The 228931-nt window shown below is 63.0% G+C and carries 207 protein-coding genes, 1 tRNA gene and 2 other RNA genes (2 of these 210 cut by a window edge); 122 read left to right on the top strand and 88 right to left on the bottom strand.

The window, feature by feature from the left end:
• Together groL and groES are read right to left on the bottom strand one after the other, a co-directional pair.
• On the bottom strand, positions 1-732 hold the beginning of the coding sequence (gene groL / locus G405_RS0103590; RefSeq protein ID WP_022700133.1) for a chaperonin GroEL. It extends 909 nt beyond the left edge of the window; only the first 732 of its 1641 coding nucleotides appear in the window; it begins with the start codon at positions 730-732; its stop codon lies off the left edge, out of view.
• Positions 733-786: 54 nt separating this feature from the next.
• The gene (groES, locus tag G405_RS0103585) at positions 787-1074 is read right to left on the bottom strand and encodes a co-chaperone GroES (protein WP_022700132.1); all 288 of its coding nucleotides are present in this window, start codon (positions 1072-1074) and stop codon (positions 787-789) included.
• A 292-nt stretch (positions 1075-1366) separates the two neighbouring features.
• Between groES and G405_RS0103580 the strand changes: the two genes are divergently transcribed.
• From G405_RS0103580 to G405_RS0103570, 3 genes are all read left to right on the top strand, one after another.
• Positions 1367-2020 carry an OmpA family protein gene (locus tag G405_RS0103580; protein WP_022700131.1) on the top strand — a complete coding sequence of 218 codons (654 nt, stop codon included), beginning with the start codon at positions 1367-1369 and terminating at the stop codon, positions 2018-2020.
• 197 nt (positions 2021-2217) lie between these two features.
• Positions 2218-3480 (top strand): EAL domain-containing protein, encoded by a 1263-nt coding sequence (locus tag G405_RS0103575; protein ID WP_022700130.1) that lies wholly within the window; start codon positions 2218-2220, stop codon positions 3478-3480.
• Positions 3481-3533: 53 nt separating this feature from the next.
• Positions 3534-4382, top strand: a complete 849-nt coding sequence (locus tag G405_RS0103570; protein WP_022700129.1) for a TIGR01459 family HAD-type hydrolase — start codon at positions 3534-3536, stop codon at positions 4380-4382.
• On the opposite strand, the gene G405_RS0103565 is transcribed toward G405_RS0103570, so the two are convergent.
• Positions 4383-5105 (bottom strand): SIMPL domain-containing protein, encoded by a 723-nt coding sequence (locus tag G405_RS0103565; RefSeq protein ID WP_022700128.1) that lies wholly within the window; start codon positions 5103-5105, stop codon positions 4383-4385. It lies immediately after the preceding gene.
• Positions 5106-5284: 179 nt separating this feature from the next.
• On the opposite strand from G405_RS0103565, the gene G405_RS0103555 reads away from it, so the two are divergent.
• From G405_RS0103555 to G405_RS14885, 7 genes are all read left to right on the top strand, one after another.
• Positions 5285-5361: transfer RNA gene (locus G405_RS0103555), tRNA-Ile, on the top strand.
• Positions 5362-5549: 188 nt separating this feature from the next.
• Entirely contained in the window at positions 5550-6119 is a 570-nt protein-coding gene (locus G405_RS14895) for an RNA polymerase sigma factor (protein ID WP_022700127.1), read from the top strand.
• A 2-nt stretch (positions 6120-6121) separates the two neighbouring features.
• The gene (locus G405_RS16345) at positions 6122-7186 is read left to right on the top strand and encodes a FecR family protein (RefSeq protein WP_169447490.1); all 1065 of its coding nucleotides are present in this window, start codon (positions 6122-6124) and stop codon (positions 7184-7186) included.
• A 123-nt stretch (positions 7187-7309) separates the two neighbouring features.
• Positions 7310-10051 (top strand): TonB-dependent receptor, encoded by a 2742-nt coding sequence (locus G405_RS0103540; protein WP_084683398.1) that lies wholly within the window; start codon positions 7310-7312, stop codon positions 10049-10051.
• 4 nt (positions 10052-10055) lie between these two features.
• On the top strand, positions 10056-11513 hold the full coding sequence (locus G405_RS0103535) for an FG-GAP repeat domain-containing protein (RefSeq protein ID WP_233345981.1): 1458 nt from the start codon (positions 10056-10058) through the stop codon (positions 11511-11513).
• A 16-nt stretch (positions 11514-11529) separates the two neighbouring features.
• Positions 11530-11964, top strand: a complete 435-nt coding sequence (locus tag G405_RS0103530; RefSeq protein WP_169447489.1) for a protein-disulfide reductase DsbD domain-containing protein — start codon at positions 11530-11532, stop codon at positions 11962-11964.
• 55 nt (positions 11965-12019) lie between these two features.
• Positions 12020-14101 carry a protein-disulfide reductase DsbD family protein gene (locus tag G405_RS14885; protein ID WP_022700122.1) on the top strand — a complete coding sequence of 694 codons (2082 nt, stop codon included), beginning with the start codon at positions 12020-12022 and terminating at the stop codon, positions 14099-14101.
• A gap of 190 nt (positions 14102-14291) precedes the next feature.
• On the opposite strand, the gene G405_RS0103520 is transcribed toward G405_RS14885, so the two are convergent.
• Positions 14292-19295: an autotransporter domain-containing protein gene (locus tag G405_RS0103520; protein WP_022700121.1), complete on the bottom strand. Its 5004-nt coding sequence runs from the start codon at positions 19293-19295 to the stop codon at positions 14292-14294.
• A gap of 299 nt (positions 19296-19594) precedes the next feature.
• On the opposite strand from G405_RS0103520, the gene G405_RS14880 reads away from it, so the two are divergent.
• Positions 19595-20641 (top strand): sensor histidine kinase, encoded by a 1047-nt coding sequence (locus G405_RS14880; protein WP_022700120.1) that lies wholly within the window; start codon positions 19595-19597, stop codon positions 20639-20641.
• Positions 20619-21395, top strand: coding sequence for a LytR/AlgR family response regulator transcription factor (locus G405_RS0103510; protein WP_022700119.1), 777 nt, complete (start codon positions 20619-20621; stop codon positions 21393-21395). The genes G405_RS14880 and G405_RS0103510 overlap by 23 nt, the downstream gene beginning before the upstream one ends.
• Positions 21396-21462: 67 nt before the next feature.
• On the opposite strand, the gene G405_RS0103505 is transcribed toward G405_RS0103510, so the two are convergent.
• Both G405_RS0103505 and G405_RS14875 read right to left on the bottom strand, forming a co-directional pair.
• Positions 21463-27450 (bottom strand): DUF7933 domain-containing protein, encoded by a 5988-nt coding sequence (locus G405_RS0103505; RefSeq protein ID WP_022700118.1) that lies wholly within the window; start codon positions 27448-27450, stop codon positions 21463-21465.
• Between the two features lie 787 nt (positions 27451-28237).
• Entirely contained in the window at positions 28238-28732 is a 495-nt protein-coding gene (locus G405_RS14875; protein WP_022700116.1) for a MarR family winged helix-turn-helix transcriptional regulator, read from the bottom strand.
• A 100-nt stretch (positions 28733-28832) separates the two neighbouring features.
• Between G405_RS14875 and G405_RS0103490 the strand changes: the two genes are divergently transcribed.
• Positions 28833-29681: a CPBP family intramembrane glutamic endopeptidase gene (locus G405_RS0103490; RefSeq protein ID WP_022700115.1), complete on the top strand. Its 849-nt coding sequence runs from the start codon at positions 28833-28835 to the stop codon at positions 29679-29681.
• An 83-nt stretch (positions 29682-29764) separates the two neighbouring features.
• On the opposite strand, the gene G405_RS0103485 is transcribed toward G405_RS0103490, so the two are convergent.
• The 4 genes from G405_RS0103485 to G405_RS0103470 form a co-directional block, all read right to left on the bottom strand.
• Complete coding sequence (locus G405_RS0103485) at positions 29765-30472, bottom strand: SDR family NAD(P)-dependent oxidoreductase (protein ID WP_022700114.1); 708 nt, start codon at positions 30470-30472, stop codon at positions 29765-29767.
• Positions 30473-30613: 141 nt separating this feature from the next.
• A complete protein-coding gene (locus G405_RS14870; RefSeq protein ID WP_022700113.1) occupies positions 30614-31546 on the bottom strand; it encodes a glutamate cyclase domain-containing protein in 933 nt (310 codons plus the stop codon).
• An 8-nt stretch (positions 31547-31554) separates the two neighbouring features.
• Complete coding sequence (locus tag G405_RS16895) at positions 31555-32046, bottom strand: hypothetical protein (RefSeq protein ID WP_022700112.1); 492 nt, start codon at positions 32044-32046, stop codon at positions 31555-31557.
• Positions 32047-32055: 9 nt separating this feature from the next.
• Positions 32056-32514: a YHS domain-containing (seleno)protein gene (locus G405_RS0103470; RefSeq protein WP_022700111.1), complete on the bottom strand. Its 459-nt coding sequence runs from the start codon at positions 32512-32514 to the stop codon at positions 32056-32058.
• Between the two features lie 200 nt (positions 32515-32714).
• Between G405_RS0103470 and G405_RS0103465 the strand changes: the two genes are divergently transcribed.
• On the top strand, positions 32715-33215 hold the full coding sequence (locus G405_RS0103465) for a GAF domain-containing protein (RefSeq protein WP_022700110.1): 501 nt from the start codon (positions 32715-32717) through the stop codon (positions 33213-33215).
• On the opposite strand, the gene G405_RS0103460 is transcribed toward G405_RS0103465, so the two are convergent.
• A complete protein-coding gene (locus tag G405_RS0103460; RefSeq protein WP_156861338.1) occupies positions 33212-33646 on the bottom strand; it encodes a hypothetical protein in 435 nt (144 codons plus the stop codon). The two genes, G405_RS0103465 and G405_RS0103460, sit on opposite strands and share 4 nt — an antisense overlap.
• Positions 33647-33682: 36 nt before the next feature.
• Positions 33683-34921, bottom strand: a complete 1239-nt coding sequence (locus tag G405_RS0103455) for a hypothetical protein (protein WP_022700108.1) — start codon at positions 34919-34921, stop codon at positions 33683-33685.
• Between the two features lie 174 nt (positions 34922-35095).
• On the opposite strand from G405_RS0103455, the gene G405_RS0103450 reads away from it, so the two are divergent.
• Positions 35096-35689: a DsbA family protein gene (locus G405_RS0103450; RefSeq protein ID WP_022700107.1), complete on the top strand. Its 594-nt coding sequence runs from the start codon at positions 35096-35098 to the stop codon at positions 35687-35689.
• 706 nt (positions 35690-36395) lie between these two features.
• Here the strand turns inward: G405_RS0103450 and G405_RS0103445 are convergent.
• Positions 36396-38651: a S9 family peptidase gene (locus G405_RS0103445; RefSeq protein WP_022700106.1), complete on the bottom strand. Its 2256-nt coding sequence runs from the start codon at positions 38649-38651 to the stop codon at positions 36396-36398.
• 146 nt (positions 38652-38797) lie between these two features.
• Here G405_RS0103445 and G405_RS0103440 point away from each other — a divergent pair, with 146 nt between their 5' ends.
• Together G405_RS0103440 and ettA are read left to right on the top strand one after the other, a co-directional pair.
• Positions 38798-39157 (top strand): hypothetical protein, encoded by a 360-nt coding sequence (locus tag G405_RS0103440; protein ID WP_022700105.1) that lies wholly within the window; start codon positions 38798-38800, stop codon positions 39155-39157.
• A gap of 93 nt (positions 39158-39250) precedes the next feature.
• Complete coding sequence (gene ettA / locus G405_RS0103435; protein WP_022700104.1) at positions 39251-40915, top strand: energy-dependent translational throttle protein EttA; 1665 nt, start codon at positions 39251-39253, stop codon at positions 40913-40915.
• A gap of 69 nt (positions 40916-40984) precedes the next feature.
• Here the strand turns inward: ettA and G405_RS0103430 are convergent, their stop codons facing one another.
• The 3 genes from G405_RS0103430 to G405_RS0103420 form a co-directional block, all read right to left on the bottom strand.
• Complete coding sequence (locus G405_RS0103430; RefSeq protein ID WP_022700103.1) at positions 40985-41659, bottom strand: CatA-like O-acetyltransferase; 675 nt, start codon at positions 41657-41659, stop codon at positions 40985-40987.
• A 143-nt stretch (positions 41660-41802) separates the two neighbouring features.
• Complete coding sequence (locus G405_RS0103425; RefSeq protein WP_022700102.1) at positions 41803-42417, bottom strand: MlaC/ttg2D family ABC transporter substrate-binding protein; 615 nt, start codon at positions 42415-42417, stop codon at positions 41803-41805.
• Positions 42418-42449: 32 nt separating this feature from the next.
• A complete protein-coding gene (locus G405_RS0103420) occupies positions 42450-43190 on the bottom strand; it encodes an MlaA family lipoprotein (protein ID WP_028284501.1) in 741 nt (246 codons plus the stop codon).
• 193 nt (positions 43191-43383) lie between these two features.
• Here G405_RS0103420 and metF point away from each other — a divergent pair, with 193 nt between their 5' ends.
• The 3 genes from metF to metH are packed head-to-tail and all read left to right on the top strand — an operon-like array spanning position 43384 to position 48050.
• A complete protein-coding gene (metF, locus tag G405_RS0103415) occupies positions 43384-44277 on the top strand; it encodes a methylenetetrahydrofolate reductase [NAD(P)H] (protein ID WP_051143328.1) in 894 nt (297 codons plus the stop codon).
• Between the two features lie 14 nt (positions 44278-44291).
• The gene (locus G405_RS16890; RefSeq protein WP_022700100.1) at positions 44292-45353 is read left to right on the top strand and encodes a homocysteine S-methyltransferase family protein; all 1062 of its coding nucleotides are present in this window, start codon (positions 44292-44294) and stop codon (positions 45351-45353) included.
• A gap of 9 nt (positions 45354-45362) precedes the next feature.
• Positions 45363-48050, top strand: coding sequence for a methionine synthase (gene metH / locus G405_RS0103405; RefSeq protein ID WP_022700099.1), 2688 nt, complete (start codon positions 45363-45365; stop codon positions 48048-48050).
• A gap of 22 nt (positions 48051-48072) precedes the next feature.
• Here metH and G405_RS0103400 read toward each other — a convergent pair whose 3' ends face one another.
• The gene (locus G405_RS0103400; protein ID WP_022700098.1) at positions 48073-49044 is read right to left on the bottom strand and encodes a glutathione S-transferase family protein; all 972 of its coding nucleotides are present in this window, start codon (positions 49042-49044) and stop codon (positions 48073-48075) included.
• A gap of 65 nt (positions 49045-49109) precedes the next feature.
• Entirely contained in the window at positions 49110-49946 is an 837-nt protein-coding gene (locus G405_RS0103395; RefSeq protein ID WP_022700097.1) for a pirin family protein, read from the bottom strand.
• A 188-nt stretch (positions 49947-50134) separates the two neighbouring features.
• Here G405_RS0103395 and rimK point away from each other — a divergent pair, with 188 nt between their 5' ends.
• Positions 50135-51556, top strand: coding sequence for a 30S ribosomal protein S6--L-glutamate ligase (gene rimK / locus G405_RS0103390; protein ID WP_022700096.1), 1422 nt, complete (start codon positions 50135-50137; stop codon positions 51554-51556).
• Positions 51557-51609: 53 nt separating this feature from the next.
• On the opposite strand, the gene G405_RS0103385 is transcribed toward rimK, so the two are convergent.
• The 3 genes from G405_RS0103385 to G405_RS0103375 form a co-directional block, all read right to left on the bottom strand.
• Complete coding sequence (locus G405_RS0103385; protein WP_022700095.1) at positions 51610-52149, bottom strand: fasciclin domain-containing protein; 540 nt, start codon at positions 52147-52149, stop codon at positions 51610-51612.
• Between the two features lie 174 nt (positions 52150-52323).
• Positions 52324-52728 carry a BLUF domain-containing protein gene (locus G405_RS14860; protein WP_040704915.1) on the bottom strand — a complete coding sequence of 135 codons (405 nt, stop codon included), beginning with the start codon at positions 52726-52728 and terminating at the stop codon, positions 52324-52326.
• Between the two features lie 141 nt (positions 52729-52869).
• On the bottom strand, positions 52870-56469 hold the full coding sequence (locus G405_RS0103375; protein ID WP_022700093.1) for a hydantoinase B/oxoprolinase family protein: 3600 nt from the start codon (positions 56467-56469) through the stop codon (positions 52870-52872).
• Positions 56470-56680: 211 nt separating this feature from the next.
• On the opposite strand from G405_RS0103375, the gene G405_RS0103370 reads away from it, so the two are divergent.
• The 25 genes from G405_RS0103370 (at position 56681) to ligA (ending at position 83690) form a co-directional block, all read left to right on the top strand.
• A complete protein-coding gene (locus tag G405_RS0103370; RefSeq protein ID WP_022700092.1) occupies positions 56681-57385 on the top strand; it encodes a molecular chaperone DjiA in 705 nt (234 codons plus the stop codon).
• Between the two features lie 97 nt (positions 57386-57482).
• Positions 57483-57773, top strand: coding sequence for a hypothetical protein (locus G405_RS0103365; RefSeq protein WP_022700091.1), 291 nt, complete (start codon positions 57483-57485; stop codon positions 57771-57773).
• A 108-nt stretch (positions 57774-57881) separates the two neighbouring features.
• Positions 57882-58793, top strand: a complete 912-nt coding sequence (locus tag G405_RS0103360; protein ID WP_022700090.1) for a DMT family transporter — start codon at positions 57882-57884, stop codon at positions 58791-58793.
• A gap of 12 nt (positions 58794-58805) precedes the next feature.
• Positions 58806-59543, top strand: a complete 738-nt coding sequence (locus G405_RS0103355; RefSeq protein WP_022700089.1) for an N-acetylmuramoyl-L-alanine amidase — start codon at positions 58806-58808, stop codon at positions 59541-59543.
• A gap of 68 nt (positions 59544-59611) precedes the next feature.
• Positions 59612-59986, top strand: a complete 375-nt coding sequence (locus tag G405_RS16340; RefSeq protein ID WP_022700088.1) for a DUF2141 domain-containing protein — start codon at positions 59612-59614, stop codon at positions 59984-59986.
• A 76-nt stretch (positions 59987-60062) separates the two neighbouring features.
• Positions 60063-60467, top strand: an RNA gene (gene rnpB / locus G405_RS16660) — RNase P RNA component class A.
• Between the two features lie 210 nt (positions 60468-60677).
• Positions 60678-61151, top strand: coding sequence for a division/cell wall cluster transcriptional repressor MraZ (locus tag G405_RS0103345; protein ID WP_022700087.1), 474 nt, complete (start codon positions 60678-60680; stop codon positions 61149-61151).
• Entirely contained in the window at positions 61148-62152 is a 1005-nt protein-coding gene (gene rsmH, locus G405_RS0103340) for a 16S rRNA (cytosine(1402)-N(4))-methyltransferase RsmH (RefSeq protein WP_022700086.1), read from the top strand. Before G405_RS0103345 ends, rsmH begins: the two co-directional genes overlap by 4 nt.
• Complete coding sequence (gene ftsL, locus G405_RS16335; protein ID WP_022700085.1) at positions 62149-62511, top strand: cell division protein FtsL; 363 nt, start codon at positions 62149-62151, stop codon at positions 62509-62511. Before rsmH ends, ftsL begins: the two co-directional genes overlap by 4 nt.
• The gene (locus tag G405_RS0103330; protein WP_022700084.1) at positions 62511-64346 is read left to right on the top strand and encodes a peptidoglycan D,D-transpeptidase FtsI family protein; all 1836 of its coding nucleotides are present in this window, start codon (positions 62511-62513) and stop codon (positions 64344-64346) included. The genes ftsL and G405_RS0103330 overlap by 1 nt, the downstream gene beginning before the upstream one ends.
• Positions 64343-65800: a UDP-N-acetylmuramoyl-L-alanyl-D-glutamate--2,6-diaminopimelate ligase gene (locus tag G405_RS0103325; RefSeq protein WP_022700083.1), complete on the top strand. Its 1458-nt coding sequence runs from the start codon at positions 64343-64345 to the stop codon at positions 65798-65800. The genes G405_RS0103330 and G405_RS0103325 overlap by 4 nt, the downstream gene beginning before the upstream one ends.
• Entirely contained in the window at positions 65797-67206 is a 1410-nt protein-coding gene (locus G405_RS0103320) for a UDP-N-acetylmuramoyl-tripeptide--D-alanyl-D-alanine ligase (RefSeq protein ID WP_022700082.1), read from the top strand. Before G405_RS0103325 ends, G405_RS0103320 begins: the two co-directional genes overlap by 4 nt.
• Before the next feature lie 15 nt (positions 67207-67221).
• Positions 67222-68322, top strand: a complete 1101-nt coding sequence (gene mraY, locus G405_RS0103315; protein ID WP_022700081.1) for a phospho-N-acetylmuramoyl-pentapeptide-transferase — start codon at positions 67222-67224, stop codon at positions 68320-68322.
• A gap of 40 nt (positions 68323-68362) precedes the next feature.
• Complete coding sequence (locus G405_RS0103310; RefSeq protein ID WP_022700080.1) at positions 68363-69496, top strand: FtsW/RodA/SpoVE family cell cycle protein; 1134 nt, start codon at positions 68363-68365, stop codon at positions 69494-69496.
• Entirely contained in the window at positions 69493-70590 is a 1098-nt protein-coding gene (gene murG, locus G405_RS0103305) for an undecaprenyldiphospho-muramoylpentapeptide beta-N-acetylglucosaminyltransferase (protein WP_028284497.1), read from the top strand. Before G405_RS0103310 ends, murG begins: the two co-directional genes overlap by 4 nt.
• Entirely contained in the window at positions 70590-71999 is a 1410-nt protein-coding gene (murC, locus tag G405_RS0103300) for a UDP-N-acetylmuramate--L-alanine ligase (protein ID WP_022700078.1), read from the top strand. Before murG ends, murC begins: the two co-directional genes overlap by 1 nt.
• Complete coding sequence (gene murB / locus G405_RS0103295; RefSeq protein ID WP_022700077.1) at positions 71996-72919, top strand: UDP-N-acetylmuramate dehydrogenase; 924 nt, start codon at positions 71996-71998, stop codon at positions 72917-72919. The genes murC and murB overlap by 4 nt, the downstream gene beginning before the upstream one ends.
• Positions 72916-73830: a D-alanine--D-alanine ligase gene (locus G405_RS0103290; RefSeq protein ID WP_022700076.1), complete on the top strand. Its 915-nt coding sequence runs from the start codon at positions 72916-72918 to the stop codon at positions 73828-73830. The genes murB and G405_RS0103290 overlap by 4 nt, the downstream gene beginning before the upstream one ends.
• A complete protein-coding gene (locus G405_RS16330) occupies positions 73818-74723 on the top strand; it encodes a cell division protein FtsQ/DivIB (RefSeq protein ID WP_022700075.1) in 906 nt (301 codons plus the stop codon). Before G405_RS0103290 ends, G405_RS16330 begins: the two co-directional genes overlap by 13 nt.
• Positions 74724-74734: 11 nt before the next feature.
• Positions 74735-76054: a cell division protein FtsA gene (gene ftsA / locus G405_RS0103280; protein WP_022700074.1), complete on the top strand. Its 1320-nt coding sequence runs from the start codon at positions 74735-74737 to the stop codon at positions 76052-76054.
• 141 nt (positions 76055-76195) lie between these two features.
• On the top strand, positions 76196-77785 hold the full coding sequence (ftsZ, locus tag G405_RS0103275; RefSeq protein WP_022700073.1) for a cell division protein FtsZ: 1590 nt from the start codon (positions 76196-76198) through the stop codon (positions 77783-77785).
• A gap of 213 nt (positions 77786-77998) precedes the next feature.
• The gene (gene lpxC / locus G405_RS0103270) at positions 77999-78898 is read left to right on the top strand and encodes a UDP-3-O-acyl-N-acetylglucosamine deacetylase (RefSeq protein WP_040705177.1); all 900 of its coding nucleotides are present in this window, start codon (positions 77999-78001) and stop codon (positions 78896-78898) included.
• Between the two features lie 150 nt (positions 78899-79048).
• On the top strand, positions 79049-79882 hold the full coding sequence (locus G405_RS0103265) for an outer membrane protein assembly factor BamD (RefSeq protein WP_022700071.1): 834 nt from the start codon (positions 79049-79051) through the stop codon (positions 79880-79882).
• A 23-nt stretch (positions 79883-79905) separates the two neighbouring features.
• Positions 79906-81606, top strand: coding sequence for a DNA repair protein RecN (recN, locus tag G405_RS0103260; RefSeq protein ID WP_022700070.1), 1701 nt, complete (start codon positions 79906-79908; stop codon positions 81604-81606).
• Positions 81603-83690, top strand: coding sequence for an NAD-dependent DNA ligase LigA (gene ligA / locus G405_RS0103255; protein WP_022700069.1), 2088 nt, complete (start codon positions 81603-81605; stop codon positions 83688-83690). The genes recN and ligA overlap by 4 nt, the downstream gene beginning before the upstream one ends.
• Positions 83691-83822: 132 nt before the next feature.
• On the opposite strand, the gene G405_RS0103250 is transcribed toward ligA, so the two are convergent.
• Positions 83823-84725, bottom strand: a complete 903-nt coding sequence (locus tag G405_RS0103250; protein WP_022700068.1) for an alpha/beta hydrolase — start codon at positions 84723-84725, stop codon at positions 83823-83825.
• A gap of 145 nt (positions 84726-84870) precedes the next feature.
• On the opposite strand from G405_RS0103250, the gene G405_RS0103245 reads away from it, so the two are divergent.
• Complete coding sequence (locus tag G405_RS0103245; RefSeq protein ID WP_022700067.1) at positions 84871-85164, top strand: GIY-YIG nuclease family protein; 294 nt, start codon at positions 84871-84873, stop codon at positions 85162-85164.
• Positions 85165-85307: 143 nt separating this feature from the next.
• Here G405_RS0103245 and G405_RS0103240 read toward each other — a convergent pair whose 3' ends face one another.
• From G405_RS0103240 to G405_RS0103225, 4 genes are all read right to left on the bottom strand, one after another.
• Positions 85308-87608, bottom strand: a complete 2301-nt coding sequence (locus tag G405_RS0103240; RefSeq protein WP_022700066.1) for an ATP-dependent helicase — start codon at positions 87606-87608, stop codon at positions 85308-85310.
• Positions 87609-87711: 103 nt separating this feature from the next.
• A complete protein-coding gene (locus tag G405_RS0103235; RefSeq protein ID WP_022700065.1) occupies positions 87712-89364 on the bottom strand; it encodes a chloride channel protein in 1653 nt (550 codons plus the stop codon).
• A gap of 42 nt (positions 89365-89406) precedes the next feature.
• Positions 89407-89625: a ribbon-helix-helix domain-containing protein gene (locus tag G405_RS0103230; protein WP_022700064.1), complete on the bottom strand. Its 219-nt coding sequence runs from the start codon at positions 89623-89625 to the stop codon at positions 89407-89409.
• A gap of 5 nt (positions 89626-89630) precedes the next feature.
• On the bottom strand, positions 89631-90731 hold the full coding sequence (locus G405_RS0103225; RefSeq protein ID WP_022700063.1) for an NADH:flavin oxidoreductase: 1101 nt from the start codon (positions 90729-90731) through the stop codon (positions 89631-89633).
• A gap of 303 nt (positions 90732-91034) precedes the next feature.
• Between G405_RS0103225 and G405_RS0103220 the strand changes: the two genes are divergently transcribed.
• Positions 91035-93149, top strand: coding sequence for a TonB-dependent receptor (locus tag G405_RS0103220; RefSeq protein ID WP_022700062.1), 2115 nt, complete (start codon positions 91035-91037; stop codon positions 93147-93149).
• Between the two features lie 137 nt (positions 93150-93286).
• On the top strand, positions 93287-93838 hold the full coding sequence (locus tag G405_RS0103215) for a CBS domain-containing protein (protein ID WP_022700061.1): 552 nt from the start codon (positions 93287-93289) through the stop codon (positions 93836-93838).
• Between the two features lie 196 nt (positions 93839-94034).
• Here G405_RS0103215 and G405_RS0103210 read toward each other — a convergent pair whose 3' ends face one another.
• Complete coding sequence (locus G405_RS0103210; RefSeq protein ID WP_022700060.1) at positions 94035-94235, bottom strand: DUF4169 family protein; 201 nt, start codon at positions 94233-94235, stop codon at positions 94035-94037.
• A 48-nt stretch (positions 94236-94283) separates the two neighbouring features.
• On the bottom strand, positions 94284-95675 hold the full coding sequence (fumC, locus tag G405_RS0103205) for a class II fumarate hydratase (protein ID WP_022700059.1): 1392 nt from the start codon (positions 95673-95675) through the stop codon (positions 94284-94286).
• A gap of 321 nt (positions 95676-95996) precedes the next feature.
• Between fumC and G405_RS0103200 the strand changes: the two genes are divergently transcribed.
• Positions 95997-96356, top strand: a complete 360-nt coding sequence (locus G405_RS0103200) for a RusA family crossover junction endodeoxyribonuclease (RefSeq protein WP_022700058.1) — start codon at positions 95997-95999, stop codon at positions 96354-96356.
• A gap of 54 nt (positions 96357-96410) precedes the next feature.
• Here G405_RS0103200 and G405_RS0103195 read toward each other — a convergent pair whose 3' ends face one another.
• The 6 genes from G405_RS0103195 to G405_RS0103170 all read right to left on the bottom strand — a co-directional run bounded on the left by G405_RS0103195 (position 96411) and on the right by G405_RS0103170 (position 102687).
• The gene (locus G405_RS0103195) at positions 96411-97622 is read right to left on the bottom strand and encodes an alginate export family protein (protein WP_156861336.1); all 1212 of its coding nucleotides are present in this window, start codon (positions 97620-97622) and stop codon (positions 96411-96413) included.
• 178 nt (positions 97623-97800) lie between these two features.
• Complete coding sequence (locus G405_RS0103190) at positions 97801-98454, bottom strand: hypothetical protein (RefSeq protein WP_022700056.1); 654 nt, start codon at positions 98452-98454, stop codon at positions 97801-97803.
• 185 nt (positions 98455-98639) lie between these two features.
• On the bottom strand, positions 98640-100313 hold the full coding sequence (locus G405_RS0103185; protein ID WP_022700055.1) for a methyl-accepting chemotaxis protein: 1674 nt from the start codon (positions 100311-100313) through the stop codon (positions 98640-98642).
• A gap of 121 nt (positions 100314-100434) precedes the next feature.
• On the bottom strand, positions 100435-101646 hold the full coding sequence (locus G405_RS0103180; protein WP_022700054.1) for an MFS transporter: 1212 nt from the start codon (positions 101644-101646) through the stop codon (positions 100435-100437).
• Positions 101639-102082 (bottom strand): PaaI family thioesterase, encoded by a 444-nt coding sequence (locus G405_RS0103175; protein WP_022700053.1) that lies wholly within the window; start codon positions 102080-102082, stop codon positions 101639-101641. Before G405_RS0103175 ends, G405_RS0103180 begins: the two co-directional genes overlap by 8 nt.
• On the bottom strand, positions 102079-102687 hold the full coding sequence (locus G405_RS0103170; protein ID WP_233345980.1) for an SspB family protein: 609 nt from the start codon (positions 102685-102687) through the stop codon (positions 102079-102081). Before G405_RS0103170 ends, G405_RS0103175 begins: the two co-directional genes overlap by 4 nt.
• Before the next feature lie 362 nt (positions 102688-103049).
• On the opposite strand from G405_RS0103170, the gene G405_RS14840 reads away from it, so the two are divergent.
• Positions 103050-104558: an ATP-binding protein gene (locus tag G405_RS14840; RefSeq protein ID WP_169447487.1), complete on the top strand. Its 1509-nt coding sequence runs from the start codon at positions 103050-103052 to the stop codon at positions 104556-104558.
• Here G405_RS14840 and G405_RS14835 read toward each other — a convergent pair.
• From G405_RS14835 to G405_RS16325, 3 genes are all read right to left on the bottom strand, one after another.
• Positions 104555-105985 carry a methyl-accepting chemotaxis protein gene (locus tag G405_RS14835; protein ID WP_022700050.1) on the bottom strand — a complete coding sequence of 477 codons (1431 nt, stop codon included), beginning with the start codon at positions 105983-105985 and terminating at the stop codon, positions 104555-104557. The two genes, G405_RS14840 and G405_RS14835, sit on opposite strands and share 4 nt — an antisense overlap.
• 139 nt (positions 105986-106124) lie before the next feature.
• Positions 106125-106482, bottom strand: a transfer-messenger RNA (tmRNA) gene (gene ssrA / locus G405_RS16740).
• Between the two features lie 24 nt (positions 106483-106506).
• Complete coding sequence (locus G405_RS16325; protein WP_022700049.1) at positions 106507-107241, bottom strand: DUF6624 domain-containing protein; 735 nt, start codon at positions 107239-107241, stop codon at positions 106507-106509.
• Positions 107242-107352: 111 nt separating this feature from the next.
• On the opposite strand from G405_RS16325, the gene G405_RS14825 reads away from it, so the two are divergent.
• Entirely contained in the window at positions 107353-107685 is a 333-nt protein-coding gene (locus G405_RS14825) for a PadR family transcriptional regulator (protein WP_022700048.1), read from the top strand.
• Positions 107682-108269 carry a DUF1700 domain-containing protein gene (locus G405_RS0103145; protein WP_022700047.1) on the top strand — a complete coding sequence of 196 codons (588 nt, stop codon included), beginning with the start codon at positions 107682-107684 and terminating at the stop codon, positions 108267-108269. The genes G405_RS14825 and G405_RS0103145 overlap by 4 nt, the downstream gene beginning before the upstream one ends.
• Here G405_RS0103145 and G405_RS0103140 read toward each other — a convergent pair.
• Entirely contained in the window at positions 108253-108630 is a 378-nt protein-coding gene (locus G405_RS0103140; protein ID WP_022700046.1) for a VOC family protein, read from the bottom strand. The two genes, G405_RS0103145 and G405_RS0103140, sit on opposite strands and share 17 nt — an antisense overlap.
• 92 nt (positions 108631-108722) lie before the next feature.
• Positions 108723-110978 (bottom strand): heavy metal translocating P-type ATPase, encoded by a 2256-nt coding sequence (locus G405_RS0103135; protein ID WP_022700045.1) that lies wholly within the window; start codon positions 110976-110978, stop codon positions 108723-108725.
• A gap of 188 nt (positions 110979-111166) precedes the next feature.
• On the opposite strand from G405_RS0103135, the gene G405_RS0103130 reads away from it, so the two are divergent.
• The 15 genes from G405_RS0103130 (at position 111167) to G405_RS0103060 (ending at position 126840) form a co-directional block, all read left to right on the top strand.
• Entirely contained in the window at positions 111167-111979 is an 813-nt protein-coding gene (locus G405_RS0103130; RefSeq protein ID WP_040705162.1) for a thymidylate synthase, read from the top strand.
• Positions 111980-111981: 2 nt separating this feature from the next.
• Positions 111982-112674 (top strand): TIGR02391 family protein, encoded by a 693-nt coding sequence (locus tag G405_RS0103125; RefSeq protein WP_084683392.1) that lies wholly within the window; start codon positions 111982-111984, stop codon positions 112672-112674.
• Positions 112671-113192, top strand: a complete 522-nt coding sequence (locus tag G405_RS0103120) for a dihydrofolate reductase (RefSeq protein ID WP_022700042.1) — start codon at positions 112671-112673, stop codon at positions 113190-113192. Before G405_RS0103125 ends, G405_RS0103120 begins: the two co-directional genes overlap by 4 nt.
• Before the next feature lie 102 nt (positions 113193-113294).
• Positions 113295-114461, top strand: a complete 1167-nt coding sequence (gene hflK, locus G405_RS0103115; RefSeq protein ID WP_022700041.1) for an FtsH protease activity modulator HflK — start codon at positions 113295-113297, stop codon at positions 114459-114461.
• Positions 114462-114464: 3 nt separating this feature from the next.
• A complete protein-coding gene (gene hflC / locus G405_RS0103110; protein WP_022700040.1) occupies positions 114465-115346 on the top strand; it encodes a protease modulator HflC in 882 nt (293 codons plus the stop codon).
• A gap of 160 nt (positions 115347-115506) precedes the next feature.
• A complete protein-coding gene (locus G405_RS0103105) occupies positions 115507-116913 on the top strand; it encodes a Do family serine endopeptidase (protein WP_233345979.1) in 1407 nt (468 codons plus the stop codon).
• Positions 116914-116922: 9 nt separating this feature from the next.
• Positions 116923-117867, top strand: a complete 945-nt coding sequence (miaA, locus tag G405_RS0103100; RefSeq protein ID WP_022700038.1) for a tRNA (adenosine(37)-N6)-dimethylallyltransferase MiaA — start codon at positions 116923-116925, stop codon at positions 117865-117867.
• A complete protein-coding gene (ilvC, locus tag G405_RS0103095; RefSeq protein ID WP_028284491.1) occupies positions 117867-118856 on the top strand; it encodes a ketol-acid reductoisomerase in 990 nt (329 codons plus the stop codon). The genes miaA and ilvC overlap by 1 nt, the downstream gene beginning before the upstream one ends.
• Before the next feature lie 127 nt (positions 118857-118983).
• Positions 118984-119775, top strand: a complete 792-nt coding sequence (locus G405_RS0103090) for a TVP38/TMEM64 family protein (protein ID WP_051143364.1) — start codon at positions 118984-118986, stop codon at positions 119773-119775.
• 56 nt (positions 119776-119831) lie between these two features.
• On the top strand, positions 119832-120872 hold the full coding sequence (locus tag G405_RS0103085) for a rod shape-determining protein (protein WP_009801441.1): 1041 nt from the start codon (positions 119832-119834) through the stop codon (positions 120870-120872).
• 77 nt (positions 120873-120949) lie between these two features.
• On the top strand, positions 120950-121795 hold the full coding sequence (gene mreC, locus G405_RS0103080) for a rod shape-determining protein MreC (RefSeq protein ID WP_022700035.1): 846 nt from the start codon (positions 120950-120952) through the stop codon (positions 121793-121795).
• Positions 121795-122304, top strand: a complete 510-nt coding sequence (locus tag G405_RS0103075; RefSeq protein ID WP_022700034.1) for a rod shape-determining protein MreD — start codon at positions 121795-121797, stop codon at positions 122302-122304. Before mreC ends, G405_RS0103075 begins: the two co-directional genes overlap by 1 nt.
• A gap of 27 nt (positions 122305-122331) precedes the next feature.
• A complete protein-coding gene (gene mrdA, locus G405_RS0103070; protein WP_022700033.1) occupies positions 122332-124209 on the top strand; it encodes a penicillin-binding protein 2 in 1878 nt (625 codons plus the stop codon).
• A gap of 3 nt (positions 124210-124212) precedes the next feature.
• Positions 124213-125358 (top strand): rod shape-determining protein RodA, encoded by a 1146-nt coding sequence (gene rodA / locus G405_RS0103065; protein ID WP_022700032.1) that lies wholly within the window; start codon positions 124213-124215, stop codon positions 125356-125358.
• 126 nt (positions 125359-125484) lie between these two features.
• Positions 125485-126840 (top strand): sodium-dependent transporter, encoded by a 1356-nt coding sequence (locus tag G405_RS0103060; RefSeq protein ID WP_022700031.1) that lies wholly within the window; start codon positions 125485-125487, stop codon positions 126838-126840.
• Positions 126841-126920: 80 nt separating this feature from the next.
• Here G405_RS0103060 and pip read toward each other — a convergent pair whose 3' ends face one another.
• Positions 126921-127895 carry a prolyl aminopeptidase gene (gene pip, locus G405_RS0103055; RefSeq protein ID WP_022700030.1) on the bottom strand — a complete coding sequence of 325 codons (975 nt, stop codon included), beginning with the start codon at positions 127893-127895 and terminating at the stop codon, positions 126921-126923.
• A 125-nt stretch (positions 127896-128020) separates the two neighbouring features.
• Here pip and G405_RS0103050 point away from each other — a divergent pair, with 125 nt between their 5' ends.
• Positions 128021-128659, top strand: coding sequence for a hypothetical protein (locus G405_RS0103050; protein WP_156861334.1), 639 nt, complete (start codon positions 128021-128023; stop codon positions 128657-128659).
• On the top strand, positions 128659-129291 hold the full coding sequence (locus G405_RS0103045) for a class I SAM-dependent methyltransferase (protein WP_022700028.1): 633 nt from the start codon (positions 128659-128661) through the stop codon (positions 129289-129291). The genes G405_RS0103050 and G405_RS0103045 overlap by 1 nt, the downstream gene beginning before the upstream one ends.
• Here the strand turns inward: G405_RS0103045 and G405_RS0103040 are convergent.
• Genes G405_RS0103040 through G405_RS0103030 form a run of 3 tightly spaced genes read right to left on the bottom strand, consistent with a single transcriptional unit; the run spans position 129260 to position 132380 of the window.
• Entirely contained in the window at positions 129260-130363 is a 1104-nt protein-coding gene (locus G405_RS0103040) for a hypothetical protein (RefSeq protein WP_022700027.1), read from the bottom strand. The two genes, G405_RS0103045 and G405_RS0103040, sit on opposite strands and share 32 nt — an antisense overlap.
• Positions 130360-131082: a class I SAM-dependent methyltransferase gene (locus G405_RS0103035; RefSeq protein ID WP_022700026.1), complete on the bottom strand. Its 723-nt coding sequence runs from the start codon at positions 131080-131082 to the stop codon at positions 130360-130362. Before G405_RS0103035 ends, G405_RS0103040 begins: the two co-directional genes overlap by 4 nt.
• Positions 131079-132380: a glycosyltransferase family 4 protein gene (locus G405_RS0103030; RefSeq protein ID WP_022700025.1), complete on the bottom strand. Its 1302-nt coding sequence runs from the start codon at positions 132378-132380 to the stop codon at positions 131079-131081. Before G405_RS0103030 ends, G405_RS0103035 begins: the two co-directional genes overlap by 4 nt.
• Positions 132381-132488: 108 nt before the next feature.
• Here G405_RS0103030 and G405_RS0103025 point away from each other — a divergent pair, with 108 nt between their 5' ends.
• The 5 genes from G405_RS0103025 to G405_RS0103005 are packed head-to-tail and all read left to right on the top strand — an operon-like array spanning position 132489 to position 137242.
• Complete coding sequence (locus tag G405_RS0103025) at positions 132489-133667, top strand: MFS transporter (protein ID WP_022700024.1); 1179 nt, start codon at positions 132489-132491, stop codon at positions 133665-133667.
• A gap of 49 nt (positions 133668-133716) precedes the next feature.
• Complete coding sequence (locus G405_RS0103020) at positions 133717-134871, top strand: ABC transporter permease (protein WP_022700023.1); 1155 nt, start codon at positions 133717-133719, stop codon at positions 134869-134871.
• Positions 134868-135644 (top strand): ABC transporter ATP-binding protein, encoded by a 777-nt coding sequence (locus G405_RS0103015; protein WP_022700022.1) that lies wholly within the window; start codon positions 134868-134870, stop codon positions 135642-135644. The genes G405_RS0103020 and G405_RS0103015 overlap by 4 nt, the downstream gene beginning before the upstream one ends.
• Before the next feature lie 9 nt (positions 135645-135653).
• A complete protein-coding gene (locus tag G405_RS0103010; RefSeq protein ID WP_022700021.1) occupies positions 135654-136610 on the top strand; it encodes an MlaD family protein in 957 nt (318 codons plus the stop codon).
• Positions 136607-137242 (top strand): ABC-type transport auxiliary lipoprotein family protein, encoded by a 636-nt coding sequence (locus G405_RS0103005; RefSeq protein ID WP_022700020.1) that lies wholly within the window; start codon positions 136607-136609, stop codon positions 137240-137242. The genes G405_RS0103010 and G405_RS0103005 overlap by 4 nt, the downstream gene beginning before the upstream one ends.
• A 72-nt stretch (positions 137243-137314) precedes the next feature.
• Here the strand turns inward: G405_RS0103005 and G405_RS0103000 are convergent, their stop codons facing one another.
• Both G405_RS0103000 and G405_RS0102995 read right to left on the bottom strand, forming a co-directional pair.
• Positions 137315-139441 carry a hypothetical protein gene (locus G405_RS0103000; RefSeq protein WP_022700019.1) on the bottom strand — a complete coding sequence of 709 codons (2127 nt, stop codon included), beginning with the start codon at positions 139439-139441 and terminating at the stop codon, positions 137315-137317.
• A gap of 127 nt (positions 139442-139568) precedes the next feature.
• Positions 139569-139889 (bottom strand): hypothetical protein, encoded by a 321-nt coding sequence (locus G405_RS0102995; protein WP_022700018.1) that lies wholly within the window; start codon positions 139887-139889, stop codon positions 139569-139571.
• A gap of 208 nt (positions 139890-140097) precedes the next feature.
• Between G405_RS0102995 and G405_RS0102990 the strand changes: the two genes are divergently transcribed.
• Together G405_RS0102990 and G405_RS14820 are read left to right on the top strand one after the other, a co-directional pair.
• Positions 140098-141309, top strand: coding sequence for a DUF418 domain-containing protein (locus G405_RS0102990; protein WP_022700017.1), 1212 nt, complete (start codon positions 140098-140100; stop codon positions 141307-141309).
• Positions 141309-141704 carry a gamma-glutamylcyclotransferase family protein gene (locus G405_RS14820; RefSeq protein WP_022700016.1) on the top strand — a complete coding sequence of 132 codons (396 nt, stop codon included), beginning with the start codon at positions 141309-141311 and terminating at the stop codon, positions 141702-141704. The genes G405_RS0102990 and G405_RS14820 overlap by 1 nt, the downstream gene beginning before the upstream one ends.
• Here the strand turns inward: G405_RS14820 and maiA are convergent.
• Positions 141701-142345, bottom strand: coding sequence for a maleylacetoacetate isomerase (maiA, locus tag G405_RS0102980; protein WP_022700015.1), 645 nt, complete (start codon positions 142343-142345; stop codon positions 141701-141703). The two genes, G405_RS14820 and maiA, sit on opposite strands and share 4 nt — an antisense overlap.
• 152 nt (positions 142346-142497) lie before the next feature.
• On the opposite strand from maiA, the gene hppD reads away from it, so the two are divergent.
• Both hppD and G405_RS0102970 read left to right on the top strand, forming a co-directional pair.
• A complete protein-coding gene (gene hppD, locus G405_RS0102975; RefSeq protein ID WP_022700014.1) occupies positions 142498-143565 on the top strand; it encodes a 4-hydroxyphenylpyruvate dioxygenase in 1068 nt (355 codons plus the stop codon).
• Positions 143566-143567: 2 nt separating this feature from the next.
• Positions 143568-144062, top strand: a complete 495-nt coding sequence (locus tag G405_RS0102970; RefSeq protein WP_022700013.1) for a MarR family winged helix-turn-helix transcriptional regulator — start codon at positions 143568-143570, stop codon at positions 144060-144062.
• On the opposite strand, the gene G405_RS0102965 is transcribed toward G405_RS0102970, so the two are convergent.
• The gene (locus G405_RS0102965) at positions 144059-144511 is read right to left on the bottom strand and encodes a MaoC family dehydratase (RefSeq protein WP_022700012.1); all 453 of its coding nucleotides are present in this window, start codon (positions 144509-144511) and stop codon (positions 144059-144061) included. The two genes, G405_RS0102970 and G405_RS0102965, sit on opposite strands and share 4 nt — an antisense overlap.
• A gap of 31 nt (positions 144512-144542) precedes the next feature.
• Positions 144543-144803, bottom strand: a complete 261-nt coding sequence (locus G405_RS0102960) for a CBU_0592 family membrane protein (protein ID WP_028284487.1) — start codon at positions 144801-144803, stop codon at positions 144543-144545.
• A gap of 155 nt (positions 144804-144958) precedes the next feature.
• On the opposite strand from G405_RS0102960, the gene G405_RS0102955 reads away from it, so the two are divergent.
• On the top strand, positions 144959-145273 hold the full coding sequence (locus G405_RS0102955; protein ID WP_022700010.1) for an Hpt domain-containing protein: 315 nt from the start codon (positions 144959-144961) through the stop codon (positions 145271-145273).
• Here the strand turns inward: G405_RS0102955 and G405_RS0102950 are convergent.
• Positions 145270-145614, bottom strand: a complete 345-nt coding sequence (locus G405_RS0102950; RefSeq protein WP_022700009.1) for a chorismate mutase — start codon at positions 145612-145614, stop codon at positions 145270-145272. The two genes, G405_RS0102955 and G405_RS0102950, sit on opposite strands and share 4 nt — an antisense overlap.
• 102 nt (positions 145615-145716) lie before the next feature.
• Here G405_RS0102950 and G405_RS0102945 point away from each other — a divergent pair, with 102 nt between their 5' ends.
• Positions 145717-146340, top strand: a complete 624-nt coding sequence (locus G405_RS0102945; protein WP_022700008.1) for a glutathione S-transferase family protein — start codon at positions 145717-145719, stop codon at positions 146338-146340.
• Between the two features lie 70 nt (positions 146341-146410).
• Here the strand turns inward: G405_RS0102945 and G405_RS0102940 are convergent, their stop codons facing one another.
• From G405_RS0102940 to G405_RS14815, 5 genes are all read right to left on the bottom strand, one after another.
• Positions 146411-147598: a vWA domain-containing protein gene (locus G405_RS0102940; RefSeq protein ID WP_022700007.1), complete on the bottom strand. Its 1188-nt coding sequence runs from the start codon at positions 147596-147598 to the stop codon at positions 146411-146413.
• 11 nt (positions 147599-147609) lie between these two features.
• Positions 147610-148452 carry an AAA family ATPase gene (locus tag G405_RS0102935; RefSeq protein WP_022700006.1) on the bottom strand — a complete coding sequence of 281 codons (843 nt, stop codon included), beginning with the start codon at positions 148450-148452 and terminating at the stop codon, positions 147610-147612.
• A 79-nt stretch (positions 148453-148531) separates the two neighbouring features.
• Positions 148532-149257 (bottom strand): pseudaminic acid cytidylyltransferase, encoded by a 726-nt coding sequence (gene pseF / locus G405_RS0102930; protein ID WP_022700005.1) that lies wholly within the window; start codon positions 149255-149257, stop codon positions 148532-148534.
• Positions 149258-149259: 2 nt separating this feature from the next.
• Positions 149260-150483: a DUF4915 domain-containing protein gene (locus G405_RS0102925; protein ID WP_022700004.1), complete on the bottom strand. Its 1224-nt coding sequence runs from the start codon at positions 150481-150483 to the stop codon at positions 149260-149262.
• Positions 150480-151712 carry an N-acetyl sugar amidotransferase gene (locus G405_RS14815; protein ID WP_022700003.1) on the bottom strand — a complete coding sequence of 411 codons (1233 nt, stop codon included), beginning with the start codon at positions 151710-151712 and terminating at the stop codon, positions 150480-150482. Before G405_RS14815 ends, G405_RS0102925 begins: the two co-directional genes overlap by 4 nt.
• Positions 151713-151833: 121 nt before the next feature.
• On the opposite strand from G405_RS14815, the gene G405_RS14810 reads away from it, so the two are divergent.
• Positions 151834-152562 (top strand): WbqC family protein, encoded by a 729-nt coding sequence (locus G405_RS14810; protein WP_169447486.1) that lies wholly within the window; start codon positions 151834-151836, stop codon positions 152560-152562.
• A gap of 220 nt (positions 152563-152782) precedes the next feature.
• Here G405_RS14810 and hisF read toward each other — a convergent pair whose 3' ends face one another.
• Genes hisF through pseI form a run of 5 tightly spaced genes read right to left on the bottom strand, consistent with a single transcriptional unit; the run spans position 152783 to position 157343 of the window.
• The gene (gene hisF, locus G405_RS0102910; RefSeq protein WP_022700001.1) at positions 152783-153568 is read right to left on the bottom strand and encodes an imidazole glycerol phosphate synthase subunit HisF; all 786 of its coding nucleotides are present in this window, start codon (positions 153566-153568) and stop codon (positions 152783-152785) included.
• Entirely contained in the window at positions 153562-154194 is a 633-nt protein-coding gene (gene hisH / locus G405_RS0102905) for an imidazole glycerol phosphate synthase subunit HisH (protein WP_022700000.1), read from the bottom strand. Before hisH ends, hisF begins: the two co-directional genes overlap by 7 nt.
• A 13-nt stretch (positions 154195-154207) precedes the next feature.
• Entirely contained in the window at positions 154208-155206 is a 999-nt protein-coding gene (locus G405_RS0102900; RefSeq protein WP_022699999.1) for a hypothetical protein, read from the bottom strand.
• A complete protein-coding gene (locus G405_RS0102895) occupies positions 155203-156285 on the bottom strand; it encodes a DegT/DnrJ/EryC1/StrS family aminotransferase (protein ID WP_022699998.1) in 1083 nt (360 codons plus the stop codon). Before G405_RS0102895 ends, G405_RS0102900 begins: the two co-directional genes overlap by 4 nt.
• The gene (pseI, locus tag G405_RS0102890) at positions 156282-157343 is read right to left on the bottom strand and encodes a pseudaminic acid synthase (protein ID WP_022699997.1); all 1062 of its coding nucleotides are present in this window, start codon (positions 157341-157343) and stop codon (positions 156282-156284) included. Before pseI ends, G405_RS0102895 begins: the two co-directional genes overlap by 4 nt.
• A 90-nt stretch (positions 157344-157433) precedes the next feature.
• Here pseI and G405_RS0102885 point away from each other — a divergent pair, with 90 nt between their 5' ends.
• Positions 157434-158081 carry a class I SAM-dependent methyltransferase gene (locus G405_RS0102885; RefSeq protein ID WP_022699996.1) on the top strand — a complete coding sequence of 216 codons (648 nt, stop codon included), beginning with the start codon at positions 157434-157436 and terminating at the stop codon, positions 158079-158081.
• Between the two features lie 3 nt (positions 158082-158084).
• Here G405_RS0102885 and G405_RS14805 read toward each other — a convergent pair whose 3' ends face one another.
• Positions 158085-159884 (bottom strand): tetratricopeptide repeat protein, encoded by a 1800-nt coding sequence (locus tag G405_RS14805; protein WP_022699995.1) that lies wholly within the window; start codon positions 159882-159884, stop codon positions 158085-158087.
• A gap of 167 nt (positions 159885-160051) precedes the next feature.
• Between G405_RS14805 and flbT the strand changes: the two genes are divergently transcribed.
• The 9 genes from flbT (at position 160052) to pseC (ending at position 167765) form a co-directional block, all read left to right on the top strand.
• Positions 160052-160453, top strand: coding sequence for a flagellar biosynthesis repressor FlbT (gene flbT, locus G405_RS0102875; RefSeq protein WP_022699994.1), 402 nt, complete (start codon positions 160052-160054; stop codon positions 160451-160453).
• 15 nt (positions 160454-160468) lie between these two features.
• Positions 160469-160819 carry a flagellar biosynthesis regulator FlaF gene (gene flaF / locus G405_RS0102870; protein ID WP_022699993.1) on the top strand — a complete coding sequence of 117 codons (351 nt, stop codon included), beginning with the start codon at positions 160469-160471 and terminating at the stop codon, positions 160817-160819.
• Between the two features lie 227 nt (positions 160820-161046).
• Complete coding sequence (locus G405_RS0102865; protein ID WP_022699992.1) at positions 161047-161874, top strand: flagellin; 828 nt, start codon at positions 161047-161049, stop codon at positions 161872-161874.
• Positions 161875-162223: 349 nt separating this feature from the next.
• Positions 162224-163048, top strand: a complete 825-nt coding sequence (locus G405_RS0102860) for a flagellin (protein WP_022699991.1) — start codon at positions 162224-162226, stop codon at positions 163046-163048.
• Between the two features lie 110 nt (positions 163049-163158).
• Entirely contained in the window at positions 163159-163983 is an 825-nt protein-coding gene (locus G405_RS0102855; RefSeq protein WP_022699990.1) for a flagellin, read from the top strand.
• A gap of 109 nt (positions 163984-164092) precedes the next feature.
• Positions 164093-164920 (top strand): flagellin, encoded by an 828-nt coding sequence (locus tag G405_RS0102850; RefSeq protein ID WP_022699989.1) that lies wholly within the window; start codon positions 164093-164095, stop codon positions 164918-164920.
• A gap of 129 nt (positions 164921-165049) precedes the next feature.
• On the top strand, positions 165050-165433 hold the full coding sequence (locus G405_RS0102845; protein WP_022699988.1) for a flagellar protein FlaG: 384 nt from the start codon (positions 165050-165052) through the stop codon (positions 165431-165433).
• Positions 165434-165636: 203 nt separating this feature from the next.
• A complete protein-coding gene (locus G405_RS0102840; RefSeq protein ID WP_022699987.1) occupies positions 165637-166470 on the top strand; it encodes a flagellin in 834 nt (277 codons plus the stop codon).
• Between the two features lie 119 nt (positions 166471-166589).
• Positions 166590-167765: a UDP-4-amino-4,6-dideoxy-N-acetyl-beta-L-altrosamine transaminase gene (pseC, locus tag G405_RS0102835; RefSeq protein ID WP_022699986.1), complete on the top strand. Its 1176-nt coding sequence runs from the start codon at positions 166590-166592 to the stop codon at positions 167763-167765.
• Here pseC and G405_RS0102830 read toward each other — a convergent pair.
• Together G405_RS0102830 and pseB are read right to left on the bottom strand one after the other, a co-directional pair.
• Positions 167762-168391 (bottom strand): pseudaminic acid biosynthesis-associated methylase, encoded by a 630-nt coding sequence (locus G405_RS0102830; RefSeq protein ID WP_022699985.1) that lies wholly within the window; start codon positions 168389-168391, stop codon positions 167762-167764. The two genes, pseC and G405_RS0102830, sit on opposite strands and share 4 nt — an antisense overlap.
• A gap of 3 nt (positions 168392-168394) precedes the next feature.
• Positions 168395-169486: a UDP-N-acetylglucosamine 4,6-dehydratase (inverting) gene (gene pseB, locus G405_RS0102825; protein ID WP_022699984.1), complete on the bottom strand. Its 1092-nt coding sequence runs from the start codon at positions 169484-169486 to the stop codon at positions 168395-168397.
• A 134-nt stretch (positions 169487-169620) separates the two neighbouring features.
• On the opposite strand from pseB, the gene G405_RS0102820 reads away from it, so the two are divergent.
• Entirely contained in the window at positions 169621-170406 is a 786-nt protein-coding gene (locus G405_RS0102820) for a glycosyltransferase family protein (protein WP_028284486.1), read from the top strand.
• A gap of 112 nt (positions 170407-170518) precedes the next feature.
• The gene (locus G405_RS0102815; RefSeq protein WP_022699982.1) at positions 170519-173284 is read left to right on the top strand and encodes a PQQ-binding-like beta-propeller repeat protein; all 2766 of its coding nucleotides are present in this window, start codon (positions 170519-170521) and stop codon (positions 173282-173284) included.
• A 78-nt stretch (positions 173285-173362) separates the two neighbouring features.
• Here the strand turns inward: G405_RS0102815 and G405_RS0102810 are convergent, their stop codons facing one another.
• From G405_RS0102810 to G405_RS0102800, 3 genes are read right to left on the bottom strand one after another with little or no spacing between them, the layout of a single operon-like run.
• Positions 173363-173800: a hypothetical protein gene (locus tag G405_RS0102810; protein WP_022699981.1), complete on the bottom strand. Its 438-nt coding sequence runs from the start codon at positions 173798-173800 to the stop codon at positions 173363-173365.
• Positions 173800-174126 carry a rod-binding protein gene (locus G405_RS0102805; protein WP_022699980.1) on the bottom strand — a complete coding sequence of 109 codons (327 nt, stop codon included), beginning with the start codon at positions 174124-174126 and terminating at the stop codon, positions 173800-173802. Before G405_RS0102805 ends, G405_RS0102810 begins: the two co-directional genes overlap by 1 nt.
• The gene (locus G405_RS0102800; RefSeq protein ID WP_022699979.1) at positions 174126-175229 is read right to left on the bottom strand and encodes a flagellar basal body P-ring protein FlgI; all 1104 of its coding nucleotides are present in this window, start codon (positions 175227-175229) and stop codon (positions 174126-174128) included. The genes G405_RS0102805 and G405_RS0102800 overlap by 1 nt, the downstream gene beginning before the upstream one ends.
• A 232-nt stretch (positions 175230-175461) precedes the next feature.
• Between G405_RS0102800 and G405_RS0102795 the strand changes: the two genes are divergently transcribed.
• Positions 175462-175881 (top strand): flagellar assembly protein FliX, encoded by a 420-nt coding sequence (locus tag G405_RS0102795; protein WP_022699978.1) that lies wholly within the window; start codon positions 175462-175464, stop codon positions 175879-175881.
• Positions 175882-176043: 162 nt separating this feature from the next.
• Entirely contained in the window at positions 176044-176466 is a 423-nt protein-coding gene (dksA, locus tag G405_RS0102790) for an RNA polymerase-binding protein DksA (protein ID WP_022699977.1), read from the top strand.
• Between the two features lie 17 nt (positions 176467-176483).
• Here dksA and G405_RS0102785 read toward each other — a convergent pair whose 3' ends face one another.
• The 6 genes from G405_RS0102785 to flgF form a co-directional block, all read right to left on the bottom strand.
• A complete protein-coding gene (locus G405_RS0102785) occupies positions 176484-176882 on the bottom strand; it encodes a hypothetical protein (protein WP_022699976.1) in 399 nt (132 codons plus the stop codon).
• A gap of 101 nt (positions 176883-176983) precedes the next feature.
• Positions 176984-177364 (bottom strand): hypothetical protein, encoded by a 381-nt coding sequence (locus G405_RS0102780; protein ID WP_022699975.1) that lies wholly within the window; start codon positions 177362-177364, stop codon positions 176984-176986.
• Between the two features lie 9 nt (positions 177365-177373).
• Positions 177374-178174, bottom strand: a complete 801-nt coding sequence (gene flgH / locus G405_RS0102775) for a flagellar basal body L-ring protein FlgH (protein ID WP_022699974.1) — start codon at positions 178172-178174, stop codon at positions 177374-177376.
• 3 nt (positions 178175-178177) lie between these two features.
• Entirely contained in the window at positions 178178-179125 is a 948-nt protein-coding gene (gene flgA / locus G405_RS0102770) for a flagellar basal body P-ring formation chaperone FlgA (RefSeq protein ID WP_022699973.1), read from the bottom strand.
• A 14-nt stretch (positions 179126-179139) separates the two neighbouring features.
• Entirely contained in the window at positions 179140-179925 is a 786-nt protein-coding gene (flgG, locus tag G405_RS0102765; protein ID WP_022699972.1) for a flagellar basal-body rod protein FlgG, read from the bottom strand.
• A gap of 27 nt (positions 179926-179952) precedes the next feature.
• Positions 179953-180687, bottom strand: coding sequence for a flagellar basal-body rod protein FlgF (flgF, locus tag G405_RS0102760; RefSeq protein ID WP_022699971.1), 735 nt, complete (start codon positions 180685-180687; stop codon positions 179953-179955).
• 263 nt (positions 180688-180950) lie between these two features.
• On the opposite strand from flgF, the gene G405_RS0102755 reads away from it, so the two are divergent.
• The 5 genes from G405_RS0102755 to G405_RS0102735 all read left to right on the top strand — a co-directional run bounded on the left by G405_RS0102755 (position 180951) and on the right by G405_RS0102735 (position 187144).
• Positions 180951-181529 (top strand): flagellar basal body-associated FliL family protein, encoded by a 579-nt coding sequence (locus tag G405_RS0102755; protein ID WP_022699970.1) that lies wholly within the window; start codon positions 180951-180953, stop codon positions 181527-181529.
• 135 nt (positions 181530-181664) lie between these two features.
• Entirely contained in the window at positions 181665-182699 is a 1035-nt protein-coding gene (gene fliM / locus G405_RS0102750; protein WP_375550199.1) for a flagellar motor switch protein FliM, read from the top strand.
• On the top strand, positions 182696-183094 hold the full coding sequence (locus tag G405_RS0102745; protein ID WP_022699968.1) for a DUF6468 domain-containing protein: 399 nt from the start codon (positions 182696-182698) through the stop codon (positions 183092-183094). The genes fliM and G405_RS0102745 overlap by 4 nt, the downstream gene beginning before the upstream one ends.
• A 2-nt stretch (positions 183095-183096) precedes the next feature.
• Positions 183097-183810 carry a MotE family protein gene (locus G405_RS0102740; protein WP_022699967.1) on the top strand — a complete coding sequence of 238 codons (714 nt, stop codon included), beginning with the start codon at positions 183097-183099 and terminating at the stop codon, positions 183808-183810.
• Positions 183791-187144 carry a tetratricopeptide repeat protein gene (locus G405_RS0102735; RefSeq protein ID WP_022699966.1) on the top strand — a complete coding sequence of 1118 codons (3354 nt, stop codon included), beginning with the start codon at positions 183791-183793 and terminating at the stop codon, positions 187142-187144. The genes G405_RS0102740 and G405_RS0102735 overlap by 20 nt, the downstream gene beginning before the upstream one ends.
• Here G405_RS0102735 and fliP read toward each other — a convergent pair whose 3' ends face one another.
• Both fliP and G405_RS14795 read right to left on the bottom strand, forming a co-directional pair.
• The gene (gene fliP / locus G405_RS14800; protein ID WP_022699965.1) at positions 187145-187921 is read right to left on the bottom strand and encodes a flagellar type III secretion system pore protein FliP; all 777 of its coding nucleotides are present in this window, start codon (positions 187919-187921) and stop codon (positions 187145-187147) included.
• Positions 187918-188292 (bottom strand): flagellar biosynthetic protein FliO, encoded by a 375-nt coding sequence (locus G405_RS14795; protein ID WP_022699964.1) that lies wholly within the window; start codon positions 188290-188292, stop codon positions 187918-187920. Before G405_RS14795 ends, fliP begins: the two co-directional genes overlap by 4 nt.
• Before the next feature lie 149 nt (positions 188293-188441).
• Between G405_RS14795 and flgB the strand changes: the two genes are divergently transcribed.
• From flgB to fliE, 3 genes are read left to right on the top strand one after another with little or no spacing between them, the layout of a single operon-like run.
• On the top strand, positions 188442-188858 hold the full coding sequence (gene flgB, locus G405_RS0102720; RefSeq protein WP_028284484.1) for a flagellar basal body rod protein FlgB: 417 nt from the start codon (positions 188442-188444) through the stop codon (positions 188856-188858).
• Positions 188859-188888: 30 nt separating this feature from the next.
• Positions 188889-189305, top strand: a complete 417-nt coding sequence (gene flgC / locus G405_RS0102715; RefSeq protein WP_022699962.1) for a flagellar basal body rod protein FlgC — start codon at positions 188889-188891, stop codon at positions 189303-189305.
• A gap of 37 nt (positions 189306-189342) precedes the next feature.
• Positions 189343-189660 carry a flagellar hook-basal body complex protein FliE gene (gene fliE, locus G405_RS0102710; RefSeq protein ID WP_022699961.1) on the top strand — a complete coding sequence of 106 codons (318 nt, stop codon included), beginning with the start codon at positions 189343-189345 and terminating at the stop codon, positions 189658-189660.
• A 77-nt stretch (positions 189661-189737) separates the two neighbouring features.
• On the opposite strand, the gene G405_RS0102705 is transcribed toward fliE, so the two are convergent.
• Together G405_RS0102705 and G405_RS0102700 are read right to left on the bottom strand one after the other, a co-directional pair.
• Complete coding sequence (locus G405_RS0102705) at positions 189738-192833, bottom strand: TonB-dependent receptor plug domain-containing protein (RefSeq protein WP_022699960.1); 3096 nt, start codon at positions 192831-192833, stop codon at positions 189738-189740.
• Positions 192834-193054: 221 nt separating this feature from the next.
• On the bottom strand, positions 193055-194926 hold the full coding sequence (locus tag G405_RS0102700; protein ID WP_022699959.1) for a DUF885 domain-containing protein: 1872 nt from the start codon (positions 194924-194926) through the stop codon (positions 193055-193057).
• Between the two features lie 206 nt (positions 194927-195132).
• Here G405_RS0102700 and fliQ point away from each other — a divergent pair, with 206 nt between their 5' ends.
• The 8 genes from fliQ (at position 195133) to G405_RS0102660 (ending at position 206339) form a co-directional block, all read left to right on the top strand.
• Positions 195133-195396 (top strand): flagellar biosynthesis protein FliQ, encoded by a 264-nt coding sequence (fliQ, locus tag G405_RS0102695; RefSeq protein WP_022699958.1) that lies wholly within the window; start codon positions 195133-195135, stop codon positions 195394-195396.
• A gap of 5 nt (positions 195397-195401) precedes the next feature.
• Positions 195402-196160 (top strand): flagellar biosynthetic protein FliR, encoded by a 759-nt coding sequence (gene fliR / locus G405_RS0102690; RefSeq protein WP_022699957.1) that lies wholly within the window; start codon positions 195402-195404, stop codon positions 196158-196160.
• 10 nt (positions 196161-196170) lie between these two features.
• Positions 196171-197247 carry a flagellar biosynthesis protein FlhB gene (gene flhB / locus G405_RS0102685; RefSeq protein ID WP_022699956.1) on the top strand — a complete coding sequence of 359 codons (1077 nt, stop codon included), beginning with the start codon at positions 196171-196173 and terminating at the stop codon, positions 197245-197247.
• Between the two features lie 135 nt (positions 197248-197382).
• Positions 197383-199980 carry a hybrid sensor histidine kinase/response regulator gene (locus tag G405_RS0102680; protein WP_022699955.1) on the top strand — a complete coding sequence of 866 codons (2598 nt, stop codon included), beginning with the start codon at positions 197383-197385 and terminating at the stop codon, positions 199978-199980.
• 145 nt (positions 199981-200125) lie between these two features.
• Complete coding sequence (recA, locus tag G405_RS0102675; RefSeq protein WP_022699954.1) at positions 200126-201208, top strand: recombinase RecA; 1083 nt, start codon at positions 200126-200128, stop codon at positions 201206-201208.
• A 173-nt stretch (positions 201209-201381) separates the two neighbouring features.
• Positions 201382-204036 (top strand): alanine--tRNA ligase, encoded by a 2655-nt coding sequence (alaS, locus tag G405_RS0102670; RefSeq protein ID WP_022699953.1) that lies wholly within the window; start codon positions 201382-201384, stop codon positions 204034-204036.
• The gene (locus G405_RS0102665; RefSeq protein ID WP_022699952.1) at positions 204036-204494 is read left to right on the top strand and encodes a YybH family protein; all 459 of its coding nucleotides are present in this window, start codon (positions 204036-204038) and stop codon (positions 204492-204494) included. The genes alaS and G405_RS0102665 overlap by 1 nt, the downstream gene beginning before the upstream one ends.
• 111 nt (positions 204495-204605) lie before the next feature.
• Positions 204606-206339 (top strand): cation:proton antiporter domain-containing protein, encoded by a 1734-nt coding sequence (locus G405_RS0102660; protein WP_022699951.1) that lies wholly within the window; start codon positions 204606-204608, stop codon positions 206337-206339.
• A gap of 70 nt (positions 206340-206409) precedes the next feature.
• Here G405_RS0102660 and G405_RS0102655 read toward each other — a convergent pair whose 3' ends face one another.
• Positions 206410-207633 carry an NADP-dependent isocitrate dehydrogenase gene (locus tag G405_RS0102655; RefSeq protein WP_022699950.1) on the bottom strand — a complete coding sequence of 408 codons (1224 nt, stop codon included), beginning with the start codon at positions 207631-207633 and terminating at the stop codon, positions 206410-206412.
• 129 nt (positions 207634-207762) lie between these two features.
• Here G405_RS0102655 and G405_RS0102650 point away from each other — a divergent pair, with 129 nt between their 5' ends.
• From G405_RS0102650 to rpsD, 5 genes are all read left to right on the top strand, one after another.
• Entirely contained in the window at positions 207763-208527 is a 765-nt protein-coding gene (locus G405_RS0102650; protein WP_233345978.1) for an RNA methyltransferase, read from the top strand.
• Between the two features lie 194 nt (positions 208528-208721).
• Complete coding sequence (locus tag G405_RS16320; RefSeq protein ID WP_022699948.1) at positions 208722-210767, top strand: methyl-accepting chemotaxis protein; 2046 nt, start codon at positions 208722-208724, stop codon at positions 210765-210767.
• Positions 210768-210912: 145 nt separating this feature from the next.
• The gene (locus G405_RS0102640) at positions 210913-211593 is read left to right on the top strand and encodes a hypothetical protein (RefSeq protein WP_022699947.1); all 681 of its coding nucleotides are present in this window, start codon (positions 210913-210915) and stop codon (positions 211591-211593) included.
• A 14-nt stretch (positions 211594-211607) separates the two neighbouring features.
• Complete coding sequence (locus tag G405_RS0102635; RefSeq protein WP_022699946.1) at positions 211608-213113, top strand: hypothetical protein; 1506 nt, start codon at positions 211608-211610, stop codon at positions 213111-213113.
• Between the two features lie 153 nt (positions 213114-213266).
• Positions 213267-213884 carry a 30S ribosomal protein S4 gene (gene rpsD / locus G405_RS0102630; RefSeq protein WP_022699945.1) on the top strand — a complete coding sequence of 206 codons (618 nt, stop codon included), beginning with the start codon at positions 213267-213269 and terminating at the stop codon, positions 213882-213884.
• A gap of 126 nt (positions 213885-214010) precedes the next feature.
• Here the strand turns inward: rpsD and grxD are convergent, their stop codons facing one another.
• Entirely contained in the window at positions 214011-214343 is a 333-nt protein-coding gene (grxD, locus tag G405_RS0102625; protein WP_022699944.1) for a Grx4 family monothiol glutaredoxin, read from the bottom strand.
• 76 nt (positions 214344-214419) lie between these two features.
• Positions 214420-214653, bottom strand: a complete 234-nt coding sequence (locus G405_RS0102620) for a BolA family protein (RefSeq protein WP_022699943.1) — start codon at positions 214651-214653, stop codon at positions 214420-214422.
• A gap of 95 nt (positions 214654-214748) precedes the next feature.
• Between G405_RS0102620 and G405_RS0102615 the strand changes: the two genes are divergently transcribed.
• Positions 214749-215699, top strand: a complete 951-nt coding sequence (locus G405_RS0102615) for a M20/M25/M40 family metallo-hydrolase (RefSeq protein ID WP_022699942.1) — start codon at positions 214749-214751, stop codon at positions 215697-215699.
• Between the two features lie 159 nt (positions 215700-215858).
• Positions 215859-216329: a hypothetical protein gene (locus G405_RS0102610; RefSeq protein ID WP_156861332.1), complete on the top strand. Its 471-nt coding sequence runs from the start codon at positions 215859-215861 to the stop codon at positions 216327-216329.
• Positions 216330-216401: 72 nt separating this feature from the next.
• On the opposite strand, the gene purL is transcribed toward G405_RS0102610, so the two are convergent.
• Genes purL through purC form a run of 4 tightly spaced genes read right to left on the bottom strand, consistent with a single transcriptional unit; the run spans position 216402 to position 220336 of the window.
• Positions 216402-218645, bottom strand: a complete 2244-nt coding sequence (gene purL, locus G405_RS0102605; protein ID WP_022699940.1) for a phosphoribosylformylglycinamidine synthase subunit PurL — start codon at positions 218643-218645, stop codon at positions 216402-216404.
• Complete coding sequence (gene purQ, locus G405_RS0102600) at positions 218642-219307, bottom strand: phosphoribosylformylglycinamidine synthase subunit PurQ (protein ID WP_022699939.1); 666 nt, start codon at positions 219305-219307, stop codon at positions 218642-218644. The genes purL and purQ overlap by 4 nt, the downstream gene beginning before the upstream one ends.
• A 28-nt stretch (positions 219308-219335) precedes the next feature.
• Positions 219336-219578 carry a phosphoribosylformylglycinamidine synthase subunit PurS gene (gene purS, locus G405_RS0102595; protein WP_022699938.1) on the bottom strand — a complete coding sequence of 81 codons (243 nt, stop codon included), beginning with the start codon at positions 219576-219578 and terminating at the stop codon, positions 219336-219338.
• Positions 219575-220336: a phosphoribosylaminoimidazolesuccinocarboxamide synthase gene (gene purC, locus G405_RS0102590; protein ID WP_022699937.1), complete on the bottom strand. Its 762-nt coding sequence runs from the start codon at positions 220334-220336 to the stop codon at positions 219575-219577. The genes purS and purC overlap by 4 nt, the downstream gene beginning before the upstream one ends.
• Before the next feature lie 290 nt (positions 220337-220626).
• Here purC and G405_RS0102580 point away from each other — a divergent pair, with 290 nt between their 5' ends.
• The gene (locus G405_RS0102580) at positions 220627-220947 is read left to right on the top strand and encodes a DUF1476 domain-containing protein (RefSeq protein WP_022699935.1); all 321 of its coding nucleotides are present in this window, start codon (positions 220627-220629) and stop codon (positions 220945-220947) included.
• A 68-nt stretch (positions 220948-221015) separates the two neighbouring features.
• On the opposite strand, the gene G405_RS14785 is transcribed toward G405_RS0102580, so the two are convergent.
• From G405_RS14785 to G405_RS0102560, 4 genes are all read right to left on the bottom strand, one after another.
• The gene (locus tag G405_RS14785; protein ID WP_022699934.1) at positions 221016-221441 is read right to left on the bottom strand and encodes a thioredoxin domain-containing protein; all 426 of its coding nucleotides are present in this window, start codon (positions 221439-221441) and stop codon (positions 221016-221018) included.
• Positions 221442-221519: 78 nt separating this feature from the next.
• Complete coding sequence (gene purB, locus G405_RS0102570; protein ID WP_022699933.1) at positions 221520-222824, bottom strand: adenylosuccinate lyase; 1305 nt, start codon at positions 222822-222824, stop codon at positions 221520-221522.
• Positions 222825-222893: 69 nt separating this feature from the next.
• Positions 222894-224180: a spinster family MFS transporter gene (locus tag G405_RS0102565; protein WP_022699932.1), complete on the bottom strand. Its 1287-nt coding sequence runs from the start codon at positions 224178-224180 to the stop codon at positions 222894-222896.
• A 110-nt stretch (positions 224181-224290) separates the two neighbouring features.
• Positions 224291-225535, bottom strand: a complete 1245-nt coding sequence (locus tag G405_RS0102560; RefSeq protein ID WP_022699931.1) for a threonine synthase — start codon at positions 225533-225535, stop codon at positions 224291-224293.
• Positions 225536-225571: 36 nt separating this feature from the next.
• On the opposite strand from G405_RS0102560, the gene G405_RS0102555 reads away from it, so the two are divergent.
• Complete coding sequence (locus G405_RS0102555) at positions 225572-225961, top strand: VOC family protein (RefSeq protein ID WP_022699930.1); 390 nt, start codon at positions 225572-225574, stop codon at positions 225959-225961.
• A gap of 6 nt (positions 225962-225967) precedes the next feature.
• Here G405_RS0102555 and G405_RS14780 read toward each other — a convergent pair whose 3' ends face one another.
• Both G405_RS14780 and radC read right to left on the bottom strand, forming a co-directional pair.
• Positions 225968-227728: an amidohydrolase gene (locus G405_RS14780; protein WP_022699929.1), complete on the bottom strand. Its 1761-nt coding sequence runs from the start codon at positions 227726-227728 to the stop codon at positions 225968-225970.
• 48 nt (positions 227729-227776) lie between these two features.
• Positions 227777-228475 (bottom strand): RadC family protein, encoded by a 699-nt coding sequence (gene radC, locus G405_RS0102545; protein WP_022699928.1) that lies wholly within the window; start codon positions 228473-228475, stop codon positions 227777-227779.
• 197 nt (positions 228476-228672) lie between these two features.
• Here radC and gor point away from each other — a divergent pair, with 197 nt between their 5' ends.
• A protein-coding gene (gene gor / locus G405_RS0102540; RefSeq protein ID WP_022699927.1) for a glutathione-disulfide reductase crosses the window boundary here: on the top strand, positions 228673-228931 show its 5' portion. 1145 nt of this gene lie beyond the right edge of the window; 259 of the gene's 1404 nt are visible here — the first part of the coding sequence; its start codon is at positions 228673-228675; its stop codon lies beyond the right edge, outside the window.

Genomic DNA, 228931 nt, shown 5'->3' with positions numbered 1-228931 from the left:
GTTGGACTGAACCACGGCTTCCAGAACCGGCAGCATGGCCTGCAGGGAAGACAGTTTCTTCTCGAACAGCAGGATGTACGGGTCTTCGAGATCCGCGATCATTTTCTCGGAGTCGGTGATGAAGTACGGCGACAGGTAGCCGCGGTCGAACTGCATGCCTTCCACGACGTCGAGTTCGGTCGCCAGAGACTTGGCTTCCTCGACGGTGATCACGCCCTCATTGCCGACTTTCTCCATGGCGTTGGCGATCATGTCGCCAATTTCTTTTTCGCCGTTTGCGGAGATGGTGCCGACCTGAGCGACTTCAGAGGAGCCCTTGATCGGGGTCGAGGAGGATTTCAGGTGCTCGATGACCAGCGAAACGGCTTTGTCGATGCCGCGCTTGAGGTCCATCGGGTTCATGCCGGCGGCGACCGACTTCATGCCTTCACGCACGATCGATTGCGCCAGAACGGTGGCGGTGGTGGTGCCGTCGCCCGCTTCGTCATTGGTGCGCGAAGCGACTTCGCGAACCATCTGGGCGCCCATGTTCTCGAACTTGTCTTCCAGTTCGATTTCCTTCGCCACGGACACGCCGTCCTTGGTAGTGCGCGGCGCGCCGAAGGATTTTTCGATCACCACATTGCGGCCTTTCGGGCCCAGGGTGACTTTCACGGCGTCGGCGAGGGTATCCACGCCTTTGAGCATTTTTTCGCGGGCGGAAGCGCCGAACTTAACGTCTTTGGCAGCCATTGTTCGTCCCTATCAATCTTGAGTGTGTGGTTCGGAAAAGCGGTGAGGCGGCGATTAGCCGACCACGCCCAGAATGTCGGACTCTTTCATGATCAGCAGATCCTGACCTTCCAGAGTGATCTCGGTGCCGGACCATTTGCCGAACAGCACGCGGTCGCCGACCTTGACGTCCATGGCGATCAGCGCGCCCTTGTCGTCACGGGCGCCGGGGCCCACAGCTACGACTTCAGCTTCTTGCGGCTTTTCCTTGGCGGTGTCGGGGATGATGATGCCGCCAGCGGTCTTGGATTCTTCCTCGACGCGTTTGACGACGACGCGGTCCTGCAGAGGACGAAATTTCATTGCCGGTACTCCGTTTTTGAGCGTCAGCTCACTGAAGATCTGGTTTAGCTCTCGCCGCCTCGAGAGCGTTAGCACTCTCAGAGGGCGGCTGCTAACAGAGGCGGAGGTAAGAGGCGCGCGTGACCCCGTCAAGTGCGCCGAGCGACATTTTTCGCCGTGGATTTCAGCGCTGTCTCCGGCCGGTTCAGCCTGCATTCATGCGCGCGTCGCGCACATAGGCTAGGATGGGGCTATCTAGACGGGGAACTTCTAGGTTAGTTCTACGTTTTAGGGGACGTTTACGGGAGAGAGTATGATGTTTCGTTCTTTGATCGCAGCCGTTATGGCGCTGGGCCTCGCGGCCGCCTGCACCACCACTGACCAGTATGGCAATGTCACGCAGAACCGGACGGGCACCGGCATTCTGGCCGGCGCGGCGGCTGGCGCGCTGCTGGGTACGCTGGCGGGCGGTGATGACCGCCGCAATGCGCTGATCGGCGCGGGCGTCGGCGCCCTCGCAGGCGGCGGCATCGGCAATTACATGGATCGCCAGGAAAACGCCTTCCGCGAGCGTCTGCGCGGTTCGGGCGTGACCGTGCGCCGTGTGGGCAACGACCTGTACCTGGTGATGCCGGGCGATGTGACCTTCGCCACCAACTCCGCCCAGATCAGCGGTCGTTTCGGCCCTGTGCTCAATGATGTGGCGGACGTGCTGATGACCTATCCGGCGACCTATGTGGACGTGATCGGTCATGCCGACAGCGTCGGCGACGCCGGCTACAATCAGGCGCTGTCCGAGCGCCGCGCCAGCTCTGTGGCGTCGGAACTGATCGCACGCGGCGTCATGCGCGACCGTCTGTATGTGGCCGGCATGGGCGAAAGCCAGCCGATCGCATCCAACGATACTGACTCTGGCCGCGCTGCGAACCGCCGCGTGGAAATCAAGATCGCCCCGCACACCTCGTAACCGGCGAGGCGGGACACCGCGATTAACGACAAGGCGCGTCCGCATGTGCGGGCGCGCCTTTGTTTTTTCCGTTTGTCCACGCCTCACAGCGTTAACGTTCTGACAAGTCCGGTTAACGCACTTTATGATCGCCGAAATGAGTGTGATTCGTTGGACTTGGTTCGTTTGGGGCCAAACAGCGACATTCAGGAGCGAGAATGCCGCGCGCAAGCGACATATTGGTGATCCTAACCTATGCGATGGTCGCCATCGTCGCGGCTCTGGCGTTTGATCGTTTTGGTCTGATGTCCGCTGAGCTCGCCTGGATGATGGGCGCGCTGGTTTTCCTGATCGGCGGTCAGGTGCACGCCTCAGTCGCGCGCGCTGAAGAACGCAAGCTCTTTGAAGACGAGATTCATCTGCTCAAAGCCGCCAACATGTCCATGCTGGATGAGTTGAGCAGCGCTCAGGACCGGATCGAGGCGCTGGCGGAGACCGCGGTCGCCACAAAACCCAGGACAGCGGAAGCCAGCGCACCGGGCACACAGGAGACGGCGCTGGAACTGAGCCAGCCGATCCAGGCCGCGGGCGATCCGCAGAACGCCGATGAACGTCTGGTCGCTGAAATCCTGGCGCGCCTGGAAGGCGGCGGCCGCGCCGCGCCTGTCGCCGCCCAGACGCCGAACGCCGTGGATCTGGTGCGCCGCGCGCTCGATGACAATCGTGTTGATCTGTACCTTCAGCCCGTAGTCGGCCTGCCGCAGCGCCGCACCTACTTCTATGAAGGCTATACGCGTATCCGCGATGAAAACGGACAGGTTCTGGGGCCGGGCGAGTTCCTCGCCGCCGCAGAGGAAGCCGGCCTGATCACCGATGTGGACAATCTGTTGCTGCTGCGCTGCGTGCAGATCGTGCGCCGTCTGACCAAGTCTGATCGCCGGGTCGGCGTGTTCTGCAATGTCTCCATCCGTTCGCTGGCCGATGAAGACTTCTTCCCGGCCTTCCTCGATTTCCTGCGCCGCAATTCCGATCTCGCCGGCGCGTTGATCTTTGAATTGCCGCGCGCCCAGTTTGAGAATCGCTCCGCCACCGCCGCGCGCAACATGGCGCGGCTGGCCGATTTCGGGTTCCGCTTCTCGATCGACCAGGTGTCGGACCTCAATATCGACCTTGCAGAACTGCAGCGCGCGGGCGTGCGCTTCATCAAGGTGGCGGGCGACCGTCTGATCGCCGCCGCCCATGGCGCAGAGCCCATTGCGGGCCGCGAGCCGGGCGCCTTGCGCCCTGAAGACGTGGCAGGCCTGTTCGCACGCTATGGCGTCGATCTGGTGGCCGAGAAGATCGAGTCCGAAGGCACGGTGGTCGAAGTGCTCGATCTCGACGTCGCCTACGCCCAGGGCCATCTGTTCGGCGCCCCGCGTCCTGTGCGCGATGAAGTGCTCAACGAAGCGGATAACAAGCTGCGTCGCGCCGCGGGTTAGGCTGAGCGCCTTCGCACATTGACGCCGTGGCATGGCTGGCCTAGCTCAGCGCCATGACTGATTTTCCCCGCCTGTCGGACCTCGCCCGAGACTATGACGCGATCCTGTGTGACGTCTGGGGCGTCATCCGGGACGGCTCGGACCTTTTGCCCGAAGCGCTCGACGCCTTGCGCCGCTATCGCGCCCAGGGCGGCACGGTGGTGCTGGTGTCAAACTCGCCGCGTCGCGCCTCTTCGCTTGAGACCTTCCTCAAGCAGATGGGATCCGGCGAGGATGTCTGGGACGGCGCGGTCAGTTCCGGCGAGGCGACCCATGCCTTGCTGGAAACCCGCGCGCCGGGGCCCGCCTTCAAGCTGGGGCCGAACTGGGATGACGCGCTGTATGAAGGGACGGGGCTGGAGTTCGCCAAGCTCGAAGACGCCGCTTTCATCTCCTGCACGGGCCTGTTTGACTGGGAAAACGAGACCCCGGACGACTACACGGACCTTCTGACCGAAGCCAAGCTGCGCCGCCTCGATCTGATCTGCGCCAATCCCGATATCGTCGTTCAGTTCGGCGACGGCCTGCGCTATTGCGCGGGCGCGCTGGCGCAAAAATACCAGGAGATGGGCGGCACGGCCGTCATGGCCGGAAAGCCCCATCCGCCGATTTACGATCTGGCCTATCGCGAGATCGAACGCCTGCGCGGCGAGCGTCTGGACAAGGCGCGGGTGCTGGCCGTGGGCGACGGCCCGCACACCGATATTCAGGGCGCGCAGTCGGAAGGCGTGGATGCGCTGTTCATCGCCGACGGCATTCTTGGGCAGGCCTTTGATCAAGGCTTTGACGCGAACAAAGCGGCCGCCCTCCTCGCGGAGGACGGCCTTGCTTCGCGCTATTGTGCGCCCAAGCTGGTCTGGTGATCAGCCTTCGATTTCCCAGGCGCCGTTGACGGTGATCGAGACGACCAGTTCGCCGCCGGAAACCGGGGTAGCTGAATCTTCCATCGCCATGGCGCGAGAGAACATCACAGGTTGGGGCGCATAGCCGCCGCTTTCAGAGAAGTTCAGCAGACGCTCGACGGTGAACCCGCCGGCCTCGGCATAGAGGTCACGGGTCTCGTAAAGCTCGGCCACGGCGCGTCGACGCGCTTCGGTCTCGGCGGCGTCCGCTTCAGAGCTGGAAAACGTCACGCCGTTGAGTGAATTTGCGCCCGCCTCGAACAAGGCGTCGATGGCCGGGCCGACGCTATCCATGCCGCGCACCAAAGCGGTGACGGTGTTGCGCGCGCTGTAGCCGGTGATCTCACGCGTGCCGCCATCGCGGCTGGACGGCTGGGAATAGACCGGGCTGACATTGAGCTGGCTGGTCTGAATGTCGCGCGCTTCGACGCCGGCCTCTTCGAGGGCGCTGAACACGCGCTGCATGCGTTGGCTGTTGGCGCGCAGGGCTTCGGCCGCCGTGCGCGCTTCGGTGACGACGCCGGCGGAGACCTGCGCCTGGTCCGGGGTGATGCGCACTTCGCCGGTGGCGGACAGGCTCAGCTGCGCGGTCTGTTCTTGCGCAGGCGCGGTTTGGGCGACCGCCGCAGCGGGCAGGGCGGTGGTGGTCATCAAGGCGGCGGCGAGAAAAACGGTGCGGATCATAAGAGCTCTCCCAGTCTGTTGTGGGTCCAGTATACGGTCTTTGAAGCCGGTCTCATGTCGGAAACGCGACTCTTTGATGGCCGTTCCCTGAACGCCTGTTCAGCTGCGTCTCGCCGCCATCGCCACTTTGCCAAATTCGCAGCCCGCGTTATCAAGCTTGGACGCTGTTTCATCTCAGCGGGCCTGTAGCTCAATTGGTTAGAGCCGGCGGCTCATAACCGCTTGGTTGGGGGTTCGAGTCCCTCCGGGCCCACCATTTTTACTATTTGTTATCCACGGATTTTACGGTCCGGAAGGTCAGGGGCAAGCGGCGCGTGTGCGGTGTGCGTTCACTGACGCAGGCGTGTCTTGAAGTGCGCCTGGATTTGCCAGCCTGTCCGTTTGAGTGATACGGACTCCGCTGTCACAGAGCCTGACAGGCTTTAAACAGCGTGAGGGCGGGGGATGGCTGAAAGCGCAAGAGGGGGTGGTCGGCCGCCTGTCCCGTCTCATGAAGACGCGGATCAGGCTGTACGCTGGGAAACCCTGAATCGCGAGTTCCAGGGCCCTCTGACAGGCTTCTTCTCAAAGAGGGTTGCGGATCGTGACGAGGTCCGCGATCTCATACAGGAAGTGTTCCTGAGACTGATCCGGCGCGGTGACCACGGTGAGATCGATCATATCCGGGGCTATGTGTTTCAGGTCGCCCGAAGTGTGTTGGCCGATCATCTGCGGCGTCGTCAGGTTCGTAGAACGGATGCGCATGAACCCTTCGATGTCGATCAGCATGGCGGTTCGGATTTTTCTCCCGAGCGCGTCTTACTCAGCAAGGAAGAGTTGAACCGTCTGATGCAGGCGCTGCAGGAATTGCCTCAGCGCACCCAGGATGTGTTCGTGCTTCGCGCGTTCGAGAACTACAAGTATGCAGATATTGCGCGCCTGATGGCGATCTCCACCCGGTCAGTGGAGAAGCATATGGCAAAGGCGCTCGCCTATGTCGGCGCAGCGCTGGATCGGGACGAGACAGGCCGATGAACATGCGTACGCCAGAACTCTCAAGACATGAGATTAACCAGCACCGCGAAGCGGCGGCGCTGTGGAGTGAGCGTTTGCGTGAAGCGGGTGCGGATCCTGACTTGCAAGCCCGCTTCGAGGAATGGTGCGGCGACGATCCGGCCAAGCGCGAAGCCTTCCGGCAGGCTGAAGCGGCCTGGCGTCTTGCTCGCTCGGTTGCACATGAACCTGAGGTGCTTGAGCTGCGCAACAAGGTGTTGTCGCGAGCGGCGTCTGAACGAAAGCCGGTGTTCAGCGCGGCGCGACTGAGCATACTCGCAGCCAGTGTTGTGGTCTGCGTCGGATTTGGGTTCCTGCTGGCCAATTGGGCGATGCCGGGCGCATCTGTCGAGCCTTCCATGGTGATCGCCGAGCAGGCGGCGTCAGACTTCGAAACGCAGATTGGCGAGCGGCTCGAAACCACCCTTGCTGACGGGTCCACCATGACTCTGGGAACATCCAGCCGGGCGCGGGTCGCCTTTTCAGACCAGGAACGACTGGTGGAGCTGGTTTCAGGGCAAGCCTATTTCGACGTGGCCCACGAGGACGGACGCGAGTTCGTGGTTCTGGCGGCGGGGCGGCGGGTCACAGCGGTCGGCACAGCGTTTGAAGTACGTGTGGACAGCGCGCAGGTCTCAGTCACCCTTGTTGAAGGCAATGTTGTCGTCGATGCGCCCGTCGCCGTGGACCAGGGCGCCGCAGGAGAATTTGCACGATCCGAGCGCGCTGAACTGTCTCCGGGCGAGCAGCTGGTGCAGATCGCAGACGCTCCGCCGAGCGTGGCGACGGTGGATGCCCGCCGGTTGACCAGTTGGCTGGATGGCTTGCTGATTTTCCAGGATGAGCCGCTTTCCGTCGCCGTGGCGGAAATGAACAGATACGCCCGCCGTCCAATCGTCATCGCGGATGAGCAGCTATCTGGTTTGCGGTTGAGCGGGGCTTTCACCGCGGGCCAGTCGACCGGCTTTGTCGAGGCTCTGGCTGAGTATTTCCCTGAAGTGCGGATCGATGAAACGGACCACGCCATAATCCTGCGCAGCGCGACCTAGCGCCAGTTTTTCAGACCCTCTGAAAGTTTTTTCGTCCCGCATGTTCGGGTTCGGCCGTCAGCTGCGTCTTCCCTGTCATGGGCCGCAAACAACAAGACCAGCGGCTGGCATGGGGAGACTTTCATGGTTCGTACGAGCTTTCGTGCAGCGGCGTTGAGCACTGTTGCATCACTCTCGCTTCTAACAGGGTCCGGCGCGGCATTCGCCTTTGTTCAGTCAGATCCGGGGGCGCGGGGGAGTGATATTGCGTCATCGTCTGAACGCGCCGTGGATTTCGATATTGCAGAGCAGCCGCTTCAGACAGCTCTGATCGAGTATGCACGCCAAAGCGGACAATCGCTTCTGTATTCGCCGGACCTCGTTGACGGACTTACGGCGAATGCGGTTCGGGGGCGGATGACGCCGACACTGGCCTTGTCGCGACTTTTGTCCGGCGCTGATCTGGACATGCAGCGCAGTGCCTCGGGCGCGATCCTGTTGCGCCAGTCCAGAGCAGTAGAGGCGCGCGAGGCCCCCGCAACAGAGACGACGAACCCGGCGCCGAGCCGTTCTGAAGGCGCGGCGTCAGAGAGCTTGATCGAGGCCAATGGGCAAGCTGAGCCTGATGTTTTGCCGATCGATACGATCACGGTGACAGGCACCAGCATTCGGGGTGTGAACCCGGAAAGCTCGCCGCTGGATATTTATTCCCGCGAGGACTTTCAAAGGCTCGGGGTCCTGACGACAGATCAGCTGCTTCGCGCCATTCCGCAGAACATCAATACCACCAGCTCGATTGGCGGGCTCGCCGTCAGCCGCGAGCTCAATGCCCGTTCTGTCAATGCCGTGGATCTGCGCGGTCTGGGCGCGGGGTCAACGCTGACGCTTCTGAATGGACGGCGTCTGCCATTGGCGGATGTTGGTGAGACAGCGGATGCGTCGCTCATCCCTTTGGGGGCTGTAGAGCGCGTGGAGGTTCTCACTGATGGCGCATCCTCGATTTATGGCGCGGATGCTGTCGCTGGGGTCGTCAATTTCGTCTTGCGGGATGACTTTGAAGGGGCGGAGACCTCGGTCAGCTACACCACGAGAGGCGATGGCGGTTATTCGGCGGGGCAATTTGATCAGGTTCTGGGAACCAGCTGGTCTGGCGGCGGGGCGATCGCCTCGCTCTCTGCTGCGACGTCCGGCCCGTTCCTGACTGATGAGGTCGATTTCAGCAACACGCCCGATACCTATCTGGCGCCACTTGACCAGCGCTATTCCGCCTTTGTCTCGGCGCGCCAGCACATTGGCGCATCGGCTGAAGTGTTCGCCGATATTCTCTATACCGACCGGCGGACGAAAACCTCGACCCGTGAGGACGGGTTCTTTCAGGCCACCTCACTGAGCAATACCCAGACTGAGCAGGTCGTCGCCACGGTCGGTGGGCGCATCCAGCCGGTGCGTGACTGGCAGTTCGAGCTTCTGGCGACTTATGGCGATTACACGAACAACCTGAACATTGTCAGGTTCTTCGATGACGGCCGCCTGCGTGAGACGAACGGCGCCCAGGATTTCAGCTCGCTTGAAGTGACGGGAAAGCTCGATGGTACGCTGGTATCCCTGGCCTCCGGGGATGTCGGCTTTGCGTTGGGCGGCGGCTATCTTGAACAGGAACTCGGTTTCGGTCCGATGCGGGCTGACCGGGCGACGAGTTATGCCTTTGGCGAGTTGGCTGTTCCCCTCATCAGTCGCGATATGGCGATGCCTCTGGTTCAGCGTCTCGAGCTGAACCTGTCCGGTCGTTACACCGACACGACCGATTTCGGAGACAGTTTTGATCCGAAAGTCGGCGTGCTTTGGGCCATTAATGACGCACTCAAGCTGCGGGGCACATATGGTCAGGCGTTTCGTGCGCCCAGTCTGCCCGATCTGATTCCGAGCGAGACGAGCTATGTCATCCTGCCGGTGACCGGGCCGCTCGGAAGCTTTCCCGATCCCTTCTCCGATGATCAATCCACCGTGTATTACGTCGTGGGACCGATCAGCAATCCTGACCTGGGGCCTGAAACGTCAGAGGCTTTCACCCTGGGGTTTGATTTTGCGCCGGCCTGGATCGATGGCCTCACGCTCTCGAGCAGCTATTTCAATATCGACTATACAGACCGTATCGCCCAGCCGCCGGATGCGTTCGAGATCGCGGCTGATCCGGAGACCTATTTCGACCTGATCACGGATGAGGTGTCGCCCGAAATCATCGCGGCGACCTTGCCGGGGGCGATCGGCCTGTTTGACGCCCGGACCGGCGACTATTCAACGACGCTGGATCCGGACGCGATCGCGGCCGATGTCACCCATATCATATATAACGGCCTGACAAACATCGCCTCCCAGCAGACCTCCGGCTTCGACGTTTCGCTCGACTATAGTGCGCCTGCCTCTTTCGGCACGTGGAATGTCGGGGCGGCGTTCACTTACATGCTGGAAAACAAAGAGCGCATCAGCGCCGGCGCGCCGGTTGTGGAGCGCGTGGGCACGCTGACCTACCCGGTCGAATTTCGCGGGCGCCTGAACGCCGGGTTTCAAAGTGGCGGCTGGTCCAGCCAGCTCCAACTCAACTATGTCGACAGCTACACCAACACGTCAGTGACCCCGGCCGAACCGGTGGATCGCTGGGTGACGGTCGATCTCATCACCGGGTTCTCCTTCGCGGACCGGCATGGCGATCTGCTCTCGGGCCTGAGAGTGGGACTGAATGTCCGCAATCTGTTCAACGAGGACCCGCCGTTCGCGCGGTCGAACTCGGCGTCGACTATCGGCACCGATCTGGGCGTGAACTACGACCCGACAAATGCCGATCCTTTCGGCCGCCTCTTCACCCTCAGCCTCAGCAAGGAGTGGTAGCGCCATGTCCCGATATGAAAGGGCCTGTCAGCCCGGCCTCATGACACAGGACCGTTTGAAACAGCGCTCGCTCGCCCGTGTCCTGTCGCTCGCACTCGCCAGCCTGTCCCTGCTTGGGGGCGAGGCAGTCGCGATCGAGAGGAATGAGGACGGCACGCCGCCCGGCGACTGGTATGAAGAGGCGATCCTTATGCGTGCGGATGGCGCGCTCATCGACACGGCCAGCGATACGCCAAGCCGTTCGGGCGTCTGGTTCGAGGAAGACCGGAATGGGCATGCCGGCCCCACCTTCCATGACTATGATGGAGACGGTCTTGAAGATCTGATCATCGGAGGTTCGGCAGGGCGTTTCCGGCTCTATCTCAATGAGGGCGAGCCCGGAGCGCCGGTCTTTTCAGGCTATGAGTGGATCGAGGCGGCAGGGGAGACGGCGATCGTCCGCAATTGGTGCTGCGTCGCGGCGGGCCCCAGTTTTGCCGATATTGACGGAGACGGTCATGCCGACCTCACGGCCGGCTCGTATTCTCCGGGATTGATCTACTGGTTCCAGGGTCAGGATGGCGGCTTTCGGGCGCGGCAATCGCTGACGGACTGGGGCGGCCTTGATGTCATTACTCGGCTGAACGAAGTCGATGAGGGTCCCCATCTCGCTTACGCGGCCAAGCCCGCCTGGCTGGACTGGGACGATGATGGCCGGCTGGATCTCATCATTGGGAATGCCCAGGGCGATCTCGTCGTGCGTCGCAATCATGGTCCGGCGCACCAACCCGGCATCACACCCGTTGAGGGGCAACCGGTCTTCGCCACCTTCAGCTGGGGCGGCAGCCATCAGCTGGACGTTTTCGAAGTGGTGGAAGGCGGCGCAGGACCGATGCAGGGCGAGGAATATCTCGTGCCTGCCGTGGGAGACTGGGATGGCGACGGGCATCCGGATCTGATCGTCGGGACACAATCCGGCGCTGTCTATTTCCTGCGCAATCTGGGTGGAGAGGAAATCGCCTTCGCAGCACCACAGAGGCTTCTGCCTTCTGTGCGCGGCGGAGAGCATATTTCCGCACACGTGGTCCGCCCCGGCCAATACAGCCCTGTTCGAGGCTCGCGCGCCTCGGTCGCCCTGACAGATTACAATGGTAATGGCGTTCTGGACCTGGTCGTAGGCGACTGGTCTCGGAGCCTGACCTTAAAAAACGGGCTGACTGACGCCGAGCTGCAAGCTTTCGAGGCCTTGCAGGACGAGCTCGTCGCTCTTGATCGCAGAGCCGGCGTTGAAGGTCCGGACGAGCCGTTCCGCGATCGTTTCCGCAGCACTTTCGTGTACTTCGACAATGAAGACCTGCGTGAGGAAATGCAGGCGCTCGAGCAGCGCCTGGGACAGTTCTTGGAGCCGGTGGACAGCACGCGCCTTCAAATGCTGCGTGGTTATGAAAGGCAACATGGTCATGTTTGGGTCTATGTCCGTTAGAGGGGGGGCGGCCGCGGTGGCGTGTGCTGCAGCAATCACCGCTGCAGCACACGCCCAGCCTGTCAATGTCGAGGTCGTTGCGCCTGAATCCGTAGCGCCCGGGACGCCGTTCCAGATCGAGGTTCGCCTTGAGCTGGAAAGGGGCTGGTATCTGTACGCTCCCACAGGGGTGAACGCTGGGCAGGGACTGATCGAGACATCCGTGTCGATGCGCGATCATGAGTATGCGCAATTCGCCGACGCCCGGTTTCCCGAGCCCATCTCCTTTGGCGCATACGATATTCTGACAGGTGAGGTCGTCAGCCTGCTTCAGCCTGTGCGGTTTCACCCCCGCACGCCATCCGGAGACATGCTGATCCGCGGCATGGTGGAATACCAGACCTGCGACGGCGACACGTGTCTGCCGCCTATCGAACACCCGATCCGGGTCTTGCTGCGTGTTGAAGACTAGGCGCAACCGGTTGAGTTTGAGGCGCGTCCCAGGCAGGCTTCAGAACGCTGTTCGCATGCTGGCTGTCGCCCTGGCCCTGTCGCTCTCTTGCCTCGCGCCCAGCCTCGCACAGCCTCTTCCCGCAAACGCGTCGCCGGTAGAGGCGACCCTTAGCCCCGTGTCTGCCCGCATTGAACCGGGTGGCGCCGCCGATGTGCGTATCAGGCTGGAGCATCAGCCCGGCTGGAGCACGTTCTGGATCAATCCCGGCGCGGGCGAAGCCATTATCGCACGGTGGGAGGCGCCAGAGGGTTGGAGCGTCGAAGCCGAGGGGTGGCCAACGCCGCGCCGGATCATGGACGGGGAGGGGCGTGTTTTTGGCTATGGCTATGATGAAACCCTGCTGCTGCCGTTCCGGATCGTGGCGCCGAACACTGCGCGCCCGGGCGCCATCAAGAGCGTAGAGCTCGAGGTTCAGTGGCTTGCCTGTCGTGAACAGGACTGTGTTGAGGGTGGTGCAAGCCTGTCGCTCGATGTTGAGGTGTCCGCGTCAGCAGAGACCTCTCGACCAGAAATGAACCCGGACGTTCTTACCCTCCCGGAGAGCGCTGATCAGTGGCGGTTTGATGCGAGCACCGCGCAGGGTGAAATCAGGCTGCAGATCATCGCTCCGGAAGTCATCGATGATCTGTACTTCTTTCCTGTGGAACCCGTCATTTGGCACGCAGACCCGCAAACGGTGACTCGGGTTTCCTCAACCGAGCATGAGCTCTCCGTGCGGACTGACCCTTTTTATCAGGGGGACAGGTCTCGCCTTTCCGGCGTTCTCGCTTTCACCGACGGGGAGGGCGCCTATCGGGGGGTTAGCGTGGCTTTGCCGCTGGATGCGCAGAGCCCTTCTAGTGAGGCCGCCGCCCCTGCAACGCCTCAAGGCGTATGGAAGGCGATCATGTTCGCTTTTCTGGGCGGGCTGATCCTGAATCTCATGCCCTGTGTCTTGCCGGTGCTCTCACTCAAAGCGATCGCCCTGGCGCGCAGCGCCGGCATGAAGCCGGCCGCGATGAGGGCGGATGGCTGGGCGTATGCGGCTGGCGTTTCGTCATGTTTCGGGCTGATCGGACTGGCGGTCTTGACCGGCAGAAGCATCATGCCTGCCGCAGGCTGGGGCAGCCAATTGCAAAATCCGGTCATCGTCATGGGGCTGGCGCTTCTGATGACGGGCGTGGGTTTGAACCTGCTGGGCGTTCTGAAGCTCGGGGGTAGCCTGCAGCGTCTCGGCGGCGCTGTTCAGACTCGCCCGGGCCTGCAAGGCGCGTTCCTGACTGGCATGCTTGCCGTTCTCGTGGCGGCCCCTTGCACGGCGCCGTTCATGGCGTCGGCTTTGGGGTATGCGATGATCGCATCCCCTCTGGGCGCGCTGGCGGTGTTTCTGTCTCTGGGCAGCGGTTTGGCCCTGCCATATCTCGTCATCACGCACGCCCCGGCCACGCAGCGCCTGTTGCCGAAGCCTGGCCCATGGATGCAGACCCTGCAGCAGGTTCTCGCCTTTCCCATGTTCGTGACTGCGATCTGGCTTCTCTGGGTGCTCGGCGCGCAGACCAGTCATGACGGAATGGCCATAGGCCTTCTGGCCTGCCTTGCGCTGGCCGGTGCGGCCAAGGCTTTGTCCCATGGGGGGCGGGTTGGTCAGACCCTAGGCGCAAGCCTGATTGTGCTGGGGGCGAGCAGCGTGCTTCCCGTAGCCTGGCTCTCAGGATCTTCCGCCGCCGCCGAGCTCGTTGAAAGCCAAGGAGGAGAGGACTTCTCCCGGCAGGCCTTGGCGTTGCTGCTGGCAGACAACCAGAAGGTCTTTCTCTATTTCACGGCTGACTGGTGCATCACCTGCAAGGTGAACGAAGCGACGGCGTTGAGGACACCGACCACGCTGGACCATTTTGATCGCAACGACATCCGCTTGATGGTGGGCGACTGGACCCGTGAAGACCCGGAGATCTCCCGTTTCATTGCCGATTACGGGCGGGCGGGCGTGCCTTTATATCTCTATTTCGAGCGTGGGGCCGGGATCGATGAAGGCGTGATCCTCCCGCAGGTGCTGACAGAAGAGCTTATACGTCAACACACGACCGAGGCCCCTCAGGGCGCCGAAGCCGGTCAATAAAGCGTCTCGCATTATCGTGGCGCTACACCCAACTCTCTCATCCTCTCGACAAACCGGGCTGGCGCATGCTGCGCCAGACGCGTCCATAACGGGTTCGACATACGCTCGTTCTGAAAGCGGATAAGAAAAGCCCCCGCCGAGGTGGGGAACCTCGACGGGGGCAGGGAGGGAAGGAGCGGCTTGAGCGCTCCTAGAATTGCATCCGCCCTCCCAAGCGGAGGGCTCCGCCCGACTGGTCGCCGTCAAAGGCTTCCCCGGAGATGCTCAGCACCAGGCCTGCGCCTGTTTCAAAAGCGGCTCCGAGTTCCAGACGGGTGTAGGATCCCGCCGGCTCGTCCTGCAGAGCCAGCTGGCTTGCGCCAGAGGCATAACGGGCCGTGTTCTCCCCTGCGAGCTCTTCCACCCGGTACGCCGCTGCAGTGGGACGAACCGTCCAGGCCCCGGTGGTGAAGGCGTGACCGACGCGGGCGCCGATCTCGGCTTTCAGGCTGTCGCCGTCTTCCAGCTCGAAGGCGCCGGTGGAGAACGCCGCCTCGCCAAGTGAAGCGGAGACCCAGCTCATCGACACAGTCGGTTCGACATAGGTCTCGCCGGACTGGAAACGGGCGCCCAGCTCGCCATTCAGGCCGAACGTGGTGACATCCATTTCGCTACGCTCATTGGCGCTGATGACGTTGAGCTCGAGCGTCCCTGTATCCAGCTTGCCGATCAGGTTGGCGAAATAGCGCTCGGTGCTCCAGCCGCCATAACCGGACAGGCTGAACGCCTCCATCTCCATTTCATTGCCTGTGCCGTCAAACCGCGCCCGGCCATCGACATACCCCAGTGCGGCTCCGAAATGCGCCGCACCACTTCGCCAGGTCAGACCCGCCGAGATCGAGCTGGCGCTCAGATCACGAGACAGAGCCTGCGACACTGTGGAGCCGGCATGTTGCGTGCTCAGGGTCATTTCTGCGCCGTTCCGGTCCGTGCTGGCGGCCTCGATCCAGCCTGACAGGCCATCGCCGCTTCCGCTCTGTGTTGAACGGGACAGGGCGGCCTGCTGGCGAATGACCTGTGCGCCTTCATGCCAGAGGTCTGTGGCGACGCCGCCCGCCTGGATGATTTCGAACACCTCCACATCCGGGGTGGCGGCCAGGGTGAGACGGTCCGCAGACTGACGCAGCGTCCACTGCATGAACCCCGCATCCGCGCTTTCAGAACGGATCCGGAAAGCGTCGTCCGCCACCGGCCGGGTGAAGGTGATCAGGTCCACGCTGGCGTCAAGCGTGAGTCCCGCTTCAGCCATAATCTCCACTTCGGTCGTGCCCTGAACCAGTCCGAAGGTGATGTCATCGGCCAGGACGCCGCCCGCACCGTCGCTGAGCACGTCAAAGGCCAGCACGCTGCCTTCGCCGCCAATGAAGGTGATGTCTGACAGGTCAAGGCTGTCGCCGGCATCTCCATCGGTCAGGCTGAACAGACCCTGGTTTTCAAAGCGCTCAAGCCCGTCAAAAGCTGTGGCCCCATCAATCACGAAGACCGAGCCGGTATTGATCAGGGTGTCATCGCCGCCGCCGAACAGGCTGGTCCCTGAGGCGAGGAAACGGCCGGCGATCTGAAGCGTGTCGTCCCCGTCTGTCAGCTGGATGCGGCCTTGCAGAACGCCGCCTGCATCCACGGTCAGCGAAGCGCCACTCGTGACCGGGGTCGCCGTGCCGCCAAGCGATTGCGCCGCCAGTATGCTCACCGGGTCTTCAGGGATGATCGGATCATCAGGCACAAGGCCGGGCTCGATCACGACCGCGAACGCGCCGTCCGCACTGTCCACCCAACCGCCATTGGCGATGGTCAGCTCGATCGTCCCGGCGCTTGCGATGCGAACGCCTGCGCCCTGTTCGGCGCGGACATGGCCTTCGACCGTGGCGGTGACATCGCCGGTCTGGCTGACCAGATGCAGACCGTCAGCGTCCTGTCCGGACACCGAAATATCGCCCGCCTGCACAGAGATGTCGCCTTCACCCGTCTCGGCGCGGATGCCATGGGCGCCGACTCCCAGCGTGGAGACGGACTGGCTCTCGATGGAGATGGATCCGTAATCGCTGCGGGCGTCGATGCCATGGGAGGCTGGGCCTTCGAACTCAAAGAGCCCGCTCACGCTCAGCCCGAACTGGTAATCGGTCGTCGAGAAATAGCTGGTGCGTTCGCCGGTCGTGCTGACAGAGCCGCTGACAATGGTCACGTCGCCATTGGCGTGGGCGGCGATGCCGCGCGAAGAATCCCCGGACGTGCTCACCGAACCGGCGGTGATCGAGATATCCCCGTCCGGCACGGTTCCTGGAAGCGGTTCGCTTGAGGCGGAAGCGCCGGTTGCGACAGACACGCCGTCTTCGCCACCGCCAGGCGTCTCATCGGGTTCGCCGTCCCCGGTGATGATTTCGCTCGGGTCACGCATGAGCGGCCCTTCGCCGCCATTCAGCCCGGTGCGGTTGATGGCCTGAATGCCATCGGACACATCACCGGTGGTGACGATCTCACCGACCTCAATAGTCGCGCCTGACTGGCTTGCCGAGAACACCCCGACCGATTGCCGTCCGTCGGTCTGGATCTGACCTACGCGAATATCGTTGAAGTTCTTCAGGGAAATCGCCCGAACGCCGGTGATGTAATCGCCGTCTGTAAGGATGGAGTTGGCGCGGATATCGGTTCGGCCGCCCTCTCCATCATCTGCGCCATTGAGGGTGCGGATGCCGCCGCCGCCACCTTCGCCGATCACGACCACTTCACCGATCTCGGCCAGGATCGAGGCGTTGACGGCGATCACTTCGACTCCGGTCATCTTGGAGCCTTCGGTGCGGACGCTATTGGCCTGCACGCGGGCCTGCCCAGTGACAGCGCCCACGGAAATGGCCTCGCTAAAGGGATCGGTTTCCCCCGGGGCCGTGTTCTCAAGGGTTGAGACCGCCCTGATGCTGTCAACGATGACATGGGCGCCCAGATCGCCGCGCGCCCGCAATCCGATGACGCCGCCAACGCCGTCAACATCCACAGTCCCGGCTGTGACATCGGCGCGGCCGCCGGTCGCGAAGACGTTGATGCCGTTCGTGTTCAAGCCGCTGGCGGTGACCTTGCCAGCCGTCACGGAGATGTCGGAGTTGAAGCTGCTGGCGGCGATGCCGATGACATTGCCATTGATCATGGTTGAAGCCGGGCCGCCGCCGGGATTGGGATCGACGGGCAGTTCGCCGCCGCCATCTCCGGGGAGATAGCGGTCCCCTGAGACATCAATCTCGGTCACGTTGATGTCGATATCACCGTTGAAGGCGACCGCCTCGATGCCGGCGGAGCTGTCGCCGGTGGTGGTGATCCGTCCTGCATTGACGGTGACGCCGCCATTATTGGATTGAAGGCTTATGCCAGCGGACAAGGCGCCGTCCGTGGTGACGTCATTGACCTGAACGGACAGGTCTCCGCCAGCATCGGCATAAATGCCGGCCGCGCTTTCGCCGGACGTGGCGATGGTGTCCGCCGCGATGCTGACATCACCGAACGTGTTGACGAAGATGCCGTCCGAGCCGTCGCCGATCGTCGTGATTGCGCCAGAACTGATCCGGACGTCTGAGCCTCCGCCGAGACCGATGACGGAGATCGCATCACTGTCCTCGCCCTGAGTTGTGATGTCGCCGCTGTTGATGTCGACTTCGCCCGTCTGCGTCAGAACCTGGATGCCGCTCGACGAGTCCCCGGTGGTTTCGATCAACTGGCTGTCCACAATGACGTTCTTGTTCGCCGTCACGCGAATGCCAGCGGAGTCAAAGCCTTCTGTGGACAGGGCTTCGCTTAGTACAAGGACGTTTCCGGACTCACTGAGGAGTGAGATGCCGGTGGAGAAATCTCCCTGAGTTGATACAGCGCCGCTGCTAACGCTAACGTCACCAAAACGACTGCGAGCCAGAAGCCCGATCGCGCTTTCACCTGATGTCTGGATTTCATCACTGATCACTATCGTATCGGTTTGTGCCGAGGCATGAATGCCGGTCGCGCCCGAGCCTGTGGTGGAGACGAAACCGCTTTCCACAAAGACATCGGCGCCATCGCTGATCGCCACGATGCCCATGGCGCCGCCGCCGGGCGTGGCCGGCAGGGCGCCCACGGGTTTACTGGGAGGGAAGGGATCGCCGCCTCCATCGCCTGGAGGCAGGTCTCCGCCGTCACCGGGCGGCAGGTCTCCGCCATCTCCGGGCGGCAAGTCGCCCCCGTCTCCGCCTGCAATGGCTTCGCCCTGTGTGGTGACGCTGCCGCTGCGGACCGCCACGCTGCCATTGGAGCGCGCCAGGATGCCAATTGAGCCATCACCCTGGGTCGTCAGGGTCTGGCTTTCCACATAGGCGATCTGGCCCGTACTGGACGCAACGATGCCGTGCGCCTGTTCGCCTTCGGTCTTCACAGACTGGCTGCGCACATAGGCGCTCATGCCCGCCTCTGCGACAATGCCATGGGCTCCGTCGCCAGAGGTGGCCACATCGAGACTGTCGACAATGACGAAATCGCTGGCTTCAGCCTGGATGCCGACAGCGTTCAGACCGGATGTCGTCACATCATTGCTCAGCAGCTGGACATCGCCGGACTCCGCGTGCGCCTGAATGCCGGTGGCGCCGTCTCCGCTTGTCGTGACGGACAGGCTTTCAAGCGTGATGGCGCCCGCCTTGGCGGTGGCGTGAATGCCAATGGCGTCGGCGCCGGCGGTTGTCACATTGCCGCTGAAGATCTGCGTCAGACTGCCGGGGAAAGCGCCCTCATTGCTGGCGACAATGCCCCTGGAACCGATGCCGGTCGTTTCAACATCGCCGCTGACAATCAGGATTTCGCCCTCATCGGCGAAGGATTGCGCGAAAATGCCGTCTGACATCACGCCAGATGTGAGCACATCCAGACTATTGATGATGACGCCCCCCAGCCAGGACCGGCCCAGGATCGCAGGCTGGCCGTCCTCATCGGTCGCCAGCGGCGCGTCCACCACAATGTTCACTGTGGCGTCGGCCTCGACCTGAATGCTCTGGGTCAGAGTGTCCGTGTCTGTGATCGGGCCGTCCTGGGCGCTGGCGGCAGGCTGGAGCGCCAGAAGACCGCACCCCAGAGCGCTCGACAGAAGCCTGACCTTCAGGCCTGGCCGTTTGAGCCACCCGGCATTCCGGATTGATAAGGACTGTTGCATGTTTGGACGTTCTCCCCTCTGCGCCTGGGCGCGGCTTGCCTGCCCGCCCTGTGAAGCCGGCCATACTCGGGGTGCGCAGTGCGCTCGCCAGTCGAAAGTCATGAACACGGGTGTGGGTGCGACAAGGGGCCGAAAATGCAATCAACAACCTGATTTATCGGGCGAACGACCTAGCCGTTAAATTGAATGGCCTGCACGGTCTGGTCTAGAATGGGCGAATGGGGATCACACAGATACCGGGCGACTCGCGCACGTCGCCAACCTTCAGCCTCCGCTCACCGCTGATCAGGGAAACGCTCATGGCGTTCGGGCTGATCATGTTGTGCTGGGGCTTCTATTTCTTCACCCGGATCGTGCTCGATTTCGTGCGCGTCCGCGATGTGCTCGGCTTCCTTCCAGGGCGTCTCGTCGTGATCGGCGTGGGCGCCTGTCTGTCTTTGTGCATGTATGCCGTGCTGCGCTTTTTCTGGGGGCGGTCGGTCTGGCTGACCGGCGCGCTCGTAGTGCTGGCCTCCACTGTCACCGCTATCCCCTTCGCGGTGTTCAACTGGTGGATGATCACGACATTTTCCTCGGCCAATCAGCCCTTGCTTCTGCATAGCCTGGTGGCCTGGTCGGCGAGCGTGCACATTTTCTTCGCTCAGAGCGTCGTGCTGGTGGCCTTCCTGTATGCGCGGCAGCTCAGGCAGCGTGAAGCGGACGCCGTTCAGGCCGAGAAGTCCCAGCGACAGGCCGAGCTGCGTGCGTTGCGCTATCAGGTCAATCCGCATTTCCTGTTCAATGCGCTGAACTCGGTCTCCGCCTTGCTGACATCCAGGCGTGTGGAAGAGGCTGAGCGCATGGTGGACATGCTGGCGAGCTATTATGAGCGCGCCCTGATCGCGCCCCAGGGCGAGCTGGCCCCGATCCGGGACGAGATAGAGGCCCAGTTACGCTATCTTGATATCGAGCGGATCCGCTTTCCCGACCGGCTGGAAGTCGAAGTCGAGTTGCCCGAGGCGCTGGAGCAGGCGCTTGCGCCGACCTTGTTGATCCAGCCTCTGGTCGAGAACAGCATCAAACACGCTGTGTCTTCGCACACAACGACGGTGACGGTGCGTATCGCCGTGTCAAACCTGGCGGATTCACTGGTGATTGAAGTGTCGGACCGGTGCGCGGAGGCGCCCGTTGCAAGCGCCCTCGCAGGAACGGGAACAGGCTTGAACAATATCAGAAATCGTCTGGCGGCTGTGTATGGCGATCAGGCGGCGCTTGAAGCGGGCCCGGTTTCGGGCGGTTTCCGCTCTGTGCTGGCGCTGCCATTGCGTTTCAAGGAGGGCCAGGATGAGAGTCTGCTTCGCGGATGACGAGCCGCTGGCGCGTGAACGCATGCGCAAGATGCTCGCCCTTGATGAAGACATTGAGGTTTGCGGAGAGGCGCAGAACGGCGAGGACATGATTGCGCTGATCCAGGCTGAAGAACCAGAGTTGGTCTTTCTGGATATCGAGATGCCCAAACTGGACGGCTTTGACGTTGTGGAAGCGCTGGCGCAAGCCACGTTTCGCGATGAGCCGCCCTTGTTCATTTTCGCAACGGCCTTTCCCGACATGGCGGCCCAGGCCTATGACACCGGCGCAATTGATTTCCTGACCAAGCCCATCCGGCCCGCTCGGCTTGAGCTTGCATTGTCTCGGGCGCGCCAGCTTTTGCGATCTCGCGAGGCGATGAGCCGACTGGAGAAGTTACAATCACATCTTGATGAATTGCGAGAGACCCGCTCTCGCTCAGGCCAGAGTCCGGTTTCAATTTGGGTCTCAAATGGCAGTCAGACCATCAGGGTCGAGCCAGCCCAGATCGAATACGTGTCCGCCGAGGCGGAATATATCCGCTTGCATATTGGCGAGCGCAGCCTGCTGCACCGGCAGTCCATCAGCGCCTTTGAAGAAGAGATGGCGGAGGAAGGCTTTATCCGCGTTCATCGCTCCTACATCGTTCCTGCGCGCGATTGCATCCAGACTTCGCGCACGTCCTGGGGCGGGCTTCTGGTTCATTTGCGCAATGGCCAGGTCATTCCCGTCGGGCGCAAGTTCAAGGACAAGCTGCAGGCCCTGATGGGCTAGGCTGCAAAGGCAAGGGGCCACATCGCTTGCGCGATGCGGCCCCTTTTTCATGCGCGTGCAAAATGGCCTAGAAGGGCAGCCGGATTTCGAGGCGGCCGCTATTGGCCGAGAAATCACCATCACCAAGCCCGTCGAGTCGGACTTCGCCTGACAGCATTGCGCCGTCTGACAATCTGGCGCGCAGGCTCAGGCCCGCATCCGCGCGCAGTGCGCCCGTGGAGATGCGCTGGCCCAGCTCATCCATCAGGGCGGCAGGGTCGTAATCCCAGACGCCGTTCAGGCTCAGGCCCGGCTCCCACCAGCTGCCATTGCGACGTTCAAAGCGATAGGAGACCTCCGGTCCCGCTTGCAGCCGTCCGATCCGGATCGTCTGTTCGGGGATCTCGATGCCCAGGGAATCCGTGTAGCCGCCCTGGGTCTCCTCGAAATGCGCCAGGGAGATCGAGGGGCGGACACGCCAGTTGGCCGATTGCCATTCCCCGGTCAGATTGGCGCGGATCATCAGCCGGTCGGTGTCGAACTCGTCTTCATAAAGGCCGAGCGGATCGACGGTGTTCTGTGACTGCCCCCACATTGCGAGCACATCGAGCCAGGCGCTGTCACTGAGGCCCCAGGCCAGATAGGGCCCGGCCATCCAGCCATGACCCTGCACCCGCGCCCCGCGAAGGGCGCCGGCGCTCTGGGCGATTTCCGCAGAGGTTTCGTCCATCCAGTCGCGCTGGACCATGACGCCGACCAGCGCATTTTCTCCCAGGGTCCAGTCGGCGCCGATCTGCAGCAGACCGAAATCGCTGGAGGCGTCGCCTCCATCCCGGTCATCTGAGATGGCGCTGAATTCGGCGCGCATCCAGACATCAAGATTGGGGCGCTCCTGTTGGTCCAGCCGGGGACCATCGGGCATTTGCGGCTGGGACGCCTGTACGTGATTGCGCACCCCTGACAGGCTGGTCGACAGGCTCAGCGCCTTACGGTCGCCCTCCACATGGGCGCTGAACTGGCCCGGCGTGTCGGACTGACGCTCTTGCAGTCTTTGCGACAGATCCGGCGCGGCGGCCAGAATGCGGTCGGCGCGCCGCACCATGAAATTGTTAATGGCGCGCTGGGTCGCCAGACGCACAGCGTCTTCATTCCGCGTGTTGGAGAAGGTGCAGGTGATGGCCTCGGTCGGGTCAAGGTCGATCAGGACCCGCTCATCGCTCAGCGTGATGACCGAGCCGCCATCCAGATCGCCCGTGCAGCTGATCTCGTCCAGGCGCCAGCCTTCAGGCGCAGACTGGCTGACGTCATAAAGGCCCGCTTCCTTTTCAAAGCTGGCGGAGGCGGCGGAGCCGCCGATCGTCGTCAGCTGGAGGCCGTCAAGATCCGCATCGCTGGAGGCATAGAGGAAGGTGGCGTCGCGCTGGACGCCGCCCGGCGTTGTGGCGACCAGTTGGATCGAGCCGAAACGCTCCTCAATGGTCACGGTCAGCGGAATCTCCACAATGATGGATTCCGTCGCCGCCCCGCCTGTGGCGCTCGGCCTCATCAACGGGCTCGTCGGGAGGTCGCGAACGACCGTGATCACGCCCGAATAGACGCCAGCGGGCAGATCGGCCGCTTCGGGCAGGACCTGCACGTTCAGCAAGATATCGCCAAGCGCCGGAATGACCCCTGACACCGGGTCAACCGAGATCCAGGGCACGTCGATCTCGACACGGAAGTTGAGCGACTGGCTGCCCGGATTGCCGATCCGGACCTCCGCCTTGATATCGGTCACATCGCCCGTTGTCTGGTCGATCACGATCTCAACATCCTCGGCGCCGCTGATCGCTTCTATGACAGCTTGGGCGGCTTCATTGCCATTGCCCGCCTGATCGGACGCGGCTGCGTTTGCAACCTCAACCGTGACCGGACCGGCAGTGGCGGGCGTGATCAGAGCAGTGAAGCTGCGGTCGGTTTCAATCATGAAGTCGGAAACGGAGCCGTTGGTCACAAGGATGTCTGACGCTTCAAATCCGCTGACACGCTCATCAAAGGTGAAGCGGGCGGTGAAGGGGCCCTCCGTCGTGGCGCCGGGCAGGGTGATGGTCAGGACCGGTGCTTTCGCATCAACGCCCACGGTCAGGGTGTCCGACGCCAGATTGGGGTTGCCAGCCGCGTCGTTGGCGGATGCCGCATTCAGTGCAATCGACACATCCGTATCAGATGTGGGCGTAATCAGCACAGTGTATTGTTCATCCGAGCCCGCCAGGTCAGACGCCGCGCCATTGCTGACCGTGAGGTCATCCAGCGCCAGCCCGCTGACCGCTTCAGAGAAGGCGATGGTCAGGGTGAAAGGGCCTGCGACGGGGGCGTTCGCTGCACGTGTAAGGCTGACCGTAGGCGCAGTATTATCAAGCGTGTAGATCTCGTTCGCGCCCGGTGCGGCGGTTGTCAGCGCATTGCCTGCAAGGTCGGTGATGTCCTGTCCGCCCGCAAGGCTCAGGCTGACCGCGCCGTTTAGCGATGCAAGGTCGCCGCCTGAAAGCGACAGCGTATAACTGGCGCCGGAACCCGAGAGCACGCCTGTCGCCGTTGTGCCCAGAATGGTGAAGTCATCGGCGGTGACATTGGAGACCGTTTCACTGAAGCTGATGGCGAATACCAGCGTATCCGAATTGGTCAGGGCCGCAGCCGGGCTTTGACGCTCAATGGCCGTCAGGACCGGGGGCGTCGCGTCGGTGGTCGTCAGGGACGCGGTTGCGCCTCCGCTGGCCCCCAGCGAGGATGAGAGCGCGCCGGACGTGTTGGTGAAAACGCCCTGGCTGCTGGTCTGGACGGTGACGCTCAGCGTGCAGCTGGCGCTGGCCGCAACAGAGCCGCCGTTATAGCTGAAGCTGCTGGCGCCAGACGTCGCGGTGAGCGTGCCGCTGGTACAGGTAGTGCTGGCGTTCGGCGCCGCCGCGAGGGTCAGCCCTGAGGGCAGGGCGTTTGAAAACCCGAGCGCCGTTGCGGGGACCACATTGCTCCCATTGTTGATCGAGAAGGTCAGGGTCGCCGTGCCGCCGACCGCGACCGTATTGGGTGAGAAGGCGGCGGTGAAACCGGGCGCGCCGGGATTGCTGATGATGTAAGTGCGCTCGTCGGTCCCGGAGGGCGTTGTGCTGGCCAGGGCGTTTGAAGCCGCGTCGGCGATGTCATTTCCGCCTGCGATGTTCAGCGTGATGGTGGCGTTCAGACTGGCCATGTCGCCGCCGGAGACGGTGACGTCATAGGCGCCGCCCGACCCGGTCACGCCTATGGACGCGCCGGAGGGGCCGCTGACGGTGAAGTCCGCTGCGCCGACATTGACCACGGGCTCGCTGAAGACTACCCGCCAGGTCACGGCGTCCGCGTCTGTGGTTTCGCTGGCGGGGGTCAGGCGCGTGATGGAGGTGACGGTCGGCAGCGTGCCATCCGTCACGGTCAGTCCGCCCGAGGCCGTGCCGCTATTGCCCAGCGATGAGGTCAGGCTTCCTGTCGTGTTCGTATAGGCGCCGGCGACGCTGGAGGTGACGTCCACCGACACCGTGCAGCTGCCGGAGGCCGATACAGTTCCGCCGCTATAGCTGATGCTTCCCGCGCCAGACGCTGCGGTCAGGGTTCCCCCTGTGCATGTGGTTGCGGCGTTGGGCGTCGCCGCGACGATGACATTCGCGGGCAAGGTATTGGTGAAGTCCAGCGATGTGGCGTTCACCAGATTGGCGCTGTTATCGAGGGTGTAGGTCAGCGTGCTGGCGGCGCCTTGAGCGATGCTCGACGGGGAAAAGGCCAGGCTGAAGGCGGGCGGCGTCGGATTGCTGATGAGGAAAGTATTGTCATTCGCGCCGATCGGCGTGGTGTTGCTCAGCGCATTGGCCGATGTGTCGGCGATGTTCTGTCCGGGGGCGAAGCTGAGGGTGACTGTGCCGTTCATCCCGCTCAGGCTGCCGCCCGTGGCGCGCACCGTATAGGTTGCGCCCGAACCCAGAACCGTGATGGAGGGCGCAACGCTGGCGCCGGTCACCACGAAGTCCGTGCTGTCCACATTGTTGACGGTTTCATTGAACGCCACGGCCCAGTCGAGCGTGCTGGCGCTGGTGGGCGAGGTGGCGGGGTTGGACCGCGTGATCGACTGGACACGCGGCGCAGTGGCGTCCGCGTCATCATTGTTGATCGTCAGAGTGGCCGTGTCGCTGATATCCACGCCCAGGCTCGTGCCCGCCAGATTGCTCATGGCGATGTTCACGGTCTCGGCGGCCTCGATGGCGCTGTCAGCAGTGGGCGTAACGGTGAAGGTCTGCGTTTCGCTGGCGGTGCCGGTGAAGGTCAGGGTCTGGCCCGAAACCGCCGTGTAGTCGGAATCCGCAGTCGTTGCGGTTCCATCGTTGGTGGATACATCGACCGTGAAGCCGCCCTGGACCGCGTTGGACAGGGTGGCGGTGAAGGTGACCGCGCCTGCATCCTCGTCGCCCGAGGCGTCGGCGATGGTGACGGCCGCTGTATCGTCATTGTTGAAGGTCACCGTCGCGGTGTCGGTGATGGTGACGCTCAGGGCCGTCGCGGCAAGGTTGCTCATGGAGACGCTGACGGTCTCGTTCGCTTCCAGCTTCGTGTCCGAGGTCGGGGTGAGGGTGAAGGTCTGGGTCTCACTGGCCGTCCCGGCGAAAGTCAGGGTCTGGCCGGATATGGCCGTGTAGTCTGAATCAGCCGTCGTCGCCGTTCCGTCTGCGCTTGAGACATCGACCGTGAAGCCGCCCGCTACGGCATTGTCGAGCGTGGCGGTCAGGGTGATCGCGCCATTGTCCTCATCGGCGGAGACATCAGCGATGGTGACGGCGGCGCTGTCATCATTGGTGAGGGTCAGGGTGGCGGTGTCGCTGATGTCGACCGTGCCGGACGCGCCAGTGAGATTGCTCATGGAAATCGTCACGGTCTCGTCAGCTTCAACCTTAGTGTCCGCGCCGGGCGTGATCGTGAAGGTCTGCGTTTCGCCCGATGTCCCGGCAAAGGTGAGGGTCTGGCCAGAGACGGCGGTGTAGTCTCCGTCCGCCACCGTGGCGGTGCCGTCCGCCGTCGACACATCAACGGTGAACCCGTTCTGGACGGCTGCGGAAAGGGTGGCCGTAAACGTTACCGCGCCCCCGTTCTCCGCCTGGGAGACGTCAGCGATGGTGACGGCGGCGCTGTCATCGTCGGTGATGGTGACGGTGGCCTGTTGCGTGCCGCTTTCGGTCGCGCCGTCGCCCCCGCTGACGCTGGAAATGTCGACGATGATGGTCTCGTTGGCTTCCGCGATGGCGTCCGAAACCGCGCTCAGGGTGACCGAGCCGGTCGTGCTGCCGGAGGGGATGGTGATCGAGGTATTGCTCGCGGTGTAATCGGCGCCGCCGCCGGATGCCGTCCCGCTGAAGGCGAGATTCACCGTGGTCGCCGTCGAGGCCGTGCCTGACAGGGTGGCGGTGACGGTCGAGCTGCCGCCCGTCTCGCCCATGCTGGCCGGAGAGGCGGCGAGGGTGACGGTCGGTGGCGTGCCCACATTGCTGATGGTGACCTGGGAAATGGGCTGCAGGGTGTTGCCGTCCGAGGGCACGATGCGGAAGCCGTAAATGCCGTCAAAATCCGTATTGGCGCTCAGATTGATCTCGGTCTGGCTGGAGCCCGGAGAATAGGCGACGGCCGAACCGATCGGCGCATAGGACGCGTTCAGCGGCTGAATGCTTGTCGAGGCTGTGGCGGCGGTCCAGATGCTGTCGAGGTCAAACTGGCTGGCGGACCGGAATTCGAGCGAGTTGAACAGGCCGGCGCTGCCTTCCCCGCGGATCCAGCCAGCGCTGGGCGCGCCGGTCAGCGTGCTGGTGCCGAGACGCACCCGGGTTGTGGTGGCGCCGGGATCAGTCGAGACCACAACCGTCCAGCCCTGCACGGTGGTCGAGAAGGATCCGCTCGTGCTCTGGTCAATCACGAAGCCGTTCGTGCCCGTGTTGAAGTCCGTGGTTTGCCCCCAGGCGGTTCCACACAACACCCAAGCGAGCGCCACGATTGCCGTGCGCGCCGCATTCCAGACCCAGCTGTTCATTGTCGTCCCTCTCCCTCGCGCCGTCTTGGCGGCGCGGGACCTAAAATCTCAGGGAAGCTCTTGTTTTCAGGCGTGAGTGTTCACGACAGAGCGGACGAGTGCACAGGCAGGGCCTGTGACGCTGCGGAATCCTGCATCATGAACTGATGGCCCCCCAGCCTGATCTGCCGCAAAGCCTTGAGAGACTTCCACGTAACAAGGGCTGGATAGGGCGCCGGCCAGGCGCCAGAAAGCGGCCTGGCCAGAGAATGTCATGAACGCCCTGATTCAATCGATAAACGACAATGGGCTTGTCCATGCGGTGGGCGCACAGATGGTCATAGATCTCGATGCGAGCATGCGCCGGCATGGGTAAACGGCTTTGTCATGAGCCGCTTGAACGCATGTGACTGATACGGAATGAATATCATTGCGTAGACTTGGCGCTTTCAACAGGAGTGCGAGCTGTGGATCCGCGTTAGCTCAACGCCACTGTGCGCCCGCTTGCACGCCTATGCGATGGATGGGTCTTGCACGACCCATAATTGGTGAGGGCGAGTCAGCTCTGAAAAGTGGCGTGTGTTAGCCATCCCACTCGCAACCCTTTGGTTTGTATAGAGCCGGTTTGCAAGGTTAGCCCCCGCAACATTTTGAGGTTTCAAGCCTCTCCATTTCCTCCGGGCCCACCATGTCCTCGATCTCATGGCAACCCGCTGGGCGGACGTCTCTGATAGACCGGCGCGCAGTGGCGCTTGCAAACCCTGCGGGTTTGACATTGGTTGCTTCAGCTCCACCGATGCTCCGGCGGTCACTCGCTGTCCTCTGTCCCGATCCGTTCGATCAAGGGCCGGTCCTTCAAGGATTTGACGGCTTTGGCCGCCATGTCCGCGAGATTGCAGCCCAGCTCGTCATACAGAGCGTCCATGGCGGCGCGGATGTTTTCAAGCATGGCGATCATCAGGGTGTATTGCTCACGTCCCGTTTCGGTCAGCGTGAGCACTTTCCGGCGGCTATCGGTGGCGTGGGGCGCCTTGGTGACAAGGCCCAGCTCCATCAGCAGGCTGATGCGTTGGGTGGCGAGCTGATGCGGCTGGTCCAGAGAGCCTGCGATATCCGCCGCTGTGACATTATCCAGCTCACCGATCATCAACACGGTGGAGATGGCGCGCGGCGGGATGACAATGCCAGCGGACTTCAGCAGCGCCTCGCCCTGGTCCGCAATCGTCTCAACCAGCCGTAACAGCTTGTTCGACAGGAAGGCTCCACTTAGCGGGTGGGTGTCCATGATGTTGCTGTCGTGCATGCTTGACCTTTTATACAACCAGTTGTACAAATAATTGTGTAATTATATGTTTGAGGGGTTACAGGGTCAATCCGGAACTGGATCGGCCAGGAGGATGATCATGAACCCGTCCGTCGCAGACAGAAAATCCACTCTCACGACATTGATCGTGTTTCTTGTAATTCTGGGCGGCGCCAGCGCACTCGCACACTTTGCGTTGGTCTATCTTGTTCCGACCTCGCTTTATGTCGGCGCGCTCATGATGACGCCGGCGCTGGCGGCCTTTGCGACGTTGAAGCTACGCGGCGGAAAGATATCGGCGCTGCCCTGGAGCTGGGGCGGATTTGGGGCCAACTGGGCCGGCTATCTGATCCCGGTTCTCTACATTTCGGTTTCTTACGCTCTGGTGTGGTTCTTCGGCTTTGGCGGGGTCGGCGATCCCGAAACCCTGGCCGAATGGCGCGGTGCGCTGGGGTTGTCTGATGCGCCCCTATGGGCCGTGACGACCTTGATGATTGTCCTGATGGCGAGTGTTCAATTCGTCAAATCCCTGGGCACGATTGCGGGCGAGGAAATCGGCTGGCGCGGATTTCTGGTCTGGGAATTGCGCAAACTCATGTCGTTTGAGGCGACCTGCCTGGCCAGCGGTCTGCTGTGGGCTGTCTGGCACTACCCGATCATCATCGTCTATGGCGGCGGCGACACGCTGTTCCAGCTGGCGTGTTTCACGGTGATGATCACCGCCATGTCGGTGATCATGACATTCTACACCTTCCGGTCGAACTCCTTGTGGCCGGCGGTGATGTTCCACGGCGCCCACAACATCTACATCCAGAAAATCTTCACGCCGCTGACGCTGGAAACCGAACAGACAGCCTTCTGGACCGACGAGTACGGAGTGATGGTCCCGCTTGTGGTCACCGTTCTGGCGCTCATCTACTGGCGGCGCGCGAAAGCGGAAGGGCTGTGAGCGCCGCCGAAACTCATGCCGATCCAATCCGGGCTCCTCGTCCGGCCCGCGCCTGAGGCGCGGCCGGATGAGGTTCTGATGGATCAGGCGAGGGCGGCGCGGCCGCCATCGACGTTCAGAATGGATCCAGTGATCCAGCTTGACTCGTCTGACAACAAGAAGCGCGCAAGGGCGGCGGGGTCCTCGGGTTGACCCAGGCGCTGCAGGGCGTGGCTTTTGGCGATGCCGTCGCGCATGGCGTCGCTTTTCAGGACCGAGGCCGCCAGCGGCGTTTCCGTCAGGCTCATCGCGATGGCGTTGACGCGCACTTTCGGCGCGTATTCGGCGGCGAGCTGACGAGTGAGCGCATCCACTGCGCCCTTGGCCGCGGCGATGGCGGTATGGTTCTGAAACCCTTTTTGCGCCGCCACCGAAGAGAACAGCACCATGGAGCCGTGTTCCGAGATGCGCGACCGGCTGGACCGCGCCGCATTGAGCGCGCCGATGACATTGACCTCGTAGGCATGGCGCATGTCTTCGGCGGTGACCCGCCGCAGCGGTTTGAGGTCAATCGTGCCGACGGCGTAGGCCATGCCGGATAATTCGTCCGGACCCTGCTCCAGCGCCTGCTCCACCGCGTCGCTGTCTGTGGCGTCGGCGACGGCATAGCTCGCGCCAATGTCTTCTGCGAGGCGGGACAGCGCGTCTTCGTTGCGGCCGATCAGATGAACCTGTTGACCGTTTGACGTCAGGCTTCGCGCCAGAGCGGAGCCGACACCGCCCGCTCCGCCAAAAACTGCGTAGCTACCCATGTGTGTCTCCTTGATTTGCGCCATTCAAACTGGTGTGGAGAGACGGGCGCACCAGTCTCTCCATCCCTAAACTGTTTCAAAGTGGACGCAGAAAAAGGGGACGCGCGCCATGAGGCCCCGATTGCGCTCAGAGGACGTCGGTCAAGGGTGCGGGATATGCGCAGCGGCCAGCGCCAGCAGCGCATCGCGTTTGGCGAGATGCGTGCTCAGCTCCATGCCGTCAATGGTCGGCGTGGCCAGCCCGGTCACGCCGTCCACCGCGCCAGCCCGGAGGGCGGCGGCGAGCCGGTGGTGCTCGCGCACATCGCTGACGGCGTCGCGCCAGACGGGCGCCTGATCGGGGGCAAGCTCGATCATGGCCGCGGCGAGGGCGTAGCTGGTCCAATGGCTGACGCCCGCAATGATCAGGGCGTCGGCGCCCGTGGCGCTGGCGATGAGCTGGCCCTGGTCGATATGGCTGAAAAGCGCGGATTTGGGCAGGGCGCCCATGCCGATCTCATTGCCGCCATCGCCGGCGGCCAAGCGCACAAAGCCCGACCGCGGGTGAAAGGCGGCGTCAAAGGCCAGGGTGTGTTCTGTGAGATCGCGGCCGCGCATGGAATAACAGCGTCCGTCCATGGCCCGGCCCGGCCGCTCGATTGAAAACACGGTCTTCACATCGCGGTTGGTCAGTTCGGCGAGCAAATCGTCGGAGTGTTCCAGCGCCAGTAGTATGGCTCCGGGCAGACCCGCCTCGCGCACCAGCTGATCAAGCACCGGCGCGCAGGGGGCGTCAGTCACCACCACCACATCACGGCCCAGCGCGTGCAGGGCTTCGGCGATGGCCATCACCGCCAGCGGTCCGTCGGTTTCCGCGGCCGGTCGCTCGGCATGGGCCACGTAAAAGCCTGTGAACAGGGCGATCGCGCCGTCCGATTGCGTCAGATGCCCGGCCGCCCGCGCCAGCCCGCCTGCCGCATGGGGCGCCAGCGCATCCGCGCCCCGGCTCGCCCCGAGGGCCAGCTCTGTCTCAAGCGCTGCGAACAGGGCGTCTGCCGCGTGCGTCTCAAGCGTCGGGGCGGGGGCGGTCGGCATGGCTCGGGCTATCCTTTCAGCGTTCGCAAGGCCTCTCCGCCACGCAGCATCACCACCATCAGCCCGGCGACCCAGGTGATGCAAGCGGCGATGAACAGGGCCTGGCTCCATTCGGTCGGTTGACCGTCCGTCCAGGCGGTCGGGGTTTCAATGCCCAAGGGCGTGAACAGGTGAAACATGATCGCCCCGCTCATCACGCCCATCGCCAGCAGTCCGCCCAGGCTCTGGCTCAGGGCGGCGTGTCCGGGTTTGCGCGTGGTCAGCATCACCAAAAAGGGAATACCCAGCACCAACAGGGCGGCGCTCAGCTCCGCAAGGCCGATGATCCATGGACCGGCGGGGTAGAACAGGTCGATGCCGGACCAGTCGCGCAGGGTTTCAAAGATATGTCGGGGCGTTTCATGCCCGGCGAACTTGAAGCGCAGGGAGTCGAGAAAGATCGCCGAGATCCAGATCCCCAGCCCGTAGGCGGCCAGTTTGCGAAGGTTGATCCCCAGCATGATCCTCTCCTATTCGCTCAAAAGGGCGGGGAAGTTGGCGTCCGCCCGCGCGATGTGGCCGGGGATGTCCTGGGTCCAGCGCTCTTTGATCTCGCGATTATAGTTCAGATACAAAACGCCATCGACGATGTTCCAGTGATTGGGATCGCCCTTGGCGGTGTAGCCCTCTGACACCGCCCAGGCGCAATAGCCGCCATAGGCGGGGGCGTAGCGTTCAGGGTCCGCCACGAACAGATCCAGATTGGCCTGGCTTGAGAAACGCCAGTCCGCGCCATTCCAGGTGGTCGTATAGGCGCGCTCGCCGCGCACGGCTTCGCCTTCAGTGTGGTAGGCGACGGCGTCATACCCGCCCACAGCCGTATTGCTGAACCGGCCCGTATAGATCGCGTCCTCCGCCAGGGCCGCGCTTGTCGGCATAGCGGCGCCGGTGACGGCCAGCACGCCGGCCAGAAGGATTGCGTTGCGCATGGTCTTGCTCCTGTTGCATCGACATCAGTGTCGCTCAGGCAAGGCTTAGACGAAGTAGTCCCATACCGCTCTACACAGGCTTGCACGAGCGCGTGACCGGGCTGTGATCACATTTGTTTGCAGACCCGGCGCTGGCGCCGGTCGCGTTGCGAGACTAGATGTGCGCTCAGCAAAAGTGTGTGACAGCGCAGGAGCCGGGCATGGCTGAAGAAATGAGCACCGCCGTTGAAGGCGAGACGAAGGCTGAAGCCTATGTCCGTCTGGGCAAGGAGATCGCCGCCATCGTCGCTGGCGAGACCAGTCACACGGCGCGGTACGCCACGGCGGCCTGCCTGCTGGCGCATAATTTCGGTCCGCGGTTTTTCTGGACCGGGTTTTACGTGGTCGATCCGCTGAAGCCTGACCAGCTTGTCGTTGGCCCCTATCAGGGCACGCTGGGGTGTTTGCGCATTCCGTTCGGTCGCGGCGTTTGCGGCGCGGCGGCGGCGACGGGCGAAACCCAGCTGGTTCCCGATGTGGAGGCTTTCCCCAACCATATCGCCTGCGACAGCCGGTCGAAATCAGAGATCGTCGTGCCGGTGTATGACGCCGATGGACAACTCGCGGCGGTGCTGGACGTGGATTCCGCAGAGCTCGACGCCTTTGACGCCGACGATCAGGCCGGTCTTGAGGCGATCTGCCAGACGCTCCTGAGCGCCTAGAACAATCCCAGGAATTTGCGGCGGCGGGCTTCGCCTGGCTCCGCATGCGGCTGCGGCGCAACCGGGGTTGTCTCCTGACGCTCCGCTCTTTTCGGGCTGGCGGCGTGTGGCGCATCGTTCAGACGCGGCGGCGCCGGGGCGCAAACCTCTGCGTCGCACAAGGCGGTGTCCATGCCAGAAGCGCTGCTGGCGCTGTGGGCGTAGCTCATGGATCCGCCAGACGCTTCGCCCAGCCCCAGACGGCTCCGCACGGAATCGCGAAAATCCGTCGCGCGCTCGCTGAGCGTCTCGGCACGGGCCTGGTGTTCCTCGAGGCGGGAGAGGTCCGCCGGACGCGGCGCACGCACAGCCGACGCCGCATCATCCATGCGGGCGCGGGCCAGCGCTTCACGAGCGCGTTCGATGTTCAAACGGGTGGGGTCTGCACTCATCATCGCCTCCTGAGGGATTTGCGAGGGTGAAGGAGTTTACGATTTCTTAGCATACCACTCAAACCCCCCGGTGCGCGAGATCATGGCGACGTCGACTTCGCCGCCGACTCCGGTCTGGGTCTGATGCAGGTCGCTTTTGAGAATATTAAGCTCCACCAAGGCCTTGGCGGTCTCACCCATTTGCTTTTTGCCCGAGGCGGCCACGACGGCGATGAACGGGTCGATAAATTCTTCCTGCGAGATGGTCCGCGCCGTGTGGATGAATTCCGCCGACAGGGACAGCAATTCAGAATCGCGCAATTCGCTCATCACGGCGTCTACGGCAGCGTCATCGAGCCCGGCTTTGCGCAGCGCAACTTCGCTGGCGGCTTCATTGGTCACCATGTTCATCGACGCCATGACGTCAAACAAATAGGGGTGAACCCCGCGCAGGAAGGCGTGGGTCATCTCGGCTTGAGCGAAGGTGCGCAAGAACGCGTTCGGCCCGTTCTCGACGCCGACCTGGGTCGTCTCGTCATGCGCGCGCTTCATGACGCCGTCCACCAGGATCGAGGCGTAGTAATGGCTGTAGACCGGGAAGACGTCGCTTTCCCCAAAGCCTGCAAACACCAGCCCGGCATAGGGCTCCAGGAAGGCGGGCTTGGTGATGATCAGATAGGCGAAATCAAACAGCTTGTTGCGGATGGCTTCCTGCATGCCGAACGGGCCGAGCGCATCCGAGATCAGGCTGTCAAGCATGGCGGCGTAGCGCTCGTAAAAGCGGTCCCGGTCAAGCTCGGCGAACACATCCAGATTAGCCCGCTCCGCGCCGCCGTCATCTTGCAGCAGGTGCGCGCGATACAGATCCAGCGCGCCCTCAAACGCGGCGGCGTCGTCGCCATACTCGCCCGGCGCATGATGGCGCAGGGTGCGCGCATGGTTGAGCACGGTCAGCATGGCCGCCCGCATCAGGCCTTCCAGCTCCTCCGCCTCTTCCTTTTCGGGGAAGAGCTGACGATTGCGGTCGATGAAGGCGAAGAACGCATCGGCGCAGGCCTGCACGCTGTCAAAGTCGCGATCGCCCTGGGCGCGCTTGAAGGCGTGGGCGATATGCGACCAGGAGCGGCCCAGCACATCGCCGCGGGAATACACCATCAGCGCCATGTTCGGCCCGAGCTGCAGGATCTTCTCGGCCTCCAGCGTGACGACCGAGCCTGGCCCGCCGCCATAGGTGACGGCGCTGTCCGCCGCCAGCACGACAGCCTGCCGGTTCATGATCATGACTTCTGACGTCATCGCCGTTTTCCCCTCGCTACAGCCCCCTCAGGCTGGGCGCTCTGAGCGTCACTTGGCGTCATGCGTTTGTGAATGGCGCACATGCGCTCAGGCGTTAACAGAACGTTAGCGCTCTGCGGTGTGGCTGTTAAGCTCGAAGCCAGAGATTTCTCCTGAACCCCCGGATATTGCGACATGAACGACACGACCGACACCGAGACCCAGACCGGGCTGCGCTGCTATTTCGCCTTCCGCAGCCCGTATTCACGCCTCGGCCTGCACAAGCTGGCGCGCGCCGGGTTTGACGGCCATCTGATCCTGTTCACCGGCCCGCCCGAGGATGCTGAATTCGCTGATCCGACGCGCAACAAGTACAAGCTCGCTTATTACCAGCAGGACGTGTTTCGCATGACCGTGCGGATGGGCCTGCCGCTCGCTTTGCCCGATCCGTTTGACCCCGATTACCGCCTCGCCAATCTCAGTTTTCTCGCTGCGCAACAAGCGGGCAAAGGGCTCGACTACGCGCTCGCCGTATCGGATGCGCGCTGGGGGGCGGGCAAGAATATTTCCGAAACGGACGTGCTCGCCGAAGCCGCGAAGAGCGCGGACTGGAACGGCTTTGACGCGGACGCCATCAACGCGGACGCCAGCCTGGCGCAAGTGATCAAGGACCAGCGATCCATGATTCAGGCGGACGGCGTGTTCGGCGTGCCCTTCCTGATCGAGGGGCGGAACAAATACTGGGGTCAGGACCGGTTTGATCTCTGGCTGGAAGAGCGGGCGGAATAGGGGTAAGCGCGAACTTATCCACCCCCTCCCTGGCTTGAGCCATACTCGCAGCCGTTCCTCCCATGACGGGCGGCCGGCGCGTTCAGGCTGGGAGGGGCGGGATGTCCCGAGGACAGAGGGTCTAACGCGCCCTCTGGCCGAAAAGGCGGGGTGTCATCGTACGGTCCAGGGCAGCGGCCTCTGATGAGACGGTGACTGCACCGGCGGCGCGACAGCGCAGAAGTCTCCGCGCGGTGATCCCGACAAAACATCTCCAGCGCGGGAGCCGGGTATGGCTTCCAAAATGACCTTGTGTTCACTTTTAACGGCCCGCTCCCGCGCGACCCGTTATATGGCTCACCCTTGCGTTTGCGCGCGGGGCTGCCGGCGCTTCCCCTCTCCCCCTTGGACAAGGGGGAGAGGCAGGGTGAGGGGGTGCGTTTCAGCCAGGGTCACGCTTACAGGATCAGGCGCCGCTCACCCCTCACCTGTCCTCTCCCCTCAAAGATGGGAGAGGGACGCGCACAAGCGTTACGGGGTTATCTGTCATCCTTCTACAGCCGTCATCCCAGCCTTGAGCCGGGATCTGCTGACCGCGTCTCTGTGATCAGGGCAGAGCGGTTCCGGCAGATCCCGGATCGCTGCGCGTCCGGGATGACAAACTGGAAGCGCAAACAAAAACCCCGGAGCATGGCTCCGGGGTTTTCGCGTTCGTCAGCTCTGAACCCTAGTCTTCGTCGTCTTCGCTCAGCTCACGGCCGAAGAAGTCGTAGATCGTGGTCCACAAATGGCGTTGCAAAGCGGGCGGGCGGACGCCGTGGCGCTGACCGGGATAGGTCATCATCTCGAACAGCTCGCCGCGTTGCTGCAGCTCGGCATAGAGCCGGGTGGAATGGTCGAACGTCACATTGTCATCCGCCATGCCGTGGATCATCAGGGTCGGGGTTTCATACCCGTCCAGATGCGCGAAGGCGGAGCCCTGGTAATACCCGTCTTCATTGGCTTGCGGGGTATCCATATAGCGCTCGGTGTAATGGGTGTCGTAAAGCGCCCAATCGGTCACCGGCGCGCCGGACACCGCGGCGTCAAACCGGCCTGGCGCCTGCAGCGTGGTCATCAACGTCATATAGCCGCCATAGGACCAGCCCCACAGGCCGATCCGGTCGCTATCCACGAACTCAAGGCTTTCCAGATAATCGAGCCCGGTCAGCTGGTCGCGCACTTCCACGCCGCCCATCCGGTCATGGAGCGCGGCTTCAAAGGCGTGGCCGCGGTTCCAGCTGCCCCGGTTATCGAGCTTGAACAGGATATAGCCCTGATCGGCGAACAATTGATCGCCCGCGCCGACCCAGCCCTTGGCCACGGTCTGCACATGCGGACCGCCATAGACCTGCACGATGGCCGGGCAGGGGGCAGCCGCGGTGCAATGCTCGGGCTTCAGCATGGACCAGTAGAGCTCGGTCTCTCCGTCATCAGCCAGCACCGTTCCGAACTCGGGAACCAGATGGCTGTCCAGGAAGGGCGCATAGGGATGGTCTTCGCCGATGGCGTTTTCCTCGATCCAGGCTACGCGCTCGCCCGAAATGTCATAAAGCGCGGTCTGGGGCAGGGTGTCGGGATCTGAATAGCTGCCGATAAAGCCCGTGCCGCCTTGTCCCAGACTGACGTTCCAGCGGCCTTCGCCTTCGGTGATCTGGACCGGCTCGCCGCCGTCAAACGGCACGGCGTACAGATGACGCTCCAGCGGGCTCGTCATCCAGCCTTCAAAATAGACCGTCTCGCCGTCTTCTGACAGGCCGGCGAAGTACTCGACCACCCATTCGCCCGAGGTCAGCGCGCGGGTCTCACCCTCTGCGCTCACATGATAGATATGGCGGAAGCCCGTGCGTTCGGACGTCCACAGAAAACCGCCCTCGTCCAGCGCGGTGAAGTCATTGGTGAGATTGATCCAGGCGCCAGACTGTTCGGTGAGAACCGTCTCGGTTTCGCCGGTCATCGGGTCGGCGGCCAGAATGTCGAGCACGGTCTGGGCGCGGTTCTGGCGCTGGGCGTAAAGCGTGCCGCTATCTTCGCTCCAGTTCACCCGCGCCAGATAGATGTCGGTCTCTGAGCCCAGATCGACCTGTGTGCGCTGGCCGGTGGCCACGTCGATCACATGCAGCTCGATCAGCACATTGTCCGTGCCGGCGCGCGGATAGCGCTGATCGGTGACGGTCACGCCTTCAGCCGTAATGCCGAAACGGGGGACGATCTCGACCGGCGTCTCGTCAATGCGGGCTGCGGCCACATAACGCCCGTCCGGGCTCCACCAATATCCGCTATAGCGCTGCATCTCTTCCTGGGCGACGAACTCGGCGACGCCCCAGCTGATCGCGCCGGCGCCTTCAGTGGTCAGGGCGCGTTCCTCGCCGCTCTCAAGATTATGCACCCAGAGATTCTGGTCGCGAATGAAGCTGACATATTGGCCGTCCGGGCTGACGCGGGCGTCGGTCTCAAACGCCTCGGTCTGCATCAGGCGCTCGGCCTCGCCGGTGTTCACGTCCACATAGAAGACATCACCGTCGAGCGGCACCAGGATCGCTTCGCCCGTCTCGTCCCAGTCATAGCTGACCACGCCCGAGGTGGAGATGCGTGCGCGCTCGCGATACTGGATCTCGGCTTCGGACAATTCCCGCTCATCGGGCGCCAGCACGCTTGAATCCACCAGCATATAGGCCTGACCATCACTGAGGTTCATTGCCCACAGATCGGTCACCGTGCGGTCGTCATCCTTGGGGCGCAGAAAGGTCACCCGCTCGCCGTCAGGGGAAAAGCGCAAGCCGCGCGGCGTCGTCCCCGACAGGCTGACCGAGCCATAAACGTCCGCAATGCTCAGCGCCGCCGGATCAACCGGGGCCGGCGGTGGTGTTTGTGCGGCGTCGGTAGACGGCGCGCAGGCGGCCAGGGCCAGAAGGCCGGTGCAGGCGAACAAGGCGTGGCGCATGAGAGCTCCCCTTCTCAAGTCAGTTTGGGCGCGACGCTAATGGGTGCGGGCGCCGTGGTAAACGCTGCGCACGCGTCGTAACTGATCATAAGCATTCTTTTGAGAGGCTTGCAGGCGTCGCAATTTGAGATTTACGGGAGTGGTTCATGCCGGGTCTGACCCTGATCGCTGTGGCGGCCAGCCTGCTGGCGACCGCGCAAGGCCAGCGCTTCCCCGTCATCGACGTGCCCAATGACCCTGCGGCGCGCTATGACGTCCTGATGCTGGTGCCCACCCGCGGCGGTAAGCTGGAGATCGTCACCCGCCGCGTCGGACGCCGGGGCGAAACCTTCGTGCAGCGCGAAATCGACTGCCGCACCGGCATGGTGCGCTATCTGGGCCAGGGTCACACCGTGGACGAGATGAACGCGGATTACCGCAATTACATGCTCGATCCGATCGATCCCAACTCCATCTCCGGCCATATCGCGGAATACGCCTGCGAGAATGTGGAACGGCCGGATTAGGGGTTCCCGTCACGCTGCATTGCGTCATCCCCCCCAAACCCGCTATAGCGTGCGGCTAGAACAAAGCCCCCAGCTAACGGAGCGCGCACGCCTATGGCCGCGTATCAATACGTCTATCACATGGACAATCTGGCGAAGACCTATCCCGGCGGGAAACAGGTGTTCGCCGGCATCTCGCTGCACTTCCTGCCGGACGCCAAGATCGGCGTCGTGGGCGTCAACGGCGCTGGTAAATCCTCGCTGTTGCGCATCATGGCCGGCCAGGACACCGACTTCACCGGGGAAGCCTGGGCGGAGAAGGGCGTGCGCGTGGGCTATCTGCCCCAGGAGCCCAAACTCGACGAGACCAAGACCGTTTGGGAAAACGTCATTGAAGGCTCTGAGGACAAGCAGATCTATGACGCCTATAACGCCATCGCCATGCAGCTCGCCGAGGATTATTCCGACGAGCTGATGGAGAAGATGACCGAGCTGCAAGAGCAGGTCGATGCGCGCGACGCCTGGGACGTGGATTCCAAGATCGAGATGGCCATGGACGCGCTGCGCTGCCCGGCGCCGGATGCGGACGTCACGAATTTGTCGGGCGGTGAACGCCGCCGGGTGGCGATCTGTCAGCTGCTCTTGTCCAAGCCGCACGTGCTGCTGCTTGACGAACCGACCAACCACTTGGACGCGGAAAGCGTGGCCTGGCTCCAGAACCATCTGGAGAACTATAACGGCGCCGTGCTGATCGTGACCCACGACCGTTACTTCCTGGACGCCATCACCACCTGGACGCTGGAGCTCGATCGCGGACAGGGCGTGCCGTATCAGGGCGGCTATTCAGACTGGCTGGAGCAAAAGGCCAAGCGCCTGGCGCAAGAATCCCGCGAAGAAAGCGCCAAGCAGCGCGCCCTGCTGCGCGAGCTCGACTGGATCCGCGCCGCGCCGAAAGCGCGTCAGGCCAAATCCAAGGCCCGTATCAAATCCTATGAAGAAAAGCGTGACGCCGCCGAGAAGGAAAAGATCTCGACCGCCGTCATCCGCATTCCGCCGGGCCCGCGCCTGGGCGGCAATGTAGTGGATTTCGACCATGTGTCGAAAGGCTTTGATGATCGCCTGCTGATCAATGATCTCGACTTCAAACTGCCGCCGGGCGGCGTTGTCGGCGTGATCGGTCCGAACGGCGCGGGTAAAACCACCCTGTTCAAGATGATCGTCGGCGAAGAGAAACCCGATAGCGGCTCCGTCACCCTCGGCGAGACCGTGAAGCTTGGGTATGTGAACCAGTCGCGCGACGCGCTCGATCCCAACAAGAACGTCTGGGAAGAGATTTCGGGCGGCAATGACATGATCATGCTGGGCGACCATGAAGTGGCGAGCCGGGCCTATGTGGGCGCGTTCAACTTCAAGGGCGGCGACCAGCAGAAGAAAGTCGGCATTCTGTCGGGCGGTGAGCGCAACCGCGTCCACCTCGCCAAAATGCTGAAAGAGGGCGGCAATCTGCTGCTGCTTGACGAACCGACCAACGATCTCGACGTCGAGACGCTGTCGGCTCTGGAAGCGGCGCTCGAGGATTTCCCCGGCTGCGCCGTGGTCATCTCGCACGACCGTTTCTTCCTCGACCGCATCGCCACCCACATCCTCGCCTTTGAAGGCGACAGCCATGTGGAATGGTTTGAAGGCTCGTTCACCGACTATCTGGCCGACAAGAAGCGCCGCCTGGGCGATGACGCCCTGGTGCCCAAGCGCGTGAAGTTCCAGAAGTTCGAACGCTAGGTCTTTTGCAGACCCAAACAAAAAGGGCGCGCCAGCTGGCGCGCCCTTTTTCGTGGAGCGTGGGTCAGACTAACCGCCCACAAACCGCGCCAGCCTGTCTCTGACAGCGCTGAAATACGCCGCCACATGAACGCCATCCACCAGGCCGTGATGGGTCTGGACGGAGAGGGGGAAGCTCAGCTGGCCCGCGCCCTCGCGCCGCCACTGGCCCGCTGCGATATTGGGCGTGGCGGCCAGGGCGCCGCCGCCTGAGCGGGGGTGCTCGATGGAGGTAAAGCGCAGGAAGGGCAGGCCGGTGCAATAGAGCTGGCCGCACTCGGGTGCGGCCTCGACATTGGTGCGCATCCCGGTCGCGGTTTCCGCCTCGTGCTTGTCGGCGTGGTAGGCCTTCACAAAGGCGGCGAGGTCTTTGGTGAACGGCACGTAGGAAAAGTTCACATGGCCTTTTGTGTTTTGCACCGTGTAGCTGGGTAACAGCGCATTGACCCGGAAGGGCTCGCCCTTCTCGGTCAGCCGCCAGCGAAACGCGTCCACATCGAGGCTGGCGCCTGCAATGGCGTGAAACAGCACGGCGAAGGGCGGCAGGTCCTGGGCTTTCGCGATGGTCACGAAATCCGGCGCCATAAGCTCGGCGGTGACGTTCAGCCGCGGATCGTCCATGGCGTCAAACCAGCGCAATTGCGGTCCGCGTTCAAAAGGCGCGTCGATCGGCGCGATGATGTCGGGTGTGTAAGCGGGTGTCATGGCGCGCCTTTCTTGCCGGGCGCTGAGACCGGGCGGGCGCTTGGCGCGCAGGCCGGAAACGAAACCGCCGGAGCGCGCTGCTGGTAGCGCGCCCCGGCGGGCGTTTCAACTCTTCACGCTGAGGGGCGCGGATATGCCTTGGATCAGGCGTCGTCTGCTTCGCGATTGCGCAGCATGGAGGTGGCGGCGCTGACATCCCCGCGATTGTCGCCGATGACGGCCAGGATCTGTTCGCGCTGGGTCTGGGCCAGCCAGACGCCGAGCACTTCCACGTCCACGGCTTTCAGTTCGCCGTCGGCTTCCAGAATGCGCCAGTTCACTTCGAATTCTTCGTTATTCGGGCCGCCGTATACGCGCGAGCGGACAATGTAATCACCCGGATTGCGGGTGACAGACCCTGTGACGTCCAGCTGCTGGCCGGCATAGGTGCTCAGCTCGCTTTCATAAACGCCGATCGCGTAGGTGCGGAAGGCGTTGCGGAAGGCATTCAGCTCGTCCTCAGACGCGGTGCGACGATACCGGCCCAGCACGAAATTGGAGATGCGGTCCACATCGGCCAGCGCGTCGATCCGCTCACGAAATTCCGCCTGCACCGTCGGCAGATCGGTCTGGCCCGAGTTCAGCTCTGTCAGCGTGGCGATCACCTGATTGGCCTGGTTCTGGACAAAGGCTTCTGCGTCGTCAGCGGTCGTGGACTGCGCCAGCGCCAGGGGCGCCAGAAGCGTCAAGGCGAGGGCGGTAAGAATGGGTTTGATCATCGGGGAGGTCTCCTGCCGCCGTTTCGGCGTGCTTATTCAAATTCAGGCAGGTCTTGATAATCCGGGTCAGACTGCGTTCCGGTCTCTATGAAGGCGGAGCGCGACTGACGCCAGGCCGAACGGGCCTGAACATACGGATCAATTGCGGTGCGATTGAGGCTGTCGATCGCGCCGTCCAGATCCGCGCGGATCTGTGTGCCGTTCAGGCCGCGCAGGCCCCAGGCCCAGGCCTCGCCCGATTCCTCTTCGCTCCAGTTGAGCGGATGCGGATAGCGATCCACAAAGCGTCCGGTAGCGTCGCGTACGTTGGACGGCCCGATCAGGGGCAACACCAGATAGGGACCGTCGCCCACGCCCCAGACGGCGAGGGTCTGGCCGAAATCGCGGCGATGCTGCGGCACGCCTTCATGGGTTGCGACGTCAAAGACGCCCGCAACGCCGATCGTGGTGTTCATCACAAAGCGGCCGACCGTGTCGCCCGCGGCGTGCACATCGCCTTGCAGGAGCGCGTTGGCGAACACGACCGGCTGGTTGAGATTGCTCATGAAATTGCGCACGCCGGTTTGCACCGGGTCCGGCGTGACGGTGTCATAAACGCGGGCGGACGGGCCGATCACCACGTCATCAAGCGTCTGGTTCACCGCGAAGACGGCGCGATTCGCCGGCTCGAACGGATCACCGGTTTCCTGCGCCATCTCACGGGATGCGCAGGCGGTCAGGCTAAGCGCAGCCAGCAGGACTGCGGCTTGAGAGGTCAGAGCGGCGATACGCATGAAGTGTCCTTACGGTCGACGGGTCGGTTGGGACAATGTCGGGTTTGAAGCGGGGATATCAAGTCAGGGAAATCCATAACGTGCCGTTTGCCGGGCAGTTCCATCTTGCTCGCAGCGCAATAATCGCATAAAGATATCTTTATGTGGATGTGTCGCCGGTCTCCGGTGATGCGAAACCGTGACTGGACTGGTGATGACCGTGAATGGCCGTTCCCCTGCGCAAGGGCCGAAAGTGTCCTTTGAGTTCTTCCCGCCGAAAAGCGAGGAGGCCGAGACGAAGCTGTGGTCTTCCATTGCGCGGCTGACGCCGCTGGCGCCGGATTTTGTCTCTGTCACCTATGGCGCGGGCGGCTCGACACGGGATCGAACCCACCGCACGGTGCGGCGGATCGTGTCTGAAACCGAGATGGCGCCGGCCGCCCATTTGACCTGCGTCTCCGCGACCCGCGATCAAGTGGACGAGGTCATTCGGGATTACTGGAACGCCGGCGTGCGCCATATCGTGGCGCTGCGCGGGGATCCGCCCGAAGGGCTGGACCAAGCGTATCAGCCTTTCCCCAACGGCTACAGCAACTCGGCCGACCTGACCGCAGGCATCAAGGCCATTGGTGATTTCGAGGTCTCGGTCGGCTGTTATCCCGAGAAGCATCCCGACAGCGCCGACTGGGACGCGGATCTCGACATGCTGAAAGCGAAGATCGATGCGGGCGCGACGCGCGCCATCACCCAGTTCTTCTTCGATGCGGACATCTTCTTTCGCTATCTCGAGCGCGTGCGCAAGGCCGGCATCGACATTCCCATCGTGCCCGGCGTGATGCTGCAGCCCAATTTCAAGGGCCTGGTGCGCATGGCCGAGATGTGCGGCGCGCATATCCCGGACCGGGTTCATGCCGTCTATGACGGTCTGGAAGACGATGCCGGCACGCGCGAGCTGGTGACCGCGCATCTGGCGGCTGAAATGTGTGAAACGCTGTGCGATGGCGGCGTGGACGCGTTTCATTTCTACACGCTGAACCGGGCTGAACTGTCGCTGTCCACCTGTGCGCTGCTGGGGGTGAAGCCCCCTCAAGCCGTCAAAGCCGCCTAACGGAACCGAACGCCATGACCAAAGCTGAACGCCGCGCTGCGCTGGACGCGCTGGCGCTGAACCGCATTCTGATCCTGGACGGCGCCATGGGCACCCAGATCCAGACCTTGAAGCTGGACGAGGCCGGGTATCGCGGCGAGCGGTTTGCAGACTGGTCCTGCCCGATCCAGGGCAATAACGACATCCTGAACCTCTCAACGCCTGACGCCGTGCGCGCGATTCACAAACAGTATTTCGACGCCGGCGCCGACATGGTGGAGACCAACACCTTCTCCGCCACTGTCATCGCCCAGGCGGACTACAAGATGGAAAGCCTCGCCGCCGAGATCGCGTCCGAAGGCGCGCGCCTGGCGCGGGAAGCGGCGGATGAAGCCGAAGCCGAGACCGGCTCGCCCAAGGCGGTGCTGGGCGCGATCGGGCCGACCAACAAGACGCTGTCGCTATCGCCCAATGTGGAAGATCCCGGTTTTCGCGAAGTCAATTTTGATCAGGTTCGCGACGCCTATGCCGAGCAGGTTCTGGCCATGGCCGAGCATGTGGACTTCTTCCTGATCGAGACGATCTTTGACACGCTGAACGCCAAGGCGGCGATCAAGGCCATTCTTGACCTGCGCAATGAGGGTAAGATCGATCCCGAGATCCCGATCATCCTGTCAGGCACGATTACCGACGCGTCGGGCCGCACCCTGTCGGGGCAGACGACCGAAGCGTTTTACAATTCCGTTCGACACGCCCAGCCTTGGGCTGTGGGCCTGAACTGCGCGCTGGGCGGCAAGCAATTGCGGCCCTATGTGGCCGAGCTGGCGCGCATCGCCGATTGCCATGTGCTGGCCTATCCCAATGCCGGCCTGCCCAATGCGTTCGGCGAATATGACGAGACGCCCGACGAGACCGCCGCCTTCATCGCGGACTGGGCGCAATCGGGCCTGATCAATATTGCGGGCGGCTGCTGCGGCACCACGCCCGATCATATCGCCGCTATTGCGCGGGATGCGAAAACCGGTCAGCCGCGCACTCTCAAAGAGCGCCCTCAGGCCATGCGCCTGTCGGGTCTTGAACCGTTTGAGCTGGCTTGAGGAGCCCATATGTCTGACGCCTCACCCTCTCGCGCCATTTTCGTCAATGTGGGCGAACGCACGAACGTCACCGGCTCGGCGAAGTTCCGAAAGCTGATCAAGGCGGGCGATTACGCGAGCGCGCTCGACGTGGCGCGCCAGCAAGTAGACGCCGGCGCCCAGATCATCGACGTGAACATGGATGAGGGGCTTCTGGATTCAAAAGAAGCCATGACGACCTTCCTCAACCTGATCGCCGCCGAGCCCGACATCGCCCGCGTGCCGGTGATGATCGACAGCTCCAAATGGGAGGTGATCGAGGCGGGTCTGAAATGCGTTCAGGGCAAGGCGGTCGTCAACTCGATCTCGCTGAAGGAAGGCGAGGCGGAGTTCCTCAAACACGCCCGCGCCTGCAAGGCTTATGGCGCAGCGGTCGTGGTGATGGCGTTTGACGAGGACGGTCAGGCCGACACCGCCAAGCGCAAGATCGAGATCTGCGAGCGCGCCTACAAGACGCTGGTCGATCAGGTCGGTTTTGACCCCAATGACATCATCTTTGATCCCAATATCTTCGCGGTGGCGACGGGGATCGAGGAGCACAACAATTACGCGGTGGACTTCATCGAAGCCACACGCTGGATCCGACAGAACCTGCCCGGCTGCCACGTCTCGGGCGGGCTGTCGAACGTGTCCTTCTCCTTCCGCGGCAATGAGCCGGTGCGCCGGGCCATGCACTCGGTCTTCCTCTATCACGCCATCAAGGCGGGGATGGATATGGGGATCGTCAACGCCGGCCAGCTCGACATTTATGACGCCATCGACCCCGAACTGCGCGAGCTGGTGGAGGATGTCATCCTCAATCGCCGTGACGACGCCACCGAGCGTCTGCTGGAGGCCGCCGAGCGGTACAAGGGCACGGGCGAGGCGGCGCAGAAGGAAGACGAAGCCTGGCGCAGCGCGCCGGTGGAAGAGCGCCTGAAGCACGCTCTGGTCAAGGGCATCGACGCCTATGTGGTGGAAGACACTGAAGAGGCGCGCCAGGCCGCCGAGCGTCCGCTGCATGTGATCGAAGGCCCGTTGATGGCGGGCATGAATGTGGTGGGCGACCTGTTCGGCGAGGGCAAGATGTTCCTGCCCCAGGTCGTCAAATCCGCCCGCGTGATGAAAAAGGCCGTGGCCTATCTCTTCCCCTATATGGAGGAGGAGCGCGAACGGTCTGGCGCTGAAAAGGAAGCCGCCGGCAAGATCATCATGGCGACCGTGAAGGGCGATGTGCACGATATCGGCAAGAATATTGTCGGCGTCGTGCTGCAATGTAACGGCTATGACGTGGTCGATCTGGGCGTGATGGTGCCCGCCGAGAAAATCCTTGAGACCGCGCGCGCCGAGAAGGCCGACATTATCGGCCTGTCCGGCCTGATTACGCCGTCGCTTGATGAAATGGTGCACGTGGCCAGCGAGATGGAGCGGCAGGGTTTTGACCTGCCCCTGATGATAGGCGGCGCCACCACCTCTCCGGCGCATACGGCGGTGAAGATCGAACCGGCCTACAACAAGGCGCCGATCATTCACGCCACTGATGCCTCCCGCGCGGTGGGGATCGTCTCGCGCCTTCTGTCCAAGGAAGAGCGTCAGCCGCTTTGGGATGAGGTGTCCGCTCGCTACGCCAAGATCCGCGAAACCCGCGCCCGCACGCAAGGCAGCCGCGAGCGCGTCAGCCTGGACGCCGCCCGCGCCAACGGCTTTGACGCCGATGCAGGCGGCTATCATCCGGTCGCGCCGCAAAAGGCGGGCCTGACCACGATCGACGATGTCCGTCTGGCGGATCTGGTCGACTATATCGACTGGACGCCGTTCTTTTTCTCCTGGGAGCTCAAGGGCAGCTACCCCGCCATCCTGGATGACCCGAACCGGGGCGAGGCGGCGCGCAACCTGTTCAAGGATGCGCAGGGCATGCTCAAGACCATGGTCGCCGAGGACTGGCTGAAACCGCGCGGCGTGGTCGGCCTGTGGCCGGCCCGGCGTGACGGCGATGACGTGATCGTCTTTGCCGATGACAGCCGGTCTGAAGAGGCGGGACGGTTCTTCGGTTTGCGCCAGCAATCAAAGAAAGAGGGCGACAAGCCCAATTACGCCATCAATGATTTCGTCTCATCCACTCAGGATGACTGGATCGGCGGCTTCGCCGTGACGGCGGGCGAGGGCGAGCAGGCGATGATCGACCGCTTCAAGGCGGACAATGACGACTATTCCGAGATCCTGTTCAAATCGCTGTCTGACCGGTTCGCGGAAGCCTTCGCTGAATACCTGCACCAGCGCGTGCGCCGCTCGATCTGGGGCTATGCGTCCGATGAGACGCTGTCCAATGAAGAGCTGATCAAGGAAGCCTATGCCGGCATCCGCCCGGCGCCGGGCTATCCCGCCCAGCCTGACCACACCGAAAAAGACCTGTTGTTCAAATTGCTCGAGGCGCCGGAGCGCACCGGCATCACGCTGACCGAAAGCTGGGCGATGAGCCCGGCCTCGTCGGTGTCAGGGCTTTATATCGCCCATCCCGACAGCGTCTATTTCGCCGTGGGCCGGGTCGCGAAGGATCAGGTCGAGGACTACGCTCAACGCAAGGGCTGGACCCTCGCGCGCGCCGAGAAGGAGCTCGCCCCGGTGCTGGGCTATGAGCCAGACGCCGAGGCCGCAGCCTCAGCGGAAGCGGCGGAGTAACGCCGCCGCTTCCTGAAAAGGCTCAGGCCTCTTGCCCGTCCGCCACATGCACGTCCGGGCCCAGCGGGACGACGGCGGTCGGATTGATCATGTCATGGCTCTCGTAATAGTGCCGTTTGGCGTGCTCGAGATTGAACACGTCGGCCACCCCATGCTGCGTATGCAGGCGGCGGGCATAGGCGTTGATGTGCGGATAGTCGATCAGGCGCTTGAGATTGCATTTGAAATGGCCGTGATAGACCGGATCAAACCGCACCAGGGTCGTGTAAAGGCGCCAGTCAGCTTCAGTGACCTCCTCGCCCATCAGATAGGCGCGGCCGTCTGACAACCGGTCCTCGATCCAGTCGAGGGCGTCAAACAGCGTCGTCACTGCCTCTTCATAGGCGTCCTGGGTGGTGGCGAAGCCGGACTTGTAAACGCCGTTATTGATCTCGTGATAGACGCGCTCATTGACGGTCCCGATCTCTTCCCGCAGCGCTTGCGGGTAGTAATCGCCCGGCTTGGCGCCGACCTCGTCGAAGGCGGAATTGAACATGCGGATGATGTCCGCGCTCTCATTGGAGACGATCGTATTGGTCTTCTTGTCCCACAACACCGGCACGGTCACGCGGCCTGAATAGTCAGACTTGGCGGCGGTATAGACCTGGTGCATGAACTCGGCCTTATGCAACGGATCCTGCACCACGCCAGGGCCGTCTTTGAAGGTCCAGCCGTTCTCGCGCATCAGCCAGTGCACCACCGACACGTCGATCATGTCTTCCAGGCCCTTCAGGCGACGGAAGATCAAGGTGCGGTGCGCCCAGGGGCAGGCGAGCGAAACATAAAGATGGTAACGCCCCGGCTCGGCCTTGAACCCGGCTTCGCCCGTCGGTCCTGCTGAACCGTCTGCGGTGACCCAGTTGCGAAACATCGCTTCGGAGCGTTTGAACCGTCCGCCGGTGGATTTGGTGTCATACCATTTGTCGTGCCAGACGCCGTCTACAAGCAATCCCATAGTGATCTCTCCTTTGTTGCGCCCCTGCAAATGAATGGATCGGCCCAGAGCTGACCGGCGACCGCCTAGAACTGGCCCTGCTGGTAATCGAGCATGGCCTGGCGCACTTCGCCTTCCGTGGTCATCACGAAGGGGCCGCCCCAGACGATGGGCTCGCCGATGGGCTTGCCCGCGGCCAGCATCAGGCGCGCGCCTTTGGGACCAGCCTTGATGCGGATGGCGTCGCCGCGCCCGAACACGCCCAGCTGCGCCTCTTTGAGTTTCATCCCGCCCGCTTCCACGTCGCCCGTGTGAACGGCGAGGAAGGCGGTCTTCGCGTCCGGGATCGGTTCTTCAAACACCGCGCCGGGCTCCATGCGCAGCTCGGCGTAAAGCGGATCCACCGTCACATCGGTAACAGGGCCTTTGACCCCGGTTGAGGTCTGGCCGGTTACGATCTTGGCGACGACGCCCTCGCGCGTGTCGGAGGGGACTTGGGCCTCGTCATATTCCTGATAGCCGGGATCCTTCATCTTCTCGGCCTTGGGCAGGTTCACCCAGAGCTGGAAGCCGCTCATCAGCCCATCTTCCTGCTCGGGCATTTCCGAGTGCACGATGCCGCGCGCGGCGGTCATCCATTGCACGCCGCCCGGCTCGATCACGCCTTCATGGCCCTTGTTATCCTGATGGCGCATCCGGCCCTCGACCATATAGGTCACGGTTTCAAAACCCCGGTGCGGGTGAGGGGGGAAGCCCGCCAGATAATCGCCGGGATTATCGGAATGGAATTTGTCGAGCATCAGGAACGGGTCAAGCACCCGCAGATCGGGCGTGCCCAGCAGGCGGGTGAGCTTCACCCCGGCGCCGTCAGAGGTGGGCATGCCTTGGGTGATCTTCACGATCGGACGCAATTGAGGGCTCATGTCTGGCTCCAGTTCCGGTGTTCGGACAGAACATGGCGATCCGGCGTTGAGATGACGAGGGCGGTTTCAGACAGGCAGCGTTTCCAAAACGCGAATAATCAGGCCTTGCGTCACCTCGGGATGGACGAAACACTAAGGGCGCTGTAACCCATCCCCCCTTTTGCGATCTTACTGGAGGTCCTCACGGCATGACTGATGAGCCGTTCGTCTTGGGCTGGGAAGAATGGGCCTCGTTTCCGGGGCTCGCGCTTCCCGCGATCAAAGCCAAAATCGATACGGGGGCCAAAACGAGCGCCTTGCATGCGGTCGCCATCGAGCCTTTCGGGCCGGAGGACAACCCTCAGGTCCGCTTCGTCATGCACCCGATCCCTGATCAACCGGATCTGGAAGTGGTGTGCGCGGCGCCGGCTGTGGATCGCCGTGAAATCACCTCGTCAAATGGCGAGACGGAGTTGCGCTGGGTGATCGAAGCCAATGTCACCATTGGCGAACGCACCTGGCCGATCGAGGTCACGCTGACCAATCGCGAGAGCATGGCGTATCGCATGCTGTTGGGCCGGACCGCGATCCTTGACGACATGGTGGTCAGCCCCACCCAGTCCTGCGCGCAGAAGACCTTGAGCTATGATCTGTATCAGCACTTGCCGCGCAGCAAGCCGGTGCATCGCCCGTTGCGGATCGCCATTCTGACCCGCGAGCCGAAGAACTATTCCTCACAGCGCCTGAAAGAGGCCGCCGAGGCGCAAGGCCATGTGGCGGAGATGATCAACACGGCGCGCTGCACCATGGCGATCAACGCGCTGTCGCCTGCGATCTATTATGATGGCCGCCGCCTGCCGCGCTATGACGCTGTCATTCCGCGCATCGGCGCCTCGATGACCAATTACGGCATGGCGGTGCTGCGCCAGTTCGCCATGACCGGCGCCTATATTCTCAACACCCCTGAATCCATCGGCGCCAGCCGCGACAAGCTCTATGCGCACCAGGTGCTGGCGAGCGCCGGGATCGGCATGCCGACCACGGCTTTCGCGCACTCGCCGAAAGACACCAAGAACCTGATCGAGCACGTGGGCGGCGCCCCGCTGGTGGTGAAGCTCCTGGAAAGCACGCAAGGACGCGGCGTGATCCTGGCGGAAACCGGCAAGGCGGCGGAATCGGTGATCGACGCCTTCCGCGGACTGGACGCCAACTTCATCGTCCAGGATTTCGTCAAGGAAGCCTCGGGCGTCGACATTCGCTGCTTCGTCATCGGCAACAAGGTGGTTGCGGCGATGAAGCGCGAGGCGCAGCCCGGCGAGTTCCGCTCCAACCTGCATCGAGGCGGTCAGGCGAGCCGTGTGCGGATTTCAAAAGAAGAGCGGGCGGCGGCCGTCAAAGCGGCGCGGGCGCTGGGATTGTCTGTGGCGGGCGTGGATCTCTTGCGCTCGGACGAAGGCCCGAAAGTGCTTGAGGTGAACTCATCGCCCGGCATTGAAGGCATTGAAAAGTCTAGCGGCAAGGATGTGGCCGAGATTATCATCGACCATATTGAATCCCATGTGCGCGCTTTGCGTCGCCCGCCGGTTCGCCGCCGGAAAGGCAAGGCTGCGCCAACGGCCGCCACGGACTGAAGGATAGAAAAAGCCCTGGCGTCCGCGGGGACGAGACGCCAGGGCTGACCGGATTATTGACCCGGCATGATCACGCCGTCGATGACGTGCACGACGCCATTGGACGCGTCCACATCGGCGGCGATCACTGATGCGCCGTCGACGGTGACCGAGCCGTCGTCGCCGACGACGACATTGACCGTGTCGCCTTGCAGCGTCGTCAGGTCATACGTGCCCGGCGCCGTGCCGGCGGCCATGTATTCGCCCTGCACCACATGATAGGTGAGGATCGAGGTCAGCTGATCGCGGTTTTCCGGCTGCAGCAACGCGTTGAGCGTGTCGGAACCGACAGCCGCGAAGGCGTCGTTGGTCGGGGCGAAGACCGTGAACGGGCCGTCGCCGGACAGCGCGTCGACCAGCTCGGCGGTCTGCAGCGCGGTCACCAGCGTGGAGAAGCTTTCGTCACCGGTGGCGATCGCCACGATGGAAGGCTGGCTGGCATGGTGGTCTTTGGTCACTTTCGGGGTGGAAGCGGCGCCGGCGTCGATCGCCATGGCCGGGGCGGCGAGGGCGGCGCTCAGAGCGACGGCGGTCAGAGCAGTCAAAGTACGCATGTCTGTCTCCCATAAGGGTGATAATCAAACCTGCGGGCGGATCGCCGACAGGCATTCCAGTCGCGCTGGAACACCCATGGTTACGCAGCGCCCTCGGCGCTGGATCAATCTTAACAATTTTTTTATCGGATCTGAGGCCGGACGAAGGGCCGGTTGTCCGTGCAGGGCGTCGCGCTAAGCGCTGTCCTCAGGCGGGAGCGGCGCAAAGTATGCGTCCAGTCCGCCCTCCAGATTGGCCAGCCATGTGACGCCCTCATGGTCTCGCAGGCTCGCCTCCGTCTTCAGGGTTTCCGGGGTGATCACTTTCAGCGGCCAGTCCGGGAACAGCGCGGCTTCGCCATGGGCGATATCCAGAATGGAAAATTCCTCGTTGCGCCGGTCATCCCAGATGCATTCAAGGATGGAGCGGATGGCCTTGGGCGGGCCCTCGAGCGCATGCAGGACGCGTCTCTCATTCATCAAGAAGACGGAGGTCACGCCCACATCTCGATTATGCGCCTCGCTGCTGTGAAGCAAGGAGTCGATTTCCGCTACGCCGAGATCGGCGCGCAGCACGCTGCGGTATGCGACTCGGAACACCCAAGTCTCCTGATGGATTCCTTCAAACTTGTTAGGAACTTATGGAAGTCGGCGAGCGACAAAAGCCGAATTCATCATAGTGAACGCATTTAGTTTAACCATCAGCAGTTGTATGGGTATTCACCCGCGAGAATATGCGTATTACGCTCCCGCTCCGCCGCCGCCCGGCGTCAGGATTTCAACGGTCTCGCCGGCTTCCACATCCAGCCTGAACAGCGCATCCAGCGCTTGCCGCGTCCGGTCTTTACGATAGAGCGCCTGCGCGCCGGTCGCGCCGGGCGCCCCGCCCTTCAGGCCGGCAGGGTGCTCGGTCCGCCGGCCGGACAGAAGCGCCGCCTGCATGGGCTCCAGAAACATGATGCGCCGCACCGATCCGTCCCCGCCCTTGAAGGCGCCGTCCCCGCCGGAGCCCTTGCGCACCGAATGCTCCAGCAGACGCACCGGATAGCGCGCTTCCAGCACTTCCGGATCGGTCAGGCGCGAATTGGTCATGTGCGTGTGCACGGCGCTGGCGCCGGCAAAGCCTGACCCGTCCGCGCGATAGCCCGCGCCGGCGCCGCCGCAGATCGTCTCGTAATACTGCCGGGTCTCATCGCCGAAGGTGAAGTTGTTCATGCTGCCCTGGGCGCAGGCCATCCGGCCGGTGGCCATGAACAGCGCGTCCACCACAAGCTGGCTGGTCTCCACATTGCCGGCCACCACAGCAGCGGGCGGGACGGGATTGAGCAAGCTGCCTTCGGGCACGATCAGGGTGATGGGTTTCAGGCAGCCTTCATTGAGCGGAATGGCGTCATCCACCAGGCAGCGCAGCACATACAGCACCGCAGCGCGCGTCACGGCGCTCGGGGCGTTGAAATTGCTGGGGCGCTGTTCAGAGGTGCCGGTGAAATCGATGATGGCGGTGCGATCTGACTGATCGACGCTGATCTTGACCTTGATCACCGCGCCGTCTTCAAGCCGCATCTCAGCTTCGCCATTCGACAGCGCCTCGATCACACGGCGCACCGCGCGTTCGGCGTTGTCCTGCACATGGCCCATATAGGCGCGAACGACAGCTGTGCCGTCCAGATCGTTGAGTTTGCGAAGCTCGGCCGCGCCCTTGGAGCAGGCGGCGAGCTGGGCCTTGAGGTCGGCGATATTCTGATCGGGGTTGCGGGCGGGATAGGCGCCAGACGCCAGAACCTCGCGCACAGCCCGTTCGTCGAACCGGCCGTCGTGAAGGATCTTGACGCTGTCGAAGATCACGCCTTCCTCGTCAATCGTTTTGGAGAAGGGCGGCATGGAGCCCGGCGCGATGCCGCCGATATCGGCGTGGTGTCCGCGCGACGCCACATAGAACATGCGCGCGCCGGTCTCGTCGCACACCGGCTGGATCACCGTCACATCAGGCAGATGGGTGCCGCCATTATAAGGCGCGTTGACCGCCACAGCGTCACCGGGGCCGAGATTCGGGTGCGCCTCGACCGCCGCGAGCACGCTCGCTGACATGGAGCCCAGATGCACCGGCATATGCGGGGCGTTGGCGACCAGACCGCCTTCAGCGTCAAATACCGCGCAGGAAAAGTCGAGACGTTCCTTGATGTTGACCGAGTGCGCCGTGCGTTCGAGCACCACGCCCATCTGCTCGGCGATGGACATGAAGCGGCGGTTGAACAGCTCCAGCCGGATCGGATCAAGTGACGTGTCCCCTGCTTGCAGCGGGGCGGCGGCCTCGTGGGTCAGAACGAGCATGCCGTCCGCCAGCCGGTCGGCGCGCCAGCCCGGATCGAGCACGATGGTCTGGTTGGCGTCCATGATCAGCGCCGGTCCCGTCACACGCGCTTCAGCGCCCAGATCCTCAAGATCAAACACGGGCACGGTCTGGCTCTCACCCTGGCTGTGCATCCCGGCCTCGGCTTGAGGGGAGGGCGCGTTGCCTTGAGGGGCCAGATCGGCTTCGGCGCGCGGCGCGCCAGCGGGTGCGCCCTCGGCGTCAGCGGCGGCGGAATCCAGGATCAGCACGGCGTCATCGGGCGTGAAGCCGAAGAGCTGGCTGTGCGCAGCGTCAAAGGCCGAGCGCATGCTCGCTTCATCGCCCCACGCCACGGGCAGGGCGGTGTCAGAGCCCTGAACCCGGATGCGCACTTCTTTTGCGACTGAAATGTCTCGCGCGCTCTGGTCTTTCAGCGATTGAAGCGCTTCGGCCTCAAGGGCGTCCAGCGTGCCTTCGGCGGTTTGAAGCCCCGCTTCGTCAAAGGGGATTTCAAGCCCCGCCTGCCGTGTGTCGCGCAAGGGCGCCAAGCCGATCCCATATGCAGACAGAAGGCCGGCTTTGGGGTGGATCAGCGCTGTGCGCATGCCCAGAGCTTCCGCCACCTTGCACGCGTGCTGACCGCCCGCGCCGCCAAAGGCGTTCAGCGCATAGCCGCGCGGATCGACGCCCTGAGCCGTCGAGATCTGTTTGATGGCGTCGGCCATGGCTTCGATGGCGACCGACAAAAAGCCCTCGGCTGCGGCTTCAGGACTGTCGAGCCCCATCTTGTCCGCCAGCTCGCCCAGGGCCGTGCGCGCGGCTTGCACATCCAGCGGCTGATCATGGTTCGGGCCGAACACTTTGGGGAACCAGTCCGGCTGGATGCGGCCCAGCACCACATTGGCGTCCGTCACCGCCGCGGGGCCGCCGCGGCCATAACAGGCCGGGCCCGGATCCGCGCCAGCGCTGCGCGGCCCGACCCGGGCGCGCTCACCGTCAAAATCGAGCACCGAGCCGCCGCCCGCCGCTACGGTGTGCACGCTGAGCATGGGAGCGCGCAATTGTCGGCCGTCAAGGCTCGCCATGTCGGTGCGGGCATAGCTCTCGCCGTCATAGCGCGACACGTCAGTGGAGGTGCCGCCCATGTCAAAGCCGATGACCTTGTCATAACCCGCGGACTTGGCGGTGAGGGCCATGCCCACCACGCCGCCCGCAGGACCTGACAGGACCGCGTTGCGCGCCTTGAAATGCCTGGCGCTCGACAGGCCGCCGCCCGATTGCATGAAGTACAGCGGCGCGCCCTCAAGGCCGGTGTCCACCCGGCCCACATAATCGCGCAACACCGGCTCAAGATAAGCATCGATCACCGCCGTCGAAGCGCGCGGAACCAGCTTGATCAGGGGGCTCGCTTCGCTGGATCGGGTGACATGGTCAAACCCGGCCTCTCGCGCCAGCTCGGCGACCGCCTGTTCGTGGGAGTCGTTCACATGCGCGTTCATGAAAGCGATCGCGACGCTGGCGAAACCGTCTGCACGCGCTTGCTCCAGCGCGGCCCTGGCGGCGCCAAGATCAAGCGCGGTCACCTCTTCGCCATGCGTTGAGAGCCGTCCGTCCACCTCCACTGTTCGCGCCGGCAGCGGGGCCGGGCGCTTGATGTCGAGCGCGAAAATATCGGGTCGGGTCTGGTCGCCGATGATCAGAATGTCGCCAAAGCCGCGGGTGACCAGGAACAGGGTTTTCGCGCCGTCCAGCTCCAGAAGGGCGTTGGTGGCCACGGTCGTGCCCATTTTCACCGCCGCCAGAGCGCCTTTCGGCATGGCGTCTCCGGTCGACACGCCCAGCAAGCGCCGGACGCCTTCGGTGGCCGCGTCTTCATAGGCGTCTGAATTTGAGAGGAGTTTGAGCGCCTTCAGATCGCCTTCGGGCGAGCGTCCGATCACGTCGGTGAACGTGCCGCCCCGGTCAATCCAGATTTCCCATTCGGCTTGGGCGGCGTCAGATCGGGTCACGCGAGGCTCCTTGGCGGCGAGTGTGTCGGCCTTTTGCTATGAACAGCACAGCTTGCCCGGACAGAGCAAGAACGCGGCCGCACACAACGCCCGTATTCTGATGCGGGAAATCATGGCGCCAGCGCCTCCTTTTCGGTATTCTTTCGCGGATGCAGCGTAGCACTTTGATCCCACGCAGCCGGACCGGCGTCTCGTCATGGGAGGCGGGACGATGAGCTTTTGGCGCAAGCTGGCCGACCTGATCACCGGGCAACGCGATCCGTTTGAATGCCGGGGCGAGGATTGCCCGCCCGGCCGTGCGGTCGATGACGCGGAATTCGCCATGGCCCTGATCGGGCTGGGCGCCAAGATGGCCAAAGCCGACGGCGTTGTGACGCGCAATGAAGAGCGCGCCTTCCTGCAGGTGTTTCAGGCGCCGCCCGGATTTGAAGTGTCCCTGCGCCGCGCTTTTGATCTCGCCAAGCAGACGACTCTGGGCTTTGACGGCTACGCCCGCCGTCTGGCGCGGCGGTTCAAGGACCATCCGGCGGTGCTGGAAGACGTTCTGGACGGCCTGTTCCACATCGCCAAGGCGGATGGACGCGTCACCCAGGACGAAGATGACTTCCTGTCGCGGGTGGCGGATCTGTTCGGGTTTACAGCGCGGGAATATGACCGGATTCGCGTGGCGCATTTGGGCGCGCCTGAAGACGACCCTTACGTGATCCTGGGCATAGACCGGGACGCCGATGAGCAGGCGGTGAAGACCGCCTACCGCAAGGTCGCCTCGCAAAACCACCCCGACCGGCTGATCGCGCGCGGCGCTCCCGCCGAGATGCAGCGCATTGCTGTGGAAAAGATGGCGGCGATCAATGCGGCTTATGCCGCGATCACCCGCAAGCGTGATGTGAAAGGGCTGGGCGCTCCAGCTGAATGACAAATCCTTCACGCTCGGGCCTCTAGCATTGACCTGAAGCGTTCAAACCCCAAACTATGTAGGGGCTGGACGACAGACTCACCTTGGAGACATCGCAATGACGCACCAACAGGCATATGACGCAGGCGGACTGATGAACGGTTTGCGTGCGCTTCTGGCAGGTCTGGCGGCGGTTGCGGTGATTGGTCTTGTCCTTGTCCTGGCGGCGTTTCTGACCATGGCGGCCTTCGTCGTCGCAGGCCTCGCCGCTGTCGGCGCTGCGGGGTATTGGGCTTATCGCAAAGTGGTCAAACGCTCTCGCAAACCCACCGACCGCACCGTTCTGGACGCGCATCGCGGCCCCCATGGCTGGACCGTGGATGGCGAGGACCAGCCGGGCGGCGTCTAATTCTGTCTGCAGACGCCGGCTTTCAGACCTCGCAAAGCTAACAGTTCGAAATTCATCGTGAGCGATACACTGCTTGCGGGCGAGGGCGGGCTCGCTTAGAGCGAGGCTATGTCACTTCGCCACTTCGCCCTTCTGTTTGGTGTCTGCCTCGTCTGGGGACTGAATTTCGTCGTTGCGAAATGGTCCCTGTCGGGCACGCCCGTTCTGGTGGAAGGTTTTGAGGGCAGTCCGCCCTTTTTCTTCGCTTTCCTGCGCTTTTTCCTGCTCTATGCGGTGCTGGGTCCGTGGCTGCGGCCCGTGCCGCGTCATATGGGCGTGGTGATCGGGGCGGCGCTGACCATGGGCGCCATTCAGTTCGCCTTGTTGTTTGTCGGCCTGCGTTACGCCTCGCCCTCCGCCATCGCCATCGTAGTCCAGCTGGCGGTGCCGTTCACCACGGTGCTGTCCATCATCTTCCTGCAGGAACGGGTGCGCTGGGTGCGCGGCAGCGGCATGGCGATCGCCTTCGCCGGCGCGGCTTTGGTGGTTCTGAAACCGGCAGAGTTCTCTTTTACCGCGGGGCTTCTGGCCGGGGTCGGCGCCGCATTTGCTGCGGCGGCGGGCTCCATTCTGGTGAAGAAGGCGGACATGTCCGCCATGTCGCTTCAGGCCTGGATCGGGCTGATTTCCTGGCCGCCGCTTCTGGCCATGACGCTGTTGTTTGAGCGCGATCAGATCGCCGCCTCGCTGGATGGCGGCTGGCTGTTCGTGGGCTCGCTGGCCTTCACCGTACTGCTGGTGAACATCTTCGGGCACGGATCGTTCTATTATCTGCTGCGCCGGTATGACGCCTCCCTCATCGCGCCTTTGACCCTGATGGGGCCGCTGATCGGCGTCATTCTGGGCGTGGTGCTGCTGGGCGATCCGGTCACCTGGCAGTTGATCGTGGGCGGCGTTCTGGCGCTGGCGGGCGTCGGCGTGGTCGCGGCGCGGCGCGCCAAGACGGTGGCCCCTACAACGCCGATAGGACGCCCTCGCTAGCAGGAGAGACGCATGGCCGTGATCACGCGCCCGTCGCCCAATTTCAATGATCGCCGCCTGCCGCCCTCGATGCTGGTTTTGCACTATACCGGCATGGAGACCGGCGAGGCCGCGATTGAGCGTCTGTGTGATCCAGGGTTTTCTGTGAGCGCTCATTATGTGGTCGAGGAGGATGGACGCGTCTTCCAACTTGTGAGCGAGGACAAGCGCGCCTGGCATGCGGGCAAGGGTGTCTGGCGCGGTTGCAGCGACATCAACTCCGCCTCCATCGGCGTCGAGATCGTCAATGGCGGTCATGATTTCGGCCTGCCCGACTATCCCGAGGCGCAGATCGAGGCGGTGCTGGCGCTCTGTCAGGGCATTCTCGCCCGCCATCCCATCAAGGCGTGCGATGTGATCGGGCATTCCGATCTGGCGCCGGACCGCAAGCAGGATCCGGGCGAGAAATTTCCCTGGAAGCGCTTCGCCGAGGCGGGCGTCGGTCTGTGGCCGCAGGCTGTTCCGTCAGTCCTGCCGCCCTGCGCGCCAAGTGACGAGGGAGAGGCCGTCACGGCTTTGCGTCAGGCGCTTTGCGACATCGGCTACGGCGCCGAGCCAGCGGGCGCTTATGACCAGGCGCTGAAAGCGGTTGTGCTGGCGTTTCAGCGCCGCTTCCGCTCGCAAGCTTTGACAGGCGTTGCGGATGAAGAGACCTGCGCTCTGATCGAAGGGCTGCGGCGGCAGGTGACATCTGTCATCCCAAAAGGGTGACGCCTGGAACCTGATCGTCGAGCGAAGGCGGGGCAGTCTGGGGACAACAAAGCAAAGGAGCTTGTCCCATGTTGTTGTCCCTCATCGCCGTCCTGGGCTCTGTGTCCGTCACCGTCAACACGCCGAATCCAGAAGGCGACATGTATGTTTCGATCTGCTCGGAGGACACCTTCCTGAGCGGTCGTTGCGAACACGGTCAGCGCCGCGCCGCCAGTCCCGAAGATGTCTTTGTCTTTGACGATATTCCCGCCGGCGACTGGGCGATCCAGGTCTGGCGCGACCCGGAAGGCGACGGCGAGATGCGCACCATGGCGTTTGGCATCCCTGCCGAGCCGATCACCATTTCCAACGATCCGCCCATGAATTTCGGCCCACCCCGGTTTGCGGATGCGGCCGTCGCCGTCAGCGAAGACGGTGCGGAAATCAGCCTCTCTGTGAACTGATAAGCCGCCTCACAGGTTATGAAAGACTGGCCGTCGCGCTTGACCGCGGCGGCCTTTTTCGTGATGGGATGAGGGATCAGAGGGCTGGGCGGCCGCTGCTGCGAGAGGGGAAACCCTGCAGGAGAGGAAAGTCCGGGCTCCATGGAGGCAAGGCGCCGGGGAAATCCCGGCGGGCCGGTTTTCCGGTTCAGGGATAGCGCCGCAGAAATCAGACCGCCGCGTTTCGGCGCGGTAAGGGTGAAACGGTGGGGTAAGAGCCCACCGCCCCGACCGCAAGGAAGGGGGCACGGCAAGCCCCGCCTGGAGCAAGACCGAATAGGGACCCGCGTTTCGCCTTGGCGAGACAGACGCGCCTCCGCGTCGAGGTCCGGGTAGGTCGCTGGAGGCGTCGTGCAAGCGGCGTCCTAGAGGAATGGTCGCCCCCGGTCGTCCTGTATGGGACGGCATGGGACAGAACCCGGCTTATAGGCCCTCTGATCCTGTTTTTTAGGGCGTTAGCACGGTCAAAGGTTAACGCCTCGCCCAATCTGTTCTCAATCTGTTCTTGTTTTCGGGTTCCGTTTTTCACGGAATTCTTAGTTCTCATGCGGTAAAACGAGTCTCGCAACAGGTTAGGACCATTGTAACCCATGCTTTCCCATGTTATCCCATAGTTAACCCGCCATGATGGGGTGCGGGTGAGTATGGGGCTATGCCGGTCATGTTCGTCTCCACGACGACCAACGGGATTGATGCGAAGGGGCGGGTGTCTGTACCGGCCGACTTCCGCGCGACCGTGTCCGGCCAGGGCTTTCCCGGCATCTATGTCTGGCGCTCGTTCAACGGCCCCTTCCTGGAAGGCGGCGGTCAGCGCCTGCTCGAGGATTATTCCGACGCCATCGAGGACATGGATCCTTATGATCCGGCCCGCACCGCGTTTGAGCGCGTGATCTTTGGCGGCGCCAAGGCGCTGTCGTTTGACTCAACAGGTCGGGTCTCCCTGCCCAAAGAGCTGATCGACCATGCCGGTCTCGCCAAGCAGGCGGTGTTCATCGGCATGGGCAAGCGCTTCGAGATCTGGGATCCGACCGCGCACGCCGATCAGGCCGAAGACGATCTGGCTTTTGCGCGCGACAACAAGTCTGCGCTGCGCCGCCCGTCCCGCCGCCGGGGAGATGAGTCATGAACGACGCCTCCCACGTCCCGGTGATGCTCGATGAAGTGCTGACGGCGCTACAGCCGCGCGATGGCGGTCTGTATGTGGACGGCACCTTTGGCGCGGGCGGTTATACCCGCGGCATCCTCGGCGCGGCCGACTGCCGGGTGCTGGGCATTGATCGCGATCCGAGCGCGCGTGAAACGGCGGATCTGATGACGACGGCCTACAAGGGCCGCTTCGCCTTTGGTTTTGGTCCGTTCTCGATGATGGAAGACATTATCGAGGTGGCGGGCAGTTCGGGCGTGGACGGCGTGGTGCTCGATCTGGGGGTCAGCTCCATGCAGATCGACCAGGCCGAACGCGGATTTTCCTTCCAGAAGGACGGCCCGCTGGACATGCGCATGTCCCAGTCCGGCCCGACGGCCGCGGACGCCGTGAACCATCTGGAAGCCAATGAGCTGGCGGCGATTTTCAAGATTTATGGCGAGGAGCGTCATGCGCGCCGCGCGGCGCAGGCGATCATTCGCGCACGCGAGATCGAGCCGATCACCCGCACTCTGGCGCTGGCCGACATCATCGGCAAGGCGGTGGGCGGCAAGCCGGGCCGCATTCACCCCGCCACGCGCTCGTTCCAGGGCTTGCGCATTTACGTCAATGACGAGCTGGGCGAGTTGGTGCGCGGACTGCAGGCGGCTGAACGCGTGCTCAGGCCCGCCGGACGTCTTGTGGTGGTGACCTTCCACTCGCTGGAAGACCGCATCGTGAAAACCTTTTTGCGCGAGCGCGGCGGCCTGATGGGCGGCGGCTCGCGCCATCAGCCGGAAATCCAGCCGGAGCGCGAACCCAGCTTTTCGCTGATCAGCAAGAAAGCCCAGGCCGCGTCCGACGTGGAAGCGTTTGAAAACCCGCGCGCGCGCTCAGCCAAGCTGCGCGCTGCGATCCGCAATGAAAACCCGGCCTGGCCCCGTGATGAAGAAGGCTTTGCGGGCGTGCCGCCCTATCGCCGTCTTGAGGAGTGTGTTCAATGATCCGCATCGTTGAAATCGTCGGCGTTCTGGTCGCCGCCATCCTGCTCGCCGCGCTTTATGTGGCCAAATCGGGGACGGCGAGCGATTCTGAAAAACTCGCCCAGCTTCAGGCCGAGCTGGCGCGTGAACGCGGGCGCATCAGCGCGCTGGACGCGGAGATCTCCCATCAGGAAGAGCCTGAGAATCTGCGCCGTCTGGCGCGCGCCTATCTGGGTTTTGAGCCGGTGCGCCCCGAGCAGGAGCTGGCCTTTTCCGAATTGCCGCGCCTGAGCGCCCAGCAAGCGCCGGAAGGCTTGCGCGCCCCGCAACAGGGCCTGGCCACGGCGCAGGTGTCTTACGCCAATCCCGGACAGAACTGATGACGATCCTCCGGCGGCTTTCGCGGCGGGTGCGGGTCAAGGATGACCGACGCGCCACCCCGCCTGCGCCGGTGGAGACGGCCCCGGTTCAGGCCATGCGCCGTATGCGCATTGAAAATCGCAGCAATCTGGCGGGGCGTCGCCGTTCGCGTCTGAGCGTGATCGGTCTGGTGCTGAGCCTCGGGTTCGTGATCTCGGCGGGCCGGGCGGTGGAGATCGCCGTGTTCAATGGCGATGCTGACGCGCGTTTTGAAGCGTCCGCCGCCGAGCTGGCGCCGGTGCGTCGCGCCTCGATCCTGGATCGCGATGGCGAAATCCTGGCGGCGACGCTGGACTTTCATTCCGTCTACGCTGATCCGCTCTATGTCTGGGATGCTGCGGAAGTCGCCCAGCAGCTGGCCACCGTGCTGCCCGAGCTGGATGTGGAGCGGCTGACCCGCAGGCTGTCTTCGAACTCGCGCTATGTGCCGATCGCTGACGGGCTGAGCCCGCGCGTGCGCCAGGCGATCCACCTTCTGGGGCTGCCCGGCGTGAATTTCCGCGTCGAACCGGGCCGCATTTATCCCAAACAGCGCGTCGCCGCGCATCTGGTCGGCTATGTGGATGGTCAGATGGAAGGCGTCGCGGGCGCCGAGCGCGCGTTTGAAGCCGAGCTGGCCGAGGGCGGACGTCCGGTCAGCCTGTCCATTGACCTGACGGCGCAATACCGGGTCGAAAGCATTTTGCGCGAGCGCATGGCGGCCCACCAGGCGGCGGGCGCCTCGGCGGTTCTGATGCGGGTGGGCACCGGCGAGATCATCGCCATGGCCTCCTTGCCCGATTACGACCCCAACCGGTTCGCTGAAGCGACCGCGCCCGGCTCTGACATCGACCCGCTGTTCAATCAGGCGGTGCAGGGGGTTTACGAGCTGGGGTCGGTGTTCAAGCCATTGTCGCTTGCTGCGGGCCTTGAGGCGGGCAGCGTGCATATGGATGATGTCTATGACGCCTCGACCCCGGTGCGCATTGGCGGTCACACCATCCATGATTATCGCGGCGAGAACCGCCCGCTGACCGCGCGGGAAATGGTGCTGTATTCCTCAAACATCGCCGCTTCTCGCATGGCCGACACGATCGGCGCCGATGATCTGACCGGGTTTTATTCCGATTTGCGCCTGTTTGAAGCGCCGCCGGTGGAGCTGCTGGAAGCGGCGGGCCCCAACCTGCCGCGCCGCTGGGGCCGCATCCAGACCATGACGGCGTCTTACGGGCACGGGTTTCAGGTCAGCCCGCTGGCGCTGGCGGCGGCGTATTCGGCGCTGGCCAATGGCGGCGTCTACACCCCGCCGACCCTGCGCCCTGTCGCGCCAGGGGAGACCGTGGCGGGCGTGCCGGTGATGAGCTCCAGCGTTGCGGCCCAGGTGCTGGGCGTGATGCGTGAGTTCGTGGCGCGCTCTCAAACGGGGACGGCGGATGTGGACGGGCTGGCTGTGGCGGGCAAGACCGGAACGGCGGAGCGCGTCGTGGGCGGTCAGTATGTGGAAGGCAACACCTTCAACACGTTTGTCGCCGTCTTTCCCTTTGATGATCCGCAATATGTGCTGACGGTCTCCATGGACCGGCCCCAGCCCACTGCTGAAACTCACGGGTTCTCCACGGCGGGCTGGACGGCTATGCCGGCGGCGGGCGAAATCATCCGCGCGCTGGCCGGTGTTCTGGACATCGACCGTCATGACGCCGACCCTGAGGCTCAAGTCTCGGTGGTCGCCGAACTGTTCGCCCCCCGTCCGCGACTGGTCGCCCCGTCCGAGGAGCCTGTCGCGCTGGAAGACGCCATGCTTGAGGACTCACGATGATCCGTACGCTTGCTGACTTGCTGCCCGAAAGCCTGGGCGTCCCGGCCGGAGCGCAGGGGCTTGAAGTCACAGGATTGGCGCTCGACAGCCGCAAGGTGAAGCCCGGCGATCTGTTCGCCGCGCTGCCCGGCGTGAAGGTCAACGGAACCCAATTCATCCCCATGGCGATCGAGAAGGGCGCGGTTTGCGTGCTCGCGCCGAAGGGAACTCAGGCCTCCGTCCCGGTCATCGAGGCGGAAGATCCGGCGGGCGCGCTGTCGGCGATTGCCGCCAACTTCTATCCGCGCCAGCCTGCGACCATTGCGGCGGTGACCGGCACCAATGGCAAAAGCTCGACCGTCGAGTTCCTGCGCCAGATCTGGGCGTCGGCGGGATATGAAGCGGCGGCGCTCGGCACGCTGGGGGTGACACGCGCGTCAGGCCGGACGGATGTGGGCTATACGACGCCGGACGCCATTGCGCTTCATCAAAGCCTGGATAAGCTGACCGAGGAAGGCGTCACCCATCTGGCGATGGAGGCGTCCTCGCACGGGCTCAAGCAGCGCCGCATGGACGGCGCGCGCCTGGCGCTGGTGGGGTTCACCAACCTCACCCAGGACCATCTCGATTATCACCCCGACTTTGAAGACTATTTCGCCTCCAAGATGCGGCTGTTCTCGACGCTGGCGCCCATGGGCGCGCCGGCGGTGATCAATATGGATTCAGACTGGTCCGCGCGCGTGGCGCAGGCGGCTCAGTCCGCTGGGCTGAGCCCGGTCGAGATTGGCTGGCGCGGCCGGGATCTGACCGTGCATGAAATCACGCCGCATCCCGCCAGCCAGCATGTGCGCTTCAGCTGGAAAGGCGAGGAGCGCGAGGTCGATCTGCCGCTGATCGGCGAATTCCAGGCGGCCAATGCGCTGGGCGCGGCGGCGATGGCCATCGCCAGCGGCGTGCAGCCCGATCAGGCGTTTGAGGCCATGGGCGCCTTGCAGGGCGTGGCCGGACGTTTGCAGACGGTGGGGACCACCATGGATGGCGCGCCGGTGCTGCTCGATTACGCGCATACGCCGGACGGACTGGACAAATTGCTGCGCGCTGCGCGACCGCACACGCAAGGACGGATTGTTCTGGTGTTTGGCGCAGGCGGAGACCGGGACGCCACCAAGCGCGCGCCCATGGGCGAGATTGCGGCGCGGCTGGCGGATATCGCCATCGTCACGGACGACAATCCGCGCACCGAAGATCCCGCCGGCATTCGCAAGGCGATCATGGCCGCGTGCCCCGACGCGCAGGAAATTCCAGATCGCGAAGCGGCGATCCGCGCCGGGATCGAGCACCTGAAAAAGGGCGATGTCCTGCTGATCGCTGGCAAGGGGCATGAAACCGGCCAGATCCTGGCGGATCGCGTCATTCCCTTTGATGAAACCCAGATCGTCTCCTCCCTTCTGCAGGAGCGGGGAGGGACGGCATGACGACGCCGCTCTGGACCGCCAAGCAAGCTGCGGAGGCGTCTGGCGGGCGCCTGACCGATGGCGGCTGGAACGCCACGGGCGTCTCCATCGACACGCGTACGCTGCAGCCCGGCGATCTGTTCGTCGCTCTGACAGACCGGCGCGACGGCCATGACTTCGCCCAGGCGGCGCTCGACAAGGGCGCGGCGGCGGTGCTGGTGTCGCGTCCTGAGGTCTGCTCAGGCCCGCGGCTGGTGGTCAGCGACGTGCTGGATGGTCTGATCAAGCTGGGCGAGGGCGCACGGCGTCGCTCTGAGGCGGTGCGCGTGGGCGTGACGGGCTCGGTCGGCAAGACCAGCGTCAAGGAGGCCCTGGCCGCGGTGTTCCGCAAGGCCGGTCCCGCCCATTGGAGCGAGAAGAGCTATAACAATCATTGGGGCGTGCCGCTGACCCTGTCGCGCATGCCCGAGGCGACCCGGCACGCCGTGTTTGAAATGGGCATGAACCATAAGGGCGAGATTTCGACCCTGACCCAGATGGTGCGTCCGCATGTGGCGATGATCACCAAGATTGCGCCCGCCCATTTGGAGAATCTGGGCTCCATGGACGCGATCGCCGACGCCAAATCCGAGATCTTTGAGGGGCTTGAGGCGGACGGTGTCGCTGTGATCCCGGCCGATGACGAATTCGCGCCGCGCCTGATGCAGGCGGTTCAGGGATCGGGCGCCGGATTCATGCTTGATTTCGGTCTTACTCCCGGCGCCGCGGTGCGCATCCTGTCCTATGACGAGGGACCGGATGGAGGCGTGGGCCGCATGGATGTGATGGGCAAGCCGATGGATTTCCGCCTACGCCTGCCCGGCGCGCACCAGGCGGTCAACGCGGCGGGCGTGGTGGCGGCGGCCTTGGGCGCCGGCGTCGACCCCGACTTGGCGCTTGATGCGCTGTCCGAGCTCAAACCGACCGCCGGACGCGGCGTCGCCTTCTTTGCGCAGCTCTCGAAAGGCCGCGTCATCGAGGTGGTGGACGAAAGCTATAACGCCAATCCCGCCTCCATGCGCGCCGCTTTCAGCGCGCTCAAGCTGCGCAAGCCGCACGGCGAGGGCCGCAAGCTGGCGGTGATCGGCGAAATGCTGGAGCTGGGGCCGGACAGCCATGCGCTGCACGCCAACCTGGCCGAACCGCTGGTCGAAGCGGGGGTGGATCAGGTGATCGGGGTGGGCGAGGGCGCACGCGCGCTGATGGACGCCTTGCCGCCGGCGCTGCGCGCGCACTGGTGCGAGAGCGCCGACACTGTGGTTGAAAGCCTGACCGAACTGGCGCGGGATGGCGATGTGGTCCTTGTTAAGGGATCAAACGCATCTGGCGTTCATAAACTTGTGTCATCGCTCCGCGACAAAGCCGCGTCCGCCACCGCCTCCGCCTAAAGGGCCTTTTTGACTATGCTTTATCTCTTGCTGTCTCCGTTTGCAGAACAGTTTCAGGCCCTTAACCTGATCAATTACCTGACGTTCCGCACCGGCGCCGCGATGATGACCGCCTTTGTTCTGGCGCTCGCCATCGGCAATCCCTTCATCGGCTGGCTGCGCACCAAGGGCAGCCAGCCGATTCGCACCGATGGACCGGAAAGCCATATCGTCGCCAAGGCGGGCACCCCCACCATGGGCGGGTTCATCATTCTGGCGGGCATACTGGCGGGGACGCTGATCTGGGCGGACATCTCCAACCCCTATCTGTGGGTGGTGATCTTCGTGACCGCAGGCTTTGGCGGCATCGGCTTCATCGACGACTGGCGCAAGGTCACCCAGAAATCCACTGAAGGCCTGTCGGGCAAGGGCAAGCTGATCCTGCAATTCATCATCGCCGCGATCGCGGTGGTGGCCATGGTCTACCTGCTCGATACGGCGCCGGACACGCCGGACAATTTCGCGACGTCTGTGGCCGTGCCCTTCTTCAAGGATCTGATGGTCCCGCTCAGCTACGCCTTCTACCTGTTCGGCATGGTGGTGATCGTGGGCGCGTCCAACGCCGTGAACCTGACGGACGGGCTGGATGGCCTCGCCATCGTGCCGGTGATGATCGCAGCGGCAAGTTTCGGCTTCATCGCCTATTTCGTCGGCTCCTCGGTGTATTCTGAATACCTGTTCCTGAACTTCACCCCCGGCACCGGCGAATTGTCGGTGATCTGCGGGGCGATGATCGGCGCGGGTCTGGGCTTTCTGTGGTACAACGCCCCGCCCGCCATGGTGTTCATGGGCGATACCGGTTCGCTGTCGCTGGGCGGCGCTATCGGCACGATTGCGGTGGCGGTCAAGCACGAGATCGTGCTGGTGATCATCGGCGGCCTGTTCGTGCTGGAAGCGGTGTCGGTCATGGTCCAGGTCGCCAGCTTCAAGCTGACGGGCAAGCGCGTCTTCCGCATGGCGCCGATCCACCACCATTTCGAGAAGCTGGGCTGGGCGGAACCCACCATTGTGATCCGGTTCTGGATCATCGCCTTCGTGCTCGCCCTGATTGGCCTGTCCACTCTGAAACTTCGTTAGGCCGCCGCATCGGCGGGCGCTGATGACTTAGGAAACGCGCATGAGCACCCGTCGCAAGGCCGGATTGTGGAGCGGACTGGACCGCCCGATTCTGGTCATCGTGATCTTTTTGATGGCGATCGGGATTGTTCTGGCCTTCGCCGCCAGTCCTGCGGCGGCCGAGCGCGCATCCTGGATCGATGACCCGTTCTATTATCTGTACCGCCAGTTGTTCTTTGCGGGTGTGGGGCTGGCCATCTTGGCGTTCGTCTCGGCGCTCTCGGTGACCGGCGTGCGGCGCTTTGCGGGGCTGGCTCTTGTGGGCGCCCTGATCGCGCTGGTTCTGGTGCTGATCATCGGCGCGGACGTGAAGGGCGCGACGCGCTGGATCCGTGTAGGCACGTTTTCACTGCAGCCGTCGGAGTTTCTCAAACCTGCGTTCGTGGTGATCGCCGCCTGGCTGTTCGCCGAGGAGGATCGCGGCGCGCCGGCGCCCGGCCGCCTGATCGCGTTCGGCTTTTACGGGCTGTCTGTTCTCTTGCTGATGCTCCAGCCCGATTTTGGCCAGACCGTACTGATCTCGCTGGTGTTCGGCGCTTTGCTTTGGGCCGGCGGTCTGTCCTGGCTGCACACCACGATTCTGGGCGTTCTGGCGGTCATCGGCGGCGGCGGCGCCTATCTGGCGCTGCCCCATGTGCGAGACCGTATCCTGGACTTCATCGGCCCGGGCGGCGAGCGCACCCAGACTGAAACCGCGCTCGACGCCATGTCGCGCGGAGGGGTCTGGGGCGCGGGGCCGGGTGAGGGCCAGGTCAAGCATTTGCTGCCTGAAGCGCACACCGACTTCGTCTTCTCCGTGGCGGCGGAGGAATATGGGCTGATCGCCTCGCTGGCGATCATCGGGCTGTATGCGCTGTTGTTCGCGCGGGCCTGGATGTTGTCGCTGCGGCTGACCGATCCGTTCGCCCAGCTCGCCACCTCCGGGCTGGCGCTGCTCTTCGCGCTGCAGGCGCTTGTGAATATCGGAGTGAATCTCGATATCGCGCCCCCCACCGGCATGACCTTGCCCTTCATCTCCTATGGAGGCTCGTCCATGCTGGCTTTGTGTTTCTCCGCCGGCTTGCTGCTGGCGTTGACCCGTCGTCGTCCGGGCGCCTATGCGCATCGGGCTCGCCAAGGAGCGTTATCCGCGTGACCCCGAAACGATTGCTCATCGCCGCCGGGGGAACCGGCGGCCACATGTTTCCCGCACGCGCCGCCGCCGACGCCCTGATCGCGCGCGGCTGGTCGGTCAAGCTGGTGACCGACGCGCGCGGCGCCAAGCATGCGCGCGATTTTCCCGGTGACGGCGTGACCGAGATCGAGGCGTCCAGCCCGTTCTCCAAAAACCCGGTCAAGATGGCGCAGTCCGTTCTGAAGCTCACCACCGGCGTTTTCCAGGCGCGCCGCATTCTGGCGGAATATCAGCCCCACGTGGTGGCGGGGTTTGGCGGCTATCCGGCCTTTCCGGTGCTGACGGCGGCGTGGATGAACTCCGTTCCGCGCGTCATCCATGAACAGAACGCCGTACTGGGGCGGGTGAACCGTCTGTTCGCCGGCTCGGTGGTCAGCGTCGCGTCCGGCTTCACGCGTCTCGACAAGATGCCTGACTCAGCCGTGCATGCGGTGACGGGTAATCCGGTGCGCGCCCAGGTGCTTCAGGCGCGTGAGGTTGAGTATAAACCGCCGCAGCCGGGCGGGGAGATCCGGCTTCTGGTGCTGGGCGGCTCGCTCGGCGCCCGCATCCTGTCTGAAACCGTGCCGCGCGCGGTCGCCGCCCTGCCAGAAGACCTGCGTCTGCGCCTGAAAGTGGTGCAGCAAACGCGCGAGGAAAGCCTCGACAGCGCCCGCGCGATATACGCCGACGCCGGGGTTCAGGCCGAGCTCAGCCCGTTCTTTCGCGATATGGGCCGGCTTTACGCCGAGACCCATCTGGTGATCTCGCGTTCGGGCGCGTCGTCCGTGTCTGAAATCTCAGCCATTGGCCGTCCGGCCCTGTTCGTGCCGCTGGCCATCGCCATGGATGATCACCAGACGGCCAATGCGCAAGGGCTGGTCAAGGTCGGCGCGGCGGACATGATGACCGAGGCGGAATTCACCGTCGATAATCTGCGGGCGCGGCTTGAAACCCTGTTGGCGGACGGCGAAGCTCTGGACGCGCGTGCGCGCCTGGCGCGGACCGAAGGCCGACCCGACGCGCATGAACGTCTTGCTGATCTGATTATACAAGCTGCGGAGCCGAAAACCTGATGCCGCCTATTGATCTCGCCGCCTCCGTGGGTCCCGTTCATTTCGTCGGCATAGGCGGCATCGGCATGAGCGGCATCGCCGAAGTCATGCTGACGCTGGGCTATCAGGTCACAGGCTCTGACATCAAGGACAGCGCCAATGTCCAGCGCCTGCGAAACAAGGGCGCCGTGGTCCATATCGGCCATGCCGCTGAAAATGTGGACGGGGCCGGGGCGCTGGTGGTCTCAAGCGCGGTGAAGCCTGACAATCCCGAACTGGTCGCCGCCCGCGCCAAACGCACGCCGGTGGTGCGCCGCGCAGAGATGCTGGCCGAGCTGATGCGCCTCAAGCATGCGGTCGCGGTCGCCGGCACCCATGGCAAGACCACCACGACCTCGCTGGTGGCGTGCCTGATGGATTCCGCCGGCTTTGATCCGACCGTCATCAATGGCGGCATCATTTCCGCCTATGGCTCGAACGCCAAGATCGGCGAGGGCGAGTGGATGGTGGTCGAGGCCGATGAAAGCGACGGCTCCTTCCTGAAGCTGCGCGGATCGGTCGGGATCATCACCAATATCGACCCTGAGCATATGGAGCATTACGGCTCGTTCGACGCCCTGCGCGCCGCCTTCGCCCAGTTTGTCGAGAACCTGCCGTTTTATGGCTTTGCGGTGATGTGCATCGACCATCCCGAAGTGCAGGCGCTGGCGGCGAAGATCGAGGACCGCCGCGTCATCACCTATGGCTTCTCACCCCAGGCCGATGTGCGCCTGTCCAATCTCGTCATGGACGAGACGGGCGGGCATTTCGACCTGACTTTCCAGCCGCGCGGGACCGAGCCTGTGACCTGGGCGGGGATCAGCCTGCCGATGATGGGCGAGCATAATGTGCTGAACGCGGCCGGCGCTCTGGCGGTGGTTCAGGCGTTGGGCGGCGGCGAGGAAGAAGCGCGCACGGCGCTGGCGGGCTTCACCGGCGTCAAGCGCCGCTTCACCCTGACCGGACAAGCCCATGGCGTCACGGTGGTGGATGATTACGGCCATCACCCTGTCGAGATCACGGCGGTGCTGAAAGCCGCGCGCCAGCAAGTGGGCGACGGCCGGGTGCACGCCGTTGTGCAGCCCCACCGCTATTCGCGCCTGCATGACCTGTTTGAAGATTTCTGCACCTGTTTCAACGATGCGGACAGCGTGCTGGTGACGCCTGTGTTCGCCGCGGGTGAAGCCCCGATCGAGGGCGCCAGCCAGGAGGCGCTGGTCGCCGGACTGGCGCGCCATGGTCACCGCAACGCCAGCGCCACCACGCGCGAAAGCCTGCCGCGGGACCTGAAGGCCTTTATCGAGCCCGGCGATCTGATCGTCTGTCTGGGTGCCGGCGACATCACCGCCTGGGCGGCGGAGCTGCCCGAGCGTCTGGAGGCGCAAGGTTGAGCTGGCCCTCTCTCCTGCACCGTCTGCCCGAGGTTCGGGGCAAGCTGATCGAGAACGCGTCTCTGGCCGACATCACCTGGCTGCGCGTAGGCGGTCCGGCGCAAGTGTTGTTCCTGCCCGCAGACGCCGCCGACCTGGCGCGCTTTCTGGCGGAGACGCCGCGCGATATCGAGGTGCGGGTGCTGGGCGCGGGCTCAAACACGCTGGTGCGTGATGGCGGCCTGCCCGGCGTCACGGTCAAGCTGACGCCCGCTTTCGGCAAGGTCGAAGCGCTGGAGAACAACCGCATCCGCGCGGGCGCGGCGGCGCTTGATAAAATGGTCGCCAAGTCGGCGGCGAAAGCCGGGATTGCCGGCCTTGAGTTTTATGTGGGCGTGCCCGGCGCCATTGGCGGCGCGCTGCGCATGAATGCCGGGTGCTACGGGACCGAGACCAAGGACGTGCTGGTAGAGGCGATCGCGCTGGACCGCACCGGCCGCCGGATCGTCGCCCCGGTCTCTGAACTGGGATACGCCTATCGCCATTCGGAGGCGCCGGACGACTGGATCTTCATCGAGGCGGTGTTTGAAGGCCAGCCTGATGACCCCAAGGCCGTGACCGAGCGCATGACCGCCATCACCGAACGGCGCGAGACGACGCAGCCCATCCGCGAGAAGACGTCGGGTTCGACGTTCAAGAACCCCGACCCTGAAACCTCTGGCGGGCGTTCGGCCTGGCAATTGGTGGATGCGGTTGGCTGGCGCGGCAAACCCATTGGCGGCGCGCGCTTTTCCGAACAGCATTGCAATTTCCTGATCAATGACGGCACGGCGACCGCGCAGGATCTTGAAACCCTGGGCGAGACCGTGCGCGCCGCTGTGAAGGATCAGTTCGGCGTCGAGCTGGCCTGGGAAGTCAAACGGATCGGAGAGCCGCAATGAGCAAGCATGTGGCGGTTCTTTTGGGCGGGCGCAGCCCGGAGCGCGATGTGTCTCTGGTCTCGGGCAAGAAGGTGATCGAGGCGCTGGAGAGCCAGGGCTATCAGGTCTCTCCCATCGACCCCCAGGACTCGGACTGGATCGACCAGCTCAACGGCATAAAGCCCGACGTCGTCTTCAACGCGCTTCATGGCGATTGGGGCGAGGATGGCCGGGTGCAGGGCGTGCTCGATTATCTGGGCTTCGCCTATACCCATTCCGGCGTCGCGGCGTCGGCGCTGGCCATGGACAAGCAGCGCGCCAAGGCGGTGCTGCGCGAAGCGGGAATCGCTTGTCCTGAAGGTCAGCTGATCAGCCGGTTTGACGCTGCGCGCGAGCACGTCATGGCGCCGCCCTATGTGGCCAAGCCCAATGCGCAAGGCAGCTCGGTGGGCGTTCTGATCGTCACCGAAGGCGCGAACCGTCCGCCCGCCATTCTGGGCTCTGATGACTGGCCTTATGACGAAGAGGTGCTGATCGAGCGCTTCATTCCGGGGCGCGAGCTGACCGTGGCCGTGATGGGCGGCCGGGCGCTGACGGTGACCGAGATCGTCCCCAAAACCGCCTTTTATGATTATGACGCCAAATATGCCGAAGGCGGCTCGGTCCACCAGCTGCCCGCCGATGTGCCGCAAGCTGTCTTTGATCAGTGCATGCGCGATGCGCTGACCGCCCACCGTGTTCTGGGATGTGAGGGGCTGACACGCTCTGATTTCAGATATGATCCGGTGACAGGCGGGGTTTGGTTACTCGAAATTAACACCCAACCCGGCATGACTCCTACATCCCTTGCGCCCGAACAGGCGGCGCACTGCGGTATCGGGTTTCCCGATCTCGTAGCGTGGATGGTGGAGAATGCGGCGTGTCCAAGCTGAAGGGCGCCGGCGCTCGAGACTCATCGAAAGCCCGGCGCAAGTCGAATACAGCCCCCAAAGCGGCGGGCGGTCGAAAGCTGTCCAATTGGGCGGCCGCGCAATGGCGTGCGGCGCGTAACCGGGCGAGCTACGCCTTCAAACTGATTTTCACCGTCTTTGGCGCCTTGCTCGCGGGGACTGCGGTTATTCTGCTGGTGTTCGGTCAGCTTGATGATGTGGGCGGCATGCTGGCGGGGCGCGCCGAGACCGAGCTGGAGCAGGCGGGCTATACGCTGGACTGGCTCGATGTGGCGGGCGCTGACCGCACCGGCGTCGAGGAAATCGCCATGGCGGTAGGCGCCGCGCCGGGGCTGGGCCTCAGCCGGGTAGACCTGAACGCCGCACGGGACGCCATTCAGTCTTTGTCCTGGGTGAAATCGGCTGAAGTGTTGCGGCTGTGGCCGGACCGGATCGCGGTGCTGATCGAGGAACGCCAGCCCTATGCGCTGTGGCAGATCAACCAGACCTATCATGTGATTGATGCAGGCGGCGCGGTTATCGACGCTGCGAACCCGCTTGAGTTCGCCTATTTGCCGCGCGTGGTCGGAGAAGACGCCAATCTCGAGGCGGCAAGCGTCATCGGATTGCTGGAGCTGCATCCTGACATTCGCGACCGGGTCACCCACGCCATTCGGGTGGGCGAGCGGCGCTGGAGCCTTCGCCTTCAAAGCGGCGGCGATGTCTTGCTGCCCGAAGATGATCCCGCGAGCGCCCTGGCGCTGCTGGCGGCGATGCATGAAGAGCGCGGCGTGCTTGATTACGAAGCGCAGATTTTTGATCTCAGAAATGCCGGTGAAATGGTGATGCGTCCCTGGCCTGACCGGGCGGCGGAACGTGCAGGGCGAGGGGCGTGACAGTGGGAGCTATGGGTTTTTTCAAGCAGGGGGGCGCGTCGAGCGCCGCCACGCCGCCGCGCAAATCGGGCGTGTTCGCAGCGCTCGACATCGGCGCGTCCAAGACCGTCTGCTTCATCGCCAAGACCGAAGAGACGCTGGCGGGATTGCGCCCGCGCGTTATCGGCGTTGGCCATCAATCCACCCGCGGGGTCCGCGCCAGCCAGGTGGTGGACGTCAATCTGGCCGTTGAAAGCATCCGCGCCGCAGTGGAAAACGCCGAGCGCATGGCGGGCCATACCGTCAGTGAAGTCTATCTGGCCGCGTCCGCCGGCGCGCCGTCGAGCGCGCGCATCTCCGTCGAGATGGATCTGGCCGCGCGCGAAGTCACCGATCGCGATCTGCGCCGCATCCTCGCTGAAGCCCTGCGTCGTCATCACGAGCAAAAACGCGTCCTGCTGCACGCTCTGCCCTTGTCCTGGCGGGTGGATGGCCATCGCGGGGTCAAGGATCCGCGCGGCATGTTCGGCGAGAGCCTGGGGGTGGATTTGCACCTGGTCAGCGCCGCCGCCGATCCTTTGCAGAACCTCATTTCCTGCGTTGAGCGTTGCCAGCTGACCGTCGCGGGCGTTGCGGCCACGCCCTATGTGTCCGGCATTGCGGCGCTGGCGCCGGATGAGCGCGATCTGGGCGCCATGCTCATTGATATGGGTGCGCACACCACCACCGTCGCCGTGTTTAACGAGGGCGCGCTGCAGCATGTGGACGGGGTGCCGGTGGGCGGCGCCCATGTGACCAACGACATCGCGCGCGGGCTGTCGACGCCCGTGAACGCCGCCGAGCGCATCAAGGCGCTGCATGGCTGCGCGCTGGACAGTCCCGATGACGACCAGATCATGATCGAGACGCCGCCCGTCGCGGGGTCCGGCGCAGTGACCATGAACCAGCAACCCAAGGCGCTGTTGAACGCCATCATTCGTCCGCGTCTGGAAGAAGTGTTCGAAATGGTGCGCGATCGGCTCGACGCGGCCGGGGCCGCCAGCGCGGCGGGGCGCTCTGTGGTGTTGACCGGCGGCGCAGCGCAATTGCCCGGCGCGGCGCAACTGGCCGGCCGGGTCCTGGGTAAACAGGTCCGCCTGGGGCGGCCTGATACGTTGGCGGGGCTCGGCGACGCTGTCAGCGGTCCGGGCTTCAGCGCGGCTTCAGGATTACTGCTGCGCTGCGTGCAAGGCCCCTCGGAAGCTATCTCGGGTCCGCCGCGGTTTGACCAGGGCCCTGTGCGCATTCGCGAACGCGCGGATGGAGAAGGCGGCATGAAGGCGGTCTGGCGCTGGTTCGCGGAAAGTTTCTAGACTCCTTATCCAGACTCAAGGTTCTATTATTGTTCGCGAAAAAAGGTTTGCTCAGAGGGAGAGAGTTTAACTCTCGATTAAGCTAGAGCGCGCAGTCTCACGGGGTGATTCGTTAACTCTACCGCCCCACGGAGACCTGCCATGCCCTTGAACCTTTCCGCGCCAGAAACCACCGAACTGAAACCTCGCATCCTGGTATGCGGTGTGGGCGGCGCCGGGGGCAACGCCGTTAACAACATGATCGACGCCCAGCTGGAGGGCGTGGACTTTGTGGTCGCCAACACCGACGCGCAGGCGCTGCAGCGCGCGCGGACTGACCGGCGCATCCAGATGGGGGCTGCGATCACCGAAGGTCTGGGCGCTGGGGCGCGCCCGGAAGTCGGTGAGCAGGCGGCCGAAGACTCTCTGGCCGAGATCCAGGAACATCTTCAGGGCGCGCACATGGTGTTCATCACCGCCGGCATGGGCGGCGGCACCGGCACCGGGGCTGCGCCTGTGATCGCCCGCGCTGCGCGCGAGCAAGGCATCCTGACCGTGGGCGTGGTCACCAAGCCGTTCCATTTTGAAGGCACTCGCCGCATGCGCTTGGCGGAGTCCGGCATTGACCGGCTGCAAGAGCATGTGGATACGCTGATCATCATTCCGAACCAGAACCTGTTCCGGATCGCCACCGAGAAGACGACCTTCGCGGAAGCCTTCGGCATGGCTGACCAGGTGCTGCATTCGGGCGTTCGCGGCATCACCGACCTGATGGTCATGCCCGGCCTGATCAATCTCGACTTCGCCGATGTGCGCACCGTGATGAACGAGATGGGCAAGGCGATGATGGGCACGGGCGAAGCCAATGGCGAGAAACGCGCCGTGGAAGCCGCCAACAACGCCATCAACAACCCGCTGCTTGACGATGTGTCGATGAAAGGCGCCAAGGGCGTGCTCATCAACATCACTGGCGGCATGGACATGACGCTTTATGAAGTCGACGAAGCGGCCAATGAAATCCGCAATGAAGTCGACCCGGACGCCAACATCATCGTCGGCTCCACCTTCGACCCCGAGCTCGACGGCATCATCCGCGTATCTGTGGTCGCCACTGGCATCGACGCCGAAATGAACGAAGCCACCGATCCGCGCCGTCGCCAGGGCGCCGAGCCGGTTTCCGCGATGTGGAAGGGCCGTGAGACCCGTCAGCAGCGTCAAACCGAACCGCTGGTGCGCCGCGCCTCTGACGCGGTGGCGGTCAACGAAACCCCTCAGCAGGCGACGCCGGCCTCTCATACGGGTCATGCCGCTCATACGGGTCATGCCGGACACGCGGCGCAGGGCTCTGTAACGATGCGCGGGTCAGACGCCGTGAATACGCCGGATTCCTTCACGGGCGGCGAGCCGGTGCATCCGGTCGCCAAGCCCGCCGTGGTCGAAACCCGCGAGCGCCTGGAGCGCGAAATCTCCGCCTCCGCTGAGCCTCACCAGGCTCCGGTCCAGCCGCAGGCGCAACAGGCGCCGGTGGAAGAAACCAAATCGCGCGAGCCGCGCCGTGGCCTGTCTCTGTTCGGCCGCCGCAAGTCTGCTCCGGTTGAGCAGAAGGCGCCGAGCCAGCCCGAGCGTCCCAGCGTGGTGCGCCCGGTGGAGTCTGCGCCGCGGCTCAGCCAGCCCAGCGGGGACCTGTTTGGCGAGGATCTTGACGAGAACGAGCTGGAAATTCCGGCCTTCCTGCGTCGCCAAGCCAACTAGGCGATACTGCCAACACATTGAAAACGCGTCGCTCTGTTTGCTCAGAGCGGCGCGTTTTGCGTTTCAGCGCCGGTTTCGTAACACGGTGCAACAATCCTTTAATTGCGGGATGCAACCCGGCCCGTAGTGTGCAGGGCGAGGGGCATAGTCTGTTAAGCATCTTGCGATGCGTTGGGCTATTGGATTGACGAACAACTGGATTGGGCCTGCTTCATGATTGAACGCGCAACTTTGGCGGCGCCGGCGGTTTGCGCCGGGATCGGTTTGCACACCGGGGCCCGTGTCCGCATGGCCATGAAGCCCGCATCGCTGGGCTCGGGCATCGTTTTTGAGCGTACCGATCTGGATGTCGAGGACTGCTTCATTCCGGCGCGCCGCGACTATGTGCGCTCCACCGATCTGGGCACCACCTTGGTTAATGACGCCGGCGCCTCCGTCGCGACGGTCGAGCATTTGATGGCGGCGTTGGCGGGGCTGGGCGTGGACGATCTGATGATCGAACTCGACGGTCCCGAAGTGCCGGCCATGGACGGGTCTTCCGCGCCCTTCGTCGATCTGATCCTGCAAGCGGGACTGAAAACCCGACCGGCGCCGCGCAAAGCGCTTCAGGTGCTGAAGCCTGTCGAGGTCGAGGACGGCTCTCGCCATGCGGTTTTCCTGCCGTCTCTGCGTCCGGGCATTGATGTGGAGATCGACTTTGACGATCCCGCCATCGGTCGCCAGCACTTTGCGTTTGAAGTCAATCGCAGCAATTTCCAGGACCTGGTCGCTCCGGCGCGCACATTCGGCTTCCGCCGTGAGTTCAGCGCGCTGTTGAAGGCGGGCCTGGCGCGCGGCGGCTCCATGGAGAACGCCGTCGTTGTGGATGAAGGCGGCGTCGCCAATCCCGAAGGCCTGCGTTTCGCCGATGAGTTCGTGCGTCACAAGGCGCTGGACGCCTTGGGGGATCTGTATCTTCTGGGCGCGCCGATCATTGGCCTTTATAAAGCGCATCGTCCCGGACATGGCCTCAACGCCAAGGCTTTGGCGGCTCTGCTGGCTGATGAAAGCGCCTGGCGCTGGACATCGATGAGCGACAGCACCGTGCAGAGCGAGCGCCTCGTTCACTCCTGATCGCGGCAGAAAAGCCCGCACTTATTCACACCGGGCCTGATAGGGTGCTTTTGCCCGCGCCCGCGATGGGTTAAACCATTCGCAATACCTAAGAGTCCGCTGCGTCCTGAGGGTCAGGGCAGGCGGACGCCGGCTTGAGGGCGTGTGTCCATGAAGACTGTTCTGCGTATTGCTGTTCTGGGCGCCGTCGCCTTGTCGCTCACCGCTTGTGCGGGGCGAGACCGCGAAGAGCTGGCCTATGTGGAGCAGCCGGTCGAGACGCTCTACGCCGAAGCGTTCGAGAAGATGCAGCGCCGCCGTTATGACGAGGCCGCCGCCTATTTCGACGAAGTGGAACGCCAGCACCCGTTCTCCGAATGGGCGCGCCGCTCCATGCTGATGGCGGCTTATGCGAACTATCGTCAGTCCAAATATGACGAGGCGATCTCAGATGCGCAGCGCTTCATCGCCCTGCATCCGGGCAACGCCAGCGCGCCTTATGCCTATTATCTGATCGCGCTGAGCTATTATGAGCGCATCTATGATGTGGGCCGCGACCAGTCCACCACCCAGCAAGCGCTGCAGGCGCTCGAGCAGGTGGTGCGCCGGTATCCCGACACGCCTTACGCCCAGGATGCGCGCCTGAAAATCGACATGGCGCGCGATCACCTGGCCGGCAAGGAAATGAGTGTTGGCCGCTGGTATCTGCGCAATGGCTATCATCTGGCGGCGATCAATCGCTTCCAGAATGTGATTCGCGATTACGAGACCACCAGCCACACGCCCGAAGCCCTGCACCGTCTGGTGGAGGCTTATGTCAGCCTGGGCGTGGATGAAGAAGCCCGCCAGGTCGCAGCCGTTCTGGGCTATAACTTCTCCGGGTCTGAATGGTATGAGGACAGCTATGATCTGCTGACCTCGCGCGGGATCGCCGTGCCGGGCTCTGAAGATCTGGAACGTGATCCGTCCTTGCTGCGGCGCGCGTTGAACCGCGTCTTCGGCTAATTTCAAGCGCACTGCGAACCTGAATGCTGGCTTCGCTCTCCATCCGTGACATCGTCCTGATCGACTCGCTCGATCTGATGTTTGACGCCGGTCTGTCCGCGCTGACGGGCGAGACCGGCGCCGGCAAATCCATTCTTCTGGGCGCTCTGGGTCTGGCGTGCGGCGAGCGCGCCGAACGCGCCCAGGTGCGCGCGGGCGCTGACAAGGCGGTCGCCATCGCCATGTTCGAGCCCCCGGTGGACCATCCGGTCTATGCCTTGCTGGACGAGGCGGGCGTGGATGTGGAGGCGGGCGAGGCGGTGATCCTGCGCCGCACCCTGACGGCGGACGGCCGCTCGCGGGCGCATGTGAATGACCAACCCGCCAGCGTCGGCTTGCTCGCTCGGCTGGGCGAGGTGCTGGTGGAGATCCATGGCCAGCATGACGGACGCGGCCTGATGGACCCCAAGAGCCATCGCGGCCTGCTGGACGCTTATGCGGACTCATCCGCCGAACTGACGGTGGTGAAGGCTGCCTGGACAAGTCTCAGTGACGCCCGGTCTCGCATGGACGAGCTGACGGACGCCCGGGACAAGGCGGCCAGCGAAGAAGCCTTTCTGCGAGGCAGCGTGGAAGAGCTCGATGCGCTTGATCCCCAGGCGGGGGAAGAAGCGAGCCTCGCCGCCGAACGCAAATTCCTGCAGCAGGCCGAATCCGCCCTCACTGAACTTAATGACGCCATGGACGCCGTGGCGGGCGGCGACGGCCTGTCCAACCGCCTGAACACCGCCCTGCGCGGGCTTGAGCGCGTGCGCGGCGCCCTGGGTGAGGCGGATGGCGCTGAAGGCGCGGCTGGCGAGGCGCAGGCGTCTGTGGAACGGGCCGCCGGCGCGCTGGATCGGGCGCTGATCGAGTTTAACGAGGCCGAGGAAGCGCTGTCAGACGCCGCTGCGCGCTTTGACGTCGAGCCGGGACGCTTGAACGAGGTCGAGGAGCGCCTGTTCGCCCTGCGCGCCGCCGCGCGCAAGCATAATGTCGAGGTGGATGAGCTGGCCGAGCTTCGTGACCGTCTGGCGAGCCGGCTCGACATGATCGAGCACGCCGACGACCGGCTGAAAGAGGCCGAAGGCGCTCTGAACGCCGCGCAGGCGGACTATGCGCGCGCCGCCAAGGCGCTGACAGCCTTGCGCACCAAGGCGGGCGACGCGCTCGCCAAAGCCGTCGAGGCCGAACTTGCGCCGCTCAAAATGGACAAGGCGCGGTTCCGTGTGCGCGTCGAGACAGATGAAGACAAGCCCGGCGCAAGCGGTTGGGACAAGGTCGCGTTTGAAGTCGCCACCAATCCCGGCGCGCCGTTCGGACCGCTCGACAAGATCGCCTCGGGCGGCGAGCTGTCACGTTTCGCGCTGGCCCTGAAAGTGTGTCTGGTGGGCGAGGACGCTCGCACCATGGTGTTTGACGAGGTGGATCAGGGCGTGGGCGGCGCGGTGGCCGATGCGGTCGGATCACGTCTCAAACGCCTGGCGGAAACCGGTCAGGCGCTGGTGGTCACACACAGCCCGCAAGTGGCCGCGCGCGCCAGTGCGCACTATCGTATCGAGAAGGCGGAGCAGTCAGGCGGCATGCGCACGACCGTGCGTCGTCTCGCCGAAGACGACCGCCGCGAAGAAATCGCCCGCATGCTGTCGGGCGCGGAAATCACCGATGCGGCGCGCGCCGCCGCCGACCAGCTGATGGGCTCATGAACGCTGCGCTAAAGGATGTGGAGGCGCTGACCTCCGAGGACGCCGCCACAGAACTCGAACGCCTCGCCCGCGAAATCGCCAAGCATGATGCGGCGTATTACGAGAAAGACGCGCCGAAAATCTCGGACGCCGCCTATGACGCCTTGCGGGCGCGCAATACGGCGATCGAGGCGCGCTTTCCCGAGCTGAAACGCAAGGACAGCCCGTCTGAGCGCGTCGGCGCCAAACCGTCCGAGCAGTTTGGCGAAGTGGTCCACGCCGTGCCCATGCTGTCTCTGGGCAATGCGTTTGACGATCAGGATGTGCGCGATTTCGCAGATCGCATCCGCCGCTTCCTCAATCTGAAAGATGACACCCTGGTTCTGACCGCCGAGCCCAAGATTGACGGGCTGAGCGCCAATCTGCGCTATGAAAAGGGCGAGTTGGTGATCGGCGCCACGCGCGGCGACGGCCGGTCGGGCGAAAATGTCACCGCCAATCTCAAGACCATTTCCGACATTCCCCACAAGCTCGACGGCGATGTGCCGGACGTGCTGGAAGTGCGCGGCGAGGTCTATATGAGCCACGCCGATTTCGCCTCGCTCAACGCCAAGCAGGAAGAGCGCGGCAAACCCGCTTACAAAAACCCGCGCAACGCCGCCGCCGGATCGCTGCGCCAGATCGACCCGACCATCACCGCCGAGCGCCCCTTGCGCTTTTTCGCCTATGCCTGGGGCGAGTTGAGCGAGCCGCTCGCCGAGACCCAGTATGACGCCGTCAAACGCCTGGGTGCATTGGGTTTTGTCATCAATGACGACATGGTGCGCGTGGACAGCGTCGAGGCGGTGATCAACCATTACCATGCGCTGGAAGAGAAACGCGCCGATCTCGGCTATGACATTGACGGAGTGGTCTACAAGGTGGACCGGCTCGACTGGCAGGAGCGGCTGGGCTTTGTCGCCCGCGCCCCCCGCTGGGCCATCGCGCACAAATTCTCGCCCGAAAAAGCCGTCACGCGGCTCAACGCCATCGAGATCCAGGTGGGGCGCACCGGCGCGCTGACGCCTGTCGCCAAGCTCGAACCCGTCACCGTGGGCGGCGTGGTGGTGTCCAACGCCACCTTGCACAATCAGGACGAAATCGAGCGCAAGGATGTGCGCGTGGGCGACACCGTAATCATCCAGCGCGCCGGCGATGTGATCCCGCAAGTGGTCGAAGTGGTGCTGGGCAAACGCCCTGAGGGCGCGGAGCCCTTTGAGTTTCCCACCCTATGCCCCGTCTGCGGCAGCCATGCTGTGCGCGAGGAGGGCGAAGTGGTGCGCCGCTGTACGGGCGGGCTGATCTGTGACGCGCAAGCCGTCGAACGCCTCAAGCATTTCGTGTCTCGCAAGGCGTTTGACATTGAAGGGCTGGGCGCGAAACAGATCGAGGCTTTCTACCATGAGGGCCTGGTCAAACAGCCCGCCGACATCTTCACCCTGCGCGCGCGCAACGAGGCGGGCGAGATCAACCCGCCCATCCAGACCCGCGAGGGCTGGGGCGAGCGTTCGGCGGCGAACCTGTTTGGCTCGATTGATCAGCGCCGCAGTATCGGCCTCGCGCGCTTCCTGTTCGCGCTTGGGATCCGCCATGTGGGCGAGGAAACCTCCCGCCTGATCGCGCGCAGCTTCACAAGCTGGCAGGCCGTGCGGGAGACCGCAGAAGCCGCCAACCAGCCCGGCGAAGCCTTCGCCGCTTTCATGGACATAGACGGCATTGGCGAGACGGCGGTCAAAGCCCTCGCGGAGTTCTTCGCCGAAAGCCATAACCAGGACGCGCTGAACGCACTTCTGGAGCATGTGACGGTGGAAGACGCTGAACAGGTCGCCGCCGAGAGCCCGGTCGCCGGCAAGACGGTGGTGTTCACCGGCTCGCTTGAACGCTTCACCCGCGATGAAGCCAAGGCGCGGGCGCAGTCCCTGGGCGCAAAGGTATCAGGCTCGGTCTCCGGTAAAACCGACATTCTCGTCGCCGGCCCCGGCGCAGGCTCCAAGCTCAAGAAAGCGCAGGAGCTGGGCGTTCAGACGATGACCGAGGATGAATGGTTGGGGTTGATCGGGGGCTGAGGGCCTAAACTTTATGACTGTCATCCCGGCCTTGAGCCGGGATCTACTGACAGCGTCTCTGTGATCAGAACAGAGTGGTTGCGGTAGATCCCGGATCGCCTGCGGCGTCCGGGATGACAGGAAGGGGTGAAATTACTCCCCCAGAAGCCGCTCAACCTCAGCCAAAATCACATCCCAGGCCGGCGCGGTCGGGTCGATCAGCTCGAAATGCCCGGCGTTCTCCAGCGTCACTTCAGTGACCGTATCGCCTGCCGCTTGCGCCTCTTGCGCATAAGCCGCTCCGAACTGCGGCGGCACAATGGGGTCGAGCGCGCCGGAAATGATCACCTGCTCCACTTGCATGGGCAAAAGCTGATCGGGCGAGGTGTCGGCATAAGGCGCCGCGCCGGGATGACCCGCGATCAGCGCGTCCACGGTGTCGGGTTCGCCGCAGCGGCCGGGGCCTTCGGCGCGGTACAATTCAAGATCATTGATGCCAGCGAGCGTTATGACGCCGTTGGGCATGAACGGGTCTTCCACGTAAAGCGGTGTGTCCTGCAGCTGGCCGCGCGCGGCGGCCCATAGCGCCAGATGCCCGCCCGCGGAATGGCCCATCAGGACCGTGCGCTCAAGATCAATGGGATAGGTCTCGGCCAGCGTCCGCACATAGTCGGTCGCCATCGCCACGCTCTCAAACGTGCCCGGATAGCCGCCCGTCTCATGACCGAGGCGCGGATAGGTGAGGTTCCACACAGCGATGCCGCGCGCCTTTAGGTCCGCGTTGAGCTGGTCTTGAAGGATGGTGCCCGGAATAGCCGCCTGCCAGCAGCCGCCATGGATCATGATCACCAGCGGGAAAGGGCCGTCGCCCTCTGGAAGCCACAGCTCGCCATACTGCTCTTCGCCTTGGCCGTATTCGATGCGGGCGTCAGCGGACGCGCGCTCACGGTCGAGAAGGTCGCGCCAGCTGATTGGGCGGGCGTCAGCATGCAGGTCTTGAGCCAGCGTGGGTGCAGTGACGAGGAGGGCGGCGGTAAGGCTGAGGGCGAGGCGCATGGGCGTATCCGGTTCTGTTTTCAGTATTCTATCCTGAAACCCCGGGCGAGCGTAGCGAAGACCCGGGGCCTCCCTCAGGATATGGCGCTATACTCTGTCATAATTCTGGCTCTCCCTGCGGTCAGCCTAGAACTTAGGAGGGAGTATGACGCGCGCCTGGGTCTACATGCTGAGCAATCGGCCTGGTGGCGTGCTCTATACAGGCATGTGCAACGCTGATCTCCGACGGCGGATGTGGGAGCATCGCCAAAGCGGCGGATCTTCCTTCGCTGACAAATACAACTGCAAGCGTCTGGTCTGGTTCGCTGCGTTCTCGGACGTGACCGCAGCCGCCGAGCACGAGCGTCGGATGAAGCGCTGGAAAAGAGCGTGGAAGGTCGAGCTGATCGAGCAGGCCAATCCGGACTGGAGAGATTTGTATTCGGAAATCTCGGGCTGAGTGCTCAAAGGTGCGCGCTGTATTCTGAGAGAGGCCCCGGCTCAAGGCCGGGGATTCAAGCTCTTTACAGAATTGAATTCCCGGCCGACCGAAGGGAGAGCCGGGACGTCAGGCAGAAAAGGGTAATAGATACGAAGACACGCCTAAGGCGCCTCTTCCACAAAGCTCGCCACCACCTTCTTCAGGCCGGCCTTGTCGAAGGCCACGCTGAGCTTGGCGCCGTCGGCGGTTTTCACCGTGCCATAGCCGAATTTCTGGTGGAAGACGCGGTCGCCGGGCTTCCATTTGGAGGTTCCGCCCACCGAGCTTGAGTCGATGAGGGTGGCCTGACCCTCGATGACGCCGGGATCAGGGCGGCGGCCCGACGCCTTGCTGGCCTGAAAGCGTTTCCAGCCGGGGCTTTCATAGCTGGACTTGAAGGGATCGGCGGCTTCCGCCACGCCCTCAAAGCCGGGCCCGGCATCGTAATAGCCGGTCTCCGATTGCGCCTCGCAATGCTCATGCGGCATTTCGTCGATGAAGCGCGAGGGCAGCACGGATTGCCAGCGACCAAAGATCATCCGGTTGGCGGTGAAGCTGATGATCGCGCGCTGGCGGGCGCGGGTGATGCCCACATAGGCGAGGCGGCGTTCTTCTTCCAAAGCCGCCGTGCCGCCCTCATCCATGGAGCGTTGGGAGGGGAAGACGGTTTCTTCCCAGCCCGGCAGGAAGACCAGCGGAAATTCGAGTCCCTTGGCGGCGTGCAACGTCATGATGGAGACCTCGTCGCCATCTTCCTTGCGGTCGGCGTCCGACACCAGGGCGATGTGCTCAAGGAAGGCTTCCAGGCTGTCAAACTCGCCCATGGAACGGACGAGTTCTTTCAGGTTGTCGAGCCGGCCGGCGGCTTGCGGGCTCTTGTCCTCGCGCCACATGGCCGTGTAGCCGCTCTCATCGAGGATCACTTCCGCCAGTTCGTCATGGCGCATGGTCTCTGACTGCTCGGCCCAGCGATCCAGATCGCGCAGGAAGGCGATGAGCCCGGTGCGGCCCTTGCCCCTTATCTCGTCGGTCTGGGTCATCAGGCGTGCGGCGGCGGCCATGGACACTTCGGCGCCGCGCGCGGCCATGGCGATCTTCTGAACCGAGGTGTCGCCCACGCCGCGTTTGGGGGTGTTCACCACGCGCTCGAACGCCAGATCATCATCCAGGCTCCGCACCAGCCGCAAATAGGCGAGGGCGTCGCGGATCTCGGCGCGTTCGAAAAAGCGTGGTCCGCCGATCACCTTGTAGGGAAGCCCCAGCATGATGAAGCGGTCTTCAAACGCCCGCATCTGCCACGACGCGCGCACCAGAACGGCGATGTCGGAATGCTGGCCGCCTGAGCGCACATGGCCCTCGATCTCGTCGGCGACAAAGCGCGCTTCGGCCTCGCCGTCCCACAGGCCGGACACCTGGACTTTCTGGCCGGGATCATCCTCGGTCCACAGCGTCTTTCCAAGCCGCGCCTTGTTGGCGGTGATCAGGCCCGCCGCGGCGCCGAGGATATGGCCCGTCGAGCGATAATTGCGTTCGAGGCGAATGACGGTCGCGCCGGGAAAATCCTGTTCAAAGCGCAGGATGTTGTCCACTTCCGCGCCACGCCAGCCATAGATCGACTGGTCGTCATCACCCACGCAGCACACATTGCCTGATCCGCGCGCCAGAAGCCGCAGCCACAGATACTGGGCGACGTTTGTGTCCTGATACTCGTCCACCAGCAAATAGCGGAACTTCCTGTGATAGTCCGCCAGCACATCGTCATGGGTCTGGAAGATGGTGATGTTGTGCAGCAGCAGATCGCCGAAATCACAGGCGTTCAGAACGCTCAGCCGGTCCTGGTAGAGCTTGTAGAGCTTTTGCGCCTTGCCGTCCGCGAAGCTCCATTTGTCCTCTTCAGGGATGCGCTCGGGCGTCTGGGCGCGGTTCTTCCAGCCATCGATCAGGCTGGCGAGATGGCGCGGCGTCCAGCGCTTCGCATCAATCCCCTCGGCCTCGAGGATTTGCTTCAAAAGGCGCAGCTGGTCGTCGGTGTCGAGAATGGTGAAGCTTGATTTCAGGCCTACCAGCTCGGCATGGCGGCGCAGGATCTGCGCGGCGATGGAGTGGAAGGTGCCCAGCCAGGGCAGACCCTCGACCTGTTCGCCGATGATCGCGCCGACGCGGGTCTTCATCTCGCGGGCGGCCTTGTTGGTGAAGGTCACCGACAGGATGTTCCAGGGCTGCGCCTTGCCGGTCGCCAGAATATGCGCCAGCCGCGTGGTCAGCACCCGCGTCTTGCCCGTGCCCGCGCCCGCCAGCACCAGCACGGCGCCGTCCACCGCCTCGACCGCGGCGCGCTGTTCAGGGTTCAACCCGTCCAGATAGGCGGCGTCGGCGCGCGGCGCCCGCGGGGCCGCCTGCTGGGAAAGGGGAACAGAGGACATGACGCACGCTTTCGCAGATCGATTCGCTAAGGAGAACGAAACTAGCACATCCGTTTGCAATGCGTAGGGGCGGCGATGTCATCGGTGTGACGCGCAGGCGCGCCTAGCGATGCTCTTCCTCGTGCCGGGCCTGCAGCGCGGCGGCATAGGCGGCGTGGGCGTCGGCCTTGGTGATGTAGCCCACAATGGGTTGGTCGCCATGGCGGGAGCGGACCTGGGCGCCGTCGAGTTTTTCCGCTGAGAAGAAGCCCATCACCCGGCCCAGATAATCATCGTCATAGACGCAGGATTCATCGAGCTCGCCGGCTGTGTCATGGCTGTCGAGCGGGGTCATGATGTCGCGCGCGCGAATGGTCTGCAAGATGACGCGGGCATCGCCCTGGGTGAGGTCAAAACCGTGGCGCTCCACCTGTTTGTGAAAGAAGCTGCCCTTGGTGACAGACGTGGTGATCACGCTCGCCAGCGACACGCAGACCAATAGCGCGATCGAGGCTTCATAGCTGGCGGTCAGTTCAAACACGATCAGCGTGGTCGACAGCGGCGCGCCCAGCACCGCCCCGCCGACCGCGCCCATGCCGATCACGGCGAAATAGGCCGAGCCTGCGCTGTCCGGGCCGATCAGGGGCGCGACAAGCGCACCATAGAGCGCGCCCAGCATGGCCCCCAGATAAAGCGAAGGCGCAAAGACGCCGCCGCCGAACCGGAACGCCATGGTGGCCATGGTGGCGATCAGCTTCAGCACGATCAGCGCGGCGAGGGTGGCGATGGCGTAGCCGCCCGCCAGAGCGATGGAGGTCGCTTCATAGCCCACGCCCAGCACTTCCGGCGCCAGAACGCCCAGACCGCCAATGACCAGCCCGCCGAAAGGCGGCAGCACCCAGAGCGGGACCGACAGGGCCTGCGCGCGGATGGCGACCAGGCGCGGCGCGTTGAACGACAACATGATGCAGGCGATGGCCACGCCCGCAGACGCCAGCCCCAAGGGGATGATCGCGATGAAGTCAGCGAGACTGGCGGGCGGGATCTCGGGCACTGTGAAGGCCGGGCTGGCGCCGAAATGGATGCGGGACAGGATGGCGCCGATGACGCTGGAGGCCGCCACAGGACCGATCGAGCGCAGGGCGTAATGGCCCAGCACCACTTCAAACGCGAACAGCGCCCCGGCGACAGGGGCGTTGAAGCTGGCGGCCACTGCCGCCGCTGCGCCGCAGGCGAGCATGATGCGCGCGCCCCGGGCGGGCAGGTTCAGGGGCCGGCTGATGAAGCTGGCGAGCGAGGCGCCCAGATGCACCGACGGGCCTTCACGTCCGGTCGAGCCGCCAGCGCCGACGGAGACGGCGTTGATCAGGGCGGACCAGAGGCCGGGCAGAAGCGGCATCTTCCCGCCCTGCGCCGCGCGCGCTTCCATGACGTCTGCGACGCCCTCGGCGCGAGTTTCGGGCAGCCAGTTGGTTTTCAGACCCACATACAGGAGCAGGGAGACGATGCAGCCGCCGGCCACCGGCGCCAGGATGATGTGATGGACCGGCAGGCCAGAGGCCGTGCTGGCCAGGCGTTCTGAAAACTCGCCGAAAGCGACGAACTGCACGGACTGGATCGCCAGCCGCAAGCCGATGGCGGCGTAGCCCGCCACCACGCCCACCACCAGCGCCAGCAGCCAGAGCGCCGGTGAGCGTCCATCGGCGAAACTGTTCTTCAGATACCGAAACAGCTTGTCGAACGGCGATGGCGGCGGCGGGTTGATGGCGGTGCTCATGCCATCTTCAAACCCCGCGCGGGCTATGGCGTCAACTGCGGATCAATCCTGACCTGCGCTGAGCGCGCGATTGAGCGCCCAGACCCGGCAGGCGCTCGACAGGGGCTGGTCGGGCTCGCGACTCTCGTCGATCGAGGTCACGAGCCCGGCCAGCGATCCGCCGACAACGCTCAGCTCCTTATCGATCACGGACCAGAATTCCGGCTCCAGAGCCAGAGAGGTCGCGTGTCCTTTCAAGGTGACTGAACGTTTCTTGAGCATGGTGTTTAGGCCAGTTCTTTCAGCGCTTCGGCGTTGAAGTCTTCAAGTTCGTCAAAACGGCCGTCCTTGACCTTGCGCGCCCAGGCGTAGTCAGAGAGCAGCGCACGGCCGACGCCGACCAGTTCGAACTCGCCCGCGTCCAGACGTTCGATCAGCTTGTCGAGGCCGGACTTTTCAGAGGCTTCCCCCATAAAGGCGCCAATGAAGTCACTATTGAGGCCAACTGATCCCACGGTGATGGCAGGCTTGCCGGTGAGTTTCTTCGTCCAGCCGGCGAGATTGAGGTCAGAGCCTTCAAACTCGGGCAGCCAGAAGCGGCGGGTGGAGGCGTGGAAGATGTCGACGCCCGCTTCAGCCAGCGGCGCCAGGAAGGCTTCAAGTTCAGCCGGGGTCTGGGCCAGTTTCGCGTTATAATCTTGCTGCTTCCACTGCGAGTACCGCAGGATGACAGGCAGGTCTGCGGGAATGCGAGCGCGGACGGCGCGGATGATTTCCTGCGCGAATTCGGTGCGCGAAATCATGTCGCCGCCGTATTTGTCGTCGCGCTGGTTCATGCCGTCCCAGAAGAACTGGTCGATCAGATAGCCGTGCGCGCCGTGCAGCTCGATGGCGTCAAAGCCGATCTTGGCGGCGTTCTCGGCGGCTTCGGCGAAGGCGCGGACGGTGTCGTCGATGTCGGCCTGGGTCATCGGCTCGCCGACTTTTTTGCCGCCGGGCATGAGGCCCGACGGGCTGTCGGACGGCGCGTCAGGGTGCGGGCCCGTGCCGGGCTTGCGCGCCAGACCCACATGCCAGAGCTGAGGCGCGATCTTGCCGCCGGCGGCGTGGACGGCGTCCACAACCTTTTTCCAGCCGGCCAGCGCTTCGTCGGTGTGAAAGTTCGGGATGCCCGGATCAAAGCTGGCGCCCGGACGGTCGACCGTGGTGCCTTCAGTGATGATCAGGCCCACATCATTGGCCGCGCGGCGCTCGTAATATCCGACCACGTCATCATTGGGGACGCCGCCCGGACTCTTGGATCGGGTCATCGGCGCCATGACGATGCGGTTCTTCAGTGAGAGCGAGCCAAGCTCGAACGGTTGGTAGAGGGCGTCTGTGTTGAGCATTGGGATCCCCTGAATGCACGAAAATACCGGACCCAGTTGGATATATCGCGCGCGACAATCAAGGTGCAATCTTGAATGGGGTTATGCCTGCACCCTCTCAGTCAGCATATTCTTCAGGTATTTCAGCGCAATACGCAGATAGACCTAGGCAGCAGCTTTTTGAGTTCAGAGCGGCGCCAACGCTGGTAGCAGGCGCGAGCGGCTGTAGTTGCGACTGATAATGAGATTGATTATCGAAGTTGTCCCTCTATAACTCTGGCTTGAACGCAACGCATTCTCAATTTCAAATCGGAACTGCCCAGCATGCTGAACTCTCGTGCGCGTATGATGACCGCGCTTGCCGCCCTCTTCACCCTCGGCGCAGCGCCTGTCTGGGCGGCTGAGACCACCGAGCAGACCGTCAGTGACACCATCACGGTGACGGGGCGCTTCCTGTCGATCGACCGGCTGAACGCGGTGAAGACGCCGACGCCGGTGCTGGACGTGCCGCAGAGCCTGTCCATCATCACGCGCGCCCAGCTCGAAGATCAGGCCTTCAGCTCCATCGCGGACATTCTGCGCTATACGCCGGGCCTGGCCGTCAGCCAGGGCGAGGGGCATCGCGACGCCATCATCATCCGCGGCAATCAGAGCACGGCGGACTTCTTCCTGGATGGTCTGCGCGACGATGTTCAGTACTACCGCCCGCTCTACAATCTGGAACAGGTCGAGATCCTGCGCGGCGCCAATGCGCTTCTGTTTGGCCGCGGCGGCGGCGGCGGCGTGGTCAACCGCGTCACCAAGACGGCGCAGCTGGACGAGAATTTCGGCGGCCTGACCTCAAGCCTTGATACCTTCGGCGCCTATCAGGTGTCAGGCGATGTGAACTCGGTGCTGTCAGACACCGTGGCCTTCCGGGTCAATGTGTTCGGCGAGCATCAGGAGAACCATCGCGACGTGTTTGAAGGCGACCGGTTTGCGGTCAACCCGACCTTCACGCTCGATCTGGGAAATCGGACCCAGGCCGTGTTCAGCTATGAGTACGTCAATGACGACCGGGTGGTGGACCGCGGCGTGCCGTCCGTCACGGTCGTGGGTGGCCCGGACGTGCCGCTGGACGGGTATCGCGACACCTTCTTCGGATCCGCCGATGGCAACTACACCACGCTGGAAGCCAGCATCTTCCGCACGCGGCTGGATCACACCTTCTCCGATACGCTGCGCGGCAATGTGACGATCCAGTACGCCGATTACGACAAATACTATCAGAACATCTATGCGGCCGGCTTTGACGCCGCCGCCAGCCCGCAGCGGCTGACCCTGGACGGGTATGCGGATGAGACTGCGCGCCAGAACTTCATCGCCCAGGGTAATCTGGTGGGTGAGTTCGATACCGGCGCGTTCAGCCACACCGTCTTGCTGGGTGTCGAATATGGCGATCAGTCCACCAGCAACGCCCGCATCGACAACACGTTTGCGGCCAGCAATGACGATCAGATCACCATCGACTTCTCCACACCGGTGACGGTCCCTGACTATGCGTTCGTGGATACGCTGCGCGATCGTGAGTCTGACGTACAGTTCGCCTCGCTTTATCTGCAGGACCAGATTGATCTGACCGAGCAGCTCAAGCTTGTGCTCGGCCTGCGCTTTGACCGGTTTGATGTGGATGTGCTGGACCGTGAAGCAGTGTCGGCGACTGATGACGGCCGCCGCGGCCGGGTGGATGAAGAAGTCTCCCCGCGTCTGGGTCTGATCTACAAGCCGGCGGAGAATGTCTCGCTGTACGCCAGTTATGCGGAATCCTTCCTGCCGAGCGCCGGGGACCAGTTCCTGACGCTGACCCGCACCACCGAAGACGTGCAGCCCCAGCAGTTTGAAAACACCGAAGTCGGGTTGAAGTGGGACTTTACCCGCAATCTGAGCCTGACCACCGCGGTGTTCCGCGTCGAGCGTGGCCTGTTCACCTCTGTGGATCCCAACAATGTGTCCCAGGTCATCACCATTCCGGGCAGCGTGACGGACGGGTTTGAAGTCCAGATCGCCGGCCAGCTGACCGACGCCTGGGCGATCAACGCCGGCTACAGCTATCTCGACAGCACGATTGATGGCGGCGGGTTTGACGGAAATCGCACCTTGCAGACGCCTGAACACATGCTCTCGATCTGGAATGAGTATCAGGCGACCGACCAGCTCGCCCTGGCGCTGGGCGTGACCTATCAGGACAGCTATTTCGTGCGCGAAGACAATGCGGTGCTGGTGCCTGACTACACCCGCGTGGATGCGGCGGTGTTCTATGACCTGACCGACCAGACGCGCTTGCAGCTCAATATCGAGAACCTGCTCGATGAAGAGTATTTCCCCGACGCGCATTCCAACGACAATATCTCGACCGGCAAGCCGCTGAATGCGCGGATCACGATCCGCCACCAGTTCTAGGCTCTCAAGCTGACAGATATGAGATGAACCAAGGCGGTGGAGCATGGCTTCACCGCCTTTTCTCTATGCAGGCAAGTTCGCCGCGACCGGAAGTCGCACTAGGTGATGTCGAGAGCTATCTTGAAGGAGACGCGATCATGACATCCGCCCCGACCCGGAACGCCCGCCACGGCCTGCGTTTGCGCGACCGGCCAGAGTTTTCGCGCAAGACGGCCCCTCTGACCATGTCGGCGAGTTCCATGGCCAAGGATGCGGTCGCTGAAATGGCCGCGAGCAATTTCGGCTCCGTCATCATCGTGGACGCCGATAACAAGGTCGAAGGCGTGGTGACCGAGCGCGACATTCTGCGTCGTCTGGTCAATGAAGGCCGCGATCCCGCCAAGACGCCATTGTCCGACATTATGACCGCCAATCCGCGCACCGCGCAGGCTGATGACGACATGCTCGAATGGCTGCGGATGATGAGCAATGAGCGCTTTCGCCGCTTGCCCGTGGTCGATGAGGATGGGCGCCTGATCCAGGTGCTCACCCAGGGTGATTTCGTCAGCTATACATGGCCGGACCTGCTCAGCCAGGCGTCCTCGCTGGGCAAGGCGACGGTGATGCGCAACTTCCCTCTGGTGCTGATCGGCGCCGGCATACTGATTTACCCGCTGATCCTGGCGTTGGCGCTGGGCGCGTTCGGTTAGACGCGGGATCGCCTTAAGCTGTTCCAGAAACGGCACGTCCCGAAATGAAAACGGCGGCTCATCGAGCCGCCGTTTTTTTTATGTCTTTCAACAGAGTGAACCCCCGGGCGAGCGGAGCGAAGACCCGGGGCCTCTATCAGAATTTGGCGCTGAACAGGCAGAGAGGTCCCGGCTCTCCCTTCGGTCGGCCGGGAATTCAGTTGTCTTGAGACCCCTTATCCCCATCCTGCAGCTTGTGCGCCTCAAGCGTCGCCTTGCGTTTGGCTTCGCGCGCTTTTTCAAGATCGCGCTGGGCCTTGGGCGTTCCAAACTGAACGCGATTGATCTCAGCCTGTTTGGCCTTGTCTTTACGCGCTTTGTGTTTGCGGACCTGACGCAAATTGATCGGCTGGGTCATGGGACCTCCAGGCTCCGCCGCCGAAGCGGCGGAGCAGGATGTTCGGCCTTATTTCGGGCCGATCATGTCTTCGGGGCGCACCACGCGGTCAAACTCCTCCTCGGTGACGAAGCCCAGACGAATGGCTTCCTCGCGCAAGGTGGTGCCGTTCTCGTGGGCGGTCTTGGCGACCTTGGTGGCGTTGTCATAGCCGATGGTGGGCGCCAGCGCCGTCACCAGCATCAGCGAGCGTTCCATGATGTCGGCGATGCGCTGCTCGTTGGCCTCGATCCCCACCACGCAATTGTCGGTGAAGGAGTGGCAGGCGTCCGCGATCAGCTGGGCGCTGGTCAGCACGTTGTAGGACATCATCGGCTTGAAGACGTTGAGCTGGAACTGGCCCTGGCTGCCGGCGAAGGTCACCGCCGTGTTGTGGCCCATCACCTGGGCGCAGACCATGGTCATGGCTTCGCACTGGGTGGGGTTCACCTTGCCCGGCATGATCGAAGAGCCCGGCTCGTTCGCCGGCAGGGAGATCTCGCCGATGCCGCAGCGCGGGCCCGAGCCCAGCAGGCGGATGTCATTGGCGATCTTGAACAGCGACACCGCCGCCGAGTTCAGCGCGCCATGCGCCTCGACCATGGCGTCCTTGGTGGACAGCGCCTCGAACTTGTTCGGAGCGGTCACGAAGGGCAGATGGGTCAGCTCCGCCACTTCTTCGGCGAAGGCGTCGGCGAAACCGATCTTGGCGTTCAGGCCCGTGCCGACCGCCGTGCCGCCCTGCGCAAGCTCGTACAGCGCGGGCAGGGTGGCTTCGACGCGGCGGATGGCGTTGTCGAGCATGTGGACATAGGCGGAGAATTCCTGGCCCAGGGTCAGCGGCGTCGCGTCCATCAGGTGCGTCCGGCCGATCTTGATGATGTCCTTGAAGGCTTCGGACTTGTCATTGAGGGCGTCGCGCAGGGTTTCGAGCGCGGGGACCAGCGTATGCACGAACACTTCCGCCGACGCGATGTGCATGGCGGTGGGGAAGGTGTCGTTGGACGATTGCGACCGGTTCACATGGTCGTTGGGGTGGACCGGGTCTTTCGAGCCCACTTCGCCGCCGAGCATCTGGATGGCGCGGTTGGAGATGACCTCGTTGGCGTTCATGTTCGACTGGGTGCCCGACCCCGTCTGCCAGACCACTAGCGGGAAATGATCGTTGAGCTTGCCTTCAGCCACTTCCAGCGCGGCGGCTGCAATGGCGTCGCCCAGTTTAGGCTCGAGATTATCAAGCGCCATGTTCGCCTTGGCGGCGCAATGCTTGACCACGCCGAGCGCCCGGATAAGGGGCAGGGGCTGGGTCTGGCCGCCGATCTTGAAGTTCATCAGCGAGCGCGCAGTTTGCGCACCCCACAGCTTGTCGGCGGGGACTTCGAGGGGGCCGAAGGAATCGGTTTCAACGCGCATCTCGGTCATCGGTCTTTCTCCAGTTCGGCGTGGGCCATGTATGGGGCGTCTATAGGCCCGCACAGTAAAGGCAGGCAAGGCGCTGCTTGGCGTCTCACCGTCAAATCTGCACCTCAATGGCGGCCTGAGACCTCTCTGAGCGACGCCCTCTTAATGTCAGACCGCGTCCAGGTGTAAGATCCCTGCTGACGATGTCAGCCTCAAAGGACGCCTGAAGATGCTTGGCGCCCGGCGAATCGTCATACGCATCGTGCGATAAGATCCCGAGACTCGCTTCTTGTCCTCACCGCGGGACCCTTGGGATCAGACGACAGGATTGGGAGAGGGAACGTGCAAGCATCCGCCACTGAAGGCTCGCTGAATGTGCGCGTGGACGCGCTGACCTCGCAGTCAGCCAAGTTCAAGGATCTGATCGCCGCGTATTTCCGCACCGAGTTCAAGCGTGTGGGCCCCAAATACGGCGCGTTCGAAATCGTGATCGAGATCGAGCATAACGCTGACAGCCCTGTTCACGATGTGGACGCTGTGGCCCGGGCCGTCGTCGAGGCGTTGACCGGCATCGTGTTTCACGATGACAGCCAGGTTCAGCGCCTGCATGTGGAAAAGGTTCTGGGCGAGCGCGTCCGGGTGAAAGTGCGGGCCCGGCCAGTCGCCGCGTTGACGCAGGACATGCATGCAGACGCCGCCTGAACGAAAAACGCCAGGGCCGAAGCCCTGGCGTTTCTGACTGCGTGTTTGGGCCGCCTAGAATTTATAGCCCAGCGTGACCCAGTATTTGGTCTTGTCCGCAGGGGCGTAGCTGGCGTCCGGGCCGTCATAATCGGCCATTTCAAACGAGAGGCTGACATCATTGGCGAAGCTCAGCCGCAGATAGGCGTCCAGCTCTTCACCCAGATCATTGCCGGTGTTTTCAGAGCTGAAATCCCGCCAGATCAGGCCCGCGCGCCAGCCTTCGATGGCTGAAGACTCCACGCTGGCGCCATAGCTGACCTCCACGTTGAAATCTTCCAGCCCGTCCGCGGGGGACGAGCGGCCTCCGCCATGGAACACGTCAGCCCAGCCGGCTGTGCCGTGATTGCCGGCCAGCGGATTGGCGAAGGCAAACGTGCCATCGCCGGTGATCACGTCATAGCCCAGAGCGAAGCGTGCGCCGCCCCGTGTGAACGCGACGCCGCTGTCGATCAGCGTATTGTCATAACTGGCGGTGGCGGAGCCGGAATCGGTCTGCGTTGCGACCATCAGATCATAGCTGACGCCGAACTCGCCGATCTCGGTCGAACCCGTCAGCCGTGCGCCAAACGTTGTGTTGGAGAGGTTTTCACGACCCGTTTCTTCGATATCGATCAGATAGACAAATCCCGCAAGTTTCAGGGCAGGACTGACCGCAAAGCTCGCATTCAGGAGATGAGAGCTCATATCCCAGTTGAAGTCTGTGCCGGGACCGCGATTGAGTTGCCATGAATAGACGTAAGTCGCTTCCAGGGCGCCGCGCTCAAAATTGACCACCGCAGCATCATAGGAGTTCTTGTCCTGACGCCAGCCGGGCGAGCCGATGATGCGGTTGCCGTCAAAACCGATATATTGCCGCCCCACAGTGAAAGACCAGGCTTCGTCCGGGCTGAACGTCAGCTGGGCGCGGTTGAGCTCGGTGAAGTCGGGATCGTTGATCGTGGCGAACTGGGGACGCGGATCCAGACTGGTGTTCCGGTCATCACCGGAGAGTGTGATGTTGTTCTCGGCTTCTGCGAGGAAGGTGAACCGGTCATCCGCGGGTTTGAACCGTACGCCAACCCGGCTGCGCAAGGTGAGGGAGTCCGCATCCAGCTTGCCGGTCTGTTCCACTGTTTCGTAGCGAGTGCGGAAATCACCGAAGACTTCGGCGGATTGAGCCAGGGCGGCTTGCGGGACTAGAGCCACGCCTGCGCCAAGCAGCAGGGAGAGTTGAGAAGATTTCATGTCCAGCCCCATCGGTCGAAAACTAAAAAATATTCGGCTGCCCGGTTCTGAGCGGCCTGTGTCTGGGGCTATTAAGAATAAAAATACTTCAATTTTGGTTAGTCAGGTGTTCAGGACAAATGCTGGTCCCTGCCTCCACTTGAAATTGGCTCTCTGGCAGAGGGCTTGAGGGGCAAGCTTACTCGACGGCCTGCACTGCGCGGAGGCGAGGGCGTGCTGATTTGAGCGCGCCGTAGATCAGTCCAAGGACCGCGAGCACGGCCAGACTGTTGATGATCCAGGACAGGATGCGCAGGCGCCCGGCCATGGCGGATGAAACAGCGGGGGCGGCGGCGAGGGCCTCATTGATGTCAGTGATTTGCGCCCGCATCTGGGTATCGAGCCGGGTCATCGCCAAGACCTGATCCTGAACGGCCGAGGTTGAGCGGTCCGTATCAAGCCGTGCGGCTTGCAGGGTCAGGCTGCGAATGGCGGGCAGAGCCTGCTCCAGCGCGTCGAGCGGCGCTTGAAGGTTTGAGCGCGGCGTCGCCAGAGCGCTCATGGCGTCCACGCCAACCTCATACTCTTCAAGATTGATCAGTACGGCCTGCATCCGCAATTGGGACGGCGCACTGATCATCGCATGGGCGTCCCGCATCAAAGAGCTGAGCTCCTTATCAAGCGTCGCGGCGGCGTAGATGCGTTCGGTATTCAGCCGTGACTGGGTTTCAAACTGCCGAATGGACGCGCCGATCAGGATGCTGATCACAGCGTAGGTCAGCAGGAGCAGCAGGGCCAGGCTTGGCAGCGCCTTGCCAACCAGAGGAGAGGGAGCAGACGTCAAGGCAGGCATGGCGGGGCCTCCGTTGAGATGCGCGCCTCGCGTTATCCGAGAATGCGCAATCAGAATTCCCCTAAATTGGCGCCAGCTCTATTAATGCACCCTTTAGCGTGTGTCTTGGTCTTCAGATTGGGGAGGGCGGAGACAAAAAAAGAGGGCGCCGGAGCGCCCCCTTTGCTGACCGTATTTGAGATGCGTTACGAAGCGCGCATCAGCTGCACGAAGCTTTCGAACTCTTCTTTCCAGGCCTCATGCCGGTCCGCCATTTCCTGGGCGGCGGAGAGCACGGATTTGGAAATCTGGTCGGTCTGATGGGTGAACTCCACCACTTTGGCGACGCTGGAGGCGGCGTCGCTGGAGCCTGAATCCGCACGCTGTGCAGATTCGGCGATTTCGGTGGTGGCCACGCGTTGCTGATCGATGGCGGCTGCGCAGCTGGTCGCCAGCTCGCCCAGCTGACGCACGGCCTGCAAGGTGCGGTCCGTGGACGCCGCCGTCTTTTCAGACGCGGACTGAATGGCGTTGATCTGAGCGGAGATCTGCTGGGTTGCGCTGCTGGTCTGCTCGGCCAGTTCCTTGACCTCGCTGGCCACAACCGCAAACCCTTTACCGGCTTCGCCGGCGCGCGCGGCTTCGATGGTGGCGTTGAGCGCCAGAAGATTGGTCTGGTCCGCAATGGTCTCGATCAGCGTGACGATCTCGCCAATGGCCTGGGCCGCTTCAGAGAGCTGGGTCACCACGGTTGAACTTTGCTCGGTTTCCGTGCTCGCCTCATTGGACAGCTCGCTGGTGCGCGTGACCTGTTCGGAGACTTCGCGGATCGAGGCCGCCAGCTCTTCTGAAGCTGCGGCGACGGCCTGAATGCCGGACGCCGCTGCGCCAGACGCGGTTTGCGCGTCACGTGACAGGCCGGACGCTTCGCTGGACGAGCTTTGCATTTGCGAGGCGGAGGAGGACAATTGCTGGGAGGCGGCCATCACCGAGCTCAGCAATTCTGTGGAGCTGGTCTCAAAGCGCAGCACCGCCTCTTCAATATCTTTCTGGCGCTGCAGGCGCTGGGACGCCTCGCTGGCCTGGTTGGCGTGGACCTGGTCGGCATTGCTCAACGCCTCCTGCAAGGTGGCGAGCGCTCGTCCGAGATCACCAAACACATCCTTGCGTGAAGTCTCCTGAATCTTCATGTCGCGTTCGCCGTCCGCCAGCTTGCCGACGAGCGACTGGATCGAGCTGACCGAGCGGCGAATGCTGCCGCCGATAATCTGGGTCATCGCCATCAGGCCCGCAGCCGTCAGGATCAGGGCGATCAGGCTGACCCATTGCGCTACAGACGCCATTTGGTCGCGGCTGGCCCAGGCGGCGTCCAGCAGCTCGCGCTCACCATCCCGAACGATCTCGATATTGGTGTCCATCCGGTCGTCATAGACAGCGAGTTCATCAATGAAACGCTGCATCTCGACGTCGGTATAAGTCGCGATGTTGGCTGCGGCGCCCTGGATCAGCGCGTTCAGACCCGGCACATCCGCGCGGATCGCGGCGAGCGCGGAGCGGAATTCAGGCTTGGTGACGATGGCTTCCACATCCGTCAGCGCGATCTCGAAATCGGTGAGGTTGCCCAGCGCTGCGTCCCGGCGATCAGCCGTGGGCGAGCTGGCCATCAGATAGGTGTCGCGCAGGAGCGAGGTGAGATCTTTTTCGAGACCGCTCGCCGCGACCAGGTTTTCAGTGGCTTGGGTCGCGCGGTTATCCGCCTGCTGGCTGAACACGCCCATCAGGAAGTTCGCGCCCACATAACTTAGCATCAGGATAATGGACGCCCCCGCGATCATGCGCAGACGCGTCGTCATGGAGAACTGATCAAGCTGTTGGATCATAGGGGCCCCCTGGCTGGCTATGGGATTGCGCGACTTGTTCACAACCCTGGCGTTTGGGCCGCAATCCTTAACCATGCTTAGCAATGACCGCGTTAATATATGTTTGCACAAGAGGGCTGCTTTACTTGCGGCCGCCGGCGATTTTCACGGCGTCGTCTTGCGATCTGAGGCTGAGCATCGCCCAGACGCCAATGATGGGGCCAAGAGCCAGCGGCCAGAAGGCGAACCGCCATCCCGTGAAGTCGGCCCAGACAGGCAGAAGCTGAACCGTGACAAGGGTCAGGGCGAAGCCCAGAGCGGTTTGCAAGGTCAGAATGGAGCCCGCCTTGTCCGGGGGCGCCAGTTCGGCGGCGGCGGCGGAAAATTGCGCGGAATCCGCTATCACCGTCACGCCGTAAATCACAAGCAGGCCAATCATCAGCGCGGCAGGGCCTGACCAGGCCCAGGCGCTGAGCAGGGCGCAACCGCCGCTGAGCGCCATAGCGACGCTTGTCACCAGGGTGCGCCCGACCCGATCTGCGAGCCAGCCTGCTCCCAAGGCGCCCAGCGCCCCTGCCGCAACGATGATGAAAGTGGTCACGGGTGCTGAAAACGCTGAAGAGACGACGGTCTGTTCGGACCAGATGGTGAGAAAGACGCCCACCCAGGCCCAGAACGCATAGAGCTCCCACATATGGCCCAGATAGCCCAGATTGACGCGCGCCAGCGCCGGGTCCGTGAGGCTAAGCTTGATGGCGCGAGGGTCAAATCGCGCTGCGCGTTTGAAGGCCGGTCCCGCCCGCGCGGTCAGGATCAAAGCGGCGCTGGCGAGCGCGGCCAGCCCTGACAGGGCGAAGGGCGCGCGCCATCCCAGGCTTTCGGTGACCACAGGCGCCAGATGCGGGCTGGCTGACCCCAGCGTCAATGCGCCGACCAGCAGCCCGATCAACAGCCCGGTATCGCCCTTGGCCCAGCTGGCGGCGAGTTTCATGCCCACAGGATAGACGAAGGCGAGCGCCGCGCCCGCGCCCAGTCGTGTCAAAGGCATCAGAAGAGAGCCTGGCTCCAGCAGCACGGCCGCCCAGCTCATCAAGGCGGCGACGCCCGCGCCCGCCGCAAAGACATGACGGGCGTCATAGCGGTCCGCCACGCCCAGAACGGCGCTGGTCAGCGCCCCGAGCACGAAGCCAAGCTGGACCGCGCTTGAGAGGGCGGCGCCGGCGAACGGGGTCAGAGCGCCGGTGTCTTGCAAGCCGGGGAGGGCGGCGGCGCCGGCGAACCAGACGGACAACGCCAGCACCTGAGACAGGGCGATCAGCGCCAGGTGACGCGGCTTGCCCGACAGGTCAGCCATGCTTGAACGGGCGCAGCGCGGTTGTCGCCGACGCGGTAGCGCACAGCACGCCTTCAGAATTCCAAAGCCAGCCTTCAGTGAAGGCGACGCTGGAGCCCAGCCGGACGATCTGACCGCGGGCGCGCGCCCGGTCCGTCATCAAAGGCCGTAAGAAGCTGGTTTTCATTTCCAGGGTCGGCACGGCGATCTTCAGATCGCCAGCGATGAAGGCCGACAAACTCATGGCCTCGTCCAGAAAGCCTGTGACGATGCCGCCCTGAACAGAGCCGTTAGGGTTGAGAAAGTCCGGCCGGGCTTCAAACCAGGCTTCGACCCAATGTGCTTCCGGGTCGAGATCAATCAGCGAGAAGCCGAAATGCCTTGTGACCGCAGGCAAATGAGCGGGGTCAGAGAATAGCGCCGTCAGCTCGTCCCGACGCGATCGGGACGCGCTCACTCTTTATTCCGGAAGGCTTCAAGGCTGACCACGGTGCCCTCGTGAAATTCATCCTCGCCAGAACCGTCGCCCGGCGTATCGCCGGGAGCGGGGGTGGCGTAATCAAAATGAAGACGAAAGCCGACGCTGGGATCATGAAAGCGCGTCACTGCACGCCAGGGAACCTTGAGGTATTTCGGAACGCCGCCGAACTTCAGCGTGACTTCAAACCCGACGTCATCAATTTCCAGGTCCCAGAACTGATGCTCCAGGACAATGGTCATCTCTTCGGGGTAGGCGCTGGCCAGAGATTCATCGATATCGCAGCCTGGATCGGTGGTGCGGAAGGTGATGTAAAAATGGTGGGCCCCCGGGAGGCCGTCGCCTGCCGCCCGTTCAAGAGACTTTCGAACCACATCGCGCAAAGCATCCTGTGCGAGCCGTTCATATTGCATCAGGTCTTTCGTCACCTGCATCGCCCTTTCCCAGCCGCGGCAATCAGTCACGAAGGGTACTTGTTCCCAGCGGTGCGTCAATCGGTCGTGGCGGTCGGACACACCTGTGCCTCGCCGGCTGCAAGTCATTTGAAACTCGGCGACCAGCGCGTGTTCATGGCGCTTGATCACCTGAGTAGGATTTTCGAAACCAAACCCTAAGGTCTTTGGTATACTGTGCTCCCATTATCAGCACCGTCGAGACCCGGGACGGGACGGGATGGTGGGGGAGACTGTGGATGCGAGCTGTTCTGCGAGCTGTTTATAGGCGCTATTGGCCGTCGCCTGATGCGAATGACCCTCTCAGCGTAGCGTCTGCGCGTGTTCTGTCCGTCTTCAGCGTGCTCGGCGGGCTCAGCTGCTTGGCGGTCAACGTCATCAATCTGCATTTTCTTCCAGACTTCGCTTTTGAAATACTGACCGGTTTTGCTGTGTCCTTCCTCATTCTCGCAGGGCCGTACCTGATTAACGGCCGGCCGCACTATCAAATGCGGATGCGCGTTGTCGGCGTGACGTTCGTGGCGTTTCTGGGCTTGCTGTCGCTACTGAATGGCGAGTTGATAAATGTCAGCAATCTGGGCCTGGTGCCGGCGGTGTTAACGGTCTGCCTGGTGCTGGGCGTGATGGACGGTCTGATGATCGCCCTGTTCAGCATCGGCGTTTACACAGCCACCTATTTCATGACCCGGTTGGGCGGAGACGCCGGACTGTCGCTGGATACGCTTTATGCCGGTCTGGTTCTGTCCCAGGTGTTCGTCTTTCTGTCAGCGGGCTTTTTCCGCGCCAGCATGATGACAGCTGTGGCTGCGCTTGAGGCTGAGAAGGTCAAGGCGGAGCAAGCGAACCAGGCGAAATCCCATTTCCTGGCCAATATGAGCCATGAAATTCGGACGCCGCTCAATGGCGTTCTCGGCATGACAGCGGTTCTGGCGCTATCAAAGCTGGATGATCGTCAGCGAAAGGCGGTGGAGGTGATCCGCACGTCAGGCGATCATTTGCTCTCAACGCTCAATGACATACTCGATCTGGCCAAGATCGATGCGGGTCAGATGGATGTTGAAACCGTGGAATTCACCCTGGGTGAAGTCGCTGAGCAGATTGAGTCGCTGTACGCGCCCCAGGCTGAAGAGTCCGGTCTCAGCTTCTCCCTGCGCTATGAAAATGGCGTCAGCGCTCAGAGCCTGCGGGTCGGAGACCCGACGCGTCTGAGCCAAATTGTCCATAATCTTGTTTCGAACGCCATCAAGTTCACCCGCAAAGGGGGCGTGCGCCTGATTTTCACTGAGGACAAGGCCGCCGAAGAACTGATCCTGAGGGTGCGTGACACCGGCTGCGGAATGACGGCGGCGCAGCTCGATCGCGTCTTCATGCCGTTCACCCAGGCGGATGCATCGACGTCGCGCGAATATGGCGGCACCGGTCTGGGCCTGTCGATCGTCAAGCGTCTGCTGGAAATCATGAAAGGGCGCATTGATGTCGAAAGCGAGCCCGATGTCGGCACGCTGTTCACCGTGTATTTGCCGTTCCGGTCGGTGAAGTCAGAAGACGACCAGGATCTCGGCAATACAGAGTGCGAATGCTGCGGCGTCATTCCTGAGGGGTTGAAAGTGCTGGTGGTCGACGATTGCGAGACCAATCAGGCCGTTGCAGCGGGATTGCTGCGCGCCTGTGATGTTGAAGTGGTTCTGGCTGACAGTGGAGAGGCCGCGCTGAAGCAATGCCAGCAGGATGATTTTGATCTGGTTTTGCTGGATATCCGCATGCCGGGACGGGATGGCGTGCAAGTGTTTGGCGACCTGAAATCGGCGCGCCGTGACGATGGCCGCTCCATGCCGCCGGTGATCGCCATGACCGCCAATATCATGGCCCATCAGGTGGAAGGCTATATCGAGGCCGGCTTCACCGACACTCTGGCCAAGCCCTTGCGCCAGGACGTGTTGATACAGGCGATATCTGATGCGTTGGCGGCGCAATGCGCGGCCTTGCCCGCCCGGTCCGCCTAGCTGTCTGAAGCAATCCGGTACGCCAGCCGCAGCCCGCCCCAGTGCCGCCCCGCGATGTAAATGGGCGCGCTGAGATCCTTCATCATGACAAAACGACCGGCGCCCATATCTCTGCGATAGGTCTGCAGCAGAACGGTTTTGGTGTTCTGGCCGGCGCGTAGGCCGACTCGATCATTGAAGATCCGGCGGTTGCGGCAATTGGCGGCGTTCCAGTCCGGATCCCGGCTCTGGGGCTGGGAGAACTTCTGATTATGGGTGGGCAGATAGCCGTTCCGGTCCACAGCCGCGCAAAACACGATGTCAGGATGCTGGCTGGCGACACGTTCCTGTATGGGCGGTAGCAGGCGGTCAGTCAGAGCCGTGAAACGGGTCATGACTTGCTGCGGATTGGTGCCTTCAATCGGCGTGTAGACCTCGTCAAACAGGTCTTCCAGCTGAATGTCTCCGGTCGCCAAGGCGTTCTCGAACGCCGCCATGATTTCATCTCTGGCCGATTGAACCATGCCGATGAAGACGCCATCGCGTGTCTGTGCGCCATCAAGCGCGGCCTGTACGACCATGGCGTCGGCGTCATCCACGGTCTGGCTGATCTGGGCCGCAGACTGGTCAAGCTGGTCGGAGGACGTGCTGACGACGCTGCTGAGTGTCTGAACCTGTTCGGTCAGGTGTTCTGTGCGTTGCTGGATTTCGCCTGCGTCGCGCGCCGCCTCAACACTGGAGCGGGACATGCCGCTGATCGCGTCGGACATGCCTTGGACCAGCGTGCTGAGATGTCCGGTGGACTGGCTGACTTCATCCCCGGCCTTGGCGGCGGTTTCGCCCAGATTGACGAGCGTATCGCCTTCGCCCCGGATTTCGGTGAGCAGACCCTGAATGGTCAGTGTGGCGTTTGCGGTTTCACTGGCCAGCGCTTTCACCTCGCCGGCCACAATGGCGAAGCCGCGACCGGCTTCGCCCGCACGGGCGGCCTCGATGGTGGCGTTCAGCGCCAGCAAATTGGTCTGGCTGGCGATGCGTTCGATCGTGTTGGACATGTCGCCCACACGATTGAGCGCATCCAGCAGCACGCCGACCTGGCCCTGCATTGCGCCGACGGTTTTGACCAGGGTGGCGATGTCCTGACCTGTTTGCCCCAGCGCCGTATCTGCATCGGTCATGGCGGTCGCGGCGCTTTGCGAATGCGCTTGCGTCTGTTGGGTGACGGCCAGGATGGACCGGCTCTGGTCAAGCGTCGCGCGGGCGTCTTGATCGAGTGCGGCGAACGCCTCTTTCAGGCTCAGGATGGTGCGGGACGTCTCGTCAATGACCCCCGATACATCGGCCATGGATACGCCAAACGCGGAGAGCGCTTCAGATCCGGTGGGGTCCGGTTGATCTGAAGCGGCTTGGTGTTCGGAAGCGGCGGCGGGATCAGGCCGTGTAGACATGCCGGTTCCAGTGCAGAACGAATCTGGGATCACAGCATCGGCGCGTGAATATTAATAAAACCTTCAGTCGCGCGCTCGGTCGCGACATGCAGCCCCCTCCTTTAGTCGTAGATGCGGGGCGCTGGAGCTGATGAGGGAAAGTGGAGGCTTCTGTTGCCAGGCGCCTCCGAACCCCGCCTAACCTTGCTAGAGATTAGGACTTAAGTGCGAGATACCCGCGCTGCTATGCAGCGAGAGCGACCTCTTCAGCATAGTTGTCGTTGGCAACTACTATATATGGGCTGGTAACGAAGCCCATTCGGGCGAAAGCCACGTCTTTAGCCATCCGTCGATCCTATTCGGCCCCATGCTCGCCGCCCAACGTGCGGAGGAAGATTTGGTGGAGCCGCCGGGATTCGCACCCGGGTCCGGTCTAGTTATTACACGCGCGTTTATCGCCATAGTCCGCCGGAGCGAACAAACATAATATAGGCGACGCACGCGCCCCGTTAAAGGGGCGGGCGCATTGAAGGCGCCCCTGCTTATCCGCCGCCGGGAAGAGTGCTGCAATCTGGCAGCAGCTCGATGTAATGCGCCAAGGGAGGCAGTCCGACCTCGGCGCGACGCTGGTCCACGACAGGTTCCGGGTCCGCCAAGGGCGTTTGCAAGCGTTGCTCGCCATCGGCGCACTCAAACTGCGAACCATAAGGCTGCGGCGCTCCATCCATCACGGCCAGACGGTCGGTCAGCAAGGCGTAATTGTCGGGCGCAACCTCTCCAGTCACGGTCAGTCGTGCGAAACGGGCATGAACATCCCGCATGAACTCCGGATCGTGTGTGGCGTGCTGTACGATCAGGAAGGCGTCATTGTCGGCTTGTTCGCCATAGTCTGAACGGGTGAACCAGTCGATATCCACAAGGCGGGCCTTCAACCAGGTCGCATTGTCCCGATCTATGCCGTTCATGTGTCGTATCAGACGCAGCCAGGTCAGCGTGGCCTCATTCGGGCCTGCGCCAGGGGTCTCGAGCAAGTCCAGCATCAGCATGCGAACACGCTGATCGCGTTCCGTGCGTTGTCGCAGGATCTCCAGCGTGGCGTCCGGTGTTATGGCTCTGAGATTGGACGCCAGAGCGCGATCCTCTTCGAGATAGGCGTCAAACATATCGTCAGCGCTGGGAGGGTTTGAGTCTCCGGGGTCGGCCTGCGCCGAACATGCGCCCAGAAGCGCACTCAGCCCGATCAGGAAGGCGAGGGTGGTGTGTGAAAACGAGCTCATACCAGTCTCCTGAGTTATTATCGTTACAACAATACCTCGAAAACAAAGGTATTCAAGTTTTCGATTTAAGTGGTATCCGGTCATGGACGGAAACGGGAATTGCGGGGTGCGATGACAGACGCTGAAGCGAAGCTGGACCGACAAATGCGCAAGGGTTTGCTGGGTGTGGCGGCCTTGTCTGCGCTGGCGAACGCGCCCCAGCATGGCTACGCGCTTGCGCAAACCCTGCACGCGCTGTTTGGCGCGTCTGTTCCTGAAGGCACGCTCTACCCCTTGCTCTCCGGATTTGAAGAGGAGGGTTGGGTCGGTACGGAATGGGACACCACGCGCCCGGGACCCGCGCGCAAGGTTTATCGCATTACGGAGAGCGGACGCGAGGCGCTGCAGCGCTTCAGGGCGCGCTTCGAGCTGCTGGCTGGCGCGATCAAGGAGGGTTTTTCATGAAACTGGCTCGCATTCACGATCTTGCCGACAAAACGGCGCGAGAGCATGCACAAGCGTGGTTTGACCGCTTTGAGGCGGCCTATGCGGGAGAGTCGGCAGCGCGAAAGACCGCGCGGGACCTGTTGGAGACCCATCTGATTGAGGCGCTCCACGACGATGCGAGCGCTAGCGTGCGGCAGGTGGATGAAGCCCTGGCGCGTCTCGGCGCCCCTGAGGAAATTGCCGCGGAGTGGAGCGGCGCTTCACTGGTATCGTCGCAGAATGGCGCACGCCAGAAGATCGCCAGACTGGCTGGCAGCCTGGCGCGCGGCGTATCGATTGTCATAGGGCTTTTGATGCTGGCGGCGGCCTTCGCACGTTTGAGCGATCCGGCCTCTGTCGGCCTTTTCCAGCTTGCAGACGGTTCATGGCTCGTCGGCACCGTGAATGGTCAGGACGTGTCAAAAGACGTGCTGGGAGGTTGGACCGTTCCGGTCGCCCTGTTCCTGGCGCTGGCTTTCCTGATAGGGGCCAGCGCCAGGTCGGGTGTCTGGAGCGCCATTACGGGATGGCGCAAACGCGGGAATGTCAGCCCATTTTCATGATGAAGGCGTTGAGCTTGTTGCCGTCCAGATCGCGAAAATAGGCGGCGTAAAAGCTGTCGCCGCGCCAGCCCGGCTCACCTTCGCAGGTTCCGCCCAGTTCCAGCGCAGTCTTGTAGATCTCATCCACATGGGCTTCGTCACGAGCCGCCAGCGCGACCATGACGCCATTGCCGACACTGGCCGGTTCGCCGTTGAACGGCTTGGTCAGCCCGATCCCGGCGCCGCCGTCAGGTTTGCCCCAGGCGATGAAATTGCCCGGATCCTCCATCATGCGCGGCGTGTCGAGCAGCTCCGCGATGCGGTCGTAAAACGCCGCTGCTTTCTCAAGATCATTCGTTCCGACAGTCACATAACCAATCATAGTGCGTTCCCCATTTGTTCGGACCGACAATGAACCATGCCGCCCAGGTCGCGGCAAGTGAAATTCCGGTCAGATCCGTGGAAACCCTAGGCTCAGGCCTTGAAGCCGCGCAGCCTCAAGGCATTGGTGAGCACGCATACGCTGGAGGCCGCCATGGCGGCGGCGGCGAAGATCGGCGACAGCGACCAGCCGAAGACGGGCGTGAACACGCCCGCCGCCACCGGGATCAGCAGTGCGTTATAGCCAAACGCCCAGACCAGATTCTGCTTGATATTGTTCAGGGTCGCCCGGCTCAGCCCCAGGGCTGCGGCCACTCTGGCGGGATCGTCGCGCATCAGGACGACGTCCGCGCTTTCCACGGCGATGTCAGAGCCTGATCCCATGGCGACGCCCACATCGGCCTCGGCGAGGGCGGCGGCGTCATTAATGCCGTCGCCGATAAAGGCGATCGGGCCGTAGGCTTTGCGCAGGGATGCGACGGCCTGGTATTTCTCATCTGGCGGCGTTTCGGCGCGGATATCTTCAATCCCGAGCGCCTGTCCAACCGCATGCGCCGGCGCCTCGCCATCACCGGTGATCATGGCGATTTTGACGCCCTGACGGCGTAAGGCCTCAAGAGCTTCAAAAGCGCCGGAGCGGATCGGGTCGGAGACGCCGAAGACGGCTTGAACCTGGGTGTCCCGCGCGAGGATGATCACTGTGACGCCGGACTCATCGAGCGCCTTGATGGCGGGCGCCAGCGGATCGAGATCCACGCCGAGCCGCGTCATATAGCGTTTGGAGCCCAGCGCGACGCTTTGATCGTCCAGAACAGCTGTCACGCCGAACCCGGCTTCGGCGCGCCAGTCGTTCAGCGCAGGCAGGGAGATCGCACGCTCATCTGCGGCTTTGAGGACGGCGCGGGCGATCGGGTGCTCGCTCTTGTGTTCCAGTGCGGCGGCGAGCGCGAGCGCGTCGTCTTCGCCCAGATCGCCGCTTGTATGGATCGCGGTCAGCGCCGGGCGGCCCTCGGTCAGGGTGCCGGTCTTGTCAAAGGCGGCGACGCGGATGCCTGCGAGCGATTGCAACGCTTCGCCCTGGCGGAACAGCACGCCCAGTTCGGCGCCGCGGCCCGCGCCCACCATGATCGAGGTGGGCGTCGCCAGCCCCATGGCGCACGGGCAGGCGATGATCAGCACGGCGACGGCTTTCACCAGCGCCTCACTCACCCCCGCATCCGGGGCCAGTATCAGCCAGACGAAAAAGGTGATCAGAGCGATGGCGATCACGGCGGGCACGAAAACCCCTGTCACCCGGTCGACCAAGGACTGGATCGGCAGTTTGGCGCCCTGGGCGTGTTCGACCATGGCGATGATCTGGCTCAGCACCGTATCCGCGCCTGTCCGTTCGGTGCGGATGGTCAGCGCGCCATTGGTGTTCATCGAACCGCCGACGACAGCGTCACCTTCTGATTTGAGCACCGGAACCGGCTCGCCCGTCAGCATAGATTCATCCACATAGGACTGGCCGTCCGCCACTGTCCCATCTACGGGCAGGCGCTCGCCGGGGCGCACATGAACCTGATCGCCGGGGATGATCGCGTCCAGCGTAAGCTCGACGATCTCGCCGTCACGCTCCACCCGCGCGGTTTGCGGACGCAGGCCGATCAGCTTGCGGATGGCGGCGCTGGTGCGGCCCCTGGCGCGCGCTTCCATATACCGGCCCGCCAGGATCAAGGTGGTGATCATCGCGGCGGCTTCGAAATAAATGTGGCGCGCCTCAACCGGGAACAGCTCGGGCGCCACAAGAACCAAAGTGGAATAGGCCCAGGCCGCGCCAGCGCCCAAAGCCACCAGCGCATTCATTTCCGGCGCCAGCCGGAACAGGGCCTGGCCGCCCAGCGTGAAGAAGCGGCGACCGGGGAAGGCCAGCACCAGCGTCGTCAGCACGAACTGGATTGACCAGCTCAGCGTCTGGCCCAGCGTGTTCATGATGAAATGATGGAAGGCCGGGATCATATGCCCGCCCATTTCCAGCACGAAGACCGGCAGGGTCAGAACGGCTGCGAGGATCAGCTGGCGTTTGAGATCTGCGCGCTCGCGCGCCTTGTCTGCTTCCTCGCGGGCGGCGCGATCCGGCGCGGGCTCATAGCGCTCCGCCTCAAAGCCGACGCTCTGCACCGCTGCGATCAGCCTGGCTTCATCCAGATCCGCACCTGTGACCTGCGCCCGGGAGGTCGCAAAATTGATGTTGGCGCGCTCGACGCCGTCGCTCTTGGACAGCGCGGTCTCGACCTTGCGCACACAGCCCGCACAGGTCAGGCCGGAGAGAGACAGGGTGAGTGTAGAGGGCGCAGCGGTCTGGGTCATGGCGTTGAGATCGGCCCTGAGCGGGTCATATGCAAGTGTCTGACGGTGCGAAACAGATGCGGTTTATCCGCGCAAGACCGGATGATGGATGCGCCGCTGGCCTTTTCCGAATCGTCAGCGAGGTTAAACTCACTCACGATATTTGATCTCAGGAGGCCGCCATGGCGCTCGCCGAAACTCCGACGCCGATGATCGGCTCCCCCATCGAGCGCGCTTATCTCGACTTGCTGCACGAGATCATGGAGACGGGTGAAGACCAGACCGACCGCACCGGCACCGGCACGCGTGGCGTGTTCGGCCGCCAGATCCGCTGTGACCTCGCCGACGGCTTCCCGCTGCTGACCACCAAGAAGGTCCATTTCAAATCCATCGCGGTGGAGCTGTTGTGGTTCATCAAGGGCATCACCAACGTCAAATGGCTGCAAGAGCGCGGCGTCAGCATCTGGGATGAATGGGCGGACGAGAACGGCGAGCTCGGCCCCGTCTACGGCAAGCAATGGCGCCGCTGGGAAGGGCCGAACGGCGAGGAGATCGACCAGCTGGCCGCCCTGATCGACCAGATCAAGCAAAGCCCTGACAGCCGCCGTCATGTGATCAGCGCCTGGAACCCCGCCGACGTGCCGTCCATGGCGCTGCCGCCCTGTCATACGCTGTTCCAGTTCAAGGTGCTGGGCGGACGCTTGCACCTGCAGCTCTATCAGCGCAGCGCGGACATGTTCCTCGGGGTGCCGTTCAACATCGCCAGCTATGCGCTGTTGCTCGCCATGGTCGCGCAAGCCACCGGCTATGAGCCGGGCGAGTACGTGCACACCTTTGGCGACGCGCACATTTATTCCAACCATTTCGACCAGGTGCGCGAACAGCTGTCGCGCACCCCGCGCGCCTTGCCGTCGCTGACGCTCAACCCGGACGTGACCGATCTGTTCGCGTTCGAGTACGAAGACATCACGATCGAGGGCTATGATCCCCATGCGCGCATTTCCGCGCCGGTGGCGGTGTAGGCATGGATAGCCGAGCACTTAGAGTACATTACGGACGCTTACTTGGTTTGCGGTCTGCGATAGATTCTCAGGACGAAATAAATATTGAAGGTGTGATGGGAGTTTCCGTGCTGGCAGTGCTCAAAGCGTTGCTAGACATGGGCGTTGATGAGCTAAAAGATTTGCTTGATATACCTGAAGTTGCCGCAGCTAGTAACTATGACTATATTTCTAAGGCTCAGACTATGCTGGCGGTTGAGCAAGCTATCGCCATTTTAGAGTATGGTTATGGTGTAAAGGAGCAGGTAGTTGAGCTGGGGAGCCTCTACAACTCAATCAAAGACCCACAGCTTCGCGATCGGTGTGCGGACTTACTGGCTTCAAACTCAAAGTTTGACCGTGTAATCAATCAGGCAACTTTAGTTTTAGAAGATAGAATTCGAAAAAAGGTTGGAGGGTCAGATTTGACGGGTACGCGGCTCGCCAACCAGTTTATCAAATCTGATGCGACATCTTCGCCCATAGTCTTCTCTACCGATGGGGACGAGCAGAAGGGATATGCGGATTTGGTGCGGGGTGTGTTTCTAGCTCTTAGGAATGGCACCCATCACCAAATTTCGGACGAGTTCAGTCGGGAAGATGCATTCGCCATCTGTGCATTTATCGACAGACTTCTTCGTCTTTTAGAGGTCGCCTCCTTTCGGAAAGACATATGACCCACATCAAGCTCGCCATTGTTGTCGCGGTCGCCAGAAACGGCGTCATCGGGCGCGCGGGCGATCTGCCCTGGCGCATCCCCTCTGATCTCAAACGGTTCAAGCAGGTGACCTTGGGCAAGCCGGTGGTGATGGGGCGCAAGACCTGGGATAGCTTGCCGCGCAAGCCTTTGCCGGGGCGGGCGAATTTCGTGATCAGCCGGTCGATGACGGCTGCGGCGGGCGCCTATGTGTTCGCCGATGTCGACGCGTGCCTCGATGAAGCGCGCGCCGCGGCTGTGGATGCGGGAACCGATGAGGTCTGCCTGATCGGCGGGGCGCAGCTTTACGCCGACCTGCTGCCGCGCGTGGACCGTATCTATCTCACTGAGGTGGATCTGGAGCCTGAGGGCGACGCGCATTTTCCAAAGCTTGATCAGGCGGACTGGCGTGAAATCAGCGCTGAACGCGTCGAGGCGTCCGACACAGACGATGCCGGGTTCACCCTGAGGGTGCTCGATCGCAAGCGGACGGTTTAGCGCAGCACCCTGATACCGGTTTTACTTGAACCGGAGCGTGTGACCGGCCACATACTGGTATACCTAAGAACCCAAAAAACCACTTAACCAGCGGGGAGATCCATGCCCTGGAACGACAATGCAGGCGGCGGCGGCCCATGGGGCTCCGGCGGCGGCGGTCAGAATAACAATAACAACAACCCCTGGGGCCGCGGCCCCAACGGGCCGGGCCGTGGCCCGTCCGGCGGGGGTCAGGAGCCTGACCTTGAGGAATTGGTGCGCCGGTTCCAGCAATGGCTCGGCGGCAAGGGTCCGCGCGGCGGTGGCCGTGGCGGCTCTGGAAAAGGCGGTTCAGGCGGCGGCCTGGTCGGCGTGGTGGCGGGGCTGATCGCCATCGGCGTCATCACCGCAGCGTCCGTCTATCAGGTCGGTCCGGGTGAAGCGGGCGTGGTGCAGCGCTTTGGCGAATACGTGCGCACGACCGGCGCCGGTCTTCGCATCAAGCTGCCCTATCCGATCGAAACGGTTGAAACCGTCAACGTCACCGAGATCCGCTCCGTGACGATCGGTTCGACGCCGCAAGAAGCGCTGATGGTCACCCGCGATGAAAACATCGTGGACCTGTCCTTCACCGTTCAGTGGCAAGTCGATCCGACCCGGGTTCGGGACTTTGTCTTCAACGTTCGTGACCAGGCCTCCATGGTTCGCGCGGTGTCTGAAAGCGCCATGCGTGAAGTGGTGGGCACCTCCGACCTGCAGCCGATCATCGGTACGGGTCGTGGCGAAGTGGCTCAGCGCGCTGAAGAGATCATTCAGGACACGCTCGACCTGTATGAGTCCGGCATTCAGCTCGTGGGTCTGCAATTGCAGGAATCCGCGCCGCCTGAAGAGGTGATTGCAGCCTTCCAGGACGTGATCAGCGCCGAGCAGGACGCCGAGGCCATTGCTCTGCAAGCCACAGCCTACGCCAACCGCGTTGTTCCTGAAGCCCGCGGCGACGCCGTACGGCTTCTGGAAGAATCGCGCGGCTATCGTGACCAGGTGGTCGCCGAGGCCCAGGGTCAGGCGGACCGCTTCAACTCGATCTACACCGAATACGCCCAGGCTCCGGCCGTGACGCGTGAGCGGATGTATCTTGAGACCATGGAACAGGTTCTGGGCCGGTCCGACCTGATCATTCTCGATCAGGACGGCGCTGCGAACGGGGCGGTTCCGTATCTGCCGCTCGATCAGCTGGGTCGGAACCGGGGCGACGTCAATCGCGCCGCAGGCTCAGGGCAGGGAGGTTAAATCATGAGATTTCTGACAATCGCCCTCGTGGTCATTCTGGGCGGTCTTCTGATCGCTGTGGCCACCGCCACCTATACGGTCGCCGAGACTCGCTCCGCCCTGGTGCTGCGTTTCGGTGATCCGGTTCGCGTCATCAACGATATCGGCGATGACGAAGCCGGGCTGCACTTCAAGCTGCCCTGGGAAGAGGTCCTGCTGTTTGACCGCCGCAATGTCGAGTTCGACATGCGTCCGCAACAACTGCAGGCCGGCGACCAGGAACGTCTCGAAGTGGACGCCTTCCTGCGCTACCGGATCGTCAATCCGCTGCGCTACTTCCAGACTGTTCGCAATGAGGCCGGCGCGAACGCCCGCCTTGGCTCGATCATGGAAGATGCGTTGCGCGCCGTGGTCGGCTCGATCTCCTCTCAGGACGTCATCTCCGGCCAGCGCGCCGAGCTGATGGATCGGGTGGAGCGTTCGGTGGACGCCGCCGTGACCCGCGCTGATCTCGGCATTGAGGTCATCGACGTGCGCATTCTGCGCGCCGATCTTCCCAATGAAGTGGAAGAGCGTGTGTTCTTGCGCATGCGGTCTGAACGTCAGCAGGAAGCCTCCCGCATCCGCGCTGAAGGTGAAGAGCGCTCGCGTGAGATTCGCGCCGCTGCGGATCGTGAAGCGACGGTTATTCTCGCCAACGCCCGCGCCGACGCGGATCGGATCCGCGGTGAGGGCGACGCCCAGCGGAACGCCATCTATGCGGCGGCTTACGGGCAGGACGAGGAGTTCTTCCGCTTCTATCGCTCCATGATCGCCTATGAGACGGCGCTGCGTGAAGGCACCCCCATCGTGATGGGGCCTGACAGCGCCTTCTTTGACTATTTCGGATCCCAGAGAGGCCGTTAACCGGTATTTCTGAGAGCGGAAACTGGACCGGCCGGGCGCAAAACGCCCGGCCGTTTCACTTTTTGGCGCTCAAACACAGGTCAGCGCTTGGCGGCGCCGGTGCGGCGCCGTTAAGACTCTTGGCCTGATTGAAAGACCAAACAGACAACGGGGAATGCCGATGCGCGTGCTTGGCGCTGTGATCTTTGCTCTGGCCCTTGCGGCGGTTTGCGCCGTCCAGGCCGCAGCCCAGCCCAATGAGGGCTTCGCCGATCTCAACGACCGGCTGAGCCCCGCCGTAGTCAATATCGCCACCGCCCAGCGGGTTGGCGATGAGGACGGCTCGCCCCTGTTTGCGCCAGGCACGCCGCTGGAACGCTATAATGATCTGTCGGGCAATCGCCTGCGCATGCAGCGCTCGCTCGGCTCAGGCTTCATCATCGACGAGGACGGCGTGGTGATCACCAATCACCACGTGATCGACGGCGCGGATGAAGTGGAGGTCGTCCTGCAAAACGGCCGCATTCTCTCTGCGACGGTTATCGGCAGCGATCCGGCCACTGACATCGCGGTGTTGCGCGTGCAGTCCGAGACACCCTTGCCCGTGGTCGCCTTTGGCGACAGCGAAGCGGCGCGCGTCGGCGAATGGGTGGTCGCGATCGGCAACCCGTTCGGCCTGGGCGGCTCGCTGACCGCTGGCGTGATCAGCGCGCGTGGCCGCGAGATCGGGGGGCGCTATGACGATTACCTGCAGACCGATGTGGCGATCAACCGGGGCAATTCCGGCGGGCCCTTGTTCAACATGGACGGCGATGTGATCGGCGTGAACACCGCGATCTTCTCGCCCACCGGCACGTCGGTCGGCATTTCGTTTTCCGTGCCGAGCGCCATCGCCGAACCGGTGATCAACCAGCTGATCGAGTATGGCGAGACTCGTCGGGGCTGGATCGGCGTCAACGTGCTGGAAGTCACCCGCGACATGGCTGAGGCGATGGGGCTGAACACGCCGCGCGGCGCTGTCCTGACCCGTATTGATCCCGAGGGCCCCGCCGCAGGCAGCGGGCTTCAAACCGGCGATGTGATCCTGGCCTTCAACGGCCGTCCTGTGGCCGACGACCGGGTGCTGCCGCGCATCGTGGCCGAGACAGAGCCGGGCTCCAGCGTGGAGGTGGAAGTGTTTCGCCGGGGCGAATCCCTGACCCTGGTGCTGGAGGTTGAACGCCTTGAGGAAGAGGGACGGCCCACCCCGCCCGTCGGCGCCGAGCTTGATGAAGACGGCGATGGCCGCGGCGATGTCCTGAATGGCGATCTGTTCGGCATGACGCTCGAGCCCATCACCGACGCGCTGCGCCGTCGCTATCGCATCAACGCGGACGCCAGCGGGCTTGTGGTCACGGCGGTGGACCCTGACAGCGACGCCGCCGGCAAGGTCCGTCCCGGCGATGTGGTGGAAGAGATCGCCTGGACCCCGGTGGAGAGCCTGGATCAGGCTCGCGATCTGGTCGCCCGGGCTGGCGAGGACGGCGCGCCCGTGCTGTTCAGCCTGAACCGGCAGGGTCAGTACGTGCTTGAAACCTTGCGCAGCTAGACCGCCTTGATGGCCGTCACGCCCGACATTCTCCTGCTGGCCGGTCCGACCGCGTCCGGAAAAAGCGCGCTGTCGCTTCATGCCGCACGGGCGCTGGATGGCGAGATCGTCAATGCGGATTCCATGCAGGTCTATGACGGGCTGAGCGTGATCACCGCGCGCCCCGAACCTCAGGAGATGGCGGGCGTGCCCCATCATCTGTTCGGCGTGATGGACCCAGGCGAGCGGTGCTCGGTCGGGGCGTGGGCGAAGCGGGCTGTCGACGCCGTGCGTGAGATCACCGGACGCGGCAAGCGCGCCGTGTTTGTCGGTGGCACAGGGCTATACTTCAAGGCGTTGGTGGAGGGTCTGGCGCCGACGCCGGAGGTGCCGCAAGCGATCAGCGACGAGGTTGCGGCGCTCTATGAGCGCGGCGGGCTGGAGGCTTTGCGCGCCGAAGCGGAGGCGCTTGACCCGGTGGGCGCAGCGCGGATCGAGGCGGGCGACCGGCAGCGCCTGATGCGCCTGATCGCCGTAGCGCGCGTCGCGGGACGCCCGCTGTCGGACATCCAGGCCGAGACGCGCCCGCTGATTGATCCCAGGCGCGCCGTCGGCGTGGTCATCGCCCCGGATCGCGAGGCGCTGTACGCCCGGATCGAGGCGCGCTTTGACCAGATGGTGGCCCATGGCGCGCTGGAAGAAGCCCGCGCCATCGCCGAGCGCCGCCTGTCGCCGGACCTGCCTGCGATGAAAGCGGTGGGCCTGCCGCCGCTCATCGCCCATGTTCAGGGGCGACTGGAACTCGATGAGGCCATTGATCTGGCCAAGCGCGACACGCGCCGCTACGCCAAACGTCAGTACACCTGGTTTTCCAACCAGCACCATGACTGGAAGCGCGTCCAATCCCTGGATCCGGTCACCGCGCGCGCCGAGCTGGACGACATTCTTCTCAAACCCTTTTTCGGAGCCGCATGATGGCTGAACCGTTGTATCAGGCTGATCTCGACCTCAGCGCTCTTGAGAGCGAGACCCTCGCCATTATCGGCTACGGCAATCACGGGCGTTCGCATGCGCTCAATCTGCGCGACATGGGCGCGCGCTCCATCCTGATCGCCTTGCGAGAGGGCTCGCCTTCGCGCGCCAAGGCCGAGGCGGACGGATTTGAAGTGGTGTCGATGGCGGAGGCCGCGCGGCGCGCGGATATGCTGTCGCTGCTGGCGGCGGACGAGGCGCATGGCGAGATCTGGCGCGAGCATATCGCGCCGCATTATCGCCCCGGCCTGACCTTGTTGCTCTGCCACGGGTTTTCCATTGAGTACAAGGTGATAGAGCCGCCTGCCGATATTGACGTCGTGCTGGCCGCGGCCAAGGGGCCGGGCGGCGCGGTGCGATCGAGCTTTGAAAAGGGCGGCTCCCTGATCGGGTTCTGGGCGGTGCATCAGGATTATACCGGTCAGGCCGAGGCGCGGGCGAAAGCGTATCTGGGCGGGCTGGGCTGCGGCCGGGCCGGGGTCTACGCCACGACCTTTGGCGAGGAGGCTCTGGCCGATATTCTGGGCGAGCAGGCGGTGCTGGTGGGCGGCATGTGCGCTCTGGCGCGCGAAGGGTATGAACAGCTGGTCGCCGCGGGGATCAGTCCGGTCATGGCCTATATCGACACCGTGCATGAGATCAAATACATCGCCGACCTGATCCAGAGCCGCGGCATCGCCGGCATGTGTGAAGCCATTTCAGACACCGCCGAATTTGGCGCGCACGAAGTGGAAGGCCCGATCCGTGATGCGGTGCGCCCCGTGTTTGAAGCCATCGTGAAGGATGTCACCGCCGGCGGCTTCGCCAAGCGCTGGGTGGCCGATTACGAGCAGGGACGGGCGGGTCTGAAAGCCATGCGCGCCAAAGCGGCCGAGCACGAGCTGGAAGAGACCGGGCGATTGATCCGCCGGGCTTCGAACTTTGGTGACTGAAGCGCTTAATCGAATTGATTGCGCCAACCGATTGCCAGCGGTGTAAAAAAGCGTATGCGTACCGCCGCTCCGCGCTGGCCAAACAGCCTTGAGGCGCGGCGTTGACCCTTTGCCGGATATGATCGCCATGAACCCGCTTGTTCGCTTTTTCACTCGTATGGACGCCCGCGCCGCTCGCGCGATCTACATTTCGCTGGCGCTGTTTGCTCTGGTCCTGGCGATTTTCCTGACCGGCAAGTTCGTGCTGAACATCGAGCCGGGGCAGATCGGGACCTGGTTTGAGAGCGCGGCGGACCAATGGTACGCCCTGCCGGCGACCATCGTCATTTTCACGGTGCTGGCCTTTGTCGGCGCGCCCCAGTTTGCGCTGATCGGGGCTGCCGTATTCGCGTTCGGCCCGGTGCAGGGATTTTTGTATTCGTGGGTCGCGACGCTCGTTTCGGCGACCGTGACCTTTTACGCCGGACGTCTGGCGGGCGCGGACGCGGTGCGCCGCTATGGCGGGCAGACGGTCAATCGTATTTCCGAATTTGTGGGGCGGAACGGGTTTTTCGCCTCCATGATCGTGCGAATCGTTCCGAGCGCGCCCTTCATCGTGGTCAATATGGCGGCGGGTGTTTCGCATATGAGTTATTTTGCCTTTATCGGCGGATTGGCCATCGGCGTGCTGCCGAAAACCGCTCTGGTGGTGTTTGCAGGCGGCGGCTTGATGGCGCTTTTATCCGGTGGCGGATGGCTCGCAATCCTTGCCCTGGTTGGGATTGCGGCCCTCTGGATCGTTTTCATGCTGTTGGCGCGGCGCTGGCTGCGCGGACCTGAAACAGAGTTAAAAAATCCCGTGGAAGACTCAGCTGACGCTGAGGCTGAGACGGGTGAGCGGCTTGCAATCGGTGACGCAGCATCGCACAAGGAGTCATGATACTTGCCCCAGCGCGGCGACTCGCCTGCTGCGCCTGACAGATAAAGAGGCAGAGAATGTTCTCCAGCGTGTTCGGTCTCCTTTCCGCGGATATCGCCATCGATTTGGGGACGGCGAACACATTGGTCTACGTCAAGGGCCGCGGCGTCGTTCTGAATGAGCCTTCTGTCGTCGCCTACAAGGTGGACAAGGGCCGCAAGCATGTTCAGGCCGTCGGCGCAGAAGCCAAGCTGATGCTGGGCAAGACCCCGGGCAATGTGGAAGCCATCCGACCCATGCGTGACGGCGTGATCGCCGATTTCGACGTGGCCGAAGAGATGATCAAGCACTTCATTCGCAAGGTGCACAATCGTCAGACCTTCGTCAGCCCGCAGGTCGTGATCTGCGTGCCGTCCGGCGCCACCGCCGTGGAACGCCGCGCCATTCATGAAAGCGCCGTCGGCGCCGGTGCGCGCAAGGTCTATCTGATCGACGAGCCGATGGCGGCTGCGGTCGGCGCTGGCCTGCCGATCGACGAGCCGACTGGCTCCATGATCGTCGACATTGGCGGCGGCACCACCGAAGTGGCCGTGATGTCGCTGTCGGGCATCGTCTATTCGCGCTCGGTCCGTGTGGGCGGCGACAAGATGGACGAAGCCATCATCAATTATATTCGCCGCTCGGCGAACCTTCTGATCGGCGAAACCTCGGGTGAGCGGATCAAGAAGGAAATCGGTTCGGCCACCCCGCCGCAAAAAGGCGAAGGCCTGACGCTGGACATCAAGGGCCGCGATCTGATGAACGGCGTGCCGCGCGAGATCGTCGTGACCGAAGCCATGATCGCCGATGCGCTCTCAGAGCCGGTCGAGCAGATCGTGGAAGCGGTCAAGCAGGCGCTGGAGGCGACCCCGCCTGAACTGGCGGCGGACATTGTCGACAAGGGCATCGTGCTCACCGGCGGCGGCGCCTTGCTGCGCAATCTCGACACCGAGCTGCGCGATCGCACCGGCCTGCCGGTCAGCCTGGCGGACGAGCCGCTGTCTTGCGTGGTTCTGGGCTGCGGTAAAGCGGTCGAGAATCTGCGCCTGTGGCGTCCGATCCTGGCGGAAGCGGTTTAAGCGTGTAAGCGAGCCTGCGAGGGAGGCTACCCAGCGTGGCTCAACGGCGGAGTTCCAGACGGAGACAGGATGAGGGAGTGCGGTTTTCGCCTCTCTTGTTCATCATCTGCATTCTGGTCAGCTGTTTCCTGATTTACATCGACCGGCCTGAAAGCCGACCGCAAGCCCTGACGGGCCTGCGGGCCGGCTTCAATGATCTGGCGACGCCGGTGCTTGATCTCAGCGTTCGCCCCTTCCGCGGGCTCGCCAATATCGGCCCATGGTGGAAACGCCAGTTCGAGCTGGCCGATGAAAACCGCAATCTGCGCATGCAGGCCGCCGAGATGCGCGCCTGGCGTGACGCCGCCCTGTCCTTGCAAGAACGCAACGCCCGCTATCGCGAAGCGCTGAACCTGCAGGCGGACGCTGCGGAGGCGCGGATCAGCGCCTGGACCGTGGCGGACCGGTCCAACGCCTTCGTGCGCTCGCGCCTGATCGACGCTGGCCATGAAGACGGGGTGCGCCCGGGCTATCCGGCGGTGAATGTTTACGGCCTTGTCGGACGGACAGTTGAAGTAGGGCGCAGCTCCACCCGGATTCTGCTTCTGACGGACATCAACTCCCGTGTCGCGGTGATGGCGGACCGGTCCAACGCTCGCGCTTTGCTGGTGGGCGATAACACCGAGTTTCCGCGTCTTGAATATCTGGGCGCCGAGCCCGATTTGCGCGAAGGCGACCGCATCGTCACCTCCGGCGATGACAATGTCATGCCGCGCGGCGTGCCGGTGGGGCAGGCGGTTCGCGATCGTGACGGGCGCTGGCGGGTGGCGTTGTTCAGCCGGACCGCGCCGATTGATCTGATCTGGATCTGGCCGTTCGAGCCTGTTCAGGAGCCTGAGGCGGACCCGGTCATTGAGCTCTCCACGCCAGAGGAGGCGAACTGATGCGCCCATCGGTCGAACGCAATAACGCCACCACCGATCTGGTGGTGTTCATCGTTACGATGCTGGTGGCTCTGATCCTGCACGCTTTGCCCAGCCGTCTGGGCGGCGGGCCGGATCTTGCGCCGGCCTTTCCCCTGATTGCGCTGTTTATCTGGTCGGTGCGTCAGCCCTGGTTTATCGCTCCGCCTGTTCTACTTCTGGTCGGCGTTATGCAGGATTTGCTGGCGGGCGCGCCCATGGGCGTCTGGGCGTTCGCGTTTCTCGTCGCGTTCAGCGTCATGCGCCTGCGTGAGGCCGATGGCGCAGGCGGTGAGATCGGGCCTTTGGCCTTGCGGTTCACCCTGACGGCGATTGTGGCGTTCGGCGCAGCCTGGGGGGCGGGCTCGTTCGCCATCGGCGCCCCGGTGGCGCCTGGACCGTTGATTACTGAAGCGATCCTGACCATCCTTCTATTTCCGATCTTCGCCTGGTTGTTCGCCCGGCGAAAGGAACGCAGCACCTTCTCCTAAGGCAGCCCAGGCTGAGAAAGAGCGCGAATGCGTCGCGACAAGCAGGAAGCCCAAGCCCAGTTCACCCGCCGGTCCCTTTTGTTGTCAGGGCTCGGGGCGGGGGCTTTCGCCGCCTTGAGCGCGCGCATGTACGGCTTGCAGGTGCTGGAGCAGGACGCCTACCGGCTGTTGTCTGAGCAAAACCAGTTCAATTTCCGCCTGCAACCGCCTGCGCGGGGGCGGCTTCTGGACCGGTTTGGCGAAGCGATTGCGGAAAATCGCGAAAGCTATCGGTTGATGATCGTGCGCGACCAGGCGGGCGATCCAAGCGCGGCGCTGGAGCGCCTGTCGCGCTATATGCCGATCAGCGAAACGCGCATTGAACGTATCTTGCGCGCCGTGTCGCGCACCTCGCGCTTCACCCCGGTCACCGTGGCCGAGGATCTCGATTGGGAGACGTTTGCGCGAATCAATCTGCACCTGCCAGACTTGCCCGGCATCACCCCTGATGTGGGCGAAGTGCGCACCTACCCGCGCCCTTATGATTTTGCGCATGTGACCGGCTATGTGCAGGCGGCGCCGCCTGAAGCGGCCAATGACGATCCGCTTTTGCTGCATCCGGGGTTCCGGATCGGCCGCACCGGCGCAGAGCTGCAGCACGAAGACCGTTTGCGCGGTTCGGCGGGCCAGCTCAAGGTCGAGGTGAACGCCACCGGCCGGGTGATGCGCGAGATCCCCGAACAATCCATTCCCTCCGTTCCCGGCCAGGACGTCACCCTGACGCTGGACGCCCGCGCGCAACGCACGGCGATGGAAGCGCTGGGCGATCAGAGCGCGGCGGCGGTGGGGCTGGATGTGATCACCGGCGAGGTTCTGGTGCTCGCCTCAACCCCCAGCTTTGACCCCAACGCCTTTGTTCTGGGCATCGGGACAGAGGCGTTCGCGTCGCTCAACAACAACCCTTATCGCCCCTTGTTCAACAAGGCGACGACGGGGCTCTATGCGCCAGCCTCCACAGTGAAGGTGATGTCCTCGCTCGCCGCACTCGAGCATGGGGTGACAGACCCTGAAGAGACGATTTACTGCGGCGGCTCCACGCGGCTCGGTAATCGCGATTTCCATTGCTGGCGGCGCCAGGGCCATGGCCGCATGAATATGCATGAGGCGGTCAAGCAGTCCTGCGATATCTACTTTTACGAGATGGCGAACCGGCTGGGCATTGAACGCTATCGCGAGATGATGCTGAGCTGCGGTCTGGGTCAGTATTTTGATATCGGCCTGCCGTTCCCGCGCCGGGCGGAAGGCCTGGTGCCCAGCCCCGCCTGGAAGCGCGCCCGCCGCAATGAACCCTGGACGACGGGCGATACCTATAATGTGGGCATCGGGCAGGGCGCCCTGCTGGCGTCGCCCCTGCAATTGGCTGTGATGACCGCACGCATCGCGACAGGGCGTCAGGTGACGCCGACATTGACGCGTGCGACCGGCGCCGCTCCCGATTTCGCCTCCATGGGCTGGAATGCGGAGCACCTGGAGCTTGTGAACCAGGCCATGTCAGGCGTGGTCAACGAGCCGGGCGGCTCCGCCTATTGGCCGCTGGGCACACGGGGACTGGATCTGGACGGGCTTGAGATGGCGGGCAAGACCGGCACGTCTCAGGTCTATTCCATCTCCACAGAGGAACGCGCTGCGGGCGTGCGCGACCAGGATGACTTGCCCTGGCGTCTTCGCAATCACGGCCTGTTCGTCTCTTACGCGCCGGTCAGCGCGCCGCGCTATGTGGTCACTGTCGTGATCGAGCATGGCGGCGGCGGCACCCGCGCCGCTGGGCCGGCGCAGGCCATTTTGCGCGATCTGGTGCGCCGCGACCCCTCCAACACCCGTCCGGACATGCTCGCTTCGGCGGCGCGTCCGACCACGGAGGGCTAGAGCATGGGCGTTTTCACCCAGTCCGCGCCGCGCGGCTTTCGGGGCAAGCTGTTTGAGATCAACTGGGCCTTCGTCCTGTTGATCCTGCTCGTCGGCCTGATCGGGGTCGGCATGCTGTATTCGGTCGAGGGCGGCGCCTGGAATCCCTACGCCTCACGCCATGCTTTGCGTTTGGGGGTCGGGCTGATGATCATGGTGGTCATCGCGCTGTTCCCGCCGCGGTTCTGGATGGGGCTCGCTTACCCCGCCTATCTGGGCGCACTGGTGCTGCTTGTCGGGGTGGAGCTGATCGGCGCCACGGCGATGGGCGCGCAGCGCTGGATTGATATCGGCCCGATCCGGATGCAGCCCTCTGAAATCATGAAGATCGCCCTGGTTCTGGCGCTGGCGCGTTATTATCACGACCTGCCCGAGGAAAAGGTCTCCTCGCTGGGCGGGCTGATCATACCGGCCCTGATGATCGCCTTGCCGATGGGGCTGATCGTCAAGCAGCCCGACCTTGGCACTTCGCTCTTGCTGGCGGCGACCGGGGTGGCGATCGTATTCCTGGCGGGGCTGAGCTGGAAGGTGATCATCGGGTCTGGCGTTCTCGGCGGCGTCGCCGGCGGGTTCTTCTTCCAGTACGGGCTGCAGGATTATCAGCGCCGGCGGATCATGACCTTCATCAATCCTGAAGACGATCCCATGGGCGCGGGCTATCATATCCTGCAGTCCAAGATCGCGCTGGGATCGGGGGGGATGACCGGCAAGGGCTATATGGAAGGCACTCAGGCGCACCTGAACTTCCTGCCTGAGAAACAGACCGATTTCATCTTCACGATGCTGGGCGAGGAGTTCGGCTTTGTCGGCGGATTGGTGGTGCTCGGTCTCTATGCGTTGATCCTGGCCAATTGCGTGATGATCGCCACGTCGTGTCGCTCGGTATTCCTGCGCCTGGTGGTGATGGGAGTGGCGACGACCTTCTCGCTCTACGTCTTCATCAATGTGGGCATGGTGATGGGCATGTTGCCCGTGGTGGGCGTGCCGCTGCCGATGATCTCTTACGGCGGCACGGTGATGATGACGGTCCTGATCGGGCTGGGCCTGATCCTGGGCGCTCACGTCCACCGTGACACCGAACCGCCCAAGGGCGCAGGATTGTTTGGTTAACACCGCATTGCCCAACTTGACCGCAGGGCGCGGATCGACCAACCTCCCGCGCCAAACCGTCGCAGGGCGGATACAGATTTAAAGCGTGCGCCGGTCAGGCGCGGCTGAGGGGAGGAGACTGCACCTATGGCGATGGGCGGCGCGAGCGCGCACGGGACTTGGAGCAGCCGTTTCGGCTTTCTCATGGCGGCGATCGGGTCGTCGGTCGGGCTGGGTAATTTCTGGCGGTTTCCTTACACGGCAGGCGAGAATGGCGGCGCGGCGTTCGTGCTGATCTATCTGGTTTGCGTGGTGTTGATCGCCTTTCCGATCCTGATGGCGGAGCTGAGCGTGGGCCGCCATGCCCGCCGGTCGGCCGTGGGATCCACCCGCAAGATGGCGTTTGACGCCGGCGCGTCAGAGATGTGGTCGATCACCGGCTGGGTCGGCATGGCCGGCGGCGTGATGATCTTGTGCTTTTATTCGGTCGTTGCGGGCTGGGTCGCCGCCTATGTGTTCAAGATGCTGTCGGGCGGCATGGTCGGCATGGAGCCGTCTGTGGTCTCCGACGCCTTCGGTCAGCTTGTGGGCGACACCCGCACGGTCATCCTTTGGCATACCGCCTTCATGATCGTCACCGTGGGCATTGTGTGCTTTGGCGTGATCAAGGGCATTGAGCGCACGGTCTCGATCCTGATGCCGCTGTTCTTCCTGATGCTGGTGGGCATGGTGATCTATGCCGGTCTGACCGCGGATATGGGCGCCGCGATCGAGTATCTGTTCGCGCCGGACTTCTCCAAGATCACCGCCCAGACCTTCCTGGAAGCGCTGGGGCAGGCCTTCTTCTCGATCGGCGTCGGTTCGGCGATCATGATCACCTATGGCTCCTATCTCTCGCGCGATGACAATCTGCCCCAATCGGCCGTCATCATTGCGGGCGCCGACACGATGGTGGCCATCATTGCGGGTCTGGCGATCTTCCCGTTCGTGTTCGCCTTCGGGCTGAGCCCGGATGCAGGCCCCGGCCTGTTCTTCCAGACCCTGCCGTCGGCCTTCGCGCAGATGCCGGGCGGCCAATGGGTCGGCGGGGCGTTCTTCTTCCTCGCCCTGATCGCAGCCCTGACCAGCTCGATTTCGCTGTTGCAGGTGATTGTGGCCTTTGGCGAGGAGCACACCGATTTCGGCCGTGTGGGCTCGGCGCTGTTCTTTGGCGCGATCATCTACATGTTCGGCATCGCGGCGGCTTTCTCCGGGGAGTTCTTCGATATTCTGGACAAGGTGTCGGGCACGATCTTGCTGCCGCTGGGCGGCTTCCTCATCGCGCTCTTCACGGGCTGGGTCGTCTCCAAGGCGCTCATGCAGAAAGAGCTGCCTGATGCGGGTGCGAAGTTCTTCGCCTATTGGCGCTTCAGCATTCGCTGGTTGGCGCCGGTCGCTGTGGGCCTGATCATCGTGACGGGTCTGGCCAGCACCTTTGGCTTTGACCTGCCCTTTCTGAACTAGGCGGCGGTTTCGCCTGACGACAAAAGCCCCGGTCCGTATGGACCGGGGCTTTTTTCATGCACGGTTCAGCGGGGAGCGGGTTAGCCGAAGCGTCGCGCGAACATGTCGGTGGCGCGCACCAGCCCGTCCACCGTGCCCGGCTCGCCGGCAGCGTGACCCGCGTCCGGCACGAAGTTCAGTTGCACGCCGGGCCAGGCCTTGGCCAATTCCCAGGCGGTGCGCGGCGGGGTGACCATGTCATATCGCCCCTGAACGATGACGCCAGGAATGTCAGCCAGATGCGCGGTGTCTTCGAGCAAGACCCCGTCGCGTTCGAAAAACCCGCCATGATGAAAATAATGCGCTTCGATCCGGGCCAGCGCGTCAGAGCGGTGCGGGTCGGGGTTCACATGGTGAGGCGAGGCGCTCATCGAGATCAACGCGCTCTCCCAACTGGACCAGGCCAGCGCATCCTCGCGGCGTTCATCCATGCTGGCGCCGGACGCCAGGCGTTCGTAATAGGCGGCTATGACCTGATCGCGTTCGGCCGGGGCCAGACGTTCGGTCAGCCTTGCCCAGGCGTCCGGAAACAGCCGGTTGGCGCCGTCGCGGTAAAACCAGTCCAGCTCCTTGCGGGTGCAGGCGAAGACGCCGCGCAAGACAAGCCCCAGAACATGTTCGGGACAGGCGCGGGCATAGGCCAGCCCTAGCGTGGCCCCCCAGGAGCCGCCGAACACCAGCCATTTGTCGATGCCCAGATGTGACCGCAATTGTTCTATATCGTTCACCAGATGGGCGGTCGTATTGTGCTCCAGCAAGGAATAAGGGCGTGAGCGCCCGCAGCCACGCTGGTCAAAGACGATGATGCGATACCGGCGCGGGTCGAAAAACCGCCGCATGGCGGGGGCGGCGCCGCCGCCCGGCCCGCCATGCAAGGTGATGACGGGCACCCCGTCGGGGCGACCGCAATCCTCATAATAGAGGCTATGGCCCTGTCCGACATCCAGAAAGCCGGTGTGCGCCGGAGTCGTGGGCGGATACAGGCCCAGACGGCGGTGGGAGCGGAATGTGTCCATTTTTCGTGCGGTAATCAGCCGATTAACCCTCAAGTTCTGTTTACCGTGACACTATGTCGTTTTATCACTGTGTGGAACCGGGTTCGGAGGGGAAACCGGTCTGCGTTGAGAAGGGTCGCTTCGGTATGAATACGATCGTCCGGGCTCTGGGCCTAGGTATCGTTATGAGCGCTTGCATCGTGATGTCAGGATGCGCGAGCCAGCCGATTGCGCTGGGCGCTGATACTCAGGCGAACCTGGCTGCACAAACCGAACTGAGAACACACTCGCAAACCTTGAACGCCTTGATCGACGATGAGGGCTGGTCGCTGAGCGCTGCGCCCGCAGCCGCGGCGCGCGCCTTTTTCGGCCGGCTGATCAACGGCGCGAGCGAGCAGCCCCCCCAGGATGACCCGGTCACCGTTTATGTGGACGCCCATGACGACATGATGGTGCAATCGCTCAATTCTGATCTGGGACAATTGATCAGCCTCACGCGCGCCATCGCTGATGCGGCTGAGGACATCGCCGCGGCGGAGCATCAATTGGGGCAGGTCAGCCTGACCCAGGATCTGGCGTTGGCGGAAAGCGCGCTGGGGAGTGTGCGCCGGGCGCAGGACTTCTTCACAGCGGTGTCTGACCGCCTCGATGACGAAGGCGCGCTGAGCGGCTATGAGCCCATGATGCAAACCCTCGACGCCGAGAAATCGCGCCTCGCCAATGCGGCGGACGCCTTGGCGGAACGCCGCTGGGCGATGCACTCCAACCGGGGTCTAGCAAGTTAATGAACCACACTGTTCCGGGCGACGCGCTCGACCCGCAAACCATCAAGGGCTTCCTCGCCGATGATGAGGGCCAGGCCTTGGCCCGACACGCCCGGATCGCTGCAGAGCAGGCGCCGGGCGCTTTTGTTGAAATCGGCAGCTGGTGCGGACGCTCCAGCGTCTATCTGGGGCGCGCCGCACGCGCGGCGGGGCGGCTTCTGTTCGCCGTCGACCATCATCGCGGCTCTGAAGAACATCAGCCGGGCGAAGGCTATCACGACCCCGAGCTGTATGACGCCGAGCTGGGCCGTGTCGACACGCTGCCCGCCCTGCGCCGGACTTTGGCTCTGGCTGATCTCGAACGTGACGTCATCCCCATGGTCGGACCGTCCGCTCTGATCGGCGCCAGCTGGTCAGGTCCGCTCAGCTTTGTGTTCATCGATGGCGGCCACGCCATGGAGACGGCGCTGGCCGATTACCGCGCCTGGTCGGGGCATGTGGCGCGCGGCGGCTTGCTCGCCATTCACGACGTCTTCCCCAATCCTGAGGACGGCGGTCGCCCGCCCTATGAAATCTGGAAGCTGGCGGTCGCGTCAGGCCTGTTCGAGCCGGTGGAGCGGATCAATACGCTCGAGATTCTGCGTCGCCTTTAAGCCAGGCGTCGGCCCGGGCATGGCGGATCAGCAGGTCTGATCCGGCGCTAAGCCCATACAGGGCGTCCGCCGCCAGGATCACCGCGCCAGCGGTCCAGCTGGGGCGTTCCTTGGGCCAGACCTGACCCAGTTCATACTGCCAGCCCATCCAGTAGCCGTCGCCGTCGCGGGCCAGGGGCGCCAAAGCGCCCAGAAGGTTCTGCGCCCGGACCGTGTCGCCAATACTCAGACAGGCCAGCGCCAGCTCGGCGGTTTCCGCCGCGGTGATCCAGGGTTCTTCGGTGACGCAGCGGCAGCCCAGATCCTCGACCACGAACCGGTCCCAACCGGCATGCAGGTGCGCCTTGGCTTCCAGCCCCGTCACCACGCCGCTGAGCACCGGGTAATACCAGTCCATGGCGTAACGCGAGCGGTCCTCGCCCAGCCGGTCAAACCGGTGCGGTTTGGTGGCGAAAGCGTGCGCGATCTGACGTCTAGCCTGGGCCCAGTCGCTGCGTTTGCGCCCCAGGGCGTCGGCGATGCGCAATCCGCATTCGAGACTTTTAAACAGCGAGGCGTTGCCCGCTTTCAGCGAATCCACAGCCTCCAGCGCCTGGCCCTCATCGGGCTTGCGCCAGACCACGTCGCCATGGGGCGTCTGGTGATCGACCACCCAGTCCAGCGCGCGGCTGATCATGTCGGCATGCCGGGCGATCAGGCGTGGCTCGTCGAGCGCCAGCGCGCTGCGCAAGACGGTGACGGCGGCGTAGCCGGTGAAATTGGTGTCATGCGCGGTGACCGGATCAGAAGGCGGCGCGATCCGTTCGCCGTCTTTATCCATGGGCACGCCTGCGCCCAGCTCGCCCAGCCAGGAGCCGTCGGCGTGCTGGCGCTCGGCCAGCGCATCAAGGGCGGCGTGCGCAGCGGTTTCCCGACCGGCGATGGCCAGCGCCATGGCGCTTTCGCCATGATTCCACGGGTCCCAGACGCCCGTCTCCACCCATGGAATAGAGCCGTCGCGCAATTGCAGATCCTCGATCCGGTCCGCGCAGGCGGCGATGTCCACGCCGATGGATTGCGGGCGATGGCTCATGCCGCGTCCTTCTGGAAATAGAGCGCGACGGATTTACCCATAACCGGGTTCAACGCCGCTTCGGTCCAGCGCGTCAGGCGCGGTTTTTCCATCAAATCCCACTCGAGGAGCTTGCGGAAGGCGTTGACCGACCGGCTCTCTTCCTGGCGCTCCCATTTGGCGCAGCGCAGCCACCAATAGGGTGCATGCAGGGCGTGCGCCCAATGGCGCTTATAGGGGCGATAACCGCGACGGGCGACGCGGTCGCGAAGCTCATGATCCTTGAAGATGCGCACATGGCCGCCGGGCGTGTTCTGATAGCCTTCCGACAGCGCCCAGCAGATCTTTTCCGGCCAATAGCGCGGCACGGACAGGGCGAAGCGCCCGCCGGGCTTCACAATACGGGTGATCTCATCGAGCGCCGCATCCACATCGGGCAGATGCTCGAGCACTTCAGAACAGATCACCACGTCAAAGCTGTGATCCGCAAAGGGCAGGCGTCCGGCGTCCCCCACACTCCAGACCGCGCTGCGCGGCGGGTTTTGAGGCGGCGGAGGCAGTTCGAAGAAACCGTCGATCGCGCCCTTGAGGTCCTCAAGGCTGAGATCGAGCATGGTCACGTCCAGCGCCTTGTCATGCCAGTAAAAGGCATGGCTGTGCCGGCCGCGCCCGCAGCCCAGGTCGAGGACGCGCTGACCGTCTTCAAGGTTCAGCGCATCAAGGTCCAGCGTCACCATCATTGGGCGGCAAGCTCCGTTATGTCAGGCAGGCGCCCGCGCTCTTCCAGCGCCTGGGCGTAAAGGTCCAGGCTGGCGCGGGCGTGTTCATCCCAGCGAAAGGCGCTGTGCGCGCGGGCTGCGCACGCGGCGCTCATCTGCTGGCGCAGCGCCGGATCGGACAGGACGCGCTCCAGCGCGTCGGCCAGACCGTCCGCATCTTCCACCTCGGTCACAAGGCCGGCGTCGCCCGCGACTTCCGGCAAGGCGCCGCCGCGCGACACGATCACCGGCGCGCCGCACGCCATGGCTTCGGCGGCGGGAAAGCCGAAGCCTTCAAAGCGGGAGGCGGAGACGAACACCGTCGCCTTGCGATAGAGCGCCACGATGTCATCAAGGCTGAGGCCGGAGACGAAGTCGACGCTGTCGATCAGCCCGGTGTCCTTGAGTGCGCGTTTGGTCGGGCCGTCGCGCAAGGATCCGATCACGGTCAGCCGCGGCGTGCGGCCGCGCGCTTTCAGTTTCGCCAGGGCGTCGATCAGCACGTCGAGCCCCTTGATGGGAACATCTGCGCTGGCGAGCGCCAGGATATGATCCTCGTCGCGGATCACGCCGGGGTCGGGCTTGAAGCTGTCCAGGTCGAGCCCGTTGAACGCCACGCGCACGCGGGCGGGATCGACGCCGCATCGCTGGGCGTAGGATTGTCGCGCAGCGTCTGATACCGCCAGAAAGCGCGGCAGGGCGCGCGCGGCCTTGGCCTGATGATCCACAAAGGAATGCCAGCGCCGGGTCAGGGCGCGCCGCCACCAGTTCGCCGCTCCCGCCACCGCGAAATCGCGATCAATGGCGATGGGGTGGTGCAAGGTTGTGATCACCGGCAGATAGCTGTCCACGCCCGTCATCGGCAGGGCAAGCGTCTGATTGTCGTGCACCACGTCAAACCGGTCGCCATGCTCGGCGACCCACGCTTCCAGACGCATGGAATAGCTGACCATTTCGGCGAAGGCGCCGGTATTGTGCGACAGCCATTCGGTGCGGTTCGCGCGATCAAGCAGCGTGTTCCAGCGCAAGGTCAGAAAGGCGTTGTCGACGCTGAACAGGTCCAGCGAGGGCAGTTTGATCAGCTCGACATCCGGATCAAGTTCGGGATAGGGCGGGCCGGAGATCACCGATACGGCGCAGCCTTGATCGGCGAGGGCGCGCGACAAGGCGCGCACATAAACGCCCTGCCCTCCCACATGGGGGGCGGAGCGATAGCTGGAGACCAGCACACGCAAGGGCGCGGAGCGAGTCAGGGGCGGATCAAGGACGGCGTCTTTCATGAAGGCGGGAAGCTATCGCCAGCCGCGCCGGAAACCAAGAGCAAACAGTGTTCACCGTGCGGTCAAACGCGCTTTCCACACACGCTTAGCCGCGCTAAGCCCCTGATCATGTCCGCCGTGCTCGCCTCGATCCCGCGACCTGTTCGCTTCGCGCTCTTTTACGGGGCGTTCTATCTGGGGTTCGGCGCATACCTGCCCTACATGCCGGTCTGGTACGAGGGGCGGGGGCTCAGCCCGGAAATGATCGGCGCTGCGGCGGCGGCCTCGATGGCGGGGCGGGTCATCGCGGCGCCGCTGGGCGCCATGCTGGCGGACCGCGCGCCAAAGAAACGCTGGGCGGTGCTGTCTTATACGCTGGTGTCGTTTTTTGCGTTCGCCGCTTTCATTCCCGCCACCAACCCCTGGGCGATCCTCATACTGGCGGGAATAGCCGGGGGCGCCTTCACCGGCATTATGCCGATCATCGACGCCTTCGCGATCCAGGAATCCAGCCGCCGCCGCTTCGCGTTCGGTCCGCCGCGCGCGTTCGGGTCGGCGACATTCATCGTCGGCAATGTAGGCGCGGGCTGGCTGATCGGCTGGCTGGGCGGCGAGGCGGCCCTGGCCTGGACGCTGATCGGCGCGGCTCTGGCGGTGCTGACTGCGCTGATGCTGCCTGAAGGGCGCAACCGTTTGAAGCCGGAAACAGCCGCAGACACGGCGCCGAAGACCGGCGTGGTCGCGGCCATGCTGTCCAACGGCTTGCCGCTGGCCTTCGCGGCCTCAGCGCTGATCCAGGGCGCGCACGGATTTTACTACGGCTTTTCCGCCGTGGCCTGGCGGGCGGAAGGCGTGCCCGCCGGGGCGGTGGGCCTGCTCTGGGCGACCGGGGTGGGGGCCGAGATCGTGTTTTTCGCCGTCTCCGCCCGTCTGCTCAGCCGGGTCAGTCCTGCGAACGTTCTGATGCTGGGGGGCGCGGTCTCTGTTGTGCGCTGGCTGGCGCTGGCCCTGTCTCCGCCGCTCTGGCTGCTGTTCCCGCTTCAGATCCTGCACGCCTTCAGCTTCAGCGCCACCTATCTGGGCTTTCTGCGTTATGCCGCCGATAACAGCCCGCAGCGCTTCGCCTCCATGGCGCAGGCGATCAACTCCGCCTTCTCGGGCGGTCTGATCCTGGCGCTGGCGGCCTATGCGTCGGGATTCGCCTATAGCGCGTATGGGGCAGGCGGCTTTGCAGTGATGGCGATTCCCTCGGGTCTGGGGTTGCTCTTTGCATTCTGGCTCGTGCAAACCGCGCGAACACAGCCATAATGGAGCCACACTCCCATTTAAGCCTCGGAGCTCAGGGGAAGCGGGGACGATGACAGCAGCGATCGCAACAGAGCGTCAGCAGCCGGGGCTGACCACGCGCCATGAAGGCGCGCGTCTGGTGCTGGAGCCGCGCGGCGATTGGCTGATCGAGAAGGTCGGCCGTTTCAACCGCCAACTCAAGCGCATCGAAACCGAGACTGATCCGCAGGATCTGGTGATTGATCTGACCCAGCTGGGCCGGATCGACACGGCCGGCGCTTATTTGCTGGGCCGGACGCTGAGCCGGTGCGGCGAGCCGGATGCAGACTGGCATTTTATCGGCAGTCACGAGACGGCGCGCCGCCTGATGGGGGAAATGCGCGAGCGCCTCGCCGATTGTCCGGTCCACGAGGAGACGCCGCGCGGGGTGGTCGCCACCTTCGCCCGGATCGGCGCCGGGGTGGAGGACGGCCTGAAGGAGACCGTTGAATCCTTCGCCTTTTTCGGGCGCACCATCACCACCGGGCTCAGCGTCCTGGTCAATCCGACCAAGATGCGCTGGACGCCGACCATTCATCTGATGGAAACGGCGGGCGTGGACGCGCTGCCGATCATCACCGTGCTCAGCTTTTTCATCGGCGCCGTCGTGGCGTTCATGGGCGCGAGCTTGCTGGAGACCTTCGGCGCTTCGGTTTTCACCGTCGACCTGGTGGGGATCGCGGTCCTGCGTGAATTTGGCGTGCTGATTACGGCGATCTTGCTGGCGGGGCGGTCTGATTCCGCTTTCACCGCCGCCATTGGCTCCATGAAGATGCAGCAAGAGATCGACGCCATGAAGGTGATGGGGCTCGATCCGTACGAGGTTCTGGTCCTGCCGCGGGTTCTGGCCTGTGTGCTGATGGCGCCGCTTCTGACCCTGTCCGCCATGGTGGCGGGGGTGGTGGGCGGCATGATGGTCAGCTGGTGGACATTGGACATCTCGCCCAATTTCTTTCTCACCCGCATGCACGACACCATCGATCTCAAACACTTCCTGGTGGGCATGTCCAAGGCGCCGGTGTTCGGTCTGGTGATCGCCATTGTGGGGTGCCGCCACGGGCTTCAGGTGGGCGGTGATGTGGAGAGCCTGGGCGCGCGTGTGACCACCTCGGTGGTGCAGGCGATCTTCGCCGTCATCGTGATCGATGCGCTGTTCGCCATGATGTATCTGGAGCTCGATATATGAGCGACGCGCCTTTGATCGAAGTGCGCGGCCTGCGCAGCCAGTTCGGCTCTCATGTGGTTCATGACAACCTCGATCTCGAGATCCGGCAGGGCGAGACTCTGGGCATTGTCGGCGGCTCAGGCTCGGGCAAATCCGTGCTGATCAACACCATTCTGGGGCTGAAATCGCCTGATGGCGGAGAGATCCTGTTTCGCGGCGCGCCCATGTCGAAAATGTCGGGCCGGGACCGGCTCGAGCTGGAAAAGCGCTGGGGAGTCCTGTTCCAGGCTGGCGCCCTGTTCTCCTCGCTGACGGTGCAGGAAAACGTCATGGCGCCGATGCGCGAGCATGTGCGCATGCCCGTCAGCCTGATGAAGGAGCTGGCGGATCTCAAGATCGGTCTGGTGGGATTGTCAGGCGAGGCGGGGGGCAAGTTTCCCGCTGAACTGTCGGGCGGGATGAAAAAACGCGCCGGGCTCGCGCGGGCTCTGTCGCTGGATCCGGACATTCTGTTTCTGGACGAGCCCACCGCCGGGCTCGACCCGATCGGGGCCAGCGCCTTTGATGATCTGATCAAGGAATTGTCAGAGACGTTAAACCTGACCGTGGTGATGATCACCCACGATCTCGATAGCCTGCACGCCATCTGTGACCGCGTTGCGGTGATCGCCGACAAGACGATTATCGCCAATGCGCCGCTCGATGAACTGACCCGCAATCCGCATCCCTGGATACAGGAATATTTTGGCGGTCCACGCGGACGCGCCGTGTTAAGACAAGCCGCTGAGGACTAGAGGCACGCTATGGAAACCAAAGCGCATCACGCCATTGTCGGTTTCTTCGTCGTTTTCCTGACGGTGTCGGGGGTGATGTTGTCGCTCTGGCTGTCCGGCGCGGCGCTGGACCGCGAATTCCGCGAGTATGACGTGGTCTTTGACGGCGCCGTCAGGGGCTTGCGCCCGGCGTCGGAGGTTCGCTTCAACGGCATTCAGGTTGGTGAAGTGACTGAGCTGGGGCTCAATCCTGATAATCCAGGCCAGGTGATCGCGCGTATTCGCGTGAATGTGGAAACGCCGGTGAAATCAGATTCCGAAGCCCAGCTCGAGCCGCAAGGCTTGACCGGTCTGTCCTATATTCAGATTTCGGCCGGCTCGCCCGATGCCGAGCGTCTTGAAAGCCGGCCCGGCGACCGCGCGCCGCGCATCTACGCCACCCAGGCCCAGATCGAGCAATTGGTGGAAGGGGGCGAGAGCCTGCTTGAATCCGCCCAGCTCAGCTTTGTGCGGATCGGTCGCCTGCTCAGCGATGAGAATCTCGAGAGCATGACCAACACGCTCAATCATATCGAGACGATCACGGGCCATCTGGCAGAACGCGAATTGTTGATCACCGAAGCGCGTGCGGCGCTGACCAGTGTGCAGCAGGCGGGCGCGGACGTGTCTGTCGCCGCTCAGGCCATGCAACAATTCGCCCAGGTCACCGAACGCTATGTGGTCGATGACCTGACGCCAGCGACGCTTGACACCGCCGCCGCCGCGCAGGAAGTCGATCGCACCGCTGTCGAGACCTATGATGCGCTGGTCGCGATCCGCCCCGGGCTTGAAGAGTTTTCCGAGGACGGGCTGACCCAGCTGACGGCGACCTTGCGTGATTTGCGATCCCTGGTCGCAACGCTGGAGCGGGTTGCGCTGGAGCTGGAGTCTGATCCAGCCGGATTTATCGCCGAACCTGAAGGCGCTGAAGTGGAGGTGCCGCGATGAGCACTCTTGGGAAAGTCGCGCTGGGCGCGCTTGGGGCTGCAAGCCTTCTGGTGACGCCGGGCTGCATCTCCTTGCTGCCGGAAAGCGAGCCGGTGTCGCTGTATCGTCTGACCGGTCTGACGGCGGATGAAGTGGCCCCTTCCGCCCAGGCGCAGACCATACTGATTGATCAGATCAGCGCCCCGCGCGGATTGTCCGTTGATCGGGTGGCGCTGCTGCGCAATGGCGAGCTGGCCTATATGGCGGGCGCGGCCTGGCTGTCGCCGGCGCCGACGCTGGTGCATGACCGGATTCTGGATGTCTTCCTCAGCGAGACGCCGCAGCTGATCCCCGCTCGGAGTGAAGACGGGGTGGAGGCGCGCTATCGCCTGCAACTGGAATTGCGCCGGTTTGAAGCCGAATATGATCAGGGCGATGGACGGGCGCCGCTGATCCAGATGCGGATGGTCGCCCGCCTGATTGATCGGGAGGAGCGTGCTCTGGCGGCGTCACGCCGCTTTGATGTCAGCGTCCGGGCCAGCGATAACCGTCAGGCGGCGCTGATTGAAGCCTTCAGTCAGGCCTCCAACGAAACCGCCCATGCTCTGGCGAACTGGACGTCTGGCGTGGTTTGCGCCGAGGCGCCCTGTTAGCCAGAGCACCTGACCGTATGAAAAAGGCCGGCCCATCTGAGGCCGGCCTTTTTTGTTCGCGCTTTGGCGCGCCTAGCTGTCGCGATTTCGGCGATTGCGTTTGGGGTCGTCCTTGTTCGCGGAGGGCGTCTCGTCTGAATCCATGTTGGCCAGAAGATCGCGCCAGCGCCAGCTCGCTTCCTTGCGGGCTTTCTCGACGCCGTCACGGATGCTGTCGCGCACCGGGTCCTCGTCATCGCCGTTGAGCGCCGCCTCGTCTTCATCGTCGTCAGAGCGGGCGGACCGGACGGCTTTCAGATCGGGCTTGCCTTCATCCTTGCGGCGCGCCCGTTCGGCTTTGCGCTCTTCAATCTTGGAGGCTTCCCAGTCTTCGTCGCGTTCGCCGTCATCACGGTTTTCCGAGGCGCGTCTTTCAGCATCACGGCTTGCGATTTCCGTACGCTTGCGCGCCGGTTTCTCGCTTTTGGGCCCGTCCTCATCCTTGCGCCGCCCGCTGAGCGGATCGGGCAATTCGTTGATGTTGAGGTCCAGCGGTTTGTGGCCGCCAGCGACAGATCCCATGCGCAGGATGAAGTCGCTGAGCAGTTCATAGTTCTGGCGGATACGCGACTGGAACAAGGCGTCGATGTCGCGCGCCTGGTCCGAGGCGGTCTGCGCCGTCTCATTGAGCTGGGTCAGACCATCTTCCAACGTGCGTTGCATGGCCTTGGCGGCGTTGCGCGCGGCGTCGGGCGCATCGTCGAGCTTGCTGCGCAGACCTGACAGCTCATCCTCGATCCGGCGGCTTTCGCGTCGCGCGGCGTCGAGGGTTTCAGACAATTGCTTGCGCACCGCCTCGGCGGCCTCTTCGGCGGCTTTTTCGGCGCGGACGGTCAGGTCTTCCGCTTCACGCAGACGCGCCTGGAAGGCGTCATCGGAGCGGCGGGCCACGTCAAATCCGCTTTCGCTGACCCGCTCCAGCGCGGCTTCAGCATCGTCGGCCTGTTTTTTCAGGCTCTCGCCGGCTTCCTCGGCGGCTTCGCGCGCGGCGCGGGCGGCGTCGCGCATCCGGTCCAGCGCACGTTCCTGGGCGCGGGCGGCTTCTTCGCTGCGTTCAGACAGGGAATTGGCCAGATCCTTGGCCTGTCCCAACGCCTTGTCCACGGCGTCCAGGAAGACTTCGCCGGAATTCTTGGCGGTGCTTTCAAGGATTTCAGCCCCGTCGCGCGCCTTGCGCGTCATGGTTTCCAGCTCGGCCTTGTGGAAGTCGAGCGCGGCGCCGATCTTCTCTTGTTCCTTGCGCAGGGTTTCAGTCACGTCCTGCAGACGGTCGCGGTGTTTGACATAGGCGTCTTCCAGCCCGTCGGTGCGATTGCGCAGCATATCGGAGAAGTCGCGCAGCTCGGTGGCGCGCGCGTCCAGCGACAGGGCGACCCGATCGCCGGCTTCTTCGGCGGCCTGGCCGGCGGCGCTCAGGCGCTCGGCGCCCGACCGGATCAGGCGTTCGCCCTCTGACGCCTTGGCGTCGGCCAGCTCGGCGGCGGCGGCGACCATTTTGGACTGGTCCTGTATGGCGGCGGCGATCATGGCCGCCTTGTCGTCCAGACCTTCAGACACGTCATTAAGGCGCAGGCGTTCGTCGCGCAGGGCGCGGGTCAGCTGTTCGGCGCGCTCTTTGGCGCGGCTGGAGCCGTCTTCCAGACTTTCGGCATGGTGGGTGATCACCTCTTCCATGGCCGCAAGCCGCGCCAGCGCGCTCTCCATCGCCTTGTTGACGCGATCGACCTGCATGGTGATCGCATCGGCCAGACGCGAGGCGTCTTCCTCGGCGTGTTCGGTGGGCGTGGCGAGGCGCAGGACCGCCGCATCCAGATGGCGGGCGCGAGAGCCGGCGCGGGACACTTCACGTCCCAGAAGGCCCGCCAGCACGAACAGCAACGCCGGAGCGGCCGCGAAGACTGACAGGCCCGCCAATTGTGCAGGGCTCAGGGCTGTCAGGTCGGTGTATCCGGCGAGATAGGCCGCCGCGCCGCCAAACCACAACAACCCGAACGCGGCCCCGCCAAAGGCCAGCCAGCCGCCGCCTTCTGTTTTGGGAGGCGGCGCGGTCATCTGAGGCGCGAGGGATGTTGAGCGGATCGCTTCCAGCGCACCGCCCGCCGGTTCGGCGATCACGCTTTCCTCAATCTTTTCAGCGTCTTTTGTATCCTTGGCAGCCATGACGTCTCGTCTGGTTTGGCGCTGATCCAGTTCGGATATCGCCGTGAAACGACTATCCTAACAGAATCACGCGGCACTGCAGGCCTGTTTGTTCAGACCTAGTGTGTAACGCCAGAGTGTGAGTCGATCAAAGAGCGGGAAGCGCACGCCGCAAAGACAGGGTTTCGCAATCGTTAAGAATAATGATTTGCGGAGTAGAGTGCGCCGGAAGCGCGCCGGGCGCGCTCTCCGCCGGTGCGATCACCAGAGACGGCGCGCACAGCGATTGCGTATTCTGAGCGGACACTGAAAACGTGGCCGGAGTCAGCAAGGCGCCGCCGGACAAGGTCTCGACCTGATGCGGAGCGAGTTGGATGGCGTGCGCAGCGTCTTCGCGCTCATACCCCAGTCCCAGAAAGGACAGGGTGGCGGCGAGGATCATGTGGGCGATATCGATGAGCAGCGACATAACGGGCCTTGGCGCAAGACGAACGAGAATTTTTATGCGCCTGACGCGAGACCGAGACAAGGTCGGTTGCGCTGAAATTTCATGAACTCTTGGTAAGTTTAGATGGCTCTGGACTGATAACAGTCTTGCGCCGCTTCTGAAATGCGGCGAGCCTGTCAAATACTCAAGCCCTGTTAAGATTGGGGGCTGTCAGGACTGGGGGACCATCATGAGCCTGCATACCGCGCCAGTGGCCGCGAAGGATCGCTTTGAAAGCCTTGATGTTCTGCGCGGGGTCGCCGTGCTGGGCATTCTGATGATGAATGTGCAGGCTTTCACCATGGCGTCCAACGCCTATGCGTACCCGCCGGCGCACATGGATCTGACCGGAGCCAATCTGACGGTCTGGTACATCTCGCACGTCTTTTTCGAGATGAAGTTCATCACCATTTTCTCCGCGCTGTTCGGCGCCGGCATGTTGCTGATGGTGGGCGAAGAGCCAGACGCTCCGCGCAAGCTGCACTTCTCCCGCATGACCTGGCTGTTGGTGATCGGCCTCATTCACATGTTCGGCCTGTGGTTTGGAGACATCCTGGTCACTTATGCGATCGGTGGCTTCATCATCGTGTTCTTCCGGCGCATGTCGCCAGGCAAGCTGATCGGCTGGGGCCTGTTCTGGGTGGCCCTGTCGGGGCTGCTGATGGTCGCCATCTTCGCCAGTTTCACCCTTTTGCCGGCCGATATGGGCCCGACGGATGTGGGCATAGCGTATAGTGATGAGCAGCTGGCGGAGCTGGTGAACACCTATCAGAGCGGTTATTTGCCCAGCCGTATTCCCAATGCCCTCAATGGCTTGGGCAATATCCTGATGTTCGCTTTCTTCGGCGGTCGGATCGTCGGCGTCATGCTGCTTGGTATGGCGCTGTATAAACTCGGCTTTCTGCTGGGCCGCTGGAGCGTGCGTCATTACGTCATCGCCGCAGCGGTCGGGCTGGGCGTCGGCTTGCCCATCGTGGCCTGGGGCGGTCAGGTGGCCATCGACCATGATTTTTCTCTGGATACGATGTGGATCCATACCGCCACCAATTACGGCGGCAGTCTTCTGGTGAGCCTGGGCTATGCCGCGTTGATCAACCTGGCGTGCAAGGCGCCCTGGTTGAAGCTGATCCGCGCGCCGTTCGCGGCGGCCGGGCGCATGGCGTTCACCAATTATCTCACGCAGTCGATCGTGATGGTGTTCCTGACCGTGGGCGGAATTGGCCTGGGCCTGTTCGGCGAGCTGGAACGTATTCAGCAGGCGCAGCTGGTGGTCACGGTCTGGATTGTCCAGCTGATCGTGTCCGTCCTCTGGTTGCAGGTGTTCCGCTTCGGTCCGTTTGAATGGCTGTGGCGCAGCCTCAGCTATGGCCAGCTCCAGCCCATCATGAAGGTCAAGGCCTGATGCAGGTTCAAACGGGCGACGCGTTCGCCGTTTATGGTCTGCTCCGGGCTGGAGAAAGCGGCTTTGCGCGCTTCGGGCTTGAAAACGCCTTCGCCCCGCTCGGCCCCTGCACCTTGCGCGGCCAGCTTTATGATCTGGGCGCCTATCCGGGGCTGGTCGACGGGGCGGGCTCGGTGGTCGGCGAACTCTTTGAAGTGCGTGACGCCTCGGTCATGCCGAAGGTGGATGCGTTCGAGGATTACTGGCCCGAAGACCCGGCGCGCTCGCGGTATGTGCGAAAAAAGGTCCGGCTCATCGAGCCGGACCGGGACGCTTGGGTCTATATCTGGGTGCTGGGCGTTGAGACCGCTCGCCTGATCCCCAGCGGAGACTGGTTCAAACGCGAAACCGACTAGACGGCGTCGGGCTGGTTTTCAGGCGCCGCGCGTTCAAATTCGGGCAGCGCGCGCGCCGCTTCATCCGCTGCGACCAGTCGCGGATAGGGTGTCAGATCAACGCCGAACCGGCGCGCATTGAACATTTGCGGCAGCAGGTAAATCTCCGCCAGCGTCGGTCCGTCGCCGAAAATGAAGCCGTTCTGGCCATCGGCCTGATCAGCCAGCTGTTCCAGCGCATCAAAGCCCACGCTGATCCAGTGACGCGCCCAGGCGGGGCCAGCCTCGGCGTCATCGCCCGATAACTCGCGCGCCTTTTTCAGGATGCGCAGGTTTTGCAGCGGATGAATGTCACAGCCGATGGCCGCCGCGAAGGCGCGTACGCGGGCGCGCTCAATGGGGGCGGTAGGCAGCAAAGGCCGCTCGGGGAAGGTCTCTTCAATCCATTCCAGGATCGAAACGGACTGGGTCAGCACCTGTCCGTCCACTTCCAGCGCCGGGACCAGGCCTTGGGGGTTGAGCGATTTATAGGCGTCTGAATGCTGCTCACCCGTGGCCAGGTTCACCGCGACATACTGATACTCAACGCCTTTCCAGTTCAGCGCCAGACGCGTGCGATAGCTGGTGCCGGAGCGAAAATAGCCGTGCAGGACGAGTTTCATGAAACATTTCTCCGGAGTTTGAGGCGGGGCTGCTGAGATTGGGGGTGAATTTAGTTGCAAATGATACTATCTTCCGCCACACGACGATGCCCGCCGGAGAGCGGCTGATCAAGCCCGCCGGCGCATCACGATTGATTTAAGGGAGCGCCCCCATGGCCGATCTGTTTGAGAACCCGTTGGGCACCGACGGCTTTGAGTTTGTCGAGTATACGAGCCCGGAACCGGAAAAAATCGAGGCGCTGTTTGAGAGCCTCGGCTTCACCGCTGTCGCCAAGCACAAGACCAAGAACATCACCCGCTACAAGCAAGGTGACATCAGCTTCCTGGTGAACAAGGAAGAAACCGGCCAGGCGGCGGACTTCCGCAAGGAACACGGCCCCAGCGCCAACGCCATGGCTTTCCGGGTCAAAGACGCCAAGGCGGCCTATGCCGACGCTATCGCCCGCGGCGCCGAACCGTTCGGCGACGGCGTCTGGACCGACGAGATCCCGGCCATCAAGGGCATTGGCGGCTCGGCGCTCTACCTGGTCGACACCTATGGCGACAAGACGATCTATGACGATCTGTTCGAGCCGATTGCAGGCGCCGAAGATAAGGGCGGCGTGGGCCTTGAGGTTCTCGATCACCTGACCCACAACGTCATCAACGGCAATATGAACAAGTGGGCGAGCTTTTACGAGAACGTCTTCAACTTCCGCGAAATCCGCTATTTCGACATCAAGGGCCAGCATACCGGCCTCCTCTCACGCGCCATGACCGGCCCGTGCGGCAAGCTGAAAATCCCGCTGAACGAAAGCTCGGATGATCAGTCCCAGATCTCTGAATATCTGCGTGAATATAATGGCGAAGGCATCCAGCACATCGCCCTGACCACGCCGGACATCTATGAGACGGTCGAGCAACTGCGCAAGAACGGCGTCGTCTTCCAGGGCACGCCAGAGACCTATTACGAGCTGGTCGATGAGCGCGTGCCGAACCATGGCGAAGATCTCGAGCGTCTGAAGAAGAACAACATCCTGGTGGACGGCAATCCCGAAACCGGCGACGGCCTGCTGCTGCAGATCTTCACCACCACCAATATCGGACCGATCTTCTTCGAGATCATCCAGCGCAAGGGCAATGAAGGCTTCGGCGAGGGCAATTTCAAAGCCCTGTTTGAATCCATCGAGCTTGATCAGATCCGCCGCGGCGTGATCAAGACCGAGCCGGCGGCCGAGTAATTTTGGCCGACGACGCCCGTAAACCCTTGGATGCAGGCGAGGGCGGAAGCCTTCGCCTGCCCTCCTATGTGCCTTATCGCCTGTCGGTGACGTCCAACAAGGCGTCCAGCCTGATCGCCAAGGCGTATCAGGCCCGGTTCGGACTGACGATCTGGGAATGGCGGGTGATTGCGGTGCTGGGCGAGGGCGCGGCTCTGACCGCGCAAGCGGTGTGTGAAGCCACCGCCATGGACAAGGTCAGCGTCAGCCGGGCGATCCGCGCTCTGGATGAACGCGGCCTGGTGACTCGTATTCGCAATGCGCAGGACCGGCGCGCCAGCGACGTCTCACTGACGGCGGAAGGCCGGGCGATTTACGCGGACGTGGCGCCCCTGGCGCTCGATTACGAGCAAAAACTACTCGCTGCGTTCTCAGACGAAGAGCGCGACCAGCTCATGAGCCTTCTCGACAAGCTGGAAGCGCAACTCGATGAAGTGGGGCAGGCGTTCGAGCGCTAGCCTTCCACCACCAGGCTGAGCCATTGGGCGATCAGCGCCGGGCTGTCAGAGCCCTCGATTTCTACAACGGCGTCCTGGGTCAGCTGAAGCTGGCCGGGTTTGCGTTCAATGACATTGGCCAGAGTGAACGTGCCGCGGATCTTTGATCCCACACGCACCGGCGTCAGAAAGCGCACTTTCTCAAAGCCGTAATTGATGCCGATCACGCCCGCCTCGAAGGCCGGCAGGGCTTTCTCGGCGAAATGGCTGAGCATGGACAGCGTCAGAAAGCCGTGGGCGATCGGGCCGCCGAACGGGCTTTCGGTCCTGGCGCGCTCAGGGTCCACATGGATGAACTGGTGATCCAGGGTCACGTCCGCGAAGGTGTTGACCTGATCCTGGGTGACCTCAAACCAGTCCGACGAATGCGATTGGCCCAGGCGGGCCTTGTATGTATCTAGCAAGCTCATGGTCCGAGTTGAACGCTTTAGGCCTTAACGGTCAAGCGTCTGATCGCGCCTTGCGGCGACGGATCACCCATTTCGCCAGGCCAAACAGCGAGATGGAAAGCCAGCATATTTCAATAACGAAGCTCGCCAGATTGAACGTCACCATCAAGGAGACGAGCAAGAGCAAGGCGCCGCACAGATTGAGCAACAAATAGCCCAACCCGTCGCTGCGGACTTTCTCGATCTGAAGGAGGAAGAAGGCGGAGAGCACGCAGGCGACGCCTGTGAGCCCGATCACGTCTGACAGCATCATGGAGTCGTTGCGTCCCTGCATTGTTGGGGCTGGTAGGTCTGAGGCCAAGCCCTACGTCTCCTTAAGCATACGGACAAGTCGCCTGGCTGCGTGAAGGTCTGTTAAGGTGCGGGCTCTAAGGCTGGGGGCTTCGAGATACGGAGGCACTGACGCCCATGAGCGCGCCCGTTTTGGACCGAGATCATCTGGAGCAGTACACCGCTGGCGATGCGGCGCTGGAGACCGAATTGTTCGGATTGTTGTCCGATCAGATCGACGCCTGCATCAGCCTGATGAAAGCCGCGCGGTCTGATGAAGACTGGCGCACGGCGGTCCACACCCTGAAGGGTGCCGCGCGCGGCGTCGGCGCGATGGAGCTGGGTGAGGCGTGCGCCAAGGCGGAGGCGTGCTATCCCGATGCTGAAGCGCTGCAGGCGGTGGAGACGGCGTCCGAACGGGCGCGAGACGCCATGGCGGCGGTCCGCGGCTAGCGCGTCTTGTCCCAGACCCTGAATTCGTAAGCGATGGATTGCTCGACCAGCTCGCGCCAGACCGGCTCGGCGATCGTGGCGGGCAGGCCTGTGGTTTCGGCGCTTTTGAGCACCTTGCTCACAACATCCTCAATCCGCGCCTCATCGCGCACCACATCCCGGCTGGGCTTGATGCGCGCGGCGGCTTGCATATAGCGCGTGCGTTCGGTGATCAGCGCGACAAGGGCGCGATCCATCCGGTCCACGCCATCGCGCACGTCCGCCATGGTCTCGCAGGCCTCTGGAGCGGTGCGAGCGTTGAGATCTTCGAGATCAAAATGGTCAGGCGTTTTAGACGACATGGCGGCGTTATAGGCTGAAGTTTCCCGGCTCCAAACCCCTGTCTCGCATTGCATCATGGCCGGGTGCAGCTAAAACTCGCTGAAAGTTTGCAGGAGAGCGCCATGCAGCCCGTCACCCTCTACGGCAATATCGAAAGCGGCAATTGTCTGAAGACCCTTTGGGCGGCGAAAGTCGCACAGGCGCCTCATGACTGGGTGGAAGTGGACATCTTCGGCGGCGAGACCCGCAGCGACTCGTTCCTGGCGCTCAACCCGGCGGGTCAGGTTCCGGTCCTGCGCATGGCGGACGGGCGCACGCTGGCCCAGTCCAATGCGATCTTGTTGTACCTTCTTGAAGGCACGGATCTTATCCCGTCCGACCCGTTCCAGCGCGCGGTGATGATGCAATGGCTGTTCTGGGAGCAATATTCTCACGAACCCTATATCGCCGTTCGCCGCAGCGCCTTGCGCTTCAAGGGCGCGAGCGAGGCGGATCTCGACCCGGACCTCTACGCCAAGGGACGCCGCGCCCTGGGGGTGATGGAGATGAATCTGCTGTCGCAAAGCTTCATGGTCGGCGAAGACATGACCGCCGCCGACATCGCGCTAGTCGCCTATACGCGCGTCGCCGATGAGGGCGGGTTTGATCTGTCAGAGTTTCCCGCCGTCAACGGCTGGGTGCGCCGGGTGGAGAGCACGCTGGGCATCGAGCACGGCCAGGCCGCGGTCCATGGCGACCCGGAGTAGCGCAGGCTGAGAAGTCCAAGACAAAAGGGCGGCCCTTCGGCCGCCCTTTATCACATCCAGCCACGAGCGTTTAGCGCCGCTTGGCCAGTTCCTTCATCGCCTTGTCCACGCCTGTCAGGGTCAGGGAGAACATGCGCTCCTCGCCGATGATCTCGCGGACCAACTGCACCGAATAGGTGTGCGGCCACCAGCCTTCGGGCGTCGGGTTCAGCCAGACCAGATGCGGATAGGTTTCTTTCAGACGCCGCAGCCAGACCCCGCCGGCTTCCTCGTTCCAGTGCTCGACCGAACCGCCGGGATGGGTGATCTCGCTTGGGGACATGGCGGCGTCACCCACGATCACCACCTTGTAGTCGCTGGGGTATTTGTGCAGCACGTCCCACATGGACTGGGTCTCGGTGCGGCGCCGCAGATTGGACTTCCACACGCCTTCATAGATGCAGTTGTGGAAGTAGAAATACTCAAGATTCTTGAACACGCCCCGCGCGGCCGAGAACAGGCGCTCGGTGAGATCGATATAGGGGTCCATGGACCCGCCCACATCAAAGAACACCAGGACCTTCACGGCGTTCCGGCGCTCGGGGCGCATCTGGACGTCGAGATACCCCTTGTTGGCGGTGGCGCGGATCGTGCCGTCCAGATCGAGTTCTTCTTCCGCCCCGTCACGGGCGAACTGGCGCAGACGACGCAGCGCGACCTTCAGGTTTCGGGTGCCCAGCTCGCGTTCTGAATCAAGATCCTTGAAGCGGCGGTTCTCCCAGACCTTGCTGGCTTTCTTGTTCTTCGACTTGCCGCCAATGCGGACGCCGTTCGGGCTCCAGCCTGAATTGCCATAGGGGCTGGTGCCGCCTGTGCCGATCCATTTATTGCCGCCCTCATGGCGTTTTTCCTGCTCTTTGAGCCGGTCCTGCAGCGTCTTCATGAGCTGGTCGAAATCCATCTCCTGCAGCGCCTCCATCTCCTCCTTGGTGAGATGGCGCTGCATCTGGGCTTTCAACCAGTCTTCGGGAATTTCGTCAGACTTGAACAGATCGCCAAGCGCTTCAATACCTTCGAAATGATGGGCGAAGACCTTGTCGAACTTGTCAAAATTGCGCTCGTCCTTGACCAGCGCAGCGCGGCTGACGGCGTAAAAGCTGTCCACCTCCTGCTCGATCGCGCCCTTTTTCAGGGCTTCAAGCAGGGTGAGGTATTCCCGGGTTGAGACCGGAATTTTCGCCGCGCGCAGATCGGTGAAGAAGCGATGGAAAAGCGCCATGCGCTCGGCTCCTAGCCTTCTCTCCGGGTCATGAAGGCGAGGCGTTCAAACAGCTGAACATCCTGCTCGTTCTTCAAAAGCGCGCCGTGCAGCGGCGGGATCAGCTTGCGGGTGTCGCGCTCGCGCAGGATGGCGGGATCGATGTCTTCGGCCAGCAAGAGCTTCAGCCAGTCCAGCAATTCGGAGGTGGAGGGCTTTTTCTTCAGGCCCGGCGCGCTGCGCACCTCAAAGAACATCTCCAGCGCTTCGGCCAGCAGCTCGGATTTGATGCCAGGGAAGTGGACATTGACGATCTGCTCCATCGTTTCCTCGTCAGGGAAGGCGATGAAGTGGAAGAAGCAGCGGCGCAGGAAGGCGTCCGGCAGCTCTTTTTCGTTGTTGGACGAGATGATCACGATCGGACGCTGTTCGGCTTTGATCGTCTCGCCGGTCTCGTAGACATAGAACTCCATCCGGTCGAGCTCTTGCAGGAGGTCGTTGGGGAATTCGATATCGGCCTTGTCGATCTCGTCGATCAGCAGGACAGGGCGCACATCGGCGTCGAATGCCTCCCACAGCTTGCCCTTGCGGATATAGTTTTTGACGTCGTTGACCTTGTCATTGCCCAGTTGGGAATCGCGCAGGCGCGCCACGGCGTCGTATTCATAAAGCCCCTGATGCGCCTTGGTGGTAGACTTGATGTGCCACTCGATCAGCGGCGCCCCCAGAGAGGACGCGACCTGGCGCGCCAGCTCGGTCTTGCCGGTGCCCGGCTCGCCCTTCACCAGCAGCGGACGCTCGAGAATGATGGCGGCGTTCACCGCGGCGGCCAGCTCGTCGGTGGCCACATAATCCTTGGTGCCTTCAAAGCGCATGTCGGGTGTTTTCCCTGTTTTGTGTTCTGTATCGTTCGGGCGCCCCCAGCACCCGGTTGCCGTCTTGTTTACGCGCACTCTAACGCTGCGGATTACGCCCGTCATCCTTGCGCAGTGCGGCGAACATAAGCTCGGCGCGGTCCCAGTCATATGGGGTATCAATATCCTGAACGCGTTCAGGCGCGATCATTATGGGTATGGCGCGGGGGGAGAAGACCGGAGCCTCCTCTTTTAATGCATTGGGACGACACCAGAAAAACTGCGCAGCATCGTGAAACGCCTCTTCCAGATCCTGCGATCTTGAGCCGATGAATTCTGGATACATCGGCGCCAGGCCCGGCCCGGATTCACTTTGAACGGCTTTCAGCGCGCGCTGCACGGGAAACGCGAAGGGCGTCACCGAGATCGCATACTCCTGCTGCGGGGCCTCGATCAGGGCGTCATGGCCGCGCGTGATGTCGGCGGCGCTGAGGAAGGGCGCGGTGGCGTAAATGGCGCAGACAAGCTCGGCGCTCTGGCCCGTGATCCGCTGCATCTCTTGCATGGCGTGGGCGATGACGGGGATGACGCCGGTGAAATCATCCGCCAGCTCTGGCGGGCGGCGGAAGGGCGCCGTTGCGCCGGCTGCCTCCGCGACTTGCGCGATTTCATCGTCATCGGTGCTGACGATCACATGATCAAACAGGCCCGTTTCCAGAGCCGCCGCGATCGGCCAGCTGATCATGGGTTGGCCGTGAAAAGGGCGCACATTCTTGCGCGGGATCCGTTTGGAGCCGCCGCGCGCCGGGATGACCGCGATCTTCATGATCAGCGCTTCGTGTTGAGCGCAATGCCGTGAATCTCCGACACCGTGGAGGGCAGGTGGAAGCTCTTGGACACCTTGGTGTGCTCATCAAACACGGTGATGGCGGTGTCGATGGCGATGTTCTGGCTCACGCCCATGGCGGCGGAATAATTCCGATTCCGGCTCTGGCCGATGAAAAAGCGCGCGCCGTCATGGGCGAGACCGCGTGCGAAGCCCGGAAATTGCCCCACGGTTTGGGCGTTATTCTTCAGAAGGCGTCCACGCAGGGAATCAAGCACCACCAGCGAGCCGTCCACAAAGTCGATGGAATGCGGCATCCACAAGTCTGAAATCACCGGCCCCACCCAGCGCTTGTCCGCCAGGTCATATTCAAGCACCACGCCGTCAAACACGTCGCGCTTCCAGTTGCCGGTGGCGGAGAACATCGACAGATAAACGCTGTCGCCCAGCACCAGAATGTCGTTGCAATGATGCTGCGCCGATCCTGTGCGCGCCTGTTTGGGGCTGATCGGAATGCGGTCGATCTCTTCGCCCTGTTCGGAATAGACCAGGATGGCGTCGAGATAGGAGCAGGCGATGAAATACTGCTGCTTCTCCTCAGACCAGCTGACGCCGTGACAGCGCGCGCCCTGGGGCAGGGCGAAGCTTTTCAGGATATTGTAGTCGCGGTCAAAAATGATCAGGCCGCGCTCGTCATCAATGGCGATGAAGTGCTCGCCATGGGGGCGCAGGCCATGAAAATTGCCCTTGAAGACCTTGCGGAAGCTGTGTTTCGCGCCGGAGATCTGAAGCTCGTAAAGCCCGCCGCCGGCTTCGGGGTCCTCCAGAGGCGGCAGACCGCAGGTGAACAGCACCGTTTCTTCCAGGCTTTCCATCTCCGCGATGATGCGCAGATCATTGAGCACCGGGCTGACAACAAAATCCTGACCGGGGATAAGGCCAAAGCTCGCCAGTTGCTCGCCGACTTCCACAAATGACGTCGTGCAGATCACCACGAACGGGCGGAGCGCGGCGTCTTTCAGGCTGTCTGGGCGCGCAATGGTCAGCCCGGCCTGAGTTTCGCCTGCAAGATTGGGATTGTTGTCGACGATCCCGGTCACGCCCTTGATCCGGCGCAGGGTCTTGTCGGCGATATTGCCCGCGCCCGCCAGCACGATGGGTCGGCCCCGGCCGCGCATGTTCACATCGGCGAAGGTCGTGAATTCGGCTGTGGTCGTCCGGCTCATACTTGCTTGCCCTTGACCAGATACTGCTCGCGGCGCGGATCGTTTTTATCAAGATAGACCGGGCCATAGCTCGACGATCCGCCCCAGACGTCATCCTTGACCCATTGGTCGTTCTCGATGCGCCAGACGCGCGGATCGCGGAAGGTGTCGCAGATCTGGTCGAACTCGGCCTCGGTCATGTCCACATATTTGAGCCAGCGCTCAAGATCGCGGCGCGGTTTGACGTGGTCATGCTTTTTGACCATTTCGAGCCCGGTCTTGTAATCCATCACTCCCAGACGCACGTCCTGGCTGGCGTGATCGGTGGCGCGGCCATAGCCGAACTTGATGAATTTGAGATAGTCGTGAATTCCGTTCTCGTGCATGTCGTCGAGATTGGAGATCTTTCGATAGGTGCGCTCGAACGGGTATTCGGCTTTCTTCCAGCCGTACTCTTCCTCGGCCACGGCGGCGCATTTGTTGCCGTTCCATTTCTCGTAAAAGCCCAGATACACGCCGCGCACGCCGACCCGGTCGATCTCCTCGTCGGACGGATACATGGCGAAGGACAACTCTTTCTCGGTCAGACCCATCTTCAGGTCCGGGCGGCCATGCCGCTCGAGCCCCTCATCGGTGAAATCATCCCAGTCCAGCCCGTGAAGATCGTGCTCCTTGCGGGTCTTGGCGGTGAATTCGGGGAAGTCCGAGTACGAGAACATGCCGCCCAGATCGACCCAGCCATGATCGCCCCACAACATCAGCGGGATGTCATGCAGCACGGCTTGTCGGATCGGGTAGGTCTTGATGCCGGCATGGTTGTGCCAGTTCATGTCGCCATGCAGCTTGAACCCTAAAAGGTTCATCTTGATCAGGGTCTCAAGGCCAGGGCGATAAATGATGTGGTCAGCGTCGAACGCCTCGCGCATCAGCTGGAGATTATACTCGCCCTCGGGCAGGAAATTGTTGCCGTGATAGGTGACCAGCAGCGGACGCAGGCCCAGCTTTTTGACCGCCAGATGGGTCTGGTAAAAGCTGTCCTTGCCGCCGCCCACGGGGATGACGCAGTCATAACCCTTGGGATTACGGTAATCTGCCACCAGCTCTTCGAGCATCGTCCAGCGCTCGTCCCAGTCGATGTCCACCGTCTGGCCCGCCACACGGCAGCCCGAGCACATTCCCTTTTCATCAAAGGTCAGCGGCGCCGCTGACGAGCTGGGATAAAAACAGGTCTTGCAGAACTGGACACTCATGGCGCTTCCCTCAGGCTGGGGCGTCAGCGATGACGAATCACCGCCGGGCTTAAGGGTAACAAAACGCCTCAATCGTTAAGTTTAGCCCAAGCTGCGCACCATTGAGGGGAAAGGCCGTCCATTGCGGATATTGAGCGCCCACCAGCCGGTCTACCTCCCGGGGCTGATCCTGTTTCACAAGATCGCCCTCAGCGATGTGTTCGTCTTGCTGCCGGACGTGCAGTTTCAGCGCCATAGCTGGCAGCAAAGAAACCGGGTGCGCAATGGCAAGGACGCGATCTTCCTGTCTGTCCCCGTGAAGAAGTCGGGAGACCTTCACCGAACGATCCGACAGACCGAAATCGCAGGCGAACCCTGGCGCAAGAAGCATTTGACGACGCTGAAACAGGTTTATGGCAAGCGACCGCATTTTGAGGCGTATTTTCCGGCCATAGAAGCGCTGATCGAGGCGGACTACGCCAATCTCTCAGATCTCAATTGCGCGCTGATCCGGCACTTTTGCGCCGTGCTGGAGCTTGAGGCGCAGATCCTTGATAGCGCGGAGCTGGTCCATGAGGGCGAGAGCCAGGACCGGCTGATCTCGCTATGTCAGGCCGCGGGCGCTGACGCTTATATCTCCAATGTGGGCGCCGCGAGTTATGTGGACGAGGCGGGGTTTCCGGCGCAGGGCGTCACCCATTACTGGCAGGCCTTCACACCACCAGAATACAGGCAGGGCAAGGCCTTCCTGCCCAATCTCTCCATCGTCGACGCGCTGTTCAATCTGGGGCCGGACACGGCCAGGCTGGTGCGAAGCTGTGGAGAGATGACGCGTGATCTGGAAGTGGCGCAGGCGGCTTTGCTAGGTTGATAACCTCTTTCCCGGCGAAGGCCGGGATCCAGAGATCATGAATCGCTGCATATCCGGCTCTGGATCCCGGCCTTCGCCGGGAAAGAGAACACTTATAAATCTTCACCCTTGTCATCCCCCGCTTCATGCGGGGGATCCATGTCGGTTGGTTTGATCACAGGTCTCGGCATGGGCTCAAAGGATAAACCGGCGAATGACATTTTAGAGGGGCAAAGGCGCCCTACATCCGCACGTCAAAGCCTGCGCGTTGCAAAGCGCGTTTGCCGCCGCGATCAGCCAGTTCCTTGAAATGCCAGATATTGGCGGCGGCGACGGCGTCCGCGCCGGCCTTGAGGCCCTTGGAATAATGCTCGTACACGCCGACGCCGGAACAGGCGATCACGGGGATGGTGACAGCGTTTGAAACCTGCTCGATCAGGGCGATATCATAGCCCGTGCCGCGTCCGTCCCGATCAAGGCTTTGCAAGAGAATCTCCCCCGCGCCGCGGTCTTCGGCTTCCTTAGCCCAGCTCACCGGATCACGGCCGGTGGCGGTGCGGCCGCCCTGGGTCATCATCTCATAGCCGTCATCCGTCTGGCGCACGTCGACGCTGACCACCATGGCTTGCGCGCCAAAGCGTTTGGAGACCTGACTGATCAGCTCCGGCGTCTCGAAAGCGGCGGTGTTGATGGCGACCTTGTCAGCGCCGCGCGAGAAAATCTCGCGCACCTGATCCAGAGAGTGGATGCGGCCGCCCCAGGTCAGCGGCATGAAGCACTGGCTCGCCACCGCCTCCAGCACTTCCATTGAATCGGCATAGGCGCGATTGCCGGAATCGCGGCGACCTTGGGCCAGCCCGCCCTCGCGGGTGATGTCGAGATAGATCAGCTCATCCACCTTCCACTCGTTAAACCGTGACACCTCGTGCAGCGGATCGCCGATGATCTGGTGCTGGGTGAAGGTTTCAGAGCGGACCAGCTGGCCGTTCATCAGCAAGAGGACCGGGATCAGGCGCGGCATCAGCATGAGGCGACATACTCCAGCCAGTTGTTCAGCAGGGCGAGGCCGGCCTTGTGGCTTTTCTCGGGATGAAACTGCGCCGCCCAGACCGAGCCGTGCTCAAGTGCGCAGACAAAGCGTTCGCCATGCTCAGACCAGCCGGCGGCGTCCTCTGTGCGGTCCGGTTCGCAAACAAAGGAGTGGACGAAATAGAAAGCCTCGTTCTCCGGCAGGCCTTTGAACAGCCCGTCCGTCTTTGTCGCCGCCACATGGTTCCAGCCCACATGCGGGACACGATAGGGCGGGGTGTTCGGCGGCGGGGCGAGGCGGCGGACCTTTCCGGGAATAATCCCGAGGCCCGCATGCTGGCCATGCTCGGTGCTTTCATCGAGCAAAAGCTGCATCCCGAGGCAAATCCCCAGAAGCGGGCGGTTCTGGCCTGCGATCTCGTCCTTGATCAGGTGCGCCAGCCCCAGCTCGTGCAAATGCGCCATGCCTTCCCCGAAAGCGCCGACGCCGGGCAGCACCACGCCCTTCGCCGCGCGCAGCACGCCGGGGTCGTGGCTCACCACCACGTCTGCCCCCAGATGGACGAGCGCGTTTCTCACAGAAGTGAGATTGCCCATGCCGTAATCAATGATCGCAATCGTCATTTGAGATCGCCGGTCAGGATGAGAGCAACTGGGTGATGGCCTCGGCCGCCCGAGCCATGCCCAGCCCGTCAATCAGTTCAGGCCCTTTGGCGCTCAGCGCGACAGCTTTGGAGGGATCGCCGAGCAAGGCTTCCAGCTGTTCGGACAAGGCCGGAATGTCATCGCCGTTTTCAAATCCCAGATTGATCAGCGCGCCGCGTTCCGTGAACCAGTCGATTTCCGGGATGAGGTTTTCGAGCTGCGGAAAGACGATCGAGGGCACGCCCGCGGCCAGTGCTTCATACACCACCATGCCGCCGGTCATGATGGCGGCGGGGGCGCGCGCCAGATGGCTGGCGATCTGGTGAACCGGCAGGCCCTGCTTGGCGATGCCGCCATTGAGCACCGTCATCCGTTTGAGGCCTTCAAAGTCGGGAAAGCTGGATCCCACGATCATGATGAAGGGGTGGGGTTTGGCCAGGGCCGGACCATGCTCGGCCAGCTGCATCGCCCAGTCCGCCGCCCGGTCGCCGCCGCCGCAAATGGCGATGACAGGGCCTTTGCGGGCGTCGTCATGGCGTGATTTGGCGAAGACCGGCGCGATCAGGGCGTATTCGCCGCCGCAGAGCGCGTGTCCGCCTGTCCGCAGATTGGGATAACGGTGATAGTCTTCGATCACCGTGCCGTTGAAAACCAGATCGGCGGGGGCGTCAGATCCGAAATCATCCACCATCAGGCGCTTGAGCTGCGGCAGGGCGTCGAGCGCGCTCCACAAGACCGGGTCATGAACCGGCTGGTCCACCAGAACCGCGTCGGCTTCGGTCTCGATCACCAGAGCTTTCAGAAAGACGTCCACCGGCCCTTTGAGCGGCACGATCTTGTCGTAAGGAAAGAACTCAGACAGCGCCTCGCCCTGACCCAGCACATGCACGCGCGGGCGTTCAGGCAGAAGGTCGATCAGGCGGCTGCAGCGCGCAGCGTGCGCCAGGCCTGTCTCATGGACGGCATCCACGCGGATGATCAGGGATGTCATGTCAGCGCCTCCAGAACCGGCTCCATCACGGCGCAGGCCGCGGTGATTCTGGCGCTATCATAGCGCTCATCGAGCCAGAGATTGATGACCGACTTCGACCAGATGTCCGCATCGGGATGCGCGTCCTGGCCGGTCAGAGTGGGGAAAGACTGTGTCAGGGACGGGTAATTCGTGCCGGCGTCAAAACCGTTTGCGCGCAGCGCCTCAACCAGAGGGTCGCGCAGAGCCGGCGCGGTTTTGACGATCAGACGCCAGGGCGCGGTCTGATCCAGACCGATCGGGGTGAGGGCGGGGGCGAACCTGCTGAGCGCATCGAGCCAGAACGTCCGCCGCTCCTGCCGGGCGGCCAGATGTGCGGGCAGGCGCGCAAGTGCGACTGTCAGCTTTCCCGTCGTTTCGGGATCAAAGCCGAAGCGCAGCTGGGACAACTCTGTCACCAATGTGTGCTCGATCTCAGCGGACCGGCCCTGATTGCGCAAGGCGCGCCGCTGCAGCATCAGCTGGTCTTCGGCCTCGGCTGCGGCGTCATCCAGCACCGGATAAGACTTGGCCCGCTTCTCAAGCTCAGCCGCCAGGCTGGCGTCATGGGTGATCACCGCGCCGCCCGCGCCGGCGTCCAGCACCTTGCCCGCTCCGAAGCTGACGATGCGCGCCAGATCTTCAAGCGGCGCCTGGGGCGTGAAACTGGAGGCGTTGGCGTCGTTCTCTATGGTGATCCAGCCCTGCTCGCGTGCGGCCTTGCGCGCCCGGGTGAAGTCGAGGCGAAAACCGTAGAGATGGGTCAGCAGCACCGCGCCGCTTCGACCCGTTCGCGACAGCTTGCGGACCTGTTCGGCCAGGGCGGCATCGTCATTGACGCCCGTCTCGGCGCTGACCGGCGCGAGCCGCACCTCAGCGCCGCAGGCCCAGGCGCTTGCGAGCAGGCTGGGGCAGGCGTTGGAGGGGATCAGAATGGTGGAGCGGCCATGAAGGCCTAGCATTTCAAACAGCGCCAGCAAGGCCGAGCGCGCCCGACCGAACAGGACAGCCTGATCGCCGCCAAAGGCGTTTGCGATCTGAAGCGCCGGCGCCGTCATCATCTCAGCCCATCTGCGATCATGGACCAGTCGAGCGGTTCACCGAATGCGAGATCGCGCGCGGCGGTGCGCCCCAGAACTTTCGACCAGTCGCGCGGATGCAGGCCGCCGCCGGGGCGCACCGAGCGCACATTGGCTTCGGTCAGAACCTCTCCGGCCTTGATGTCAGCGGTCACATAGAGCGAGCGGCGCACGGTGCGCGAGCGCACTTCAGATTGCGCCAGGCCGGTTCGAACCTGGCCCAGCGCGGCATGGGCGTTACGGGTTTCCCGAACCAGGCTCGCCAGCTCATCCGGCTCCAGCGAGAACTCCGCGTCAGGGCCGCCGTCAGAGCGGCGCAGGGTGACATGCTTTTCAATCATCCGCGCGCCCAAGGCGGTCGCGGCCACAGGCGCCGCGATGCCGGGGGTATGGTCGCTGAGCCCGATCGGGATTTGCAGACGCTGGATCAGCTCGGGGATGGTGCGGAGATCCGCCTGCTCAATCGGAGTCGGATAGCCCGAGGTGCAATGCAGAATGCACAGCCGTTCGCATCCGGCCTGGCGGGCGGTCAGCACCGCTTCGATGATCTCGTCCCAGCTCGCCATCCCGGTCGACATCACAAGCGGACGCCCTGTTTGAGCGGCGTGAGTGATAAGGGGCAGATCCACCAGTTCAAACGAGGCGATCTTGTAGGCGGGCGGTTCGAACTGTTCGAGAAAGTCCACAGCTGTGAAATCAAACGGGGAGGAGAACACCTCCATGCCGTGCTTGCGCCCGCGTTCGAACAGCGCCGCATGCCAGTCCCACGGCGTATGCGCCTCTTCATAGAGGTCATGCAGTTTGCGCCCGTCCCAGAGGCCGCCTTCGAGCACGAAGCCGGGGCCGTCATGGTCCAGCGTGATGGTGTCGGCGGTATAGGTCTGCAGCTTCAGCGCATCCGCGCCTGCGTCCGCGCAGGCGTCAATGATTTCGAGCGCGCGCGACAGATCCCCGCTGTGATTGGCCGACAGCTCGGCGACGATCACGGGCGGGCGGCTGAGATCTTCGATCTGGTCAAACACGGAAGAGGGGGCGGTCATGACAACGCTCCTGCCGGTTGCGAGGGCTTGTTTACTGTTATGATGAGTCTTGGTTCACTAAGAATGAAACCCGGGGGAGAACCGCATTCGATGACCACAAGCGCGCATAACGCCAAGCAGTGGGATGCGTTCTACGCCAGCTCCCAGACCCGCGTTCCCTATACGGACGCTGCAGTGTTCGCCCTGATTGCGCTTTCGAGAAACCCTGATGCGCGGGTGTTCGAATTCGGCTGCGGCAATGGCCAGAATCTGGGCTTTCTGCGCAGCGTGTTTCCCGAGGCGCGCCTTTATGGCTGCGATGTCTCTACCGAGGCGCTGATCGCGGGGCGGCGGCTATACCCGGATCTGGATCTGTTTGTCAGCGGCGACGCGCTGGGGCTGAAGCCGGTCTCGCTGGATGTGATCATCGAACGCGCCACGCTGCAGCACATCACCAAACCTCTGGCTGCGCGCTATGTGCAGGAGATGTTCGCGGCCCTGAAGCCGGGCGGCCGCGCTTTTTTTGAAGTCGCCAGCACGGATCACGGATACGCGGCGCGCGGCGACGGGTCGGACGACCCGGTGTTCGGGCATCGCGTGTTTTACGCGCTGGATGAGCTTAAAACCCTCTTCGCCGACTTCCGGATTGATCAGGTCTATGATCGCCGACGGGCGCTGGTCGAGGGCGCTGAGCGCAACAATGGCCGACCGGTCTATGACGAAGCGGCGTTTCAGCTCTATCTGACCAAGCCGGCCTAGAAATCAGGCCTTTACGCTTGCGGTTTCTTCGGCGAGCGCCTTGGCGACCTGCTTCATGATGGCGATCCAGTCCGCATAGCCTTTGCCGAAGAAGGAGCGCGTGGTGGTGAACCAGGGCGACCGCCCCGTCCCCATATGTGTCCAGATCCGGCCATGGGGGTGGATATACCAGATGTTTCCGCCCGCCGCCGCACCGAGCGAGGTGGTGGCGTTGGTCGGGCCGATCACCAGATCGCAAGCCTTGGCCAGAGCGGTCACCTGATCGAGATCGTTCTTCAGATCAATGCCGTCCAGCGTATGCACGTCGACGCCGAATTTGGACTTGGCGTAGGCGATGTCGTCGTCGGCGTCGCCATATTGCAGGTTCACGAAGGTCACGCCGGGCGTCTTCAGCACCGGCTTCCAGAGCTCAAACGCCGAGAAGTGCTTGGAGCGCTTGGAGTCCATCTTCAGCGATTTCCAGAGAATGCCGACCTTCAGCCCTTCGGGCAGCGCGGCCAGCTGCTCGCGCCAATGGGCGATATCCGCCTCAGGCGGCGACAGCACCGGAGCTTCAGGAAAATCGGTCACTTTGGTCCGGAAGGCGCAGGCCGGCTGGGCGAAGGGCGTCCAGTAGTCAAAGCTCAGCCCGTCTTCAAACCCGGTGACGCCGCGAAGATCCTTGCCTTCGCGCTTTATCGTCCGGTGTGAGCCCACGATGGCGTCCGGATAGGTGCGCTGCACCATTTCCACCAGGCGCTGCTCAACCGCGATGTAAAGCTGGCCATCCGGCCCGATGGCGTCGATCAGATCACGGCCCAGCTGCAGGAACAGGATTTCGTCGCCCAGCCCCTGTTCGCCAATCCATAGCACTTTCTTGCCGCGCAGCGCCTGGATATCGTCGCCATCCCAACGCGGCGCATCGATCAGGAAATGGGTGACGTTGGTGTATTCAGGATCAAGCCGGGTCTTGTACAGCGACCAGCCTTCCTCCAGCTCGCCCATCGCCAGCAAGGATTGCGACAGGCCGTGGGTCATGATGATGACGTCTTTGTGGGACGCGGCGGTCTTCAGCGCCTCGCGGAAATGATGCACCGCCTTTTCCGGCTCTCCCAGCAATTCATAGGCGAAGGCCGTGTTGTGGTGCGCGCGGGCGAAGTCCGGCTGCAGACGTAAGGCTTCGGCATAGAAGGTGAGGGCCTGATCGGGTTCGCCTTTTTCAAGCAAGGTCGTGCCCAGCGAGTTCCAGAAGTCTTTCTCTTCGGGATTGGCGTAAATGGCGGCGCGCAGGATCTCGACGGAATCGTCAAACTTCCCCTGATCGCGCAGCACGCCGGACAGGTTGATGACGCCAGCGGGATGATTGGGCGCCATTTGCAGGAAGAGGCGCAGGAATTTTTCTGCGCCGTCCATCATGTCCAGCTTCCACGCCAGCATGGCGAGGTTCAGATAGACTTCAGCGTTTTCCGGGTTGAAACGCCACGCGCGTTCGTAAAATTGCAGCGCCTTGGCCAGGCGACCCAATTTCTCAAGGCTGATCGCCAGAGCGTGATTTGCGAGGGCGCTTTCAGGCGCCAGATCCACCGCATCCAGACACAGCTTGGCGGCCTTGGCGGCGGCTTCGCGGTCATCCTCGACGATTTTCATGGCCCGTTTGAGCAGGCCGATCGCTTTGGGCGGCAGGTTTTCGTCTTTGGACTTCTTGGAGGCAAGCGCCCGCTGCACGTCCGAAGAGGCGGAGCTGTCGCGGCGAACCCGCACATTGCGAACGGCTTTTTCTTCACCAGCCGCCAGTTCCGCATCAAGATCGAGCAATTGGCTCATCGCGCATCATCCCTTGCAGTTTACCAAGCCAAGAATGGATGCTTCGATTAAGGTTCTGCTAATAATGCGAACCTGCGTCACAGAAACGGTTTCTTCACTCTAGCCTGCTTGAGTGCACGGAGTCGGATGCCGCCAGGCCGCGCCGACAATGAAGGGTCAGAAAGGTCATGCCGCTAAAGCTTTCTTTGAAGCCGGGTGAAAAGTTCGTTCTGAACGGAGCCGTGGTCGAAAATGGCGATCGCCGGGCGACTCTCGTCTTGCAAAACAAGGCGAGCGTTCTGCGTGAAAAAGACATCATGCACGAGCATGAGGTCGATACCCCGGCGAAGCGGATCTATTTCCCGGTCATGATGATGTACCTCTCATCAACCTCTCAGGACGGACTATATGACGAGTTCGTTCTCAGGATGACCGAGTTCATGAACGCTGTGGGCTCGTCAGACGTGCTTTCAGAGTGCGTTTCGGTCAGCCGCGAAGTGATGGCTGGCGAATTCTATAAGGCGTTGCTGCGTTGCAGAAAGCTGATCCAGTACGAAGCCAAGCTCCTGGCTGGATCTGACGAGGCTTAAAGAGGCTAAGCGTTCATGTCGTATCAGGCCTACAAGACTGCATCTTCGCGTACGGAAGACCCTCGCCAGACGGAATATCGTCTGATCGGCGAGGTCACGCGCGGATTGATGGAGGTCAAGGACGCGCCCAAGACCGAAATCCGCAAAAAGGCGGCTGCGCTGGACCGCAATCGCCGGGTCTGGTCCGCTTTTGCGGCCGATTGCGCCAGCGATCACAACAACCTGCCTGAATCCCTGCGCGCCGGCATCATCTCATTGTCGATCTTTGTGTCCAAAGAAACGAGTTCGGCGATGCGGGGTGAAACCGATCTGGAAACCCTGATCGACATCAACCGCATGATCATGCAGGGGCTCTCGCCCTCCTGACGCCGCCTGCGAGCGGCAAGATCGGCCCGCCCGGACATATTTGCCCGGCAGTGCTTGGCGCGCGCCATCAGGGCTTCGTGCTGCCTGATTCAACCTATTGAAAAACAAAGTGTTATTTATGCTGCCTGCGTGCGCGCAGCGGCATGGGGTTTGCTCTGCTTGAGGCGGGACAAAATGTCCTTCGGCCGAGAACAGGCCGCTCACTTCCAGAATGGAGGAACCCCACAATGAACGTTTCTGTGAACACCAACTCTGGAGCCATGATCGCGCTTCAGAATCTGAACAAAACCAACATGGACCTGCAGACCACGCAGAACCGTATCAACACCGGCCTGGAAGTCTCCAGCGCGAAGGACAATGGCGGCATCTACGCCATCGCCCAGCGCATGCGCTCCCAGGTTTCCGGTTTTGGGGTTGTTGGTCAGATTTTGGACCGGGGCGAGGCGACGCTTGACGTTGCGCTTGCTGCGGGTGAAGCGATTTCGGATCTGCTGATTGAGATGAATGAGAAGGCCTTGGCGGCGTCAGACGCGTCACTGGATACAGCAAGCCGCAGCGCCCTGAATGAAGATTTCAAGGCGTTGCGCGATCAGATTTCAACGATCGTGAGCAATGCTGAATTCAACGGCGTGAACCTGATTGACGGCTCGACCAACTCATTCGTGGCGCTGGCCAACCAGGACGGCTCGAACACGATTACTGTGAGCTCGGAAGACATGTCGCTTTCCGGTTCGATCGTGTCGCTTGCCGTGACTGCGTCCTTTGCGACGGGGACACAGGCCAGCAATATCGCCTCTCAGATCGGCACCTCGCTGGACGCCGTGAACTCTGCGCTTGCGCGCCTGGGCACGAAATCCAAAGCGCTGGAGATCCACTCCTCGTTTGTCACAAAACTTTCTGACGCTCTGGAAGTCGGTATCGGCAATCTGGTCGATGCGGATCTGGCCAAGGAGTCTGCATCCTTGCAGGCTTTGCAGGTCAAGCAACAGCTGGGCACTCAGGCGCTTTCGATCGCCAACCAGCAGCCGCAATCGATCCTGTCCTATTTCGGCTAGGGCGACGGATATGGGCCGGGGCCGTACATGCGGCCCCGGCCTTTTTCTTTGTCTGCGGTGCAGTTAAGGCGCGATTAACCAAATCGGGCTCCGGGGCGCAGCGGCCGCCCGGCAAAATGTGCCGCACCCGGCAATTCCTGCCGAGCCGCCCCGGCAATTGCTGCCGCGTCCGGGCTGTAGGGTAAACGGTTTTCACAAGAGCGAATTACAGAAAAACAAGGGCTTGCGACCTGTTTGGGAGGCAAAGGGTGAATCTGGCCTCAGCTTTGCTCCTAGAGGGGTGGACCAGAAGGTCTGGCGGGCAAAAGGCGCGTCACATCAAACGTAGAAACGTTAAAGGAGCCAAGAAATGGCGACGATCAATACCAATCCGGGCGCAATGATCGCCCTGCAGAACCTCAACAAGACCAACATGGACCTGCAGCAGGTCCAACAACGTATCAATACGGGTCTTGCTATCTCCTCCGCCAAGGACAATGGCGGCGTCTTTGCTATCGCTCAATCCATGCGTGCCGATGTGGCTGGCTATAACGCCGTGTCGCAATCGCTGGACCTTGCGCAATCGACTGTCGATGTCGCGCTGGCGGCTGGCGAAGCCATTTCAGATCTGATGATCGAAATGAAAGAGAAAGCGCTCGCGTCTACGGATGCGTCGCTGGATACGGCGTCTCGCAACGCCCTGAACGAGGATTTCACCGCACTGCGCGATCAGATCGGCACCATCGTGGCCAACGCCGAGTTCAACGGCACCAATCTGATTGGTAATGGCGCAGCGGACATCACGGCTTTGGCCAACTCTGACGGCTCCAACACCATCACCATCGGTGCTGAAGATCTGAGCCTGACGGGCGGCACGCTGTCGATCGGCGTCGGCTCATCCATCTCCACTGTCGCCGCCGCCAGCACCGCTGTGGCTGCGATTGAAGCGGGTCTGGACAATCTGAACTCCGCTCTGGCGCGCCTGGGCACCGGCTCCAAGTCGCTGGAAATCCACTCCACCTTCGTGACCAAGCTGTCTGATGCGCTTGAAAGAGGCATCGGCAACCTGGTCGACGCGGACCTGGCGAAAGAATCCGCCCGTCTCCAGTCGCTGCAGGTCAAGCAGCAGTTGGGCACCCAGGCGCTTTCGATCGCGAACTCCGCGCCGAGCTCGATCCTGAGTTACTTCCGGTAATTCACCCCAAGATTCGGCGAGGGCTTCATAGAAAATGGAGCCGTCGCCGGAGCCTTGGCGCGCAAAAAGCGCGTCTCAACCGTAGAAACGGAACTTGAAGGAGCCAAGAAATGGCGACGATCAATACCAACCCGGGCGCAATGATCGCCCTGCAGAACCTGAACCAGACCAACAAAGATCTGCAACAGGTTCAACAGCGCATCAACACTGGCCTGGCTGTCAGCTCGGCCAAGGACAATGGCGGCGTGTTCGCTATCGCCCAGTCGATGCGTGCCGACGTGGCGGGCTACAAGGCCGTCAATCAATCGCTGGACCTGGCGACGTCCACCACGGACGTGGCCCTGGCCGCCGGCGAGGCGATCTCTGATCTCCTGGTGGAGATGAAAGAGAAAGCCCTGGCCTCTGCCGATACGTCTCTGGACACGGCGTCCCGCAATGCCCTGAACGAAGACTTCACGGCGCTGCGCGACCAGATCGGCACCATTGTGGCCAACGCTGAGTTCAATGGCACCAATCTCATCGAGAACGGCGCCACCGCGATCTCGGCTCTGGCGAACGCTGATGGCTCCAACACCATCACCATTGCTGCAGAAGATCTGAGCCTGACCGGCACCACGATCACTTTGACCGCCGGTTCCCAGATCAACACCACGACGCTGGCCAATGCGGCCGTGTCCGCCATCGAGACCTCCTTGGACAATCTGAACTCCTCCCTGGCGCGCCTGGGTACGGGTTCGAAGTCCCTCGAGATCCACGGCACCTTCGTCAACAAGCTGTCTGATGCGCTCGAAAGAGGCATCGGCAACCTGGTCGACGCGGATCTGGCCAAAGAATCTGCTCGCCTGCAGTCCCTGCAGGTCAAGCAGCAGCTGGGTACTCAGGCGCTCTCGATCGCCAACTCGGCTCCGAGCTCGATCCTGGGTTACTTCCGGTAACTCTTAAAGTTTCGAAGGGGGCTCCATAGAAAATGGGGACCCCTTCGAAGAGTGATGCGCAAAAAGCGTGTCGTAACCGTAGAAACGGAAAATTTGAAGGAGCCAAGAAATGGCGACGATCAATACTAATCCTGGGGCGATGATCGCCCTGCAGAACCTGAACCAGACCAATAAAGATCTGCAGCAGGTTCAACAGCGCATCAACACTGGCCTGGCGATCAGCTCGGCCAAGGACAATGGCGGCGTGTTCGCCATCGCCCAGTCGATGCGTGCCGACGTGGCGGGCTACAACGCTGTGGGCACGTCCCTGGACCTGGCGCAATCGACCGTGGACGTGGCCCTGGCCGCGGGTGAAGCGATCTCTGATCTGCTGATCGAGATGAAGGAAAAAGCGCTGGCTGGCGCGGACACCTCGCTCGATACGGCGTCTCGTAACGCTCTGAACGAAGATTTCAAAGCGCTGCGCGACCAGATCGGCACCATTGTCGATAACGCCGAGTTCAACGGCACCAACCTGATCAACGGCACCCAGACCGGCGGCATCTCGGCTCTGGCCAATGCTGACGGCTCCAACACCCTGGATATCGGTCAGGAAGTGATGTCGCTGGGCGGCACCAATGTCACTGTGGCGGCGACGGCGTCGTTCACCACGGCGGCTGCGGCGTCCGGCCTGGTGGCCACCATCGAAACTTCGCTGGACAACCTCAACACGGCTCTGGCCAAGTTGGGCACCGGTTCGAAGTCTCTGGAAGTTCACAAAAGCTTTGTGGGCAAACTGTCTGACGCTCTTGAAAAAGGCATCGGCAATCTGGTCGACGCGGATCTCGCGAAAGAATCCGCCCGTCTCCAGTCGCTGCAGGTCAAGCAGCAGCTGGGTACGCAGGCGCTTTCGATCGCAAACTCTGCGCCGAGCTCGATCCTGGGTTACTTCCGGTAATCCATAGCGGAATTGGCCGGGGCGTTACGTGGGGTTCCTCCCCGGCCAGTTTTCCCAGATGACCATGACTGACGGAGCAAGGGAGAAAGTAGGAGGCGCCGACGCCGCCAAAGCGTCGACGAAAAGGATATGAACATCGGCAACATCATACCGGTTACAAACGCCCAGGGCGTCGCCCCGGAGCCCGATCAATCCGAGAAAGCCGTCGCCGGCATGGCGAAACGCGGTCAAATCGGCGGTGAAGAAACCGACAAGTCCGTCGCTGAAAAAGGCGCGGCCGTCGTGCAGAAATCCGCTGACCTTGAGCGTATCGAGGCCATGCGTGAGCGCGTCAACGCCAGTTTGCGGACCCGGCTTCAGATTGATCGCGAAGAAGAGAGCGGTCAGTTCATCTACAAGCTTTTCGATCCGGAAACCGGTGAAGTCATGCGTCAATGGCCGCCGGAAAAGTACATGGATCTGGTCGCGTTTCTGAAAGATCAGCAGGGCGGCGTCGTTGACGAGCGTGTTTGACCTCTCGGCAGATTTGACCGCTTGCAGCGGCAATAATTAACCACGTCCAGAGGTCTGCGGGCCCTGGCGAACTTTGCCGTTTTTGTACAAATACATGTTTTAAATCATTTTTCGGCGATCTGGCCTGATTGGCCCGCTGATTGCTCCTGATACTGCTGAGCGGCCGTCGAATGCGGCGCAGTTATGCAATCGGGAGAAGACCAATGGCGCTCAGCGTCCATACCAACACCTCAGCGATGATCGCGCTGCAAAACCTCAACAAGACCAATGAGGACATTCAGGGCGTCCAGAGCCGGATCAACACCGGCCTGCGTGTGACAGGGGCGAAGGATAACTCCTCCGTCTATGCGGTGGCGCAAGGCATGCGGTCCGACATTGGCGCACTGGGCTCCGTCAAATCCTCGCTCGACCGCGCCGTCTCCATCGGCGATGTGGCGATTGCGGCCGGCGAGTCCATCTCTGACCTGCTGATCCAGATGCGCGAGAAAGCCACAGCCGCGCTTGATCCTTCCATCGACACCTTCTCGCGTCAGGCCTATGACAGCGACTACAAAGAGTTGCTGGATCAGGTGAAAGTCATCCTGACCAACGCAGAGTTTGACGGCGCGAACCTGTTGAACGGCTCGCTGACGAACGGCATCGCCTTCCTGGCGGATGCGGACGCGACGCGCTCCGTCACGCTGGAAGGGCAGAACCTGTCTGTTTCCGGCTCGATCATCACCCTGACAAACAATTCCAGCCTTGGCACCGTGACCCTGGCCGGCAATGTGGTCAGCGCCATCCAGGCGAGCCTCGACAACGTCAACCAGGCTCTGGCCAATCTGGGGTCTGACCTCAAGAAGATGGAAGCGCACCGGACTTTTGTCGGCAAACTCGAAGACAGTCTGACCGAAGGCGTGGGCAATCTTGTGGACGCGGATCTGGCTAAGGAATCTGCGCGCTTGCAGGCCTTGCAGGTGAAACAGCAACTCGGGGTGCAGGCGCTTTCGATCGCCAACTCTGAACCTCAGATCATTCTGAACCTCTTCAACGGCTAACCCCGTTCCGACATCACCACCACGGCGAACCGTCCGACTTCTCCCGATGTCGGGCGGTTTGTTGTTTTCAGCGGGGCGCGGACTCAGCACAGTGTCGGGTAAACTCAGGGAGCGGATGCATGAGCGACGGGTTTTTGCCATATGGTCGGCAATGGATCGACGATGACGACATCGCTGCGGTCACCGCTTGTCTGACCTCTGACTTCCTGACCACCGGCCCAAGGGTCGACGCCTTTGAGGCGGCGTTCGCGCAGGCCGTCTCGGCGCCCCATGCGCTCAGCTGCCATTCGGCGACGGCGGGGCTGCATCTCGCCTATGACGCCCTGGGGCTGGGGCCGGGCGATTGCGCCATCGTTCCGGCGCTGACTTTTGTCGCGACCGCCAACGCCGCCCGGTATTGCGGCGCGGATGTGGTGATTGCGGATGTGGACCCCGAGACAGGCCTGATGTCGCCTGAGACCCTGGCCGAGGCGCTGCAGCGGTCCCAGGGGCGGGCGCGCCTGATCGCGCCGGTCCATCTGGCGGGCGTTGCCTGCGACATGCCCGCGCTCAGCGCACTGGCGCACGATCATGGCCTGTCAGTCGTTGAGGACGCGTCTCACGCTGTGGGCAGTCTGGATGAGACAGGCGCGCCTGTTGGGGCGTGCCCGTATTCGGATGCTGCGGTCTTCTCGTTTCATCCGGTCAAGACGCTGGCGTGCGGGGAAGGGGGCATGGTCACCACGCAAAACCCTGAGATCGCCGACCGGGTCGCCCATGCGCGGTCTCATGGCGTTGTGCGTGAGCCGGACCGGTTTGAACGCGCGGAGGGGGCGACAGAACCCTGGTGGTATGAAATGCAGGCGTTGGGCTGGAATTACCGCATGCCCGACATCAACGCGGCGCTGGGATTGTCCCAGCTCAACAAGCTCTCGCGTTTTGCGCAGCGCCGTCGTCTGTTGGCGTCCGTTTATGATGCGGCCCTGTCAGAGTTGGCGCCGCTGGTGCAGTCGCCGGCAGGGCGCGCAGGCGTCGATCCCTGCCGCCATCTGTATAATGTACGGATTGATTTTTGCGCTGCGGGCCAGAGTCGCGCCGATGTCATGACGGCCCTGAAAGATCAGGGGATCGGAACGCAGGTTCACTACATCCCGGTTCATCATCACCCGTATTATAAAGCGTTGTATGGCGAGCAGACCTTGCCGGGCGCCGAGCGTCACTATGCGCGCACGCTGTCCTTGCCGCTCTATCCGGCGATGTCTGATGATGATCCGGCGCGCGTGGTTTCAGCCTTGAAAGCGGTTTTGGGGCTCTAGGCGGGCCGTTTTTCCATCAACGCCCAGGTCGGGTTGTCCAGATTGCTGGTGCGCTTCCAGCTGAACCCGTCCGCCACCACTTCCAGACCCTTGAAGCGATCCAGGAAGAAGCCGGCGAAGTCGCGCTTCCACAAATGGTCGGTCATGCCGCGATAGACGAGCTCGACCGGGTCGGGATTGAAGTATTCCGAGACCAGGATGAAGCGCTTGGAGACGCGATACATCTCGTCGGCCACCTGGCCGAGATTGTCGGGGTGGACGTGGATCAGAACGCCGTTGGTGAACACCAGATCCATGCTTGAATCGTCAAAGGGCAAATCCTCGCCCCGGCCCGCACGGATATGACTCTCAGGCAGCACGCCATCCTTGATCAGGGTTTCGCGCGCGCTGTCATTGGGCTCCACCGCGAACAATTCAGCATCGCTGAGGCGTTGAAGCGCGCGCTGGTTCAGGCCCAGATTGCAGCCAACCTCGCAAATGGTCTGGGGCTCGCGCGTCCCGAAGGCGTCCAGCCAGCGCGACCACAGACGGGTGCGGGCGCGGATGCGGAACTCTTCGGGGCTGCAGCGCTGGGTGTATTCGTCGCCGAACTCGCCCGACCAGGTGTTCACGGGATCATGGGTCATGGATCAGGCCTTCAGGGCAAGTTTTTCATTGAGAATGTTCTGGAGCGTGCGGGCATCCAGACGTTCGGGATTGGAGTCAGACTGATACTCAAACCCTTCTGGGACCGGTACGGCGCCGTCGGCGAACCATTCCGCGCGCAGCCGTTCGGAACTGTGCGGCAAGATCACATAGCGATCCTCCAGCTCCACCGTGGAGCGAGAATCATCCTCGGGCACCATGACTTCGTGCAATTTCTCGCCGGGGCGGATACCCACCATCTTGTGGGGCAGGTTAGGCGCGATCGAGCGCGCCAGATCCACCGTGCTCATGGACGGAATCTTCGGCACGAAGACTTCGCCGCCCTTGGCCATTTCCAGCGCGGACAAGACGAAATTCACGCCCTGTTCCAGGGTGATCCAGAACCGGGTCATGCGCGGATCGGTGATGGGCAGATGGTCCGCGCCCTCAGCGACAAGCTTCTTGAAGAACGGCACGACCGAGCCGCGCGAGCCGACCACATTGCCATACCGCACGACCGAGAAGGTCGGCCCGTCCTCGCCGCCCATATGCTGGGCGGCGGTGAAGATCTTGTCGGACGCCAGCTTGGAGGCGCCATACAGATTGATCGGGCTGGCGGCCTTGTCCGTCGACAGGGCGCACACATGCTGCACCCCGCGCTTGATGGCCGCGCGCACCACATTTTCCGCGCCGAACACATTGGTGCGCATGCATTCAAACGGATTGTATTCCGCAATCGGCACATGCTTGAGCGCGGCGGCGTGGACCACCACGTCGACCCCGCGCATCGCCATGTCCAGTCGGCCCTCATCGCGCACATCGCCGATGAAGTAGCGCATGAAGCGGTGCTCTTCCGGGCTGAAGCGCTGCGCCATCTCGTACTGTTTGAGTTCGTCGCGCGAGAACACGATCAGCTTTTTGGGCTTGTATTCGTTGATCACGGTCTGGACGAAATGATGGCCAAACGACCCCGTTCCGCCGGTGATCAGGATGGTCTTGCCATTCAGATCAATCCGCGGGCTACGAAAATCTCGCCCCAGAAACAGGCGGTTGACATCATCGTCCGCGGTTTTCGAGGTCTTTGGGGGCTGGCTCATCTAGATGACTTTCCATGGGTCATGGACACATTCTTGACGCCACGATCCGCGGTGTCGGTTAACGGCCCGTTAGGCGCGGTAAATCCATACTCGGATTCGAAGAGGGCGACAGCTTTCCAGCCTCGGGGGACATGATGGGCGCGACTGTGATCGTTCAGGCCGGCAGCGGACCCAGCGCCCTTGCGGATCGCGAGCTTGTCTATCTCGGTGATCGGTCCGCCCTGGCGTGCGGGCTTGAGCGCGCCCGCCACATCCCGGGCGTTGATATGGTGGTCTGCGCCGTCCCCGATGATCGTGACCATGATCTGATCGCTGAAGAGGCGTGCGATTGCGCCGTCATGGTGGTGCGCGGACCTGCCGCGGATCCCTTGGGGCTTGTGGCGCAGGCGGCGCGCGAGGCTGGCGCATCCATCGTGGTGCGGCTCACCAGCCAGTGCCCGGTGATTGACCCTGTCATTGCTGGCGGCGTGTTGGCCTTGTTGACGGATGCGCGCGCCGATTACGCGTCCAACACCATGCCGGCGCGCTTCCCGCACGGGCTGGATTGCGAGGCCTTTTCCGCCCTGTTGCTCGACGAAGCGGATCGCAAGGCGGACACGCTGGCCGAGCGGCGCTCGGTGACGGGCTGGATGCGACGCAATCCCGATCTCACCCGCGCCAATCTGACGGGCCCCGGCGGCGGGCTGGAGCATTTGCGCTGGATGCTGGAGACGCCCGAGGACGCCGCTTTTCTGCAGGCGATGTTTGCAGAGCTGGGCGACAAAGCCCTGACGGCGACCGCGGCCGAGATGGCGGCGTTATGCTTGCGGCGCCCTGATCTGAGTGAGCTGAACGCCGACCGTGTCGATTATGCCCGACTGGTTTCGCCAGAGCGCGCCAGCGTTGAAACGCGGCCCATGCGGTTTCCCTTCGCCGCTTGAAAGCTTGGCGGTTCGTTCACCTTAAATCCTAACGGTTTGTTTGCAGGTCGAGCGCTAGTCTGCGAGTCGATGCAAAAGGTGTATCGAGCTTTAAGGGTTCGGGCCGAAGGCCATGGTCATTTCGTCCAATCTTCTCAGCGCCTGGTATGGCGCGCAGAATGCAACGGCGCTGTCACGCACGACAGCGTTCTCCCAGTCTGCGTCCAATGCCCAAAATCCCAACCGGTCTTCCTCCAGTGATGTTCTGCCGCCCTGGGATGCGCGCGGCGAGATCGAAGCGCTCGACGTTCTCAAGCGCAGCGCGCTGGCGGACGGCGTCTTCTTTGACAAGAAGCTCGGTGATTTCGCCAGCCTGGATGTGGGCGAGGACGAGAAACAGCTTTTCGCCATGTATCAGGGGCTGCGCCGCTTGCAGGCTCTGGGTTCGGAAGCCGCTGAAAAGGGCACGCTGGACAGCCGTCGCGATTTTCTCGACCGTCGTTTTCAGGAAGGCCTGAACCAGCTCAACAGTTTCTTCGGCGATCTCTCCCTTGAAGGGGTGACGGTGCTGAAAGGCGAGGAATTGTCCAAGGCGGAAAGCAGCCTGGCGATCTCCCGCGGCATCTCTGAATATGTGACGCCCATCGTTCACTCTGGCGCTTTTGATGCTGAAGTGGACGGGTTTCAGGGTGATGTCTCCTTCACCATCAGCGTGAAGAAGTCCGGCGCGACCACGCCTGTGGCCATTGATCTGGCCAATATGGGCGCGACCCCGCGCACGCTCGACAATGTCGCCGCTTTCATCAACACCGAGCTTGAAAACGCTGGCATGCTCAGCCGGATCGAGCGGGTGAAGATCGGCGAGGAAGACGAGAACGGGATCATTCCCGGCGATAATTTCGGATTCAAGATCAAGGGTATTCTGACCGAGACCCTGAGCTTTGCGCCTGCGACCGGCAATCCGGCGGTCTATATGGCCGGCGTGTCTGGCGATACCGAGGGTGCGGGCGGCCAGCTGACGAAATATGTCGATATCGCCAATGGCGGCGACGCCGCGTTCATGCGTCGCATCGACGCGGATGGCAGCGTGACCACGTCTGATGTGGCCGTGCCGGGCGGGGAAGAGGGTGAAACCGAAACCCGCACCAAAACGGACTCCAATCCGCTGCGCATTCTGGATTCCGTGCAAGGTGCGGATGGCGGCCTCTATGTGGTCGGCTACGCTGAAAACGGTTTGGCCGGGCAGTCGATCAAGGGCGAGCAGGATCTGATCCTGATGCGCTATGACACGACCGGCAAACAGGTCTGGGCGCGCACACTGGGCGCGGGCGGCACGGCGGAAGGCGCTTCTATCGCGCTGGACGCCAACGGCAATGTCGTGGTGGCGGGCTCTGTCGAGGGCGCTTTGGGCGACACGACCGAGTTGGGCGGCACGGATTCCCTGGTCTCCAAATTCTCCGCCGACGGCGTCGAGCAATGGACCAAGCGCTTTGGCAGCAATAAGGATGATGAAGCGACCGCAGTGAGCGTCGGCGCGGACGGCACGATCTATGTGGCCGGTCAGACCAGCGCGCCGGTGGGCGGCGTGGTCAATGCGGGCAAGACGGACGGGTATTTGCGCGCGCTCGATGAAAACGGCGCGATCCTGTATACGCGCGCCGCAGGCGCCAGCGCTGAGAATGACACCGCCAAATCCATCGCCCAAGCGGCGGATGGCGGGCTGATCGTGGCCAGCGAAGTGAACGGCAGCGCTGTGCTGACCAAATACGCAGCGGGTGATGACGGAACCGGCGCGCCGGTCTGGACGCTTGATCTCGGTGATCTGGACGGTGGCCGTATCGGCGAGATCACGGTGGCTGATGACGGGGCGATCTATCTGGCGGGCGCTGCGGGCGCAGCCTTCTCGCCCAGTGCGCCGATCGAGGCGAACGCCGGCGGCCGTGACGCCGTGCTGGTCAAAATCTCTGACGGTCCGACCGCCAGCGTCGATTTCACCACCTTCCTGGGCTCTGCGGAGGACAATTCCGCAACCTCTGTGACGGTCAGCAATGGCGTGGCCTACATAGCGGGCAAGACCTCTGGCGCGCTGCCGGGGCAGACCCAGAACGGCGCCCGCAACGCCTTTGTCGCGGGTCTGGACACGACCAGCGGCGCGGTCACTTTCACCCAGCAATTGTCTGGCCGGGGCGGCCTGGCGGAAGCCAATGCGGTGGTGGTCGATCCTACGGGCGATAATGCGCTCGACAAGCTCGGCTTCCCCACCGGCGAAGTGCGCTATGCGGACAGCCGCGTGATCACCGCGCGCTCGAGCGTGCGCGAAGGCGACCATTTCTTCATCTCCGTGGATGGCGGCCGGAAAAAGAAAATCACCATTGATGATGACGAGACCATGCGGTCTCTGACCTTCAAGCTGAACGCTGTGCTGGTGCTGGACGGCAATTCGGACGTGCGCCGCTCCGCCAATGGCGACATGTTGCGCATCAAGCCCAAGGAAGGCGTGAAGATCGAGCTGTTCGCCGGGGATGACGGTCGTGACGCGCTGAATGGATTGGGTCTGCCCGAGGGCGCGATCATCGGCAAGGCGTCGCTTCTGGACAAGGACAGCACGTCTGACGCGCCCGAGATTTTTGCGCTGGAACTGCCCACCTCCCTGTCGATCACAGACAAGGACAGCGCCGCGAAAGCTCTGGAAGCCTTGTCCAAGGCGCAATCGGTGATCCAGCGCGCTTACCGCGACCTGACCACGGATCCGGCGCTGAAAGCGCTTCTGGACGGCCCGCAGGCGGGCAAGCGTGGCGGCACGGTTCCGTCTTATCTGACGGCCCAGGTGTCTAACTATCAAGCGGGCCTGGATCGCCTTGTGAATGGCGGCGGCGGCAGTACGCTGGGCCTGTTCTAGATTCTAAGGTCTTGTGGTCCCGACATACAAAAAACCCCGGAGCGCGGCTCCGGGGTTTTTTCTGGCATGACCTTCAGATCAGACCGTCTGGTTGTAGGCGAGGGCGGAGACGCTGCCTGATTTGACGCCGGGGCCGTAGCCGACTTGAGTCTGCTGCTGGCGCGCAGCTTCATCTGCGATGGCTTTGACCAGGCCTTCAGTCAGCACTTTCAGCGCTTCAACCGCAGCGCCATTGCGCGCCAGGGCGTCTTCGAAGGCCCGGGTTGAGATCTTCAGTTTGGCCTTTAGCTCGGGATCAACGCCGCTCAAGCGCGAGCGGTCCTTGCTCGCCAGCTTGGTTTCCGTGCGATAGAGCGTTGCGAGCTTGGTCTTCTCGGCCTGAAACTCGACCGCCTTGTGAGGCATGTGAGCGTCAAACAGCTCGGTTTCCTGATCGAGCAGTTCCGTCAGCCGACCGGTCAGCTGGATCAGCGCCTGGGCGCGTTCGGTCGGGTTTGCAGCCGCCAGTTCAGTCATCACGCGCCTCCTTGTTCTTGCATGGCCAGCATTTCGCGCATGACGGAATCGGCCAGACCGATGCCGCCCGCCTTGGCCATCACCTTGGCGTATTCTTCATTGAGCATGGATTTGAAGGCGTTCTCGCCCGGACCGCCGCCAAAGCTCGACTCGGTGGTCTCGCCCAGCATCTGCTCCATCATCTGGGACAGGAAGACCGCTTCGAAGTCTTCCGCCGTCTTGCGGATCTGGTCTGGCGTCTGGCCGGCGGTCGAACGGGATGTGGACGCAGGGCCGCGCGCTGCGAGCAGCGCGTTCTGCATCTGGGCGTCAAGCAATCCGTCCATTACAGCACCTCGATTTCAGCTTGCAGCGCGCCGGCCGCCTTGATGCTTTGCAGGATGGTGATCATGTCGCGCGGGCTGACGCCCAGGGCGTTCAGACCATCCACGAGCTCGCGCAGGCTGACCGTGCCGTTGAGCACGCCCATTTCGCGCAATTCCTCTTCCACGCTGACATTGGTGCGCGGGACTTCCACCGTTTCACCACCATCCGCGAACGGCAGAGCCTGGCTGACTTGCGGGCTCTCGGTGACGGTGATGGTCAGTCCGCCTTGCGCGATAGCGACGGTGGAGACGCGCACATCTTCACCCATCACGATGGTGCCGGTGGATTCGTCGATCACCACGCGGGCGCGCATATCGGTTTCGACGCGTAATTGTTCGACTTCGGCGATCAGGGCGACCATGTCGCCTTCAAAATAAAGCGGCCGGGTCAGGGAAACGGTGGAGGGGTTCTGCGCGGCGGCGGCTTCAGCGCCCAGAAACGCGTTGATGGTCTGGGCCATGCGGCGCGCGGTGGTGAAATCGGGATTGCGCAGCGCCAGGCGGATTTGCGCCTGACCGGCCAGGTCCCAGTCCAGTTCACGCTCGATGACGCCGCCATTGGCGATCCGTCCATTGGTCGGCACGCCGCGGGTGATCGAGGCCCCGTCGCCTTCAGCGGCGAACCCGCCCACAGCCAGCGAACCTTGCGCCACGGCGTAGACATCGCCATTGGCGGCCATCAGCGGGGTGGCGATCAGCACGCCGCCCTGAAGGCTGTCTGAATCGCCCAGTGCGGACACCGTGACGTCGACGCGCGAGCCTTGCATGGAGAAGGGCGGCAGCTCGGCGGTGACGATCACCGCAGCCACATTGCCGGTACGCAGATCGGCTTCACGCACATTGATGTTGAAGCGTTCCAGCATGGAGTTGAGGGCCTGCCGGGTGAACACCGCATTGCGCAGCGTATCGCCGGTGCCGTCCAGACCCACCACCAGGCCGTAGCCCACCAGCTGGTTGTCGCGAACGCCTTCCACATCCGCGATGTCCTTGATTCGCGGATTGGCCTCGGCCAGCGGCGCTGCGAGGCAAAAAAGCGTGAGGCAAGCGATTAACAGGCGGGTCATACTGGCGGAGTTCTCCGACGGATCAGGTTTCTACACCTGTCTCATTGCGAGAAACATGCCAGTTTGACGGGGTCTAAATAACTGAAATATATGAGCGGCATCTGGGAAAACCTTGCCGGGGCCGCTTTATTGCAAGGACCGAAGGCAAATCCTGCCGAGTGAGCGCTTTAAGCACTCATTAAGTTTGATTAAGCACAGTTGTCGCATGCTTTGAGAGGACTCGAAGGGCATCATGAAGGTCAATTCATCCCGGCCCGTACAAGGGGCGTCTGGCGCCAAGCGCAAAGGTGAAGCGTCAAAAGCTTCAGGTTTTTCGCCCGAGGGCGCTGCGTCATCAAACGTGTCAGTCTCCGCGTCAGCGCTGAGCGGTGCGTCTGCGATTGGATCTGTTGACGCCTTGCTGGCGCTCCAGGGGGCGGGCGACGCCCTGACCGCCAAGCGCCAGGCGACCGAGCGGGCCTTCTCACTTCTTGACATCCTCGACGATCTGAAACTGGCGCTTCTGGATGGCGTCCTGCCGCGAGATACGCTGGTCAAGCTCATGGAGACGCTGCAAACCCGACGCGACGCCACCCATGATCCGCGTCTGGAAGCTGCGCTGGATGAGGTGGAAATTCGCGCCGCCGTCGAATTGGCCAAGTTAAGCGCCTGATCACATTGCCTGAGGGGGCGATGCGACCGTCACATCATCATCATCGTCCTGTTGAATTTGCTCTGTAACCGTATGAGCAGATTGACTTGAACTTGACGGTCGATATTCTCCGCCGCGCTCAGGCCGGCGGGGGCTGCATACGGAGACGGTCTCATGAGTGTTATGGATTCAAGCATCGAGCTGCCGACGGGGTACCGTCCCAGCGAGTCCGAACCCTTCATGAATGAACGCCAGAAAGAATATTTCCGGCGGAAGTTGTTGGCTTGGAAGGATGAAATCCTTCGTGAGAGTCGTTCAACTCTATCTAATCTTCAAGAAGATATCGGCGCGCTGCCGGATATTGCAGATCGGGCGTCGACGGAAACCGACCGTGCGCTGGAGCTGCGGGCGCGAGATCGCCAACGCAAGCTGATCTCCAAGATAGAAGCTGCGATTCGCCGGATCGAAGAAGACGAGTACGGATATTGCGAGGAAACGGGCGAGCCGATCTCTCTGGCGCGTCTGGATGCACGTCCGGTGGCGACGCTCAGCCTGGAAGCCCAGGAACGCCATGAGCGCTCCGAGCGCGTGCACCGCGATAATTAACGGCGTCAGCGTCAGGTCTAGACCTGACGCGACCAGCTTTCATTGCTTTTGAGAAACGCGAGCGCTTCTTCAGCGTTGGAGAAAGCTTGCGCGTTTATTCCCGCTGCGTTGAGCATTTTTGTCGTTCGCGCAGAGATTACAAGCGTTCGCGGATTGTAGACGTAAGCGAGTTTGACGCGCCGTGGGAAATGCCGGATGGCGTACTCTACGCGCTGATTGAATTCCGTCAGCGTGTAGCTGATCTGTGACTGGCTATGATCAAACAGAACGCCAGTCCACTGAGGTTCTGCATCGAGTCGCTGGCAGATCGCGACCAAACCGGGTTCCGTTTCGGCGTTTGTCTCCAAACCGATGATATTATACCGCAGCACACCGATTTCTGGCAGCTCGATGCGTTCAAGTGAGTACGTTCTCATTCCGGGAGAGGCCTGTAGGCAGCGAAAAGCGCTCTACACTATGTCCCAATCAGTGCTTCGGCTTTCTTAATCGAATGAGAGGGTGTGATTGGAACTGTGAGTCACTCACCCTTCTCATTCGCCGCAAACAACAGGGCCTCGTCAAAGTCTCCGAACGCCCGCGTGACAAACCCCGCAGATTTCATCAGGCGCGTGATGTAGGCCGCGTGCATGAGGTTGCTTTCATCATAGACATAGGCGACCCGGACATGCGCCGGGAGGGCCTCGCTCAGGGCTTCCGCGACCTTGGTGAACTGGCCCACCGTGTGATCGAAGCGGCAGCCCTGATAATTCATGATCAGGCCCGAATAGCCGGTTTCACGCACGCGTTGGCCAAGCTTCGGCGCATTGGCGAGGCTCTGCGCGGCTGTGTTCACGCCCGTCATGTGAATGCTGAGAACGCGGCCGTCTGCATGTTCGGTCCGCGTGAACGTCATGGTCATGCGCTTGCCCTAGAACGGCCAGAGGAGATTATAAAGCTCCTGACCCACGGGCGGGCGCTGCATTTCGGTGATATGGCCGCGACCGCCATAGGAGATGCGCGCTTCGGCGATCTGTTCATGATCGATCGTATTGTCCGCCGCGATGTCCTGAGGGCGGACAATGCCGGAAATCAGCAGCTCGCGCACTTCGTTGTTGATGCGCACTTCCTGACGGCCATGGATCACCAGATTGCCGTTCCACAACACGTCCACCACGATCGCGGCGGCGGTCATCGAAATGCTTTCAGAGCGATTGATGTTGCCTGCGCCCTGGGTGGATGAGGCGGACCCGAAGCTGGCGAGGCTGGCGGGATTGACCGCGTCATTGAAGAACTGGTTGAGCGCGGCTTCCCCGCCAAAGAAGTTGGTCAGGTTTGAGTCTTCAGACGTGGTGCGCGAGCGCGTGGTCTGATTAGAGACGGTCGCGCTGTCGGCGATGTCGATGCTCACCGTCAGGATATCGCCCACATGCGCGGCGCGCGGATCGCCGAAGAAGGTGGTGGAGTTGGTTGAGCGCCATAGCGAGTTGGGATTGGCGGACTGGGCCCGCGCCTCGGCGATGGCGCGGGCGCGGGCCAGTCGCGCCGCTTCCGCCTGACCCGCCGTCGGGCCGTTGGCGCCCGCCTGGCCGGTCAGCGCTGCAGCGTTATTGATATCGTTCATGGGCGGGGTTTGCCCCACATAAGACAAGCGGTCTGTGGTCGCGCAGGCGGTCAGAGACAGGGCGCCCAGAATAACGGCGCTACACATCAAAAAGCGTTTGGACATCATGGCTCAGGACTCGCTGGGGCGTGCGGCGCTGCGGCCGCCAAGGACACTGGCGCGGCCAGGGGCTTCCACCCAGGCTTCGACCGTGCGGTTTGATTGCAGGTTCAGAAAACGGATGAACTGGCCTTCGCCGCCGTTTTCCAGGGCGCGGGCCTGGGCGCTCAGCATCAGCGGCCCGACCTGATAGACCAGGGACACCAGCTCGCCGCGCGCCACCAGAATGGGCGGCTCCACGTCAAAACTGCGCAAGGGGCGCTCAGGGCTGAGGGCGCGCTTGGCGGACATACCGACAAGATCGGCTTCAGCCAGCAGGATTTCACCGCGCACCTGACTTTCAGGCAGGCGGACCCAGTCCACATCTGCGGCGGTGATGGTCTCGCCGCGCGCAATGGTGCGGTTGAGCACCGGCACATTGGTCACCCGTTGCGCCCGACCCGCCACGGTGAGAGGCTCGCCGCCCGGATACGCCGCGATCTGGGCGCGGAACAGGTTTGAGCTGGCGTCATGATCAAAGCTGATCAGTTCCGGCCCGCCCAGCGCGTCAGCCGGCGCGAACAGATCCTGGCGCATATTGGAGAGGTTGACCGCATAGGCGTGGCCCGTCTCCACATAGAGCGCTTCCTGAACCAGATCGGAAATATCGGACGCGCTGACCGTGCGGGCTTCACGCTCGACGGTGACGCGCAAAACGCCGCCGGCGTTCGCCCAGTGGAAACCCTCGCGCGCCGCTGCGTTACGGACAAAGTCGGGGTCCAGCGAAATCGCTCGTCCCGGCGCCGGGGCGCGAGCGAGCTGGACATCGCCCGCCTCGCCTGTGATGTCGAACAGGTCGGACAGGGTGATGACGGCGTCGGCGCTGACCAGGCGCTCCTTGAGCACCACGGACGTGCTGACCTCCTGCGCCGCCGCTGCGCCCGTCGAGAGCGCCAGAATAAGAGTGAGGGTGCGAAGCATGGCTTAGCCTTTCCTCAGCGCAGATTGGAGGAGGTTGCGAGCATCTCGTCCGCGGCCGTGATGACCCGGGCGTTCATCTCATAGGCGCGCTGGGCCTGGATGAGAGACGTGATCTCGGTGACGGCGTCCACATTGGACACTTCCACAAAGCCCTGGCGCACCTGACCGAAACCGGGATCGGTTGGAGCGCCGAGATTGGGCGCGCCAGACGCGGCGCTTTCCAGCAGCAGATTGTCGCCGATCTGCTCAAGGCCGGCTTCATTGGGGAAGGTCGCAAGCTCAAGCTGACCCACCACTTGCGGGGCGGGCTGGCCGTTCAGAAGGATCTGCACCTGGCCTTGGGTGTTGATCACCACCTGTCGTGCCTCGGCGGGGACCACGATGCCCGGCATGACCGAGTAACCGTCCGCAGTGACGATCTCGCCGTTGGGGCTCAGGGAGAAATTGCCGGCGCGGGTGTAGGCGTCATTGCCGTCAGGCATCTGGACGCGAAAATAACCGGATCCGGAGATCGCGACATCATAGCTGTTTCCGGTTTCACTCAGGCCGCCTTGTTCGGCGATGCGATAGACCGACCCTGCGTTGACGCCCAGGCCCACCTGAACGCCCGTCGGCACGATGGTGCCGGCGTCCGAGGAGTTGGCGCCGGGCTGTGAGACGGTCTGGTAGAGCAGGTCTTCGAACTCGGCGCGCTGACGCTTGAACGCGATCGTGTTCATGTTGGCCAGGTTGTGAGAGATCACCTCGACGGCCAGTGACTGGGCTTCCATCCCGGTGGCGGCGGTGGACAATGCGCGCATGACTGCGGCCTCCTTCAGAATAGAGCGTTATGGGCGACCAAGGCGGTCAATGGCCTTGCGGCTGAGTTCGTCGGTGTCTTTGATCATGCGGGTGACCGACGCATAGGCGCGGCTCACTTCCATCATGGTGGTGATTTCAAGCATGGGCCGCACGTTCGAGCTTTCCAGGAACCCCTGCTTGATCTGCGGCAGCTCCTCGATCACGCGCTCGGCGTCTTCAGGCGCGGCGTAGCGATTGTCGCCGGTCTTGGTCAGCAGGCCCGGATCGGCGAACTGGGCGACGCCCACTTGCGCGATGATCTGACCGTTTTGAGTAATCTCGCCCGTCTCGCCGATAACGATCTGGCCGGCGGTCGGGTCCAGCACGATCGGTGCGCCGCCGGCGTCCAGCACTTGCGCGCCGTCGCTGGCGACCAGCTCGCCCAGAGGATTCAGGGTGAAAGCGCCGTCACGGGTGAAGCGCTCGACGCCGTCCATCTCCACCATGAAGAAGCCGTCGCCCTGCAAGGCCAGATCCAGCGGGCGACCCGTATTGGTGAGCGAGCCCTGAGAGAAATCCCGGCCCATCGCCCATTCATCGACGAACTGGGCGCGGTTGGGGCCGTCTTGATGGCGGGCGCGATACGAGGTGTCGGGCTCGAGCATCATGCGCTCGGCCTTGAAGCCCTGGGTGTTGGCGTTGGCGATATTGTTGGCGACCACATCCATCTGCCGACGCAAGGTCAGCTGGCGGGTCAGTCCGATCAGCATGGTGTTGTCCATCGCCAGGCGTCCTTCTGAAGGCGGTTGCTGCGACTTCTGGCAGCGTCCCCAGACTCATGGCAAACACCGTGCCATGGTTAACGTGTTGAAAAATATACATGCGGTTGAACGGACAACGGTATTGGGCGGCCAGCCTTGCCTGTCGAGCCTCACAAAGGGGAAAAATCTGCCCAGCGAAGCCGTTTCCAAACGGATCGTTAACCGCAGCACTGATTAATCGTTGTTGGAATTGGGCCAATCCGTAAGGCGAGGGAATCAGCTACATGGCTGAAGACACCGAAGACGAAACGCGCGAAGAGAGCGCCGAAGGTGAAGAGGGCGAAGAGGAAGCCAAGAAGGGCGGCCTCAAGAAGATGATCCTTTTCATCGGCTTGCCTGTGATCCTCGTCATTCTGGCCGGGGTGGCGGGCGCCTTGTTTTTCCTGGGCGGCGGTGACGAAGAGGTCGTCGCCGAGGGCGAGCACGGCGAGGAGCACGGCGAAGCGTCTGCGGACGGTCATGGCGCCGCCGCGACCGAGGAGCACCTCGCGGAGCTGTTTCGCTTTGAAGAGCCGCTGATCGTGGACATGTCCGGCCCGGACAACCGTTCGGTGCTTTTGGAAGTGCAGATCGCGCTCGCCTATTCCGACCATGATGTGGCCGAGCTTCTGGCGCGAGAAGACGTTCAGATCCTGTTGCGCGACGAATATGTGGATTTCTTTCGCGCTTTACGGGTCGAAGACATTGACGGTTCGACCGGATCACACCGCATTCGGATGGAGTTGATCCGCCGCACCAATCTGGTGCTGGCCCCCAAGACTGTGGACGGCGTGCTGCTGCCCAGTTTCGTGATGCAGCAATAGCGGAGACCTGCGTTGGACGACGATATCGATCAGGATGCAATGGCGGCTGAATGGGAGGCCGCTGCTGCGGGCGAACAGCCTGACTTTGACTCCTTGGGCGATGACGGCGACGACCTGGCGTCCGAATGGGAGGCCATGGTCGACGGGGATGGTGAAACCTTCCTGCCGGCCCAGCAGTCTTCCGGCCCTGAACGCATCCTCAATCAGGAAGAAATCGACTCCCTTCTCGGGTTCTCGGTGTCTGACGACGACGCCAATGAGCGCTCGGGCATTCGGGCGATCATCAATTCGGCGCTGGTGTCCTATGAACGCCTGCCGATGCTGGAGATCGTCTTTGACCGCCTGGTGCGGCTGATGACGACGAGCCTGCGTAACTTCACGTCCGACAACGTGGAAGTGAGTCTCGACAACATCTCGTCCATCCGCTTCGGCGATTATCTCAACTCGATCCCGCTTCCGGCGATCCTGGCGGTGTTCCGCGCCAAGCAGCTCGATAACTACGGTCTGCTGACGGTGGACTCCAACCTGATCTATTCGATCGTGGACGTTCTGCTGGGCGGTCGGCGCGGCACCTCGGCCATGCGCGTGGAAGGTCGGCCCTACACCACCATCGAACGCACGCTGGTCCAGCGGATGATCGAAGTGGTGCTGGCCGATGCCCGTCAGGCGTTCGCGCCGTTGACCGAGGTGGATTTCGATCTCGACCGGGTCGAGACCAACCCGCGCTTCGCCGCCATCGCCCGGCCTGCGAACGCGGCGATCCTCGTCAAGCTGCGCATCGACATGGAAGACCGCGGCGGGCGTATCGAGCTCTTGCTGCCGTACGCCACGCTCGAACCCATTCGTAAAATGCTGCTGCAGCAGTTCATGGGCGAGAAGTTCGGCCGCGACAATATCTGGGAAAGCCACCTGGCCACTGAACTGTGGTCCACCAAGATGGAGGTGAGCGCGGTCCTTGATGAGATGCAGAAGCCTTTGGGCGAAGTGATGAATCTCAAGGTCGGCGACACCTTGATGCTGGATGCGGGGCCAGACGGCCTGATCGAGCTGCGCTGTGATGATGTTCCGCTGACGCACGGTCATATGGGCCGAATCGGGCACAACATAGGGGTTCGCCTGGATCGCCCGCTGAGTGCGATGGCGAAGAAAAGTTTGATGGGGTTCTCATGACGCTCGCCGGTCTCGCTTTCGAAGTTCTTGTCTGCATCCTTTTGGCCATGGCGGTCGTCATGTGCTGGCGCGTGGATCGCCGCTTGCGCGCTCTGCGCAACGGGCAGGATGGCCTTGTGGGGACGATCTCCGCCCTGAATGACGCGGTTGAGCGCGCTCGCGCCACCCTTGGGGCGCTTGATCGTGCGAGCCGCGATGGCGGAGAAAGCCTGCGCAAGGAGACCGAGCGCGCGCAGAAGCTGGCGGATGAACTGCGCTTTCTGTCCGGGGAAGCCGATATGAGCGCCCAGCGTCTGACCCAGCGTCCCCGGCGCGAGTCGCCGCGCGCTGAGGATGAAGATCCCGAAGCCACGCGCTCACGCCGTCGCCTGAATGCGCTGAAGGCGCTTCGCTGACCATGAAATCCGTTCGTCCTCTCATGCTGCTGACCGTCGTGCTAGGCGGGTTGCTGGGCTTGAAGTCCTTGTCCCTCGTGGATGAGGTCTCCACCCTGTTTGTCGAACGCGCCGAGGCGGCGGCTGCGCCGCCAGCCGATGACGGGCATGGCGATGAGGGCGGAGACGAGCCTGCAGAAGAAGTGGATGAAGGTCCTGCGCCGCCCGCCGCGCCGCCCCCTTCCGCCGCGCCTGCGCCGCGTGCGGCGCCCACCACGGCCCAGCTGGGTCTGGAGCGTCGTCTGGCCGAACGCCGGCGGACGCTGGATCAGCGCGAAGCCGAGCTTGATACGCGCGAGCAGCTGCTGTCTGTGGCGGAGCTGCGCGTGGATGACCGGGTGACCGAGCTTGAGGCCCTGCGCGATGAAGTGCGCGGCCTGCTGGGCATGCTCGACGACCGCCGGCAAGAGCAAGTGGACGCCATTGTCGCTGTCTATTCCCAGCTCGAGCCTGATGCGGCGGCCCGCATTCTGACGTCCATGCGCGAGACCGACGAGACGACGCTGCTTCTGGTCGCAGAACAGCTGCAAACCACCAATGCGCGTAAATTCGCCAGCGTCATGGCGGAGATGGAGCCCGGCTTCGCCGCCGAGCTGACCTTTATGCTGCGCATGCGCGCTGAACCGCCTGAAACCACCGCGGAAGCGGAGGCCCGCCTTGAAGCAGCGGCAGGATAAGCGGCTCGCCCTTCTTGGCGGAGCGGCGCTGGGCGCCGTGCTGTCGGCGTCTGCGTGGGCTCAGTCGCCGGCGCAGATTGACGTGTCCCGGCAAGGCCAGACCGCCCGCGTTCAGATCAGCCTGCCTGAAATGGAAGGCGAGGGGCTGAGCGCGGACGCGGAAGTCGCCGCTGGCGCCGTTCTGGTGGCCCGGTTGTCCGAGCCGATCGAGGCGGACGTCTCCGCCATAACCGCCGCCGCGCCGGACTATTTCGCCATGGCGCGTCTGGATCCCGATGGTCGGACCTTGCGTCTGGCGCTGAACCGGACGCTCGAAAGCCGGGTGTCTGTCTCTCACAACATCATCGCCATTGATGTCGCGCCGCCCGGCGCAGCGCCGCTGGCGGATGTGGTCAGCCCCTATGAGCTGGCGCAAATTGAACGCGCGCGTCAGGCGCGGGCCCAGGCGGCGGCCGCCGCCGCCGCTGCGGCCGCGCCGCCGCCTGCTTTGCCAGTGGATATGCGCATTGGCGAAGCGGCGGAATATTCGCGCATCGTGTTTCAATGGCCCGAGGCGGTGACTTATTCGCTGGAACAGGCGGACGGGCGGGCCGTGCTGACCTTTTCTCGCGCCGCCGAGCTGAACCTGGCGCCGCTGACCGCGGCGCCGCCGCGCTTCATCGATGCTGTGACGGAACGCCGGGCTGACAGCCTGTCGCTGGCTTTCCTGCTGGGGCCGGGCGCCGAGGCGCGGGTCTGGTCTGATGAGCCGGGACGGGTCGTGTTTGACGTCTCCATGGGCGCGTCGGGGGGCGCTGAGTCGGTTCTCGCGGCGCTGTCAGACTATGCCGATCAGATTGAGGCGCAGACATCGAGCGCGGCTGAGAGCGCTGACCCGACAGACGAGGGGGCTGAGGCCGCCCTTTTGAGCGCCACCGAACCGGACGCGCCGGTCTTGACGCGTCCTGACGCCGAGGCGAGCCCTGATCCCGTGCCTGAAGACGGAATCGTCCGGGTGGAAGCGCGCCGTAACGGCACCGATGTGGTGCTCAATATTCCCTGGGCCTCGCTGCCCGGCGCCGCCGTGTTCCGCCGGGGGCAGGCGATCTGGGTGGTTTTTGACGCCAGCGCCGAGCTGGATGTCGGTGAGATGGCGGCGCTGGGCGGACGCCATATTCGCACGCATCAAGTCCTGCGCGGGGCGGACTATACGGCCCTGCGTATCGAGGCGCCGAGCTCTACCCAGACCGATGTCCGGCCCGTGGGGACCAGCTGGGTTCTGACCTTTGGCGAAACGGTGGACCAGCCGCCTGCGCCAATCCGCGTGACGCGCGAGACGGGGGTGAACCGCCCCGCGCGCCTGCGCTTCAATTTCAACGGCGCCCGCAGCGTGCGCACGGTCACTGACCCTGTTGTGGGCGATGATCTTCTGGTTCTGACGAGTGATGGTGAGAAATACGGGGTGATTTCACCGCGTCAATATGTGGAAGCGGTCATGCTGCCCTCCACTCAAGGCGTGGCGTTGCAGCCTCTGGCCGATGATCTGATTTTCTCTGTACGCGCAGGCGGCGCCGATCTCAGCCGTCCCGGCGGTCTGGCGCTGACACGGGCGGCCAGCCCCGGCCTGTCCGGGTCGCTGGACCGGCCTGTCACGCCCGGTTTTCTGGATCTGGCGGCGTATCGCGGTGAAGATGATTATCGCGATGCGATGGTGGTGCTGCAGCGCCGGGCGTCAGAGCTCGACCCCACAGCGATTCTCAATCTGGCGCGTTTCAAGCTGGGATGGCAGCTGGCGCCTGAAGGGCTGGGCCTGGTTGAACTGGCGGTGGAGGAGAACCCATCGCTGGACGCCAGCCCGGAAGTCGCCGCCTTGCGCGGCGTCGCCAGCTATATGATCGGGCGCTACGAAGACGCAGAGCGCTATCTGTCCCATCCTGTTCTGCTCAATGATCCCGCGGCCCAACCCTGGCGCGGCGCCGTTTCCGCACAGCTCGGGGACTGGCCGCAGGCGCGCCGACGGTTCGAGCAGGGGCGTGAGGCAATCTATTTCTTTGATCCGGTCTGGCGCGCGCGCCTGTCGGCGTTGCACGCCATGGCGGTGCTGAAGACCAATGATCTGGGCGCGGTGGAGCCCTTGCTCAATGTGGTCGCGGCTGAAGATTTCGATCTGGAAGCGCGCACGGAAGCGGCGATGGTTGAGGCCGGGCTCGCCGCCGCATCCGGCGATATTGATCAGGCCATCGCGCTTTATGATGAGCTGAGCCGTTCGGACTGGCGTCCGGCGCGGGCGCGAGCCTTGCTGGAAAAAGTCCGGCTGGAGTTCGCCAATGATCGTGTGGCGCCGGACGAGGCGGTTGAAACCCTTGAAAGCCTGCGGTTTCGCTGGCGGGGTGACGACGTGGAAGTGGAAGCCTCCACCATGCTCGGCGAGGTCTATGCGGATGCGGGCCGTTTCCCCGAAGCGCTGAACACCATGTCCAATGCGCTCTCGCGCTTTTCCAATACGCCCGAAGCGCGACGGTTGAGCGTGCGGCTGGAAACCCTGTTCCGCGACATCTTCCTGAACGGGCAGGGCGACCGGATGGACCCGATGGAGGCGCTGGCGCTCTGGTACGAGCATCAGGACCTGACGCCGCCAGGGCCGGACGGGCTGCGCATGGCGCGCCGTATCGCCGCCCGGCTGGTGGAGGTGGATCTGCTGGAGCCGGCGTCCGAGCTTCTGGCGCACCAGGTGTTTGAGCGCCGGATCACCATGACCTCTCTGGCGCGCGCGCAAGTCGCCGCCGATCTGGCGCGGGTCTATCTGATCGATAATCGTCCAGCGGACGCGCTGCGGGCGCTCGACAGCACCCGGATCGCCGGGCTGCCCAATGATCTGGTTGACGAACGGCGCGTCCTGCAGGCGCGCGCGCTGGCGGCGCTGGGCCGCACCGAACATGCGCTGGAGCTGATCGCCTATGATCAGGGACCTGAAGCGGATCGCTTGCGGGCGGACATCGCCTGGGAAGGGCGCAACTGGTCAGAAGCCGGGCGCCTGATGGAAGCGCTTCTGGGCGATCGCTGGCGCTCTGACCGGGCGCTCACCTCAGCAGAAGCCCATGATGTGCTGCGCGCCCTGATCGCCTATGCGCTGGTGCCGGACGAGGCGGGCATGGACCGTCTTGTTGCGCGCTATGGTCGGCAGATGGGTGAGACCGAACACGCCGCCGCCTTCAGCACCGTGGCCAACCGCTCTGTGGCGCCGGGCGACAGCCGCCTGAGTTCTCTGGTCGGGCAGATCGCCAACGTCCAGCGCAGTGATGCGCTGATGGCGGGGTTCGGCCGCTATGACGAACCTTCAGGTCCTGAAAGCTGATCAGCCGCCGGGCGGCATTCGCTCGAAGCTTTGCACCAGCGAGCCGATCACCAGGGTCCAGCCATCCACCAGCACGAAGAAGATCAGCTTGAACGGCAGTGAGATGATCACGGGCGGCAGCATCATCATGCCCATGGACATCAGGATGCTGGCCACTACCAGGTCGATGATCAGGAAGGGGATGAACAGCAGAAAGCCGATCTCGAAGGCGCGCCTCAATTCTGAAATCATGAAGGCGGGCGCCACCACATAGACCGGCGTGGCTTCCGGGGTTTCAGGCTCTTCGCCGGAAATGTTCAAGAACAGCCCCAGATCTTCTTCCCGGGTATGGGCGAGCATGAAAGCTTTCACCGGCTGTGCGGCGGCGGTGAAGGCTTCCTGATTGCTGATCTGGCCGTTCAGGAGCGGCTCCACGCCGTCCTGATAGGCCTGGGTGAAAACCGGCGACATGATGAAGGCGGTCAGAAACAGCGATAGCGAGATCAGCACGGCGTTCGGCGGGCTTTGCTGCAGGCCGATCGCGGTACGCAGCAGCGACAACACCACCACGATCCGGATGAAGCTGGTGGTCATGATCAGGATGGACGGCGCCAGGCTCAGCACCGTCAAAAGCGCGATCATCTGCAGGACGCGCTCGGTCAGCGCCGTGTCATTGCCGCCCAGAGAAATCGACAGGCCCGGCCCGGCCGCAGCATGGGCGTCCGGCGCGCCGATCAACGCAGCGCCCAAGGCCAGAGCGATCAGGACGACCGGATAGATCCAGCGCGCCGCCTTCATTGGCTCTGCCCCAGCCGTGTGACGGAGGCGCCGGGGTTTTCGGCATCCGTGTCGACGGTATCCGGCGCGACCGGTTCAAACACAGGCTCTTCTTTTGCGGGCGCGCGGTCGAGCACCTGCTCGCGCTCTGCGCCGAGAAGCAGCACATGTTCGGCGTCGTCCACGCGCACGATCACCACCTTGCGGCGCGGATCGAGCATCAAGGTCTCCGTGATGGACAGGCGGCGCTTGCGCGTCGGCGTGGACCAGCGGTCCAGCATCGGCATCGGTCCCATCCAGCCCGCGCGTCTGGCGACCACTGCGAATCCGCCTAAAAGGCCCAACACCAAGATCAGGGCGGCGAAATACCGTATGATATCAAGCTGGTCCAAAGTCGCTTCGTCCTGTCTGCAAGAGCGGTCGACGCGCAGGCGCGCATCCTCATCAACAGCCCTAACGGGAGTCGGCGAGGGAGTTAAGCTCTCCTTAACCGGCTCGGCTCAGGGTGATGAATGCAAAGTTAACTCTGGCGGAGGCGCCGATGCGCCCTGACGACATACCGCTCTTGTCCATGCTGCGTGACACGATGGGCTATCACGGCGCCCGCCAGCGGGTGATTGCCGAGAATGTGGCCAACGCCAACACGCCCGGATATACGCCATCCGATGTCCCGCGCAGTGAGTTTGAACGCGTGCTTGCAGGCCAGGCGCAGGCCGCCGGCGGCCTGCGCACCACGCACGCCATGCATTATGGCGGCGATAGCGCGGCGTCCGGCTCGCGGCAGTTCCGCACCGAGCGCGCGCCCGACAGCGAAACCACCTCGAACGGCAATTCGGTCGTGATCGAGGAGCAGATGGTCGACGCCAACGACAACCGCATGCGGTTCGAGACGGCGCTCAGCCTGTATCAGAAGAGCCTGAACATGATCCGCATGGCGAGCCGCTCGCCGGGTCAGTGATCTTAAGCAACGCCAGAAAGGCAGACGGCTATGGTCGATCGCGTCTCTGAAACCCTGCAGATCTCCGCAGCGGGCCTGCGCGCGCAATCCTCGCGCATGCGGGTCATCGCCGAGAACGTGGCGAACGCTCAATCAACGGCGCGGACTGCGGACGAAGATCCGTATCAGCGTCAGATCCCGGTGTTCCAGTCTGAGTTTGACCGTCAGGTCGGCACCGAGCTGGTGCGCATGAATGACGTCACGCTCGATGAGTCAGATTTCCGCATGGTCTATGAGCCCGGCCACCCGGCGGCTGATGGCGAAGGCTATGTGAAATATCCCAATGTCTCCTCCCTGGTCGAGCTGATGGACATGCGCGACGCGCAGCGGTCCTACGAGGCGAATCTGACCATGGTGGAGGGCACGCGCCGCATGCTTGAGCGCACGCTCGACCTGTTGCGCCGTTAATCGCCAGGCACCGCCGGCTCTAGAAAGGGGCTGACTTATGGATCTCGCTGCTATCCGCGCCTACACCGCCGCCGCCCAGCAGGCCGCCGGTGTGTCGCCGTCCACCAATAACGCCGCCGAGCTCGCCAAAGCTGAGGGCGGTGATTTCGGCGACATGGTGATGAACGCCGTGCAATCGGTTCAGGAGACGCTGAGCCAGTCTGAACAGCTCAGCGCCCAGGCTGCGACCGGTCAGGCTGAGCTGGTGGATGTGGTGACGGCTGTGGCCGCCGCTGAAGTGCAGCTGGAAAGCGTCGTCGCCGTGCGCGACCAGGTCATCCGCGCCTATCAGGAAATCCTGCGCATGCCGATCTAGGGCGTAGCGTCAGGTTAAAACAAAACACCCCCGGAGCGCGCGGCTCCGGGGGTGTCTTTTTGTGCGCTGAGCCTTCTTTAGAAGGTGGCGTTCACGCCCGCGTAGAAGAAGCGGCCGCGCGGCCCGGCGGGACGCGACAGCTGACCCAGATAGGGTTCTTCGTCAAAGGCGTTGTTGATGCCGCCATAGATCTCCAGCTCTTCACGAAGAAAATACGAGATGGAGAAGTCGTGCACCCAGGCGCCGTCAGCCTGGGTGATGTTGGCGAAGTCCGGATCGCTCTCAAGGTCATCGAGTTCGATGCCGCTCAGCAGCTGTTCGGATTCGTAACGGCCCTTCCAGCCCAGCGACAGATCGCCGACGGACCAGGTGGCGTTCAGATTGAAGATCCATTCCGGGCGGCTCATCGTGGTGAGCACGTCGGTCACTTCTTCGGGCGCCGAGACGTCACGCGTTTCCTCGTTGGAGAGGAAGTTCGTGCCCAGCGTGGACAGACGCAGCTCGCCAGCATCTTGCAGACCGAACATGGACGGCAGGTCGAAGGCGTAATCAACGCGCCAGTCGATGCCGCTGGTCTCCACCGCGGCGAGGTTCACATAGCCCGAGCGGAAGCCGGTGATGAAGCCGACCGTCGGGTCGCGGTCGATGGCGGCGCAGAACTGGTTATTGATCGTGGGAGCATCCACGCAGTTCTGGGCGATGTCGAACGCGCCGAGCTGATCGATCAGGCCGTCGATTTCGATCTTGTAGTAATCGACGGTGACCGTCAGGCCCTCAAACAGGCCATTGAAATCCTCGACCGGACGCCAGACGGCGCCGACGGTGAAGCTATCCGCCTCTTCCGGCTCTAGATCGGGATTGCCGCCGCTTTGACCCGGAATACGGGCGGAGACGTAATCGGTCGAGTTATAGGTGTCGACCGGAATGCCGATGAGCGCTTCACAGTTCGGACGGCGGAACTGGGTGCCGGCGTCAATGAATTGCGGGTTGCAGGGATCCGAGCTGGCGCCGAGCGTCACGGTGAAGGTCGGCGAGAAGGCTTCCGTGATGTTCGGAATACGCACTGCGCGTGACAGGGTGGAGCGAACGGTGAGCGAATCGATGATCGTCCAGCGTGCGCCCATCGACCAGGTGTCGGTCTCGCCAAATGCGTCGTAGTCAGAATAACGATACGCGCCTGTCAGTTCGAAGTTCTCGATGAAAGGCAGATCCGCGAGGACGGGGATTTTGACTTCCGTGAAGTATTCCTGGACCTCGATCTCACCTGACGAGGCGTTGGTCGGCCCGCCATTGGAATTGATCGTGCCGAAAGTCAGGCCCGCAGCACTGAAGGCGTCCGGCGTGAAGGCGCTTTCATCCTTGCGATACTCATACCCCACCACGAAGCCGATCGGGCCGGCGGGTAGGGAGAACAGGAATTCAGAATCGCCTGAGAGCGTGGCGAGGAAATTGTTCTGCTCGATTTCGTTCTGCGCAGTGGCGGGCTGGAAGATGAAGTCCGCCGCTTCCTGGGTGATGGTGTTGGCGCCGAAAATGTTGATCGGCACGCACTGGCCGTCGCCCGGCGAGAATGTGGTGATCTGGAACCCGCCATTTTGCGCCGGATAGGGCGAGGAGGGCGGCACGATCGCACTGGGGTCGATGTCCGAGCGGCAGACCACATTGCCCGTCGCCGGATCAATCACGGCGTCGATGGCCGCAAAGAAGCGGTCTTCGATACGCAGGCGCGAGGTGATGTCCGCATCGGTGCGGCCATAGCTGTAGGACAGCTCGTAATCGAACCCGAACTCGGGGATGAAGCCGCGCAGGCCGGCGACGGCCCGCATGGTCTTGCGCTCGGCCACAGGGTTGGAGCGCGTGGTGGTGTCCAGCGTGTCGCGCGACACCGCGATCACCGGATTCAGGCCTTCCCCTTGCAGCGTGGCGAGCTGGGCTTGCAGCGCGGCGGGAATGAACGGGTTGTCGGCCGAGATCGGAATATCGTCGTTGAAGCCGTTGACCTGATTGCTTTCAAGGGTCTCGGTGAAGACGTATTTGGCGTCCGCAAAGAACTCCATGTTCGGCGTCAGCTCATAGCTGAACGCAGTCTGGAACAGGAAGCGATCGGTCTGCGGCAGCAGCAATTCGTCATCGGGTTCCGCGAACACGCCGTCGCCGCCGCTGGCGTTGAAGCCGTCAATGAAGATATCGCCCGGATTATAGGGACGCAGCGTGCCGGTTTCGTCGACGATCTGACAGGTCGGGATGGCGGCGGCGCCGATGGTGTCACAGCCGGGAACGCCGCCGCTGAGCACCGCTTCTACAAAGGCGCTGGCCCCGCCATCGCCCAGGGCGATGATGCCGTAATGGCTCGAAATCGGCAGGCGATAGTTTGGCAGCCACACATTGGAGAAGCGCGGATCAATGCCCGTCGCAGGCCCGTTCGGCACCAGCGAGAAGCGACCGGTGCCGCCAAAATCCCGGTCGCCGGCGAAAATGGCTTCCGTGGACTGGTACTCGGCGGCGAAGACGATGTCGGCGCGGCCGTTCGCGCTTTCAAAGCCGTTGGCGAGCGAGATGAAGTATTCTTCTGCGTCGCCTTCGCCCGAAATGCCGGCCTGGGTGCGCACTTCCATGCCGTTAAACGAAGACCCGTCGCGCAGGATGAAGTTCACAACGCCGGTCACGGCGTCGGCGCCATAGACCGCAGACGCGCCGCCGGTCATCAGGTCCACGCGTTCAAGCAGCGCGGTGGAAATGGTGTTCACGTCAACTGACGACGTGCCTTCAATGCCGGGCACATGCCGTCGGCCGTTCTCGACCACGAGCGTGCGTTCGGTGCCCAGATTGCGCAGGTTCAGCAAGGATGCGCCCAGCGGCGTGCCGTTGAACGCCGAGAAGGTGCCAGGCAGCGAGGCCTGCAGTTGCGGAGATTCGCGCAGCAGCGCGGTGATGTCGATCTGGCCCGAAGTGCGGATGTCGTCGCCCCCGACCGCGACCACAGGGCTCGGCGCTTCCAGCGTGCCGTCGCTGCGCAGACGAGAGCCCGTGACGACGATGGTGTCGCTTGAGGACCGCTCGTCAGCGCTTTCCTCTTCAGATTGTGCAAACGCCGGCGCCGCCATCAGCGCGCTCAGCGAGGCCCCCGCCAGGACGAGCGCGCGCAGGCCGCGATCTTTCACAAAAGTATTCATGTGTCTTTCCCCGATTAGAGCCCGGTCTTTTAGACTTCAGGCCAACTGGGAAAGACTGCGCGGCGGAAAGGGCAGGGCAATCGTGCAGCGCCGCAAATATTAATATAACTTAATGTGTGCACGCCTATGTGGCGTTGATGCTTCAAGATGGGGCATGAAAAACCCCGCAAGGCTGCAGACCTTGCGGGGTTTCTGCTGTGAAGCAGGCGGGGGCGAGGGGGTTAGCCTGCTTTCACAGTATCGATCCAGGCGTTGACCCGGTCTTCCAGCATGGGAAGCGGTAGCGGACCAGCGGTCAGAACGGCGTCATGGAAGCCGCCCCAGCTGAAATCGTCACCGAGCTCTTCCTGGGCGTGCATCAGCAGGTCCTGGATGAACATCATGCCGGTTTTGTAAGAGACGGCCTGGCCGGGCCAGACGATGTAGCGCTCCACTTCCGGGGTGATGTCGCCCTCGGTCATCGGGGTTGCTTCCAGCATGTAATCAATCGCTTGCTGGCGATCCCACTGATAGTGGTGAATGCCGGTGTCCACTACCAGGCGCGCGGCGCGGAAGACCTCGTAGGAGAGACGACCGAAGTCCGAATACGGATCTTCGTAAAAACCCATCTCCTTGCCCAGCCATTCGGTGTAGAGCGCCCAGCCTTCACCATAGGCGGAGTTCCACGCAAAGCGCTGGAACATCGGCACGTCTTCGAGTTCCTGGGTCAGCGCGATCTGGAAGTGGTGACCGGGCGCGCCTTCGTGCAGGGAGAGGCTTTCCAGCAGATAGGTGGGGTTGTCCTGCATCTGGGACAGGTTGACGTAGTAATAGCCCGGGCGGGAGCCATCGAGCGCGGGCTGGTTGTAGAACGCGCCGGTCGCCGTCGCTTCACGCCAGGGTTCGACCGCACGTACTTCCAGCGGCGCTTCGGGCAGGGTGTCGAAATATTGCGGTGCGACCTCCATCACGTCCGCGATCACGGCGGTGGCGCGGTCGAGATATTCCTGGCGGCCTTCGGGCGTGTTGGGCAGCTGGAATTGTTCGGCGGTGCGCATATAGGCGAAGAAATCCTGCACGCTGCCTTCAAACCCGACCTGGGCCATGATCTCGCGCATCTCGCCATGGATGCGCTCGACTTCCGCCAGTCCGCGCTCATGGATCTGCTCGGCGGTCATGTCCGGAATGGTGGTGAATTGCGCCAGCGAGGCGGCGTAGGCGGCTTCGCCATTGGGCAGTTTCCACACGCCGTCACGATCATCAGAGATCGCTTCCATGCGATCGAGCGCCGCCATATAGCGCTCCATCGCCGGCACATAGACGTTCAGCAGCGCATCTTCGGCGCGCATCACCAGATCCGCCTTGGCGTCATCGTCAATGTCGAGCGCGTCCACCTTGGCCTTGAAATCGGCGAAGAGCGCGCTGTCTTCCGCGCCTTCTTCAAACGGCGCGCCGGTCAGTTGAGATTGCGCCGACGCGGTCAGGCGCGGATAGGCGAACAGCGGCAAGGTCACGCCATTGGCCGCGCGTTCCTCGGCGCGCTCAGTCAGCGTGTCGATGACTTCGCCGATGCCTTCCAGACGTGAAGCGTAGGCCGCCGCATGCTCTGCGGTCGCAACACGGTGGTTGTTGATCAGGAAGGTCGTCAGGTCAGAGACGGAATCGCCCATGGGCGAGAACACATAGCGGCTGTCGCGCACGGCGAACTGGCGCGCTTCGTTCTCGGCCAGGCTGATTGCGAGATCGTAGGAGACCTTGCCGGCGTCGGTCAGCAAGTCGCGGTCAAACTCAGCCTGCATCTCCTGGACGCGGGCCTGGCTGCGTTCGAAATCCTCTATCTGACGGGCGTCAGAACGATCGTCCCAACGGCCATAGGCGTCGACGTCGGAGATCATGCCCAGATAGGTCTGGATTTCCGGCGAACGCGCCACTTCTTCCATGAATGCGGCCTGGAAGGACGCGTACAGACGTTCGGTTTCCGTCTGCTCAGCCTGTTGAGTGACGCTGGCGACGTTTACAAGAGCGGCGTTGACGTGCGCGCCGTCATGGGCGAGCGCAGAGCCTGCGGTCAGAAGCGCGATAGAAGCCGCGCTGCAAAGAAGTGTCTTGATCATAAAATGTCTCCCCGAGGGCGGATACACGTCCGCCCGATTGCGCGCCATGCTGCACCCGGACGGCGATTGCGCCAATGCACGCCAACATGACAAATCGTTAAACAAAGCGCGACGCATAAAACTTTACCTCTGGAACTTTGCGCGTCGGCATAGAATCCGTGCATGGAAACATTGCGGCGCTGTGAGCGCATCAGAAGGAAGCCATCATGACCGCAGGCGAGGTCCTCGATATTGGCGCTGAAGCGATCTGGGTCATGCTGGGCATGGCGGCGCCGGTCATGCTGATCGGCCTGGCGGTGGGCGTTCTGATCGCCCTGTTTCAGGCGCTGACGCAGGTGCAGGAAATGACCTTGGTCTTCGTGCCGAAAATCATCGTGATCTTTCTGGCGCTTCTGATCTTCCTGCCCATGATGGGCGCGCTTCTGAACGGCTTCATGCAAACCATCGCCGACCGAATCATCGCAGGCTGACGGCCATGCTGGCCGGGTTCGATCTTTCGCTCACAATTTTCGCCGCCGCCATGGTGTTTGCGCGCATGGGCGGGATATTGATGCTGATGCCGGGCATTGGTGAAACGTCAATTCCCGTACGCCTGCGTCTGGCGTTTGCGCTGGCCTTTTCATTTGTGGTCGGCCCGTCCATCGCGCCGATGCTGCCGGCGCCGCCGGAGACCCTGGCCGGCGTCGGCGTTCTTGTGGCGCTGGAAACCCTGATCGGCGTGATGATCGGCGCGGCGTCGCGCATTCTTTTGACGGCAGGGGCGATCGCAGGCCAGATCATCGGCTACCAGACCGGCCTCGCCATGGCGCAATCCTTTGACCCTGCGCAGGGTCAGGCTGGCGTGCTGCCGGCCCAGTTCTTGAACCTGATCTTTATCGTCATCGTTCTGATCACCCCCTTGCATCAACAGATGTTGCTGGCGGCGGCGGGCTCTTACGAGCTTATGCCCGCCGGCGAGGCGCCGATGTGGGGCGACGCCGCGTTCTGGGCTCTGGGCCTGTTCATCGACGCCTTCATCATCGGGGTCCAGATCGCCAGTCCGCTGATCGTGTTCGGTCTGGTTTTCTATCTGGGCCTGGGCGTGCTGTCGCGCCTGATGCCGCAGGCGCAGATCTTCTTCATCGCCATGCCGCTCAACATCCTGATCGGCTTTTCCATTCTGGCCATGTCGCTGGGCGCCATGGTGATGGTGTGGGCGGAGCGCTATGAGCGCTTCACCGCGACGCTGAACTGAGGCGGGCGGCATGGCGGAAGGCGAAGACAAGTCAGAAAAGACAGAAGAGCCGACAGACCGAAAACTCCGGCAGGCGCGCGAGGAAGGCGATGTTCCCAAATCCCAGGAGGTGTCGGGCTGGTTCACCCTGACCGCCGGTCTGGCGATGCTGGCGTTTCTGGCGCCGGGCATGTCACGCAGTCTGGCCGAGATGCTACAGGTGTTTCTGGCGCAGCCCCATGAACTCGCGGTGGACCCCACCGGAGCGGTGACGCTGGCGGCGGCGACCGCGCTTCGCCTGGTCGTCGTGACAGGCCTGGCCTTCGCCATGCTTCTGGTCGCGGCGGTTTTCGGAAACCTGGTCCAGACCGGCGTGATGTTCACGCCCAAGAAGATCGCGCCCAAGCTCGACAAGCTCGACCCGATCAAGGGTCTGACCCGCATGTTCGGGCCTGAAGGCTGGATGAACTTCTTCAAGGGCGTCGCCAAGATGACGGTGGTCGGGCTCGCCATCGCGCTGGCGCTCTGGCCGCGGCGCAACGAGCTGGCGGTGATGCCGGGCGTCGCGCCCATCGGCATCTTGCAGGAGGTCTATACCGCCGCCATCCAGCTGATGATCGCCGCCCTGATCGCCTACACCGCCATCGCCGTGCTCGATTTCCTGTTTCAGCGCAAGCAGTACATCGATCGCAACAAGATGAGCCGCAAGGAGATCCGTGATGAGATGAAGGACACCGAAGGCGATCCGATGGTGCGTGCAAAATTGCGCCAGATCCGTCAGGAGCGCGCCCAGCGGCGCATGATGTCGCGAGTGCCGGACGCCGCCGTGGTGATCACGAACCCGACCCACTACGCTGTGGCTCTCGAATACGAGCAGGGCCGGACGCCCGCGCCGATCTGTGTGGCCAAGGGCGCCGACGACGTCGCCCTGCGCATCCGGGAGCTGGCCAAGGAGCACAACATCCCCATCGTCGAGGACCCGCCGCTGGCGCGCGGATTGTTCGCCAGCGTCGAGCTGGAGGAAGTGATCCCGCCCGAACACTTCACGGCCGTGGCCAAGGTGATCGGCTATGTTCTGACGCTGGCGGGCAAGGCGCCGAAGTTCTGATCGCGGCGCCGAAAAGACGATTTCATGCCGTCTCGCTGAAATATGGTTAACTTTAACCTGTGAGACTGCGTGTTCGAATCATGGACCAGCCGTAGCGTCATCCGACGTGTCGGCCTGCACCAACCGGAGCCTGTCATGTCAGACCTCCCGCTTTCCGCCCAACGCGCCGCCGCTGAGGCTGATCCTGTGGCCCCTCCGGCGCCTTCGCCAGCCGCGAAGGCGGCTACAGGCGAGGGGGCGCTGACCAGGCCCCTGACCCGGCTGATCTTCTGGGTGGCGAGCCTGGGCGCGCTGGCCGCTGCGGCTGTGGCGATTTTCGCGGGCGCGGGCGCGGGATGGAACGGCGTCATCTTGTTGTCCGGCATCGCGTCGGTCGCGTTGCTCTTGATGTATGCGCTGGCGGCGGGCGAAACGGCTGGGCGCTCCTTGCTTGAAGGCGGCGAGCGCAAACGTGCGAGCGGCGCTGCGGCGACCGCGATGGGGCTTTGGCCTGATCCGGTTCTGATCACGGACGCGCAAGGCCGGGTGGCCTGGGCGAATCCGGCTTATGTCAAACTGGCCGACACCCTGATCGGTGCGAAAGACGCCGGGACGCCCGCAGCCCCTGAACGCTTGTTCAGCGGGGCCGGCGCGGGGGCGGTCTATCGTCTCAACCGGGCTGCGAGCGCAGGCGAAACAGCCCGTGAAGTTGTCGGCCGCATCCCCTTGGGCGGGGGCGAAAGCGTGGTTTACAGCGCGGATGTTTCCGCGCTGGAAGACGGCGCGACTCTGTGGCGCTTTTCCGAGCTTCGCGATGACGCCTCTCTGGATGCGGACGAGGCGCCGGACTGGACCGATCATGCGCCCGTCGGCTTGTTCTCCGCCGATGCCGAGGGGCGGGTGCTGGCCGCCAACGCCACTTTGCGCAGCTGGATCGGGGTCAGCGAGGACGCGGCCCTCAAACTGCAAGACATCACCACAGGCGACACCGCGCAGGCGTTCGCCCAGTCGCGGGGCGCGGACGGCGTGATCCGCCTCGACGCCCGCCTGAAGCAAGTGGACGGCGAGGAAAGCCCGGTCGTCATCTGCGTCAGCTGGAGCGATGAGCGCCCCGCCAAGGCGCGCGCGGTGGTTTATGAACTCTCCGCCACAGGCGCGCCTCCCGCCGTGGCCGCGGCTGAGCCGCGCGAAGCGTCTTCGGGCGCCAGCTCGCTCGCTGGCGGCTCGTTTGATGAAATGTTCGCGACCGCCCCGTTCGGCGTGGCGCGCCTGGACGACGCCGATCCGGCGCTGGCCGTAATCGAGGACGCCAACCCGGCCTTGCTCAAGCTGTCGGGCGGCGGCGCCGTGCCGGGCGCGAAGTTTGAAGACCTGTTTGATTTTGGCGATGACGGCCGGATCGACAATGTACTGGGTTCGGCCCTGGCCGGGCGTGGCGAGCCCAGCGAAGTGCGCCTGAAAGCGGGCGAAGACGGCGAGCGCGCCGTGCAGGTTTTCCTGTCGCCCTCACGTGACGGCAAGCGCGTCGCCTATGTGGTGGACGTGTCGTCGTGGAAAGCGCTGGAGCAACAGGTCGCCCAGGCAGGCAAGATGCAGGCGGTCGGCCAGCTCGCGAGCGGCGTGGCTCATGATTTCAACAATATGCTCACCGCGATCCGGCTGAATGTGGGCGAGCTTCTGAACCGGCACCCGGTGGGCGATCCCTCCTATCAGGACTTGCAGCAGATCAATTCCACCGTCACGCGCCAGGCCGGCCTGGTGCGCAAGCTTCTCGCGTTCTCGCGCAAGCAGACCTTCCGCAATACGGTGTTTGACGTCTCGGACGTCTTGTCTGATTGCTCGATCATGCTGGGCCAGATTCTGGAAGAAACCGTACGGCTCGATATCAAGCATGGCCGCGATCTGCCGCTGGTGCGGGCGGACCGCAATCAGATCGACAATATTCTGGTGAACCTCGCCACCAACGCCCGTGATGCGATGAAGTCTCAGGGCGGCGGGGTTCTGACCATCGTCACCGAAGCGGTCTCTTCTGATGATGTGGCGCGCGCCGGGGCGCCCAATCCCAAGGATGGCGACTGGGCGGCGATCCATGTGTCCGATACGGGTACGGGCATGGACGAGGCGACGCTGAAGAAGATCTTCGAGCCGTTCTTCACCACCAAGGAGGCCGGACAGGGCACCGGGCTGGGGCTGGCGACGGTCTATGGCGTGGTCAAACAGTCGGGCGGCTTCCTGTTTGTGGATTCCGAAGTGGGCAAGGGCACGACCTTCCATATCTATCTGCCCGGCCATGTGCCGAGCGAGGAAGAGGAAACCGAGCTTGCGCGCGAGGAAGCGGCCAAGACCGCCGAGCCTGAACCCTCTGATCTCGCCGGACGCGGCCGCATCCTGTTTGTCGAGGATGAAGACGCGGTGCGCGCCATCGCGGCCAAGACGCTGGTGCGCCGCGGCTATGAGGTGGTGGAAGCGTGTGATGGCGAGGAAGCGCTCGAAATTTTGGAGAACGAGCCGGAAAGCTTTGATCTTCTGATTTCAGACGTGGTCATGCCGGGGCTCGACGGTCCCGGCTTGCTCAAGGAGGCGCGGCATCTGCTGGGCAGTGCGCGAATCGTCTTCATTTCGGGCTACGCCAAGGAAGAGTTTTCCGACACCCTCTCTGATGATCTCGAGATCTCCTTCCTGCCCAAACCCTTCGACATCCAGCAGCTGGCGGAGCGCGTGAAGCAGGAGCTGGCGGCGCGCCAGCGCGCCTAGTCTTCAGGCTAAGCGGCTGATTGCGCTCAGCTGTCGCATGGGCGACGCACACGCCAAATGTTCCGCTTGTGTTCCGGGAACAAAATAAGTACGGTCACCTTCATTGCCCGACTCGGTCGGGCGTGAAATAAGGAGGGCCGACCTGATGGCACAGTCAAATCTGCGCGTGGTGAAAGACGGCGACATGGATAAACAAAAAGCGCTTGAAGCGGCCCTGACTCAAATTGATCGCGCCTTCGGCAAAGGCTCGGTGATGAAGCTGGGCTCCAAGCCTGACCAGGATATTCAGGCGATCTCCACCGGCTCTCTGGGCCTGGATATCGCGCTGGGCGTGGGCGGCCTGCCGAAAGGCCGGATCGTCGAGATCTACGGCCCGGAAAGCTCCGGTAAAACCACGCTGGCGCTGCACACGGTCGCCGAAGCGCAGAAAAGCGGCGGCGTCGCGGCGTTCGTGGACGCCGAGCACGCGCTCGATCCGGTTTACGCCCGCAAGCTGGGCGTGGATGTGGGCGAACTTCTGGTCTCCCAGCCTGACACCGGCGAACAGGCGCTTGAAATCGCCGATACGCTGGTGCGCTCGGGCGCCATTGACGTTCTGGTGATCGACTCCGTGGCGGCCTTGACCCCGCGGGCGGAGCTTGAAGGCGATATGGGCGACTCGCTGCCCGGTCTTCAGGCCCGTTTGATGAGCCAGGCGCTGCGCAAGCTGACCGGCTCCATCTCCAAATCGAAATGCCTGGTGATCTTCATCAACCAGATCCGCATGAAGATCGGCGTGATGTTCGGCAGCCCCGAAACCACGACCGGCGGTAATGCGCTGAAATTCTACTCCACCGTTCGCCTGGATATCCGCCGCATCGGCGCGCTGAAAAATCGCGACGAAGTGATCGGCAACCAGACCCGCGTCAAAGTGGTCAAGAACAAGGTGGCGCCGCCCTTCCGCGAGGTGGAGTTCGATATCCTCTATGGCGAAGGCATCTCCAAGACCGGCGAACTGCTCGATCTGGGGGTGAAGGGCAATATCATCGAAAAGTCGGGCTCCTGGTATTCCCACGACTCCGAACGGATCGGGCAGGGCCGCGAGAATGCGCGCCAGTTCCTGCTCGACCATCCCGCGATCGCCGACAAGATCGAAGCCCAGGTGCGCAAGAACGCCGGTCTGATCGCCGAGGAATTGCTGGTCGGTCCCGGCGAGGATGATGACCTGGACGACGAGGCCACAGGCTAGTTCCGAGGGGGACGAATCGCATCCTTCACCGCCAAAACGGTGATGAATCTACAACGGGCGCTTGGCTTTGCCGGGCGCCCGTTCGTATATGGGGGTGAACCGACACCCAAAGGCCGCCGCATGAGCGGGCGACCACCCTCTCAACGCCGCGCGCCAGCGCCCGGAGTGCATACATGACCGCCTTGCGCGATATTCGCCGCCAGTTTCTCGATTTCTTCGGCAAAGAAGGCCATGAGATCGTTCAGTCCGCGCCGCTCGTGCCGCAGGACGACCCGACCTTATTGTTTGTGAACGCCGGCATGGTGCCGTTCAAGAACGTCTTCACGGGCGCTGAAAAGCGCGATTATGTGCGCGCCACCAGTTCGCAGAAATGCGTGCGCGCGGGCGGCAAGCACAATGACCTCGATAATGTCGGGTATACGGCGCGCCACCACACCTTCTTTGAGATGCTGGGGAATTTTTCCTTCGGCGACTATTTCAAGGAACAGGCGATCGAGTTCGCCTGGACCATGGTCACCAAGGAATTCGGCCTGCCCAAGGACAAGCTCCTGGTCACGGTCTATTCTGAAGATGAAGAAGCGGCGGCGCTTTGGCGAAAGATCGCCGGCCTGCCCGACGAAAAGATCATCCGCATCTCCACCTCGGACAATTTCTGGTCCATGGGCGACACCGGCCCGTGCGGTCCGTGTTCGGAGATCTTCTTTGATCACGGCCCGGAGATCTGGGGCGGCCCTCCCGGCACGCCGGAAGAGGATGGCGACCGCTTCATCGAGATCTGGAACCTGGTGTTCATGCAATATGAGCAGCAGGCGGGCGGCGAGCGCATCAACCTGCCCAAACCCTCCATCGACACCGGCATGGGGCTCGAACGCATCGCGGCAGTGCTGCAGGGCGTGCACAACAATTATGATGTGGACCTGTTCAAGACCCTGATCAACGCCTCTGAAGAGGCGTTGAAGGTGAAGGCCGAGGGCGATGCGCTGGCGAGCCACCGTGTCATTGCAGACCATTTGCGCTCCACCTCCTTCCTGATCGCGGATGGCGTGACGCCGTCCAATGAAGGCCGGGGCTATGTGCTGCGCCGGATCATGCGCCGCGCCATGCGCCATGCGCACCTTCTGGGCGCCAATGAGCCGGTGCTGTTCGGTCTTGCGAAAACCCTGTCTGACGAGATGGGCGAAGCCTTCCCCGAATTGCCGCGCGCCTTGCCGGCGATCGAGGAGACCTTGCGCGGCGAGGAAGAACGCTTTCAGCGTACGCTGGGCCGCGGCCTGACGCTTCTGGAAGAGGCGACGGCGGACCTTAAAGAGGGCGACGCCCTGCCAGGCGAAACCGCGTTCAAGCTGTACGACACTTACGGCTTCCCGCTGGACCTGACTGAAGACGCGCTGCGCACGCGGGGGCTGAGCGTGGATCAGGCCGGGTTTGACGCCGCCATGGAGCGTCAGCGCTCTGATGCGCGCGCCAGCTGGAGCGGGTCGGGCCAGGCCGCGCCGGAGGCGCTCTGGTTCGCGGTTCGCGATCGTCTGGGCGCGACGCAGTTCACCGGGTATCAGAACCATGACGGCCAGTCTGAATTGACTGCGATCGTCGCGGACGGGGCGGAGCAGTCTGACCTGGCTGAGGGCGCAGGCGCCGAGCTGATCTTCAAATCCACGCCGTTTTACGCTGAGGGCGGCGGTCAGATCGGGGATGCGGGCGTCATCACGTTTGACAATGGCGCCGTGTTCACCGTCACCGACGTGCAAAAACGCGCCGGCGAGATTTACGCTCATATCGGCGTGCTGGAGCATGGCGCGATCAAGCTGGGCGATGCGGCGGCCCTGAAGGTGGACGCTGAACGCCGCACGAAAGTCCGCGCCAATCACTCCGCCACCCACCTGTTGCACGCCGCCCTGCGCGACGTGCTGGGGCCGCATGTGACCCAGAAAGGGTCCTATGTGGGACCGGACCGGTTGCGGTTCGACTTCGCCCACGCCAAGGCGCTGAGCGAAGCGGAGACCGCCGCCATCGAAGCGCAGGTCAACGCCGTGATCCGTCAGAACGCCGCCGCGAAGATCGCCGAAATGACGCCGGAGAAAGCGATTAAGGCGGGCGCGCTGGCCTTGTTTGGCGAGAAGTATGGCGACACCGTTCGCGTGCTCGCCATGGGCGACTCTCTGAAAGACGACGACAAGGCCTATTCGGTTGAGCTGTGCGGCGGCATCCATGTGGACCGCACTGGTGATATTGCCCTGTTCAAGATCGTGGGCGAAAGCTCGGTCAGTTCGGGCGTGCGCCGTTTGGAGGCCCTGACCGGCGAGGCGGCGCGCCAATGGCTGGAAACCGAAGCCAACAAGGCCAAGGTCGCAGCCTTGTCGCTGAAAGTACCGACCCATGAGCTGGTGGACCGGGTCGCTGCGCTGCAGGCCGAACGCAAGACGCTGGAGCGTCAGCTCGCTGAAGCCAAGAAGCAGCTCGCCATGGGCGGGGGCGGCGCCGCGGCGCCGGCCGGTCCGGAAGAGATCAATGGCGTGAAGCTGATCGCGCGCGTGGTCGAGGGCGTCGGGGGCAAGGATCTGCGCGGCCTGGTGGATGAAGCCCGCAAGCAGATGGGCTCGGGCGTCGCGGCGTTTGTCGGCGTCAATGAGGGCAAGGCGGCGCTCGCCGTGGGCCTGACCGATGATCTGGTGGGCGCAATGAGCGCGGTGGATCTGGTGCGCGCCGCAGTGGGCGCCGTGGGCGGCAAGGGCGGCGGCGGCCGTCCCGATTTTGCTCAGGCGGGCGGCCCGGACGGGGCGAAAGCCGAGGAGGCGCTCGCTGCGATCCGCACCGCGCTGGCGGGCTGATGGTCAAGCGACCCAAACCGGGCGCGGATATTCAGATGACCGGCGACAAGGCGGTGGCGAAACAGATCGCCGCCGCCCGCGCCGCGTTCAACGCGGCCTTGTCAGAACGTGACTTTGACGGAATCGCGCTGGCGCTGTGCGAAGACTGCACGCTGGTGCCCGGTGATGACGCCGAGCTTATGGCGGGGCGGGGCGCCCAGCTGGACGCCTGGCGGTCCATCATCGGCCAAGCGCCCGATGTCAGCTATGTGCGCACGCCCATGCGTATTGATGTGGGGGAGGACGGCCTGCTGGCGGCGGAGACTGGACGCTGGAAAGGCCAATGGTCCGCCCAGGGGTTTGAAGTGCGATATTCGGGCCGGTATTTCGCCAAATGGCGTCTGGACGGAGATGACTGGCGCATCGCGTCTGAAGTCTTCGTGACCTTGAAGCGCGATGGCGGCCCCGTCAGCGTCTGAGTGTAAACGAGGCGGTTTCGCCGCACCATTTTGTACGCCTCGTTCATAAACCGTCTGGACTTTCCCGTTTAAGGTTAACCTGATGACCAATCAGGCGAGCGGGGATGAGTGATGGAACACGGGCATGGCTATGAAATCTGGCTGAAGGATGCGGTGGTCTTCCTGATCGCCGCGGGCGTCGTAGTGCCGCTCTTTCGCCTGTTCAAGCTCAGCTCCGTACTCGGATTCCTGATTGCGGGGCTGGCGCTCGGCCCGTTCGCGCTTGGCGGGCTCGCCGAACGTTTTGCGGTGCTGGAATGGGTGACGATTTCAGAACCCGAAGCCGCCAAGCCCTTCGCCGAGCTGGGCGTGTTGTTCCTGCTGTTCCTGTTGGGTCTGGAATTGTCATTCCAGCGGCTCTGGCAATTGCGGCGCGCCGTGTTTGGCGCCGGCGGGCTGCAGGCGTTCGGCAGCGCGGCTGTGCTGGGCGTCGCGTGCTTTGTGATTGGCCAGACTGCGCCGACCGCCCTTGTGATCGGCTTGGCGCTGGCGCTCTCCTCCACCGCTATCGTCATGCAGATCATGGCCGAGGAACGCCGCACTGCTGCGCCTGTGGGGCGGGCATCGTTGTCGGTTCTGTTGATGCAGGACATTCTGGTGGCCCCCATCCTGATCCTTGTGGGCTTTCTCACGCGCGATTCCGGCGCAGATATCGGCGCCGCTCTGCTCAGCGCCCTGTTTCAGGGCGTTCTGGCGCTGGCGTGGATCTTGTTGCTGGGCCGTCTGGTGCTGCGCCCGGTGTTTCGTCTGGTGGCGAAAGCGGGCGGGCGCGACCTTTTGATGGCGCTGACGCTGGCGGTGGTGGTCGGCGCCTCCATGCTGACCGCAGGCGCCGGGTTGTCGCTGGCGCTGGGCGCGTTTCTGGCCGGTTTGATGCTGGGGGAGACCGAGTTCAAGCATCAGGCCGAGATCGACCTTGAGCCCTTCAAGGGCCTGTTGCTGGGCGTCTTCTTCATGACGGTCGGAATGGGGCTTGATCTGGGCGCCGTGTGGCAGAATGTCGGGCTGGTGCTGGCCGGGCTTGTCGGCATGCTGATCGTGAAGGGGCTGCTGGTCTATCTGGCGTGTCGCCTGTTCGCCGGGGATCACCGACTGTCGCTGGAAGCGGCCTTTTTGCTGGCGCCGGCGGGTGAGTTCGCGTTTGTCATTCTCGCCACCGCCAATGCGGGCGATGTCATCCCTGCTGAAACCGCCACGATGGTCGCGGCCATCGCCGGGCTGTCCATGTTGCTCACGCCGGCCCTGGCTGCGATTGGCCGCAAGCTCGCGACCCGGTCGGAAGAAAGCGTGGGACAGACCGAGCTGCCCTCTGACCTGGTTGATCTGGAAGGCCATGTGATCATCGCCGGCTTCGGTCGTGTGGGCCGCACCATGGCGCGCGTGCTGGAGACCGAGAACGTCACCATGATCGCGCTCGACATGAACGCGGAGAAGGTCGCCAAGGGCCGCGAGGAAGGCTGGCCGGTGTTTTATGGGGATGCGGGGCGCGCCGAGTTTCTGGAGCGGGCAGGCGCCGCACGCGCGGACATGTTCGTGGTCACCGTGGACGACGCGCAGAAAGCGTCTGACATGGTCCGGGCGGCGCGCAATCTTCGGCCTGACGCTTTGATCATTGCGCGCGGGCGCGACCGCCGTCATGCGGTGGAACTGGCCGCGGCCGGCGCCAGCCATGTGACGCTGGAAACTGCGGAAGCCGCGCTGCAGCTGGCGGGCCGGGCGCTCGAAGACCTGGGGCTATCCGCCGACATCGTCCGCGACCGCCTGGCGGCGGAACGCGAGGATGTCTACGCATCGGACGCGGTTTGACCGAATCGGGACGCAAAAAAAGGCCGGGCGAAGCGCCCGGCCTTTTCGTTCAACGTATCAGCGCTGAGGCTTACACCTTGTCTTTCATCACTTCTGCGAAGCGCTCGGCCACGGTGTCCAGGAAGCCTTCGGTGGACAGCCAGCCCTGCTGGTCGCCGACCAGAAGCGCCAGGTCCTTGGTCATGTAGCCGGCTTCCACGGTGCCAATGATGGTCTGCTCGAGATCTTCTGCGAACTGAACCACCAGCTCATTGCCGTCCATCTTGCCGCGATATTTCAGGCCGCGGGTCCAGGCGAAGATCGAGGCGATGGAGTTCGTCGAGGTCTTCTCGCCGCGCTGGTGCTGGCGATAGTGACGGGTCACGGTGCCGTGCGCCGCTTCGGCTTCGACGGTTTTCCCATCCGGGGTCATCAGCACAGACGTCATCAGGCCCAGCGAGCCGAAGCCCTGCGCCACGGTGTCGGACTGCACGTCGCCGTCATAGTTCTTACAGGCCCAGACGAAACCACCCGACCATTTCATGGCCGCCGCGACCATGTCGTCGATCAGACGGTGCTCGTAGGTGATGCCCTTGGCGTCGAAATCCGCCTTGAACTCGGAATCAAAGACGGCCTGGAAGATATCTTTGAAGCGGCCGTCATAGGCTTTCATGATGGTGTTCTTGGTGGACAGATACACCGGCCAGCCGCGATCGAGGCCATAGCGCAGCGAGGCGCGGGCGAAATCCTTGATGGATTCATCAAGGTTATACATGCCCATGGCGACGCCGGAGCTCGGGAAGTCGAACACTTCGTGAGTGATCGGCTCGCCGCCGTCCGCCGGCGTGTAGGTCAGGGTCAGCTTGCCCGGGCCCGGCACCAGCATGTCTGTGGCCTTGTACTGGTCGCCAAAGGCGTGACGGCCGATGACGATCGGCTTGGTCCAGCCCGGAACCAGCCGCGGCACGTTCTTGATCACGATCGGCTCGCGGAACACCACGCCGCCCAGAATGTTGCGGATAGTGCCGTTGGGCGAGCGCCACATTTTCTTGAGGCCGAACTCTTCCACGCGCGCTTCATCGGGCGTGATGGTGGCGCATTTCACGCCGACGCCGTAATGCTTGATGGCTTCGGCGGATTCAACCGTGATCTGGTCATCGGTCTCGTCGCGTTTTTCGATCGAGAGGTCGTAGTATTTCAGGTCGATGTCCAGATAAGGCAGGATCAGCTTTTCCTTGATCAGCGCCCAGATGATGCGGGTCATCTCGTCGCCGTCGAGTTCGACGACCGGATTGTCGACTTTGATCTTGGCCATGAAGCGTATCTTCCGTGTTCTGTGGGCATGAGGTGTCGCACAAGCAAAATGCGACATGCCGCGTCGAGGGGTGGACGAATGTGTGGCGGGTGTCTAGCACCGCACCGCTGTAAGAGAAAGAGGGCGCCCGTGACTCAGTCAGACCCGACCTTGGTCGAAGCTCAGAACCCTGTCTTCATTCTGGTCGAACCACAAATGGGTGAAAACATCGGCGCGGCCTGCCGGGTGATGGGCAATTTCGCGTTGCCGGAGTTGCGAATCGTCAATCCGCGCGATGGCTGGCCTAACCCCAAAGCCGAGACCATGGCCACGGACTCGCCCGTTCTCAAGCAGGCGCGCGTGTTTGCGACGCTGGAAGAAGCGATTGCGGATTGCCAGACGCTGTACGCGACCACGGCGCAGCCGCGCAGCATGGTCAAACCCGTGCATACGGCCCGCGCCGCCATGTCGGAGATCCGCGGGCATATTCAAGCGGGGCAACGGGTCGGTGTGTTGTTCGGGGCTGAGAAGTCCGGTCTGCCCAACACGGCGATCACGATTTCGAACGCCATCATCACCTTGCCGGTCGACCGCAACTTCTCATCGTTGAACCTCTCCATGGCGGTCGGCGTGCTGGCGCATGAATGGCGTGCGGGGGATCCGGCGCCCGCGGAGTTCAAACCGCTCGAAGACCGCGCCAGCGTGGCTGAGCTGCAAGGGCTTTACGCCCATCTTGAAGACGAACTTGATCGGGCGGGCTTTTTCTATCCTCCGGAAAAGACGCCGCTGATGATGCAGAACCTGATCAATATTTTTGCGCGCGGAGGGTTAACGCAGCAGGAGGTCCGGACCTTCCGCGGCGTGATCAAGGCGCTGGCCATCGGTCGGGGCAAGGCGAGGATCGAACGAGATTAGCCAAACAACCCATAAGGTTGTTGTTATGTCTATGCATATCCTCTGGTGAGAACCCCTCTAACGGGAATGCGCGCAGGTGATTTACAATCCTGAGCCGAATTGGCGCCATGCTGTGAGCCTTGTGATGTGCTTACAGGGAGAGCACCGTGCTCAAAAATTTATCGCTGAGAACCCAATTATTTGGCGGGTTCGGTATGATGGCTTTCATCGTCATTGTCATGGTCGTGGCGGGGTTTGTCTTCGCTACCGCCAGTGGAGCGAATTTTGCACGCTTCCGAACCATGTCGCAGGCGTCCGTCGATGTGGCGGACATTCAGGAGGCGGTCGCCAGCTTCCAGAACGACACTTATGTCTATCGGGTGACCGGCGACCCCGCCATGGCGGAAAACGCCTGGAGCAAGCGCGAACAGCTCAACACCGGCATCGTCGCCGTCCAGACCCGGTTAAGCAATAATGAGGTGCGCGAGGATCTCCAACGTGTTGAGGAATTTGGGGATCGATACGCTGAAGCGTTCGAACAATACATCACACGCCGGCAGCTTCTGGACGGTGAGATTTCATCCCTGACTGATTTCGAAGACCGTCTGCTGGGGCAGCTGGGCGATACGCTCGCCGTCGCCGAGATGATGGGCGCCGACCAGTCCATGCTGATGATGGCGGAAGCCATCCGTTCGCTTCTCCAGGCGCGTTATTATGGCCGCCGGTCGCTGACCGAAGGCTATGGGGCCAGTTTTGATCGCGCCCAGTCCGAACTCGAGATGCTCAACACCATGTTGAACCGGGTCTTGCGATCGGACGAGGAGATCATGCACAGCGCGGTGCAACCCATTCATGACGATGTGCAAGCCTATTCGGCGCGTTTTGAGGCGGCTGTGGGCATCACAGAGCAGCTAAACTCGCTGGCGCGAAACGAGCTCGATCAGCTCGGTCCCCAGATGGCCGGCGCCGTCAATCTCGTGGTCGACGATGTGGTCGACCTGCAATCGCAGGTCGGCGATGAAATCGAAGCCGCCTTCACCCAGCAAAAGCTCGTGAGCACGGCGTTGGGTGTTTTCGGCCTGGCGCTTGCGGTGCTGGGGGCGTTCATGGTCGTTCGTCTGATCATGTCCAATATCGGCGCCGTGGTCAGCGGCATCGCCCGCGTCCGACAGGGCGAGCTTGAGTTTCACGTTGAAGGCGTCGATCGCAAGGACGAGCTGGGCGATCTGTTCCGCGCCGTGGATGAGTTGCGCAGGGGTGAGATCACTCGCATCCGGATGGAGAGCGAAGCCTTGGTCGCCAGCAAGGAGCGTGAAGCGCGCTCTCAGGCGACCCATGAGGCGATCGACGTGTTCCGCGTCAAGGTTGAGAGCATTCTGAAAATCCTGGCCGAGCGCACCCATGAGATGCGTCACACGGCCGGTCGCCTGAATTCGCAAGCGACTTTCGCGAATGAACAGGCCAAAACTGCGGACGGCGCGGCGGGCGAGACCGCAAATAGCGTTGAGACCGTGGCGGCGGCGGCCGAAGAGCTCTCAAGCTCGATCCAGGAAATCGCCCGACTTACTGAAAGCGCGTCTCACAAGGTCAGCGATGCCGGCCAGCGCTCGCAAAGCTCGGTGGATCAGATCGAGGCGCTCGCGGATCGGGTGTCGAGCATTAATGACGTGATCGACCTGATCAACGATATCGCCGAACAAACGAATCTGCTGGCCCTGAACGCCACGATCGAGGCGGCGCGCGCCGGTGATGCGGGCAAAGGGTTCGCCGTTGTGGCCAGCGAGGTGAAAGACCTGGCGGAACAGACCAGCAAGGCTACCGAGACTGTGGCGAGCCTTGTGAAAGACATCCAGGGCTCCATGTCCGGCTCCGTCGAGTCCATTCGCGGAATCGCCAAGATGAGCGAGGAGATCAACGAAGCCACCGCCTCCATCGCCAGCGCCATCGAGGAGCAGGGCGCAGCGACGCGGGAAATCTCACAAAGCACGTCGCGGGCGGCGGAGAGCACGACGACCCTGGCGAAAGGGGTGCGCGATGTGGGCGAGGCCGTGGCGGAGACGGAAAGCGCGGCGGGCATGCTGGAGACCACCTCGGACGCCTTCACCAGCCAGTCGGATACGCTGCGTGAGGCGGTCGAGATGTTCTTTGAGGCTATCAAGGAAGGTCCGCTGGATCGGCGTGAGGGCGAAGACCCATCCTATCGCGGACCTGAGCGGCGCAAGGGCCGGCAAGGTGAGGCCGAAATCTCCACCGCCGCCTGATTTTCGGGGCAGGACAGACGCCAGGCCGTCCTCTCATGTCGGGAGGGCGGCCTGAGCGTTTGAGGAGCCGCGCCGCTGCACATGGTATCCAGACGGATCGTTATCCTTTAGTGAGGAGAGGTTTGAAGGATCTGCCTGAAGTTTCATGGCCCAGACTGAATTTCATCTCTCGCAAGCGCTGCGTGACCTTATCCGCCGGTCCGGACGCTGGTCGCCGCCGGATTGGGTTTTTCTGCCTGCATCGGCTCTGGTGTTGGCGGGGCTTGTCGCGTTGGCGCTCAATATACGGCCAGGCGCGGTGGATGCCGTTGTCAGCGACACCCAGTTCATCATGGAAGGTGAGGCGCTTGGTCAGCTCATTCCCGGTCCGGGCACGCGCTTTGAGTTGACGATTGGTCCTGCGGGAGAGCCTCTGGCGCGGTTAAGCGCGACAGCGTCTTTTGATGCTGCGGGTATGTTGTCGGCGGGCGTCGGCGCGGCTTTACCCACTGAATGGGAAGAGAACGCAATAGGCCGGATCGTCCGGCTGGAGGTCGAGGCCCAGGCCGCTCCCGACACGCGCATTGACCAAGTCCGGTTAGGATATTTCACAGTCGGTTATGGTGATTCCGAGCGGACCCTGAAACCTGTGAGCCCATCATGGAGCACGGTCGGCATTTGCTATCAGGTGGCGCCGACGGCGCAGGCGAACGGCGTAGAATGGCTGGGCATCTGGCCAGGTGACGCCGGGGATGGCGAGGCTGTTCTGGTCCGGTCCATCCGCCTGACCCTTGAGCCGCAAGGGGATACCATGGCGCAGTGTGAAGCGCGCCTGTCCCCCGCTTAGTCGCAGGGGCGGACATGCAGCTCTGGCGCATTCTTCTCTTCACAATCAATCTGGTTCTGGGACCGGCCCGCAGCCGCCTCCTGCTAGGCGTCTTCCTGGCTGGGCTGGGCTATGTGCTGTTTCTACCGGCCTTCGAGGGGCGTGACGAAGTTCAGCAGCTTGAAGCGCTGATCCAGTTTTCTCAAACAGGCGCCGTCAGGGTGTCTGAAGACGCGCCGTTTCCAGCAGAGTTTTCGACCCATGACGGGCCCTGGCCAGCGTCCTGGGTGAGCGCGTCACGCCCGGGTTATGCGAGCTGGGCCATGATGCGTACGGGTGCTGATGATGTGGAGACGGGGGACGACGCCTCCGTGCAACCCTCATCGTCCGCCGCTTTTCACGCTCGACCGCTCACGCTTGTGGTGCTGGCGCCCGTTCGTGCGTTGGTGTCGGACTGGAGCTGGCGCGCGCAGGTCCGGCTCTACCGGCTGATCCTGTGGTCGGCGGCCATGTTGGGGTTCGCTCTGGCGGTCGAAGCGGCCTTTCGGAGCGGTTTGCTCAATGAGCATGGCGCCGTGATCATGGCGGCCTGGCCCTTCATGTTTCCCCAGTTTTTCGCGCAGATGACGTCTGTGGGAGGCGATGCGCTGGGCTTGTGTTGCGCGGCGTTCGCCTGCGCGGCCTTCATGACCTTGTCGCGACGCAATGACTTGCCCGCCAGCCTGGGGCTGGGCCTGGCCCTGGGGCTGGGGGTCTGGGCCAATACGCTTCTGGTGACGCTCTGGCTTGGACTGGCGTTGTATCTCGGCTGGCGTAGTTGGCGGCTTCACAGAGCGCATGCACTGGATGGGGAGTGGCTGGTCTTGCGTGTGTTCGCGCTGAGCCTCGCGCTGCTGATCGCGACGGGATGGGTTGTCTATGCCGTGTTCAGTTCGGGGCCCAGCGAGATGACCCCCGTGCTCGGGCCGGGTTTTGCTGAGCGCTTATGGGCCACGATTGCGACGTTTTCCGCAGATGGCGGAGCTTCGGAGATATTGCCTGGTCCAGGCTGGCGTCTGATCTCATTAGGGCTGCTGGTCGTGATTCTGGCGCGGTGGGAGCTGAACTGGCGCGCTTTGCCGCCGCTGGCGCAGGCGCCGGCCTTCATCCTGCCGGTCTTCACGCTCAGCGCCTTGCTGCTGGGGCTTCAGGGATATGCGTCGGGCTTTGGCGACCTTCACATGCTGGCGGCATTTCTGGGGGTGGCGACGGCGCTGTGTTGCCGCACATCCGGGTTGGCGATGGCTTTGGTCGTGCTGGGGCTGTCGGGCGCGTTGGCTCAGGGCTTGTTTCAGGCGTCGGTGTTTTCAGGGTGTGCGGTCTATGACCCGCAGCTGGGGCGGTATGGCTATGAGGGCGCGCGCTGCGTGCTGGATCTGGATGCGCTGGGCGCTGTCAGCGCGCCGCTTGCCGCCGTGAAAGCGTTGATGATCGGCGGTTTGAGCGCCGCCAGCGCGCTGTTCACCCTTTGGAGACAGTCCGCGAGACAGCGCGAATATTGACTCCGCCCCGGGGTTTGCTCATAACCCGCGCTTCCCTCGCTCGCCGGCTTGCCGGACGAGCTTTGTTTTCATGGCAACGGACGACGCGTGGACCGCCGTTTCAATTGCTCTGGCTGAGGGATCAGAGCCGGGCCGCGTCGAGAAGGAAAGACTATGTCGAAGCGTCATTCACAGAAATACAAAATTGATCGCCGCATGGGCGAAAACATCTGGGGCCGCGCCAAGTCCCCGGTGAACAAACGCTCCTACGGCCCGGGTCAACACGGCCAGCGCCGCGCCGGCAAGCTGTCTGACTTCGGTCTGCAGCTGCGCGCCAAGCAAAAGCTCAAAGGCTATTACGGCAACATCACCGAGAAGCAGTTCAAGCGCATCTACACTGAAGCGCAGCGCCTGCGCGGCAACACCGCCGAAAACCTGATCGGTCTGCTGGAAAGCCGTCTGGACGCGATCGTGTATCGCGCCAAGTTCGTGCCGACCGTCTTCGCAGCGCGCCAGTTCGTCAACCACGGCCATGTCCGTGTGAACGGCAAGCGCGTGAACATCGCTTCCTACATGGTCAAGCCGGGCGATGTGGTTGAAGTGCGCGAAAAGTCCCGCTCCATGGCGCTGGTGCTTGAAGCACTGGGCAGCCCGGAACGTGACGTGCCGGATTACCTTGATCTCGACGCCAAGGGCATGAAAGCCACCTACACCCGCAAGCCGGACTTCAACGAAGTGCCGTACCCGGTGAAGATGGAACCGAACCTGGTCGTCGAATTCTACTCCTCGTAATTTTTCGGGGACGACGAGACAGAAAAGCCCGCTGCATCGCAGCGGGCTTTTTCTTTGACCGTATCACTTGAAAACCCGCCTCCAGAGGGAGGCGGGTTTTCTCGGTCAGGTGCGGCGGGCAGGGGCTTACGCCTCCACCAGGCCCTTGTCTTTCATCAGCTGTTGCAGCTCGCCGGCTTCAAACATCTCCTTGATGATGTCGCAGCCGCCGACAAATTCGCCCTTCACGTAAAGCTGGGGGATGGTCGGCCAGTCTGAATACGCCTTGATGCCTTCGCGCACGGCGTGGTCTTCCAGCACGTTCACTGCGGCGTATTCCACGCCCACATGATCAAGCACGCGGGCCACCACCGACGAGAACCCGCATTGCGGGAAGGTGGGAGTGCCCTTCATGAACAGGACCACGTCATTGTCTGTGACGGCTTTCTTGATCGCTTCCTGGGTCTCGGCGTCGGACATGGAGAGGATTCCTTATGGTTCGTCTTGGCCCCAAGATGGGGGGCGGAGCGGCGAGTTTCAATTGCTGACAGGCGCGCTAGTCCGGCGCACGGGTTTCCAGCGCCAGGGCATGCAGTTCGCCGCCCATCCGGCCTTTCAGCGCGGCATACACCATCTGGTGCTGCCGCACGCGGGGCAGGCCGGCGAAAGCCGGTGAAACCACCACAGCCTTGTAATGGTCGCCATCGCCGGCGAGATCGGTGATCTCGACCTCGGCGCCGGGAACGCCTTCCTTGATGAGACTGACAATGTCTTCCGCATTCATGGGCATGGCGTCTCTCCTGCGCAGTGCTAGTCTGAGCCATACCATCACACCGGGCGTGCCCGGAACCCTGACTTTCACAGGGATATTACGGAGACCTGCCCATGTTGCTGTCCGCATTGCTTCTGACTACCGCTCTGGCCGCTCCCGCCGCTTCAGATTGTGCGGGGCTGGAGCCCCAGCCCTGGGCGGATCTGTGCGTCATCAGTTCAGATGAGATGAAAGGCCGGCTGGTCGAGAGCGAAGGCAATGCACGGGCGCGCGCCTATATCATCGACCGCCTGACCGAGATCGGCGTCCAGCCGGTGGGCGACAGCTATGAGCAGCCCTTCAGCTTTGAGCGCGCCATAGATTTTCGCGATGAGAATTCGCCGCGCGAAACCATCAACGCCGTGAACGTCATCGGCGTCATTCCTGGCCGTGATCGCAGCCGCGCTATCGCTGTGACCGCGCATTATGACCATGTGGGACAGACCGAAGAGGGCGAGATTTTCAACGGCGCCGACGACAACGCGTCTGGCGTGGCGGCGCTGCTGGCGGCGGCGGAGCATTTCATCGCCAATCCGCCCGAGCATGACATCCTGATCATGGCGTTCGACGCAGAGGAGGGCGGATTGCGCGGGGCCCGCGAAGTGGTCGCCAACCCGGTCGAAGGCGCAGCGCCGGTCGTCTTCAATCTCAATTTCGACATGCTGGGCTATAGCCCGGACAATGATATCTGGGCGGCGGGCCCGTATCACACGCCGGCCCTGCATCCCATCGTCGAAGCGGTGGCGCAAGACGCGTCGATAACGCTGGCGGCGGGCTATGACCAGCCTGACGGCGATCCGCGCAATGACTGGACGCTGTTGTCAGACCAGGGCGCGTTCCACGCCGCCGGCATCCCGTTTCTCTATCTCGGGGTGGAGGATCACGAGCATTACCACCAGACCACAGACGAGTTCGAGACCATCAATTCCGAGTTCTTCCTGGGGGCGGTGAGCGTGGCGATCGAGCTGGCCGAGCGCATTGATGCGGACCTTGGGTCTGTTCTGGGCGAGGCAGGCCAACCCTAGCGAAAAGCCAAGTGATTGACGCGCCGCAATATTTGCGGCGCGTCATTAAATCATAACAAAAATAAACAGTGTTTACTTTTCAAAGTGCGGTGAGGTCCCTATCTATACGCCACAAACGCGGGCGTATAGGCATGCTCGGGTTTCATCAGGGAGATGGATATGTCCACCGCACTTCGTACTGTTTTCGCTGGCGCAGCACTCGCAATCGCCGCTTTCGGTTCCGCTCAGGCCCAGGACTGTCCGTCCGAGCCGATGTTCGCCGGCATGTCCGGTCCGAACTCTGACGTGCGCCAGTCTGCGCGCCGCATCGATCAGGGCGACTGGCGCAACGCCGCTCACTTCGCCTCCGAGGCGCTGGAGTCCGGCACCTCCAACCGCAACAAGAACGCCGCCGCCGTCAATCTGTGCGCTGCGCTCGCCAATGAAGGCGATGCCGGCACGGCGGACGCCTGCGCCAACGCCATCGAACGCAATCCCGAAGGCTGGGAAGCGTACACCAATCGCGGCGGCGCCTTCTGGCTGGCGGGCGATCACGCCGCCGCCGCTGCTGATTTCGCGCGCGCCGCTGAACTGGGCGCCGGTGAAGAGGCGGTCACGCACAATTCTGCTCTGGCCCAGTGCCACAGCTAAGTCGCTGACCCATTCAAATGAAAAAGGCCGGAGCATTGGCTCCGGCCTTTTTTGTGTGCTCTGTCGCCTGTCTTACTCGGCGACGCGCGCCTCAGGCTCGCCCTCCATCAGGGCGGGCATGAAGCCTTCATGGGCCTGTTTGAGGCGGATCAGATCCACCGCATGGCCGCCATTGATGGAGATGAAGCGTCCGCCTGCGAGGCCCACGACTTCAACCGGCACGTTTGCGGTCTTGGCGTTCGCGCGAATGGTCTCGGCGTCCGCGGCGTCGGCGGCGATCAGATAACGGCCCTGATCCTCACCGAACATCCAGGCGAAGACCGGCAGGCCGCCCGTATAGGCGAGCTTGATCCCGACGCCCGCCGCCATCGCCATATCGGCGGCGGCGCAGGCCAGGCCGCCGTCTGACAGGTCGTGGACGGCCTTGGCGTGGCCGGCGCGGATCGTCTGACGGACAAAGTCGCCATTGCGCTTTTCAACGGCCAGATCGACGCGCGGGGACGCGCCTTTTTCCTGGTTCTCGATCTCGCGCAGATAGATCGACGCGCCAAGCTCGCCGCGGGTTTCGCCCACCAGCAGCAGCACCTGGCCTTCTTTCAGACCGCCATAGCCCATGCGCTGGGCGATGTCGGGAATCAGGCCCACAGCGCCTACCGCCGGGGTCGGCGGAATGGCGACGCCGTCGGTCTCGTTATAGAGCGAGACATTGCCGGACACGACGGGGAAGTCGAGGGCCTTGCACGCCTCGGCCATGCCTTCCACGCAGCCCACGAACTGACCCATGATTTCAGGACGCTCGGGATTGCCGAAGTTCAGGCAGTCCGTGATGGCGATGGGATCAGCGCCGACGGCGGTGAGGTTGCGCCAGGCTTCGGCCACCGCCTGCTTGCCACCTTCGAACGGGTCGGCGAAGCAATAGCGCGGGGTGCAGTCAGTGGTGATCGCCAGCGCCTTTTGCGTGCCGTGCACGCGCACGATGGCGGCGTCGGATGCGTCTTCGGAGCTGGCGGCGGTGTCGGCCATGACGTGGCGGTCATACTGACGCCAGATCCAGCGTTTGGACGCCATGTCCGGGCTGCCCATCAGGCTCGCCAGCACTTCGCCCAGATGTTCAGGCTGGTGCAGGTCAGCCGGGTCGATGGAGCCGCGCGCCTCGGCGGGGAACCAGGGGCGGTCGTATTTCGGCGCGTTCTCGCCAATGGGATCGAGCGGCAGGTCGCAGACGACCTCGCCTTTGTGACGCAGCACAAGACGGCCATGGGGCGCGGTCTTGCCGATGGTCGCCACATCCAGATCCCATTTGCGGAAAATGCGCTCGGCGACGTGTTCACGGCCGGGCTTGATGATGATCAGCATCCGCTCCTGGGATTCTGACAGCATCATCTCATAGGCGGTCATGTTCTCTTCGCGCTGGGGCACGTGATCAAGATCAAGCTCGATCCCGAGGCCGCCCGAAGACGCCATCTCCACAGACGAAGACGTCAGGCCAGCCGCGCCCATGTCCTGGATCGAGCTGATCGCGTCTTCGCTCATCAGCTCAAGGCAGGCCTCGATCAGCTTCTTCTCGGTGAAGGGGTCGCCGACCTGAACGGTCGGGCGGTTCTCTTCAGAGCCTTCGCCGAATTCCGCCGACGCCATGGTGGCGCCGTGAATGCCGTCGCGGCCGGTTTTCGCGCCCACATAGAGCACAGGGAATTCAGGCTCACGGGCGGCGGCGGTGAAGATCTTGTCGGCATCGGCCAGGCCCACAGCCATGGCGTTCACCAGGATGTTGCCGTTATAGCCCTTGTCGAAATTGGTCTCGCCGCCCACCGTGGGCACGCCCACGCAATTGCCGTAGCCGCCAATGCCGGCGGTGACGCCAGCGACCAGTTGACGGGTCTTGGGGTGCTTGGGATCGCCAAAGCGCAGCGCGTTCATCAGCGCCACCGGGCGGGCGCCCATGGTGAAGACATCGCGCAGAATGCCGCCCACGCCCGTGGCCGCGCCCTGATAGGGCTCGATATAGCTGGGGTGGTTGTGGCTCTCCATCTTGAAGATGGCCGCCTGGCCGTCGCCAATGTCGATGACGCCGGCGTTCTCGCCCGGACCATAGATCACCTTGTCGCCAGACGTGGGGAATTTGGACAGGTGCAGGCGCGAGGATTTGTACGAGCAGTGCTCGGACCACATCACCGAGAAAATGCCCAGCTCCACAAGGTTCGGCGCGCGGCCGAGCTCTTTCAGGATGATCTCGTATTCGTCAGCGGTGACGTGATCGAGGGCGATCTCTTCGGTGATTCCCTCGGCGTAACGCGGGTTCACAGCTTCGCTCATGACAGTTTCCCCAGCACGCTTTCAAACAGGGCCAGTCCATCGGTTCCGCCATGATCGGCGTCCACCGCGCGTTCCGGGTGGGGCATCATGCCCAGCACATTGCCCGCCGCATTGGTGACGCCGGCGATGTCGCGGGCGGAGCCGTTGGGATTGTTGGCGTAGCGGAAGACCACCTGGCCTTCGCCCTCGATCCGGTCGAGCGTCGCCTCGTCGGCGAAATAATTGCCGTCATGGTGGGCGACCGGGATGACGATCTCCTTGCGATCAGCATAGCCGCGGGTGAAGCGGGTGTTCGCCGTCTCAACGAGCAGGGGCGCTTTCTCGCAGACGAAGTGCAAAGACGCGTTGCGCATCAGCGTGCCGTCCAGCAGCCCGGCCTCGGTCAGGATCTGAAAGCCGTTGCACACGCCCAGCATGGGCACGCCCGCTTCGGCTTTCTTCTTCAGGTCATTGACGATCGGCGAGCGTGCGGCCACTGCGCCCGAGCGCAGATAGTCGCCATAAGAGAAACCGCCGGGGACCATGACGAAGTCGAGCCCCTCAGGCAGTTCGGTCTCTTCATGCCAGACCATGGCCGGCGCGTGGCCGGTGACGGCTTCGATGGCCGTGGCCGCGTCGCGGTCACAGTTCGAGCCGGGGAAGACGATGACGGCGGTTTTCATGTCAGATCCGCTTCTTGCTCGCCAGCGCCTAAGCGCTCAGCTCGATGTCGTAATTTTCGATGACGGGGTTGGCGAGCAGCTTGTCGCACATCTCAGAGACGCGGCTCTGGGCTTCCTCGGCGTCGGCGGTGTTGAGATCAATCTCGATCAGCTTGCCCTGACGCACGCCCGTAACTTCGTCAAACCCCAGATGGTTCAGCGAGTTGGAGACAGCCTGGCCTTGCGGGTCCAGAACGCCGGGTTTGAGATAGACGTGAATGCGCGCTTTCATTCCGGAGACCCCTCTTCGGTGACGGAACCGTTTTCTTTCATGATGCCCAGACGGCGGGCGACTTCGGCATAGGCTTCGGTCACATTGCCCAGATCGCGGCGGAACCGGTCCTTGTCGAGCTTCTCATTGGTGTTGGCGTCCCACAGACGGCAGCTGTCCGGGCTGATCTCGTCGGCGAGAATCACTCGCGGCATGTCGTTCTGGTCGTAGACGCGGCCAAATTCGAGCTTGAAGTCCACAAGACGGATGCCGACGGCTGCGAACATGCCCGACATGAAATCGTTCACCCGCAGCGCCATGGCGATCATCTCGTCCATGTCCTGGGTGGTGGCCCAGTTGAACGCGGTGACATGTTCCTCGGCGACCATCGGATCTTCCAGCGCGTCGTTCTTGTAATAGAACTCGACGATGGAGCGCGGCAGCGCATCGCCTTCGGTCAGGCCGAAGCGTTTGGCGATCGAGCCGGCGGCCACATTGCGCACCACCACTTCCAGCGGGATGATCTCGACTTCGCGGAGCAATTGCTCACGCATGTTCAAGCGCTTGATGAAGTGGGTGGGGATGCCCATCCGGCCCAGATGCTCCATGATGTATTCGGAGATCCGGTTGTTGAGCACGCCCTTGCCTTCGAGCACGGCTTTTTTCTGGGCGTTGAAGGCGGTGGCGTCATCCTTGAAATAGGCCACGACGGTGCCCGGCTCGGGACCCTCGTAGAGGATTTTGGCTTTGCCTTCGTACAGCATCTTGCGGCGGGACATCGTGGCCTCGCTCCGGCTTGGGCGCGCTTTAGCGGCGCGCGAGTGGGGCGTGAGCCCGCTTTGATGTCGCTGGGAACAGAGACGTCGCGCCTGGGCCATGCCATGAGAAACGCGAAACGGCCCGTCGCCGCGGGCCGCTATCGTGGCGCCTTCATACGCGAGGGGCGCGCTTACATCAATATCTGTGCTGAAGCCTGTTTCCGCTCAGGCTTACGCGATTGATAATCGGCGCTGCTACGGCTAACTCTTCAGGCAGCAGTTTTGATGTCTGGGGTTGAAGGACCACCGCCATGTCAGGTTTTGATGATCGCGAAAACGCGTTCGAAAACAAATTCGCTCACGATCAGGAGCTCGAGTTCAAAGCGGTTGCGCGCCGCAACAAGCTCCTGGGTTTGTGGGCCGCCGAGCTGATGGGCCTGACCGGCGATGACGCCGAAGCCTATGGCAAGGAAGTCGTCAAAGCCGATTTCGAAGAAGCCGGTGATGAAGACGTTTTCCGCAAGGTGCGCGGCGATTTCGACGCCCGCGGCATCGAGCAGACCGATCACCAGATTCGTCACAAGATGGAGCAGCTGCTCGAAGAGGCCCGCGAACAGGTTCTCAAGGGCTAACCGGTCTGGCTCTGATCTGAAATGAGTGACGGCGGCGCAGATCCTGCGCCGCCGTTTTCATGTCCGGCTTACAGTCCGAACGCCTCGCGGTCGGCGATTACCTGCAGGGCGTGATCCAGTGCGCCGCGAATGTCTGCGTCTGAATACGCCATGCTGATGCGCGCCAGAACATCCCCCGTGTCGCGGTCGATCAAAAGGACAAAGCCGGTCGCCCCGGCTGTCGCCTCGTAGACCGCGCTGACGCCTTCCTGACGCGCCCGCCGCGCCAGTGCGCCGCGCCGACCGAAAGAGCTGTCAAAGCGCACGCGTTCCAGCGGCGCTTCCGCGTAATCAGCCATCACCGCCTCATAGCGCGGCTCCAGTACCTTGCAGGGCCCGCACCAGTTGGAGCGAAACAGCGCCGCCACCAGACGCGGCTCGTCGCTCGGGGCCTGAGCGAGTGCAGATGAGGTGAGCAGCCAGAAACAAAAAGCTGCAAATAGGCGCAGTCCCATTTTATCTCCTGAACGAAAAAGACCGCGCCATCATAGGCGCGGTCTTTGAAGTGATCATTCACAACACAGCGAGCGCAATCAGTGCGCGCCAAAGACACGATCAAAGATCATGTCCACATGCTTGAAGTGATAGTCTTCGTCAAAGCAGGCTTCGATCTGAGCGTCTGAGAGCAACGCCGTGACGCCCTCATCGGCTTTCAGGTGTTCGACCAGCTTGCCGCCCTCATCCCAGGTTTTCATCCCGTTGCGCTGAACGAGGCGATAGGAATCCTCGCGCGAGGCGCCGGCTTGCGTTAGCGCGAGCAGCACGCGCTGGGAATTGTGGATGCCGCCATAGGTCTCAAGATTCTCCCGGCAGCGGTCCTCGTGCACGATCAGGCCTTCAATCATCGAGGCGGTGCGGTGCAGGGCGAAATCGAGATGGGCGGTGGCGTCGGGGCCGATGCCGCGTTCGACGGAGGAGTGTGAGATGTCGCGTTCATGCCAGAGCGCGACGTTTTCCATGGCTGGAACGACCGCCGAGCGCACCAGGCGGGCCAGACCGGTGAGGTTCTCGGTCAGGATCGGATTGCGCTTGTGCGGCATGGCCGACGAGCCTTTCTGCCCCTTGGAGAAAAACTCCTGCGCTTCACGCACTTCCGAGCGCTGAAGATGGCGCACTTCAACCGCAACGTTCTCGATGGCGGACGCGATCAGGCCCAGCGTTGCGAAAAAGGCGGCATGGCGGTCGCGGGGAATCACCTGGGTGGAGATCGGCTCGACGCTGAGATCCATCGCCTGCGCCACATGGGCTTCCACGGCCGGGTTCACATTGGCGAAGGTGCCGATGGCGCCGGAGATGGCGCAGGTGGCGATCTCTTCACGCGCTTGAACCAGACGCGCGCGGTTGCGGTCGAATTCGGCGTAGAAGCGCGCGAATTTCAGCCCCATCGTGGTGGGCTCGGCGTGGATGCCGTGGCTGCGGCCGATACAGGCGGTCATCTTGTGCTCGAAAGCGCGCTTTTTCAGCGCCGCCAGCACCCGGTCCATGCCCGCAAGCAGCAGATCAGACGCGCGCTTGAGCTGCACGGCCAGGCAGGTGTCCAGCACGTCCGAGCTGGTGAGCCCCTGGTGCACGAAGCGGGCGTCATCGCCCACTAGCTCAGCCAGATGGGTGAGGAAAGCGATGACGTCGTGCTTCACCTCGGCTTCGATCTCGTCGATCCGGTCGACGTCGAATGTCATGTCCTTGGCTTTCCAGACCGCCTTGGCGGCGTCGGCCGGCACGACGCCCAGCTCGGCCAGCTTGTCGGTGGCGTGGGCCTCGATCTCGAACCAGATGCGGTATTTCGATTGTGGGGACCAGATGTCGGCCATTTCCGGCCGGGTATAGCGAGGGATCATGGGGCGCGGCTCTCACGTCTGACGAAAGGGGCGGGTTTGCGCGCAAACAGCGCCAACCGGCCCGCTACGTCAAGTGCGCCGCTTCAGATCGCGCTTGAGCGCATAGCCCGCCGCCACGAACAAGACCGCCGCCAGGGCGAAGGCCGAGCTGCCCGCCATCAAGGCCAGACGCAAGGCTTCGCCTTCGCCATAATGGGGGCGCAGCGCGTCTGACAATGCGCCGACGGCCAGCGGTCCCAGGCCAATGCCGATCAGATTGTTGAAGAAGCCGATGATCGCCGCCACCGCTGCGCGAGAGGCGGGCGGGGTCATGGTCTGGGTGGCGGCCAGCCCCGGTCCGATCCAGGCATAGCTGAGCAGCAAGGGGATGGCGAAGAAGAGCAGGGTGGTCTGGCCGTCTTGCGCCATCAGCCCGCCGAGGAAGAACGGCACGGTCAACAGCAAGGTGACGCCTGGAATGACGCCATAGGCTTCAGGACGTCCCGGTCCGACGCGATCCGCCATCCAGCCGCCGGCCACCGAGCCGATGAGCCCCAAAGCGAACAGCGGCGACAGACCGGCGCCCACCTCTTCCAGCGTCATGCCCTGAGAGCGGATCAGAAAGGAGGGCGCCCATTGATAGAGGCTATAGCCTGCAAACGAGGTCACCGCGGCGGCGGCCGTGAACAGACGCAGGGACGGGGTGGCGAACACGAGTTTCAATGCGCCCAGCGCATTGGCTTTCTGGGCGCGTAGGGCTTCCGTGTCGAACATGCCGCGCTTGGGTTCCTTGACCAGAACCAGCAGCACCAGCGCCAGCAAAACGCCCGGCAGCCCGACCAGAATGAACGCCCAACGCCAGTTCAGCGCATCGGCGATAAAGGCGCCCAGCGCCGAGCCCGCGGTGAGCCCCAGGCGCGCGCCGATCGAGAACAAGCCGATGGCGAAAGCGCGCTTTGAGGGCGGAAAATAGTCTGACAACACCGAATAGGAGGGCGAGACGCCGCCCGCCTCGCCTGAGGCGACGCCGATGCGCGCCAGCAGCATCTGGACGAAATTGCTGGCCAGGCCGGACAGGGCGGTGAACATGCTCCACACGACGCAGGCCGCGGCGATCAGGCGGATGCGGTTGGTGCGGTCGGCCAGAATGGCGATGGGGATGCCAAGCGTGGCGTAAAACAGCGCGAAGGCTGTGCCGCCCAGCAGAGCGAGCTGTGAATCGCTCAGATTGAGATCGACCCGGAACTCTTCCTGGAGCACCGCAAAGACCTGCCGGTCCATGAAATTGACCAGATAGACCACGAGCAAAACACCAAGCGCGGTCCAGGCGTTCCGGGCGGCCGGCCGTTTGGCGGTGAAAGGCGCTGGGGTGCTCATTGCGGTCCCTTAGGCTCGAATCAGAGAGGCCGGGGTTATGCGATAGGCAGGTGATTCAGTTAAAGGCTCGTGTGCATTACGATTCAGTGAGGCGGATTCAGTCTTTCAAGTCAGCCTTTAAGCATGTCCGGTGTGATGGGCTTTGTACGATCCAGAGAGCGCGCCGGATCAGGCAGCGGGTATTTCAGGCCCGAACCGCAATTAAACAGCACCATCTCTGAGTCACGCTCCACCAGACCGCGATCCAGAGCGGACTGAGCGGCCGCCAGCGTCGCCGCGCCTTCGGGGCAGAGCAACAGACCGTCCTCGCGCCCACAAAGTTGCCGGGCGGCTTCGATCTGGGTTTCGCTGACCGACAGCGCTGCGCCGCCGCTTTGGCGTACGGCGCGCAGGATCAGGAAATCGCCAATGGCCTTGGGCACGCGAATGCCGGCGGCGAAAGTATGCGCGTCCAGCCATTCCGGCGCGTGCTCTTCCCCCGCTTCATACGCTTTCACGATGGGCGCGCAGCCTTCGGCCTGAACAGCGAACATCTTGGGACGTTCAGAGCCGATCCAGCCCAGCTTTTCCATTTCATCAAAGGCTTTCCACATGCCGATCAGGCCGGTGCCGCCGCCGGTGGGGTAAAAGATCGCATCGGGGAGTTTCCAGCCCAATTGCCAGGCCAGCTCGATCCCCATCGTCTTCTTGCCCTCGATCCGGTAGGGCTCCTTGAGGGTGGAGACGTCAAACCAGCCCATCTGCTCTTTCAGCGCGCCGACGATCGCTCCGCACTGATGGATCAGGCCGTTGACGCGAAACACCTTGCCGCCCTGGGCGGCGATCTCGCGCACATTCACGTCCGGGGTGTCTTCAGGGCAGAAGGAATAGGTGGTCATTCCGGCCCGCGCGCCATAGGCGGACAGCGCGGCGCCGGCATTGCCGTTGGTGGGCATGGCCATGGTTTTCACGCCATACGATTTCGCCATGGAGACGGCCAGCGCCAGTCCGCGCGCCTTGAAGCTGCCCGTCGGCAGGCGCCCCTCATCCTTGACCCACAGGCGCCCGGTCGCGCCGATCTGCGCCGCCGTGCCTGCCGCATAAATCAGGGGCGTATCCACTTCGCCCAGCGACACAACATCCTCGTCCTTCGCGACGGGCAGCAGTTCGCGCCATTTCCAGAATCCGGGCTGGTCCATGGCCGAGCGTGCGGCGATGGCGTCACGATCAAGTCGGCTCTTCATGGCCTCAAGATCATACCGCGCCAGAAGCGGCCAGCCTTCGGGGGAGAGGTTTTGCGGCGCATCGGCCTCGATGCGCGCCCCCGTCATCGAGCATTCAAGATGGGTGAAAAAATTGGACGGGGCAGCAGGCATGGGTCACCGTGAGACAGGGTAAACAAGGAGATCGACATGCCAGTACGCGGCGTCGGCGGCATATTCGTGAAGTCCGCTGATCCTGACGCGGCCAAGCGTTGGTATCAAGAGGTGTTAGGTCTGGAGCTAAATTCTTATGGGGGTTTCGACTTTCCCCATGCTGAGGCTGCTGAAACCTTTGGTGACGGCGCGCGCACCATCTTCGCCCGTTTTGAGGACGGGTCTGATTATTTCGCCCCGTCAGAGCAGGCCTTTATGGTGAATCTGATCGTCGAGGATCTTGACGCCCTGCTGGCGCGGATCAAGGCGGCAGGTGTCGCCTTGATCGGTGAACCGCAACAGTTCGACTATGGACACTTCGCCTGGCTGTTGGACCCTGACGGGGTCAAGATCGAGCTGTGGGAGCCCGCCAAGCCGAAGGCCTAGCGGCCCTTAGCGCGTCATTTGCCCCCAGGCGGCTTTGAGAAGCCGCCCCAGCCGGTCGAGCGACCATGCACGCTGGTCCACCGGGCGCCCCGCGATCCAGGTGTGCTGGGCGGTGAATTGCTCGCCGGTCTCGAGCGCCTGCACTGGGTCGCGATCAAACAGGGCCAGATCCGCGCGCTTGCCCGGCTCCAGCGATCCGATCTGATCATCCAATCCCAATTGACGGGCGGCATTGATCGTCATCATCGCAAACGCGTCTTCGGCGCTGACCGTGTCGCCCAGAGTCGCGTCGTCGGGCGTAAGCCGCGAGACCGGCAAGGTCATCACGCGCGCGGCGTCGATGGCGCTGGCGGGATGATCCCCATGAATGGTCACCACGGCGCCGCTCTCCATCGCAGCCTGAATGGGCATGTAGCGCCCGGCGCGCTCAGCCCCGAACATGGCCTCCAGACGGTGGCCGTAATAGCCGATATGGTCGGGGAAGAAGCCCAATGAGACGCCCAGTTCAGCTGCACGCTCGATCTGCTGGGGCGTCGCCAGAGCCAGATGCTCCAGACGGTGATGAAGACCGGATTGAGGATGGGCGCGCTGGGCCGCGTCGATCACATCAAGCGCCAGATCTATCGCGCGTTCGCCCTGGACGTGGAACGCCATCTGCACGCCCGATTGCTGCGCTTCAAACGCGTGCGCCAGCGCAGTCTCGGGCGGGATCGCCAGCGGTCCGCGCCATCCCGGCGGCAGGCCCAGCACGTCGGCGTTAAAAGCGCTGTCGGCATAGGGCTCAGAGGTCGCGGCGCCGCCCACAAAGGGCGAGCCGTCCAGCCATAGCTTGAGCCCGGCGACGCGGGTGATCACGGCGTCAGAGCGGGCGTGATCAAACAGGGTGTAACCGTGCGCCGCTTGCTCGGGCAGCAGGTACAACACCGTGTTCAGCGCGGGGCGGGGAGAGGTTGCGATGGTTTCAAGGATCGCCAGCGGGTCGCGTGCGCGTCCAACCAGACCCGTAATGCCGATGGTGGTGTATCCGGACCGGGCGTATTCGGCGTAGGCGTCCCCCAGGATGAATTCGAGCGCCGCATCTGAGGGCGTCGGAACTCCGGACATGAGCTGGCTGACGGCGTCCACCTCCACCACGCGTCCCGTCAGGGCGCCTGTGGCGTCGCGTTCAAAATACCCATGCTCCGGATCGGGCGTGTCTGCGCTGATGCCTGACGCCTCAAATGCGGCGGTGTTGGCGAAGGCCTGATGCATCATCTGGGTCAGGATCACCAAAGGCTGGTCAGGCGACAGGGCGTCGAGCTCTTCGAGGCTGGGCGCGTCGATATCGCCCAACAGCACAGGGTCCCAACCAAATCCAATCGCCCAGGGGCTTGGCCCGCCGCGCGCCAGCCCTTGTTCGATCAGGGCTATCACTTCAGCCCTTCCGCCCGAATGGGGACCGGACAGATTGATCGCCTGTCCCAGAAGCCCGGCGGCGAGAGGATGGGTGTGCGGCTCGATCAGGCCGGGGGTGAGGGCGCCGCCCTCAAGATCAAACCGTCTGACGTTGCGAGGCGCTGCGGCTTCGACGGCGCCCAGGTCGCCCACGGCGATGATCACGCCGTCGCGCATGTAGAGCGCATCCGCCACACCCGGTTCAGACGCGGTGCGGATCACCCCGTTGTAAAAGAGCAGGTCCTGGGACGTGGTCGCCGAACGGGCCGCCAGCGAGAAACCCGTCGTCAGCAAGGCCATAATGGCGAGCCCGGCCAGAATGATACGCAGCATGACGCGCCTCCCCGATCCCTGTTTGAGGCAGGCTAAGGCGCTGAAGGTCTAAAGCAATCCCAAACTTTTGAAGCTCGCCGTGCGTTCGCGTCCGATCACCAGATGGTCATGGACCACGATGTTGAAGGGTTTGGCGGCGCTGATGACCAGCTTGGTCATCTCGATATCGGCGTGAGACGGCGTCGGATCGCCGCTGGGATGGTTGTGCACCAGGATCAGGGCGCTGGCGTCCAGCGCCAGGGCGCGTTTGACCACTTCCCGCGGATAGACTGGCGCATGATCCACCGTGCCTCGCGCCTGATGTTCGTCAGCGACCAGACGGTTCTTCTTGTCGAGATACAACACCCGGAACTGCTCGGTGGAGGCGTGCTGCAGGGCCGTACGCAGGTAATCGAGCAAGGCAGACCAGCTTGAGAGGACCGGACGTCCCACCACCTGTTCACGCGCCATGCGCACGGCCAGGGCTTCGAGCAGTTTGAGATCTAGGGCGGTCTTTTCCGACACGCCCTTGATGTCCTTGAGCTGGTGCAGTTCCGCCGCGCAGACCCCGCCCAAGCTTCCGAACCGGGCGATCAAAGCCTTCGCGAGCGGTTTCACGTCGCGACGCGGGATGGAGCGAAACAGCGCCAGCTCTAAAAGCTCGTAATCGGCCAGCCCCTGACCGCCGGCTTCTGAAAAGCGCGCACGCAGTCGGTCGCGATGACCGGCATGGTGGGGGGTGTCAGGGATGGTTTTGAGGTCGCTCACAATCCGCGCTCATCAGTGACGGATTATCTTGATAGGAGAATTTCAGCGGCGACGCCACCTCTCAGGCGAGCGGCGCCTCTTTCAAATGAGGGCGCATAAGCGGTTTCCCCATCTTCCGCACCCATGTGATTTGACCTATCCGGTATGCAAGCACACATACGCATGCAGATTTGAGTGAATCACGAAGAGGGCGCGCAATGGCCGATCACGAGTTTGACTATGACCTGTTCACCATTGGCGCAGGTTCTGGCGGGGTCCGCGCGTCACGCCTGAGCGCCATGAAGGGCAAGACAGTCGCCGTCGCCGAGGAATACCGTCCCGGCGGCACCTGCGTGATCCGCGGCTGCGTGCCCAAGAAGTACATGGTGTACGCCTCGGGCTTTTCCAAAAGCTTCAAACAGGCCAAGGCCTATGGTTGGGATGTAGGGTCGCCGGAGTTTCACTGGCCGACCTTCC

It is taken from the genome of Oceanicaulis alexandrii DSM 11625 (assembly GCF_000420265.1).
Classification (GTDB): domain Bacteria; phylum Pseudomonadota; class Alphaproteobacteria; order Caulobacterales; family Maricaulaceae; genus Oceanicaulis; species Oceanicaulis alexandrii.
This window is presented reverse-complemented; position numbering and strand designations above follow the sequence as displayed.

What these genes read in the sequence shown, in the direction of transcription:
- groES (WP_022700132.1), bottom strand. Translation starts at nt 1,074, where the DNA reads ATGAAATTTCGTCCTCTGCAGGACCGCGTCGTCGTCAAACGCGTCGAG.
- G405_RS0103580 (WP_022700131.1), top strand. Translation starts at nt 1,367, where the DNA reads ATGATGTTTCGTTCTTTGATCGCAGCCGTTATGGCGCTGGGCCTCGCG.
- G405_RS0103575 (WP_022700130.1), top strand. Translation starts at nt 2,218, where the DNA reads ATGCCGCGCGCAAGCGACATATTGGTGATCCTAACCTATGCGATGGTC.
- G405_RS0103570 (WP_022700129.1), top strand. Translation starts at nt 3,534, where the DNA reads ATGACTGATTTTCCCCGCCTGTCGGACCTCGCCCGAGACTATGACGCG.
- G405_RS0103565 (WP_022700128.1), bottom strand. Translation starts at nt 5,105, where the DNA reads ATGATCCGCACCGTTTTTCTCGCCGCCGCCTTGATGACCACCACCGCC.
- G405_RS14895 (WP_022700127.1), top strand. Translation starts at nt 5,550, where the DNA reads ATGGCTGAAAGCGCAAGAGGGGGTGGTCGGCCGCCTGTCCCGTCTCAT.
- G405_RS16345 (WP_169447490.1), top strand. Translation starts at nt 6,122, where the DNA reads ATGCGTACGCCAGAACTCTCAAGACATGAGATTAACCAGCACCGCGAA.
- G405_RS0103540 (WP_084683398.1), top strand. Translation starts at nt 7,310, where the DNA reads ATGGTTCGTACGAGCTTTCGTGCAGCGGCGTTGAGCACTGTTGCATCA.
- G405_RS0103535 (WP_233345981.1), top strand. Translation starts at nt 10,056, where the DNA reads ATGTCCCGATATGAAAGGGCCTGTCAGCCCGGCCTCATGACACAGGAC.
- G405_RS14885 (WP_022700122.1), top strand. Translation starts at nt 12,020, where the DNA reads ATGCTGGCTGTCGCCCTGGCCCTGTCGCTCTCTTGCCTCGCGCCCAGC.
- G405_RS0103520 (WP_022700121.1), bottom strand. Translation starts at nt 19,295, where the DNA reads ATGCAACAGTCCTTATCAATCCGGAATGCCGGGTGGCTCAAACGGCCA.
- G405_RS14880 (WP_022700120.1), top strand. Translation starts at nt 19,595, where the DNA reads ATGGCGTTCGGGCTGATCATGTTGTGCTGGGGCTTCTATTTCTTCACC.
- G405_RS0103510 (WP_022700119.1), top strand. Translation starts at nt 20,619, where the DNA reads ATGAGAGTCTGCTTCGCGGATGACGAGCCGCTGGCGCGTGAACGCATG.
- G405_RS0103505 (WP_022700118.1), bottom strand. Translation starts at nt 27,450, where the DNA reads ATGAACAGCTGGGTCTGGAATGCGGCGCGCACGGCAATCGTGGCGCTC.
- G405_RS14875 (WP_022700116.1), bottom strand. Translation starts at nt 28,732, where the DNA reads ATGCACGACAGCAACATCATGGACACCCACCCGCTAAGTGGAGCCTTC.
- G405_RS0103490 (WP_022700115.1), top strand. Translation starts at nt 28,833, where the DNA reads ATGAACCCGTCCGTCGCAGACAGAAAATCCACTCTCACGACATTGATC.
- G405_RS0103485 (WP_022700114.1), bottom strand. Translation starts at nt 30,472, where the DNA reads ATGGGTAGCTACGCAGTTTTTGGCGGAGCGGGCGGTGTCGGCTCCGCT.
- G405_RS14870 (WP_022700113.1), bottom strand. Translation starts at nt 31,546, where the DNA reads ATGCCGACCGCCCCCGCCCCGACGCTTGAGACGCACGCGGCAGACGCC.
- G405_RS16895 (WP_022700112.1), bottom strand. Translation starts at nt 32,046, where the DNA reads ATGCTGGGGATCAACCTTCGCAAACTGGCCGCCTACGGGCTGGGGATC.
- G405_RS0103470 (WP_022700111.1), bottom strand. Translation starts at nt 32,514, where the DNA reads ATGCGCAACGCAATCCTTCTGGCCGGCGTGCTGGCCGTCACCGGCGCC.
- G405_RS0103465 (WP_022700110.1), top strand. Translation starts at nt 32,715, where the DNA reads ATGGCTGAAGAAATGAGCACCGCCGTTGAAGGCGAGACGAAGGCTGAA.
- G405_RS0103460 (WP_156861338.1), bottom strand. Translation starts at nt 33,646, where the DNA reads ATGAGTGCAGACCCCACCCGTTTGAACATCGAACGCGCTCGTGAAGCG.
- G405_RS0103455 (WP_022700108.1), bottom strand. Translation starts at nt 34,921, where the DNA reads ATGACGTCAGAAGTCATGATCATGAACCGGCAGGCTGTCGTGCTGGCG.
- G405_RS0103450 (WP_022700107.1), top strand. Translation starts at nt 35,096, where the DNA reads ATGAACGACACGACCGACACCGAGACCCAGACCGGGCTGCGCTGCTAT.
- G405_RS0103445 (WP_022700106.1), bottom strand. Translation starts at nt 38,651, where the DNA reads ATGCGCCACGCCTTGTTCGCCTGCACCGGCCTTCTGGCCCTGGCCGCC.
- G405_RS0103440 (WP_022700105.1), top strand. Translation starts at nt 38,798, where the DNA reads ATGCCGGGTCTGACCCTGATCGCTGTGGCGGCCAGCCTGCTGGCGACC.
- ettA (WP_022700104.1), top strand. Translation starts at nt 39,251, where the DNA reads ATGGCCGCGTATCAATACGTCTATCACATGGACAATCTGGCGAAGACC.
- G405_RS0103430 (WP_022700103.1), bottom strand. Translation starts at nt 41,659, where the DNA reads ATGACACCCGCTTACACACCCGACATCATCGCGCCGATCGACGCGCCT.
- G405_RS0103425 (WP_022700102.1), bottom strand. Translation starts at nt 42,417, where the DNA reads ATGATCAAACCCATTCTTACCGCCCTCGCCTTGACGCTTCTGGCGCCC.
- G405_RS0103420 (WP_028284501.1), bottom strand. Translation starts at nt 43,190, where the DNA reads ATGCGTATCGCCGCTCTGACCTCTCAAGCCGCAGTCCTGCTGGCTGCG.
- metF (WP_051143328.1), top strand. Translation starts at nt 43,384, where the DNA reads ATGACCGTGAATGGCCGTTCCCCTGCGCAAGGGCCGAAAGTGTCCTTT.
- G405_RS16890 (WP_022700100.1), top strand. Translation starts at nt 44,292, where the DNA reads ATGACCAAAGCTGAACGCCGCGCTGCGCTGGACGCGCTGGCGCTGAAC.
- metH (WP_022700099.1), top strand. Translation starts at nt 45,363, where the DNA reads ATGTCTGACGCCTCACCCTCTCGCGCCATTTTCGTCAATGTGGGCGAA.
- G405_RS0103400 (WP_022700098.1), bottom strand. Translation starts at nt 49,044, where the DNA reads ATGGGATTGCTTGTAGACGGCGTCTGGCACGACAAATGGTATGACACC.
- G405_RS0103395 (WP_022700097.1), bottom strand. Translation starts at nt 49,946, where the DNA reads ATGAGCCCTCAATTGCGTCCGATCGTGAAGATCACCCAAGGCATGCCC.
- rimK (WP_022700096.1), top strand. Translation starts at nt 50,135, where the DNA reads ATGACTGATGAGCCGTTCGTCTTGGGCTGGGAAGAATGGGCCTCGTTT.
- G405_RS0103385 (WP_022700095.1), bottom strand. Translation starts at nt 52,149, where the DNA reads ATGCGTACTTTGACTGCTCTGACCGCCGTCGCTCTGAGCGCCGCCCTC.
- G405_RS0103370 (WP_022700092.1), top strand. Translation starts at nt 56,681, where the DNA reads ATGAGCTTTTGGCGCAAGCTGGCCGACCTGATCACCGGGCAACGCGAT.
- G405_RS0103365 (WP_022700091.1), top strand. Translation starts at nt 57,483, where the DNA reads ATGACGCACCAACAGGCATATGACGCAGGCGGACTGATGAACGGTTTG.
- G405_RS0103360 (WP_022700090.1), top strand. Translation starts at nt 57,882, where the DNA reads ATGTCACTTCGCCACTTCGCCCTTCTGTTTGGTGTCTGCCTCGTCTGG.
- G405_RS0103355 (WP_022700089.1), top strand. Translation starts at nt 58,806, where the DNA reads ATGGCCGTGATCACGCGCCCGTCGCCCAATTTCAATGATCGCCGCCTG.
- G405_RS16340 (WP_022700088.1), top strand. Translation starts at nt 59,612, where the DNA reads ATGTTGTTGTCCCTCATCGCCGTCCTGGGCTCTGTGTCCGTCACCGTC.
- G405_RS0103345 (WP_022700087.1), top strand. Translation starts at nt 60,678, where the DNA reads ATGCCGGTCATGTTCGTCTCCACGACGACCAACGGGATTGATGCGAAG.
- rsmH (WP_022700086.1), top strand. Translation starts at nt 61,148, where the DNA reads ATGAACGACGCCTCCCACGTCCCGGTGATGCTCGATGAAGTGCTGACG.
- ftsL (WP_022700085.1), top strand. Translation starts at nt 62,149, where the DNA reads ATGATCCGCATCGTTGAAATCGTCGGCGTTCTGGTCGCCGCCATCCTG.
- G405_RS0103330 (WP_022700084.1), top strand. Translation starts at nt 62,511, where the DNA reads ATGACGATCCTCCGGCGGCTTTCGCGGCGGGTGCGGGTCAAGGATGAC.
- G405_RS0103325 (WP_022700083.1), top strand. Translation starts at nt 64,343, where the DNA reads ATGATCCGTACGCTTGCTGACTTGCTGCCCGAAAGCCTGGGCGTCCCG.
- G405_RS0103320 (WP_022700082.1), top strand. Translation starts at nt 65,797, where the DNA reads ATGACGACGCCGCTCTGGACCGCCAAGCAAGCTGCGGAGGCGTCTGGC.
- mraY (WP_022700081.1), top strand. Translation starts at nt 67,222, where the DNA reads ATGCTTTATCTCTTGCTGTCTCCGTTTGCAGAACAGTTTCAGGCCCTT.
- G405_RS0103310 (WP_022700080.1), top strand. Translation starts at nt 68,363, where the DNA reads ATGAGCACCCGTCGCAAGGCCGGATTGTGGAGCGGACTGGACCGCCCG.
- murC (WP_022700078.1), top strand. Translation starts at nt 70,590, where the DNA reads ATGCCGCCTATTGATCTCGCCGCCTCCGTGGGTCCCGTTCATTTCGTC.
- G405_RS0103290 (WP_022700076.1), top strand. Translation starts at nt 72,916, where the DNA reads ATGAGCAAGCATGTGGCGGTTCTTTTGGGCGGGCGCAGCCCGGAGCGC.
- ftsA (WP_022700074.1), top strand. Translation starts at nt 74,735, where the DNA reads ATGGGTTTTTTCAAGCAGGGGGGCGCGTCGAGCGCCGCCACGCCGCCG.
- ftsZ (WP_022700073.1), top strand. Translation starts at nt 76,196, where the DNA reads ATGCCCTTGAACCTTTCCGCGCCAGAAACCACCGAACTGAAACCTCGC.
- lpxC (WP_040705177.1), top strand. Translation starts at nt 77,999, where the DNA reads ATGATTGAACGCGCAACTTTGGCGGCGCCGGCGGTTTGCGCCGGGATC.
- G405_RS0103265 (WP_022700071.1), top strand. Translation starts at nt 79,049, where the DNA reads ATGAAGACTGTTCTGCGTATTGCTGTTCTGGGCGCCGTCGCCTTGTCG.
- recN (WP_022700070.1), top strand. Translation starts at nt 79,906, where the DNA reads ATGCTGGCTTCGCTCTCCATCCGTGACATCGTCCTGATCGACTCGCTC.
- ligA (WP_022700069.1), top strand. Translation starts at nt 81,603, where the DNA reads ATGAACGCTGCGCTAAAGGATGTGGAGGCGCTGACCTCCGAGGACGCC.
- G405_RS0103250 (WP_022700068.1), bottom strand. Translation starts at nt 84,725, where the DNA reads ATGCGCCTCGCCCTCAGCCTTACCGCCGCCCTCCTCGTCACTGCACCC.
- G405_RS0103245 (WP_022700067.1), top strand. Translation starts at nt 84,871, where the DNA reads ATGACGCGCGCCTGGGTCTACATGCTGAGCAATCGGCCTGGTGGCGTG.
- G405_RS0103240 (WP_022700066.1), bottom strand. Translation starts at nt 87,608, where the DNA reads ATGTCCTCTGTTCCCCTTTCCCAGCAGGCGGCCCCGCGGGCGCCGCGC.
- G405_RS0103235 (WP_022700065.1), bottom strand. Translation starts at nt 89,364, where the DNA reads ATGAGCACCGCCATCAACCCGCCGCCGCCATCGCCGTTCGACAAGCTG.
- G405_RS0103230 (WP_022700064.1), bottom strand. Translation starts at nt 89,625, where the DNA reads ATGCTCAAGAAACGTTCAGTCACCTTGAAAGGACACGCGACCTCTCTG.
- G405_RS0103225 (WP_022700063.1), bottom strand. Translation starts at nt 90,731, where the DNA reads ATGCTCAACACAGACGCCCTCTACCAACCGTTCGAGCTTGGCTCGCTC.
- G405_RS0103220 (WP_022700062.1), top strand. Translation starts at nt 91,035, where the DNA reads ATGCTGAACTCTCGTGCGCGTATGATGACCGCGCTTGCCGCCCTCTTC.
- G405_RS0103215 (WP_022700061.1), top strand. Translation starts at nt 93,287, where the DNA reads ATGACATCCGCCCCGACCCGGAACGCCCGCCACGGCCTGCGTTTGCGC.
- G405_RS0103210 (WP_022700060.1), bottom strand. Translation starts at nt 94,235, where the DNA reads ATGACCCAGCCGATCAATTTGCGTCAGGTCCGCAAACACAAAGCGCGT.
- fumC (WP_022700059.1), bottom strand. Translation starts at nt 95,675, where the DNA reads ATGACCGAGATGCGCGTTGAAACCGATTCCTTCGGCCCCCTCGAAGTC.
- G405_RS0103195 (WP_156861336.1), bottom strand. Translation starts at nt 97,622, where the DNA reads ATGAAATCTTCTCAACTCTCCCTGCTGCTTGGCGCAGGCGTGGCTCTA.
- G405_RS0103190 (WP_022700056.1), bottom strand. Translation starts at nt 98,454, where the DNA reads ATGCCTGCCTTGACGTCTGCTCCCTCTCCTCTGGTTGGCAAGGCGCTG.
- G405_RS0103185 (WP_022700055.1), bottom strand. Translation starts at nt 100,313, where the DNA reads ATGATCCAACAGCTTGATCAGTTCTCCATGACGACGCGTCTGCGCATG.
- G405_RS0103180 (WP_022700054.1), bottom strand. Translation starts at nt 101,646, where the DNA reads ATGGCTGACCTGTCGGGCAAGCCGCGTCACCTGGCGCTGATCGCCCTG.
- G405_RS14840 (WP_169447487.1), top strand. Translation starts at nt 103,050, where the DNA reads ATGCGCGTTGTCGGCGTGACGTTCGTGGCGTTTCTGGGCTTGCTGTCG.
- G405_RS14835 (WP_022700050.1), bottom strand. Translation starts at nt 105,985, where the DNA reads ATGTCTACACGGCCTGATCCCGCCGCCGCTTCCGAACACCAAGCCGCT.
- G405_RS16325 (WP_022700049.1), bottom strand. Translation starts at nt 107,241, where the DNA reads ATGAGCTCGTTTTCACACACCACCCTCGCCTTCCTGATCGGGCTGAGT.
- G405_RS14825 (WP_022700048.1), top strand. Translation starts at nt 107,353, where the DNA reads ATGACAGACGCTGAAGCGAAGCTGGACCGACAAATGCGCAAGGGTTTG.
- G405_RS0103145 (WP_022700047.1), top strand. Translation starts at nt 107,682, where the DNA reads ATGAAACTGGCTCGCATTCACGATCTTGCCGACAAAACGGCGCGAGAG.
- G405_RS0103140 (WP_022700046.1), bottom strand. Translation starts at nt 108,630, where the DNA reads ATGATTGGTTATGTGACTGTCGGAACGAATGATCTTGAGAAAGCAGCG.
- G405_RS0103135 (WP_022700045.1), bottom strand. Translation starts at nt 110,978, where the DNA reads ATGACCCAGACCGCTGCGCCCTCTACACTCACCCTGTCTCTCTCCGGC.
- G405_RS0103130 (WP_040705162.1), top strand. Translation starts at nt 111,167, where the DNA reads ATGATCGGCTCCCCCATCGAGCGCGCTTATCTCGACTTGCTGCACGAG.
- G405_RS0103125 (WP_084683392.1), top strand. Translation starts at nt 111,982, where the DNA reads ATGGATAGCCGAGCACTTAGAGTACATTACGGACGCTTACTTGGTTTG.
- G405_RS0103120 (WP_022700042.1), top strand. Translation starts at nt 112,671, where the DNA reads ATGACCCACATCAAGCTCGCCATTGTTGTCGCGGTCGCCAGAAACGGC.
- hflK (WP_022700041.1), top strand. Translation starts at nt 113,295, where the DNA reads ATGCCCTGGAACGACAATGCAGGCGGCGGCGGCCCATGGGGCTCCGGC.
- hflC (WP_022700040.1), top strand. Translation starts at nt 114,465, where the DNA reads ATGAGATTTCTGACAATCGCCCTCGTGGTCATTCTGGGCGGTCTTCTG.
- G405_RS0103105 (WP_233345979.1), top strand. Translation starts at nt 115,507, where the DNA reads ATGCGCGTGCTTGGCGCTGTGATCTTTGCTCTGGCCCTTGCGGCGGTT.
- miaA (WP_022700038.1), top strand. Translation starts at nt 116,923, where the DNA reads ATGGCCGTCACGCCCGACATTCTCCTGCTGGCCGGTCCGACCGCGTCC.
- ilvC (WP_028284491.1), top strand. Translation starts at nt 117,867, where the DNA reads ATGGCTGAACCGTTGTATCAGGCTGATCTCGACCTCAGCGCTCTTGAG.
- G405_RS0103090 (WP_051143364.1), top strand. Translation starts at nt 118,984, where the DNA reads ATGAACCCGCTTGTTCGCTTTTTCACTCGTATGGACGCCCGCGCCGCT.
- G405_RS0103085 (WP_009801441.1), top strand. Translation starts at nt 119,832, where the DNA reads ATGTTCTCCAGCGTGTTCGGTCTCCTTTCCGCGGATATCGCCATCGAT.
- G405_RS0103075 (WP_022700034.1), top strand. Translation starts at nt 121,795, where the DNA reads ATGCGCCCATCGGTCGAACGCAATAACGCCACCACCGATCTGGTGGTG.
- mrdA (WP_022700033.1), top strand. Translation starts at nt 122,332, where the DNA reads ATGCGTCGCGACAAGCAGGAAGCCCAAGCCCAGTTCACCCGCCGGTCC.
- rodA (WP_022700032.1), top strand. Translation starts at nt 124,213, where the DNA reads ATGGGCGTTTTCACCCAGTCCGCGCCGCGCGGCTTTCGGGGCAAGCTG.
- G405_RS0103060 (WP_022700031.1), top strand. Translation starts at nt 125,485, where the DNA reads ATGGCGATGGGCGGCGCGAGCGCGCACGGGACTTGGAGCAGCCGTTTC.
- pip (WP_022700030.1), bottom strand. Translation starts at nt 127,895, where the DNA reads ATGGACACATTCCGCTCCCACCGCCGTCTGGGCCTGTATCCGCCCACG.
- G405_RS0103050 (WP_156861334.1), top strand. Translation starts at nt 128,021, where the DNA reads ATGAATACGATCGTCCGGGCTCTGGGCCTAGGTATCGTTATGAGCGCT.
- G405_RS0103045 (WP_022700028.1), top strand. Translation starts at nt 128,659, where the DNA reads ATGAACCACACTGTTCCGGGCGACGCGCTCGACCCGCAAACCATCAAG.
- G405_RS0103040 (WP_022700027.1), bottom strand. Translation starts at nt 130,363, where the DNA reads ATGAGCCATCGCCCGCAATCCATCGGCGTGGACATCGCCGCCTGCGCG.
- G405_RS0103035 (WP_022700026.1), bottom strand. Translation starts at nt 131,082, where the DNA reads ATGATGGTGACGCTGGACCTTGATGCGCTGAACCTTGAAGACGGTCAG.
- G405_RS0103030 (WP_022700025.1), bottom strand. Translation starts at nt 132,380, where the DNA reads ATGAAAGACGCCGTCCTTGATCCGCCCCTGACTCGCTCCGCGCCCTTG.
- G405_RS0103025 (WP_022700024.1), top strand. Translation starts at nt 132,489, where the DNA reads ATGTCCGCCGTGCTCGCCTCGATCCCGCGACCTGTTCGCTTCGCGCTC.
- G405_RS0103020 (WP_022700023.1), top strand. Translation starts at nt 133,717, where the DNA reads ATGACAGCAGCGATCGCAACAGAGCGTCAGCAGCCGGGGCTGACCACG.
- G405_RS0103015 (WP_022700022.1), top strand. Translation starts at nt 134,868, where the DNA reads ATGAGCGACGCGCCTTTGATCGAAGTGCGCGGCCTGCGCAGCCAGTTC.
- G405_RS0103010 (WP_022700021.1), top strand. Translation starts at nt 135,654, where the DNA reads ATGGAAACCAAAGCGCATCACGCCATTGTCGGTTTCTTCGTCGTTTTC.
- G405_RS0103005 (WP_022700020.1), top strand. Translation starts at nt 136,607, where the DNA reads ATGAGCACTCTTGGGAAAGTCGCGCTGGGCGCGCTTGGGGCTGCAAGC.
- G405_RS0103000 (WP_022700019.1), bottom strand. Translation starts at nt 139,441, where the DNA reads ATGGCTGCCAAGGATACAAAAGACGCTGAAAAGATTGAGGAAAGCGTG.
- G405_RS0102995 (WP_022700018.1), bottom strand. Translation starts at nt 139,889, where the DNA reads ATGTCGCTGCTCATCGATATCGCCCACATGATCCTCGCCGCCACCCTG.
- G405_RS0102990 (WP_022700017.1), top strand. Translation starts at nt 140,098, where the DNA reads ATGAGCCTGCATACCGCGCCAGTGGCCGCGAAGGATCGCTTTGAAAGC.
- G405_RS14820 (WP_022700016.1), top strand. Translation starts at nt 141,309, where the DNA reads ATGCAGGTTCAAACGGGCGACGCGTTCGCCGTTTATGGTCTGCTCCGG.
- maiA (WP_022700015.1), bottom strand. Translation starts at nt 142,345, where the DNA reads ATGAAACTCGTCCTGCACGGCTATTTTCGCTCCGGCACCAGCTATCGC.
- hppD (WP_022700014.1), top strand. Translation starts at nt 142,498, where the DNA reads ATGGCCGATCTGTTTGAGAACCCGTTGGGCACCGACGGCTTTGAGTTT.
- G405_RS0102965 (WP_022700012.1), bottom strand. Translation starts at nt 144,511, where the DNA reads ATGAGCTTGCTAGATACATACAAGGCCCGCCTGGGCCAATCGCATTCG.
- G405_RS0102960 (WP_028284487.1), bottom strand. Translation starts at nt 144,803, where the DNA reads ATGATGCTGTCAGACGTGATCGGGCTCACAGGCGTCGCCTGCGTGCTC.
- G405_RS0102955 (WP_022700010.1), top strand. Translation starts at nt 144,959, where the DNA reads ATGAGCGCGCCCGTTTTGGACCGAGATCATCTGGAGCAGTACACCGCT.
- G405_RS0102950 (WP_022700009.1), bottom strand. Translation starts at nt 145,614, where the DNA reads ATGTCGTCTAAAACGCCTGACCATTTTGATCTCGAAGATCTCAACGCT.
- G405_RS0102945 (WP_022700008.1), top strand. Translation starts at nt 145,717, where the DNA reads ATGCAGCCCGTCACCCTCTACGGCAATATCGAAAGCGGCAATTGTCTG.
- G405_RS0102940 (WP_022700007.1), bottom strand. Translation starts at nt 147,598, where the DNA reads ATGGCGCTTTTCCATCGCTTCTTCACCGATCTGCGCGCGGCGAAAATT.
- G405_RS0102935 (WP_022700006.1), bottom strand. Translation starts at nt 148,452, where the DNA reads ATGCGCTTTGAAGGCACCAAGGATTATGTGGCCACCGACGAGCTGGCC.
- pseF (WP_022700005.1), bottom strand. Translation starts at nt 149,257, where the DNA reads ATGAAGATCGCGGTCATCCCGGCGCGCGGCGGCTCCAAACGGATCCCG.
- G405_RS0102925 (WP_022700004.1), bottom strand. Translation starts at nt 150,483, where the DNA reads ATGAGCCGGACGACCACAGCCGAATTCACGACCTTCGCCGATGTGAAC.
- G405_RS14815 (WP_022700003.1), bottom strand. Translation starts at nt 151,712, where the DNA reads ATGAGTGTCCAGTTCTGCAAGACCTGTTTTTATCCCAGCTCGTCAGCG.
- hisF (WP_022700001.1), bottom strand. Translation starts at nt 153,568, where the DNA reads ATGCTGATGCCGCGCCTGATCCCGGTCCTCTTGCTGATGAACGGCCAG.
- hisH (WP_022700000.1), bottom strand. Translation starts at nt 154,194, where the DNA reads ATGACGATTGCGATCATTGATTACGGCATGGGCAATCTCACTTCTGTG.
- G405_RS0102900 (WP_022699999.1), bottom strand. Translation starts at nt 155,206, where the DNA reads ATGACATCCCTGATCATCCGCGTGGATGCCGTCCATGAGACAGGCCTG.
- G405_RS0102895 (WP_022699998.1), bottom strand. Translation starts at nt 156,285, where the DNA reads ATGATGACGGCGCCGGCGCTTCAGATCGCAAACGCCTTTGGCGGCGAT.
- pseI (WP_022699997.1), bottom strand. Translation starts at nt 157,343, where the DNA reads ATGACCGCCCCCTCTTCCGTGTTTGACCAGATCGAAGATCTCAGCCGC.
- G405_RS0102885 (WP_022699996.1), top strand. Translation starts at nt 157,434, where the DNA reads ATGACCACAAGCGCGCATAACGCCAAGCAGTGGGATGCGTTCTACGCC.
- G405_RS14805 (WP_022699995.1), bottom strand. Translation starts at nt 159,884, where the DNA reads ATGAGCCAATTGCTCGATCTTGATGCGGAACTGGCGGCTGGTGAAGAA.
- flbT (WP_022699994.1), top strand. Translation starts at nt 160,052, where the DNA reads ATGCCGCTAAAGCTTTCTTTGAAGCCGGGTGAAAAGTTCGTTCTGAAC.
- flaF (WP_022699993.1), top strand. Translation starts at nt 160,469, where the DNA reads ATGTCGTATCAGGCCTACAAGACTGCATCTTCGCGTACGGAAGACCCT.
- G405_RS0102865 (WP_022699992.1), top strand. Translation starts at nt 161,047, where the DNA reads ATGAACGTTTCTGTGAACACCAACTCTGGAGCCATGATCGCGCTTCAG.
- G405_RS0102860 (WP_022699991.1), top strand. Translation starts at nt 162,224, where the DNA reads ATGGCGACGATCAATACCAATCCGGGCGCAATGATCGCCCTGCAGAAC.
- G405_RS0102855 (WP_022699990.1), top strand. Translation starts at nt 163,159, where the DNA reads ATGGCGACGATCAATACCAACCCGGGCGCAATGATCGCCCTGCAGAAC.
- G405_RS0102850 (WP_022699989.1), top strand. Translation starts at nt 164,093, where the DNA reads ATGGCGACGATCAATACTAATCCTGGGGCGATGATCGCCCTGCAGAAC.
- G405_RS0102845 (WP_022699988.1), top strand. Translation starts at nt 165,050, where the DNA reads ATGAACATCGGCAACATCATACCGGTTACAAACGCCCAGGGCGTCGCC.
- G405_RS0102840 (WP_022699987.1), top strand. Translation starts at nt 165,637, where the DNA reads ATGGCGCTCAGCGTCCATACCAACACCTCAGCGATGATCGCGCTGCAA.
- pseC (WP_022699986.1), top strand. Translation starts at nt 166,590, where the DNA reads ATGAGCGACGGGTTTTTGCCATATGGTCGGCAATGGATCGACGATGAC.
- G405_RS0102830 (WP_022699985.1), bottom strand. Translation starts at nt 168,391, where the DNA reads ATGACCCATGATCCCGTGAACACCTGGTCGGGCGAGTTCGGCGACGAA.
- pseB (WP_022699984.1), bottom strand. Translation starts at nt 169,486, where the DNA reads ATGAGCCAGCCCCCAAAGACCTCGAAAACCGCGGACGATGATGTCAAC.
- G405_RS0102820 (WP_028284486.1), top strand. Translation starts at nt 169,621, where the DNA reads ATGGGCGCGACTGTGATCGTTCAGGCCGGCAGCGGACCCAGCGCCCTT.
- G405_RS0102815 (WP_022699982.1), top strand. Translation starts at nt 170,519, where the DNA reads ATGGTCATTTCGTCCAATCTTCTCAGCGCCTGGTATGGCGCGCAGAAT.
- G405_RS0102810 (WP_022699981.1), bottom strand. Translation starts at nt 173,800, where the DNA reads ATGACTGAACTGGCGGCTGCAAACCCGACCGAACGCGCCCAGGCGCTG.
- G405_RS0102805 (WP_022699980.1), bottom strand. Translation starts at nt 174,126, where the DNA reads ATGGACGGATTGCTTGACGCCCAGATGCAGAACGCGCTGCTCGCAGCG.
- G405_RS0102800 (WP_022699979.1), bottom strand. Translation starts at nt 175,229, where the DNA reads ATGACCCGCCTGTTAATCGCTTGCCTCACGCTTTTTTGCCTCGCAGCG.
- G405_RS0102795 (WP_022699978.1), top strand. Translation starts at nt 175,462, where the DNA reads ATGAAGGTCAATTCATCCCGGCCCGTACAAGGGGCGTCTGGCGCCAAG.
- dksA (WP_022699977.1), top strand. Translation starts at nt 176,044, where the DNA reads ATGGATTCAAGCATCGAGCTGCCGACGGGGTACCGTCCCAGCGAGTCC.
- G405_RS0102785 (WP_022699976.1), bottom strand. Translation starts at nt 176,882, where the DNA reads ATGAGAACGTACTCACTTGAACGCATCGAGCTGCCAGAAATCGGTGTG.
- G405_RS0102780 (WP_022699975.1), bottom strand. Translation starts at nt 177,364, where the DNA reads ATGACCATGACGTTCACGCGGACCGAACATGCAGACGGCCGCGTTCTC.
- flgH (WP_022699974.1), bottom strand. Translation starts at nt 178,174, where the DNA reads ATGATGTCCAAACGCTTTTTGATGTGTAGCGCCGTTATTCTGGGCGCC.
- flgA (WP_022699973.1), bottom strand. Translation starts at nt 179,125, where the DNA reads ATGCTTCGCACCCTCACTCTTATTCTGGCGCTCTCGACGGGCGCAGCG.
- flgG (WP_022699972.1), bottom strand. Translation starts at nt 179,925, where the DNA reads ATGCGCGCATTGTCCACCGCCGCCACCGGGATGGAAGCCCAGTCACTG.
- flgF (WP_022699971.1), bottom strand. Translation starts at nt 180,687, where the DNA reads ATGGACAACACCATGCTGATCGGACTGACCCGCCAGCTGACCTTGCGT.
- G405_RS0102755 (WP_022699970.1), top strand. Translation starts at nt 180,951, where the DNA reads ATGGCTGAAGACACCGAAGACGAAACGCGCGAAGAGAGCGCCGAAGGT.
- fliM (WP_375550199.1), top strand. Translation starts at nt 181,665, where the DNA reads ATGGTCGACGGGGATGGTGAAACCTTCCTGCCGGCCCAGCAGTCTTCC.
- G405_RS0102745 (WP_022699968.1), top strand. Translation starts at nt 182,696, where the DNA reads ATGACGCTCGCCGGTCTCGCTTTCGAAGTTCTTGTCTGCATCCTTTTG.
- G405_RS0102740 (WP_022699967.1), top strand. Translation starts at nt 183,097, where the DNA reads ATGAAATCCGTTCGTCCTCTCATGCTGCTGACCGTCGTGCTAGGCGGG.
- fliP (WP_022699965.1), bottom strand. Translation starts at nt 187,921, where the DNA reads ATGAAGGCGGCGCGCTGGATCTATCCGGTCGTCCTGATCGCTCTGGCC.
- flgB (WP_028284484.1), top strand. Translation starts at nt 188,442, where the DNA reads ATGCGCCCTGACGACATACCGCTCTTGTCCATGCTGCGTGACACGATG.
- flgC (WP_022699962.1), top strand. Translation starts at nt 188,889, where the DNA reads ATGGTCGATCGCGTCTCTGAAACCCTGCAGATCTCCGCAGCGGGCCTG.
- fliE (WP_022699961.1), top strand. Translation starts at nt 189,343, where the DNA reads ATGGATCTCGCTGCTATCCGCGCCTACACCGCCGCCGCCCAGCAGGCC.
- G405_RS0102705 (WP_022699960.1), bottom strand. Translation starts at nt 192,833, where the DNA reads ATGAATACTTTTGTGAAAGATCGCGGCCTGCGCGCGCTCGTCCTGGCG.
- G405_RS0102700 (WP_022699959.1), bottom strand. Translation starts at nt 194,926, where the DNA reads ATGATCAAGACACTTCTTTGCAGCGCGGCTTCTATCGCGCTTCTGACC.
- fliQ (WP_022699958.1), top strand. Translation starts at nt 195,133, where the DNA reads ATGACCGCAGGCGAGGTCCTCGATATTGGCGCTGAAGCGATCTGGGTC.
- fliR (WP_022699957.1), top strand. Translation starts at nt 195,402, where the DNA reads ATGCTGGCCGGGTTCGATCTTTCGCTCACAATTTTCGCCGCCGCCATG.
- flhB (WP_022699956.1), top strand. Translation starts at nt 196,171, where the DNA reads ATGGCGGAAGGCGAAGACAAGTCAGAAAAGACAGAAGAGCCGACAGAC.
- G405_RS0102680 (WP_022699955.1), top strand. Translation starts at nt 197,383, where the DNA reads ATGTCAGACCTCCCGCTTTCCGCCCAACGCGCCGCCGCTGAGGCTGAT.
- recA (WP_022699954.1), top strand. Translation starts at nt 200,126, where the DNA reads ATGGCACAGTCAAATCTGCGCGTGGTGAAAGACGGCGACATGGATAAA.
- alaS (WP_022699953.1), top strand. Translation starts at nt 201,382, where the DNA reads ATGACCGCCTTGCGCGATATTCGCCGCCAGTTTCTCGATTTCTTCGGC.
- G405_RS0102665 (WP_022699952.1), top strand. Translation starts at nt 204,036, where the DNA reads ATGGTCAAGCGACCCAAACCGGGCGCGGATATTCAGATGACCGGCGAC.
- G405_RS0102660 (WP_022699951.1), top strand. Translation starts at nt 204,606, where the DNA reads ATGGAACACGGGCATGGCTATGAAATCTGGCTGAAGGATGCGGTGGTC.
- G405_RS0102655 (WP_022699950.1), bottom strand. Translation starts at nt 207,633, where the DNA reads ATGGCCAAGATCAAAGTCGACAATCCGGTCGTCGAACTCGACGGCGAC.
- G405_RS16320 (WP_022699948.1), top strand. Translation starts at nt 208,722, where the DNA reads ATGATGGCTTTCATCGTCATTGTCATGGTCGTGGCGGGGTTTGTCTTC.
- G405_RS0102640 (WP_022699947.1), top strand. Translation starts at nt 210,913, where the DNA reads ATGGCCCAGACTGAATTTCATCTCTCGCAAGCGCTGCGTGACCTTATC.
- G405_RS0102635 (WP_022699946.1), top strand. Translation starts at nt 211,608, where the DNA reads ATGCAGCTCTGGCGCATTCTTCTCTTCACAATCAATCTGGTTCTGGGA.
- rpsD (WP_022699945.1), top strand. Translation starts at nt 213,267, where the DNA reads ATGTCGAAGCGTCATTCACAGAAATACAAAATTGATCGCCGCATGGGC.
- grxD (WP_022699944.1), bottom strand. Translation starts at nt 214,343, where the DNA reads ATGTCCGACGCCGAGACCCAGGAAGCGATCAAGAAAGCCGTCACAGAC.
- G405_RS0102620 (WP_022699943.1), bottom strand. Translation starts at nt 214,653, where the DNA reads ATGCCCATGAATGCGGAAGACATTGTCAGTCTCATCAAGGAAGGCGTT.
- G405_RS0102615 (WP_022699942.1), top strand. Translation starts at nt 214,749, where the DNA reads ATGTTGCTGTCCGCATTGCTTCTGACTACCGCTCTGGCCGCTCCCGCC.
- G405_RS0102610 (WP_156861332.1), top strand. Translation starts at nt 215,859, where the DNA reads ATGTCCACCGCACTTCGTACTGTTTTCGCTGGCGCAGCACTCGCAATC.
- purL (WP_022699940.1), bottom strand. Translation starts at nt 218,645, where the DNA reads ATGAGCGAAGCTGTGAACCCGCGTTACGCCGAGGGAATCACCGAAGAG.
- purQ (WP_022699939.1), bottom strand. Translation starts at nt 219,307, where the DNA reads ATGAAAACCGCCGTCATCGTCTTCCCCGGCTCGAACTGTGACCGCGAC.
- purS (WP_022699938.1), bottom strand. Translation starts at nt 219,578, where the DNA reads ATGAAAGCGCGCATTCACGTCTATCTCAAACCCGGCGTTCTGGACCCG.
- purC (WP_022699937.1), bottom strand. Translation starts at nt 220,336, where the DNA reads ATGTCCCGCCGCAAGATGCTGTACGAAGGCAAAGCCAAAATCCTCTAC.
- G405_RS0102580 (WP_022699935.1), top strand. Translation starts at nt 220,627, where the DNA reads ATGTCAGGTTTTGATGATCGCGAAAACGCGTTCGAAAACAAATTCGCT.
- G405_RS14785 (WP_022699934.1), bottom strand. Translation starts at nt 221,441, where the DNA reads ATGGGACTGCGCCTATTTGCAGCTTTTTGTTTCTGGCTGCTCACCTCA.
- purB (WP_022699933.1), bottom strand. Translation starts at nt 222,824, where the DNA reads ATGATCCCTCGCTATACCCGGCCGGAAATGGCCGACATCTGGTCCCCA.
- G405_RS0102565 (WP_022699932.1), bottom strand. Translation starts at nt 224,180, where the DNA reads ATGAGCACCCCAGCGCCTTTCACCGCCAAACGGCCGGCCGCCCGGAAC.
- G405_RS0102560 (WP_022699931.1), bottom strand. Translation starts at nt 225,535, where the DNA reads ATGCCTGCTGCCCCGTCCAATTTTTTCACCCATCTTGAATGCTCGATG.
- G405_RS0102555 (WP_022699930.1), top strand. Translation starts at nt 225,572, where the DNA reads ATGCCAGTACGCGGCGTCGGCGGCATATTCGTGAAGTCCGCTGATCCT.
- G405_RS14780 (WP_022699929.1), bottom strand. Translation starts at nt 227,728, where the DNA reads ATGCTGCGTATCATTCTGGCCGGGCTCGCCATTATGGCCTTGCTGACG.